This window comes from Streptomyces sp. NEAU-174, assembly GCF_052665095.1.
Map to the genome: position 1 here is coordinate 286569 of NZ_JBQTCE010000004.1, position 230686 is coordinate 517254.

Sequence of the window (230686 nt, forward strand, 5' to 3'; positions counted from 1 at the left end):
CAGCCCGAACCGCCTGGAGAGGTCCACCCTGACCCGCACCGTCGACGGTACGACCCGCCCGGTGGCCGTACCCACCGAACCGATCGGCACCGAGTACGACCGGCAGCTCGACATGCTTCCCGCGCAGTTGCGCGACCCGGCGGGGCGCGGGCGGGTGATCGAGGAGGTCCGCCGGACCATCGGGGCCATCGAACGGGTCTACGCCTCGGCCCGGATCCCCCGGGAGCTCCGGGAGTCGGCGCCGGTGTGAACCGCGCGCCCCGCCTCCTCGGTTCCGCCGTCGTCATTTCCTGCCACGGGCCGGACTTCCGGTCCGCGTTCCACGGGCCGGACTTCCGGTCCGCGTTCCACGGGCCGCGTTTCCGGTCCGCGTTCCAAGGACCGCATCCGAGACCCGGACCGGCGGTCCGCCGTACCAGCCGTGCCCGCACTACGGGAGTGCTCAATGACCAGCCATCCGATCAGCCACGACGGCCCGCCCTCCGGCGCGGGTATCGCCCCGATCACCTCGGTGGTCTTCGACCTCGACGGTGTTCTCGTCAACAGCTTCGCGGTGATGCGCGAGGCATTCACCCTCGCCTACGCCGAGGTCGTCGGCGACGGTGAGCCGCCCTTCGAGGAGTACAACCGCCACTTGGGCCGCTACTTCCCCGACATCATGCGGATCATGGGTCTTCCGCTGGAGATGGAGGGCCCGTTCGTCCGCGAGAGCTACCGGCTCGCCCACCTGGTGGAGATGTTCGACGGTGTGCCCGAGCTGCTGTCCGAGCTGCGCCACCGCGGGCTGCGGCTCGGGGTGGCCACCGGGAAGAGCGGCCCACGGGCGCGCTCGCTGCTCAACACGCTGGGAATTGATGGGCAGTTCGATGTGATCCTCGGCTCCGACGAGGTGGCCAGGCCCAAACCCGCACCGGACATCGTGCTGAAGGCGATGGAGGTCATGGGCTCGGACCCCGACCGGACCGTGATGGTCGGGGACGCGGTGACCGATCTGGCCAGCGCGCGGGGGGCCGGGATCACCGCCGTGGCCGCGATGTGGGGCGAGACCGATGAGAAGACCCTGCTCGCGGCGGAGCCCGATGTGATCCTGCACAAGCCGTCCGAACTGCTGTCGCTGACGGTTCCGTAGGTTCGCCGAGGCTCGTGGCGTTCCGCGGGGCTCGCGTCCCGTACGTCAGCAGCCGGGCAGGCGGTGACGTACGGGACGCGGCGGGCAGGCGGTGACGTACGGAGAGCGGAGGGCAGGCGGTCATGAGCCGCCACCCGCCGCGCCCCGCGTCATCGCTTGGGCTCAGCCCGCCAACCGCACCGGTTCCGCGGCCTTTTCCGCCGCGGCCAGCAGTGCGCTGATGTCCTCGCGGGCGCGGGCCACACGGGAACGTACGGTGCCGATGGGGCAGCCGGTGGCGGTGGCGGCGTCCGCGTACGGCAGGCCGAGCACCTTGGTCAGGAGGAACATCTCACGGCGGGCCGGGGCGAGCGCCGCCAGCAGATCCATGAGCACGACCCCCTCGTCGAACCCGGGGAGCCCGACGGGCTGCGCCCGTTCGGCCACCTCCTGCCAGTCTTCCGCGTCCAGGGTGCGGGGACGGGCGGCGGCCATGCGGTAGCGGTCGACGACCACACGGCGGGCGATCGACAGCAGCCACGTCCGGGCCGACGAGCGGCCCGCGAAGCGCGACAGCCCGGTCAGCGCCCGCAGATACGTCTCCTGGGCGAGGTCCTCACAGCCGTGGGGATCGGCGCTGAGATGGAGTACGAAGCGGCGCACATCGCGGTAGGTGGCGCGGATGAAGTGGTCGACCGCGTCACGGTCGCCGTCACGGGCGGCCAGCGCCCATTCGGTGACCTCGCGGTCGTTCGCCGCGGTGGCGAAGCCGTGCCCGTGCACGGCAACGGGCTGCACGGCTCTTCTCGGCGCGGCGGACAGCGTAGGGGAAGGCATCGTCAAACGTCCTTCGGAAGGCGGTGAACGGCACACCGGCATGCGCCACCGGCGCGTGAGGACGCGGCGGGGCGGCGAGAGGCAGGCGGTACCGACGGATGGGGCCGACGCCGGACAGGCGCCGGTTACTCCGCCCGTCACCGGCGCGCACCCCGAATCGGGGCGGACCCCACATCGGAGCAGGGGAAGGACGGGCGGTTCAGCAGACGGCGAACCGCGCCGGTGGCCCTCTGCGGAGGATGACGTGCCGGAGCAGGACTCCGCGCAACCGGCGGGCGACGGCCGGTGCGGACGGCCACGCGGGCAGCGGAGTGGCGCCCGCGCCCAGGATGCGCAGGGCGAGGACGAGCGGGACGAACAGCAGGGCCGCGAGCGCACGGCCGAGCCGGAAGACGGCCCGCTCACCGCGCCACAGCCACCACCCGCAGATCAGCGCGGCGAGAAGGTGGGCCGTGGCCATGCCCGGCCCGCCCGGACCCGCCCAGGGCCACGGCAGATGGCCCAGGGACGGCGCGGTGGCGGACATCGCGTCCGTGCCATGGTGCATATGGCCCATGGCGGCGCCGCTCATCGGGGCGGCGCCCATGTCCCGCACCCCCGGACGCCCGTCGCCCGTGGCGCTTCCCGCCACGGGAGCGGCCGTCGCCTCCGCGAACCGGAACGCCATGTGCAGACCGAGTTGCGCGACCACCGTCGCACCGGTCACGACCAGCGCACCACGCTCGCGTCCGGTGACCCACCATGCGGCGGCCGTCGTCCCTGCGAACGCGGCGGCCACGGCCCACACCGGCAAGGTGTCACCGGACATCAGCGTGTGTCCGAGCGCCGTCACCACGACGCACACCGCCGCGAACACGGCGGCTCGTGCGAGGCGGAAGGGTGGCCCGGCGGACATGGCAGCCATGGTGCCAGCCGCCGCCGGTGTGCGTGACGGTGGCTCAATCTTCATCACGCGGGTGACAAGCGTGGCCGGTGAACCCGCCTCCACCTGACCTCTGTGAGCCAGTTCACAGAAGGTGCCCGGAACTCATCCACGTGTTCACCCGACGACTCAACCGGCGCTGCCAGCAACGCGTCCGCCTCCCGCCGTCGCCCCCGAACCAGGAGTCGTCCATGTCCGCTGAACCCCTCGCCCCGGCCACGGGCGACTCCCCGGACGATGCCGCCGACAAGGAACAACACTCCCCCACCGGACCCGGCGAGGCCGGGCCGGGTGGCTCCGTATGGGCCGCCCTGCGGCCGCTGGTGCTGCGGCTGCACTTCTACGCGGGCGTACTGGTCGCGCCGTTCCTGCTGGTCGCGGCCGTGACCGGGCTGCTGTACGCCGGATCGTTCCAGGCCGAGAAGCTGGTCTATGGACATGAGCTGAGCGTCCCCGTGGGCGATCGCGAACTGCCCATCTCCCAGCAGGTGGCAGCCGCGCGCAAGGCCCACCCGGAGGGTGAGATCAGCGCCGTACGCCCCTCCCCCGAGGACGGCGCCACCACCCGGGTGCTGCTCTCCGGCGTCAAGGGTGTCGATCCCGACCACACGCTGGCCGTCTTCGTCGACCCGTACACCGGGAAGGTGCGCGGGGCGCTGGAGCAGTACGGCTCCAGCGGCGCCCTTCCGCTGCGCACCTGGATCGATGAATTCCACCGCGATCTGCACCTCGGGCAGACCGGCCGCCTCTACAGCGAACTCGCCGCCAGCTGGCTGTGGGTCATCGCGCTCGGTGGTGTGGTGCTCTGGCTCAGCCGTCGCCGTAAGAAGCGCACGCTGCGGGCCGTCGCCCTGCCCGAGCGTGCCGCCACCGGCCGTAAGCGCACCATGTCCTTCCACGGCGCGGCCGGGCTGTGGGTGGCGCTGGGGCTGCTGTTCCTGTCCGCCACCGGTCTGACCTGGTCCACCTACGCGGGTGCCAAGGTGGAGGACCTGCGCACCGCCATCGGCCAGACCACCCCGGCCGTCTCGGCCACCGTCGGCGGTGGCGAACACACCGGACATCACATGGGCTCCGGCTCGATGCCGGGGATGGACATGGGCGGTACGGGCGAGAAGGCCGGGCACCCCGCCGATGTGGGCCTGGACACCGTTCTGCGGGCCGCCCGCGCGAAGGGCCTGGACAACCCCGTCGAGATCGTGCCGCCCGCCGAGCCGGGCAGTGCGTATGTCGTCAGCCAGATCCAGCGCAGCTGGCCCGAGAAGCAGGACTCGGTGGCCATCGATCCGGCCACGGGCGAGGTGACCGACGTCCAGCGGTTCGCCGACTATCCGGTGCTCGCCAAGCTCACCCGCTGGGGCATCGACCTCCACACCGGAAACCTCTTCGGCCTCGTCAACCAGATCGCCCTGGCCGCTCTCGCGCTCACGCTGATCCTCCTGATCGTCTGGGGCTACCGCATGTGGTGGCAGCGCGGCCGCGCCTCCGCGTTCGGGCGGCCGATCCCGCGCGGTGCGTGGCGACGGGTGCCGGTGTATGTCCTCCTCCCCCTGGCCACGGTCATCGCCGTGATCGGCTACTACCTGCCCCTGCTCGGCATCCCGCTCGCCGCCTTCCTGGCCGTCGACATCCTCATGGGCGAGATCGCCCGCCGACGCGGCACCACATCCGCCACCTGAGCCGACGGGTCCGAGTCACCAGCAGGCGTTTGCCACCTCGGCAAGCGGGTTTGCCTCGCTCCGAGGCAGGCTCGCATGGTGGGCCGTGGAGGTGGTCAAGGTGACCGATGAGCTGGAGAACGCCTACGACGTGGTGGTGATCGGCGGTGGCGCCGCAGGGCTGAGCGGGGCGCTGATGCTGGCACGGGCGCGGCGCTCGGTGGTCGTGATCGACGCGGGCGACCCGCGCAACGCCCCGGCCTCGGGGGTGCACGGACTGCTGGCCCGGGACGGAATCCCCCCGGCCGAGCTGGTGGAGCGGGGCCGGGCCGAGGTCCGCGGTTACGGCGGTCAGGTGGTGTCCGGCGAGGTGGCCGCCGTGGCCCGGGAGGAGACCGGGTTCCAGGTGACCCTGGCCGACGGCCGGAGGGTCCACGCACTCCGGCTGCTGCTGGCCACCGGGCTGGTCGACGAGTTGCCGGACGTCCCCGGGCTGCGGTCCCGGTGGGGCCGGGATGTGGTGCACTGTCCGTACTGCCACGGCTGGGAGATCCGCGACCAGGCCATCGGCGTCCTGGGGAGCGGGCCGCTGTCGGTGCACCAGGCGATGCTCTTCCGGCAGTGGAGCGACGACGTCACCTTCTTCTCCCACACCTCGCCGGTGCCGACCGGCGAGGAGGCGGAGCACCTGGCCGCCCGTGGCATCCGCGTGGTGGACGGCGAGGTGGCGTCCCTGGAGATCGTCGACGACCGTCTCGTCGGTGTGCGCCTGCGCGATGGCGACGTGGTCAAGCGCGAGGCCCTGGCCGTCGCGTCCCGGATGGTGGCGCGCACCGGTTTCCTGGCCCCGATCGGGCTGCGGCCGGTGGCGCATCCGAGTGGCGCCGGTGAGCACATCCCGTCGGACGCGACCGGACGCACCGATGTGCCCGGGGTGTGGGCCGCGGGCAATATCACCGATCTGTCCGCCCAGGTGGGCGCCGCCGCGGCGGCGGGCGCTACCGCGGGCGCCCACATCAACGCGGATCTGATCGCCGAGGAGACCCGACAGGCGGTCGCCGCGGCCCGGGCCCGCGACGAGGTAGACGAGGTGGCGTTCTCCGCGGAGGTGGAGTCGCGGGTCTGCGAAGCGGTGTTGGGCGACCGCCGCCACGGCCTGTGATACGCGGTGCACGGCCACCCACCACCGCCGGGCGGCCGTCAGTAGACGGTGAGGCCGTAGGCGCTCAGCACCTCCTGGATGGGCTGGTAGTAGGTGGTGCCTCCGGAGGCGCAGTCCCCGGAGCCGCCCGAGAGAATGCCGATGATCTTGTCGCCCGCGTAGAGCGGACCACCGCTGTCGCCCGGTTCGGCGCAGATATTGGTCTGGATGAGGCCGTAGACGATGTCACCGCCGCCGTAGTTGACGGTCGCGTTGAGCGCGGTGACCACACCGCACCGGACACCGGTGGTGGCACCCCGGCGGCAGACCTGCTGGCCGACGTGGGCGGTGGCGGTCCCGGTGATGTCGACGGTCCCCACGGTCCCGGGGTGCGGAACGGCCGTGTTGGTGTACCGGACGACGCCGTAGTCGTCACCCGGGAAGCTGGTGCCGGTCGTCGGGCCGACCGGGGTGGCCGTACCGGAGCCGGTGTACCAGGTGGCGTTGGTCTCGGCGCAGTGGCCGGCGGTGACGAAGTAGTACGTGGCGCCGCTCTGCACATTGACCCCCGCGGAGCAGCGCACCCCCGTGGAGGAGTAGATCCCGTCGCCACCGGACAGGAGGGTCCGCAGCGGGCCACCGAGGCGCTCGACGGTGACGGCGCCGCCGAAGCGCTCGGCGGTGCGGTCGAGCCTGGCCAGGTCGGCGCCCCGTACCGTGGAGCCGGCAAGGACACGCAGCGTTCCGGTGCGCTCGTCCACGGTCCAGGCGGTGCCCGGGACATCCAGGGACTCCACGGCCGAGGCGGCACCGGACACGGACGTTGACGCGGGCATGGGCGTTGACCCGGACGCGGACGCGGACGTGGCGGTGGACCCGGAGGAGGCGGCCGCACTCGTGCCGGCCGTCGCGAGGGCCGCCGTGACGAACAGACCGGACACCGCGGCGATCAACCGGAACCGGCCACGTCTTCTGGTACGGCGTGCTGTTCTCACCCGAACCTCCTTGAAAGGGGCGGTAGTTGGTCCAGCTGCCTCATTGTGCCCGTGGCCGGGCGGACGCGTAACCCACCGCCCCGCGCCATCGCGGACCGCCCTTGATCGACACACTGATCGATCAAGCGATGCCGCGGGCTCCCCGCCGACCGTGACGGGAGGAGTGTTATAAATGCCGTTATGAGCAGACATGCTCGTCCGGCCCGGAGGCGGCTGGGGCCCCTGCCGCATCTGCGCAGCGTCGCCGGGCAGGCGTTCATCCTTCAGCTTCTGTTGATCCTGGTTCTGGTGACCGCCGCGGTGGTGGCCGTCGTCACGGATGCCCGGGCTCATGGCACGGCCGACGCCCATCGGCGATCACTCGCGGTCGCCGAGACCTTCGCGCACGCTCCGGGCATTGCCCGGGCCATGAGCGGCGACAAACCGACATCGGCGCTGGAGTCGCATGCCGAGGCGGCACGGAAGCGCTCCGGCGTCGACAGCGTCGTCGTGTTCGACACTCGTGGCATCCGCCTCACCCACCCCGAGACCCCCTTGATCGGCAAGCGGATCGTCGGACCCGCCGGGCTGATCCGCGACGAACTGCACGGAAAGACGATCTCGCAGGCCTTCCGGGCCAGCCAGGGCCCGTCCGTCGTCTCCGCGGTCCCCGTCACCAGGGCCGATGGCACCTTCCTCGGCGGAGTGTCGGTCGGAGTCAAGATCCAGAGCGTGCACAGCACGGTGGACCGCCGGCTGCCGATGCTGATCGGCAGCGGCGCCGGGGCGCTGGCCCTGGCCACGGGCGGGGCGGCGCTGCTGAACAGGCGGGTGCGGCGGCAGACCCACGGCCTGGGCACCGCGCAGATGACGCGGATGTACGAACACCATGACGCGGTGTTGCACTCGGTCCGGGAAGGTGTGCTGGTCCTGACGGCGGACAAGCGGCTGCTGCTCGTCAACGACGAGGCCCGGGAGCTGCTCCGGCTGGCTCCGGACGCGGAGGGGCACCATGTCGGCGCGCTCGGCCTCGAACCCCACCTGACAGCGCTGCTGACGTCGGAACGGCACGTCACGGACGAGGTGCACTCCTGCGGGGAGCGGCTGCTGTCGGTCAATATGCGGTCCACGGGCCGTGCGGGCACCCCCGCCGGAAGCGTGGTGACGCTGCGGGACACGACCGCGCTGCGGGTGCTCTCCGACCGGGCGGTGGAGACGGGCGAACGGCTGAAGCTGCTGTCCGACGCCGGTGTGCGGATCAACTCCACCCTGGAACTGACGGGCACCGCCGAGAAGCTGGTGGACGTGGCCGTCCCCCGGTTCGCCGACATCGTCGCCGTCGAGTTGCTGGACCCCGTACTCCGCGGCGAGGAGCCCGAACCGCCGTACGAGCCCCTGGCGCCGCACCGGACCGCCGTCGGCGGGGCACCCGCCGAAGCCCCCCTCTTCCGCGTGGGCGAGCGGGTCGTCTACGCCCCCTCCACACCGCAGAACCGGGCCGTGCGGACCGGAGCCGCCGTCCTCCTCCAGGCCGATCTCCAGGCCGATCTCCAGGCCGATCCGACCAGTACCGGCGAGTGGCCGGCCGGGGAGGCCCGGCGCCTCCTCGACCACGGGATCCACTCGCTGATCACCGTTCCGCTGCGGTTCCGCGGTGTCACCCTGGGCCTCGCCACCTTCTGGCGGGCCCGGCACCGTGCGCCGTTCGACGAAACGGATCTGACGATCGCCGGGGAGCTGGCCGTGCGCACCGCCGTCTGCGTCGACAACGCCCGCCGCTACACCCGCGAACACACCATGGTCACCGCCCTCCAGCGCACCCTCCTTCCCGGCGGTCTGCCCGATCAGGACGCCGTGGAGGCGGCGGCCCGCTATCTGCCCGCGCCGGGCGGGACGGGCGGAAGCTGGTTCGATGTGATTCCCCTTCCCGGCGCCCGGGTCGCGCTGGTGGTCGGGAAGGTGGCCGGGCAGGGTCTGCACGCCGCGGCCACGATGGGCCGGCTGCGCACGGCGGTGCAGAATTTCTCCGCCCTGGACGTGCCCCCGGATGAGCTCCTCTGCCATATGGACGAGCTGGTCACCCGTCTCGACCTGGAGCACGACGCCGACGCGCACGGCACCCGCGTCACCGGCGTCGGCTGCCTGTACGCGATCCACGACTCGGTGTCGGGCCAATGCACCGTGGCCCGGGCCGGCGATCCGGGCCTCGCCCTCGCCCACCCCGACGGCACCGTGGACATCCCCGCGGTGCCGGTCTCCCCGCCGCTCGGCCTGGGCGGGGAACGCTTCGAGGCGGTCGGCCTCTCGCCACCGGCCGCAAGCCGCCTGGTGCTGTACACCAACGGTCTCCTCGAAGGCCGCGGCCGGACCACCGACACCGGCCTTGGCCTGCTGTGCCGCACCCTCACGGCCGAGCCGGACCTCAATCCGGACGCGACCTGCCGGAGCCTGTTCCAGACCGTTCTGCCACCCCACCCGAGCGACGATGTCGCCCTGCTGGTGGCCCGCACCCGCCTGCTCGACCCGGAGAACGTGGCCACGTGGGACGTGCCGTTCGACCTGGCGGCGGTCGCCCCGCTGCGCGCCGCCTGTGCCCAGCGGCTACGGGCGTGGGGCCTGGAGGACGCCGTGTGCACCGCCGAGCTGATCATCAGCGAACTGATCACCAACGCCCTGCGGTACGGCGCCCCTCCCTTGCACCTACGACTGCTGCGCGACCGCGGCCTGGTCTGCGAGGTCTCCGACGGCAGCAGCACGGCACCCCATATGCGCCGCGCCGCGACCACCGACGAGGGCGGGCGCGGACTGTTCCTCGTCGCCCAGTTCGCCCAGCGCTGGGGCACCCGCTACACCCCGCACGGCAAGGTCATCTGGGCCGAGACACCCCTGGACGGCCGCTGAGCGCGGCAGACCACGCACACGTCCTCCCCAACCCTGCCGGTGGCCGCGTGGGCCGGGGTGGCCGGTGCCGCCGTCATCATCGCGGCCATGGTCCTCCTCCTCGTCACCCTCGACCCCAGCGCCCCCCAGCTCTGGGTGCTGGTGTTCGCCTGGCCGGCGGTCCGAACCCGGCTGGGTTTCGCCGTCTACGCCCTGCGCGAGCCCCTCAGCGACATCAACCAGGCGCTCGGCCACTTCTCGAACGGGCGAATCGGCATCCGCTGACACGGGGGCGCGGGCGCCGGACTCGGGCAGCAGCCGCCGGACATGGGGCGCCGGGCGCCCGAAGCGCCATGTCCGAATCCCGCCAGCTTTCCGGGTCCGCACGACGCATGCTGGGAGCAGCGCAAGACAGAACGGCGAGAAGAAGAGAGGGACCACAGCCATGACGGTCCACACGACGATCGACAGCCCGCTCGGCGAGCTGCTGCTGGTGGGCGAGAGGTCCGCCACCGCGACGGGGGGTACCGCGCTCGTTTCCCTGTCCGTGCCCGGGCAGAAGGGCGGAGCCGTCGTCCAGGACGGCTGGAGCGAGGACGCCGAGGCGTTCGCCGAGATCGTCTCCCAGCTGCGGTCCTACTTCGACGGCGAGCTCACCCGCTTCGACATCGAGTGCGTCGCGGGCGGTACGGAGTTCCAGCGCAGGGTCTGGCAGGCGCTGGAGTCCATTCCGTACGGCACCACCGTCAGCTACGGCGACATCGCCCGGCAGATCGGCGCCCCGCGCACGGCGGTCCGCTCCGTCGGCACCGCGATCGGCCGCAATCCGCTGCTGGTCGTCCGGCCCTGCCACCGTGTCATCGGCGCCACTGGCGCACTGACCGGCTATGCGGGCGGGCTGGAGCGCAAGGAGCGGCTCCTCGTCCACGAAGGCGCCCTCCAGTCGGCCTGAGCGCGGGCCTCGCACCGACCGCGGGCCCACCGCCGGGGCCCGCCGCCGGGGGCCCGTACCGCACCCTTCCCGGATCCCGATCCCGGAGAACCCGGAGCACACCTATGAGCACCACGACCGACACCGCACGCCTCCACCAGTGCGTGGCCGCGGCCGACTGGACACAGCTGGCCGAGGAGCTGGACACCTACGGGTGCGCGCTCACGCCACGGCTGCTGACCCCCGCGCAGTGCGCCCGCGTCGCCGGGCTCTATGAGCGGGACGAGCAGTTCCGGAGCACGATCGACATGGCCCGCCACCGCTTCGGCTCGGGTCAGTACCGCTACTTCACCCATGACCTGCCCGAACCGGTCGCCGAGCTGCGCGCCGCGCTCTATCCGCGGCTGCTGACCATCGCCCGTGACTGGGCGGAGCGGCTCGGCCGCCCGGCGCCCTGGCCGGACAGCCTCGAGAAGTGGCTGGCCATGTGCCATGAGGCCGGTCAGGGGCGCTCGGCGCAGATCCTGCTGCGCTACGGCCCCGGCGACTGGAACGCACTGCACCGGGATGTGTTCGGCGACATGGTCTTCCCGCTTCAGGTGGTGATCGGGCTGGACGCGTACGGCACGGACTACACGGGTGGGGAGTTCCTGCTGGTCGAGCAGCGGCCCCGGGCCCAGTCCCGGGGCACCACGACCGTCCTCCAGCAGGGCCACGGCCTGATCTTCACCACCCGTGACCGTCCCGTGGCCACCAAGCGCGGCTGGTCGGCCGGGGTGATGCGGCACGGGGTCAGCACGGTGCGGTCCGGGCGGCGCCACGCGCTGGGGCTGGTCTTCCACGACGCCACCTGATGTCGCTTGTCCAGTCCTCGTCCGCGGAGAATCCCCGTATGAACGCCCTGATCCCCCGCCCACGTCTCGAGGTGGCCCCCGGCGCGGTCCATGTGCCGGGCTGGCTCAGCCTCGAGCAGCAGCGGGAGCTGGTCGTCGCCTGCCGGGGCTGGGCCACCGGCCCGGTCCCGATCCGGCACACCAAGCTGCCGCGCGGGGGCGTCATGTCGGTGCGGACGGTGTGCATCGGCTGGCACTGGCAGCCCTACGCGTACACCCGCACCGCCGACGATGTGAACGGCGCCCGGGTCGCCGAATTCCCGGACTGGATGGTCGAGTTGGGCCGTAGTGCTCTGGCCGACGCATACGACGACGAGACGGCCGGTGAGGGGTACACCCCCGACACCGCACTCATCAACTTCTACGACGCCGAGGCGAAACTCGGCATGCACCAGGACAAGGACGAGCGGTCATCCGCCCCGGTGGTCTCGCTGACCATCGGCGACAGCTGCGTTTTCCGCTTCGGCAACACCGAGACCCGCACCAAGCCGTACACCGATCTCGAACTCGCCTCCGGGGATCTGTTCGTCTTCGGCGGCGCCTCCCGCTACGCGTACCACGCCGTCCCCAAGATCCTGCCCGGTACCGGCGACCCGGCCACCGGACTGAAGTCCGGACGGCTGAACATCACCATGCGGGTCACCGGCCTGGCCGATCCGACGCCGTCCAGCGATCACCCCGCGCCCGCAGGCTGCTGAGCCTCGAACTCGACGGGGAGCGTGGTCAGCGAGCGGATGAACGGGTTCTTGCTGTGGCCGATCTCGGAGGCGGGAACGCCCAGCCGAAGGCCGGGGAACCGCCGGACCAGGCTCTTCAGGGCGATCTGCCCCTCGACCCTGGCCAGTGGCGCACCGATGCAGTAGTGGATGCCGTGGCCGAACTGGAGATGCACGGCGGAGTCCCTCGTCAGGTCCAGCCGCTCGCCGTCGGTGAAGTGTGCCGGGTCGGAGTGCGCGGCGTCCATGTCCAGGAGCACCTGGTCGCCGGCGCGGATGGGTACGGAGCCGATCTCCACGTCCTCGTTGGCGAAACGCACCACGAGGATGCCAGGACCGGCGTGCCGGAGCAGTTCCTCCAGGCCGCGCCCGGCCAGCTCGGGGTCCTTGCGCAGCAGCTCCAGCTGGTCCGGCTGGGACAGCAGCGAGAAGACCGCGTTGCTGATGAAGCTGCCGGTGAGTTCGTATCCGGCGATCAGCATCATCCGGGCGGTGGCGACCACCTCGCGGTGGCTGAGCCGGTCGTCCTCGTGTGCCGACATCAGATCGCTGATCAGATCGTCCTCGGGGGCCTTCCGCCGGGCCTCGGCGAGGTCCTCCATATACGTCCACAACCTGGCGGCCGCGTCCTGGGAACGCGCGGCGGTGTCCGGGTCCAGCGGGGGCATGAGCATCAGATCGGCCCACTGGTGGAATTCGGTGCGGTCGGCGATGGGCACGCCGAGGAGTTCACAGATCACCTGCATGGGCAGCGGGATGGCCAGCGCGGTGACGAGATCGGCCCGGCCGTCGACGGCGATCCTGTCCAGCAGTGTGTCGGTGATCTCCTGCACCCGCGGCCGCAGGCTCTCCACCCTGCGTGTGGTGAACGCCTTGGCGAGCAGCCTGCGCAGCCGGGTGTGCTGGGGCGGATTGGTGCCGGGCAGCGTGTCCTCGAACAGCCCGCTCACCGGAGTGGTCTGGCCCTGGGAGGCGGCGTAGGCGGCGGCCGGGCTCATGCCGGGGTGTCCGAGACAGTCCCGGACGTCCTCGTAGCGGGAGACGAGCCACGCCGTGGTGCCGTTCATCGTGATCTGCCGCGGCGGGCCGTGTTTGCGCAACTCCTGGGCGACGGTCTGCGGGTCGAGGATCCGAAGTTCTTCTTCGGGGGTGTCAGCCATGGTGGTAACACGTTCTCCTTCTGCTTGGGGCAATGCCGATGCCAATGCCGATGCCAGTGCCGGTGCCGGTGCCGGTCAGCTGTGGTGTCAGCTTTGGCTCCGGGCGGGGATGATGTAGTCGGGGTCGGCCGTCCGTGGCGGCTCGCGCCGCGCCATGGCGGCGTCGATGGCGGGCCGGAGCCGGGCCGCCTTCAGCCGTTCGGCGGTCTCGTCGCGCTCCTTGAACTCCGGCATCACCTCGTTGGCGAAGAGCTCCAGCGACTCGCAGATGTGCTCGTGCCGGGTGCCGCCGCCCTGGACGAGGAAGATCGCCTGGTCCAGTCCGGCCTCCTCGTGCAGCCGCAGGAAGTCGCGTATCTGGCGCGGGGTGCCCACCGCGCCCCGGGCCGGATTGCCCAGTGGCATACCGGGCTTGCCGAAGGAGGAGCGGCCCATGCCGTGCTTGTCGCGGTCGCGCTGGAACTCCTCCCACAGCCGGGTGCGGCCCGGTGCGGCGGTGCCGAAGCCCGCGTAGAAGCCGAGGCCGAAGTTGAAGAACTGGACGCCGTCGACGGCACGTTCCACCGCCGTGGTCTCGTCCTCGTGGCAGAACATCGGAATGGTCGCGGCGATCTGGGCATTGACCGCGAACCCGGCGGGCACACAGTCCGCCGACTCGATGCCCGAGTAGTAGGCGTCGACCCACTTCTTGGTCTCCGCCGGTCCGAAGAAGGAGAAGTTCAGCGCGCCCAGTCCCTTGGTGGCCGCGATGCGGATCGCGTCCCGGTTTCCGCACGCCATCCACATCGGCGGATGTGGCTTCTGCCGCGGCTTGGGCAGCACATTGCGGATCGGAGCGGACACATACTTTCCCTCGCACCCGGCGAAGGGCTCCTCGACGAACATACGGGCGACGGCGTCCACCGCTTCCGCCCACTGGTCCCGTTTGACGGAGCGCTCCACACCGAAGCCGCCCAGCTCGGTGGGGGTGGTGGACTCGCCCGTGCCGAAGTCCACACGTCCGTCGGAGAGCAGATCCAGCGTGGCGATCCGCTCGGCCACCCGTGCCGTCGGATTGAACCCCGGGGGCATCAGGGCGACCGCGTGGCCGATGCGGATGCGGCTGGTGCGCTGGCTGACCGCGCCGAGGAACACCTCCGGCGCGGACATGTGCGAGTACTCCTCCAGGAAGTGGTGCTCAGGGCACCACACATGGTCGAAGCCCAGCCGGTCGGCCAGCTCGATCTCCTCCAACAGCTCCCTGAACAGGCGGTGTTCTGAGTCCTGGGTCCAGGGGCGGGGCAGCTGGGCCCCGTACAGCAAGCCGAATTTCATGGCGCATCATCACTCTCATCTGCTGGTCGTCGGCGGCGGGCTCGGTCAGTCGCGGCCGTCCCAGTACGTGTCGAGCACCTGGGCGCGCTGTTCCGGATCGACGAGGAGGGTGACCTTCTCATGGCCGTCCTCCACGATCGTGAACATGTTGTTGGTGAGGAAGACCTGCCCCTTGTCGATGGCGCGCCTGCGTCGGCGCATCGCCGCCAGGATGGCCGGGCCCTTGCCCTCACCGACACCGGCCCAGGCGTCATAGGTCCTGGGCTCGGTGGTGAAGCGATAGGTGGTGCGCCAGTCGTGGTCCAGGGTCTTGGCCTGCAACACGAGATAGCCGTCCCGCCGGATCAGCCGGAACGCACAGCCGTACTGCCACTGCACCTCCTCCTCGGACAGACGCAGCGGCTCGGTGAAGCAGAGCCCGGCGTGTCCCACGTCGGCCAGCCACTCCTGCCCCTCGACACGGACGAGCATCAGCATGTGTTCGGGGTCGGGGGCGAAGGTGTCACCGGGCAGATATGTGCCTCCGCTGATGACGTCCAGGTCGTAGCCCAGGTCGCGGAGCAGCCGGGCGAAGAGGGTGTTCAGCTCCAGACACATGCCACCGTCGCCGGTCGGCACGATGGCCGCGAACGCCTTGTCGATATCGATGTCGGCCATGTTCTCGGCGCTGAGGCGGTGCGTGTGGTTGGTGTCGTAGGGGACCGTCATCAGATGGCTACGGTGCAGCTGCCGCAGGTTCGGCAGGGTGGGGGCGGGCGGCTGGGAGAACCCCAGATGCGCCAGGTACGTGTCCGTGCTGAACATATGCGATCCCTTTCTTGCCGCTTCGGTCGGTGCCGGTCCGGCTGAACCGGGTGTGCTGGGCGGAGTCACTCCCGGGCGGCTCCGGGGGCCGGGGCCTTGGCCTCGGCCTCGAGGGCCAGGGCCTCAGGGGCTGGGCCCTCGGGGATCGGAGCCTCGGCCTCGGGGGCCAGAGCCTCGGCCTCGGGGGTCGGGGCGGCTCCGGGGGGAGCGTCCGCGTCCGCCTTCTCCAGTTCGTCCCGCAGTTGCCAGGCCAGCATCCGGAGAGTCGGGTGGTCGAAGACAAAGCTGGGAGGCAGCCGCAGCGCGGTGCGCTTGGCCAGGCGATCGCGTAGTTCCACCGCCATGAGTGAGTCCAGACCGATCTCGGTGAACAGCACATCGGGGTCGAGGGTGGCGGCCGCCGAGTGTCCCAGCACCCGGGCGGCCTCCTGCTGCACCATGTCCAGCAGGATCCGCTCCCGCTCCTCGGGGGCCACCCCGGCCAGCCGATCGGTCACCAGGCCCTGGTCGGCCGTGGCCCGAGGGGCGGCGGCTCGGCGGGCGGTCGGGGCGAGCCTGTGCAGCAGCGGGTGGACCGCCCCGCCGGCGGCCTGGGCGCGGAGCGCGCCGAGGTCCAGCTTGATGGGGAGGACCGTGGGTTCGGCCGTACGCAGCGCCGTGTCGAAGAGTTCCATGCCCTCGGCCGGGGACAAGGGGGCGACACCGCCGCGTGTCATACGGCGCTGGTCGGCATCGCCGAGGCGGCCGGTCATCCCCGTACCGGCGGCCTGCTGCCACATGCCCCAGGCCAGGGACACGGCGGGCAGCCCCTGGGCCCGGCGCTGATGGGCCAGCGCGTCGAGGTAGGCGTTGGCGGCGGCGTAGTTGCCCTGTCCAGCGTTGCCCAGGGTGCCGGCGGCGGAGGAGAACAGGACGAAGGCGGACAGGTCCAGGTCCAGGTCCCGGGTCAGCTCATGCAGATGCAGCGCCCCGTCCACCTTCGGCCGGAACACCTCATCCATACGCTCCGGGGTCAACGCGGTCAGCACACCGTCATCCAGAACACCGGCCGTATGCACCACCGCCGACAGCGGAGCATCCTCTGGGACGGCGTCCAGCAGCCCGGCCACCTCGCCCCGGTCGGCCACATCACACGCGACGATCCGTATCCGCGCCCCTGCCTTGACCAGCTCCGCCTCCAACTCGGCGGCGCCGATGGCCTCGGGCCCGCTCCGACTGGCCAACACCAGACTCCGCACCCCATGCACGGCCACCAGATGCCGCGCCACCAGCCCGCCCAACGCCCCCGTGCCCCCCGTGACCAGCACCGTCCCGCCGGAACCCAAACCACCCGGACTGGCTTGGGACACCTCAGCGGCACGGGTGAGGTGCCGGGCGAAGCAGGTGGTGTCGCGCAGGGCCAGTTGGCGCTGGTCACCGGCGAGCAGGGCGGGAAGCGCGGACAGCGTCGTGGTGGGCATCGTCGCTCGGTCGATGTCGAGGAGGAGAATCCGCCCGGGGTTCTCCGCTTGTGCGGACCCCACCAGGCCCCATACGGCAGCCGCCGCTGGATCGACCGGATCGGCCTCCCGGACCGCGACGGCACCCCTCGTCACCACGACCAGCCGACTGGACGCCAGTGACGGCTCGGCCAGCCACGCCTGTACGACCCGGAGCACCCGCCCGGTCAGCTCCCGCACATCGGCCGTACCGCCGCCGAGATCCAGCAGCAGCACGTCCGGTCGGGAGGTCTCCGGCGTCGTGGCCAGGTGGTGTACGTCCTCGGCGTCGCCCACCGCTACGGGCTCCACGGTGGCACCGTCCGGCCGAACCGGCAGTTCCTCCCATGCGACGCGGAACATCCGGTCCGCCGTCGCCGCCGTGCCGAACTGCTCGGCGCTGACCGGGCGGGACACCACCGAACCCACGGAAGCCACGGGGGCGCCGCTCTCATCGGCCAGTTCCAGGGACATGGTGTTCGGGCCGGACGGTGTCACGCGTACCCGCAGCGCAGAGGCTCCGGAGGCGTGCAGCGCCACCTCTCGATAGGCGAACGGCAACACGAGCTCCGCGTCGGCTTCGTCGCGGTCGTGGAAAGCGATGGTGTGCATGGCGGCGTCGAGGAGTGCCGGGTGAAGCCCGAACCCCGCCGCCTGGACCCGATGCTCCTCCGGCAGCGCCACCTCCGCGTACACCGCGCCATCCAGCCGCCAGGCCGCCCGCACCCCCTGGAACACCGGCCCATACCGGTAGCCGACCTGTTCCAGCCCGTCGTACAGGCCTTCCACGTCGCTCGGATCCACCGCTACGGCACCCACCGGAGGCCATACCGACAACCGTGTGTCGGGAACGGAGATCTCATCCGCACGGCACAACGTCCCGGTCGCGTGCCGCACCCACGCGGCACCCAGACCGGCATCCTCTGCCCTCGAATACACACGCACGCCGCGCCGACCACCCTCATCGGCCTCCGCCACACTCACCCGCACCTGGACCGCCCCGCCCTCCGCCAACACCAGCGGAGCCTCCATCACCAACTCCTCCACCCCACCACAACCCACCTCATCACCGGCCCGCACCACCAACTCCACAAACGCCGCACCCGGCAACAACACCGCACCCGCAGCCACATGATCAGCCAGCCACGGATGCGAACGCAGCGACAACCGGGAGGTGAACAACACCTCACCCGACCCCGGCACCTCCATCACCGCACCCAACAAGGGATGCTCCACCCCCGCCAACCCGGCAGACGCCACATCACCGGCGCCACGCCCGTCCCCCACCAACCAGTAGTGCTCCCGCTGGAAGGCATACGTCGGCAGATCCGAGATGTGGGCGGGGAGAGCCGTGGCACCGAACAGCGCTCCGAGGTCGATACGCACGCCTGCCACATGCAGTTGCGCGACGGCGGAGATCAATGCCCGGGGCTCGTCGCCCTCCCGCCGTAGCGACGGCACGACCACGGGCCGTTCGGCCGACTCCTCCGGCAGACAGTCCCCGACCATCGCGGACAGGACGGCATCCGGCGCCAACTCCAGGTACGTGCTGACGCCATAGTCGGCAAGCGCTCGCACACCATCCGCGAAGCGCACCGCCGAACGCACATGCTCCACCCAGTACTCCGGAGAGCGCACCGTCTCCGTGTCCGCCAGTTGGCCGGTCACGTTGGACACCAGAGGGATCACCGGAGCGGCGAACGACAAGCCCTCAACCACCCGCCGGAACTCCTCCAGCATCGGCTCCATCCGGGCGGAGTGGAACGCATGGGAGACCGCCAGACGCCTCGTACGACACCCCTGCCCCGCCAACTCCCGCGCCACCCGCAGCACCGGCTCCTCATCCCCGGACAGCACCACCGCCGCAGGACCGTTCACCGCCGCGACATCCACCCCAGACACCAGCAACGGACGCACCTGCTCCTCGCTCGCACCCACCGCCACCATCGCGCCACCCTCCGGCAGCGCCTCCATCAACCGACCCCGCGCCGCCACCAACACCGCCGCATCCTCCAACGACAACACACCCGCCACATGCGCCGCCGTCACCTCACCCACCGAATGCCCACCCACCACATCCGGCACCACACCCCACGACTCCACCAGCCGGAACAACGCCGTCTCCAGCGCGAACAGCCCGGCCTGAGCGAACACCGTCCGCTCCAGCAACTCACCGTCCCCGAACACCACCTCCCGCACCGAACCGGAGACCCCGCCCGCGCTCAGCTCCCGGTCCAGCGCCTCACACACCGCATCGAAAGCATCCCGGAACACCGGGAACACCTCATACAACCCACGCCCCATCCCCACCCGCTGACACCCCTGACCAGCGAACAACACCCCCAACCGACCACGCACCACCGAACCCGACACCACCCCCGCGACTGACTCACCCCGCACCATCGCCGCCAGCCCCGCCAGAGCCTCCTCACGATCCCCCGCCACCACCACCGCACGATCCGACAACCCCGCCCGACCACAACCCAACGCAAAGCCGAGTTCGCTCACGTCCAGCCGCGGTTCGTCCGCAAGGAAGGCCCGCAGGCGTCGCGCCTGGGCCCGCAAGGCCACGTCACCCCGCCCGGACACCATCAGCGGCACGGGAACGCCCTTCGGCCACGACATGGCCGGGTTGCTCGCCTCGGTCGCCGCTTGCTCCAGGATGACGTGGGCGTTGGTCCCGCTGACCCCGAACGCGGACACCCCGGCCCGGCGCGGACGCCCCACCACCTCCGGCCACTCGCGCTCCTCGGTCAGCAGCTCCACCGCACCCGCCGACCAGTCCACCTGCGACGTTGGCTCCTCCACATGCAATGTCCGAGGCGCGATGCCATGCCGCAGCGCCAGCACCATCTTGATGACACCGGCCACACCCGCAGCCGCCTGCGCATGGCCGATGTTCGACTTCAACGACCCCATCAGCAACGGCCGATCACGGTCCTGACCGTACGTGGCCAGTACCGCCTGCGCCTCGATCGGGTCGCCCAGTGCCGTGCCCGTGCCATGCGCCTCGACCACATCCACCTCGGCGGCCGACACACCGGCACTGGCCAGTGCCTGCCGAATGACACGCTGCTGCGACGGGCCATTGGGCGCCGTCAGACCGTTCGACGCACCGTCCTGGTTCACCGCACTGCCCCGCACCACCGCCAACACCCGATGGCCATTCCGCTCCGCGTCCGACAGCCGCTCCAGCGCCAACACACCCACGCCCTCGGCCCACCCCGTACCGTCAGCCGAAGCGGCGAAGGACTTGCATCGGCCATCGGCCGACATGCCGCGCTGCCGCGAGAAGGCGATGAAGATGCCGGGCGTGGGCATCACCGTGACACCACCGGCCAGCGCTATCGAGCACTCGCCGGCTCGCAGCGCCTGAGCCGCCAGATGCAACGCCACCAGGGACGAGGAGCATGCCGTGTCCACCGCGACCGACGGGCCCTCGAAGCCAAGCGCATAGGACACCCGTCCCGACAGCACACTGGCCGAGGCGCCGAGGCCCAGCATGCCCTCGAGCTCGGCGGGCACCGGCTCTACGCCCGAGCCGTAGTTGTGGTACGTCACACCGGAGAAAACGCCCACGTCCTTGCCCCGCAGGGTGGTCGGGTCGATCCCGGCCCGTTCCAGCGCCTCCCACGAGGTCTCCAGCATCAGACGCTGTTGCGGGTCCACGGCCAGCGCCTCACGCGGCGAGATCCCGAAGAAGCCCGCGTCGAACTCTCCGGCATCGTGCAGAAACCCGCCTTGGTGGGCGTAGCTGGTGCCGGGGTGGTCCGGGTCCGGATGGAACAGGTTCTCCAGGTCCCAGCCACGGTTCACCGGGAAGTCGCTGATGCCGTCCCGCCCGTGAAGCACCAGCTCCCACAGCTCCTCGGGCGTGGAGACTCCTCCCGGCAGTCGACAGGCCATGCCCACGATCGCCACCGGCTCGGTCGACACGGCCCCAGGCTCTGATGTCGGCCCCGCTGTCTCCTCCGGGGCCGGGGCAGCCGTGTCCCCGACGAGCTCGTCACGGAGAAAGTCGGCGAGAATCAGGGGTGTGGGGTAGTCGAAGAGCAGGGTGGTCGGCAGAGTCCGGTCGGTGAGTGCGTTCAGACGGTTGCGCAACTGCACGGCGGTGGCCGAGTCGAACCCGATCTGGTTGAACACCATGTCCGGTTCAATGGCATCCAGCGAGGGATGGCCCAAGACGCCTGCGGTCTCCTGGCGGACGGTCTCCAGCAGGATGCGTTCCTGCTCCTGTGCGGACTCCCCACGAAGGCGAGCGGTCAACGCGCCGGTATCCTCGGTCAGTTCTGCCATGCCCGGAAGCTGATCGGCCACGGATCCCGCATCGGCAGGGGCGGAGTTCTTGAGCCAGTAGTGCTGATGTTGGAACGCGTAGGTCGGCAGATCCAGCGCGACGTGCGCGGGGACGTTGCCGAGCAGGGCGGTCCAGTCGACGGGGACACCGCGTACGTATGCCTCGGCCAGGGAGGTGAGCACACGGCGCATGCCACCCTCGTCCCGGCGCAATGTCCCAGTCACCACCACCGGCCCGGCATCCGCCTGCTCCGCCGCCGCCTCGATGCTCATCGTCAGCACCGGATGCGCACTCACCTCAACAAACGCGGCAAAGCCTTCCCCGATCAAACGGTCGATGGACGGGGCGAACCGGACCGTGCTCCGCAGATTCCGGTACCAATACCCGGCATCCAACTCAGCGGTGTCCAGCCACTCCGCCTCCACCGTAGAGAAGAACGGAATACGCGAGGACACCGGCCGCACCTGCGACAACGACCGGGCAAGCTCCTCCTCGATCGCCTCCACCTGCGCCGTATGCGAGGCATAATCCACATCCACCCACCGCGCCCGCACCCCCGCGCCCTCACACTCCGCCACCAGCTCCCGCAACGCCTCACGTTCACCAGCCACCACCACCGACAACGGCCCATTAACCGCCGCAACCTCAACCCGCCCGACCCAACGCTCAACCAACCGCTCCGCCTCGACCACACCCACAGCCAGCGACACCATCCCGCCACGACCCGACAACCCCGCCGCGATCGCACGGCTGCGCAACACCACCACCCGCGCCGCGTCCTCCAACGACAACCCACCGGCCACACACGCCGCCGCGATCTCCCCCTGCGAATGGCCCACCACAGACGACGGCACCACACCAGCCGCCATCCAGACCCGCGCCAACGCCACCATCACCGCAAACGACACCGGCTGCACCACATCCACCCGGTCCAACGACGCCGCACCCTCAGCTCCGCGCACCACATCCACCAACGACCACCCCGTCAATGGATCCAACACCCCCGCACACTCCCGAAGCCCCTCCGCAAACACCGCACTCGACTCCAACAACTCCGCACCCATCCCCACCCACTGCGCACCCTGACCAGGAAAAACAAACGCCACCCGACCCCGAACATCAGCCCTGCCCGCCCCACCGCCCTCCGCCACCGCTGCCAGCCCCGACAGCGCCTCCTCCCGATCCCCCGCCACCACCACCGCACGATCCGACAACCCCGCCCGACCACAAGTCAGCGCCGCTCCCAGCTCCACCACGCCCACATCCGGGTGCCCCTCAAGAAAGTCCAGCAGCCGCCGTGCCTGTCCCCGCAACCCCGCACCACCACGCCCCGACACCACCAACGGCACCACACCACCCGGAACCTCCGACACCGGCGCCACCTCGCCCACCGGCTCCGGCGCCTGCTCCAAAATCACATGCGCGTTCGTCCCACTCACCCCAAACCCCGACACCCCCACCCGACGCGGACGCCCCACCTCCGGCCACACCCGCTCCTCCGTCAACAACTCGACCGCACCCGCCGACCAATCCACCTGCCGCGAAGGCTCATCCACATGCAACGTCCTCGGCAACACCCCATGCCGCAACGCCAACACCATCTTGATCACACCAGCCACACCCGCAGCCGCCTGCGCATGACCAATATTCGACTTCAACGACCCCAACCACAACGGACGCCCCTCAGGCCGATCCTGCCCATACGTGTCAAGCAGCGCCTGCGCCTCGATCGGATCACCCAGCGCCGTGCCCGTCCCATGGGCCTCGACCGCATCCACATCACCCGCCACCAGCCCCGCACCCGCCAACGCCTGCCGAATCACCCTCTGCTGCGACGGACCATTCGGCGCCGTCAACCCATTCGACGCACCATCCTGATTCACCGCCGAACCCCGCACCACCGCCAACACCCGATGCCCAAGCCGCTCCGCATCCGACAACCGCTCCACCAGCAGCACTCCCGCGCCCTCGGAGAAGCCGGTGCCGTCCGCAGCGGCCGCGAAAGCCCTGCAACGGCCGTCCTTCGACATCCCGCGCTGGCGCGAGAAGCCGACGAAAATACCGGGGTTGGCCATGACGGTCACACCTCCGGCCAGCGCCATCGAGCACTCGCCCAACCGCAGCGCCTGTACGGCCAGGTGCAACGCCACCAACGACGACGAACACGCCGTGTCCACCGCGACCGACGGGCCCTCGAAGCCAAGCGCATACGACACCCGCCCCGACAGGACGCTCGCCGAGGTGCCCGTACCCATGACCGCCTCGAGCTCCTCGGGGACCCGCGCTCCGGAGCCGTAGCTGTGGTAGGTCACCCCGGAGAAGACGCCGATGTCCTTGCCCCGCAACGCGGTCGGGTCGATCCCGGCGCGTTCGAACGCCTCCCAGGAGATCTCGAGCATGATGCGCTGCTGCGGATCCATCGCCAGCGCCTCGCGTGGCGAAATCCCGAAGAAGCCCGCGTCGAACTCCCCCGCGTCGTGGAGAAAGCCACCCTCGCGGACATAGCTGGTGCCCGGGTGATCCGGATCCGGGTCGAAGAGGTTCTCCAGATCCCAGCCACGGTCCTCCGGAAACCCGCCGATCGCATCACCGCCGGACACCACCAGGTCCCACAGCTCCTCCGGCGTGCTCACCCCACCCGGCAACCGGCACGCCATCCCCACGATCGCGATCGGCTCCGACAGGCCGCGGCGTATGTCGGCGTTCTCCCGCTCGAGCCGCTCGTTCTCCATGAGCGTGACCCGCAGCGCTTCGACGACCTTCGCTTCGGGAGTGGTCATCCCGGCCTCCGCATTCCGAACCGACATTACTTCCCGGCCTTGCTCATGGCTCGTTGCACCAGACTGGCGACATCCATATCGGCGATCGCGGCAGGCGGTTGCCCGTCCGCCGCCTGCCCATCCGCCTGCTGCGCCGCTTGGGGCTCTCGGACCAGCGCCATGAGGGTGTCGAGGATGCCCAGCTCCTGGAAGCGGCTCAGCGGTGTGCCGGCCAGCACGCGGCGCAGCTCCTCCTCGCTCCCAGCGGGGCTCTGCGCAGGTGGGGCGTCCGGGCAGAGCTTCGTCCGCAAGTGGCGCATCAGGGCGGTGGGCGTCGGATAGTCGAAGACCAGCGTGGCCGGGAGCCGTATCCCGGTGTGGTTGGCCAGCCGGTTGCGCAGTTCCACCGCCGTGAGGGAGTCGAAGCCGATTTCGTTGAACGCCAGGTCCGGCCCGATGGCATGGGCGGAGGCGTGGCCCAGTACCCGGGCCGCCTCGCGGCAGACCAGGCCGAGCAGGATCTGCTCCTGCTCCTCGGGCGTGGCCCTGGTCAGGCGCTGGGTGAAGGCATCCAGATCGGCGGCCGTCCGAGCGATGCGCCGACTCCGCCGGACGAGGCCACGGAGCAACGGTGGCACCGGTCCGGTGGCGGCGTCCTGGGTGCGCAGTGCGCCCAGATCCAGCTTCATCGGAAGCACCACCGCCTGGGGCATGCGGAGAGCGGCGTCGAACAGCGCCCCGCCTTCGTCCTCCGACAGCCCGGCCACGCCCCCGCGCGCCATGCGCTGCTGGTCGGCGTCGGTGAGGTGGCCGGTCAGCCCGACCCCCGCGCCCTGTGCCCAGAGCCCCCATCCCAGGGAGATGCCCGGGAGCCCTTCTGCGCGGCGCCGGTGTGCCAAGGCGTCCAGGAAGGCGTTGGCCGCCACATAGCTCCCCTGCCCCGAGCTGCCGAGCGTCCCCGCGGCCGAGGAGAACAGGACGAAGGCCGCCAGATCCAGCCGCCGGGTCAGCTCGTGCAGATGGAGTGCGGCGTCCACCTTCGGGGCGAAGACCGTGTCCAGCCGCTCCCTGGTCAAGGCGGTGATCACACCGTCGTCCAGCGCTCCCGCGCTGTGCACCACGGCGGTCAGTGGCGCGTCTTCGGGCAGCGAGGACAGCAACCCCGCCAGGGCGTCGCGGTCCGCGACATCGCAGGCGGCGATCCGTACTCGCGCGCCGAGCGAGGTCAGTTCCCGCTCCAGTTCGGCGGCGCCGGCGGCCTGGGGTCCGCTCCGGCTGGTCAGCACCAGATTCCGTACGCCGTGCTCGGTCACCAGGCGCCGAGCGGCCACCTTCCCCAGCGATCCGGTGCCACCCGTGATGAGCACAGTGCCGTCCGGGTCGAGTCGGCGCGGCATGGTGAACACGTTCTTGCCGATGTGCTGCGCCCGGCTCAGGAAGCGGAATGCGGCCGGAGCGCGCCGGATGTCCCATACGGTCACCGGTGGCGGGGTCAGCACCCCCTTCTCGAAGAGGTCGACCAGTTCGGTCAGCATCCGCTGGATGCGCTCGCCACCGGCCTCGGCCAGGTCAAACGCCCGATAGGCCACGCCGGGGTGCTGAGTGCCCACCTCTTCGGCGTCCCGGATATCGCTCTTGCCCATCTCGATGAACCGGCCGCCCCTGGGCAGCAACCGGAGTGAGGCGTCCACGAAGTCTCCGGCGAGGGCGTCCAGCACCACATCGAAGCCACGGCCACCGGTCATCTCGATGAACCGCTGCTCGAACTCCAGCGTCCGGGAGTTGGCCAGCCGTCCGTCCGGGACACCGGCGGCTCGTGCGGCGTCCCACTTGGCCGGGCTCGCCGTTCCGTAGACCTCGGCGCCCCAATGCCGCGCCAGCTGCACCGCGGCCATGCCCACGCCTCCGGCTGCCGCATGGATGAGGACCGACTCCCCGCGCTCCAGCCGTGCCAGGTCCCGCAGCCCGAAGTAGGCGGTGAGGAATACGCAGGGGACCGCGGCCGCCTGCTCGAAGGACCACCCCTCGGGCATGTGGACGAGGGTGAGGCAGTCGGCGACGGCGACGGGGCCGCCCGCGCCCTCGAAGAGCCCCATGACCCGGTCACCCGGAGCGAAGCGGGTGACGCCCGGGCCGACCTCCGTGACCACGCCCGCGCCCTCGTTGCCGATGCTGATCTCGCCCGGGTACATGCCCAGCGCCATCAGCACATCGCGGAAGTTGAGCCCCGCGGCACGTGTCTCGATCCGGACATGGCCGGGTGGCAGTGGCGCCAAGGCATTCGGCGACGGCAGCAGCGCCAGGCTCTCCAGTGTCCCCGGGCCGCGGGTGCCCAGCTGCCACGCGGCTTCTCCCTCGGGCGCCACCAGCGCCTCATCGGCCGACGCCCGGGTCAGACGGCGTTGGTGGCAGACGCCCGCGCGCAGTGCGAGCTGTGGTTCGTCTCCGGCGAGCAGGGCGGGGAGAAGGGTGGGCAGGGCCTCGGTGGAGGCCGGTGTGCCGTCCGCGTCCAGGAGCAGGATCCGCCCGGGGTTCTCCGACTGCGCGGTGCCGACCAGCCCCCAGGCCGCGGCGACCGCCGGATCGACCGGGTCGGTGTCCCGCACTCCTACGGCACCCCGCGTCAGCATCACCAAACGTGAGTCCTCCAGCGTGGGCTCGGTCAGCCACGTCCGCAGCACGTCCAGCACTTGGCCCGCCAGCTCATGCACGCGGGCCGCGCCGGTGTCGTCGCTTACGGCATCACCGGGGCCGATCTCGTACAGCAGCACCGGCGGCGACTCGGCCGGCGCGTCGGTTCGAGTGGCCAACTGCCGTACGTCCTGCGCGGTGTGTACGGAGACGGTGTCAAGCGGTACGTCGGCGGCGTCGACCCGCAGCTGCTCCCACCCTACGAGGAACATCTGGTCGGTCGTGGCCTGTGTGGCGGCGTCCAGCAGCGCCGCCGGCATCGGCCGCGACACCAACGACTCGACCACCGCCACCGCCGCGCCACTGGGATCAGCCAGCCGAAGGCCCACGCCATCCTTGCCGTTGCGTGTGATACCTACGCGCAGTGCCGACGCGCCGGAAGCGTGCAGGGACACTCCGCGATAGGCGAACGGCAACGCGGGCCCCGCCTGGTCATCAGTACGGTCGCGGAACGCGGTGGCGTGCAGGGCCGCGTCGAGCAGTGCGGGATGCAGCCCGAACGCGGTGGCTTCGGCCGACATCTCCTCGGGCAGGGCCACCTCGGCGTAGATCTCGTCGCCCCGCGTCCACGCGGCACGCAGACCACGGAAGGCCGGGCCGTATCCGTAACCGTTCCCCTCCAGCTCCTCGTAGATGCCGAGCACCCGCTCCTCCGGGACCGCCACGGCCCCGGCGGGGGGCCACTGCGTCAGGTCCGCGTCCAGCTCATCGGGGGTGTCCTGGGCGAGGGTGCCGCTGATGTGGCGGGTCCAGGGGGTGTCGGTGCCGGCGTTCTGGCCGCGTGAGTGCACTGCCACCGGGCGTCGGCCGGAATCGTCCTCCGCGCCGACACTCACCCGCAGCTGCACACCGTCGCGCTCTGGCAGGGTGAGCGGTGCTTCGACGACGAGTTCTTCGACGACACCACAGCCGACCTCGTCACCAGCGCGCACCGCCAGCTCCACGAAGGCCGCGCCGGGCAACAGCACGGTGCCCGCCGCCGCGTGGTCGGCCAGCCATGGATGCGTACGCAGCGACAGCCGCGAGGTGAACAACAAGCCTCCCGATTCGGGCAGTTCGGTCACGGCGCCCAGCAGTGGGTGCTCGGCCCGCGCAAGCCCGAGCGCGGTCGCGTCCACCGATTCGCCGCGCCGTCCCAGCCAGTAGTGCTGGTGTTGGAAGGCGTAGGTGGGGAGGTCACACGCGACGTGCGCGGGGATGTCGCCGAGCAGGGCGGTCCAGTCGACGGGGACACCGCGTACGTATGCCTCGGCCAGGGAGGTGAGCACACGGCGCATGCCACCCTCGTCCCGGCGCAGTGTCCCAGTCACCACCACCGGTCCGGCATCCGCCTGCTCTGCCGCCGCCTCAATGCTCATCGTCAGCACCGGATGCGCACTCGCCTCAACGAACGCGGCAAAGCCTTCCCCGATCAAACGGTCGATGGACGGGGCGAACCGGACGGTACTCCGCAGATTCCGGTACCAATACCCGGCATCCAACCCAGCCGTGTCCAGCCACTCCGCCTCCACCGTGGAGAAGAACGGAATACGTGAGGACACCGGCCGGACCTGCGACAACGACCGGGCAAGCTCCTCCTCGATCGCCTCCACCTGCGCCGTATGCGAGGCATAATCCACATCCACCCACCGCGCCCGCACCCCCGCACCCTCACACTCCCCCACCAGCTCCCGCAACGCCTCCGGCTCACCAGCCACCACCACCGACAACGGCCCATTAACCGCCGCAACCTCAACCCGCCCGGCCCAACGCTCAACCAACCGCTCAGCCTCCTCCACACCCACAGCCAGCGACACCATCCCACCCAAGCCCGACAGCCCCGCCGCGATCGCACGACTACGCAACACCACCACCCGCGCCGCATCCTCCAACGACAACCCACCCGCCACACACGCCGCCGCAATCTCCCCCTGCGAATGCCCCACCACCACCGACGGCACCACACCAGCCGCCAACCACACCCGCGACAACGCCACCATCACCGCAAACGACACCGGCTGCACCACATCCACCCGATCCAACGACACACCACCCCCAACACCCCGCACCACATCCACCAACGACCACCCCGTCAACGGATCCAACACCCCCGCACACTCAGCCAAACACTCCGCAAAGACCTCCGACTCTCCCAACAACTCCGCACCCATCCCCACCCACTGCGCCCCCTGACCAGGAAAAACAAACGCCACCCGACCCTGCGCATCCGCCCGTCCCACCACATCGCTACCGGCCGCCTCACCTCCGGCCACGGCCGCCAGCCCCGCCAGCGCCTCACTCCGGTCCCCCGCCAGCACCACCGAACGTTCCGACAGCCCTGCTCGCGATGTCGCCAAGGAACGTGCCAGATGGCCCAGTTCCACTTCCGGCCGTCGCTCCACAAAGTCCAGCAGCCGCCGTGCCTGTCCCCGCAACCCCGCGTCATCAGAGCCCGAAACGACCAACGGCACCACACCACCCGGAACCCCCGACACCGGCGCCACCTCGACCGCCACCTCCGGCGCCTGCTCCAAAATCACGTGAGCGTTCGTCCCACTCACCCCAAACCCCGACACCCCCACCCGACGCGGACGCCCCACCTCCGGCCACACCCGCTGCTCCCTCAGCAACTCCACCGCACCCGCAGACCAATCCACCTGCGACGACGGCTCATCCACATGCAACGTCCTCGGCAACACCCCATACCGCAACGCCAACACCATCTTGATCACACCAGCCACACCCGCAGCCGCCTGCGCATGACCAATATTCGACTTCAACGACCCCAACCACAACGGACGCCCCTCAGGCCGATCCTGGCCGTAGGTCGCCATCAACGCCTGGACCTCGATCGGATCACCCAGCGTCGTGCCCGTGCCATGGCCCTCTACGGCATCCACATCGGCCGCAACCAACCCCGCCCCCGCCAACGCCTGCTGAATCACCCGCTGCTGCGACGGACCATTCGGCGCCGTCAACCCATTCGACGCACCATCCTGATTCACCGCACTACCCCGCACCACCGCCAACACCCGATGCCCAAGCCGCTCCGCATCCGACAACCGCTCCACCACCAGCACGCCCACACCCTCAGCCCACCCCGTGCCATCCGCCGAGGCCGCGAACGACTTGCAGCGGCCGTCTTCGGCCATGCCACGCTGTCGCGAGAAGCCGACGAAGGCGCTGGGGGTGGACATGACGGTGGCCCCTCCGGCCAGCGCCATGGAGCACTCGCCCGACCGCAGCGCCTGCGCGGCCAAGTGCAGGCCCACCAGGGAGGAGGAGCACGCCGTGTCGATCGTCATCGCCGGGCCCTCGAACCCCAGCTCGTAGGCGACCCGGCCAGTGAGCACACTCGCCGAGCTGCCTGTCATCAGATAGCCCTCGACGCCCTCGGGGACCGTGTCCACGTCCGTGGCGTAGTCCTGGTTGAGGGTGCCGAAGTAGACACCGACGTCCTTGCCACGCAGGGCCGTCGGATCGATCCCGGCGCGCTCCAAGGCCTCCCATGACGTCTCCAGCAACAGCCGCTGCTGCGGATCCATCGCCAGCGCCTCACGCGGCGAAATCCCGAAGAAGCCCGCGTCGAACTCCCCCGCGTCGCGCAGAAAGCCACCCTCGCGGACATAGCTGGTGCCCGGGTGATCCGGATCCGGGTCGAACAGGTTCTCCAGATCCCAGCCCCGGTCCTCCGGAAACCCACCGACCGCGTCACCACCGGACACCACCAGGTCCCACAGCTCCTCCGGCGTGGTCACCCCACCCGGCAACCGGCACGCCATCCCCACGATCGCGATCGGCTCCGACCGCGCTTCCTCGATCTCGGTGAGCCGCTGCCGCGCCTGGTGCAGGTCGGCGGTCACCCGCTTGAGGTACCGGACCAGCTTCTCGTCGTTGTCCACCGGAGGTCACCTTCCCCTTCACTCGTAGGCGCGGTCGGAATCCGCCGGGTCCACGATTCCGAACTCGTCGTCGATGAAGGCCAGTACGTCGTCGACCGACGCCGCCTCGAGCGTCGCTTCGATGTCGGCGCCTCCGGCCGGCCCGGGGGCATCGGTGCCGAGCTTGGCCGCCAGAGCCCGGAGCCGGGCGGCGGCGCCGGTGTTCTTGGCGGTGTCCGGTGGCCGGGCGGCCACCAGTTCTTCGAGCCTCGCCACTTCGGCCAGCACCGGATCCCGCGTGGCCTCGGTGCCCAGGCGGGTGTTCAGGTGGTCCGCCAGCGTCAGCGGCGTGGGGAAGTCGAAGGCGAACGTGGCGGGGAGCCGCAGCCCGGTACGGGCGAGGAGCCGGTCCCGTAGCTCTATCGCCGTGAGCGAGTCGAAGCCGACGTCGGTGAATGCCGCGTCGGGGCCGATACGGCCGACCGAGGCGTAGCCGAGCACATACGCCGCCTCCTGCCGGACCAGGTCGAGCAGGATCGCCTGCCGGTCCGCGGGGCCCGCCCCCGCCAGTCGCTCGGTGAGCGCGTCGGCGTCGTGCGCATGCGCCGACCGGGCCTTCTGCCGGATCCGCCGGGGCTGGGGAACCAGCCCGCGCAGCAGTGGCGGCACCGCCCCGGTGGCGGCCTGGGCCCGTAGTGCGCCGAGGTCCAGTTTGATGGGGAGGACCGTGGGTTCGCCGGTACGCAACGCGGTGTCGAAGAGCTCCATGCCCTCGGCAGAGGTCAGCGCGGCGAGTCCGTCGCGGGCCAGTCGCCGGTGGTCGGTGTCGCCGAGCTGGGCGGTCATCCCCGCGTCCTGGGACCACATGCCCCAGCCGAGGGAGATCGCGGGCAGCCCTTGGGCGGCCCGGTGCTGTGCCAGCGCGTCGAGGTAGGCGTTGGCGGCGGCATAGTTGCCCTGTCCTGAGCTGCCGAACGTACCGGCGGCCGAGGAGAACAGGACGAAGGCCGACAGGTCCAGGTCCCGGGTCAGCTCATGCAGATGCAGCGCCCCGTCCACCTTCGGCCGGAACACCTCATCCATACGCTCCGGGGTCAACGCGGTCAGCACACCGTCATCCAGAACACCGGCCGTATGCACCACCGCCGACAACGGAGCATCGTCCGGAACGGCCTCCAGCAGCTCGGCCACCGCGTCCCGGTCCGCCACATCACACGCGACGATCCGCACCCGTGCGCCTGCCCCCACCAGCTCCGCCTCCAATTCGGCAGCACCGGGCGCGCCAGGTCCGCTCCGGCTGGCCAGCACCAGACTCCGCACCCCATGCACGGCCACCAGATGTCGCGCCACCACCGCGCCCAGCGCCCCCGTACCACCCGTCACCAACACTGTCCCGGCTACGCCCACACCGCTCGGTTCGGCCTCGGGCGGCTCCGCCACACGGGTGAGCCGCCGTAGGAAACACGCACCCGCGCGGACCGCGGCCTGGGTCTCGTCGGCGGCGAACAGGGCGGGGACGAGGGTGCTCAGCGTGGCGTACGAGGACGGCTCGTCGTCGACGTCCAGCAGGAGGATCCGGCCGGTGTTCTCCGACTGCGCGGTGCCGACCAGCCCCCATACGGCGGCGATGGCGGGGTCGACCGGCTCACCCGGGTCCACGACGGCCGCGCCCGTGGTCAGCACGACCATTCGCGTGCTGTCCAGCGCGGGTTCGGTCGACCACGCCTGGATGACTTCCAGGACGCGGCTGGTCAGCTCGCGCACATTCCCGGTCTCGGCCACCTCGACCGTCACGGCGTCGAACCGGTCGCCTCGCTCGGCCAGCGCGCGCACATCCTCGGCCGTGGCCACCCGCACCGCGCCCAGTGGGGTGCCATCCGACGTCAGCGCCGTCTTCTCCCATCCCGGGCGGAGCAGACGGTCATGTGTCGAGGGGGCCTTGAACTGTCCGGGCTCGACCGGGCGGGACACCATCGAACCCACCGAAGCCACCGGGGCGCCGGTCTCATCGGCCAACTCCAGCGTCAGGGTGTCCTCGCCGACGGGCATCACCCGTACCCGTAAGGCCGTGGCACCCGTGGCGTGGAGCGCCACATCGCGCCAGACGAAGGGCAACGCTGTCCGCTGATCGGCACGCTCCGCCCGGTGCTGGAACGCGGCGGCGTGCATGGCCGCGTCGAGGAGTGCGGGATGCAGTCCGAACCCGGCCGCCTGCGCCCGATGCTCCTCCGGCAGCGCCACCTCCGCGTACACCGCACCATCCAGCCGCCACGCCGCCCGCACCCCCTGGAACACCGGCCCATACCGATACCCGGCCCGCTCCAGCTCGTCGTACAGGCCCTCCACCTCCGCCGAATCCACCGCCACGGCACCCGGCGGAGGCCATGCCGACAGCCCCACATCAGCAGCGGAGAACCCCGCCGCGGCACGCACCGTCCCGCTCGCGTGCCGCACCCACGCGGCGCCCACGCCCGCGTCCTCCGCCCGCGAATACACCCGCACCACACGCCGACCACCCTCATCGGCCTCCGCCACACTCACCCGCACCTGAACGGCCCCGCCCTCCGCCAACACCAGCGGAGCCTCCATCACCAACTCCTCCACCCCACCGCAACCCACCTCATCACCAGCGCGCACCACCAACTCCACAAACACCGCACCCGGCAACAACACCGCACCCGCAGCCACATGATCAGCCAGCCACGGATGCGTACGCAGCGACAACCGGGAGGTGAACAACACCTCACCCGACCCCGGCACCTCCATCACCGCACCCAACAACGGATGCCCGACGCCCGCCAACCCCGCGGAGGCCACATCACCCACACCCCGGTGCTCCCCCACCAACCAGTAATGCTCCCGCTGGAAGGCGTACGTCGGCAGCTCGACCGAACCAGTACGCGTTCCGCCCAGCGCGGTCGCCCAGTCCACGTGCACACCACGCGTATGGCAGGTGGCCAGGGCCGTGACAAGGGCGCGGGTCTCGTCGCCCTCCCGGCGGAGGGCCGGTACGAAGGCGGCCTGCCCGTCGTCCAGGCACTCGCGGCCCATCGCGGACAGCGTGCCATCGGGGCCCAGCTCCAGATACGTACTCACCCCGTACTCCGCAAGCGCCCGCACACCATCCGCGAACCGCACCGCCGAACGCACATGCTCCACCCAGTACGTCGGCGAACACACCACCTCCGCATCCACCAACTCCCCGGTTGCGTTCGACACCACAGGAATCTCGGGAGCCGCGAACGACAGGCCCTCAACCACGCGCCGGAACTCCTCCAGCATCGGCTCCATCCGGGCGGAGTGGAACGCATGGGAGACCGCCAGACGCCTCGTACGACACCCCTGCCCCGACAACTCCTGCGCCACCCGCAGCACCGGCTCCTCATCCCCGGACAGCACCACCGCCACAGGGCCATTCACCGCCGCGACATCCACCCCAGACACCAGCAACGGACGCACCTGCTCCTCGCTCGCACCCACCGCCACCATCGCGCCACCCTCCGGCAGCGCCTCCATCAACCGACCCCGCGCCGCCACCAACACCGCCGCATCCTCCAACGACAACACACCCGCCACATGCGCCGCCGTCACCTCACCCACCGAATGCCCACCCACCACATCCGGCACCACACCCCACGACTCCACCAACCGGAACAACGCCGTCTCCACCGCGAACAACCCCGCCTGAGCGAACACCGTCCGCTCCAGCAACTCATCATCCCCGAACGCCACCTCCCGCACCGAACCCGACACACCACCCGCACTCAGCTCCCGATCCAACACCTCACACACCGCATCGAAAGCATCCCGGAACACCGGGAACACCTCATACAACCCACGCCCCATCCCCACCCGCTGACACCCCTGACCAGCGAACAACACCCCCAACCGACCACGCACCACCGAACCCGACACCACCCCCACACCCGACTCACCCCGCGCCACCGCCGCCAGCCCCGCCAACGCCTCCTCACGATCCCCCGCCACCACCACCGCACGATCCGACAACCCCGCCCGACCACAACCCAACGCAAAGCCCAGCTCCGTCACGCCCACCTCCGGGTGGCCTTCGACGAAGTCAAGCAACCGCCGCGCCTGGGCCCGCAACCCCGCATCGCCACGCCCCGACACCACCAACGGCACCACACCACCCGGAACCTCCGGCGCCACGTCAGCCGTCATCTCCGGAGCCTGCTCCAGAATCACGTGGGCGTTCGTCCCGCTCACCCCGAAACCCGACACCCCCGCCCGGCGCGGACGCCCCGCCTCCGGCCACGCCCGCCGCTCGGTCAGCAGTTCCACCGCACCCGCCGACCAATCCACTTGCGGCGTGGGCTCGTCCACGTGCAACGTCTGCGGCAACACCCCGTGCCGCAGTGCCATCACCATCTTGATGACCCCGGCCACGCCCGCCGCGCCCTGGGTATGGCCGATGTTGGACTTCAGCGAGCCCAGCCACAGCGGGCGGTCCTCCGGCCGCCCCTGGCCGTACGTGGCCAGCAGCGCCTGCGCCTCGATCGGGTCGCCCAGCGCGGTCCCCGTTCCATGGGCCTCCACCGCGTCCACCTCGGACGGGCCAAGGCGCGCATGGGCCAGCGCCTGCCGGATGACACGCTGCTGCGACGGACCATTCGGGGCGGTCAAGCCATTCGACGCACCGTCCTGGTTCACCGCACTGCCCCGCACCACCGCCAACACCCGATGACCGTTTCGCTCCGCGTCCGATAACCGCTCCAGCAGCAGCACCCCCGCGCCCTCGGAGAAGCCGGTGCCGTCCGCCGCCGCGGCGAATGCCTTGCAGCGGGCGTCGGCGGCGAGTCCACGCTGGCGTGAGAAGCCGATGAACGCCCGTGGTGTGCCCAGGATGGTGACACCACCGGCCAGCGCCATCGAGCAGTCCCCCGCCCGGAGGGCCCGCGCGGCCAAGTGGAGGGCCACCAGGGACGCGGAGCAGGCGGTGTCGACCGTGACGGCGGGGCCCTCGAACCCGAAGGTGTAGGAGATCCGGCCGGAGAGCACACTTCCGGCGTCGGAGGTCATCAGATAGCTCTCCAGGGCCTCGGGCAGCTCCGGCAGCCCGGCCCCGTAGTCGCTGCCCGCGAAGCCGGAGAAGACACCGACGTCCTTGCCGCGCCACGCGGTCGGGTCGATACCCGCCCGTTCGAACGCCTCCCAGGAGAGTTCGAGCATGATGCGCTGTTGCGGATCCATCGTGACCGCCTCGCGCGGGGAGATCCCGAAGAAGCCCGGGTCGAACTCCCCGGCGTCATGCAGGAATCCGCCCTCCCGGACATAGCTGGTGCCCCGGTGGTCGGGGTCCGGATGGAACAGGTTCGCCAGATCCCAGCCACGGTTGACGGGGAAGCCGGTGATGCCGTCCCGCCCGTCCAGCACCAGCTCCCACAGCTGCTCCGGTGAGGACACCCCGCCCGGAAGCCGGCAGGCCATCGCGACGATCGCGATCGGCTCCGTCTTCTCGGCCTCCAGCTCGCGGACCCGCTTCTGGGAGCGGCGGGCGTCCGCCAGCACGCGCTTGAGGTAGTCGCGCAGCTTCCCGTCATCTGCCATGAGCGTTCACTCCCGATGGAAACGGTGGCGTCTGCTGGAGGGTCGGCGGCATGTGGCGTGTCGTCACGCGGGACCGGGCGGTCACGAGGTGCCGAACTCCCGGTCGATGAGCTCGAACATGGCCTCGTCGGTCGCGGTGTCCACGTCGAACTCCTCGTCCTGGTCGTCGGTTGTGGCGCCCGCCGTGGTCTCCCACTGCTCGACCAGCAGATGGAGACGGGCCAGCACCGTGGCGTGGGTCGTGGGGTCGGGGGTCACCTCGGCCAGGGTCCTGGCCACGGTGTCGAGCTCGGCCATCAGCACCTCGGAGGTGTCGACCTCCTGGCCCAGTTCGGCCAGGAGGTAGCGGGCGAGGGACGCGGGGGCGGGATGGTCGAAGATGAGCGTGGCGGGCAGCCGTACCCCGGCCCGGCGGGAGAGCCGGTTGCGCAGCTCCACGGCGGTGAGCGAGTCGAAGCCGATCTCCTTGAAGGGCTGGTTGGGCTCGATCAGATCGGCCGAGGCGTGGCCGAGGACGGCGGCGGCCTCCTGCTGGACCAGGTCGAGCAGGATCTTCTCCTGCTGACCGGAGGTTGCCCTGACCAGCCTGCTCACCAGGTCCTCCGTGTCCGCCGCCGCGTTGTCGACGGCCCGTCGCGGGGTGCGGACGAGGGCACGCAGCAGTGCGGGCAGCGAGCCGGAGGCAGCCAGGGTGCGCAGGGCGGCGAAGTCCATGTGGGCGGGGACCAGTACGGTGTCGGGGCCGCGCAACGCGGTGTCGAACAGCTCCATGCCCTCGGGTACGGAGAGGCCGAGCATGCCGCCCTGGGCCATCCGCCGCTGGTCGGAGTCGTCCAGGTGTGCGCTCATGTCGGTGACCTGCCCCCACAGACCCCAGGCGAGGGAGGTGGCGGGCAGCCCGCTGGCGTGGCGGTGGCGGGCGAGCGCGTCGAGGAAGGCGTTGGCGGCGGAGTAGTTGCCCTGGCCCGGGGAGTCGAAGGTGCCCGCGCCGGAGGAGAAGAGGACGAACGCGGCGAGGTCGAGGTCGCGGGTCAGCTCGTGCAGGTTGAGCACCGCGTCCACCTTGGGGCGGAACACCGTGTCCAGGCGTTCCGGGGTGAGGGTGGTGATCACGCCGTCGTCCAGCAGCCCGGCGGTGTGCACCACGGCGGTCAGCGGGGTGTCCTCGGGGATCGTGCCGAGCAGTGCGGCCACCGCCTCGCGGTCGGCGAGGTCGCAGGCCACCGTGCGCACGGTGGCGCCCAGCGCGCCGAGCTCGTCCTCCAGCTCGGGTATCCCCGTGGCGTCCCTGCCGCGTCGTCCGGCCAGGACCACGTTGCGCATTCCGTGTTCGGTGACCATGCGCCGGGCCACCAGGCGGCCCAGCGAGCCGGTGCCGCCGGTGACCAGGAGGGTGCCGGTGGCGTCGGGGGTGCGGGGCAGGGTGAACACGTTCTTGCCGATGTGCCGTCCCTGGCTCATGTAGCGGAAGGCGGCCGGGGCGTGGCGTACGTCCCAGGTGTTCAGCGGCAGCGGGTGCAGCGCTCCCCGGTCGAACAGCTCGACCAGTTCGCCGAGCATCTCCCCAATGCGTTCATTGCCCGCCTCGTAGAGGGAGAACGCCTGGTAGGAGACGCCGGGATGGGTGGTCGCCACCTCCTCGGGGCTTCGCAGGTCGGTCTTGCCCATCTCGAGGAACCGGCCGCCTCGGGGCAGCAGCCGCAGCGAGGCGTCCACGGACTCCCCGGCCAGGCTGTCCAGCACCACATCGACACCCCGGCCCTGGGTGGCGTCCAGGAAGTGTGCTGCGAAGTCCACGGTGCGCGAGTTGCCGAGCCGCTGCTCGCTGATGCCGGTGGCGCGTACGGCGTCCCATTTGGCGGGGGCGGCGGTGGCGAACACCTCGGCGCCCCAGTGCCGGGCGAGCTGCGCGGCGGCCATGCCGACGCCTCCGGCGGCGGCGTGGATCAGTACGGACTCGCCGGATCGCAGACCGGCGAGGTCGCGCAGCCCGTAGTAGGCGGTGAGGAACGCCATCGGCACGGTGGCGGCCTGCTGGAACGACCAGCCGTGCGGGATCCTCGCCACGGTGCGGTGGTCGGCCACGGCCAGCGGTCCTACGGCGTCGGGGAAGAGCCCCATCACCCGGTCGCCGACGGTGAGCCCGGTTACTCCGGGGCCGATCTCGGTGACCACTCCGGAACCCTCGTTGCCGATGGTGGCATCGACCCGGTTCATGTCCAGCGCCACCAGGACGTCCAGGAAGTTCAGCCCCGCCGCCCGGACCTCGATCCGGACCTGACCGGCCGCCAGCGGTTCCAGCGCCGCGGGTGCGGGGCGCAGCGCCAGACCTTCGAGGGTGCCGTCGGGGCCGGGCTCCAGCCGCCAGGCCGCCGCGCCCGCGGGTGGGGTCAGCGCGCCGGTGGTGTCCGCGCGGGTGAGGCGGCGGGCGTAGCGGATGCCGTCGCGCAGGGCGAGTTGTGGCTCTCCGCCGGTGAACGCGCCGGACAGCAGGGCCAGGGACGCCTGCGCCCGGTCGGTGTCCACCAGTGTGATCCGCCCGGGGTTCTCGGCCTGGGCGGACCGGAGCAGACCGCATACGGCGGCGGCGGTGGGGTCGGTGAGCTCGCGGTCGTGGTGCACGGCCACCGCGCCGTGGGTGAGCACGAGCAGCCGGGTGTCGTCGAGTTCGGGGGCGGCCAGCCAGGTCTGGAGCAGTTCCAGCACCCGGCCGGTCACCTCGCGTACACCGCTCGCGCTCGGCTCCCGGCCGTCGCCGGCCAGGTCGAGGAGCAGCGCCTCGGGCACGCCCAGGTCGGCCGTCTCGGCCAGTTCGCGGATGTCCTCGGCGGTCGCCACCGGTACGGGGTGCGGGGCGTCCGGTGTGGTGTCGGCCGCCGGTGCCGGGAGCTCGTCCCAGCCGACGCGGAACATCCGCTCCCGGGTGGGGCTGGTGCCGGTGTCCAGCAGTTCGGTGGCCACCGGCCGGGACACCACGGAGCCGACGGTGGCGACGGCCGCGCCACCGGTGTCCGCCAGGTGAAGCGCCACTTCCTCGGGGCCGTTCGGTGTGATGTGGACGCGTAGCGCGGACGCCCCGGCGGCGTGCAGGGCGATGTCGCGGTAGGCGAAGGGCAGTGCCAGCGTGGCCTGGGCGGTGCCGAGGTCGCGGAAGGCGATCGCGTGCATGGCGGAGTCGAGCAGCACCGGGTGCAGGCCAAAGCCGTCCGCCGAGAGCCCCTGGTCGTCGGCCAGCGCGACCTCGGCGAACACCTCATCGCCCCGGGTCCACACCGCGCGCAGCCCCCGGAAGGCCGGTCCGTAGCCGTAACCGGCGGCGGCCATGTCCTCGTACGCCTCGGACACCCGCTCGCCGTCCACCGCGACCGCGCCGGCCGGTGGCCACTGGGCGAGGCCGGTGTCGGGTGGAGTGGCGGCGGCGGCCGGTGCGAGGACACCGGTGGCGTGCCGTGTCCAGGACGCCCCCGGTCCGCTTCCCGCCGCGCGGGAGCGTACGGAGAGCGGGCGCCGCCCGGAGTCGCCCGCCTCGCCCACGTATACCTGGAGGCGTGCGCCGTCGCCCTCGGCCAGGGTGAGCGGTGCCTCGATGACGAGTTCTTCGACGACACCGCAGCCGACCTCGTCACCGGCGCGCACCGCCAGCTCCACGAACGCGGCCCCGGGCAGCAGCACGGTGCCCGCCGCCGCGTGGTCGGCCAGCCAGGGGTGCGTACGCAGCGACAGCCGGGAGGTGAACAACACCCCGCCGGACTCGGGGAACTCGGTGACCGCGCCCAGCAGGGGGTGCTGGGCCGGTTCCAGGCCGAGCCCGGAGGCGTCGCCGAAGGTGTCGGTCGACTCCAGCCAGTAGTGGTGCCGTTGGAAGGCGTACGTGGGCAGGTCGATCCGGCGCGGGTCCGAACCGGCGAACACCGTGGCCCAGTCCACCGGCAGCCCGCCGACGTGGCCCTCGGCGAGGGAAGTCAGGAACCGCCGCGCACCGCCCTCGTCGCGCCGCAGGGAGCCCACGGCCACCGCGTCGGCCCCGGCGTCCTCGAACATCTGCTGCATGGCCGTCACCAGCACGGGATGGGCGCTGGACTCGACGAAGAAGCCGAAGCCGTCGGCGAGGAGTTCATGGACGGCGCCCTCGAAGTCGACCGGGTGGCGCGCGTTGCGGAACCAGTACTCGGCGTCCAGTTCGCCGGTGTCGAGCACACCGCCGGTGACCGTCGAGTAGAACGGGATGTGGCCGCGGCGCGGGGTGATGTCGGCGAACATCGCGAGGATACGGTCCCGCAACGGATCGACCTGGGCGCAGTGCGAGGCCACCGTCGAGCCCACGACCTGCGCCCGGATCCCGTCGCCCTTGCACCCGGCGACGAACTCCTCCAGCGCCGCCACCTCGCCCGCGACGGTCACGGCCGAGGGGCCGTTGCGTCCGGCGATCACCAGCCGGTCACCCCAGTCCGCCAGCCGCTTCTCCACGGCGTCGGGCGAGGCCGCCACGGAGGCCACCGCGCCCTTGCCCACCAGTTCCTCGGCGAACAGGGCGCTGCGCAGGACCACGATCCTGGCCGCGTCCTCCAGCGACAACGCGCCCGCCACATACGCCGCCGCGATCTCCCCCTGGCTGTGGCCGACCACCGCCGCCGGTTCGACCCCGGCCGCCGCCCACACCGCCGCCAGGGACACATGCACCGCGAACAGCGCGGGTTGCAGGATCTCGATGCGGTCCAGGGAAGGCGCGCCCTCGACCCCCTGGATCACATCGGTGACGGACCAGTCCAGGAGGCGGCCCAACGCGTCATCGCATTCGGCGAACCGGGCGGCGAACGCCGATGAGGAGGCCAGCAGTTCGGCCGCCATGCCCTGCCACTGCGAGCCCTGGCCGGGGAAGACGAAGGCGATGTGACCGGTGGCCGGGCCGGTGCCGCGGACCACATCGGGGGCGGGGGTGTTCTGGGCCAGTGCGGTCAGGCCGCGCAGCGCGGCGTCCCGGTCGGTGGCCAGCACCACGCCGCGCTGCTCCAGCGCGGCGCGCCCGGAGGCCAGCGACCAGCCGAGGTCCGGCAGGGCCACGTCGGGGCGTGCGTCCAGGAACGACAGCAGGCGCTGGGCCTGAGCGCGCAGCCCCGGCTCGCCCCGCCCGGACACCAGAAGTGGCACCGGGGCGTCCTGGAGCACGGGGGCGTCCTGGAGCACCGGGGCGTCATCCAGCGCCGGTGGCGAGGACGCCAGTTCGCCGGCCGCGCCCGGTGCGTCGGTCGAGCCGGTCGCGGGGCCGGGGTCGGCGGGCTGGAGGGCCGGGGCCTCTTCGAGGATCACATGGGCGTTGGTGCCGCTGATGCCGAAGCCCGATACGGCGGCCCGGCGTGGCCGTCCCGTCTCCGGCCACGGCTGTTCGCTGGTCAGGAGCTCCACGGCACCGGCCGACCAGTCCACCTGGGGTGTGGGCGCGTCCACATGCAGCGTCTTCGGCAGTACGCCGTGCCGCATCGCCATCACCATCTTGATCACACCGGCCGCACCGGCGGCGGCCTGGGTGTGGCCGATGTTGGACTTCACCGACCCCAGCCACAGCGGGCGGTCGCGGTCCCGGCCGTACGTGGCCAGCAAGGCCTGGGCCTCGATGGGATCGCCCAGCGCCGTACCCGTGCCGTGTGCCTCCACCACGTCCACATCGGCGCCCGACAGCCGCGCGCCGCTCAGCGCCCGGCGGATGACACGCCGCTGTGAGGGGCCGTTGGGCGCGGTGAGGCCGTTGGAGGCGCCGTCCTGGTTCACCGCCGAGCCGCGCACCACCGCCAGTACCGGGTGTCCCGCGTCGACGGCGTCGGACAGGCGCTCCAGCAGAAGCACACCGGCGCCTTCGGAGAACCCGGTGCCGTCCGCCGAGGCCGCGAACGCCTTGCACCGGCCGTCGGGGGCCAGTCCGCGCTGCCGGGAGAAGCCCACGAACGCGTCGGAGGCCGCCATCACGGTGACCCCGCCGGCCAGCGCCATCGAGCACTCGCCCGCCCGCAGCGCCTGCGCCGCCAGATGCAGCGCCACCAGCGACGAGGAGCACGCCGTGTCGATCGTCACGGCGGGGCCTTCGAGGCCGAGTGCGTAGGAGACCCGCCCGGACAGCACACTTCCCGCGCCACCGGTGAGGATGAAGCCTTCGAGCCCTTCGGGGACCTCGGCGAGGCCGGTGCCGTAGTCGTGGAACGCGATACCGGAGTAGACGCCGACGTCCTTGCCCCGCTTGCTGGTCGGGTCGATTCCGGCGCGCTCGAACACCTCCCAGGACAGCTCCAGCATGATCCGCTGCTGGGGGTCCATCGCCACGGCCTCCCGGGGCGAGATGCCGAAGAAGCCCGCGTCGAACTCACCGGCGTCGTGCAGGAAGCCCCCTTCCGTGGCATAGCTGGTGCCGGGGTGGTCCGGATCGGGGTGGAAGAGGTTGTCCAGGTCCCAGCCGCGGTTCACCGGAAAGCCGGAGATGCCGTCACCGCCGGTGGACACCAGCTCCCACAGGTCTTCCGGTGTGCTCAGCCCGCCCGGCAGCCGGCAGGCCATCCCGACGATGGCGATGGGGGCGGAGGTGGCCGCGACCGCCTTGTCGTACTCGTGCTTCAGCCGGGCGTTGTCCTTCAGCGAGGCGCGCAGGGCTTCGACGATCTGTGCGCTCTGGCTACTGCTCATGGCTGCCTCCCACCGCGTCGAGTGCGTTCACAACTGGGTTCCGTCGAACGCCCGTTGGACCAGTCCGGCGATATCCATTCCATCGATCAGGTCGAGCTCCTCATCGGCGGACGGCCGGCTGCCGTCCTGTGCGGCCGCTTCGGTCCTGGCCAGTGACCGCAGCGCGGCGAGCACTCCGGCCTCGCGGAACCGGCTGAACGGCACGGCGGCCAGTACGCGGCGGATCTCCTCCTCATCGGCCTCGGTGGCCTCGTCGTCGCCCTGGTCTCCCAGGAGCTCGGTGCGCAGGTACTCCACCAGCGCGGCGGGCGTGGGGTAGTCGAAGACGAGGGTGGCCGGCAGCCGGGTGCCCAGAGCGGCGCCGAGGGTGTTGCGCAGGTTCACGGCCGCGAGCGAGTCGAACCCCATCTCCTGGAAGGCGCGCAGCGGTTTGACGGCCTCGACACCGCTGTGGCCCAGCGCGCTGGCCGTGTTCTCGCGCACCACCTTCATCAGGGCCCGTTCCCGCTCGGCGTCGGAGCCCGCGGCCAGTTCGCGCAGGAACTCCGAGGCGGACTCGTCGGTGGCGTCGTCCGTACGAAGGCTGTCGACGATCTCCTGAACGCCCGGCAGATCACCGATCAGCGGGCTGGGGCGCAGCGAGGTGAACGCCGGGACGAACGCCGACCAGTCGATGTCCACCACGGCCACGAGCGTGTCGTCATGGCGGACGGCGTGTGTCAGGGCCGCCATGGCCGCCTCGGGCGCCATGGGCAGCACACCGCGGCGGCGCAGCTGCTCCTGGGCCGTGGCGTCGGCGGCCACACCGAAGCCGTCGATCACACCCCAGGCCACCGAGGTGGCCACCAGGCCCCTGGCGCGGCGCCGCTCGATCAGCGCGTCGAGCTGGGCGTTGGCCGCGCCGATCAGCCCCTGGCCACCACCGCCCCACACGCTGGCGACCGATGAGAAGACCACGAACAGGTCCAGCTCCCGATCGGCGAGGAGCGTGTCGAGATGCACCAGACCGTCGACCTTGGCCGCCAGCGTCTCCGCCAGTTCATCGGCACTGGTGGCATCGGTCTGCGCGATCCGCGCCAGGTCGGCGGTGTGGACGACACCGGAGAGCTCGGGATACGCGGCGGGGCCGGTGAGCAGCCGCTCCACCGCGTCCCGATCCGTGAGGTCGGTCAGGCACACCGTCACCTTCGCGCCCAGGCCGCTCAGCTCGTCCCGCAGGGCCACCACATGCGGCGCCTCCGGATCCGAGCCGACGGTCAGCACCAGGTGCTCGGCACCGGCACCGGCCAGCCAGCGCGCGGCATGCCTGCCGAGACCCTCCGTACCGCCGGTGACCAGGACGGTGCCACGCGGCCGCCACTCCGGCTCGGACACGCCGGTGGGCAGGGGATGGCCTCGCAGCCTGCGGACGAACGCGCCCGTGGCGCGGATCGCGAGCTGGTCCTCATCGCCCGGATCGGCCAGCGCGGCGAGCAGGGTCCGGGCGGCCCGGTCGTCGAACACGTCCGGGAGGTCCACCAGCGCCCCCCATCGGTCCGGCTGCTCCAGCGCCACGGCCAGACCGAGCCCCCACACCGCCGCCTGTTCCGGGGCGCTGAGCCGGTCCGCCGCGCCGGTGGTCACCGCGCCTCGGGTGGCGCAGTACAGGCGGGGTCCCGAGCCCGCCGAACCTGCCGGGCCCAGGTCGCCGAGGGCCTGGACCAGCGCCAACGTGGCCGCGGCCCCCTCGGTGAGCGTCGCGGAGCCGGGACGTACGCGCTGGTCGAGAGCGAGCAGGGACAGCACACCGCTGACGTCGTCGTGGTCCGCCAGCGCGCCGCGCAGCATTTCGGTGAAGGCGGCGCGGTCGGGTGGTTCCGGTCCGTCGAGCCGCAGGGTCGTGGTGCGCAGACCCTGGCGCTTCAGCACCGGGGCCACCTGGGCCGCGTACTCCTCGTCCCGGCAGCCGTACGGCAGGACGACCAGCCAGGTGCCGGTGGGGACGCCGGAAGTGGCGCCTGGCAGTGGCTTCCAGGTGACCTGATAGCGCAGCCGGTCCGCCGCGGACTTCTCACCGCGCTTGCGCCGCCAGTCCGACAGCACGCCCAGCGCGCCGCCCACGGCGTCCAGCGCGGCACGGTTCTCCTCGCCGTCGGCCAGGTCCAGCGCCTCGGCCACCGAGCCGAGGTCGCCGCGTTCGACCGCGGCCCAGAACCGGGCGTCGACGGCGTCAGTGTCGCTGGGGGCACCGGCGGGGCCCCGGTCGGAGGCGGGCCGGGTGTCATGGAGCCAGTAGTGCGTGCGCTGGAAGGCGTACGTGGGCAGATCGGGGAGGTGGGTGGGCGGAAGGGCGCCGCCGAACAGAGCGCTGAAGTCGATGTGTACGCCCGCCACATGCAGCTGCGCGACGGCGGACATCAGCGCGCGGGATTCGTTGCCCTCGCGCCGCAGCGACGGCACCACCACGGGCCGTTCGGCCGTCTCTTCCGGCAGACAGTCCCCGACCATCGCGGACAGCACGGCATCCGGAGCCAGTTCGAGATAGGTGCTCACACCGTGGTCGGCAAGCGCCCGCACACCGTCCGCGAAGCGCACGGCGGAGCGCACGTGCTCCACCCAGTACTCGGGGGAACGCACCGTCTCCGTGTCCGCTAGTTGCCCGGTCACGTTGGACACGAGGGGGATCAACGGTGCGGCGAAGGACAGATCGGCGATCGCTTCCTGGAACTCCTGAAGCATGGGCTCCATCCGGGCGGAGTGGAACGCATGGGAGACCGCCAGACGCCGCGTCCGGCGCCCCTGCTCCGACAGCTCCCGCGCCACGCGCAGCACCGGCTCCTCATCGCCGGAGAGCACCACCGCCGCAGGGCCGTTCACCGCCGCGATATCCACCCCGGGCGCCAGAAGCGGGCGCACCTGGTCCTCTCCCGCAGCCACTGCCACCATCGCGCCGCCTTCCGGCAGCGCCTCCATCAACCGACCCCGTGCCGCGACCAGTACGGCCGCGTCCTCCAGCGACAGCACACCCGCCACATGCGCCGCCGTCACCTCACCCACCGAATGCCCACCCACGACATCCGGTACGACACCCCAGGACTCCACCAGCCGGAACAACGCGGTCTCCAGCGCGAACAGCCCGGCCTGAGCGAACACCGTCCGCTCCAGCAGCTCACCGTCCCCGAACACCACCTCCCGCACCGAACCGGAGACCCCGCCCGCGCTCAGCTCCCGGTCCAGCGCCTCACACACCGCATCGAAAGCATCCCGGAACACCGGGAACGCCTCGTACAGCCCACGCCCCATCCCCACCCGCTGACACCCCTGACCGGCGAACAACACTCCCAACCGACCACGCACCACCGCACCCGACACCACCCCTGCGGCTGACTCACCCCGCGCCACCGCCGCCAGCCCCGCCAACGCCTCCTCACGATCCCCCGCCACCACCACCGCACGATCCGACAACCCCGCCCGACCACAACCCAACGCAAGCGCGAACTCGCCCAGATCCTGATCCGGCCGTCGGTCCAGGAAGGACAACAGCCGCTGCGCCTGAGCACGTAGCGCACCCTCGCCGCGCGCGGACACCGGGAGAAGGGCCAGGCCGTCCGGCAGCCGCGGTGCGGGCAGGGCCGGGTCAAGGACGTCCGCGGGCTGCTCCAGGATGACGTGGGCGTTGGTGCCGCTCACTCCGAAGGCGGACACCCCGGCCCGGCGCGGGCGCCCCACCTCCGGCCACGCCCGCTGCTCGGTGAGCAGTTCCACCGCGCCCGCCGACCAATCCACCTGCGGCGTGGGCTCGTCCACATGCAACGTCTGCGGCAGCACCCCATGCCGCAAGGCCATCACCATCTTGATCACGCCGGCCACACCCGCAGCCGCCTGCGCATGACCGATATTCGACTTCAACGACCCCATCAGCAACGGCCGATCGCGGTCCTGGCCATACGTGGCCAACACCGCCTGCGCCTCGATCGGATCACCCAGCGGCGTACCCGTCCCATGCGCCTCGACCGCGTCCACATCGCCCGCCACCAACCCCGCCCCCGCCAGCGCCCGCCGGATCACCCGCTGCTGCGACGGACCATTCGGCGCCGTCAGACCGTTCGACGCACCGTCCTGGTTCACCGCACTACCCCGCACCACCGCCAACACCCGATGGCCATTCCGCTCCGCATCCGACAGCCGCTCCACCAGCAGTACGCCCGCGCCCTCGGCCCATCCCGTGCCGTCCGCCGAGGCCGCGAACGACTTGGATCGGCCGTCAGGGGCGAGCCCGCGCTGGCGGGAGAACTCCACAAAGGCGTCCGGCCCGGCCATCACCGTCACCCCACCGGCCAGCGCCATCGAGCACTCCCCCGACCGCAACGCCTGCCCCGCCAAATGCAACGCCACCAACGACGACGAACACGCCGTATCCACCGTCACCGCAGGACCCTCGAACCCCAGCACATACGACACCCGACCCGACAGCACACTGCCCGCGCCGCCGGTCATGAGGTAGCCCTCGGAACCGTCGGGGGCCGTGTCGAGGCGGCTGGTGTAGTCGTAGTTGACCATTCCGGCGAAGACACCGACGTCCTGGCCACGCAGCGAGGCCGGGTCGATCCCCGCGCGCTCCAACGCCTCCCATGACGTCTCCAGCAGCAGCCGCTGCTGCGGATCCATCGCCAGCGCCTCACGTGGCGAGATCCCGAAGAAGTCCGCGTCGAACTCGGCCGCGTCGTAGAGGAAGCCACCCCGGCGCGCGTAGCTGGTCCCCGCATGGTCCGGGTCCGGGTCGAACAGGTTCTCCAGATCCCAGCCCCGGTCAACCGGGAACTCCCCGATGCCCTCGGCCCCCGCCAGGACCAGCTCCCACAGGTCCTCCGGCGAGGCCACGCCACCCGGCAACCGGCAGGCCATCCCCACGATCGCGATCGGCTCGGTGGGATCGCCCGCCGTCCACGCCGATCCGGTCCGTCCGGTGTCCTGTCCGAGCAGCCGCGCGTGCAGGAACGACGCGAGCGCGGCCGGTGTCGGATGGTCGAAGGCGAGCGTGGTGGGCAGTTCGGCGCCGGTCAGGTCGCGCAGGCGGTTGCGGAGCCGGACCACGTTCAGGGAGTCGAAGCCAAGGCCCTGGAAGGCCCGTTCGCCGTCGATCGCCGACGCGTCGTCGTGCCCCAGCACGGCTGCCACGCTGCTCAGCACCAGATCCAGGACCAGCCGCTGCCGCTCGGCCTCGGTGCCGGAGATCAGCCGTTCGACGAAGGCCGTGGCGCCGCCGCCCTTGGGCGCCGTGGGTTCCGGCAGCGGGCGAGGACCCGGCTCACCCACTACAAGAGCGTCCGATACGGGGGCATCCGATACGGGGGCGTCCGGCCAGTACCGCCGGTGCTGGAAGGCGTACGTCGGCAAGTCGACCCCGCGCCGCGAGGTACCCGGGACCAGCGCGGTCCAGTCGACCGGGACACCACGGACATGCAGCCGAGCGAGCGCGGCCACGGCGGCGACCGGATCGGACCGTTCGCCGCCGTGCAACGTGGGCACGAACATGGCCGGGTCGGCGCCGTCGCCCAGCGCTTCCTGCGCCATGGCGGTCAGGACACCATCGGGGCCGAGTTCGAGGAAGGTCGTGACGTCCTGGGCGTGGAGTGTGGTGACGCCATCGAGGAAACGGACGGTTCTGCGTGCGTGCTCGACCCAGTAGTCCGGGGAGCACAGCTGGTCGGCGGTGGCCAACTCGCCCGTGACGTTGGAGACGATCGGGACCGCCGGAGGCGCGTACGACAGCCCGGCGGCGATGGCGCGGAACTCGTCGAGCATGCCGTCCATATGCGCGGAGTGGAAGGCATGGCTTACGCGCAGGCGCTTGGTCCGGTGCCCCTTGCCCGCGCATATCCGCTCGACGGCCGCCACCGCGTCCTGGTCGCCGGAGACGACGACGGAGGCGGGCCCATTGACCGCGGCGATGTCCACGGCGCCCGGCGCGTCGGCCAGCAGAGAGCGAGCCACCGACTCGGAAACGTTGAGCGCCACCATCGTGCCACCGGGCAGGGCCTGCATCAGCCGCCCCCGCGCCGCCAGCAGCGCGGCCGCGTCCTCGAGGGACAGCACACCCGCCACATGGGCCGCGGTCAGCTCACCCACGGAGTGGCCGACGAGGAAGTCCGGGCGCACTCCCCAGGACTCGTACAGCCTGAACAGCGCGGTCTCCAGCGCGAACAGCCCCGCCTGCGCGAACACCGTGCGGTCGAGCAACTCCGCTTCGGGGGCCCCGGGCTGGGCGAACGCGATGTCCCGGACGGGGTGTGCGACATGCCCCGCGTCGACCAGCTGACGGTCCAGGCGCGCGCAGGCCGCGTCGAAGGCAGCGCGGAACACGGGATACCGTGCGTGCAGTTCCCGGCCCATCCCCGGGTGCTGGCTGCCCTGCCCGGTGAACAGCACCGCGAGCCGACCAGGGCTCGGCACACCGCGCGCCACGGGGCCATCGCCCGGCCCGGCGATGGCATCCAGCCCGCTCAGCAGCTCCGCACGCGCCGAGCCCACGACCACGGCCCGGTGGTCGAATGCGGCCCGTGTGGTGATCAGGGAATGCGCGATGTCGCTCGGGTCGAGCTCCGGGTGGCTGCGGGCGAATTCCGCGAGCCGGGCCGCCTGGCCGTACAGCCCGTCGGCGGTCCTGGCCGAGATCACCCACGGTACGGCGGGGATCGCGTCCGGGTCCTCCGTGGCGGGCTCGACGGCGGTGGCCGGCGCCTGCTCCACGATCACGTGGGCGTTGGTGCCGCTGACGCCGAACGCGGACACCCCGGCCCGGCGCGGGCGCCCCGCCTCCGGCCACGCACGCCCTTCGGTCAGCAGCTCCACCGAGCCCGCCGACCAGTCCACCTCCGGGGTGGGGGCGTCGACATGCAGCGTCCGCGGCAGCACACCGTGCCGCATCGCCATGACCATCTTGATCACACCGGCCACACCCGCGGCGGCCTGGGCATGGCCGATGTTGGACTTCACCGAGCCCAGCCACAGCGGCCGGTCACGGTCCTGGCCGTATGTGGCGAGGATGGCCTGCGCCTCGATGGGATCGCCCAGCGCCGTACCCGTGCCATGCGCCTCGACCACGTCCACCTCGGCGGCCGACACACCCGCGCCGGCCAGCGCCTGACGGATGACACGCTGCTGTGACGGGCCGTTCGGCGCCGTCAGCCCGTTGGACGCGCCGTCCTGGTTCACGGCGCTGCCCCGCACCACCGCCAGCACCTGGTGACCGTTGCGCTCCGCGTCCGACAGCCGCTCCAGGAGCAGCACACCCACACCTTCGGCCCACCCCGTGCCATCGGCCGAGGCGGCGAAGGACTTGCACCGGCCGTCGGCCGACAGTCCGCGCTGGCGGGAGAAGTCCACGAAGGCGTCGGGCCCGGCCATCACCGTCACCCCACCGGCCAGCGCCATCGAGCACTCCCCCGACCGCAGCGCCTGCGCGGCCAGATGCAGTGCCACCAGCGACGACGAACACGCCGTGTCCACCGTCACCGCGGGTCCCTCCAGCCCCAGGGTGTAGGCCACGCGCCCGGACAGGACGGCCGCGGAGACCCCGGTGATCCGGTGCCCCTCGACCTCGTCCGGAACGTGGCGCAGGCGGATCGCGTAGTCCTGGGTGTTCATTCCGGTGAACACACCGATGGCACTGCCGCCCAACGTGGTCGGGTCGATCCCGGCCCGCTCGAACACCTCCCAAGAGGTCTCCAGCAACAGCCGCTGCTGCGGATCCATCGCCAGCGCCTCACGCGGCGAGATGCCGAAGAACTCGGCGTCGAACCCGGCGGCGTCGGGCAGGAACGCGCCGTGCCGGACGTAGGAGGTGCCGGGGTGGTCCGGGTCGCGATCGAAGAGCGCGGACAGATCCCAGCCACGGTCATCCGGGAAGTCGCCGACGGCGTCACCGCCATCGCTGATCAGCCGCCAGAAGTCCTCTGGGCTGTTCACCCCACCCGGAAAGCGGCAGCTCATCGCCACGATGGCGATGCCGTCGTCCGGAGTCCCGCGCGCGGGTACCGGGGCGGCGGGGGCGCTCGGCGACCCCAGCAGCTCGGTGCGCAGATGCCGGGTGAGGGCCCGTGGGCTGGGGTGGTCGTAGAGCAGGGTCGAGGGCAGCCGAAGGCCGGTGGCGGCGTTGAGCCGGTTGCGCAGTTCCACGGACGTCAGTGAGTCGAACCCCAGCTCCCGGAAGGCCCGTTCGGCGGCGATGCCGTCCGTCGACGAGTGTCCGAGCACCTGGGCGGCGTGGTGGGTGACCAGGTCCAGCAGCGTCTGCTCCCGCTCGGCGGGATCCACCGACTCCAGCCGCCGTACGAGGTCGGTCCGCGACGCTGCCGTACGGCTCACGACCCGGCGGCCCGGTGGCACCAGCTTGTGCAGCAGAGGGAGGACCGGAGCGGCAGCCGTGCTGGTGCTCTGTCCTTCACCACCTCGACCAAGCCCCGCGAGGTCCAGCCGGGCAGCCACCAGCGCGGGCGTGGCACTGCGCAGACCGGCGTCGAACAGCGCCAGGCCGGTCTCCTCCGACAGGGCGGTCACACCGAAGCGCCGGGTGTGCTGCCGCAGGTCGGCCGCGGTGAGATGCGCGGTCATCTCGCTGCTGAGCGCCCAGTGGCCCCAGGCGAGGGAGGTGGCCGGGAGCCCTTCCGCCCGGCGCTGCTGAGCAAGGGCGTCCAGGAAGGCGTTGGCCGCGGCGTAGTTGGCCTGTCCGGGGTTGCCGAAGACGCCCGCGGCCGAGGAGAACACCACGAAGGCCGCGAGGTCCATGTCGCGCGTCAGCTCATGCAGGATGAGGGCCGCGTCCGCCTTGGGGCGGAGGACGGTATCGAGCCGTTCGGGTGTCATGGCGGTGACCACGCCGTCGTCCAGGACCCCGGCGGTGTGCACGACCGCCGTGAGGGGCGCTTCGGCGGGGAGCGAGGCCAGCAGCTCCGCCACTGCGGTCCGGTCCGCGATGTCGCAGGCCACGGTGCGTACGGACGCGCCCAGCGCGCCGAGTTCGGACTCCAGCTCCGCCACGCCTTCGGCCGCGCCGCCACGGCGACTGACCAGCAGGAGGTTGCGTACGCCGTGCTCGGCCGCGAGGTGCCGGGCGAGCAGCCGGCCCAGTGCACCGGTGCCCCCGGTGATGACCACCGTGCCGGACGGGTTCAGCGCTCGCGGTGGCTCGTCCCCGCTCGGCGTGGCGCGCACCAGCCTCGGTGCGGATGCCACCCCGGCGGTGATGGCGATCTGCGGTTCGCCGGTGGCCAGGGCGGCGGGCAGCAACGCGCCGGAGGAGTCGTCCTCATCCATCGCCACCAGTACCAGCCGGTCCGGGGCCTCGGACTGTGCCGAGCGCACGAGCCCCCAGACCGCCGCGCAGATCGGGTCGGTGACCTCGCGCGTGACGATGACCAGCCGTGCATCCATCTCGGGTGCGGCCAGCCATGCCTGGACCCACTCCAGCGCCCGCGAGGTGAGCGCTCGGAGGCCGTGCGCGGTGTCCGTCAGGTCCACGCGTACGAAGGGTGGTACGGCGTCGCCGTGGTCGGCCAACGTTGTCAGCTCGGCCGGGCTCGTCACCGTCACCACCGCCGGATCCGAGGAGGCCGAGGATGCCGAGGGGGCAGGGAGGGGGAACCACTCCACCTCGAACAGCGCGTCCTGCGGATCCGTCCCGGCTGCCGACATCCATACGTCGTCCGGAAGCGGCCGCGACGTCACCGAGCCCACGGACCCGACCGCCTTCCCGGTGGAGTCCGCCAGTTGGAACGTCACACGGCCCTGGTCGTCCGGGCTGACGCGCGCACGCAGTGCGGTCGCGCCGGTCGCGGACAGGGACACCGTGCGGTAGGCAACGGGCAGGGCCGTTGCCTCGGCGTGCGTGTCGGCGTGGCATACGGCTTCCAGCAACGCGGGGTGGAGTGTGTAGCGCGCGGCTTCGGCCTGCTGATCGTCGGCCAGTTCCACCTCGGCGAACACGTCGGTGCCACGGGCCCACGCCGAGCGCAGCAGACGGAACGCCGGGCCGATGCCACGTCCGGCCCGTGCCAGATCGTCGTACACCTGGTCCACGTCGACGGGGGTGGCTCCGGGCGGAGGCCATGTCGCGAGGTCGACGTCGGGCGCGGCGGTGGTCTGGGCGAGCGTACCCGTGGCGTGTCGGGTCCAGTCCGTACCGCGCGACCCGTTGCCCTGCCGGCGGGAGTAGACGGTGAGGCGTCGTCGCCCGTCCTCATCCGCCCCACCGACGACCACCTGGAGCTGCACACTCTTGCCCTGGGGCAGCACGAGAGGGGCCTCGATCAGCAGCTCGTCGACGGCACCGCAGCCGACCTCGTCACCGGCGCGCACCGCCAGCTCCACGAAGGCCGATCCAGGGAGGACGGCCGTACCGGCCACCGTGTTGTCGGCCAGCCACGGGTGGGTGCTCAGCGACAGTCGGGAGGTGAACAACACCCCGTCCGTATCGGGCAGTTCCACCCAAGCGCCCAGCAGAGGATGCTGAGCACCGGCGAGTCCGACGGCGGTCACCTCACCGCTCCGGGGGCCGCTCTTGAGCCAGTAGTGCTGGTGTTGGAAGGCGTAGGTGGGGAGGTCACACGCGGTGTGCGCGGGTGCGTTGCCGAGCAGGGCGGTCCAGTTCACGCGGACACCACGTACGTACGCCTCGGCCAGGGAGGTGAGCACACGGCGCATACCACCCTCGTCCCGCCGCAGGGTCCCAGTCACCACCACCGGTCCGGCATCCGCCTGCTCTGCCGCCGCCTCAATGCTCATCGTCAGCACCGGATGCGCACTCACCTCAACAAACGCCCGGAAGTCCTCCTCCAGCAGCCGTTCTATGGACGGGGCGAACCGGACGGTACTCCGCAGATTCCGGTACCAGTACCCGCCGTCCAGCTCAGCGGTGTCCAGCCACTCCGCCTCCACCGTGGAGAAGAACGGAATACGCGAGGACACCGGCCGCACCTGCGACAACGACCGGGCAAGCTCCTCCTCGATCGCCTCCACCTGCGCCGTATGCGAGGCATAATCCACATCCACCCACCGCGCCCGCACTCCCGCCCCCTCACACTCCCCCACCAGCTCCCGCAACGCCTCCGGCTCACCAGCCACCACCACCGACAACGGTCCATTAACCGCCGCAACCTCAACCCGCCCGGCCCAACGGGACACCCACAACTCCGCCTCGCCCACACCCACAGCCAGCGACACCATCCCGCCACGACCCGACAAGCCCGCCGCGATCGCACGACTACGCAACACCACCACCCGCGCCGCGTCCTCCAGGGACAGCCCACCGGCCACATACGCCGCCGCAATCTCCCCCTGCGAGTGGCCCACCACAGACGACGGCACCACACCAGCCACCAACCACACCCGCGCCAACGCCACCATCACCGCAAACGACACCGGCTGCACCACATCCACCCGATCCAACGACGCCGCACCCTCAGCTCCGCGCACCACATCCACCAACGACCACCCCGTCAACGGATCCAACACCCCCGCACACTCAGCCAAACACTCCGCAAAGACCTCCGACTCTCCCAACAACTCCGCACCCATCCCCACCCACTGCGCCCCCTGACCAGGAAAAACAAACGCCACCCGACCCCGAACATCAGCCCTGCCCATCCCACCGCCCTCCACCACCGCCGCCAACCCCGCCAACGCCTCCTCCCGATCCCCCGCCACCACCACCGCACGATCCGACAACCCCGCCCGACCACAAGCCAGCCCCGCCGCCAGCTCCCCAACGCCCAACCCTGGACGAGCCTGCACGTACTCCAACAACCTCCGCGCCTGCCCCCGCAACCCCGCACCACCACGCCCCGACACCACCAACGGCACCACACCACCCGGAACCCCCCGCACCGACGCCACCTCAACCGCCACCTCCGGCGCCTGCTCCAAAATCACATGCGCATTCGTCCCACTCACCCCAAACCCCGACACCCCAACCCGACGCGGACGCCCCACCTCCGGCCACACCCGCTCCTCCCTCAGCAACTCCACCGCACCCGCCGACCAATCCACCTGCCGCGACGGCTCATCCACATGCAACGTCCTCGGCAACACCCCATACCGCAACGCCAACACCATCTTGATCACACCAGCCACACCCGCAGCCGCCTGCGCATGACCAATATTCGACTTCAACGACCCCAACCACAGCGGCCGATCACGGTCCTGGCCATACGTGGCCAACACCGCCTGCGCCTCGATCGGATCACCCAACGGCGTCCCCGTCCCATGCGCCTCCACGGCATCCACATCACCCGCCACCAACCCCGCACCCGCCAACGCCCGCCGGATCACCCTCTGCTGCGACGGACCATTCGGCGCCGTCAACCCATTCGACGCACCATCCTGATTCACCGCACTACCCCGCACCACCGCCAACACCCGATGCCCAAGCCGCTCAGCATCCGACAACCGCTCCAAAACCACCACACCCACACCCTCAGCCCACCCCGTGCCATCCGCCGAGGCCGCGAACGACTTGCACCGCCCGTCGGCAGCAAGCCCGCGCTGGCGGGAGAACTCCACAAAGGCCTCCGGCCCGGCCATCACCGTCACCCCACCGGCCAGCGCCATCGAGCACTCACCCGCCCGCAACGCCTGCCCCGCCAAATGCAACGCCACCAACGACGACGAACACGCCGTGTCCACCGTCACCGCAGGACCCTCGAACCCCAGCACATACGAGACCCGACCCGACACCACGCTCGCCGAGGTGCCGGTCATCAGGTGGCCTTCCAGACCGGCGGGGGCATCTGCCCCCTCGGTGGAGCCCACTCCGTAGTTCTGATGCATCATCCCGGCGAAAACGCCCACGTCCTGGCCGCGGAGGGAGACCGGATCGATCCCGGCCCGCTCCAACGCCTCCCATGACGTCTCCAACAGCAACCGCTGCTGGGGATCCATCGCCAACGCCTCACGCGGCGAAATCCCGAAGAACTCCGCGTCGAACTCCCCCGCGTCATAAAGAAACCCGCCCCGACGCGCATAGCTCGTCCCCGCGTGATCCGGATCCGGATCGAAAAGGTTCTCCAGATCCCACCCCCGATCCGCCGGGAACTCCCCGATGCCCTCGCCACCTGCCAGAACCAGCTCCCACAACTCCTCCGGTGAGCCGACCCCGCCCGGCAACCGGCAGGCCATCCCCACGATCGCGATCGGGTCATCGCCCAGACCCGTCCCCGCGACCACGGCCGAACCCAGGGCCGAACCCACGGCCGAACCCGGCGCCGAACCCGGGACGGTCGGCGCTCCCGTACCACCCAGCAGTTCCCGCCGCAGCAGGCTCCCCAACGCCACCGGTGTGGGGTGGTCGAAGGCGGACGTGGCGGGCAGGCGCAGCCCCGTGGCCTCGCTCAGCCGGTTGCGCAGCTCCACCACCGTGACCGAGGTCAGGCCCAGGTCGGTGAAGGCCCGCTCGGGCTCGACGGCCTGTTTGTCGGCCAGGCCCAGCAGGTCGGCCAGGTGTTCGCGGACGAGATCGGTGAGCAGCCGGTCCCGGTCGGCCTCGTGCGCGCCCATCAGCCGCTCCCGCAGGGCGACCGTGACGGCCTCGTCCACGGTGGCGGTACGCGCCGGGATGTCGATCAGGTCCTGGAGCAGCGGGGAGGTCGCCCCGGACCCGGTCCCGGACCCGGTCGGCACGGCGGTCGGGTCGAGCTTCATCGCGACGAGTTGGGCCTCGTCCACGGCCAGGGCGGCGTCCAGCGCCGCGAGCGCCTCCCGAGAGCTCAGGGCGCCGGCCGTCTCGTCGGTCTCCCCCTCCCACGGCCCCCAGGCGATGGACTGAGCCGGTACCCCTCGTACCCGCAGATGCTGGGCATAGGCGTCGAGGAAGGCGGCGGAGGCGGCCTCGGTGGTCTCCCCCGCCGCGCCCAGCACCCCCTTGGTCGAGGAGGACAGCACGAGCGCGGCGAGGTCGGCGTTCCGGGTGAGCTCGTACAGCGTCCTGGCCTCGGCGGCCACGCGCCCTTCCGACGGCTCGTCCACGGCCTCCCAGGCGTGGACGACCACGCTCAAGGGTCTGGTGGCCTTGGCCAGCGCCCGCCGCAGTTTGGTTCGGTTGTCCAGCTCGCACTCGACCAGTCGGACATCGGCTCCGGCATCGGTGAGCTGGCTGCACAGCTCGTTGGCCAGGCCACCCTGCCCGGGCGGGGCGATCAGCAGCAGTCGGCGGACCCCGTATCCGGTCACCAGCTGCCGGGCGATCGCCGCGCCGCGCCGGGTGTCCACTCCGGTGACGACGGCGGTGCCATGGGGGTCGAAGGCCAGGGACGCGTCCCGCTCGGCATCCGGCCCCGTGCCCAGGCCCACGTCCAGGGCCACGCGTTCAAGCCGTGGCAGCAGTACGACGCCCGAGCGCACCGCGCTCTGGGGCTCGCCCGACGCCACCGCCGCCAACAGCCCGCCCACACACGCCTCGTCACCCGGCTCGTCGAGGTCGACGATGGCGATACGGCCGGGATGAGCGGCCTGTAGGGAGCGCACCAGCCCCCACAGCGCGGCCCGCTCCGGGTTCGGCACGTCCTCGCCCGTGGCCGTCGCCACGGCGCTTTGGGTGGCCACCACCAGCAGCGCATCGGACAGCTCGGCGGAGGCCAGCCACGCCTCGACGTCCCTCAGGACACCCTCGGTGGTGTCCGTGGGGGCCGACAGCAGGGCCACGGCGGGCGGAGGGCTTCCGGCGGCCACCGCCGCTCTCAGGTCGGCCGTGTCGATGTACTCGCCCAACTCGGCACCGCCCGAGGCCCGCAGCGGACCGTCGAGCCCGGGAGCCTGCCGTCCGAGCAGGGCCCAGCGGCCGGGCCATGGCTGAGGGGCGGACGGCTGTGGGATCCACCTCGTACGGAAGAGCGCGTCATGGTGGGCGTTGCCGACCGCACGCAGCCGTGCCGGGCCGTCCAGCAGCCGGTGCCGGGTGACCTTGCCGGTCGCGGTGCGCGGGATCCGTTCGATCTCGTACAGCTCCTCGGGCACCTTGAAGTACGAGAGCCGCTCCCGGCACAGGGCGAGGGCCTGGGCCGGGTCGAAACCGCCGGGTGCGGGGACGACGAAGGCCACCGGGACTTCGCCGAAGACGTCGTGCGGCTTGCCCACCACGGCGGCGTCGGCCACGCCGGGCGCCATCCGCAGGACGTCCTCCACCTCGACGGGGTGGATGTTCTCCCCGGCGCGGATGATGAGTTCCTTGAGCCGCCCGGTGACCGTCAGATAGCCGTCCCGGTCGCGGCGGGCGAGGTCGCCGGTGTGGAACCAGCCGTCCCGCAGCGCCTCGGCGGTGGCTTCGGGCTGGTTGTGGTAGCCCGCCATGATGTTCGGGCCGCGGACCCACACCTCGCCCTCGGTCCCGTCGGGCACGTCCAGGCCGGTGCGGTGGTCGACCACCCGCAGGGCGAGGCCGGGGACGGGGAGTCCGCAGGAGCCCTCGACCCTGGGCCCGGTGGGCCAGTTGATGGCGATCGAGCCGGAGGTCTCGGTGCTGCCGTACGCGTCGATGAGCGGAGCCCCGAAGGCGTCCTCGACCGAGCGCCGCAGCGCCGCCGTGGTCACGGCGCCGCCGACCAGGCCCACCCGCAGGTCAGGGGTGGTGACTCCGGGCGCTTTGGAGGCGCGGACGAGATAGTGGTACAGCGTGGGGACTCCCGCGATGACCGTGGAGCGCTCCTGGCCCCAGAGCTCCAGTACGTCCTCGGCGGAGTGTCCGTCGGTGATCCGGGCGGTCGCCCCGACGGCGGTCACGGCCAGCACGCACACGATGTGGGAGAGGCTGTGGAACAGGGGCAGCGGCCAGAGCACACGGTCCTCGGCGGTGAGGCCGAGCGCGGGTACGTACGACGCGGCGACCGACCAGAGGCAGTTGCGCTGGGTGGCGAGCACACCCTTGGGCTTGCTGGTGGTGCCCGAGGTGAAGAGCATCCAGGCGATGTCGTCGAGGCCGTGGGCGTCGCGGGCCGGTGTGTCCGGCTCGGTGGTGGCGAACCGCTCGTAGGACAGGCTGCCCGCGGGGGCCGGGTCCTCCCCCACCACCAGCACGGTCTGTGGGCTCGCCCCGGGTCGCAGCCGGCGCAGCAGTGGCAGGTGGGCGGAGTCCGTGATGACGACCCGACTGCCGCTGGCGGTGAGCAGATGGTCCAGTTCGGCCTGGGAGACATGCGGATTGACCGGGACGCCGACTCCCCCGGCGCGGACGACGGCGAAGTAACTCTCCACCATCTCGACGCGGTTGCCGAGGTACATGGCCACGCGGTCGCCCGGCAGCAGGCTCAGCCCGGCCAGATGGCCGGCGAGCCGACGGGTGCGCGCCTCCAGCTCGGCGTAGCTGATGGCGCGCCGGCCGTCGGCGTAAGCGGTCTTGGTGCCGAAGCGGCGGCTCTGTTCGGTGAGGAGGTCCTGGATCGGGCGGATCAGTTCGGCGCGCAGCATGCCACCTCTCCCCTCCCTGCGGTCAGGGTTCCAGGTGACGCTTCAACGGCTTCACCCGTTCCAGCTTCACACCGGAAAACTAGGAGAATCCCCTGATTCACCCCCCTCATCCCCCCTTACTTCGTGATCACCAAACCCCCTTTGTCCCGGTCCGTTCGGCCGCCGCTGATAGCTTCGCGGCACCGGAGGAGGGAGGAGCGGATGTGCTCTGCGGGCTCTGGGCGGGGGCCGGACACGGGGCGGGGGCCGGACACGCCGGACGCGGATGTGCTCATCGTCGGCTACGGACCCATCGGCCAGGTGCTGTCCATCCTGCTGGCCACCCGGGGGTGGCGGGTGCTGGTCGTGGAGCGGTGGGAGAAGCCGTACACACTGCCGCGGGCGACCAGCTTCGACGGTGAGACGGCCAGGACCCTGGCGTCGCTGGGGGTGGGCGGTTCATTCGCGGAGATCGGTCTGCCGGCCGACGCCTACGACTGGCGGAACGCCGAGGGCAGGTCCCTGCTACGGGTCGAGCTGGCCGAGCGGGGTGCGCACGGCTGGCCGGAGACCACCACGATGCACCAGCCCGCGCTGGAGGCGGTGCTGTGCGCCCGCGCCGAGCGGCTGCCCAACCTGCGGGTACTGCGCGGTTACGAGGCGACGGGCCTGGTGGACGACGGCACCGGGGTGGAGCTCACGGCGACGGATACGGCGGGCGGGCGGCTGCGGTGCGGCGCCTCCTGGGTGGTCGGGTGCGACGGGGCGAACAGCTTCGTGCGCGACCACATCGGGGTGCGCCGGACGGATCTCGGCTTCTCCTTCGACTGGCTGCTGTGCGATGTGGTGCTCCATGAACCACGGGTGTTCTCCCCGCTCAATGTGCAGCACTGCGATCCGGCCCGGCCGACGACGGCGGTGGGCAGCGGACCGGGGCGCCGGCGCTGGGAGTTCATGCGGCTCCCCGGGGAGAGCGTGGCCGAGCTGAACCGGGCGGAGACGGCCTGGCGGCTGCTGGAGCGCTTCGATGTCACCCCGGAGAACGCCACCCTGCACCGGCACACCGTCTACAGCTTCCAGGCCGCGTGGGCGGACGAGTGGCGGCGGGGGCGGGTGCTGCTGGCCGGGGACGCCGCCCATCTGATGCCGCCCTTCACCGGTCAGGGCATGTGCGCGGGCATCCGGGACGTGCTCAATCTGTCCTGGAAGCTCGATCTGGTGCTGCGTGGCGCCGCCGGTGAGGCGCTGCTGGACACCTATCCGCGTGAGCGCGTCGAGCATGTGCGGGAGGCGATCGACACCGCGGTACGGCTGGGCCGCGTGCTGTGTGTGACCGACGCCGCCACCGCCGCGAGCCGGGACGCCTCGCTGCTCGCGGGCGGCTCCGACACCGGCCGGGACGGGCAGCACGGCGTCGCGGGTCCACCGCTGCGGACCGGGCTGCTGTACACCGGCATCGGCACGGCACCGGTGCCACCGGCCGGGGAGGTGATGTCCCAGGGCCGGGTGCGGCACGAGGGCGTGACCGGTCTGTTCGACGAGGTCGTGGGCACCGGTTTGGTGCTGCTGGGGTCGGCGGATCCGGCCGTGGCGCTGGAGGAGTCCCAGCTCACCTTCCTCACCGGGCTCGGTACACGGGTGGTGCACATGGTGGCGGAGGGCGCCGAGGCGGCACCGGGCGCCGCCGTCGACGTCGACGTCGACGAGGTGTATCTGCCGCTTATGAAGGCGGCGCGGGCACGCTTCCTGCTGGTGCGCCCGGACCACCACATCTACGGCGCGGCCCGCACCTCCCGTGAACTCACCGCGCTGGTCGACCGGTTCAGGTCCGGGCTGTTGAAGTGATGGGCTTGGGAAGAAGGCTAGAGGAAGTGCGGCAGATCCTGCCGCCGCTTGACGTTGACTTTACGGAACACCCGGGTGAGGTGCTGCTCGACCGTGCTGGCGGTGATGTAGAGCTTGGCGGCGATCTCGCGGTTGGTGTAGCCCTTGGCCGCCAGTAGCGCGATCCTCCGCTCCTGTGTGGTGAGCGCGGACAGCCCGTCCTGGCGCTGATCCGCGGACATCGCGGCCTCGGGGTCGATGGGGTCGAGCGCGGCTTCCCGGCACAGGTGCTCGGCCCCGGTCTGCTTCGCCAGGTGCCAGGCGCGATGGGCCACCCGGCGGGCGTTGCGCTGGTCGCCGGTGTCCTTGAAGGCGGTGCTGAGGTCGATCAGCGCACGGGCCAGCTCGTAGTCGTCGCCGCTGTCCTTGAGCATGTCGACGGCCTCGGTGAGCAGTTGTGGGCGGCGGGTGACCCGGCTGACCGCCGCCAGGGTGCGCAGGGACAGCCCGCGGGCCCGCGAGGGGCCCGGGAGCAACCGGGCCATCTGCTCCCGTACCAGCCGCTTGGCCTGGTCCTGGTCGTCCTGTGCCAGCCATGCCTCGGCCGCGCTGGTGCGCCACGGGACCACGTCGGCGCCGGGTGGCTGCCAGGTCTCGGCGAATCTGCCGCAGGCCAGGAAGTCCGCGAGCGCGGCCTGGGGATGGTGGGTGGCCAGCCGGTAGTGGCCCCGGGCGTGCAGATAGTGGGCGCCGTGGCGGCTGTGCAGGGCCTGCTCGGGGATCGGCTGCGCCACATACTTCTCCGCCTGCTCCAGCCTGCCGGAGCGGGTGGCGGCCAGGATGGCGCAGCCCAGCACTCCGGCCAGGCCGACTCCCCAGCCCTGGGGCGGTACGAGGGCCATGGCGCGGGCCGCCAGGTCGTGCGCGGAGATCAGGTGCCCCTGCCGCAGATGGGCCTCGGCGCGGATGGCCAGGAACCTCCCCTGCCAGGCGACGGCCTGGTGGGCGGCGGCCGCGGTCTCGAGCTTCTCGCACCAGGCCAGGACCTCCTCCAGGCGGCCCGCGTACAGCAGCGCCCGCAGGGCGAGCGCCCCGGATTCGGCGTTCCACAGCGAGCCGTGGTCGAGGTGGAAGGTGCGCAGCAGCAGTTCGGCGCGGTGGGTCAGCTGGTCCTCGCGTCCGCGGGTCAGATCGTCGGCCAGGGCGACCGCCGAGGGCAGCCATGGGTCGTGGCAGGGGGCCGCCTCCGGGGTGGCGGCGGCCACCGAGTGGGCCAGTTTCCGCAGCCCGGTGTGGAGGGGGTACGCCATCGCCGCCCAGTTCGTCAGGGGGCGGATGTCCTCGGTTCCGGAGCCGGCGCCCCGGTGGGCGCGGGTGCGCAGGGCGTCCAGCAGGGCGGTCAGCTCATCGAGCGCACCGGCCTCGGCCAGGCCCAGCACCAGTTCCGAGACCTCCCGGCGGTCCAGGTGGCCCGCGGTGAAGTCGCGTAGCTGGGGGCGGAGATGGCGGACGGCGACCTGCGGTTTCAGCTGCCATTCCAGTCTGCTGAGCCGGGCGCGGATGCGGGCCGCGGTGGGGTCGTCGGGCCGGGTGTGCTGGGCGAGGTCCAGGCAGCTGAGCGCGGTGCTCACATCGCCGGTCGCCAGCGCCTCGTCGGAGGCCGTGATCAGCACCTCGGTGGCGCGGTCGGCACCGGGGTCCCCGGCGCTCAGCAACTGCCCGGCCACCGTCAGCGCGGGTGCCCCGGCCTCGTGCAGCAGCTCGGCGGCCGCCCGGTGCAGCGCGGCCCGGCGGTCGGCGGGCATGTCGTCCAGTACGGCGGTGGCGGCCACCGGATGGCGGAACGCCTGGCCCTCGGTGAGCAGTCCGGCGCTGACCAGGGCGTGCAGGGCCCAGCCGGTCACCGTGGCATCCACCCTGGCCAGCCGGGCCACGTCCGCCACCGGCGCGGCACCGCCGAGCACGGCGAGGGCGCGCACCACGGACAGCATCGACGGCCGGGAGTGCGCCACGAGCTCGAGCAGCGCCCGTCCGTAGCCTTCGGGATAGCAGGCGCCGCCCGCCTGCTGATCGATGATCAGGGCCTGCACGGCCAGCGGGTTGCCGCCGCTGATGCGATGGAGCTCCGCGGTGAGCCGGGGCGAGGCGGTGTGCGGGCCGAGCAGCCGGACGGCCAGGGCGTCGACTCCGCCGCGGCTCAGTGGCCGCACGGCGATCCGGTGGGCGTTGGGGCTCTGCGAGAGCAGCCCGGCCAGCAGGGGCGAACGCGGCCATCGCAGGGTGTGGTCATCGGTGAGGAGTACCAGGATGCGGGCGGAATGCAGCCAGGGGGCGAGGCCGGCGAGGAAGTGCAGCGAGGGCGGGTCCAGGTAGTGGGCGTTGTCGACGCAGATCACCAAGGGGGTGGTCTCGGCCAGCTGGGCCAGCTCCATGGCGAGCTTCTGGAAGACGTCGACGACCTGCGTCTCCCAGCCGCCCCCGGCTAACCGCCCGTCGGTGACGGTGTGTTCGACCGCCGAGGCGAGCAGCGCGCGCACCCGGTCCCGGCTGGGCGGGGGAATCGTCATGCCGTGGAAGAGCTGGGTCACCACGCCGAACGGCAGAAGGTGCTCGCGGAGCGAGGCGGTGGCCCTCAGCACGCGGGCGCCGCCCGGTTCGAGGGATTCGAGGAACTCGTGCACCAGCCTGCTCTTGCCGCTTCCCAGCGGCCCGTCCACGACGGCCAGCTGCCCCTTGCCCCTCGTGGCATCGGCGAGCAGCCGGCCCAGGCCCGCCAGGATGTCATCGCGCTCGACCAGATCGGGGAGCGCCCCGCCGGGCGCGCGGCCCCCCTCGTTCTCCCGGTTCTCCCGGTCCTCCTGGTCCCTCCGGAAACCGATCGCCGACCGACCGGCGCCGACCGTGGAATCGTGGCATTCCAACAAGCTCACAGGCATCCCGCTTTCTGACATTCCTCCATCCGCGCGGCCGCTCATGGGGCGTGCCCTCGCGAAAGCGCATGACGAGCAGGCAGAACTCCTCAGTGGCACAGGTGCGTTGTCCACCCTTGAGGCCCGTGGCCTACCGCCAGGGGGGGAGAGAAATGGATCAGGGAAAGACGCGAGCCGGCCGGAGTCTTGTGTTTCAACAGCATGCGAACAGCGCGTGGTGGCTGCGACATGCACCGAATAGGGGGCGACATGCACCGGGTAGGGGGCACTTTCGGGTCCTATGCGTAGGTCCCGGCGCACCGCACTGTCAAGCGAGTGAGTTGTATATCACGAAACGATCACGCCGTACTTTTCGGCCGATGCTACGTGGCCCTCGTCGCCGTGGGAAGGCACCGTACGGACGGTATGGGCGAGGGGGTGGGGTCGGTGATTGGGCCGAAAGTCGACGGTGCTTGCTGGGTTCCGCGTACGGGGGGTCGGCGTGCCGCCGCTGGGCGAGACCGGCCCATGCGGACGGGTTCCCCGCCCGGCGCGAAGGGGGATCAGGTCACCGCGGCTGAGGTGGCCTGATCCCATGGAGGTGGGCGCCTCACATCACTCCGCTGGTGTCAGACCAGCTGGACCGCCTGCTCGTACGAGGGGCGCGGCAGCCGGTCCCGGAAGGCTTCGGGGCTCGGGTAGCCGATGTTGACCAACAGGAGCGACCGCCACCGGCCATCGGGGAAGAACTCCTTGTCGATCGCCTCGGCGTTGAATCCCTTCATCGGCCCGGCCGCCAGCCCCGCCGCGCGGACGGCCAGTACGAAGTAGCCCGCCTGGAGTACCGCGTTGAAGTCCATGTGGGACTCGCGCAGTTCCTGGTTGGCCTCCAGCATCTGCTGTAACTGCGGGTTGGACGGCGCCAGGAACGGCACATACTCCGGGTAACGGGTGTCCGCGGCGAGCACCGCGGTGACCGGGGCCGAGGCGGTCTGCTCCTGATTGGGCTGCGCCACCCCGGGCAGCAGCCGCTGCTTTCCTTCCTCGGTGCGTACGTACAGAATGCGCAGCGGATTGATATTCGCCGACGTCGGAGCCCATTTGAACAGTTCGTAGATGGCCCGCAGACGGTCGTCGCCCACCGGCTTGTCGCTGAAGTCATAGGCCGTCTTGGCCTCGGTGAAGAGAAGTTCCCGCCCCTCGGGTGAGAGTGCGTACAGGGCCTGATCGATATCGGGGGCCAGGGTGCTGTCCGACATGGCCGTTCCAACTCCTTACTCAGGTAGGGCGATTGCGCCCACAGCGTACGCGTACGAGGTGTGCGGTGGCCGGGGACTCGGTCAGGTGGGCCGGTCGCGCGGGCCGGTCGCGTGGGGCAGGTGGTGTGGTCTACCGCCGCGCGGATCATGTGTGGCACGCTCTTGGCATGATGCCGACCGCACGTCACATCGGAAAGCAGGCGTTCCCTTGAGGGCCGCCCCTTGAGGGCCGCCGTGCTGACCGAGCCCGGCGCGCTGTCCGTGGTGTCCGTGCCGGAGCCGTCCTGCGGACCGGGGGATGTGCTGATCCGTATGCGGGGCACGGGGCTGTGCGGCTCCGATCTCGCGGTGCACACGGGACGCCGGCGGCCACCGAGCCTGCCCTGGATCCTGGGCCACGAGGGGACGGGGCGGATCGTCGAGCTGGGCCGTGAGGTCAGCGGTCCGCAGATCGGCCAGGACGTGGTCATCGAGCCGGACTACTGCTGTCTGACGTGCGAACCCTGCCGCGCCGGGCGGACGTCGGCCTGTGCGGGACGGGCCGCCGTTGGGCTGACCGTGCCCGGTCTGCTGAGTGACTACGTGGTCGTCCCGGCCGCGTTCGTATGGCCGGTCGCCGCGCATCTGCCCCTCGAGGACCTGGTCTGTGTGGAACCCGCGACGGTGGCACGGGCGGCGATGCGGCGGTCGGGGATCGCACCGGGGCAGAGCTGCCTGGTGATCGGGGCCGGTTCCCAGGGTCTGCTGCTGTGCCAGGCGCTGGTGGGGCACGGGGTGACGGTGTTCGTCCAGGAGCCCAACAAGGCCCGGCTCGACCGCGCGTGCTCCCTCGGCGCCACGCCCTTGCCGCCGGACGTGGACGGACTGCCCTGTCTCTTCGAGACCTCCGGAGCCCCCGGCGTCGTCGAGCAGGGGCTGCGACGGCTCGCCAAGCACGGCACCGCCGTACTGATCGGGATGAACACCGCCCCGCTCGGGGTCTCGCCGCGCGATCTGGTGGCGGGCCAGATCACCCTCATCGGGAGCATGATCTACGACCACCCGGTGGACTTCGCACAGACCGTCGGCGCCCTGGAGTCCGAGGCCCCGCCCCGGCTCGGCGCCGTGGTCAGCGACGGTTACCCCCTCGACGACGTACAGGAGGCATTCACCGCGGCGTACACCGCGTCGGGAAAGGTGTGGGTCGATCTGTCCTGAGGCGCCCGAGCTGTCCTGAGGCGCCCGAGCGGCGGCCGGACCGGCCGGCTCACCCGGCAGGCGCGTCCAGACGCAGCACGCTCCCCTCCCCGTTGGCCGATACGAGGAGGGCCCCGTCCGGCGCGACGGCGAGCCCGGCGAACTGGCGCGGACGGCCGGGGACTCCGGGAATCGGCTTAGGTTCGGTGCGCGTGATCCCGGGCGGCAGGCCGACCGCCAGATCCTCGGCGTCGATCCTGCTCTCGCCCGTGGCGAGCGAGATCGCCCGCAGCCGCCGGTGCGCGACCTCCACCGTGAACAGCTCGTCGCCGCGCACGGCCAGCCCCTGCGGTTCGCCGAGCCCGTCCGCCACGACCACGGCCTCGCCGTCCTCCAGCCGGAGCACCGCACCACGCCGGTCGTCGCTCACATAGCAGCGCCCTCGGCCGTCGAAGGCGATGTCCAAGGGGTGGCCGAGTCCCTCGGCGAGCACGCCGGCCGTGTCGGTGTCATCGATGCGCAGGACGCGGCCGGCACCGGTCTCGGCGACCACGAGGGCGCCGTCCGGCGCTACGGCGATTCCGGTGGGCTGGTCCAGCCCGGTCGCGCGCACCCGCGTGGTCATGCTCACGGGGTCGTGGGTGCGTACATCGCCGAGTTGTGACGTGAGGTGCAACAGCCCGTCGTCGGCGGTGACGTTGTGCACGGCGTACATCAGCTCATGGGTGGTGACACCGGGCTCCTGCCCGTCATGGCCGGTGGCATCGGGGCTCGCCAGCCGGAAGTGGTCGGCCGCGTACACCGTGCCACCGAGGTCGACCGTGATGCCGAAGGGCCCGTCGAACCCCTGCGGTACCACCACCCGGGTCCGGCCGTCGGTGTGCACCTCCGCGATCCCGCCACTGGCGAAGCTGGACACGAACATGCGGTTCTCGTGGTCGAACGCGGCGTTGTCCAGCCCCACGACGCCGGTGGTGACGACCGACCGGGCCCCGGTGTCGAGATCGATACGGGTCACCAGCCCGGCCCTGCCACGGGACAGGACGACGAGGACGCCACCCCGGTCGAACCGCACCGCGACCGGGTCGTCCACCTCCTCGGCCACCAGCTCGGGCACCCCGCCGTCGGGCGGGATCCGCCAGACCTGGTCGCGCATCATCTGCGGGTAGTACAGACAGCCGTCCGGGCCGAGTTGCATCGCGTTGCCCAGGGCCAGGCCGTCGGTCAGCACCGTCGGATCGCCGCCGTCCGGGAAGAGCTCCATCAGGCGGCCGTTCATCCTCATCTCGTTGACGAAGAGGCGGTCGCCGACGCAGGTGATGCCGTTGGGCACCGACACCTGGTCGGAGACGAGCGTGTACTCGCCCTCGGAGCCGCGCCGCCACACCCGGCCGGGGGTCAGATCGGCGATGTACATCGAGCCGTCCGCCCCGAAGGCCAGATCGTCCGGGGCCTCCACCGGACCGTCGAGCGGCACCACCACCTCGATGTCACCCGAGGCCGGGTCCACGGCGCTGATCTGCCCGCCGAGGAACTGCGCCACGTACAGCCGCCCGTCGGGGCCGAAGGTGACGCCGTTGGAACCCCACAGCCGGTTCGCCCGGGTGAGTCGTCGCACCTCCAGACGGTCGCTCGTGGCCCGCGTACGGCCCGTGTCGTCGAACCGGCTGGGGTGCATCGTCGCTCCTTGTACGTAAGTGGCACACATCGGCGTCAGGGGACCAGGACGTCGTCCATGCCGCCGTCCGCGCGCCAGCGCCTGAGCAGTTCGTGGAAGGCGATGGGCCCGTCGCCGAAGGACTCGCTGCGCTCCCTCGGCATGCCCTCGTTGTTGTAGTAGCCGGGGGTGCACTCGGCATGGAAGGCGTACAGGTCCGCCGCCTTCTCACGGATGGTGGCGCGCCACGCCGACTCGGCCTCGGCGGTCGGCTCGACATAGCGGGCCCCGCGCTTGCGCGCCTCCGCGAGCACCTCGGCGACATGGACGGCCTGCTCATCGAGGATGTGCACATAGTTGACCGAGCTGGCGTTCTGTAACGGGCCGAGCTGGAAGAGGTTGGGGAAGCCGTGGCTGTAGAAGCCGTGCAGGGTCTTCGGGCCGCCGCTCCAGGCTTCGGTCAGGGTGACACCGCCCCGGCCGTGCACCGGGAGGAGTCCGGAGGTGACCCCGGAGACGCCGACCTCGAAGCCGGTGGCGAAGATGACGCAGTCGACCTCGTACTCGGTCCCTCCGACCACGACCGCCTTCTCGGTGATGCGCTCGACTCCCCCGTGGTCGGCGGTGTCCACGAGCGTGACATTGGGCCGGTTGAAGGTGTCCAGATAGGTGTCGCTGAACGTGGGGCGCTTGCACATATAGCGGTACCAGGGCTTGAGGGCCTCGGCCGTCGCCGTGTTCTCGACGATGGAGTCCACCCGGTCGCGGATCCCGTTCATCTTCTGGAAGTCGGCGAGCTCGTAGAGGCGTTCGCGCTCCTGGGGCGGGAGGTCGGCGTAGCTGTCGCTCGGAATGAGCTTCTGCTGCAACCGCGCGGTGCTCGTCCAGCCGTCGCCCACCAGGTCCTCGTCCGCCTGACCACCGGTGACGACGGCGAGGAAGTTGTCCCTGCGGCGCCGCTGCCAGCCGGGTGTGAGCGACGCGGCCCAGCCCTCATCGGTGGGGCGGTTGCCGCGCACATCGACCGAGGACGGCGTGCGCTGGAACACATACAGCTGCTCGGCGTCCCGCCCCAGATGTGGCACGACCTGGATGGCGGTCGCGCCGGTGCCGATGAGGGCCACGCGCTTGTCGGCCAGTTTGCGCAGACCACCGCTCGCGTCGCCGCCGGTGTAGTCGTAGTCCCAGCGGCTCGTGTGGAACGTATGCCCCTGGAAGGTCTCGATCCCGGGGATGCCGGGGAGTTTGGCCCGGCTGAGTGTTCCACTGGAGATGACCACATAGCGCGCCCGGATGCGGTCGTCCCGGTCGGTGTGCACGGTCCACTCCAACTCGCTGTCGTCCCAGCGGAGTTCGGTCACCTGAGTCTGGAAGTGGACATCGCGGTAGAGGTCGAAGTGGCGTCCGATCGCCCGTGCGTGCTGTCTGATCTCCTCGCCGGGCGCATAGCGCCACCGTGGTACGTAGCCGACCTCCTCGAGCAGGGGCATATAGACGTAGGACTCGATATCGCACTGGACACCCGGATAGCGGTTCCAGTACCAGGTCCCGCCGAAGTCCCCGCCCTGCTCGATCACGCGGATCTCCCGCACACCGGCCTGCCGCAGCCGCGCACCGGCGAGCAGACCGCCGAATCCGCCCCCGATGATCAGCACCTCGACCCGGTCGCGCAGCGGCTCCCGGGTGAACCCCGGCTCCACATACGGGTCTTGTGCGTACGAGCCGAACTCCCCGGCCATGCGCCGGTATTGCTTGTTGCCGTCGGGGCGGATCCGGCGGTCGCGCTCGGCCCGGTACTTCGCCCGTAAGGCGTCCGGGTCGAATCCCAGCTCCTCGGGGTCCATGGAGGTGGTGGCGGTGGGCGGGCGGTGGGGGGTGGGCATAGGGCGTCCTCGGACCTCTGGCGTCGGAAGGTGTGCGGGGCTCGGATGCCGTCCGGAGCTCGGATGCCATCCGGGGTGGCGTTGACCGGCGGCTGATCGGTCGGCGACTGACTGTCCGGCGACGGCGACTGATCGGCGACGCCGGCTCAGCCTCACAGAAACGTTCCCAGTGCGCAAGATTGCCCAACGGGAAAGAATCGGCCTTCTCCCGTATGCTCAGCGGGGATGACTACCGGTCTGCGTGAGCGCAAGAAGGCGGCGACCCGCCAATCACTCCACGACGCCGCCGTGCTCCTCGCCGCCGAGCACGGCGTCGAGAGCCTCACGGTGGAGGCCATCGCCGACGCCGCCACCGTCTCCCGGCGCACCTTCTCCAACTACTTCGCGAGCAAGGAGCAGGCGCTGCTGCACCACGACCGGGCGCGCACGGTCCGGCTGGTCGAGCTCATCCGCGCCCGCCCGGCCCGGGAATCCCTGACGGCGGCGGTCATCGGCGCCGCCGAGCAGCACTGCACCGAGTTCGCGGCCGATCCGGAGCAGGAGGAGCGCTACCGGAGCCTGCGCCTGCACCCGGCGCTGCTGCCCGAGCTGGTCGCCACCTACGCCGCCGCCGAACGCGATCTCGCCATGGCCGTCGAGGAACGCCTCCCCGCCGGACCGGACACCCCCCTGCGGGCCCAGATCCTCGCCGCGACCCTCCTCGCCGCCTTCCGTGTCGTCGGGCAGACGGCGCTCGAGCGCCGCGAGCGCGACGTCGTGGACCTCCTCCGGCAGGCGCTCGCCATCACCCGCGAGGGCTTCCGCTGACCGGTTTTCCCTGGCCGCGCGGGCCGCGACGGCAAGCGTGGCCGGATCCGAGCGGCCCTCGATAGGCAGCGTCTATCGAGATGATCAGAATCATATCTTGGCCCTTTTGACCCGCCCGGTTCTACCGTCGTGTTCATGGCATTGACAACGCGGCCGGAGCAGCGTCCGACGCGGGCGGAGCGGCGGCCGTCCATGGCGCTCAATTTCTGGCAATCGACCCTCGGCAAGAAGATCGTCATGGGCGTGACCGGTCTGATCATGATCGGCTACCTCTGCGCCCACCTGCTCGGAAACATGAAGATCTTCTTCGGCCCCGGGGAGTTCAACGCCTACGGACACTGGCTGCGGGTCATGGGAGCCCCCGTTCTGCACCATGAGTGGGGCCTGTGGATCGCCCGGCTCGTCCTCCTGGCCGCGGTGGTCCTGCACGCCGTGTCCGCCTACCAGCTGAGTCGGCGCGACATCAAGGCCCGCCCGCAGAAGTACGTCCACACCAAGCCACGGATGAGCTATGCCACCCGCACCATGCGCTGGGGCGGGGTGATCCTGGGCCTGTTCATCGTCTGGCACATCCTGGACCTCACCACCGGCACCACCCACTCCGGCGGATTCCAGGAGGGCCATCCGTACCAGAACGTGGTGGACACCTTCTCCACCTGGTACGGGAACGTCATCTACATCGTGGCGATGCTGGCCATGGGCATGCACGTCCGGCACGGCTTCTGGAGCGCCGCGCAGACCCTCGGCGCGGGCAACCACACCCGTGACCGTGCCCTCAAGGCCATCGCCAACGCCCTGGCCGTCGTTCTCACCGCCGGGTTCATCTCCATACCCGTCGGTGTCATGACCGGAGTGGTGAGCTGACCATGACCTCGTACAGCGAGTACAGCGAATACACCGAGTACACCGTCGGCGAGCCGATCCAGGACGAGCGGGCCCCCTCCGGGCCGGTCAACGAGCGCTGGGACACCCGCCGCTTCGAGGCCAAGCTGGTCAACCCCGCCAACCGCCGCAAGCACACCATCATCGTGGTGGGCACCGGGCTGGCCGGTGGCGCCGCCGGCGCCACCCTGGCCGAGCAGGGCTACCACGTGGTCCAGTTCTGCTACCAGGACTCGCCGCGCCGGGCCCACTCCATCGCCGCCCAGGGCGGGATCAACGCGGCGAAGAACTACCGCAACGACGGCGACTCGATCCACCGGCTGTTCTACGACACCGTCAAGGGCGGCGACTTCCGCGCCCGCGAGTCCAATGTCCACCGCCTGGCGCAGATCTCGGTGGAGATCATCGACCAGTGCGTGGCCCAGGGCGTGCCGTTCGCCCGGGAGTACGGCGGTCTGCTGGACACCCGCTCCTTCGGCGGTGTGCAGGTCTCCCGCACCTTCTACGCCCGCGGCCAGACGGGCCAGCAGCTGCTGCTCGGCGCCTACCAGGCGCTGTCCCGCCAGATCGCGGCGGGCAATGTGGAGATGCACGCCCGCACCGAGATGCTGGACCTGATCGTGGTCGACGGGCGGGCGCGTGGCATCGTCGCCCGCGATCTGGTGACCGGCAAGATCTCCACGTACTTCGCCGACGCGGTGGTGCTGGCCAGCGGTGGCTACGGCAACGTCTTCTATCTGTCGACGAACGCCATGAACTCCAACGCGACCGCCGTCTGGCGGGCGCACCGGCGCGGCGCGTACTTCGCCAACCCCTGCTTCACCCAGATCCACCCGACCTGCATCCCGCGCTCCGGGGACCACCAGTCGAAGCTGACCCTGATGAGCGAGTCGCTGCGCAACGACGGCCGGATCTGGGTGCCCAAGGCGAAGGGCGACACCCGTCCGGCGGCCGAGATCCCCGAGGACGAGCGCGACTACTACCTGGAGCGGATCTATCCGTCGTTCGGCAATCTGGTGCCGCGCGACATCGCCTCCCGCGCCGCGAAGAACGTCTGCGACGAGGGCCGTGGCGTCGGCCCCGGTGGCCAGGGCGTGTATCTGGACTTCGCCGACGCCATCGCCCGGATGGGGCGCAAGGCGGTCGAGGAGAAGTACGGCAACCTCTTCGACATGTACGAGCGGATCACGGCGGAGAACCCGTACGAGGTCCCGATGCGCATCTACCCCGCGATCCACTACACGATGGGCGGGCTGTGGGTCGACTACGACCTCCAGACCACCGTGCCGGGGCTGTTCGCGATCGGCGAGGCCAACTTCTCCGACCACGGCGCCAACCGGCTCGGCGCCTCCGCGCTGATGCAGGGCCTGGCCGACGGCTACTTCGTCCTGCCCTCGACCATCAACGACTATCTGGCCCGCAACCCGCACAAGGACGAGGTCGACGCCTCGCACCCGGCGGCCGTCGAGGCGGTGCGCGAGACCGAGGACCGGCTGGCCAGGCTGCTGGCCGTGGACGGCGACCGCACCCCCGACTCCTTCCACCGCGAGATCGGCGAGCTGGTCTGGGAGTTCTGCGGCATGGCCCGCACCGACGAGGGGCTGCGCAAGGCGCTGGACCGCATCCCGCAGATCCGCGAGGAGTTCTGGCGGCGGCTCAAGGTGCCGGGCACCGGTGAGGAGTTCAACCAGTCGCTGGAGAAGGCCAACCGGATCGTGGACTATCTGGAGCTGGCCGAGCTGATGTGCCTGGACGCCCTGCACCGGGCCGAGTCCTGCGGCGGCCACTTCCGCGAGGAGTCCCAGACCCCCGACGGTGAGGCGGCCCGCCGGGACGAGGAGTTCTCCTACGCCGCGGCCTGGGAGTTCACCGACACCGGCGCCGCCCCCGTGCTCCACAAGGAGCAGCTGACCTTCGACTACGTCCACCCCACTCAGCGGAGCTACGCATGAAGCTCACCCTGCGCGTCTGGCGCCAGAAGAACCCCGACACCCCCGGTGCCATGGCCACCTACGAGCTCGACGGCGTCTCCCAGGACATGTCCTTCCTCGAGATGCTCGACGTCCTCAACGAGGAGCTCATCGTCAAGGGCGACGAGCCGGTGGCCTTCGACCACGACTGCCGCGAGGGCATCTGCGGTGCGTGCAGCCTGGTGATCAACGGTGACGCCCACGGTCCGGAGCGCACCACCACCTGCCAGCTCCATATGCGGTCCTTCCAGGACGGCGACACCATCGACATCGAGCCGTGGCGCGCCTCCGCCTTCCCGGTCATCAAGGACCTGGTGGTGGACCGCTCCGCGTTCGACCGGGTGATCCAGGCCGGTGGCTACATCACCGCCCCGACCGGGGCCGCGCCGGAGGCACACGCCACTCCGGTGCCCAAGGCGGACGCGGACTACGCGTTCGAGCACGCCGAGTGCATCGGCTGCGGCGCCTGCGTGGCGGCCTGCCCGAACGGCGCGGCGATGCTGTTCACCTCGGCCAAGGTCAACCATCTCAATGTGCTGCCCCAGGGCTCTCCGGAGCGGGAGACCCGGGTGCTGGACATGGTGGCCCAGATGGACGCCGAGGGCTTCGGCGGCTGCACCCTCACCGGTGAGTGCGCCACGGCCTGCCCCAAGGGCATCCCGCTGTTCTCCATCACCGCGATGAACAAGGAGTGGCTGCGAGCGACCCGCAAGGTCAAGCGCTGACCCAGAAGGTCAAGCGCTGATCCCACTCCCCCAGAACGGCACCCCTCGACAACGCTCCGTGGATGGGGTGTCCAGGCGGCGGAGGTCTTTCCGGACGCTAGACCTCCGCCGCCGCCCGCACATCCGGGCGGTGGCTCCGGTGGCAGGGGATCACATACCCGCCACCGGGCCGCTAGGTTGAGCGCATGTACACCATGCGACTCTCCCGCCGGGTGAACGCCCCGCGCTCCGCCGTCTACCGGGCGCTCCTCGACGCGAGCGCCGTCGCGGCCTGGCGGGTGCCCGAGGGCATGACCAGCCGGGTGCACGAGTTCGACCCCCGCGAAGGGGGCGCCTTCCGTATCTCCCTCGTCTACGACGACCCGGCGAGCGCCGGCAAGTCGGGCGGCCATACGGACACCTACCACGGCCGCTTCACCCGGCTGGTGCCGGACGAGCAGGTGGTCGAGGTGCTCGAGTTCGAGACCGCGGACCCCGCCCTGCGCTCCACGATGACGATGACGACCACGCTCACCGACGCGGCGGGCGGCGGCACGGACGTCCACCTCCTGCACGAGGGGATCCCCGACGCCGTACCGGCCGCCGACAACGAGCTGGGGCAGCGCATGGCCCTGGACAAGCTGGCCGAGCTGGTCGAGACGGGCCGGGCACCTCGGTAGGAGGTCCCGCGGCTACCGCCGGCCGCGCTCGAAGAACGCCTGGGCCAGGCCGTCGAGCACATGGCCCAGGCGGCGGTCGAAGGCGTCCCGCGGATCGGTGGGCCGGGGTGCCTCCCGCAGGGCACGCGTGGAGAGCGGGTACTCGCCGCTCTCGGCGGCCTTGTCCAAGAACGACGGCCCGGGCGCTGCGGTCTCGCTCTCGTCGGCCCGGCGCTGTCGGGCCTCGTGCCGGCGGGCCTCGGCGAAGGCATGACCCTGGACGAACGCGAGCAGGGTCCGCCAGGCGTCGAGCATCTCTCCGCTGTCCAGCCCATGGCCGTCCAGGAGGGCCAGGGTGGACTCCGTCATCGCCAGCGTGCCCGGCCCGAAGTCCTCGGCGTTGAGGGCGTGTCGGGCCAGCCAGGGGTGGCGCAGGGTCACCTGGCGGATTCGGTGGGCCGCTGCGGTGAGATCGGCACGCCAGTCGCCGGTCGGGGGCGGGGCGGTGGCCTCGGCGCTGACCCGGTCGACCATGAGGGTGATCAGGTCGTCACGGCTGTCGACATAGCGATAGAGAGACATGGCGCCCGCGCCGATGTGCTCGGCGACCTTCCGCATGGTCACCGCGTCGAGCCCTTGGCCGTCCGCGACCTCGATGGCGGCGGTCGCGATGACCTCGTAGGACAGGGCGGCTCGCGCCGCCTTCGCCGGTTGCGCGGCCTTCTCCCAGTTCACCATGGACAGGATCGTACGCTAGCGTACGCTGTACTCGTTGCGTACGTCGTACATGACCCGTACCTCGTACTCGACGCATGCCCTCCACGGCCCCGCACCGCCCCGACCCCCGGAGCGCCACCATGGACAACACCACCGCCCCCGCCCCCGACTGTGATGTGCTGGTCGTGGGCGCCGGTCCGACCGGCCTCACCGCCGCCTGCGAACTCGCCCGGCGCGGCGTCAGCGTCCGCGTCGTCGACAAGGCCACCGCCCCCTTCAACGGCTCACGCGGCAAGGGCCTGCAACCACGCACCCTGGAAGTCCTGGACAACCTCGGGGTGGCCGGGCGCCTGATCGCCCTCGGCCGCTTCCGTCTGCCGGTCCGGTTCCACAACGCCGACGGCACCTTCCAGGACGTCGACCTCAGCGGCGACGCCGAACCGACGCCCGACAGCCCGTATGCCCGCACCCTGCTGATCCCGCAGTGGCGGGTGGAGGAGACCTTGCGCGAGCGCCTGGACCAGCTGGGCGCCACGGTGGAGTGGAACAGACCGGTCGCCGATCTGGTGCGGCACACCGGCCATGTCGAGGCGGTGTTCGCCGACGGTGCGCGCGCCACGGCCCGCTATGTGATCGGCGCCGACGGCGGCTCCGGGGCAGTCCGGCGCCTTCTGGATGTCGCGTTCCTCGGCGAGACCGACGAGGACGAGCGGATGCTGCTCGGCGATGTCCGGCTGGACGGCCTGGACCGCGACCACTGGCACATCTGGCAGGGCCCCCAGGGCGGTTCGGTCGCGCTGTGCCCGCTGCCGGCCACCGACACCTTCCAGATCCAGGCGCCCGTCGCCCCCGGCGACACCGGTGAACCGACCCTCGAGACCTTCCAGCGCATCGTGGACACGCTGATCGGGCCGGACGCGGTGCGGCTGCGCGAGGCCACCTGGCTCTCGCGCTGGCGACTGAACGTCCGCATGGTCGACCGCTACCGCGTGGGCCGGGCCTTCCTCGCCGGGGACGCCGCACACATCCACTCCCCCGCCGGCGGCCAGGGCATGAACACCGGTGTCCAGGACGCCGTCAATATCGGCTGGAAGCTGGCCGCCGTGCTCCACGGCGGCGACGAGTCCCTCCTGGACACCTACCAGGCCGAGCGGCTTCCGGTGGCGGCGGCCGTACTCGGCCTGTCCTCCCGCCTCATGGGACAGGGCATCGGCGAGCATGGCGAGGACACCGAGCGGATGCTACAGCTGGGCCACACCTACCGTGGCGGGCCGCTCGCCCCTGCCGGGTCCGCCGAGGCGGAGGGACCGAGCGCCGGGGACCGCGCACCCGACGCCCCCTGTCACGGGGCCGACGGGCGGCGGGTGCGGCTGTTCGACCTCCAGCGCGGCGGTCACTGGACCCTCTACGGATTCGGGGTACGGCCCCGGCCACCGCACCCCTCGGTCCGCGCCGTGGCCATCGGCGGCGAGATCACCGACACCGGCGGCCACGCCCGGCGGGCGTACGCCGCCACCGACGGCGAGTGCGTCCTGGTCCGCCCCGACGGGCACATCGCCATCCGCACCCACGATCACGCGGCCATCGACGCCTATCTGCGCCCCGCCCTGCCCCAGGCCCCGTAGGCCGGTGTCAGCCCGGCTCATCCGGGGTACGGGCCTCCGCTCAGCCGGCCCGATCGTCGTCGAAGCCGTTCAGATGGGCGGTGAGGTCGTCCATGAAGCGCGCGAGCAGGCGGCCGAAGACCTCGCGGTCCTCGGGGCTCCAGCCGGCGAGGGCGGCGCTGAACCAGCCGAGTACGGTCCGCATATAACGGTCGGTCGCGGCGGCCCCCTCGACGGTCGGCTCGATGAGCCGGGCGCGCTGATCGTCCGGATCGGTGACCCGGCGGACCAGCCCCCGCCGTGCCAACTCGTTGATCTGCCGGGTGACATGGGGCCCGACCACCTGCAACCGCGCGGCGATCTCCCCCACCCGCAGTGGGGTGCCCGCCACGTACAGGGCGACCAGCACCGACATCGCGGGGCGGTCCACGGATATACCGGCGGCCTCCATGGCGCGCTCGGCCACCCGGCCCCGGGTCACGGCGCCGCTGAGCTGCGTCAGACGGGGCAGCATGGCCAGCAGGTCGTGTTCACCGCCGCCGCCCTGCCCGGCCTCCGGTCCCTCGGCGGTCATGCCCGGCCTCCACATCTACCTAAGTTAGGTATATAGTCTTCTCATCGACCCCGAACCCCCGGGGCTTTTCACGCCTTGAAAAAGGATACCTGAGTTAGGTATGTGACGGGCCCTCCCCCGGGAGGGCCGGAGAGGAGCGCCCATGGGCGCCAACATCACGCCGCGGCGTACGGTCCTGGTCTCCGGCGCCAGCATCGCCGGTCCCGCGCTGGCCTACTGGCTCCGCCGGTACGGCTTCGCGGTCACCCTCGTCGAGAAGGCGGCGGCGCTGCGCGGTGGCGGCTACCCCATCGACATCCGCGGCACCGCCGTCGAGGTCGTCCGGCGGATGGGGGTGCTCCCCCGGCTCCGGGAGGCCCACGTCGGCATCCGCCGGATCTCCTTCCTCGACGAGCAGGGCGACCCGATAGCCGCCATCCGGCCCGAGGCCATCTCCGGCGGCGTGGAAGGCCATGACCTCGAAATCCCGCGCGGAGAGCTGGCCGAGATCCTCTACAGTGCCATCCGGGACGACGTCGAGATCCTCTTCAACGACTCCATCGCCACCCTCCACGACCACGACGGCGGGGTGGACGTGACCTTCCGCGGCGGCGCCCGGCGCACCTTCGACCTAGTCATCGGCGCCGATGGCATCCACTCGCACACCAGGAGCCTGGCCTTCGGCCCCGAGGAGGGCTACCACCGCTACCTCGATCACTGCTTCGCCGGGTTCACCATGCCCAACCACCTGGGGCTCGCACACGAGGGGCTCACCTGGAACGTCCCGGGCCGGACCGCCGTCCTCTACGCGCCCCGCGACGACGACCGGGTGCACGCCTTCCTCAGCTTCCTGCGCCCCGACCCTCCCTTCACCGCATTCCGCGACCCCGCCGCCCAGCGCGACCTCGTGGCCGGGGTGTTCTCCGGCTACGGCTGGGAGGTCCCGCGGATGGTCGCCGCCATGCGCGACAGCGACGACCTCTTCTTCGACGTGGTCAGCCAGATCCATATGCCACGGTGGTCCACGGGCCGGGTCGCCCTCGTCGGCGATGCCGCCTACGCGCCGTCGTTCTTCTCCGGCCAGGGTTCGAGCCTGGCGCTGGTCGGCGCGTACGTCCTCGCCGGTGAGCTGGCCGCACACGCCCACCACGACGACGCCTTCGTGGCGTACGAGCGCACTGTGCGGTCGTTCGTGGAGCTGAACCAGGCCCTCGCCGGTGAAGGGAGCGCCGGTATCTCCCCTCGCACCGCCGAGGATCTGGCCCGGCGCAACAAGGCGCTGCGCGAGCCGTCCGCCGTGCTCAGCAGTGCCGGCCGGGACGTGCATTCGGCGCTGGCCCTCCCCGGCTACGACGGCCACGACGCCTCGTGAGGTCGGCGCCGCGTCAGCCGGTGGCGCCGATGGCCGAGCTGGGGCCCGAGCCGGAGCCCACGATGGACGGCACCCGCTCGGCGGTGTCGAGGGAGTAGGAGTAGGACGCCTTCGGGTCGAACGCGGTGCCGCCGCTCTCGTTGCGGCCTGAGGTGTTGACGAAGACGTTGCCGCGCTGGACCAGGGTGGCGGTGGCGTCCTTGATGACGGGGTTCTTGAAGCCCTGGAAGTAGCTGTTCTCCAGCACCATCCTGGTGTTCCCCCGGGCGTAGTTGCCGTAGGAGGAGTTGATGTCCGTGCCGGGGTCGTCTTGCAGGTAGTTGTTGTACAGATGCGCGTGGGCGATGTTGTCGGCGGACGGGTTGCGCTGCTCGCTCTCGCGGAACCAGTTGTGGTGGATCGTGATGTCGGCCGTGGTGTTCTCCGTCCAGCCAATTCCGAAGCTCTTGTTGTTCTGCTGGAGCCGGTTCCAGGACACCGTGAGGTAGGTGGTGTCCTTACGGCTGTCGATCAGCCCGTCGGCCATATGCCGCAGCTCGTTGTGATCGATCCACACATGGTGGGCACCGTCCATCTGGATGGCGTCCCAGTCGTGCTCCTTGTCGTTCCAGGCGCCCTCGTAGGAGTCGCGGATCGTCAGATTCCTGATGATGACGTTGTGCACGCCCTGGCCCAGGAAGAAGCCACCGCCCACGATCTGGCCCGACGTGCCCGAGCCCACGATCGTCTTGTCAGAGACGACCTTGATCTCCTTGCCCTTGGGGTCCATGGTGATCGCCGCGGCCACGACGATGACGTACGGCTCGGGCGCGGTCGCGTACTTCTCGAGATCGGCGAGCGTGCGCACGGTGACCGTACGGCCGTCCCGGCCCCCGTACGTACCGTTCTGCCCGAGCGCGTCGACCGACGCGAAACCATCGGCGACATCGGCCTTCCAGGACGCGGCGGCCGCTCCCCGCCCGCCCTCGGCGAACGCCCCCTGCCCCGGCAGGGCGACCGCACCGGCCAAGGCCAGGGCTCCGACGGCCACCCCGAGCACACGGCGCCTGCCGCGCCCCACCCCTCGACGTTCGGCTTCCATGGCCCCTCACTCCCACTGCTCGACGACTCCTGCCGTGCGACTGTCGCCACCGCGCACCACGAGGTTGCCGGGTCGGTCGATCGTCCTGTGGCCGGATTCCCACCCCGTCTTGCCCACGCCACGACGCGCTGACAGACTCCGGCAGCAAGCGCTTACCGACGGACGCACCACACCCATGAGTCGCCCCGGAGGGAACAGTGAGCCAACACGGTCGCAGGCAGGTGTTACGGACCGGCCTCGGCGCGGTCGCCGGATCGACGGTGCTCGGCGCCATCGGCGGCGCCACCCCGGCCTCGGCAACACCACGGCCCGACGGGCCACTTGGGGCTGGTGGCGCGGTGACACCCGGCGAGCCGGAGCCGGCCCGGGCGGACCTGCCATGGGTGGCCGACCTGGGTGACGGGCGCTATCAGAACCCGGTGCTCAACGCCGACTGGTCCGACCCCGACGCGATCCGCGTGGGCCCGTACTTCTACCTGGTGGCCTCCACCTTCAACCGCGTTCCCGGACTGCCCGTGCTGCGTTCGGTCGACCTCGTCAACTGGACCGTCATCGGACATGCCCTGACCGAGCTGCCGCCCAAGGACCACTTCAGCGAGCCCAGGCACGGCGAAGGGGTGTGGGCCCCGGCCCTGCGCCATCACGACGGCAAGTTCTGGATCTTCTACCCCGACCCCGACTTCGGGATCTTCATGGTGACCGCCACCGACCCACGAGGGCCGTGGAGCACACCGCGTCCGGTCAAGCCGGGCAAGGGGCTGATCGACCCGTGTCCGCTGTGGGACGACGACGGACAGGCGTATCTGGTCCACGCGTGGGCGAAGAGCCGCAGCGGCATCAACAACCGGCTCACCCTGCACCGTATGAGCCCGGACGGAACCGCCCTGCTCGACGAGGGCCGGATCGTGATCAACGGCGACGATCTGCCCGGCTACACCACGCTGGAGGGCCCGAAGCTCTACAAGCGGGACGGCTGGTACTGGATCTTCGCTCCGGCCGGAGGCGTCACCAACGGCTGGCAGTCGGCGTTCCGCTCCCGCTCCGTCTGGGGCCCGTACGAGGACCGCGTCGTGCTCGCCCAGGGCGAGACCCCCATCAACGGGCCGCACCAGGGCGCCTGGGTGACCACCGAGGGCGGCGAGGACTGGTTTGTGCACTTCCAGGACCGCGGGGCCTACGGACGGGTGGTGCACCTCCAGCCGATGCGGTGGCGCGCGGACGGCTGGCCGGTGATGGGCACCGACGACGGCAGTGGCCGGGGCGCGCCGGTGCTGGTGCACACCAAGCCGCGGGTGGAGGGGCGGACGGAGGTGACCGCCCCGGCCACCGGCGACGACTTCACCGGGACGGAGCTGGGGAAGCAATGGATGTGGCAGGCGAACGCCGATCCGGCGTGGTGGTCGCTGCGCCGCCTCCCGGGCCGGCTCGCGCTGGTCTGCCGGCCGAGCCCGGTCGCCCATGACCTCCGGCTGCTGCCCAATGTGCTGGCCCAGCGGCTGCCCGCCGAGTCGTTCACCGCGACGACCTCGATGAGCCTGTCCACCGCGACGACGGGGTCCCGGGCCGGGCTGGTGGTTCTGGGTGAGACCTACGCCTGGGTGGGCCTGCGCCACGACGGTGACCGGATCGTCCTCGTATGCCGCACCGCGGCGCGGGACGCCGCCGAGGTGGACGCCGTCACGCCGGTGCCGCTGCCCAGGGGGCGCTCGCTCGTACGGCTCCGGGTGAGTGTGCGGCCGGGTGCGGTGTGCCAGTTCGCGGCCGATGTGGACGGGCGGGGGTGCACGCCGCTCGGAGCGCCGTTCCCGGCGACGGCGGGCAAGTGGATCGGGGCGACGCTGGGGCTCTTCGCCACTGGTCCGGCGACCGGGAGCACGGGTGGCGCGACGACCGGGCGCGCGGGTGGCGTGGCGACCGGCGGCACGGACGATGTGGCGACCGGACGCACGGGCGGTACGGCGGAGTTCGACTGGTTCCGGGTGGGTCCGATTTCCTCGTAGATGGCCGATGACGGGCGGTTCGGGACCAGTCCCCGCGGATTGTGGTGCCCTGTCTGCCGGAAGGGGCGCTCATAAGGGCGCCCCACGGAAGCCGGGAGGAACACCATGCACCAGCGCCTCGCCGCCACGGCAGCCATGTCCGCGGCCCTCGTCGCCGTACTCGCCAGTGCGCCCAGCGCGTCAGCCGGGCCACGATCACATCCAGGCCACCTGGGTCTTCAACGGCCGGCTGTACGACAGGGTGCCTCCACTTCAACCCCGGCCCCGGCGACTACAAGTTGATCATCGGTGACAAGGCCACCATCACCAGCCTCACCTGGCGCGGCGAATGCGACTTCTGAGCGGGCCGGCTTCCCCTGCCGCAGCGCGGCGCCGACCGGGGCGTCGGACTCCCAGCGGACGCAGTAGTTGACGCTTCCCCTGTTGGCCATGACCTGGTCCCAGCCGTAGTTGCGGAAGCCGTAGAGGTCCGGATAGGTCGACTCGACATGGTTCCACACCTCGCCCAGTGGCTATACGAGGTTCGCGGGCGGGTTCCAGTCGTCGGCGACGCGCGACGGGGCGGCCGTCGCGACACCGGGCGCGGCGACCAGCGCGGCCAGGGCGGCCAGGGCGGTGGCCAAGCGCGCGAGGAATGAGCGCACTGTGAACTCCCTTGAGTGGCTGACAGGTTGTCAGCCTCGGGTCGCCGCCACGGTCGCTTCGGTTGCCGCTGTGGGCGGCCCTCGGGGAGCATCGGAACGGACCTGGGCGACGAGCGCGGCGGCCACGAACGACGCGACCAGCGGCCTGGAGGTCGTTCCGGGCGACGGCTCCCACACGGCCTGGACATCGCGCCGGGCAACAGCCCCCCGCCCAGCCTGGACGTCATGCCGGGCAACAGCCGTGGCGTGCGGCCCGCTCACACCGGCCGGGTGGCCACCACCAGCCGACAGCGCGGGCTGCCGTCCGCCCGGCGGCCGAGGTCCTCGAGCGCTCGCAGCTCGACCTCGAACCCGGCCCCGATCAGCTCCTTCCACACGTCCCCGAGGCGAAAGGTCCGGTAGTACATCACAAAGGACGGCCGCCACACCGCGTTGCGCACCCGCATCGCGGTGTCGAACGCCAGGAGCGACCAGTAGGGCCGGGACCCCGGGCGGGCCGGTGCCACGATCGGGAAGGCGAACCGGCCGCCCGGGCGGAGCACGGAGTGGACCTGGGCGAAGAGCCCGGGCCGCTCGCGCGGCAGGAAGTGGCCGAACGCCCCGAAGCTCACCGCCAGGTCGAAGACCGGCCCGAACGGGAGGGCGCGCGCGTCGGCGCGCACCCAGTCCGTGCGCGGGGCGTCCGGCACCGTCCGCGTACGCTCCCGGCCCACGGCCAGCATGCCCGCGCTGAAGTCGACGCCGGTGATCCGCTCCCGGCACACCTGGCGCAGCACGCCCATGCCCGCACCGGTCCCGCAGCACACGTCGAGGCCGCTGCCGAAGGGCCCGAGCGGGCGCAGGGCGCCGGTCACGGAGTCCAGCACCGAGGCCGGTGTCCGGTACCCGGTGTGGTCGAACTTCGGGGCCAGCAGATCGTAGCCGCGCTCGACGGAGGACAGCGCCTGGACGACGAGTTCGGGGAAGGTGGGGCCCTGGCCCTGAGGTGCGGACATCGCGCTCAGCATAGAGCCCACCGGGGCAGGGCGGCCTGTCGAACTTATGGACAGCGCGCCGATGGCGTGCTGTGATGCGCGACAACGATGTCAGGCACCACCCGTCTTCCTCGGCACCCCACCGACAGGAGCCGCACGATGCCCCTCGACCGACGTCGCTTCCTCCGCACCAGCGCCCTCACCCTCGGCGCCCCCGCGCTCGCCGGACACCTGGCCACGGACGCCGCCGCATCCCCGGCCCGGCGGCCGAGGGCCCCGCTGCCCGACGCCTTCGACCGGCTCCCGTCCGGGAGCATCACCCCGCGCGGCTGGCTGGCCGAGCAGCTGCGCCTCCAGCTCCACGGCCTCTGCGGCCGGTACGAGGAGCGCTCGCACTTCCTCGACATCAACGCCACCGGGTGGACCCACCCGGACCGGGACGGCTGGGAGGAGGTGCCCTACTGGCTGCGTGGCTATGTCCCGCTGGCGGTGGCGACGCGCGACCAGGCGGCGCTCGCCAACGCCCGCCGATGGATCGACGCCATCCTCGCCACCCAGCAGAGCGACGGCTTCTTCGGGCCGCGCTCCCTGCGGACGAAGCTGAACGGCGGCCCCGACTTCTGGCCGTTCCTCCCCCTGCTGATGGCCCTGCGCACCCATGAGGAGTTCACCGGCGACCAGCGCGTCGTCCCCTTCCTCACCCGCTTCCTGCGCTTCATGAACGCCCAGGGGCCGGGCGCCTTCGACTCCAGCTGGGTCTCCTACCGCTGGGGCGACGGAATCGACACCGCGCTATGGCTCCACCGCCGCACCGGCGAGGCGTTCCTTCTCGACCTCGTCCGGAAGATGCACACGTACGGCGCCAATTGGGTCGACAACATCCCGACCCCGCACAACGTCAATATCGCCCAGGGCTTCCGCGAGCCCGCCCAGTACGCCCAGCTGACCGGCTCGGCCGAGCTCAAACAGGCGACCTACCGCGCCTACGCGTCGGTGCTCGGCGCGTACGGCCAGTTCCCGGGCGGCGGCTTCGCCGGGGACGAGAACTACCGCCCGGGTTTCGGAGACCCCCGGCAGGGCTTCGAGACCTGCGGCATCGTCGAGTTCATGGCCAGCCATGAACTGCTGACCCGGATCACCGGCGACCCGGTGTGGGCCGACCGCTGCGAGGACCTGGCGTTCAACATGCTGCCCGCCGCACTCGACCCCCAGGGCACCGGCACCCACTACATCACCAGCGCGAACAGCATCGATCTCGACAACGCGGTGAAGTCCCAGGGGCAGTTCCAGAACGGCTTCGCGATGCAGTCGTACCAGCCGGGCGTCGACCAGTACCGCTGCTGTCCGCACAACTACGGCATGGGCTGGCCGTACTTCAGCGAGGAGCTGTGGCTGGCCACGCCCGACAAGGGGCTCGCCGCCTCCCTGTACGCCGCCTGTGAGGTGACCGCGAAGGTGGCGGGCGGTACGACGGTCACCGTCACCGAGGACACCGACTATCCGTTCGACGAGACCGTCACACTCACGCTGTCCACCCCCGAGAAGGTGGCCTTCCCGCTCCATCTCCGTGTCCCCGGCTGGTGCGAGAACCCCCGGATCGAGGTCAACGGCAAGGCGGTGGCCGCGCGCGGCGGTCCGGCCTTCGTCAGGGTCGACCGGAGCTGGGCGGACGGCGATGTGGTGACGATCCGCCTGCCGCAGCGCACCACCCTGCGGACCTGGCCCGCCCACCACGGCGCGGTCAGCGTCGACCACGGCCCGCTGACGTACTCCCTGCGCATCGGCGAGGAGTTCGTGCGCTACGCCGGTACGGACACCTTCCCCGAGTACGAGGTGCACGCCACCACACCGTGGAACTACGGCCTCGCCCCCGGCGCCCTCCCCGTCCTCACCCGCGACGACGGTCCGCTCGCCGCCAACCCCTTCACCCACGAGGGCACCCCGGTCCGCATGACCGCCCAGGCGCGCCGCATCCCCGAGTGGGTCTCGGACGACGAGCATGTGGTCACCCCGTTGCAGCAGAGCCCGGCCAGGGCCACTACCCCGGCGGAGACGGTCACCCTGATCCCCATGGGCGCCGCCCGGCTGCGTATCACCTGCTTTCCCACGGCCTCGCCGGACGGCCGGGCGTGGACCCCGGAGCCGCCGTTCCGCCGCCTGCTCAACAAGCACAGCGGCAAGGTGCTCGCCGTCGACGAGATGTCCACGGCCAACAGCGCCCGCGTGGTGCAGTTCGACAACACACCGACGGGTGACCACGCCTGGCAGTGGATCGACCGGGGCGACGGCTGGTTCCTGATCCGCAATGGCCACAGCGGCAAGGTGCTGGGCGTCGACCGGATGTCCACCGCCAACAGCGCCATCGTCGTCCAGTACGAGGACAACGGCACGGCCGATCACCTCTGGCGGAAGGTGGACAGCGGCGACGGCTGGTTCCGCGTCCTCAACAAGAACAGCCAGAAGGTGCTGGGGGTCGACGGCATGTCCACCGCCAACAGCGCCCAGGTGGTGCAGTACGACGACAACGGAACCGATGACCATCTGTGGCGGCTGGTGTGACCGGGCCCTGAGCAGGGCCGCGCGGAGGCCGTGGCCCCCGGCGATTATCCGTTGGAACGTGTCGGGAATGGTCCTGTGGAGCGGCCGGGGGCGGATCTAGCGTGATGAACCGCCCCCGGCCGGGCGGCCAACGTTCCGTCACCCGCAGGAAGTCTTCGGCATGATCCAATACATCGCTCCGGTCTTCATCGGACTCCTCTACGCGCTCCTGATGTCCCTGATCCGCGAACCGCACCGGCGGCGCTTCAACGCGATCATGGTCGGCGGAGCGGGTGCGGCCTACCTCAGCGGCGGCGGCCTGGGCGGCTGGGAGTTCGCCTTCACCGTGGTCGCCACCTATGTGGCCTACCGTGGCCTGGAGTCGTGGACCTTCATCGGCATCGGCTGGCTGCTGCACACCGCGTGGGACATCGTCCATCACATCAAGGGCAACCCCATCGTCCCGTTCGCCCATGGCTCGTCGCTGGGCTGTGCGATCTGCGATCCGGTCATCGCGCTGTGGTGTTTCCGGGGCGGCCCGTCGCTGCTCCGGTTCTTCCGCAGGGAACGGTCCGGGGAACCGGCCGCCACCGCCCTGCCCGGCTCCCTGTCCGCCGGGCGGTCGGCGGGGAGCGGATGAGGGCGTCGGCGCCGGGCCGCCCGCCCGGCGCCATCTCCGCACCCGCCGCTCAGCGCCCGGCGCGTACCGCTTCGGCGGCCGGGCCGGTCCAGGTCCGCCATGCGGTGTGCCAGCCGTCGGGACCGTCCGTACGCACACCGGGTCCGGCCCAGGCGATATAGCCGTCGGGGCGGACCAGCAGGGCGGGGCCGGAGTCGGTGCGCTCGGCCTGGGCCACCGTGGTGTCGACGCGCGAGGCGCCCTGCTCGCGGATCAGCAGAAAGCCACCGGTCCGCTGTAGTTCGGTCAACCGGCCTTCGGCGAGGGGGACTTCGGTGGCGCGGGTGCCCACCAGCGCGTGCCGTCGCCGTCCGCGCGGATAGCGCAGGGTGACGCCGGTGAAGCTTCCGGCGATGGTGTCGCGCACCCGGCCGACGCCCAGCAGGGCCGGGGCCAGATGGTCGCGCAGCCACCGCGCCGGGCGCGGCCTGAGGGTGACGGCGCGCATCATGGCACCGCTCTGGAGCAGGACACGGCCGCCGACGGGGTGGCGCTCCCGGTGGTAGGTGTCCAGGATGGCCGGGTCGGCGCCACCGAGGGCGAGGTCGAGTTTCCAGGCGAGGTTGGCCGCGTCCTGGATGCCGGTGTTCATGCCCTGGCCGCCCATCGGGGAGTGCACATGGGCGGCGTCCCCGGCGAGGAAGACCCGGTCGTGCCGGTAGGAGCGGACCTGGCGTTCCTCGCAGTGGAACCGGGAGTGCCAGCCGATCTCACGGACTCCGACGTCGCGCCCCATGGCCTCGGCCAGTACCCGGGTCACCTCCCTCTCCTCCACGGCGGCCTTGTCGGGCAGTTGGTGGCGGCGGTCCCAGGTCATCGACCGGTACCAGCCGGGGCGCGCCTTCCCGTACGGCACGAGGAAGCCGAAGACCTGGGGGGTGTTGCCCAGGGTGAGCCCGTTTCCGGCGGGGCCGTCGGCGAGGCGGACATCGGCCAGCACCACGGAGCTCAGGACCGTCTTGCCGGGGAAGTCGGCGCCGAGGAGGTCGCGGACGGTGCTGTGCGCCCCGTCCGCCCCCACGACGTACCGGGCGCGCCATGTGGCGGCGGGCCCGCCGCCGTTGGGGCGCGCGGTGATGGTGACCGCATGGGCGTCCTGTGCGAGGCCGGTGATCTCGGCGCCGCGCAGCACCTGGGCGCCCTGGTCGCGGGCGTAGCGTTCGAGCGCCTGGTCCACATTGGTCTGCGGGGTGATCATCCCGTATCGATGGCGGGAGGGCAGATGTGTCAGATCGAGCTTGGCGCCCGCGAACAGGTGGACGGCTTGGGTGGTGTTCGCCTCGGCCAGGAGGTCGTCGGCCAGACCACGGCTGTCGAGGACCTCAAGGGTGCGGGGCATGGTGACGAAGGCACGGCTGGACGGATGGATCGCCGGCCGGCGTTCCAGCACGGTGACCGCGCGTCCGGCCCGGGCCAGATCCCCGGCCAGGGTCATTCCCGTCGGCCCGCCGCCGACGACGAGCACATCGGTGGTGTGGAGGTCCGGGTCCGCCTCATCGTGGGGCCGGGCCGGGGCGGTCATCGCGTCTCCAGCGGGCCGTGGGCGGCTTCGGGGCGGGCGGCGTTGCCGGGGTTCTTCAGCGCGGCCTCCTCGAGGTCGCGGGGGAGGTCGAGGGGAACGGTGGACGCCGGGTCGGGGTAGTGGCGGCGGATGTCGTCGGGGGTGGCAGCGGCGGAGTGGTTGAAGATGAACCGCGCGTGGGGCAGCGCGGTGTGGACGAGGTTGACGATGGATTCGAAGAGCAGCGTGTTGCCCGCGGTGAGCCGTACCCCGGCGCCGATGAGGACCGCGTCGTAGCGCTTGCGGCCGAGCATGGCGCGGATGGCGTCCAGGGCGGTCTCCCCGAAGTCGATCTGGCAGCCGTCCGCCTCGTATCCGGCGTCGCGCAGCAGGGCGAGGTTGTCGTCGTTGGCGGCGCGCAACGTCTCCCGGCTCAGACCGGCGAAGGCGGCGAACTCCGGCGCCTCGTAGTCGATGGCATCGGGGTGGAGCCCGATCTGGATGGCTGAGACGCTCATGACGATGGATGCCTTCCGTGGTGAAGTGCGCTGGCGCAGGGGGAAGTTGGGGTGCGCGTTTCGCCCAACCGGTCGGTCCGGCCGAGGCGTTCCGCTTCCCCTCCACGGTGGCGGGCCCACGGGTATCGTGTCCAACGATGATGTGTGCTGTGTGGCATCGCGAAAGGAGATGATGGTGGAGCTGCGGCAGCTCGCGTACTTCGTCGCGGTGGCCGAGGAGCGCAGCTTCACCCGCGGCGCCCAGCGGGAACACGTCGTCCAGTCGGCGGCCTCCGCCGCCGTCGCCCGGCTGGAGCAGGAGTTCCAGACCGCGCTCTTCGACCGCTCGCACCGCACCCTGGAGCTGACCACCGCGGGGCGCACCCTGCTGGCCCGGGCCCGGATCCTGCTCGCGGAGGCGCAGCGGGCGCGCGATGACATGGGCCGTCTCACCGGGGGGCTCAGCGGTACGGTCACCCTCGGGACGGTCCTGTCCACCGGCTCGTTCGACCTGATCGGGGCCTTGGGCACGTTTCAGGTCGAGCATCCCGATGTCGTGGTGCGGCTGCGCCGCTCGACCGGTCCGCTGGCCGGACACGCCACCGCGCTGCGCGAGGGCAGGTTCGACCTGATGCTGCTGCCGGTGCCCCCGCACGGCCCCGCCGTCCTCGGCCCGGATCTGATCATCGATGATGTGTCGCGGATACGCCTCGGGCTGGCCTGCCGCACCGACGACCCCCTCGCCGGGGCCCACGGCGTGACCTACGCCGACCTCGCCGACCGCCGCTTCATCGACTTCCCCACGGGATGGGGCGACCGCACCATCGTCGACAGCCTCTTCGGCACCGCCGGCGTCCAGCGCACCGTGGCGCTGGAGGTCGTCGACACCACGACCGCCCTGGCCATGGTCCGGCGGCGTCTCGGGCTCGCCTTCGTGGCCGAGGAGACCATCGCCGCGCAGCCCGGTCTGACCCAGGTCGATCTCGCCGATCCACCGCCGCTGCACGGCCTCGGCCTCGCCGCCTCGCGCAACCATCCACCGTCCGAGGCAGGCCGCGCCCTGCGCCGGACCCTGCTCGCCGCGCGCTGACCGACAGCGTCGAAGCCGAAGCCCTCACCGCCGCTCCCTCTGTGGCCGCGCGCGGCGCATTGACGGAGTGAGTACTCACTCCGTACCCCTGGCCCGCATGACAGAGAAGGCAGAGAACCCCTCCACCCCGCCCCGCCGCCGCGCTCCGGCCATGGATCCCGATCAGCGCCGCGCGATGATCGTCGCCGCGGCGCTCCCCCTCGTCGTCGAGTACGGCGCCACCGTGACGACCGCGAAGATCGCCCGAGCCGCGGGCATCGGGGAAGGCACGATCTTCCGCGTCTTCGAGGACAAGGACGCCCTGCTCGCGGCCTGTATGGCGGAGGCCGTACGGCCCGATGACACCGTGGCCCATCTGGAGTCGATCGCCCTGGACCAGCCGCTGGCGGACCGGCTCGCCGAGGCGGCCGACGTGGTGCGCGGACACATGGCGCGCATCGGCGCGGTCGCCGGAGCGCTCGCGGCGGCCGGGCGGCTGGAGCGCATGGCGCCCAAGCCCGGCAAGGACGGGCGCCTCCCGGACCGCGAGGCGAGCCTGGTCCGGCCGCGCGCCGCGCTGGCCGCGCTGTTCGAGCCCGACCGGGACCGCCTGCGGCTCGCCCCGGAACGGCTCGCCGACGCCTTCCAGCTGACGCTGATGTCGGCCGGGCGCCTGGGCGCCCCCGACCCGCTGACCACCGAGGAGGTTGTGGACCTCTTCCTGCACGGCGCGCTCGTGGCGCCCGGGGAGGGCCGGTGACCGGATCCGACGCGTACGAAGCGCTCCCGCACCGCCGTCGCACCCTGGTCACCCTCGCCCTGCTGGGCTGCGCGTTCCTGGCCATGCTGGACGGCACCGTGGTCGGCACCGCGCTGCCGCGCATCGTCGAGCAGATCGGCGGCGGGGACTCCTGGTACGTCTGGCTCGTCACCGCCTATCTGCTGACCTCCTCGGTCAGCGTGCCGGTCTACGGCCGCTTCTCCGACCTCCACGGCCGCCGCCGGCTGCTGATCGGCGGGCTCGCCGTCTTCCTGATCGGCTCCACCGCGTGCGGCCTGTCCGCCTCCATGCCCGCCCTGATCCTCTCCCGCGCGCTCCAGGGCCTGGGCGCCGGATCCCTGCTGACCCTCGGCATGGCGCTGGTCCGCGACCTCCACCCGCCGTCCCGCCCCCAGGGCCTGATCCGGATGCAGACGGCGATGGCCGCCATGATGATCCTGGGCATGGTGGGCGGCCCGCTCCTCGGCGGGTTACTCGCCGATCACATCGGCTGGCGCTGGGCGTTCTGGCTCAACCTCCCGCTCGGGCTGGCCGCTGGCGCCGTCATCGCCCTGGCCCTGCCCGACCGCCGTCCCGCCACCCCGCCGTCCGGCCGGCTCGACGTGGCGGGGATCCTCCTGCTCGCCGCCGGGCTCTCGCTCGCGCTGACCGGCCTCAGCCTCAAGGGCAACGCGACCGCCGGACACGCGCCCGCCTGGACGGACCCGGCCGTGCTGGGCTGTCTGCTCGGCGGTCTGGCGCTGCTCGCCGCGCTCATACCGGTCGAGCGGCGGGCCGCCGTCCCCGTCCTGCCCCTGCGGCTGTTCCGGCACCGCACCTACACCGCCCTGCTGACCGCCGGTTTCTTCTTCCAGGTCGCCGCGCTGCCGGTGGGGATCTTCCTGCCGCTGTACTTCCAGCACATCCGCGGCCACTCGGCCACCGCCTCCGGTCTGCTGCTGCTCCCCCTGCTCATCGGCATGACCCTGGGCAACCGGCTCACCGCCGCCACCGTGCTGCGCAGCGGGCACGTCAAGCCGGTGCTGCTGATCGGCGCGGGGCTGCTCACCGCCGGTACCGCCGCCTTCGTCGCCCTGCGGGCCACGACGCCTCTCGCGCTGACGTCCGTTCTGCTGCTGCTCGTCGGGCTCGGCGCCGGACCGGCCATGGGCGGGCTCACCATCGCCACCCAGAGCGCCGTCCCGCGTGCCGACATGGGCACGGCCACCGCGGGCTCCGCGCTCACCAAGCAGCTCGGTGGCGCGGTCGGCCTGGCCGGCGCCCAGTCCCTGATCGGCCACTCCGGCGCGGCCGCGCCCACCGCCACGGCCATCGGCTCCACCGTCGCCTGGAGCGGCGGCGCCGCCGGGCTCCTCGCCCTCGGGGCGCTGCTCCTCATGCGCGACATCCCCGTCGCCACGGCCGGGAAGCACCCGGGCGCGCCCACTCCCCCGCCCGCCACCTCCGCGGCGGCGCCGAGGACCGATCGGCGCCCTTGATCGCGAGGGCTCACCTGATCCCGAGCGTTCAGCTGCCCTCGAGGACATGAGGCGCTCACTTGACCTCAAGCGCTTCAAGTGTCGGATGCTCGACATATGACGGCGACAGAGACGGAGACAGAGGTCGAGGTCCGGGGCTCCCCGATGACCATCCAGCAGGTGTCGAGGCTGAGTGGCCTCTCGGAGCCGACACTGCGCTACTACGAGAAGATCCGCCTGATCCCCGCCGTGGACCGCGACCCGGACAGTGGCCACCGGCGCTACCACCCCCGCGTGGTGGAGACGATCAAGGCGCTGGGATGCCTGAGATCCACCGGCATGAGCGTACGGGACATGCGTGCCTACCTCAGCCACCTCGACGAGGGCGCGCGGGGCGCGGCTCCCCTGCGTGACCTCTTCCAGCGCAACGCGGACCGCCTGGAGCGGGAGATCGCGCTCATGGAGGTCCGGCTGCGCTATCTGCGACTCAAGGCGGACATGTGGGACGCGCGTGAGCGCGCCGACGCCGGTGCCGAGCACCGGGCGATCGAAGAGCTGACGGACGTCATCGACGCGCTTCAGCCGTGAGCAACACAGCTACGAGAAACACGGCTGCGAGAAACACACTTGGGAAGGGATCCGAAACACCCCATGGAAAGCAGGACAACCCCCGTGTCCGCTGATGCCGGCACCGACGCCCGTGGCGACACCCGTGACGACGCCGCCAGTGGCGAACTCGTCCTGGTGACAGGAGGCAGCGGCTATGTCGGCACCCATGTGATCAGCGGTCTGCTGCGGAGCGGCCATCGGGTCCGCACCACGGTCCGCTCGCACGGCTCGGCCACGAGCGCCGCCGCCGGCGTCCGGTCGGCCGTCGCGGCCTCCGGTGTCGATCCCGGCGGGCGGCTCGACATCGTCAGCGCCGACCTGACCACGGATGACGGCTGGGATGACGCGATGGCGGGGTGCACGCATGTCCACCACGTCGCGTCACCGTTTCCCTCCGTCCAGCCGGACAACGCCGACGAGCTGATCGTCCCCGCGCGAGACGGCACCCTTCGTGTGCTGAGGGCCGCACGGGATCAGGGTGTGAGGCGGGTCGTGATGACGTCCTCGTTCGCCGCGGTGGGGTACAGCCACAAGGACGGTGCCGAGTACGACGAGAGCGACTGGACCGACCCCGAGGACGACAACCCGCCCTACATCCGCTCGAAGACCATCGCGGAGCTGGCCGCCTGGGACTTCGTGGCGAAGGAGGGGGACGGCCTCGAACTGACGGTGCTCAACCCGACCGGGATCTTCGGTCCGGCACTCGGCCCCCGGCTGTCCGCCTCGCCGGAACACGTCCGGGCGATGCTGGAGGGGGAGATGTCGGCCGTCCCCCGCGCACACTTCGGCATGGTGGACGTACGCGATGTCGCCGAGCTCCACCTCCGGGCCATGACACATCCCGCCGCGGCCGGACAGCGCTTCCTCGCCAGCGGCGACCGGACCGTCAGCCTCCTGTGGATCGCCCGGGTGCTGGCCGAACACCTCGGCGAGCGCGCCGCCCGGGTGCCCACGCGGGAGTTCGACGACGAACGAGCGCGGGAAGCGATCGGCGTGACGGAACGGGTACCGATCCTGCGCACCGAGAAGGCGCGTTCCGTGTTCGGCTGGACCCCGCGCGACCCGGTGACGACCATCCTCGACACCGCGGAGAGCCTGTTCCGCCTGGGCCTGGTGAAGGGCTGATCCGCCTGGGCCTGGTGAAAGGCTGATCCGCCCCTGGCCGCTGCCGCCCCCTGACGGGGGCGGTAAGGTCGGCGTCATGGAGTGATGACCCGGCACACCGACCGTATGGACGCCGCCGTTGGAGCCCGTGCTCCGGCGTGTGTTCGGTGTGCCCGCGGCACCGTCATTCACTTCACACGATCGGATCCGTATGACCGACGACACGTTCCTCATGACCGACGACATCTTCCTCGACGATGTCGCCGAGCGACTCGCCGCCCTGCCCACCGTGCATGCCGTCACCCTCGGGGGCTCGCGTGCGCAGGGCACCCACACCCCGGAGAGCGACTGGGACCTGGCCCTGTATTACCGGGGCGGCTTCGACCCGGCCACGCTGCGGGCCGTGGGCTGGGAGGGCGAGGTCTCCGAGCTCGGCGAGTGGGGCGGAGGCGTCTTCAACGGGGGCGCCTGGCTGACGATCGACGGACGGCGCGTGGACATCCACTACCGCGACCTCGAGGTGGTGGAACACGAACTCGCCGCATCACGCCAGGGCCGCTTCCACTGGGAACCGCTGATGTTCCACCTCGCGGGCATCCCCAGCTATCTGGTGGTGGCCGAACTCGCCCTCAACCAGGTGCTGCGGGGCACCCTGCCCCGCCCCGAGTACCCGGCGGCGCTGCGTGAGGCGGCGCCCCCGGTGTGGCGCGAGCGCGCGGCCTTGACCCTGCGGTACGCCTCGGCCGCGTACGTGGGACGTGGCCAGGCCACCGAGGTCGCGGGGGCGCTGGCGACCGCCGCCCTCCAGACGGCGCACGCGGTGCTGGCGGCGCGCGGTGAGTGGGTCACCAATGAGAAGCGGCTCCTCCAGCGGGCGGACCTGCGCGCCATCGACACGATCGTGGCGGGGCTGCGGCCGGAGCCCACCGCCCTGGCCGAGGCGATCGCCGCCGCGGAGGCGCTGTTCGAGGCCGCGGGCTGAGCGGTGGCCCGGGCGGAGCAGGGGCCTGGGGGCTGAGCAGTGGACCCGGGGGCGGAGCGCTCCTCCGCCCCCGGGTTCGCCCCCGGGTCCGCCCCAGCTCCAGGTCAGCCGAGTCACCGGGCCACCCCCGCTGGTTGGGTCAGCCGCGCCGGGTGACGATGCTCAGCGCATTGGCCACGACGATGGCGCCCACACTGACCCACTCCGTCCACCCCAGGCTCTGTCCCAGACCGACCCAGCCGACCAGCGCGGCCAGGACGGGGTTGACGCTCATGAAGAGCCCGAACGCCTGGGCGGGCACACGGCGCAGCGTGAACAGGTCCGCGAGGTACGGCACGGCCGAGGAGAGGACGCCCGCGACGACGGCGTACGCCGCGGCGCTCACGGTCGGCGGCTGGTGCACGGCGACGGCGATCCCGACCGGCAGGAACATCAGCGCGGAGATCCCCGCGGCCGCCGCCGACCCCTGGGCGCCGGGGACCCGCCGCCCCACGGCGCGGTTGAGCAGGATGTACGACGCCCAGCACACGGCGGCCAGCAACCCCAGCCCCATGCCCAGATAGTCGGCCGAAGGGCGCGGGCGCATGAGGGTCACCACGGCGGCCGCCGCGACCAGCGCACAGCAGGCGTCCACACGGCGCCGTGAGCCGGCGAGCGCGATGCACAGCGGGCCGAGGAACTCCAGGGTCACCGCCAGCCCGAGGCCGATGCGGTCAATGGCGCTGTACAGGGACAGATTCATGGTTCCGAACACCACGGCGAGCCCCACCACCGGCCGCCACTGCCACCAGGTGAAGCTCCGCAGCCGGGGCCTGCCGACGGCCAGCAGGACGATCGCGGCCACGTACTGGCGGACGGCGACGACCCCGATCGGGCCGATGACGGGGAAGGCCTGGGATCCGATCGCGGCGCCGGTCTGGTTGGAGAGCCCACTGCCGATCATCGTGGCCACACCGGCGAACCGCCGTCCGGTCGGCCGCTGATCAAGGTCGGTGCGGTGTGCGGTTTCGGTCGCTCGTGGGGAGGGGGTGCGTGACGCGGGGGCGAGTCGCATGCGTCGATCGTGCGCCCGGCCCATGCATGCACAAAATGCGTTCAGCGCTCTATCTATACGCTGGATGTATGGATGTGGAGCTGCGGCAACTGCGCTGCCTCGTCGCGATCGTCGACGAGGGCACCTTCACCGACGCCGCCATCGCGCTCGGCGTCTCCCAGGCGGCCGTGTCCCGGACCCTGGCCGCGCTCGAACGCGCCCTGGGGACAAGGCTGTTGCGGCGGACCTCCCGTGAGGTGACCCCGACGGGCACCGGGCTGCGCGTGGTGGCACACGCCCGGCGGGTGCTGGCCGAGGTGGACGGGCTGGTCCGGGAGGCCGTATCGGGCCACGCCCATCTGCGGATCGGTTACGCCTGGTCCGCGCTGGGCCGTCACACCCCCGCCTTCCAGCGCCGCTGGGCCCAGGCGTACCCGGAGACCGAGCTGCACCTCGTCCGCGTCAATTCCGCCACCGCGGGGCTGACGGAGGGCGCCTGCGATCTGGCCGTAGTGCGCAGACCGCTCGACGAGCGCCGCTTCGACTCCGCCATCGTCGGGCTGGAGCGGCGGCTGTGCGCCGTGGCCGCCGACGACCCGCTCGCCAGGCGCCGCTCGGTCCGGCTGGCCGACCTCAGCGGGCGCACCCTGCTGGTCGACCGCAGGACCGGCACCACCACCGCGGAGCTGTGGCCCCCCGACTCCCGGCCGGCCACGGAGGAGACCCACGATGTGGAGGACTGGCTCACCGTGATCTCCGCGGGCCGCTGCGTCGGCATGACGGCGGAGTCCACCGCCAACCAGTATCCGAGGCCCGGAATCGCCTACCGGCCGGTCCGCGACGCCGAGCCGATCGCGGTACGCCTCGCCTGGTGGCGGGACGACCCGCACCCCGCCACCCAGACCGCGGTCGAGCTGCTCACCACCCTCTACCGCAACGGCTGACCCTGGCCCCAACCCATCCATACGGACTGTTCCGGATAATCCAGTACGGATCGAATTGTTACCCTGGGCCACATGACCGCCATGGCGCCCACCAAGACCGAACCCGACCTGTCGTTCCTGCTCGACCACACCAGCCACGTCCTCCGCACCCAGATGTCGGCCGCGCTCGCCGAGATCGGGCTGACGGCGCGGATGCACTGCGTGCTGGTCCACGCCCTGGAGGAGGAGCGCACCCAGGCGCAGCTCGCCGAGCTCGGCGACATGGACAAGACCACGATGGTGGTGACGGTGGACGCCCTGGAGAAGGCGGGCCTCGCGGAGCGGCGTGCCTCGACCCAGGATCGCCGGGCCCGGATCATCGCGGTCACCGAGGAGGGCGCGCGGATCGCCGAGCGGAGCCAGGAGATCGTGGACCGCGTCCATCGCGAGGCACTGGCGGCGCTGCCGGAGACCCAACGCGCCGCACTGGTAAGGGCGTTGACCCGGCTGTCCGAGGGACATCTGGCCACGCCCGCCGAGAGCCCCCGCCCGGCCCGGAGGGCGCGGCAGCGCGAAAAGTAGAGCGGAGACACCCGCGCGGCGCGCCACGCCATGCGCCAAGTAGAGCCGAAACAAATAGTCTGCAACAAAACCATCTGCTACGGTCACTCCTGTCGCGCCTACTGACGGGAGTGTCCGCATGTCCGCCACCTCATCCGACCCGACGTCTCCTCGCGTCCCCCCTTCACGCCAACTGGCCCTCGGGGTCATCGCCACCGGCATGCTGATGGTGATCCTCGACGGCAGCATCGTGACGGTGGCCATGCCCGCCATCCAGAGCGATCTGCGGTTCTCCCCCGCCGGGCTCAGCTGGGTCGTCAACGCCTACCTGATCGCGTTCGGCGGCCTGCTGCTGCTCGGCGGCCGCATCGGCGATCTCATCGGCCGCAAGCGGGTGTTCCTGACCGGCACCGCGGTGTTCACCGCGGCCTCGCTGCTCGCGGCCGTGGCCACCTCCCCCGCGGTGCTGATCGCCGCCCGGTTCCTCCAGGGGGTCGGCAGCGCGATGGCCTCCGCGGTCAGCCTGGGCATCCTCGTCACGCTCTTCACCCAACCCGCCGAACGGTCGAAGGCGATCGCCGTGTTCAGCTTCACCGGCGCCGCCGGAGCGTCGATCGGCCAGGTGCTCGGCGGCCTCCTCACCGACGCGCTCAGCTGGCACTGGATCTTCCTGATCAATCTGCCGATCGGACTGCTGACGCTCGCGGTCGCCATACCCGTCCTGCCCGCCGACCGCGGACCGGGCCTCGCGGCAGGCGCCGATGTCCTCGGCGCCCTGCTCGTCACGGCCGGGCTGATGCTGGGCATCTACACCGTGGTCAGGGTGGCGGACCACGGCTGGACGGCGGCGCGCACACTCGTCCTCGGCGCCGTCTCGATCCTCCTGATCGCCCTGTTCCTGGTCCGCCAGGCCACCGCCCGCACCCCGTTGATGCCCCTGCGGATCCTGCGGTCACGCGGGGTGGCGGGGGCCAATCTGGTCCAGCTCCTGATGGTGGCCGCGCTCTTCTCGTTCCAGATCCTCGTCGCCCTCTATCTGCGCAATGTGTTGGGGTACGACGCCACCAGAACCGGTCTGGCCATGCTCCCGGCCGCCATCGCCATCGGCGCGGTGTCCCTCGGCGTCTCCGCGCGGCTGAGCGCCCGCTTCGGCGACCGCGCGGTGCTGCTGACCGGGCTGGCCCTCCTGACCGGCGTTCTCGGCCTGCTCATCCGCGTCCCCGTGCACGCCCGGTACGTCCCCGACCTCCTCCCGGTGATGCTGCTCGCCGCCGGTTTCGGGCTGGCGCTCCCGGCGCTGACCAGCCTCGGAATGTCCGGTGCGAAGGAGGACGAGGCCGGGCTCGTCTCCGGGCTGTTCAACACCACCCAGCAGATCGGCATGGCGCTGGGCGTCGCGGTGCTGTCCACCCTGGCCGCCTCCCGCACGGACGCCCTGATCGCCCGGGGCAAGAGCCGGGCCGAGGCGCTGACCGGCGGCTACCACCTGGCCTTCGCCGTCGGAACGGGGCTCATCGTGGCGGCCTTCGCGGTGGCGTTCACGGTACTGCGAGCACCTGCGCGGAAGCCCCCCTCCATGCCGCGGAACACCAATCCCCCCGCCACACCGGTCACCACCGCCTGATCCCCTCCTCCGCCGCCACCACCGCCACCAGCGCCACCAGCGAAAGGTTCACCCTCATGACGACGACCGAGAACAACAGCCCGGCGAACGGCGCCGAGACGAAGCCCGGTGCCGGACCCGCGCCCCGGGTGCTCACCGAGGAGGAGCTGTCCAAGACGCTGCGGGACCAGCGGTTCGGTGTGCTCGCCACCGTCAGGCGCAGCGGCCACCCCCATCTGTCGACCGTGATCCACCAGTGGAGCCCCGAGGAGCGCGTGTTGCGCATCTCCTCGACCGCCGACCGGCTCAAGGTGCGTCAGCTGCGCCGCGACCCGCACGCCGCCGTGCATGTGGGCGCCCCGGACGGCTGGTCGTTCGCGGTCGCCGAGGGCGAAGCGGAGGTGTCGGAGGTGACGGCCGTCCCCGGGGACGCGGTCGGGCGGGAACTGCTCTCCATGACGCCCGGTTTCGCCGATCCACACGACGAGACGGCCTTCCTGGAGCAGTTGGTGGCGGACCGGCGGGTCGTGATCAGGATCCGGGTGTCCCGGCTGTACGGAACGGCCCTCGACGTGACCAGCGCCTGACCCCCTCGTCGTAGCCCGGCTCCCCCGCGTGGCAAGCGGGCCTCCGGTCTGGGCGACGATGAACATCGCGCCCGGGCCGTACGTACCGGGGAATGCGAACGCACCTGGTGAGCGCGCCGGGTGACCGGTGAGGAGGGCTCGGGTGTCCGCCCCTTGGACGAGGAGAGATACCGTGAACGCACATCGTCTGCCGTCGCGCCCACGCCCGCGGCCGCGGCGGATCGGCGCCCTGGCCTTCGCCGCCTCGGCGCTCGTCCTCGCCACGGCGGGCCCCGCCCTGGCCCACACCGAGGTGAGCGCCTCCGACGCCCGCGCCCTGGCGAAGAACGTCACGCTGACGTTCGAGTCGGAGGCGGAGGACGAGGGGGCCGGTTTCACCGGGATCCGGACCGTGTTGCCCAAGGGCATCGACCCCGGCGATGTGGAGCTGAAGCAGGCCCCGAGGGGCTGGAAGCTGAAGCCCACCGATGACGGCTACTCGGTGGGCGGACCGGCGCTCGCACCCGGCGCGAACGCCGAACACAGCGTCGTCGTACGGCAGTTGCCCGATGCCACAGCGCTGGCCTTCAAGACCGTGGACACCTATGAGGACGGCAAGGTGTCGCGGTGGATCGAGGTGGCCCGCGACGGGGAGCCGGAGCCGGAGAATCCCGCCCCGCTGCTGAAGCTCGAGGCCGCGGCATCCGACGGCGGATCCGCGTGGCCCGCCGTGGGCATCATCATCGGCGTCTGTCTGTTCGCCCTGGCCGGAGGGTTTGTGCTGTTTCAGCAGCGGCGCGGCTCGGACCAATGACCCCGGAGCGCGGGTTTGCTGTCGGGTCGAGTGGTAACGCGGTGAACATGACCGAGAAGAAGAACGCACACACTGCCCAGAGCACCAACGTGAACGCGAAGGCCACCGCCACCAAGGCCAAGGAGACCGCGGAAAAGGCCAAGGACACCGCGGGCAAGGCGGAGACCACGGCGAAGACCGCCGCGGCCGGCGCGGCGACGACCGCGGCGCACACCGCTCATGTCGCCGCCGACAAGGCTCAAGTGGCCGCCGGGAAGGCCGTGGCCACCGGTCGTACCGTGGCCGCCGAGGCGCCCAAGAAGGCCGCCGCGGCGGCGGGTTCGGCCTGGATGGTGATCAAGGGGCGGAAGGTCCTGGCGGCCGTCGCCGGTGCGGGTGCCGCCGCCGCGGGCGCCACCACCGCGGTCGTCCTGCGCAGGCGCGCGGCTCGCCGCCGCCGCCCGCTGGCCCGGCTGACCGGCGGCCGGCTCGGCTCTTGAGAGCCGCGGTCGACCGGCGTTCTGGGCGGATCTCAAGGCGGCGGATCTCAAGCCGGCAGTGGCCGTCACCCGGGCCGGAACAGCCGGTGGCCGGGCATCCGGCCACCGTTCGTGCCGGACCCCGCGGCCACCACCCGCACCCTGCCTTCCGGCCCCGCCCGCGGCTACTCAGCCGCCCAGGTCACCGGCAGCTCGTGGACACCGTAGAACGAGGTGTTCTCCCGGTACCCGATCTCCTCCGGGGCCACCGCCAGCCGCAGAGCGGGGAACCTGACGAGCAGCCGCTGTAGGAGCACCTTCAGTTCCACCCTCGCCAGCTGCTGGCCCAGACACTGGTGCACACCGTGCCCGAACGCGAGGTGGGAGGTGTGCGACCGGTCGAGGACAAGGCGGTCGGGGTCGGCGAACCGCTCGGGGTCCCGGTTGGCGGTGGACACCAGACCGGCCACGATCTCGCCCTTCGCGATGGGGTGACCATTGATCACGGCGTCCTCGGTGGCGGTGCGCACGGTGCCGAAGTTGTTGACGGGGAAGTAGCGAAGGAACTCCTCCACGGCGCTGTCAATGAGATCGGGGTTCTCCCGCAGCCGGGTCAGCTGCTCACGGTCCTGGAACAGCGCCAGCATGCCGAGGCCGATCAGGTTCTCCACGGGTTCATGACCGGCGAAAATGATGGTCATCGCAATGCCGACCACCTCCTCGTCGGTCAGCGCACCGCCCTCGACCTCATCGTGCAGCAGCCTGCTGATCATGTCGTCCCCGGGCTCGGCCCGCTTGGAACGCACGAATCCGCGCATCTCGTCCCACCACGCGGTGGCCATCGCGCCGACGGCCTGATCGTCGCCGCCGGTCTCCCGGAGCGTGCGCACCTCGTGGTCGAACTTCTGGTGGTAGGTGTACGGCACGCCGAGGATTTCGGAGATCACCATCGCGGGCACCGGACTGGCATAGGCCGCCACGAGGTCCGCGCTCGTGCCCGCCGCCTCCATCGCGTCGAGGTGCCGGTCGGCCAGCCGCTCGATCCGGCCGGTCAGTTCGCGCGCACCGCGCACCGAGAACTCGGCGGTGAGCGTGCGGCGGTAGCGGGTGTGGTCCGGCGGGTCCATGGAGAAGAAGAAGCCCGCCGGTATCTCCGGACTCATCGCCGGGAACGGCACCCGGGCGCCGCTGAACCGGGCGTCGGCCAGCATGGCCCTGATGTCGTCGTGCCTGGTCAGGAACCACATCACCAGACCGCCGGGCAGCTCCAGTTTGCCCAGTTCGCCCGCGTCCCGCAGTCGGCGGTGGGCCTCCGGCGGGTCGTACGGACAACGCCGTTCGGCCTTCACGGTCCCCGGAAGGGACAAGGTCTCGCTCACTGTTGACTCCCTCGTATGCCCATCATGGGCGACTGGTGTGTCCGGGACTGATTTGTGTGGTCATGAACGATCCGTCCGCTCGACCCATTTCGCGGTCAGGTCCTGGAGCAGGGCCGAGATCCGCACCCGTGCCGCGCTTCCCGGGTCGAGCACGAGGATCGAATCGTCGAGCTTGTTGAGCTCTTCGAGCACGAGAATGGCGGCCGCCGCGTCGTCGGGCAGCATTTCGGCGCGCAGATGGCGGGCGAGATCGACGGCCGTGGGGTGGTCGAAGGTGAGGCTGGCGGGCAGGTCGAGCCGGGTGGCCCCGGCCAGCTGGTTGCGGAGCTTCACGGACGCCACCGAGTCGAAGCCCATGTCCACGAAGCCTCGGTCCGGGTCGACCATGGCGGCGTCGGGATGGCCGAGCACCATGGCGACCTGGCCACGGACCAGCTCCAGCAGGATCTCGTCCTGCTCGTCCTCCGTCCGCCCGGCCAGCCGCTCCAGCAGCGTGGTCGCGGAAGCCTCGGCCGCCGGGGGTTGTTCCACCGGCTGCCGGTCGGCTTCGGTGCGTGCGGGGACCGGCGCGGCGGTGGTGACCCGGACCGCCTCCCCGGGCCCGGCGCATGCCTCGTCGAACAGGGCGAGGCCCAGATCGGTGGAGACGGACACCGCGGGCAGTCCGCGAGCCCGCCGGTGTGCGGCCAGCGCGTCGGCGTACCCGGGGCCCAGTGTCCCGTCTGCGGAGGTGAACAGCACAAAGCGGTCCAGTTCCAGGTCCCGCGTGGCCAGGTGCAGGTTCCAGGCCGCCTCCACCCCCGACCGCAGCCGCGCCCGCAGGGGTTCCGGCGAGAGCGCGCCGGCCCGGGTCCGCTCCGGGGCGTCGGCCGCGGTGTGCACCACGCTCCGCAGTCCGGGAATCCCCTCCAGCAGCGCCGCCAGCGCCTGACCGTCCGCCGGATCACACGGGGCGAGCCGAACCGTGGCTCCGAGTGCCGCCAGTTCGGCCATGTCGCCGTCCCCGGCCAGGACGTCGCCGTCCCCGGCCAGGACCAAGTCCCGCACACCCTGTTCGGCGACCAGGTGCCGGGCGACGGCCATGGCCGACCCACCGGTGACCAGCACCGTCCCCCGGCCCCAGGCCGCCGGATCCTGCGCGGTGGCCGCCGGCGTGGCCAGGTCCGGTACCAGCACCGCTCCCGCCCGGACCGCGACCCGGTCCTCCCCCACGGCCACCGCGGCGGGCAGCATACGCAGATCACACGCATCGGTGTCGACGAGTGTCAGCCGTCCCGCCTCGGCCGCCTGGAGCGGCTCGACCAGCGACCACACCGCGGCCGCGGCCAGGTCCTCGACGTCCTCACCGGCCGCCGTGGCGAGCGCGCCCCGGGTCACCAGCACCAGGCGTGAGGTGGCGAACCGCTCCCCGGCCCGCCACGTCCGCACGGCCTCGGACACCCGGACGGCCACCTCGGACGCCGTTCCGCCCTCGGATACGCACGGGAGGAGGATGACGTCCGGTACGTCCTCGACGGCCGACAGGTCCGGATACAGCGCGACCGGCGCGCCGAGCGTGTCCGGTTTCCAGGCGTCCGGGTCGCCGACGAGCCCCCACCGGACGGGGCCGGTGTCCGGTTCGGTCCGCGTACGGCAAGCCGCCCACACCGGCCGGAACAGTGCCGCGTTGGCCTGGCGCAGCCGATGTCCGGACACCGGGCGGAGCACCAGCGAGTCCACCGACAGCACGGGGGTTCCGGCGGCGTCGGCCACGTGGAGGGAGACCGTGTCCGGGCCGACGGACGCGAGGGTGGCGCGCAGCCTCGTGGCACCCGTCGTGTGCAGGGTGATCCCCGTCCAGGAGAACGGCAGATGGGTCCCCTCGGCCGCGGTCACCAGCCCTGTCAGCGCCTCCCCGCGCAACGCCTGTTCGAGCAGGGCGGGATGGAGCGTCCAGCGTTCGGCCCCGGCCCCGGCCACCTCGGGCAGCTCGATGTCCAGGAAGACCTCGTCGTCACGGCGCCACGCCGGTGTCCCGCCGGACTCCAGCGGCCGGGCGCCGGTGGGCGGCCAGGGCTCGGGGCGCCGCTCCGGCGCGGGCGGCAGGTCCGCGCCGAGGACGGCCGTGGCATACCGGATCCACCGCTGGTCGCGGCGGCAGTACACGGTGACCGGGCGGCGCCCGGACTCGTCGGCGCCACGGACGGACACCTGCACCTCGACCCCGCCCCGCTCGGGGAGGACGAGTGGTTCATGGATGGTGAGTTCGTCCACCGTCCGGCAGTCGCACTGGAGCCCCGCCTGGAGCACCAGTTCCAGGAAGCCGGTCGCCGGGAACAGGGGCACGCCCAGCGTCCGCTGACCGGCCAGCCACGAGTGGGCGTCGGCGGAGACGCGGCCGGTGAGCAGAACGCCGTCCGCGTCGGGCAGCGGCACCCTCGCACCGACCAGCGGATGGTCCAGCGCGCCGAGCCCGAGGTCGGCCGCGTCGCCGGGGGTGCGGGAGGGCTCCAGCCAGAAGCGGGAGCGCTGGAAGGCGTAGGTCGGCAGCTCGGCCCGGCGGGCGCCGGGGAAGACCGCGGACCAGTCCGGCTCCACACCGTGCGTGTGCAACTGGGCGAGGGCGGTGGTGACCGTGACCGGCTCGGGCCGGTCGGCGCGCAGAGTGGGGATGAACTCGGCGTCCGCCCCGGTGACCTGGGCCTGGGCCAGGGCGGTGAGGGTGCCGTCCGGCCCGAGTTCGAGGAAGGTGCCCGTGCCGAGCTCCCGCAGCCGCTCCAGCCCGGCGGCGAACCGCACCGTCTCCCGCACCTGCCGCACCCAGTAGGCGGGGGAGCACAGCTCCTCCCCCGCCACCGCACCGGAGAGGTTCGACACCACCGGAATCCGCGGGGTGCGGAAGTCCACCGTGTCGAGTACGTCGGCGTACGCGATGAGCATCTCGTCCATCAGCGGCGAGTGGAAGGCGTGGCCGACCCGCAGCCGCCGCGTCTTCACCCCACGGGCGGCGAACTCCTCGGCCACCCCGCACACCGCGTCCTCGTCCCCGGACACCACGACCGACGACGGCCCGTTCACGGCCGCGAGGGCGATCCGGTCGGTCAGGAACGGCCGTACCTGGTCCTCCGGCGCGGCCAGGGCCACCATCGCCCCGCCCGGCGGCAGCGCGCCCATGAGTCGGCCCCGGGCCGCCACCACCTTGGCGGCGTCCTCCAGCGACCACAGACCGGCCACATGCGCGGCCGCCAGCTCGCCGATGGAGTGGCCCAGCAGATAGTCCGGCCGCACCCCCCAGGAGGACACCAGCCGGAACAGCGACACTTCGAGGGCGAACAGGCCCGCCTGCGTGTACGCGGTGGCGTCCAGCGCGCCGGTGGTGTCCGTCACCACCTCGCCGAGCGGACGGTCCAGATGCGGGTCGAGCGCGGCGCACACCTCGTCCCACGCCGCCGCGAAAACCGGGAACGTCTGGTACAACTCACGCCCCATACCGGTCCGTTGCGTACCTTGCCCGGCGAACAGCACGCCCACCCGGCCCGGGTCCGCGGTGCCCAGGACCACGCCCGGCGCGGGCTCGCCGGCCGCCAGCGCGGCCAGTCCGGCCAGCAGCTCCGCCCGGTCCGCCCCGACCACCGCGGCCCGGTGCGAGAGCGCCGAACGGGTGGCGGCCAGCGACCAGCCCACGTCGGCCGGGCCGGACTCGGGGCGCGCGGCCAGGAAGGACCGCAACCGGGCCGCCTGCGCCCGCAGTCCGCGCTCGCCCTGGCCGGAGAGCACCCATGGCACCACCGCCGGGGCCCGCTCGGGTGCCGGCTGCGGTTCGGGCCCGGACTCCGCCTCCACGGGTGGCTGTTCGAGGATCACATGGGCGTTGGTCCCGCTCACCCCGAACGAGGACACCCCGGCCCGGCGGGGACGGGAGGTCCCCGGCCACTCCGCGGGCCCGGTCAGCAGCTCCACCGCGCCGGCCGACCAGTCCACATGGGTCGACGGCTCGTCCACGTGCAGGGTCCGGGGCAGTGTCTTGTGCCGCATCGCCAGCACCATCTTGATCACACCGGCCACTCCCGCGGCCGACTGGGTGTGCCCGATGTTCGACTTGACCGAGCCCAGCAGCAGCGGCCGTTCGCGTTCCTGCCCGTAGGTGGCCAGCAGCGCCTGTGCCTCGATCGGGTCGCCCAGGCTGGTGCCGGTGCCGTGTGCCTCCACCGCGTCCACGTCCGACGCGGCCAGGTCGGCGTTCGCCAGCGCGGCCCGGATCACCCGCTGCTGCGCGGGCCCGTTCGGCGCCGTCAGGCCGTTCGAGGCGCCGTCCTGGTTGACGGCGGAGCCCCGTACGACCGCCAGGACCCGGTGGCCGTTGCGGCGGGCGTCGGACAGCCGCTCCAGCAGCAGCATGCCGACGCCCTCGCCCCAGCCGGTGCCGTCCGCCGCGTCGGCGAACGCCTTGCAGCGGCCGTCGGCGGCCAGTCCGCGCTGACGGGAGAACTCCACGAAGATGCCCGGGGTGGCCATCACCGTCACCCCGCCGGCCAGTGCCAGCGAGCACTCACCGGACCGCAGGGCCTGCGCCGCCAGGTGCAGCGCGACCAGCGACGACGAGCAGGCGGTGTCCACGGTGACCGCCGGCCCCTCCAGGCCGAAGGTGTACGAGAGCCGGCCGGAGACCACGCTGCCCGCGCCACCGGTCAGGAAGTAGCCCTCGGATCCCTCCGCCGCCTGCCCGGCCCCCGTTCCGTAGCCCTGTGCGGCGGCACCGACGAACACCCCGGTCTGGCTCCCCTTCAGCGACGCCGCCGGGATACCGGCCCGCTCCACCGTCTCCCAGGCCACTTCCAGCAGCAGCCGCTGCTGCGGATCCATCGCGAGCGCCTCGCGCGGCGAGATGCCGAAGAAGTCGGCGTCGAACTCGCCCGCGTCGTACACGAAGCCACCGGCGCGGACGTACGAGGTGCCCGAGCTGTCCGGATCGGCGCTGTACAGGCCGTCCAGGTCCCAGCCCCGGTCGTCCGGCAGATCCGCGACCGCGTCGCGCCCGGCGGCGAGCAGCTCCCACAACTCCTCGGGCGACGTCACTCCGCCCGGATAGCGGCAGGCCATTCCTACGATCACGATCGGGTCCCGGTCGGTGGCGGCGGCCGGGGCGGCGGGCCGCGCCACGGCCTCGCCGACGGTGCCGTCCAGCTCCCGGAGGAGATGACCGGCCAGGACCGCCGGTGTCGGATAGTCGAAGATCGCGGTGGCCGACAGCCTGACCCCGGTGGCGGTGCGCAGCCGGTTGCGCAGCTCGACGGCCGTGAGCGAGTCGAACCCGGTCTCCGCGAACGTGCGCGCCGTGTCGACCGCGGCGGGGGTGCCGTGCCCCAGCACGGTCGCCACCTGCGTACGGACCAGGTCCAGCACCAGCCGTTCGCGCTCGGCGACCGGCATCGCGGCCATCCGGCCGCGCAGCGACGACTCGTCCTCCACCGGGCCCGCGCCGGACGCGCGGCGGATCGGCGCACGGACCAGACCGCGGAAGAGCGCGGGCAGCGCCCCGGCGCCGGCCTGTGCCCGCAGCGCCGTGGCGTCCAGCGGTGTGGCCAGCACGAGCGCCTCGGTGGCCGCCCTGGCGCTGTCCAGGAGCCGGAGCCCCTGATCGGTGGCGAGCGGCGTGGCACCGGCCCTGGCCATCCGGGCGAGATCCCGGTCCGACAGATGGCCGGTCATCCCGCTGCGCTCGGCCCACAGCCCCCAGGCCACGGAGAGACCCGGCAGCCCGGCGGCCCTGCGGTGCGCCATCAACGCGTCCAGCCAGGCGTTGGCCGCCGCGTAGGCGCCCTGCCCGGGGCTTCCCAGAACACCAGCGGCGGAGGAGAACACCACGAATTCCGCCAGGTCACGACCGGCCGTCAGCTCGTGCAGATGCCACGCGGCGTCCACCTTCGGCCTCAGGACCTCGCGCACCCGCTCCGGGGTGAGCGACTCGATCACCCCGTCGTCGAGCACACCCGCGGTGTGCACCACCATCCGCAGGCCGGAGACGGTGTCCAGCAGCCGTGCCAGCTGGTCCCGGTCGGCCACGTCACAGGCCACCACCCGCACCTGGGCGCCGTATTCGCGCAGGTCGGCGGCGAGTTCGGCCGCGCCCGGGGCGTCCGGCCCGCGCCGGGCGGCCAGGACGACATCCCGTACTCCGTGCCGTTCGACCAGATGACGGGCGACCAGCCCGCCCAGTGTGCCGGTGCCGCCGGTGATGAGCACGGTGTCCCCGTCCCGCAGCGGCTGCGGAATGGACAGCACCAGCTTGCCGATGTGGCGTGCCTGCGAGAGGAAGCGCAGCGCGTCACCCGCCTGCCGGACGTCCCAGGCGCGGATCGGCAGCGCGGTGAAGATCCCTCGCTCGAAGAGCGACACCAGCAGCCGGAGCAGTTCCCCGACCCGGTCGGGCCCCGCGTCCATGAGGTCGAACGCCCGGTACCGCACCCCGTGCTCGGCGGCCACGCGCTCACCGTCGCGGATGTCGGTCTTGCCCATCTCCAGGAAACGGCCACCGTCGGCGAGCAGGCCGAGCGAGGCGTCCACGTACTCGCCCGCCAGCGAGTTCAGCACCACGTCCACCCGGCCGAAGCGGTCGGCGAACTCCAAGGTGCGGGACGAGGCGATCCGGTCGTCCGCCACTCCCCCGGCGCGCAGCGCGTCCCACTTCCCGGGGCTCGCGGTGGCGTACACCTCGGCGCCGAGCCAGCGGGCCACCTGTGTCGCGGCCATGCCCACCCCGCCCGCGGCCGAGTGCACCAGCACCGATTCACCGGGTCGCAGACCGGCCAGGTCCATCAGCCCGTACATGGCGGTCAGGAACACCACCGGCGTGGCCGCGGCGTCGGCGAACGACCAGCCTTCCGGCAGCCGCGCCAACAGCCGGTGATCGGTCACCGCCACGGGGCCGAACGCCCCGGAGAACAGACCCATCACGCGGTCACCGGGCGCCAGGCCGGACACGCCGGGGCCGGTGTCGAGCACCACTCCGGCGCCCTCGCTGCCGATGACGTCCTGGCCGGGGATCATGCCGAGGGCGACGACGACGTCCCGGAAGTTCACCCCGGCCGCGTGCATCGCCACCCGCACCTGTCCGGCGCCGAGGACACCGGCGGCCTCCGGACAGGGGACGGCGGCCAGATTCTCCAGCGTGCCCTGGCTGGTGACGTCAATCCGCCAGGGTGCCGCGGCCTCCGGGGTGGTCGGGGTGGCGGCGGGTGGGGTGGGGATGGACGGTGTGGCGGCGGGCGGTGTGATGGTGGACAGGGCGGTCGCGGACGGGGTGAGCGGAGCGAGCTGAGGCGTCAGGACACGGCCACGGCGCAGCGCGAGATGCGCATGGCCGCCGTCCGCCGCGGCGGCCAGCGCGGCGGCGAGCACCGTACGGGAATCCTGGTGGCCGTCGTGGTCGACGAGGACGAAGCGGTCCGGATGCTCGGCCTGTGCGCTGCGGAGCAGGCCCCAGACCGCTGCCCCGCCGAGGTCTTCGACGCTCTCGCCGGGAGCGGTCGCCATCGCGCCGCGCGTCAGCACGGCCAGCCGCGACCGGGCACAGCGCTCGTCGGCGAGCCATCGCCGTACCGCCGCCAGCGCCCGGCACACGACGGTGGACACCGCGTCACCGGCCGACTCACACGGCAGCACCACCATGTCGGGCACGGGGGCGTCGGGGTTGTCGGGGGCGTGGGGGCCGTCGGGGGCGTCGGGGGCGAGAACGTCGTACTCGGCCGGGGCGTCGAACGTGGCCGGGGCGTCGTACTCGGCCAGGGCGTCGTACTCGGCCAGGGCCGAGCCTGCCAGGGCGGTCGGCAGCGGCATCTCGACCCAGTCCACGCGGTACAGCGAATCCTGGTCCACCCCTCGGGTGTCCGCGATCCGCCCGCTGGACAGCGGACGCAACGAGAGCGACGCCACCGACAGCACGGGCGCTCCCGTCGGGTCTGTCACCTCCAGCGACACCGCGTCCGTACCGGCCGGGGAGAGCACCACGCGGATGGCGGAGGCGCCGACCGCGCGCAGCGCCACCCCGCTCCAGGAGAACGGCAGATACGCCTGGCCGGGGTCGGTGAGGAAGTGGCCGAGCCCCACTCCGTGCAGCGCGGCGTCGAGCAGGGCCGGATGCACACCGCACCGCGCCGCCACGTCCTGTGCCTCCGGCTCCAGAGCCACTTCGGCGTAGATCTCGTCGTCCCGTGTCCACGCGGCGCGCAGCCCTTGGAAAGCGGGACCGTACCCGTAGCCGCGCTCCGCCATCGCCTCGTACATCCCCGAGACATCGAGGCTGCGCGCGCCCTCGGGCGGCCAGACGTCCAGGGGCCGGGCCACCTCGGCGGGGCGCGGCTCGGTGACGTCGAGGGCTCCGGTGACGCCGAGGACTCCGGTGGCGCTGAGGGTGCCCGAGGCGTGCAGCAACCAATCCCCGGCACGGCACGAGTGCACCGTGACCGGCCTCCGGCCCCGTTCGTCCGCCGCCGAGACGGCCACCTGGACCTGGACCCCGCCCTGGTCCGGCACCACCAGCGGGGTCTCCAGGGTCAGCTCCTCCACCACCGAGTGGCCGAAGTGCTGACCGGCCTGCAAGGCGAGTTCGACGAATCCCGTGCCGGGGAAGACCACCGTGTCCCGCACCATGTGGTGGGCCAGCCAGGGCTGTCCGTCCAGGGAGAGCAGTCCGGTCAGCACGCCGCCCTCGTCCCCGGGCAGGGGCAGTACCGCGCCCAGCAGGGGGTGCTCGATATCGCCGAGGCCCAGCCCGGACGCCTGGGTCACCGCCCGCGCGGGCTTCAGCCAGAAGCGTTCCCGTTGGAAGGCGTAGGTGGGAAGGTCCACCGTCCGGGCTCCGGTGAAGACCGGGCGCCAGTCCACGTCCACGCCCCGGGTGTGGAGATCGCCGAGGGCGGCGAGGAAGCGGGCGGGGCCACCGTCGTCGCGGCGCAGCGATCCGGTGACGACGATATCGGCGCCGGTGACGTCGGCGGCGTCCGCGGTGTCGGGGGCGCCGGTGGCTTCCGCGGTGTCGGGGGTGCCTGCGGTGCCTGGGGCCTCGGCGGTGTCCTGGATGCCGATGGTCAGCACGGGGTGCGGGCTCACCTCGACGAACACGGTGTGACCCTGGTTCATCAGCGCCTCGACAGTGCTCTGGAATTCCACCGTGTGCCGGAGGTTGCGGTACCAGTAGTCGGCGTCGAGTTCGCTGGTGTCGGTAAGCCGTCCGGTCACCGTCGAGTGGAAAGCGACCTGTCCACCGCGCGGCCGGACCGGCGCCAGCACGTCCGCCAGCTCCCGCTGGATCTCGGCCACCTGCGGGGAGTGCGAGGCGTAGTCCACCGGAATCCGTTTGGCCTCCGGGAACTCCGCGAGCACCGCCTCCAGCACCTCGTCGCCGCCGGACACCACTGTCGAGGACGGGCCGTTCACCGCCGCCACCGACAACCCCGGACGCTCACGCAGCCGGTCGGCGGGCACCGGAACTGACACCATCCCGCCCCGCCCCGACAAGGCGAGCAGCGCCTTGCTCCGGCAGGCCACCACCCGGGCACCGTCCTCCAGCGACAACCCACCGGCCACGCACGCCGCCGCGATCTCCCCCTGCGAGTGACCCACCACCGCGGACGGCACCACACCATACGAACGCCACAGCTCGGCCAGCGACACCATCACCGCCCACAACACCGGCTGCACCACATCAACCCGGCCGAGTGCCTCCTCATCACCCAGCACATCGAACAGCGACCACTCGACGAACGGCGCGAGCGCATCGGCGCATTCACGCATCCTCTCCGCGAACACCGGCGAATGCTCCAGCAGTTCCAAGGCCATTCCGGCCCACTGCGACCCTTGGCCAGGGAAGACGAACACCACCTTGCGGCCGGTCCGGGCGGCGCCACTGGTCGCGACGGCGTCCAGTCCACGTCGTAGCTCCGCGAGGTCCGCACCCACCACGACGGCGCGGTGCGACTGACGCGAACGGCCGGCCACCAGCGTCCACCCGACATCGGCGGGATCCAGGCCCGGATGGGCGTCGATGAAGGACGCCAGGCGCTCGGCCTGGGCCCTCAGCCCGGCCTCCCCCGCACCTGACAGCACCCACGGTACGGGCGGTGACGGCTCGCGCACCGACTCCCGATCGGGCCGGGCCACCACCGGCCCCTGCTCGACGATCACATGGGCGTTGGTGCCACTGACCCCGAACGAGGACACACCCGCCCGGCGAGGAGCGCCGGTCCGCGGCCACTCCCTCGTCTCGACGAGCAACTCGACCTGGCCCGACGCCCAGTCCACGTGGGGCGAGGGCGAGTCGACATGCAGGGTCCGCGGCAGTACACCGTGTCGCATGGCCATGACCATCTTGATCACACCGGCCACGCCGGCGGCCGCCTGAGTGTGACCGATGTTGGACTTCACCGAGCCGAGCCACAGTGGCTTGTTCTCGGGCCGGTCCTGACCGTACGTGGCGAGCAGTGCCTGCGCCTCGATCGGGTCGCCGAGGCTGGTGCCGGTGCCGTGTGCCTCCACCACGTCGATGTCCGTGGCGGACAGCCGGGCGTTCGCCAGGGCCTGACGGATCACTCGCTGCTGCGACGGGCCGTTCGGCGCCGTGAGCCCGTTGGACGCGCCGTCCTGGTTGACGGCGGAGCCACGCATCACCGCCAGCACCCGGTGGCCGTTGCGCTCCGCGTCGGAGAGCCGCTCCACCAGGAGCATGCCGACGCCCTCACCCCAGCCGGTGCCGTCCGCCGCCGCCGCGAACGCCTTGCAGCGCCCATCGGCCGCCAGCGCGCGCTGACGGGAGAATTCCAGGAAGGCCGCCGGAGTGGCCATGACGGTCGCACCGCCGGCCAAGGCCAAGGAGCATTCGCCGGAGCGCAGGGCCTGTGCGGCGAGGTGCAGCGCGACCAGCGACGACGAGCAGGCGGTGTCCACGGTGACCGCCGGGCCCTCGAGGCCGAAGGTGTACGCCAGCCGGCCCGAGGCGACACTGGCGGCGCTGCCCGTGCCCAGATACCCTTCCGCGCTCCGCGGGGCCCCGCTCGCCAGAGCGGCGTAGTCCTGGCCGTTGGTCCCGACGAACACACCGGTCCGGCTGCCCTTGAGGGTGGCGAGGGACATATGGGCGCGCTCGAACGCCTCCCAGGCGACCTCCAGCAACAGCCGCTGCTGCGGGTCCATCGCGAGCGCCTCGCGCGGCGAAATCCCGAAGAAGCCGGGGTCGAACGCGGCCGCGTCATCGAGGAATCCGCCCGCCCGGACGTACGAGGAGCCGGGGTGGTCGGGATCGGGGTCGTACAGCTCGGCCAGGTTCCAGCCACGGTCCGCCGGGAACTCCGACACGGCGTCACGGCCCTCGGCCAGCAGCCTCCACAGGTCCTCCGGCGAGCTCACCCCGCCGGGGAAACGGCAGCTCATCCCGATGATGGCGATGGGTTCGTCGTCCACCGGACGTGGCGCCACCGGGGCTGGTGTCCGTCCGCCCAGGCCCAGCGCCTCCCGGCACATGTGCTCGGCGAGCGCGGCCGGGGTCGGGTAGTCGTAGATCACGGAAGCCGGGAACCGTACCCCGGTGGCCGCGGTGAGCCGGTTCCGCAGCTCCACCGCGGTGAGCGAGTCGAAACCGATCTCCTGGAAGGGCCGGGCCGGGTCGATCGCCTCGGATGCCGTGTGTCCCAGGACGGCGGCCACATGCGCACGGACGAGGTCCAGCACGGTGGCCGCCCGCTCCCGCTCGGGCATGACCTCCAGGCGGGCGGCGAACGCGTCGGCCGGTTCGCCGCCGGCCGCCTCGGTCGACCCGGATCCGTCGCCGAGCAACTCGCTGAGCAGCGGGCTCGGCCGTGCGGCGGTGAACCGGGCCCCGAAGGTCGCCCAGTCGATGTCGGCCACCATCACCGTGGTCTCGTCAGCGGCCAGCACCAGCCCCAGGGCGGCGAGCGCCGACCTCGGATCCATGCCCTGCGACCGCGCCACCTCCGCAGCCATACCGGATTCGGCCCAGGCTCCCCAGGCCACCGAAGTGGCCACCAGACCCTCGGCCCGGCGCCGCCACGCCAACCCGTCCAGAACGGCGTTGGCCGCCGCATAGCTCCCCTGCCCCGCATTGCCCACGGTCCCGGCAGCCGAAGAGAACAACACGAAGGCGTCGAGGTCGGTGTCACGGGTCAACTCGTGCAGATGGCGGGCGCCGTCGGCCTTCGCCCGCATCACGGCACGGATCCGCTCGGGGGACAGCGACTCGAGCACCCCGTCGTCGAGGACGCCCGCCGCATGCACGATGGTGCGCACATCCGGAACCGTCGCCAGAACAGCCGCGAGCGCCTCACGATCACCGACATCACAGGCCACGACCCGCACGCGGCTCCCCAACTCGGCCACCAGCTCGGCAGCACCGCGCGCCTCGGCACCCCGGCGGCTCGTCAGTACGACCCGCTCCACGCCGCTGTCCACCAGCCAGCGCGCCACCTGACGACCCAGCGCACCCGTACCACCGGTGACCAGCGCGGCACCACGCCCACGCCATTTGGTCGGTGCCTCGCCCGCCGCCCGCGTCAGACGGGCGCCCCATGTGCCGGTGGCACGGATGGCTATCTGATCCTCACCGGAGTCCCCCGCGAGAATGCCGACCAGCGCTTCCTCAGTGCGATCGTCCAGTTCGGCAGGCAGGTCGATCAGCCCGCCCCAACGGTCCGGATGCTCCAGACCGATCACCCGGCCCAGACCCCAGATTCCGGCCTGGTCGGGATCCACCAAGTCTCCGTCGACCGCCGAGACGCCACCGCGCGTGACGCACCACAACGGGGCATCGACCTCAGCTGCCACAAGGGCTTGCAGCAGCGACACCGTGCCCTCGACCGGCAGCAACGACACCACGCCCGCAGCCGCGACCTCGCCCAGTTCCGCCGACGTCACAACTCGCGCATCGGCCCCCGCAGCCCGCAGCGCGGCAGCCACATCGGTGCCGTCCGCACCCCGCTCGGCCACGACCAGCCACGTGCCAGTGAGGCTTGCCTCCCCGGACACCGCCGGAACCGGCGTCCAGCCGAGCCGGTAACGCCAGCCATCGATAACCGATTGCTCCTGCCGCGCCCTCCGCCACGATGCCAAGGCAGGCAGTACGGCACTCAACGGCTGTTCCTCATCAATGCCCAGCGCCCGCGCGTCCCCACGCTCGACCGCGTCCCAGAACACCGTGTCAACGACGCTGGTCGCGGGCTGGTCCGAGGCCGACTCCAACCAGAACCGCTGCCGTTGGAACGCGTAGGTGGGGAGATCGACCCGCCGACCGCCGGGGAACACCGCGTCCCAGTCCACCTCCACACCCCGGACGTACAGCCCGCCCAGAGCAGCCATGACGGCCAGGGGCTCCGGACGGTCCCGGCGCAGCGCCGACACCCCATCGCCGTCGACCAATGCGGTCAACGTGCCATCCGGTCCGAGCTCCAGGAACGAACCGACCCCCTGCTCGCGGAGGGCGTCCAGACCATCGGCGAATCGGACCGTCTCCCGCACATGCCGCACCCAGTACTCCGGCGAACACAACTCCTCACCCACCACCGCTCCCGACACGTTCGATACGACGGGCACACTCGGAGCACGGAACTCCACGCTCCGAAGCACCTCACCGAACTCGGCGAGCATGCCGTCCATACGAGCCGAATGAAACGCATGACTCACCCGCAACCGCCGCGTCCGCACCCCACGACCAACCAACACACCCACCACGACCTGAACCGCATCCTCATCACCCGAGACCACCACCGCCTCAGGACCATTCACCGCCGCAACCGCCACCCCATCACTCACCAGCGGCCGCACCTCATCCTCCGACGCCGCCACCGCAACCATCGCACCACCCGACGGCAACGCCTGCATCAAACGACCCCGAGCAGCCACCACCCTCGCCGCATCCTCCAACGACCACACACCCGCCACATACGCCGCAGCCAACTCACCAATCGAATGACCCAGCAGATAATCCGGCTCCACACCCCACGAGGTGATCAACCGATACAGCGCCACCTCCAGCGCAAACAGCCCCGCCTGCGTATACGCCGTCTCCCCGATCAGCCCGGCATCATCACCCCACACCACCTCACCCACCGGCCGATCCAGATACCGATCCAGCTCCCCACACACCTCATCCCACACCGCAGCAAACACCGGATACGCCTCATACAACCCACGCCCCATCCCCAACCGCTGCGACCCCTGACCCGCAAACAACACACCCAACCCACCGCCCACCGGCACACCCACCACCGGAGCACCCTCCAAAGCCCCCAGCAACTCCTCACCATCCGCAACCACCACGACCGCACGATGCGACAACCCAGACCGAGTGGCCACCAAAGACCACCCCACATCCACCGGATCCAGACCCGGATTCCGGTCCGCGAAGGCCCGCAACCGCTCCACCTGCGCCCGTACCGCCGCCTCATCCGCGCCCGACACCACCCACGGCACAGCAGGCAGCTCCACGCGTTCGACCTGCGGCTCCGCCACAACCACAGGCGCCTGCTCCACAATCACATGGGCATTGGTCCCACTCACCCCGAACGCCGACACTCCCACCCGACGCGGCCGATCGACGTCCGGCCAGGCAGCCCCTTCCCTCAACAACTCAACGGCACCGGCCGACCAGTCCACGTGCGGCGACGGCTCATCCACATGCAACGTTCGCGGCAACACCCCATGCCGCATCGCCATCACCATCTTGATCACACCAGCCACACCCGCCGCAGCCTGCGTATGACCAATGTTCGACTTCACCGAACCCAACCACAGCGGCCGATCCGCATCCCGGCCCTGCCCGTACGTAGCCAGCAGCGCCTGCGCCTCGATCGGATCACCCAGCGCCGTACCCGTACCATGCGCCTCCACCGCATCCACATCCACCGCCGACAACCCCGCACTCGCCAACGCCTGCCGGATCACCCGCTGCTGCGACGGACCGTTCGGCGCCGTCAAACCATTCGACGCACCGTCTTGATTGACCGCGGAGCCGGAGACAACGGCCAGCACCGGATGCCCGTTCCGCTCGGCATCCGACAGGCGCTCCACCACCAGCAGCCCGACACCCTCGGACCAGCCCGTCCCATCCGCGCCGGCGGCGAAGGACTTGCAGCGGCCATCGGCGGCCAGCCCACGCTGACGCGAGAACTCCACAAAGGTGGCGGGTGTCGCCATCACCGTCACTCCGCCGGCCAGCGCGAGGGAGCACTCGCCCGACCGAAGAGCCCGCACCGCCCAGTGCAGCGCCACCAACGAGGACGAGCACGCCGTGTCGACGGTGACCGCCGGGCCCTCCAGCCCGAACGTATAGGCCACCCGACCGGACACCACACTGCCCGCGTTGCCGGTCAGAAGGTATCCCTCGGATCCTTCCGTGGCCTGCCCGTCCCCGCCGCCATAGCCCTGCGCGGACGCGCCCACGAAGACGCCGGTCTGGCTGCCCTTGAGCGTCGAGGCCGGGATTCCGGCCCGCTCGAACGCCTCCCAGGACGCCTCAAGCAGCAGCCGCTGCTGCGGATCCATCGCGGTCGCCTCACGCGGCGAGATCCCGAAGAATCCGGCGTCGAACTCGGCCGCGTCATGGAGGAACCCACCCGAGCGGACGTATGACCGGCCCGAGCGAGTGGCGTCGGCGTCATACACACCGGCCAGGTCCCAGCCACGGTCGGACGGGAAGGACGATACGGCGTCGCCACCGGCGCTGACCAGCCGCCACAGCGCCTCCGGAGAGTCCACACCGCCCGGGAATCGGCAGCTCATGCCGATGATCACGATCGGATCGTCGGCCACCGCGGTGGGCGTGTGCGGTACCTGTACCTCCTCGGCCAGCCCGAGCGCCGCCCCGCACACATGCTCGGCGAGTGCCGCCGGAGTCGGGTAGTCGAAGATCACGGACGCCGGGAATCGCAGCTGCGTAGCCGTGCCGAGCCGGTCCCGCAATTCCACGGCGGTCAGCGAGTCAAAGCCCAGCTCCTGGAACGTCCGGTCGAGGCCGATCGCAGTCGGGTTCCGGTGGCCCAACACCTCGGCGGCATGCGTCCGTACGAGCTCCACGACCGCACGGTCCCGGTCCTCACGCGGCAATCCGCGCAGCTCGACCGCGAACTCACCCACCGTCGACGCGAGTGGTTCGGACGGGGCGGGGATGAGCTCGCTCAGCAGTGGGCTCGGACGCAACGCGGTGAACCTCGACCCGAACCGCTCCCAATCCACATCCGCCACCACAAGCGCCGTCTCACCCCCACCCAACGCCCGCCCCAACGCAGCGACCGCCGACCCCGGAGCCATCCCCGACACACCACGCTCAACCAGGAACTCCTCACCCCCAACGGCCATACCACCCCCGCCCCACATCCCCCACGCCACCGACGTCGCCACCAACCCAACACCACGACGCCGCCACGCCAACCCATCCAAAAACGCGTTCGCCGCCGCATACGCCGACTGATGACCGCTCCCCCACACCCCCGCCACCGACGAGAACAACACAAAGGCATCCAGCTCGGCGTCCGCCAGGAGCGCGTCCAAGTGCGCCGCCCCGGCAACCTTCGACCGCGTGCTCTCCTCGAACTCCTCGGGTGTCAGGCTGTCCACCGCACTCCAGCTCGGCACCCCTGCGGCGTGTACGACGACCCGGAGATCGGGGATGGTGGCCAGCAGCGTCGCGACCGCCTCCCGATCCGCGACATCGCACGCGACCACCGTCACCTGGACTCCGAGCTCCTCCAACTCGGTCACCAGCTCGGCCGCACCCGGGGTCTCGATCCCCCGGCGGCTCGTCAGCACGATGCGCTCGACCCCGGTCCCCGCCAGCCAGCGCGCCACATGGCCGCCCAGCGCACCCGTACCCCCGGTGATCAAGGCAGTTCCCCGGCCACGCCACCCGGTAGAGGTGTCCGCCATCGGTGTCGCCCGGCTCAGCCGTGCGCCCCACGCCCCGGCGGCCCGGATTGCCACCTGATCCTCCCCGGTGCGCCCGGCGAGAACTCCGGCCAACGACGCACCCACACGCGCATCCACCTCCGTGGGCAGGTCGATCAGCCCGCCCCAACGGTCGGGGTGCTCCAGCCCGATCACACGGCCCAGACCCCAGACGGCCGACGCATACGGATCCACCACATCCCCGCCCACCACGGAGACCGCACCCCGCGTCACACACCACAACGGCGCATCGACCCCAGCCGACCCGAGAGCCTGCACCAACGCCACCGTCGCCTCGACCGACAACAACGACACCACACCCGCGACGGACCCCGCGCTCAGCTCCGCCGACGTCACGACCTCGGCATCGGCCCCGGCCGACCGCAGCGCAGTAGCCACATCGGTGCCGTCCGCACCCGGCTCGACCACAACCAGCCACGTGCCGGTGAGGCCCGCCTCCCCGGACACCGCAGGGATCGGCGTCCAGCCGAGCCGGTAACACCACCCGTCGACAACCGACTGTTCCTGGTACGCCCGTCGCCACGACGCCAATGCGGGCAACGCGGCACTCAACGGCTGCTCAGCATCAACCCCAAGAGCCTCAGCATCGCCACGCTCGACCGCCTCCCAGAACGCCGCGTCCACCGCACTCGTCGCAGGCTCAGCCGAGACCGGCTCCAACCAGAACCGCTCACGCTGAAAGGCATACGTCGGCAAATCAACCCACCGAGCACCCGGAAACACCGCATCCCAGTCGACCTCGACACCCCGGACGTACAGCCCGCCCAAAGCAGCCATAACGGTCAGAGGCTCCGAACGGTCCCGGCGCAGCACGGGCAATCCATCGCCATCGGCCAAGGCGGTCAACGTCCCGTCGGCGCCCAGCTCCAGGAACGAACCGACACCCAGCTCGCGGAGGGTGTCCAGCCCATCGGCGAAGCGGACCGTCTCCCGCACATGGCGCACCCAGTACTCCGGCGAACAGAGCTCTTCACCGGCCACCGCTCCCGACACGTTCGATACGACGGGCACGCTCGGAGCGCGGAACTCAACACCGTTCAACACCTCACCGAACTCCGCGAGCATGCCGTCCATACGAGCTGAATGAAACGCATGGCTCACCCGCAACCGCCGCGTCCGCACCCCACCCGTGGCGAACGACTCCTCGATGGCGTGCACCGCGTCCTCATCACCCGACAGCACCACCGCCTCAGGAGCATTCACCGCCGCAACCGCCACCCCATCGCTCAGCAGCGGCCGCACCTCATCCTCCGATGCCGCCACCGCGACCATCGCGCCACCCGACGGCAGCGCCTGCATCAAACGACCCCGCGCCGCCACCACCTTGGCCGCGTCCTCCAACGACCACACACCCGCCACATACGCCGCAGCCAACTCACCGATGGAATGACCCAGCAGATAATCCGGCTTCACACCCCATGAGGTGATCAGCCGATAAAGGGATACCTCCAGCGCGAACAACCCCGCCTGTGTATACGCCGTCTCCCCGATCAGCTCGGCATCATCACCCCACACCACCTCACCCACCGGCCTATCCAGATGCTGGTCCAGCTGGGCGCACACCTCGTCCCACGCCTCAGCGAACACCGGATACGCCTCATACAACCCACGACCCATCCCCAACCGCTGCGACCCCTGACCCGCAAACAACACACCCAACCCACCACCCACCGGAACACCCACCACCACCGAACCCAACCCACCCAACAACTCCTCACGATCCACACCCACCACCACCGCACGATGCGACAACCCAGCACGCGCAGTCGCCAACGACCACCCCACATCCACCAGATCCAGCCCAGGATCACCCTCCACAAACTCCCGCAACCGCTCCACCTGCGCCCGCACCGCCGCCTCACCCGCACCCGACACCACCCACGGCACCGCAGGCAACACCACACCTTCAGCCTCAGGCTCCGCCACTTCAGGCGCCTGCTCCACAATCACATGCGCGTTCGTCCCACTCACCCCGAACGCCGACACACCCGCCCGGCGGGGCCGCCCGGCCTCCGGCCAGCCCGTGTGCTCCCCCAGGAGCTCCACCGCACCGGTGGACCAGTCCACGTGCGGCGACGGCTCATCCACGTGCAGCGTTCGCGGCAACACCCCATGCCGCATCGCCATCACCATCTTGATCACACCAGCCACACCCGCCGCAGCCTGCGTATGACCAATATTCGACTTCACCGAACCCAACCACAACGGCCGATCCGCATCCCGACCCTGACCGTACGTAGCCAACAACGCCTGCGCCTCGATCGGATCACCCAACGCCGTACCCGTACCATGCGCCTCCACCGCATCCACATCCACCGCCGACAACCCCGCACTCGCCAACGCCTGACGGATCACCCGCTGCTGCGACGGACCATTCGGCGCCGTCAAACCATTCGACGCACCATCCTGATTCACCGCCGAACCCCGCACCACCGCCAACACCCGATGCCCGTTCCTCTCGGCATCCGACAACCGCTCCACCACCAGCATCCCCACACCCTCGGAGAAACCGGTGCCATCAGCCGCCCCCGCGAACGCCTTGCACCGACCATCCTTCGCCAGACCGCGCTGGCGGGAGAACTCCACGAACAGGCCCGGTGTCGCCATCACCGTCACACCGCCCGCAAGCGCCAGCGAGCACTCACCCGACCGCAACGCCTGCACCGCCAGATGCAACGCTACCAACGACGACGAACACGCCGTATCCACCGTCAGCGCCGGGCCCTCAAGCCCCAGGACGTAGGCGATCCGGCCGGACATCACCGATGCCGAATTGCCCGTTCCGACATGGCCCTCGAACTCCTGCGGCTGATCTCCGCCCAAAAGGCTGACGTAGTCCTGACCATTGGTGCCGGCGAACACCCCGGTCTCACTGCCCCGCAGCGACCGAGGATCGATCCCCGCCCGCTCGAACGCCTCCCATGACGCCTCCAGCAGCAGCCGCTGCTGGGGGTCCATCGCCACCGCTTCACGTGGCGAGATGCCGAAGAAGTCGGCGTCGAACGCGGTCGCGTCATGGAGGAAGCCACCTGTCCGGGTGTACGAGGTGCCCGGGTGGCCGGGGTCGCTGTGGAAGAGCCCGGCCAGGTCCCAGCCACGGTCCTCGGGGAACGCCGACATCGCGTCCCCGCCCTCGGTGAGGAAGTCCCACAGGTCCTCCGGCGAGCTCACCCCGCCGGGGAAGCGACAGCTCATTCCCACGATCACGATCGGATCGTCGTCCACGGAGGAGCCGCTCGGCTCGGCGCGAAGGGGCTCCCCGACCGTCCCCAGCAGTTCCGATCGCGCGTACTCCGCCAGGGCCAGCGGGGTCGGGTAGTCGAATACGACAGTGGCAGGCAGCCGCAGACCGGTCGCGGCACCCAGCCGGTTGCGGAACTCGACCGCCGTCACGGAGTCGAAGCCGAGCTCCTGGAAGGCACGGTGGGACGACACGGCTTCCGGGTCGGTGTGCCTGAGCACCACCGCGACATTGCGGCGCACCAAGTCGAGCAGCAGTCGCCGCTGTTCGGCCTCGTCCAGCCCTGCCAGACGCCCCCTGAGTCCGGATCGGTCCAGGTCCGTCTCCTCGACGACCGATGCGGCCCCCGCGTCGATGAGTCGCCGTACCTCTGGAAGGTCGGCGAGCAAGGGGCTGGGTCGCGTCGCGGTGAAGGCGGCGTAGTGGCGTTCCCATTCGATGTCGGCAACCGTGACCACCGCGTCGCCCTGCTCGATGGCCGTACGCAGAGCGGCCACCGCCAGCTCCGGCGACAGTGCGGGAACACCATGCCGCCGCGCCACCTCGCCGGCCTCGCCCTCTCCCATCCCGCCACCGGCCCACAGGCCCCAGGCCACCGATGTCGCCACCAGGCCCTGGGCCCTGCGGTACTCGGCCAGCGCGTCGAGGAAGGCGTTGCCCGGTGCGTAGTTGCCCTGCCCCGGTGTGCCGACCGTCCCGGACAAGGAGGAGAAGAGCACGAACGCGGACAGTTCCATGTCACGGGTCAACTCGTGCAGATGCGTCGCACCGTCGACCTTGACGCGGAGCACCCGGTGCAGTTGCTCGGTGGTCAGGGACTCGACCGTCGCGTCGTCCAGCAGGGCGGCCGTGTGCACAACAGCCGTCAGCGGGCCGACATCCGCCACCAGCTCGGCCAGTTGGGCGCGCTCGGCCACGTCGCACACGGCCACCGTCACCGCCGCTCCGGCCGCTTCCAGGTCCGCCACGAGTGCGGACGCCCCGGGCGCGGCCATACCTCGCCGGCTGGTCAGCACGAGGTGCTCCGCGCCCTGATGCGCCAGCCACCGCGCGATATGACCGCCCAGCGCTCCGGTGCCTCCGGTGACCAGTACGGTCCCGCTCGGCTGCCAGGACGGCAGGTCGGTACGCAACGCGGGGGCATGGACGAGCCTGCGCCCGAAGGCCCCCACCGTCCGGATCGCGACCTGGTCCTCGCCCGAAACGCCTGACAGGGCCCTTGCCAGGTGTTCCCGTGCCCGCGTGTTCACCTCGGTCGGCAGGTCGATGAGACCACCCCAGCGCAGGGGCTGCTCGAGTGCGATCACTCGGCCGACGCCCCACACCAGTGCCTGCGCCGATGCGGACGCGAGGAGGGTGTCAGCGGGCCCGGTGGACACGGCGCGTTGGGTCAGACTCCACAGTGGGGCCTCCACCCCTGTGTCGCCCAACGCCTGAGTCAGCAGGACCGTCATCGCGAAGCCGATGGGCAGGGAGGCGTAGTCGGGGTGCGGCCGCTGGTCCAGGGCGACCAGCGACACTACGCCCCTGATGCTCGCCGCGCTCGTCATGCCGCTCGTACTGGTCATGTTCGTCAGCCGGTCGGCCAGCACGGCACGATCCAGGTGTCGCTCGTCCACCAGGCACACCACTGGCTCGGCCCCGTACTCGGCGAGCGTCTCGCTCACCCCGGAGACCCACTCATGGTCGGCGTCGGCCTGGGAAACCACGACCAGCCAAGCGCCTGACAACGTCGCGGGTCGGTCATCGACGAGCGGCTTCCAGTTGACCTGGTACCGGACGGCCTCCAGCGCGGACCACTCGTGCCGTCGGCGGCGCCAGGCCGACAAGGCGGGCAGTAGGCCATCCAGTGACGCGCCGTCGACCTGCAAGGTGGTTGCCAATGATGCGGCGTCTTCACGCTCGACGGCCGCCCAGAACTCGCCGTCCGCAGCAGTGCCATTAGCGTCCCGGGCCATGTCCGGGGCAGTGGGCTCGACCCAGAAGCGCTCCCGCTGGAAGGGGTAGGTCGGCAAGTCGACATACCGGGCGCCAGTCCCTTCGAACGCCTGCCGCCAGTCCGTCGCCACCCCCCGTACGGACAGCTCGGCCAGCGCGGTGAGGAAGCGCGCCGGACCGCCGTCGTCGCGGCGCAGCGATCCGGTGACGAGGATGTCGGTGTCGGTGTCGGTGGCGTCGGCGGTGTCCTGGATGCCGACGGTCAGTACCGGATGCGGACTGGCCTCGACAAACACCGTATGGCCAAGCTCCAGCAGCCCCTCGATCGCGGACTGGAACTCCACCGTTTCACGCAGGTTCCGGTACCAGTACTCCGCATCCAGCTCGACGGTGTCCATCAACCGCCCGGTCACCGTCGAAAAGAACGGCACCTTACCCGTACGCGGCCGCACCGGCGCCAACGCCTCCGCCAGCTCCTCCCGGATCCCCTCCACCTGCCCCGAATGTGAGGCGTAATCCACCGGAATCCGCTTGGCCTCCGGGAACTCCTCCAGCACCCCATCCAGCAACTCAACGGAACCAGACACCACCGTCGAGGACGGGCCGTTCACCGCCGCCACCGACAGACCCGCACGGTCACGCAGCCGGTCGGCGGGCACCGGAACCGACACCATCCCACCCCGGCCTGACAGAGCCAGCAACGCCTTGCTCCGCAAGGCCACCACACGAGCACCGTCCTTCAATGACAACGCACCCGCCACACACGCCGCCGCGATCTCACCCTGGGAATGCCCCACCACCGCCGACGGCACCACACCAAACGAACGCCACAACTCGGCCAACGACACCATCACCGCCCACAACACCGGCTGCACCACATCAACCCGCCCCAACGCCACCTCGTCACCCAACACATCGAACAACGACCACTCGACGAACGGCCCGAGCGCATCCGCGCATTCACGCATCCGCCCCGCGAACACCGGCGAGGACTCCAGCAGTTCCAACGCCATTCCGGCCCACTGCGACCCCTGCCCCGGGAAGACGAACACCACCCCGGAACGCGTACGCGCCTCGCCGACCGTGGCACTGCCACTGGCCACGGCCTCCAGCTCACGCAGCAGTTCCGTACGGTCAGCACCCACGACCACCGCACGGTGTGACAACACCGAGCGAGCCGATGCCAGCGACCAGCCGACATCGACCGGACGCAGGGCAGCATCGGCGCTCACGAAGGACCGAATCCTGAGGGCATGCGCCCGTAGCCCCGCCTCGCTCCGAGCCGAAAGTACCCACGGAACAACCGGCGGTGCGGGCGTGCGCGCCGTGTCGGTTTCCTCGGGTTCGGCCACCGCACATGCCTGTTCGAGAATCACATGCGCGTTGGTGCCACTCACACCGAACGAGGAGACCGCGGCGCGTCGCGGCGCTCCCGTCTGAGGCCAGGGGGACGGTTCGGTGAGCAGGGCGATCCGTCCGGCCGTCCAGTCCACGTGGGGAGTCGGCTCGTCGATGTGCAGGCTCTGCGGCAGCACACCGTGGCGCATCGCCATCACCATCTTGATCACACCAGCCACACCGGCAGCCGCCTGCGTATGGCCGATGTTGGACTTCACGGAGCCCAGCAGCAGCGGCCGATCCGGATCCCGGTCCTGGCCGTAGGTGGCCAGCAGAGCCTGTGCCTCGATGGGGTCGCCCAGCGTCGTACCCGTACCGTGCGCCTCCACGGCATCCACGTCCACCGTGGACAGCCGTGCGTTCGCCAGCGCCTGCCGGATGACCCGCTGCTGCGACGGACCATTCGGCGCCGTCAAACCATTCGACGCACCATCCTGGTTGACGGCGGAGCCACGCATCACCGCCAGCACCCGGTGGCCGTTCCGCTCCGCGTCGGACAGCCGCTCCAACAGCAGAACGCCCACGCCTTCGCCCCAGCCGGTGCCGTCCGCGCCCGCCGCGAACGCCTTGCACCGGCCATCGGCGGCCAACGCGCCTTGCCTGGAGAACTCGGCGAACGCGGTGGGCGTGGCCATGACCGTGGCACCGCCCGCAAGGGCCATACGGCATTCGCCCGAGCGCAGCGCCTGCGCGGCCAGGTGCATGGCCACCAACGACGACGAACACGCGGTGTCCACGGTGATGGCCGGGCCCTCGAGCCCGAAGGTGTAGGACAGTCGGCCGGACGCCACGCTCGCCGCGCTGCCGGTGGCCAGATGGCCGTCCGCACGCTGTGGCGCGTTACCGACGAGGGCGGCGTAATCCTGGCCGTTGGTGCCGACGAACACTCCGGTGGGGCTGCCCCGCAACGCGTCCGCGGCGATCCCGGCCCGCTCGAAGACCTCCCACGAAGCCTCCAGCAACAGCCGCTGCTGCGGATCCATCGCGATCGCCTCGCGCGGCGAGATCCCGAAGAACGCGGGGTCGAACTCAGCCGCCGCGTAGAGGAAGCCACCCGCCCGGACCGACGCGCCATCGGCTCCGCCGACGAGGTCCCAGCCGCGGTCCTGTGGAAAGGCGGAAATGGCATCCGTCCCCGACTCCAGGAGCTGCCACAGCTCTTCGGGCGAGTCGACGCCACCAGGGAATCGGCAGCTCATGCCGATGATCGCGATCGGGTCGTCATCCACCGGAGCCGTGGCGACCGTCGGCGAGAGCGCTGCCGACCCCGCCCCGAGCAGTTGCTCCCGCAGGTGGCCGGCGAGAAGTTCCGGAGTGGGGTAGTCGAAGACGACCGAGGCAGGTGTCCGCACTCCGGTGGCCGCCATGAGCCGATTGCGGAGTTCGATCGCGGTCAGGGAGTCGAAACCGGCTGACTGGAATGTCGCTGCGGTGTCGATCGCCGCCGGGGTGGCGTGTCCCAGAACGACGGCCACCTGGCCACGTACGAGTTCAAGGAGCGTGCGTTCCCGCTCGGCCGGGGGGAGGGCCCGTAGCCGGTCGACGAACTCGCGTGCCGCAGGGGCGGAATGAGCCGCGCCACCCAGCAATTCACCGAACAGCGGACTGGGCCGTACGGTGGTGAACCGGGAGCCGAAGTGCTCCCAGTCGATGTCCGCGATCATCAGTGCGGTCTCGTCGTCGTCCAACGCTCGCTGAAGCGCTGCCAGCGCCAGCCGTGGTGCCATGGCCCGTGCATGCCCGGCCCCCATACCGCTATCGGCCCAGGCGCCCCAAGCCACCGACGTGGCCACCAGACCCTCGGCCCGGCGCCGCCAAGCCAGCCCGTCCAGAACGGCATTGGCCGCCGCATAACTCCCCTGACCCGCATTGCCCACGGTCCCGGCGGCCGAGGAGAACAACACGAAGGCATCAAGGTCGGTGTCACGGGTCAACTCGTGCAGATGGCGGGCGCCCTCGGCCTTAGCCCGCATCACGGCACGGATCCGCTCAGGGGACAGCGATTCGAGCACCCCGTCGTCGAGAACGCCCGCCGCATGCACGATGGTGCGCACATCCGGGACCGTCGCCAGAACAGCCGCGAGCGCCTCACGATCACCGACATCACAGGCCACAACCCGCACGCGGCTCCCCAACTCCGCCACCAGCTCGACAGCACCGGGCGCCTCGGCACCCCGGCGGCTCGTCAACACGACCCGCTCCACACCGCTGTCCACCAGCCAGCGCGCCACCTGACGACCCAGCGCACCCGTACCACCCGTGACCAGCGCGGCACCACGCCCACACCACCTGGTCGGCGCCTCACCCGCATCACCGAGCGTCGCCACCCGCGTCAGACGGGCACCCCAAGCGCCGGTGGAACGGATGGCTATCTGATCCTCACCGGAGTCCCCGGCAAGGATGCCGACCAGCGCCCTCCCAGCCCGATCGTCCAGCTCGGCAGGCAGATCGATCAGCCCGCCCCAAAGGCCCGGATGCTCCAGACCGATCACCCGGCCCAGACCCCAGACTCCGGCCTGGTCAGGATCCACCAGATCCCCGTCGACCACCGAGACCGCACCGCGCGTGGCACACCACAACGGGGCATCGACCTCAGCTGCCACAAGGGCTTGCAGCAACGACACCGTCGCCTCGACCGGCAACAACGACACCACACCCGCAGCCGCGACCTCGCCCAGCTCCGCCGTCGTCACAACTCGCGCAACGGCCCCCGCAGCCCGCAGCACGGCGACCACGTCGTCTCCGCCCTCGCCCACCACCAGCCACGTGCCGCGCAAACTCGGCTGCTCACAAGCGATCTCAATCGGGGACCAGTCGAGGCGGTACCGCCAGGACTCGACCAGTGACCTCTCCTGGTGACGGCGGCGCCAGGACGAGAGGGCGGGCAGGGCGGCGCTGAGCGGCTGTTCGGCATCGATGCCGAACGAACCGAGATCCCCACGCTCAACCGCATCCCAGAACGCCGCGTCCACCGCACTCGTCGCAGGCTGACCAGCGGACGGCTCCAACCAGAACCGCTCACGCTGGAAGGCATACGTCGGCAAATCAACCCGCCGAGCACCCGGGAATACCGCGTCCCAGTCCACCTCCACACCCCGCACATGGAGCTCCCCCAGAGCGGTCATGGCCGCAGTGGGGTCGGGACGGCCTGGCCGCAGCACCGACACACCATCGCCGTCGGCCAGGGCGGTCAACGTGCCGTCCGGCCCCAGCTCCAGGAAGGAACCCACACCCAGCTCGCGGAGGGTATTCAGCCCGTCGGCGAAGCGGACCGTCTCCCGCACATGCCGCACCCAGTACTCCGGCGAACACAACTCCTCACCCGCCACCGCTCCCGACACATTCGATACGACGGGCACGCTCGGAGCGCGGAACTCAACACCGTCCAGCACCTCACCGAACTCGGCGAGCATGCCGTCCATACGAGCCGAATGAAACGCATGGCTCACCCGCAACCGCCGCGTCCGCACCCCACGACCAACCAACACATCCACCACGACCTGAACCGCATCCTCATCACCCGAGACCACCACCGCCTCAGGAGCATTCACCGCCGCAACCGCCACCCCATCACTCAGCAGCGGCCGCACCTCATCCTCCGACGCCGCCACCGCAACCATCGCACCACCCGACGGCAACGCCTGCATCAAACGACCCCGCGCCGCCACCACCCTCGCCGCATCCTCCAACGACCACACACCCGCCACATACGCCGCAGCCAACTCACCAATCGAATGACCCAGCAGATAATCCGGCTTCACACCCCACGAGGTGATCAGCCGATAAAGCGCCACCTCCAGCGCGAACAACCCCGCCTGCGTATACGCCGTCTCCCCAATCAACCCGGCATCATCACCCCACACCACCTCACCCACCGACCGATCCAGATACCGATCCAGCTCCCCACACACCTCATCCCACACCGCAGCGAACACCGGATACGCCTCATACAACCCACGCCCCATCCCCAATCGCTGCGACCCCTGACCCGCAAACAACACACCCAACCCACCCGCCACCGGCACACCCACCACCACCGAACCCAACCCACCCAACAACTCCTCACGATCCGCACCCACCACCACCGCACGATGCGACAACCCAGAGCGAGTGGCCACCAGAGACCAGCCCACATCAACCGGATCCAGCCCAGGATCACCCTCCACAAATTCCCGCAACTGCTCCGCCTGCGCCCGCACCGCCGCCTCGCCCGCACCCGACACCACCCACGGCACCGCAGGCAACGCAACATCCTCGCCCCGAGACTCCTCCACCACCCCAGGCGCCTGCTCCAACACCACATGCGCGTTCGTCCCGCTCACTCCGAACGACGACACGCCCACCCGACGCGGCCGGCCCATCTCCGGCCAGGCAGCCCTCTCACTCAGCAACTCGACCGCCCCGGACGACCAGTCGACATGCGGGGAGGGCTCATCCACATGCAGCGTTCGCGGCAACACCCCATGCCGCATCGCCATCACCATCTTGATCACACCAGCCACACCCGCCGCAGCCTGCGTATGACCGATGTTCGACTTCACCGACCCCAACCACAGCGGCCGATCCGCATCCCGGCCCTGACCGTACGTGGCCAACAACGCCTGCGCCTCGATCGGATCACCCAACGCCGTACCCGTGCCATGCGCCTCCACCGCATCCACATCCACCGCCGACAACCCCGCACTCGCCAACGCCTGACGAATCACCCGCTGCTGCGACGGACCATTCGGCGCCGTCAAACCATTCGACGCACCATCCTGATTCACCGCACTACCACGCACCACCGCCAACACCCGATGCCCAAGCCGCTCCGCATCCGACAACCGCTCCACCAACAGCAGCCCAACACCCTCCGACCAACCCGTCCCATCCGCACCGGCGGCAAAGGACTTGCAGCGGCCATCGGCGGCCAGCCCACGCTGACGCGAGAACTCCACGAAGGCAGTGGGGGTGGCCATCACCGTGACACCGCCCGCAAGCGCCAGCGAGCACTCACCCGACCGCAACGCCTGCACCGCCAGATGCAACGCCACCAACGACGACGAACACGCCGTATCCACCGTGACCGCAGGGCCCTCAAGCCCCAGCGTGTACGACACCCGACCCGAAATGACACTGCCCGAACTACCGGTGAGGAAATAGCCCTCCGACGCTTCGGCGGCGCCATAACCCTGCGGCGAAGCTCCGACGAACACGCCAGTCCGGCTGCCCCTGACCGAGGCGGCTGGGATACCGGCCCGCTCGAACGCCTCCCACGCCGCGTGCAGCAGCAGCCGCTGCTGCGGATCCATCGCGGTCGCCTCACGCGGCGAGATCCCGAAGAAGCCCGGATCGAACTCGCCCGCGCCGTGGACGAATCCACCGACACGCGCATACGACGTCCCCGACTCCCCCACAGCCGTGTCGAAGAGGGTGGTCAGGTCCCATCCACGGTCCGTCGGAAAGGCCGTTATGGCATCGCCGTCGGAGTCGATCAGCCGCCACAGGTCCTCGGGAGACTCGACGTCCCCGGGGAAGCGGCAGCTCATGCCGACGATGACAATGGGATCACCGTCGTCCGGCGCGGCCACCTGCAACGGCGGCACACTGTCCTGCGGCGAACCGAGCAATTCCACGCTCAGATATTCGGCGAGGGTCACAGGAGTCGGATAGTCGAAGATCATCGTGGCCGGCGGTCGGATACCGGTGGCCGTGGCGATCCGGTTGCGCAGTTCCACCGCGGTCAGCGAGTCGAAGCCGATCTCCTGGAACGTCCTGCCGGGGTCGATGGCCTCCGGGCCCTGGTGGCCCAGCACGGCCGCGGCCGAAACCCGCACCAGCTCGACGGCCGCGCGCATGCGCTCGCCCTCGGACATGGTCCGGAAACGGGCCGCGAATTCACCCAGCGGAGCCCCCGAACCGGCGGCGTCGGGGATGAGCTCGCTCAGCAGTGGGCTCGGACGCAACGCGGTGAACCTCGACCCGAACCGCTCCCAATCCACATCCGCCACCACAAGCGCCGTCTCACCCTCACCCAACGCCCGCCCCAACGCAGCGACCGCCGACCCCGGAGCCATCCCCGACACACCACGCTCAACCAGGAACTCCTCACCCCCAACAGCCATACCACCCCCGCCCCACATCCCCCACGCCACCGACGTCGCCACCAACCCAACACCACGACGCCGCCACGCCAACCCATCCAAAAACGCATTCGCCGCCGCATACGCCGACTGATGACCGCTCCCCCACACCCCCGCCACCGACGAGAACAACACAAAGGCATCCAAGGCCATATCGCGCGTCAGCTCATCCAGGTGGATGGCTCCCGCGACCTTCGCCCGCATCCCATCCTGAAGGCCCTGAGCGGTAAGTGCGCTCAACGCACCCCAGCTCGGTACTCCCGCGGCGTGGACGACCACGCGGAGGTCCGGAAGGGTCTCGATCAGCTCCGCGACCGCGTCCCGATCGGCCACATCACACGCCACGACGCGGGCCGATACGCCCGTGGCCGACAGTTCGGCGACCAGTTCCCGTGCTCCGGGAGCGTCCGCGCCTCGTCGGCTCGTCAACACGATCTCTTCGACGCCGGTATCCGCGAGCCATCGGGCGACATGGCTCCCCAGGGCACCCGTTCCACCGGTGATCAGCGCGGTCCCCGATGCTTCCCAGGCAGTGGACGGCCGCGGGCGCGACGCCGTCGCACGCCTCAGACGACAGCCCAACACCTCGTCGCCACGGATCGCTGCGTGGTCCTCACCCGTGACGCCCGAAAGCACCGAGCACAACAGACCGGAGGTTCGCTCACCCCATGCGGTGGGCAGGTCGATCAGCCCGCCCCAACGATCCGGGTGCTCCAACCCGATCACACGGCCCAGACCCCAGACGGCCGACGCATACGGATCCACCACATCCCCGCCCACCACGGAGACCGCACCCCGCGTCACACACCACAACGGCGCATCGACCCCAGCCGACCCGAGAGCCTGCACCAACGCCACCGTCGTCTCGACCGACAACAACGACACCACACCCGCCACCGGGCCCGCGTCCAGCTCATCGATCGTTACGACACGCACCTCGGCGCCGGCGCCCCGCAGCGCGGCGACAACATCCGTCTCCGCCTCATCCGGCTCGACCACCACCAACCACACACCAGAGAGCTGCGAAGAGAGACCCGCGACCGGGGTCCAGGTCAGCCGATACCGCCATGCGTCGATGACCGACTCTTCCTGCCGAGCCCGTCGCCACGACGCCAACGCGGGCAACGCGGCACTCAACGACTGCTCGGCATCGACCCCGAAAATCTCCGCATCGCCACGCTCGACCGCGTCCCAGAACGCCGCGTCCACCGCGCTCGTCGCAGGCTGCTCGGGGGAGGGCTCCAACCAGAACCGCTCACGCTGGAAGGCATACGTCGGCACATCAACCCGCCGAGCACCCGGAAACACCGCATCCCAGTCGACCTCGACACCCCGGACGTACAGCCCGCCCAAAGCAGCCATAACGGTCAGAGGCTCCGAACGGTCCCGGTGCAGCACCGACACACCGTCGCCATCGGCCAGCGCGGTCAACGTCCCGTCCGGCCCCAACTCCAGGAACGAACCAACCCCTAGCCCACGCAACGTCTCCAGCCCGTCAGCAAAGCGGACCGTCTCCCGCACATGCCGCACCCAGTACTCCGGCGAACACAACTCCTCGCCCGCTACCACACCCGACACATTCGACACCACCGGCATTTCCGGGGCACGGAACTCCACACCCCGAAGCACCTCACCAAACTCCGCGAGCATGCCGTCCATACGAGCCGAATGGAAAGCATGGCTCACCCGCAACCGCCGCGTCCGCACCCCACGCCCAGCCAACTCATCCACAGCCGACTGAACCGCATCCTCATCACCCGACAGGACCACCGCCTCGGGACCGTTCACCGCCGCGATGACCACCCCATCGCTCAGCAGCGGCCGCACCTCATCCTCCGACGCCGCCACCGCAACCATCGCACCACCCGACGGCAGCGCCTGCATCAAACGACCCCGCGCCGCCACCACCCTCGCCGCATCCTCCAACGACCACACACCCGCCACATACGCCGCAGCCAACTCACCAATCGAATGCCCCAGCAGATAGTCCGGCTTCACACCCCACGAGGACACCAACGCAAACAGCGCCACCTCCAGCGCGAACAACCCCGCCTGCGTATACGCCGTCTCCCCAATCAACCCGGCATCATCACCCCACACCACCTCACCCACCGACCGATCCAGATACCGATCCAGCTGGGCGCACACCTCATCCCACACCTCAGCAAACACCGGATACGCCTCATACAACCCACGACCCATCCCCAACCGCTGCGACCCCTGACCCGCAAACAACACACCCAACCCACCACCCACCGGCACACCCACCACCGGAGCACCCTCCAAAGCCCCCAACAACTCACCACGATCCACACCCACCACCACCGCACGATGCGACAACCCAGCACGACCAGTCGCCAAAGACCACCCCACATCCACCAGATCCAACCCAGGATCACCCGCCACAAACGCCCGCAACCGCTCCACCTGCGCCCGCACCGCCGCCTCACCCGCACCCGACACCACCCACGGCACAACAGGCAGCTCCACGCGTTCGACCTGCGGCTCCTCCACAACCACAGGCGCCTGCTCCACAATCACATGGGCATTGGTCCCACTCACCCCGAACGCCGACACACCCACCCGACGCGGCCGATCCACCTCCGGCCACGCCACCTGCCCCTTCAGCAACTCCACAGCCCCGGACGACCAATCCACATGCGGCGACGGCTCATCCACATGCAGCGTGCGCGGCAACACCCCATACCGCATCGCCATCACCATCTTGATCACACCAGCCACACCCGCAGCCGCCTGCGTATGACCAATATTCGACTTCACCGAACCCAACCACAACGGCCGATCCGCATCCCGACCCTGACCGTACGTGGCCAGCAGCGCCTGCGCCTCGATCGGATCACCCAACGCCGTACCCGTGCCATGCGCCTCCACCGCATCCACATCCACCGCCGACAAACGGGCATTAGCCAACGCCTGACGAATCACCCGCTGCTGCGACGGACCATTCGGCGCCGTCAAACCATTCGACGCACCATCCTGATTCACCGCACTACCACGCACCACCGCCAACACCCGATGCCCAAGCCGCTCAGCATCCGACAACCGCTCCACGACCAGCATGCCGACGCCTTCGCCCCAGCCGGTGCCGTCCGCCCCCGCCGCAAACGCCTTGCACCGACCATCGGCGGCCAGCCCCCGCTGACGGGAGAACTGGACGAAGGTGCCGGGTGTCGCCATCACCGTCACACCGCCCGCAAGCGCCAGCGAGCACTCACCCGACCGCAACGCCTGCACCGCCAGATGCAACGCCACCAACGACGACGAACACGCCGTGTCCACCGTCACCGCCGGGCCCTCAAGCCCCAGCGTGTACGACACCCGACCGGAGGCGACGCTCGCCGCGCTTCCGATTCCGACGTACCCCTCGAGCTCGTCCGGGACCGCGGACAGCCGCGAGACATAGTCGGAGGACATCAGTCCGGCGAACACACCGGTCCGGCTGCCCTTCAGGGAATCGGTCGGAATACCCGCCCGCTCCAGGGCCTCCCACGATGCCTCCAGCAGCAGCCGCTGCTGCGGGTCCATCGCCAGCGCCTCACGCGGCGAGATCCCGAAGAGGCCGGCGTCGAAGTGGCCGGCATCGGGGATGAACGCGCCCTCGCGGGCGTACGACCGGCCCGCGCGGTCCGGGTCGGGGTCGTACAGGCCGTCCAGGTCCCAGCCTCGGTCGGTGGGGAAGCCGGAGACCGCGTCCACCGCCGACTCCGTGAGGCGCCACAGGTCCTCCGGGGAGCTCACCCCACCCGGGAAACGGCAGCTCATACCGACGATTGCGATCGGCTCGCGGCTCTTGGCCTCGACGTCCTGGAGACGCTGACGCGTCTGGCGCAGATCGGCGGTGAGCTTCTTGAGGTACTCGAGTACCTTTTCGTCGTTCGACATCCGCGTGCCAGTCCCCTCGATTTCCGGTCGGACGTTCTCGCTGCTCATGACCCATCGAGTTCCTGGTCGATGATTCCGAACATGTCGTCGAGCGAGGCGGATTCGAGGTCCCCCTCGACCGCGTCCGGCCGCTCCGGACGGTGCAGGTCGGCCCACATCGCGACGATGGTCTCCATCCGCGAGGACAGTTGCTCGCGCAGGGTGTCGTCCTCGGCCATCGTCGAAATCATGGCGGCCACCTTGTCCAGCTCGCTGAGCCGGGCCGCGATCGGGTCGGCCGCCTCCGGCACGATCGCGCCGAGCAGGTGCTCCGCCAGCGTGGCAGGTGTCGGATAGTCGAAGATCGCGGTCGCGGCCAGCCTGATTCCGGTGGTGGCGCCCAGCCGGTTACGCAGCTCCACCGCGGTCAGCGAGTCGAAGCCGATCTCCTGGAAGGTCCGCGCCGTGTCGATCGCCGACGCGTCCGGGTGCCGCAGCACGGCGGCGACCTCCCCGCGTACCAGCCCCAGGACGGTCTGGCTCTGTTCCGCGCCCGACATCTCGGCAAGGCTCTGCCGTAGGGCCACCCCACCGTCACCGGCCTCGACGGCCCGGCGTGGCGGGGTCGGTGCCAGCGCGCTGAGCACGGGCGGCACCGTACCGGTGGCCGCCACCGCACGAAGGTGCAACGGGGTGGCCACGAGTGTGGGTTCGCCACTCCGGCACGCGGCGTCGAACAGCTCGAGACCGCGTTCGTCGGAGAGGGGAACGGCGCCCGTGCTGGTCATACGGGCCACGTCCTGCTCCGACAGATGTGCGGTCAGGCCACTGCGCCGCTCCCACAGGCCCCATGCCACCGATACCGCGGGGAGCCCCTGGGCCCGCCGGTGCACGGCCAGCGCGTCGAGAAAGGCGTTGGCCGCGGCGTAGTTGCCCTGTCCCGCGCTGCCCAGCACACCGGTGGCGGAGGAGAACAGGACGAACGCGTCCAGGTCCAGTCGGCGGGTCAGCTCGTGCAGGTGCCACGCCGCGTTCGCCTTCGGCCGTAGGACGGTTTCCACGCGTTTTTCGGTCATCGAGCCGATGACACCGTCGTCCACCACACCGGCGGTGTGGACGACGGCGCGCAGCGCCGGAATGGTGTCCAGCAGGGCGGTCAACTGGGCACGATCGGCCACATCGCAGGCGGCGACGCGGATGCGGGCGCCGAGCGCCTCCAGTTCGGTGGCCAGTTCCATGGCGCCGGGCGCGGTGGCCCCGCCGCGACTGGCGAGCACCAGGTCACGCGCGCCATGAGTGGTCACCAGATGGTGGGCGACCAGGCCGCCGAGTGTCCCCGTCCCGCCGGTGATCAGCACGGTGCCGGCGTCCCAGACGGGGGCTTTACCGTCCGGTGCGGCCGCCTTGACCAGCCTGGGCACCAGCACCGTACCGGCCCGGATGGCCACTTCGGGTTCCCCTGTCGCGAGCGCTGCGGGGAGCACCGCAAGGTCCGAGTCGTCATGGTCGATCACGACGAGCCGGTCGGGGTTCTCCTGTTGTACGGTGCGCAGGAGCCCCCGTACGGCGGCCGCCGCCAGATCCTCCACGCCGTCACCGGTGGATGTGGCCACCGCACGGCGGGTGAGCACCATCAGGCGGGCATCGGTGTACCGCGCGTCCCCGAGCCACTCCCGCACCACTCCCAGCACTCGGCGGAGGGCGGACGAGGCCGCTTCCGGAGCCGGACCGCCGCCATCCGCCTCGGGCGGACACGACAGGACCAGCACATCCGGCACCTGGTCGATGGAGGCGAGGTCCCGATGGCGTTGTGGCGACACACCGGCCGCGGTCAGCGCCGCGGTCAGCCGAGGCTCGTCGTGGCCGCCCAGCAGACCCCAGGACAGAGCCCGCGGGCCGGTGGCCCCCGTGGGAACGGGAAGCTCCTTCCACTCCAGCCGGAACAGCGCATCGCCGCGACTGCCGCCCGCCTCGAGCAGTCGCTGCTCCGCGAGCGGACGCATCGCCAGCGCGTCGATGGACAGCACGGGCGCCCCGAGGGTGTCCGCGATCCGGATGGCCACCGTGTCCGGACCGGCCGGGCTGAGCGTCACCCGCACGGCGGTGGCGCCCACCGCGTGCAGGGTCACCCCGCTCCAGGAGAAGGGGAGATGGGCTTGGCCCGGTTCGCTGACGAAGGCGCCGAGGCCGATGCCATGCAGGGCCGCGTCCAGCAACGCGGGATGCACTCCGCAGCGGGCGGCGTCGCCCCGCACCTGCTCGGGCAACGCGACGTCGAGAAACACTTCGCTGTCCCGGATCCATGCCTTCCGCTGCCCCTGAAAGGCGGGGCCGTACTGATAGCCCCGCTCGGCCATCGTCGTGTGCAACTCGGCGACATCGACCGGCCGGGCATCGGCCGGTGGCCAGGCCGACGGATTCGCGGGCGGATCGCCACGCTCGCCCACCCGCAGGGTGCCTCCGGCGTGGCGTATCCAGTCACCCTCACAGCGGGAGAACACCGTGACGGGACGACCCCCGAGGTCGTCCGAGCCTCCGACCGACACCTGGAGCTGCACGGTCTCCCGCTCGGGCAGGACGAGCGGCTCATGCAACGTCAGCTCTTCCAGAGTGTCGCAGCCGAACCGCACCCCCGCCTGCAACGCGAGCTCCACGAAGGCGGTGCCCGGCAGCAGGACCATGCCGAGGACGGAGTGGTCGGCCAGCCATGGCTGCCCGGCCAGTGACAGCGCACCGGTCAGCACACAGCCGTCCGCGTCCGGGAGGGGCACCGCCGCGCCCAGCAGCGGATGGTCAACGGCGCCCAGGCCCAGCCCGGACGCGTCGCCCGTGCCCGTCGACGGCACCAGCCAGAACCGCTCGCGCTGGAACGCGTAGGTGGGCAAGTCGACTCGCCGAGCGCCGGTGCCGTCGAAGGCCGTCTGCCAGTTGACCTCGACACCGCGGACGGACACCTCGGCCAGTGATGTCAGGAAGCGTCGGGCGCCTCCCTCATCCCGGCGGAGCGAACCGACGGCCACGATGGGGGTGTCCATCGCGTGGGCGGTGTCCTGGATGCCGACGGTCAGCACCGGATGCGGACTGGCCTCGACGAACACCGTATGGCCAAGCTCCAGCAGCCCCTCGATCGCGGACCGGAACTCCACCGTTTCACGCAAATTCCGATACCAGTACTCCGCATCCAACTCAACGGTGTCCATCAACCGCCCAGTCACCGTCGAAAAGAACGGCACCTCACCCGCACGCGGACGCACCGGCGCCAACGCCTCCGCCAGCCCCTCCCGGATCCCCTCCACCTGCGCCGAATGCGACGCATAATCCACCGGGATCCGCTTGGCCTCCGGGAACTCCTCCAGCACCGCTTCCAGCTCCTCAACGGCGCCGGACACCACCGTCGACGCCGGACCGTTCACCGCCGCCACCGACAACCCCGCACGACCCCGCAGCCGGTCAGCGGGCACCGGAACCGACACCATCCCACCCCGACCCGACAGAGCCAGCAACGCCCTGCTCCGCAAAGCCACCACACGAGCACCGTCCCCCAACGACAACCCACCCGCCACACACGCCGCAGCAATCTCACCCTGCGAATGACCCACCACCACCGACGGCACCACACCAAACGAACGCCACAACTCAGCCAACGACACCATCACCGCCCACAACACCGGCTGCACCACATCAACCCGTGCCAGCGCTCGCTCATCCGCCAGCACGTCCGGCAGCGACCACTTGACGAACGGCCCGAGCGCATCCGCGCATTCACGCATCCGCTCCGCAAACACCGGCGAATGCTCCAGCAGCTCCAACGCCATCCCAACCCACTGCGACCCCTGCCCCGGGAAGACCAACACCACTTCGCGCCCCGCCTCGGCGGCGCCCACGGATTCCACCGCGGCCAGCTCGCGCAGCAGTTCCGTACGGTCCGCGCCCACGACGACGGCTCGGTGCGACAGGGCAGCGCGGGTCGCGACCAGGGACCAGCCCACGTCCACGGGGTCGAGCTCGGGGTTCTCGCGCACGAAGGACGCCAGCCGCTGGGCCTGGGCTCGCAGCCCGCCCGCTCCCGCGCCCGACAGCACCCAGGGCACCGCGGGCAACCCCGACCGGACGGTGTCCGGTTCGCCGTTCTCATCCGGCTCCGGGGCCTGTTCGAGGATCACATGGGCGTTGGTGCCGCTCACTCCGAACGCGGACACCCCGGCCCGGCGCAGGTGGTCCCGGTCGGGCCACGCGGTCTGCTCGGTCAGCAGCTCCAAGGCCCCGGCGGACCAGTCGACGTGCGGGGAGGGCTCGTCGACGTGCAGGGTGCGCGGCAGTACGCCGTTGCGCAGCGCCAGAACCATCTTGATGAGTCCGGCGGCGCCCGCGGCCGCCTGGGTGTGCCCGATGTTGGACTTCACGGAGCCCAGCAGCAGCGGCCGATCCGGATCCCGGTCCTGGCCGTAGGTGGCCAGCAGAGCCTGCGCCTCGATGGGGTCGCCCAGCGTCGTACCCGTACCGTGCGCCTCCACCGCATCCACATCCGACGCCGACAACCCCGCGCTCGCCAGCGCCTGCCGGATCACCCGCTGCTGCGACGGACCATTCGGTGCGGTCAGGCCGTTGGACGCACCGTCCTGGTTGACGGCGGAGCCACGGATCACCGCCAGCACCTGGTGGCCGTTACGCTCCGCGTCGGAGAGCCGTTCCAGGACGAGCACCCCGGCGCCTTCGGCGAACCCGGTGCCGTCAGCGGCGGCGGCGAACGACTTGCACCGCCCGTCCGGTGCGAGTCCGCGCTGACGGGAGAATTCGACCAGCAGGTCCGGTGTCGTCATCACCGCCACACCGCCCGCCAGCGCCAGTGTGCTTTCGCCCCGGCGCAGGGACTCACACGCCCAGTGCACGCTGACCAGCGAGGACGAGCACGCGGTGTCCACGGTGACGGCGGGGCCTTCGAGGCCGAGGGTGTAGGCCACGCGGCCGGAGATCACGGAGGTGGAGTTCCCGGTGAGCAGGTACCCCTCGGAGCCGTCCGGGGTGGCGGCCTGGCCCGCGCCGTACGTCGTCGAAGCGGCACCCGCGAACACCCCGGTGCGGGTGCCCTTCAGGGCGAGCGGATCGATACCGGCGCGTTCGAAGGCTTCCCAGCACGCCTCGAGCCACAGCCGTTGCTGGGGATCCGCGGCCAGCGCCTCTCGGGGGGAGATGGTGAAGAATCCCGCGTCGAAGTCCGCCGCGTTCTTCAGGAAGCCACCGGTCCTGGCGTATGTCGTGCCGGACCGGCTCGGGTCCTGGTCGTAGAGCGCGTCCAGGTCCCAGCCACGGTCCTGCGGCAGCTCCGATATCGCATCCGTGCCGCTCACCAGCAGCTTCCACAGCGCCTCCGGGGAGTCCACCCCGGCGGGGAGCCGGCAGCTCATGCCGACGATGGCGATCGGTTCGTCGGCCGGGTGCGCGACCGCCGGTGGCGGTACGGGCGCCGCCACGTCGGTGGCGCCGAACAGCTCGGCGTCGAGGTGGTGTGCGAGCGCGGCCGGAGTGGGGTGGTCGAAGATGAGGGTGGCCTGCAACCGTCGGCCGGTGGCCGTGCGCAGTCGGTTGCGCAGTTCCACCGCGGAGAGCGAGTCGAAGCCGAGTTCCTTGAACGGCCGCTGGGGTGTCACGGATTCCGGACCGCCGTGGCCGAGCACAGCCGCCGCCTCCCGGCGGACCAGGTCGAGCAGGGCGCCGAGGCGTTCGTCCGCCGCCAGCCCTGCGAGGCCCTCAGCCACACCGTTGCCCGCACCATCGGCCGGGCCCGGGAGCGCACGGGCGAGCGGAACGCGTACGAGGCCACGCAGCAAGGCGGGTACCGGCTCAGGGCCCTGCGAGGACGGTTCGTAACGCATCGGCACCAGGAGGGTGTCGCCGGTCGCGCGGGCGGCGTCGAAGAGGGCCAGCCCCTCGTCGGTGGACAGCGGCAGGACGCCGGCTCGGGCGAGCCGGTCGGTGGTCAGGTGTTCGGTCAGCCCGCTGCGTTGCTCCCAGAAGCCCCAGGCCAGGGAGGTCGCGGGCAGTCCCTGTGCCCGGCGGTGCGCGGCCAGTGCGTCCAGGAAGGCGTTGGCCGCCGCGTAATTGCCCTGCCCTGGGCCACCGAGTACTCCGGCCGCCGAGGAGAACACCACGAACTCGGCCAGGTCCCGGTCCCGGGTCAGTTCATGCAGATGCCATGCGGCGTCCGCCTTGGGACGCAGCACCGTCCGCAGCCGCTCCGGGGTGAGCGACCCGATGACGGCGTCGTCGAGGACACCGGCCGTGTGCACCACACTCCGCAGGTCCGGCAGCGAGGCGACGAGTGCGGCGGTGGCGTCCCGGTCCGACACATCGCATGCGACCACCCACACCCGCGCCCCGGCGGCCTCCAGCTCGGCGACCAGCTCGGCCGCGCCCGGAGCGGTGTCACCACGACGCCCCGCCAGCACCAGGTCCGTCACTCCGTGCTCCCGCACCAGATGGCGAGCCACCAGACCGCCCAGTGTCCCGGTGCCCCCGGTGATCAGTGCGGTGCCGCCGGACAGCGGTCGCGGGATGGTGAGGGCCAGCTTGCCGATGTGGCGCGCCTGGGAGAGGTGGCGGAAGGCATCACTGGCCTGCCGTACGTCCTGGACGCGCAGTGGCAGCGGGGTGAACACACCTTGGTGGAACAGGGAGAGCAGCTCGGTGAGCAGTTGGCCGATCCGGTCGGGTCCGGCGTCGAGCAGTTCGAAGGCCCGGTATGACACACCGTGGCGCGCCATGACCTCCTCGGCGTCCCGGAGATCGGTCCTGCCCATCTCGATCAGCCGTCCACCGGGACGCAGCAGTCCGAGGGACGCGTTGAGGAGTTCACCGGTCAGCGAGTTGAGTACGACATCCACGCCGTCCGGTGCGTCCGAGCGGAAGTGGTCCGCGAACTCCGGCGAGCGGGAGGAGGCGATCCGCCGCGGGGCGACCCCGCATGCGCGCACCGCGTCCCACTTGGCCGGGCTCGCGGTGGCGAACACCTCGGCGCCCAGCCGGCGCGCCACCTGCACTGCCGCCATCCCGACGCCACCGGCCGCCGCGTGCACCAGCACCGACTCGCCGCTCCGCACATCGGCCAGGTCGACCAAGGCGTACATCGCGGTGAGGAAGGGGATCGGGGTGGCGGCGGCCTGCGGGAAGGACCACCCCTCCGGGATCGGCGCCACCAGCCGGTGATCCGTGATCGCCACCGGTCCGAAGGCGCCGGAGAACAGACCCATCACCCGATCCCCGGGGGCCACTCCCGCCACTCCGGAACCGATCTCCAGCACCGTTCCGGCGGCTTCGCTGCCCAGCAGACCGGCCTTGTCCGGGTACATCCCCAGGGCGAGCAGTACGTCACGGAAGTTGACCCCGGCCGCGTGCACGGCCACCCGGATCTCGTCCGCGGCCAGTGGCCTGGACGCCTCCGCGCAGGGCGCGAGGGCCAGGTTTTCCAGCGTGTCCTGGCCGCCGGTCTCCAGCCTCCAGGTGTCCGTCCCAGCCGGAACCGGCAACGCCGACGAGGCGGCCCGTACCAGCCTGGGCACCAGCGCCTTCCCCGCCCGGACCGCCACCTGCGGCTCATCGGTGGCGAGCACCGCCGGCAACGCCGACGGATCCTCGTCCACCGTGTCCACGAGTACGAAACGGCCGGGGTTCTCGGTCTGCGCGGTGCGGATGAGGCCCCAGACCGCGGCGGCGGCCAGGCTCTCCGGGTCTTCGCCGGGCGTGGTCGCGACCGCGCCCCGCGTCACCACGACGAGGCGGGCGTCCCCGAAGCGGTCGTCCGCCAGCCACGCCTGCGTGACCTCGAGGACGCGGCTGGTGAGCGCGTACACGTCCTCCGGGCTCTCCTCGGCGGCACCTCCTGTGGTCACCGCGGTGGAAAGACTGAACACCACGGCCCCGTGTACGAGCTGGGGCGCTATCAGCCCGGTCAGCTGGGCCACGGACTCGACGGCGGGGAAGGCGACTTCATCCGAGGTGTCCGAGGCGTCCGAGGCGTCCAGGGTGAGCTCGGTCCAGTCCACGCGGAACAGCGAGTCGTCGTGGGAGCCGCCGAGCCCGCCCTCGGACACCGGGCGCAGGGCCAGGGAGTCCGCCGTCAGCACCGGAGCACCCGTGCCGTCCATGGCCAGGAGCGAGATGGTGTCCGGCCCGGCGGGCGACAGAACGACCCGCAAGGTGGTGGCACCGACAGCGTGCAGAGTGACACCGGTCCAGGCGAACGGAAGGTGCGGTCGGCCTGGTTCGGCCACGAACGCGCCCAGTCCGGCGCCGTGCAGGGCGGCGTCGAGCAGGGCGGGGTGGATGGCGCAACGGCCCGCGTCGCTCTCGGCCGTCTCGGGCAGGACCACCTCGGCGAACACCTCGTCGCCACGCCGCCATGCGGCGCGCAGCCCCTGGAAAACGGGTCCATATGCGTAGCCGCGTGTGCTCATCTCAGCGTAGACATCGGTGAGGTCAACCGGTGTGGCGCCGGTCGGGGGCCACACCGCCCGTTCCACGGTGGCCGCTTCGCCGCCGGGGCTGATGCTGCCGGTGGCGTGCCGTATCCAGGTCCGGTCCTGGCCCGGCCTGGAGTACACCGTGACCGGTCGCCTGCCGCTGTCGTCCGGTCCGCCGACCGCCACCTGAATCTGTACGTCTCCGTGCGCGGGCAGCACGAGCGGCGCCTGTAGCGTCAGCTCATCCAGCGTCCGGCAGCCCAGGTGCACTCCGGCCTGAAGGGCCAGTTCCACGAACCCGGTGCCCGGCAGCAACACCTTGTCCAGTACGGCGTGGTCACGCAGCCAAGGATGGGTGGCCGAGGAGAGCGAGCCGGTCAGCACACAGCCATCGGATTCGGGCAGGGGCAACATCGCGCTCACCAAGGGGTGAGCGAGACCGGCGAGGCCCGCGCCGCCCACATCACTCGCGCCGCGCACCGGATCCAGCCAGAACCATTCGTGCTGGAACGCATAGGTCGGGAGATCGACCTGCCGCGCTCCGGTCGCGGCGAACACCGGCTGCCACTCCACGGGCACACCCTCGGTGAACAGTCGGCCGACGCTGCTGAGGAAACGGACGGGACCGCCGTCGTCGCGGCGCAACGATCCGCTTACGACGATGTCGGTGTCGGTGGTGTCGGCGGTGTCCTGGATGCCGACGGTCAGCACCGGATGCGGGCTGGCCTCGACAAACACCGTATGGCCAAGCTCCAACAGCCCCTCGATCGCGGACCGGAACTCCACCGTCTCACGCAAATTCCGATACCAGTACTCCGCATCCAACTCAACGGTGTCCATCAACCGGCCGGTCACCGTCGAAAAGAACGGCACCTCACCCGCACGCGGCCGGACCGGCGCCAACGCCTCCGCCAGCCCCTCCCGGATCCCCTCCACCTGCACCGAATGCGAGGCGTAATCCACCGGAATCCGCTTGGCCTCCGGGAACTCCGCCAGCACCCCATCCAGCACCTCAACCGCCCCGGACACCACCGTCGACGCCGGACCATTCACCGCCGCCACCGACAGCCCGGGACGGTCACGGAGCCGATCGGCAGGCACCGGAACCGACACCATCCCACCCCGACCCGACAGAGCCAGCAGCGCCCTGCTCCGCAGGGCCACCACCCGAGCACCGTCCTCCAGCGACAGACCACCCGCCACACACGCCGCAGCAATCTCACCCTGCGAATGACCCACCACCACCGACGGCACCACACCAAACGAACGCCACAACTCAGCCAACGACACCATCACCGCCCACAACACCGGCTGCACCACATCAACCCGGCTCAGCGCAACCTCATCACCCAGCACATCGAACAACGACCACTCGACGAACGGAGCCAGCGCATCGGCGCATTCACGCAGCCGCTCCGCGAACACCGGCGAATGCTCCAGCAGCTCCAACGCCATCCCAACCCACTGCGACCCCTGCCCCGGGAAGACGAACACCACCCCGGATCGCGTACGGGCCTCGCCGACCGTGGCGCTGCCACTGGCCACGGCCTCCAGCTCATGCAGCAGTTCCGTACGGTCAGCACCCACGACCACCGCACGGTGTGACAGGGCCGCGCGGGTCGAGGCCAGCGACCAGCCGATGTCCATCGGGCGGAGTTCCGGCCGGTCCTCGACGAAGGCCATGAGGCGCGCGGCTTGTGCGCGGACACCGGCCTCGCTCGCACCCGTCACCACCCACGGCACGGCTCCCGGTTCGTCGCGTTCCGGCGAGAACTCGGGCCCGGACCCGGACCCGGACTCGGGCTCGGACTCGGGCTCGGCGGTCGGCTCGGGGGCCTGCTCCAGAATCACATGCGCGTTGGTGCCGCTCACGCCGAAGGCGGACACCCCGGCGCGGCGGGGCCGTGTGTTCTCCGGCCATGCCATCTGTTCGCTCAGCAGCTCCACCGCGCCGGTGGACCAGTCCACGTGCGGAGTGGGCGCGTCGATGTGCAGACTCCGCGGCAACACCCCATGCCGCAGCGCCAACACCATCTTGATCACACCAGCCACACCCGCGGCCGCCTGCGTATGACCGATATTCGACTTGATCGACCCCAGCAGCAACGGCCGATCCGCATCCCGGCCCTGACCATAGGTGGCCAGCAACGCCTGCGCCTCGATCGGATCACCCAGCGTCGTCCCCGTACCGTGCGCCTCCACCGCGTCCACGTCCACCGTGGACAGCTGTGCGTTCGCCAGCGCCTGCCGGATCACCCGCTGCTGCGACGGACCATTCGGCGCCGTCAAACCATTCGACGCACCATCCTGATTCACCGCACTACCACGCACCACCGCCAACACCCGATGCCCAAGCCGCTCAGCATCCGACAACCGCTCCACCACCAGCATTCCGGCACCCTCACCCCAGCCGGTGCCGTCCGCCGCCGCTGCGAACGCCTTGCAGCGTCCATCGGCCGCCAACGCGCGCTGACGGGAGAACTCCACGAAGATGCCGGCGGTCGTCATGACGCTCGCGCCGCCCGCCAGGGCCAGTGAGCACTCGCCCGACCGCAGGGCCCGCACCGCCAGGTGCAATGCCACCAGCGACGACGAACACGCCGTATCCACGGTCAGCGCGGGGCCTTCGAGACCGAGGACGTAGGAGATCCGGCCGGACATGACCGATGCCGAGTTGCCGGTACCCACCCGGCCCTCGAAGTCACCCGTCTCGTCCGCCTTCAGCAACGACGCGTAGTCCTGGCCGTTCGTCCCCGTGAACACGCCGGTCTCGCTGCCCCGCAGGGCCATGGGGTCGATCCCGGCCCGCTCCAGCGCCTCCCATGACACTTCGAGCAGCAGCCGCTGTTGCGGGTCCATCGCCACCGCTTCCCGCGGGGAGATCCCGAAGAATCCGGCGTCGAACTCACCGGCACCGGAGAGGAACGCGGCCGCTCGGGTGGAGGAGGTGCCTCGGTGGTCGGGGTCCGGGTGGAAGAGGTGGGCGGTGTCCCAGCCCCGGTTCTCGGGGAAATCGCCGATGGCGTCGGAGCCGTCGGCGAGCAGGCGCCACAGGTCCTCGGGGGACGCGACATCCCCGGGGAAGCGGCAGCTCATCCCCACGATCGCGATGGGTTCGTCGTCCACCGCGCCGGTCGCACGGGCCGGGAGGGCCGGGAGGGCCGGGAGGGCCGGGGCCGATCGGTCCTGGGCGTCGGGCAGCAGTTCGGCGCGGAGGTACCGCGCCATCGCCAGCGGGGTGGGCCGGTCGAACGTCACGGTGGCGGGCAGCCGTAGGCCGGTGGCCCGGTTGAGCCGGTTGCGCAGTTCGACCGCGGTGACCGAGTCGAAGCCGATCTCGTGGAAGGCCCGGCCGGGGTCGATCGCGTCCGGGCCGGTGTGCCCGAGCACGATCGCCACATGGCGCCGGACCAGGTCCAGCAACGCGTGGTTCCGGTCAGTCTCGGCCATCCCGGCGAGCCGCTCCGCGAAGTCCGAGCGCTCGTGGCCGGGGTCGGCGCTCTCCTGGCCGACTCCGGCGTCGACCAGCGCACGCACCTCGGGGAGGTCGGACAGCAGCGGGCTGGGGCGGGTCGCCGTGAACGCGACGTAGTGCCGGTCCCAGTCGATCTCCGCCACCGTGACGACGGTGTCGTCCTGCTCGACCGCGCGTGCCATGGCGGCGACCGCCATCTCCGGTGCCATCTCCGGTACGCCATGCCGGCGGGCCACGTCGCCCACGCCGCCCTCGCCCATGCCGTCACCGGCCCACAGCCCCCAGGCGATGGAGGTGGCCACCAGGCCCTCGGCCCGCCGCTGTTCGGCCAGCGTGTCCACGAAGACATGGCCGGGTGCGTAGTTGCCCTGACCGGGCGCGCCCAGAGTGCCGGACAGCGAGGAGAAGAGCACGAACGCGGACAGCTCCATGTCCCGCGTCAGTTCATGCAGATGCACCGCGCCGTCGGTCTTGACACGCAGCACGCGTTCCAGCTGGTCGGTGGTGAGCGAGTTCAGCGTGCCGTCGTCGAGCACCGCCGCGGTGTGCACCACGGCGGTCAGGGGACCGATCTCGGCCAGCAGCCCGGCCAGGGCGTCCCGGTCACCGACGTCGCACGCCGCCACCGTCACCCGGGCACCGAGCGCCTCCAGCTCCCCGGCCAGCCGCTCGGCGCCGGGCGCGGCCATGCCCCGGCGACTGGTCAGCACGACGTGTTCAGCACCCTGTCCGGCCAGCCACCGGGCGACATGGCCGCCCAGCGCTCCGGTACCACCGGTGACCAGTACGGTGCCACGGGGCTGCCAGCTCCCGCCGCGCTCGCGGGCCGGCGCGTGGGCCAGCCTGCGGCCGAAGAGCCCCGTCGGGCGGATCGCCACCTGGTCCTCGTCCGAGCTGCCGGACAGCACACCGGCAAGGTGGTCCTGGGCTTGCGGGGCCACGCCCTCCGGCAGGTCGATCAAACCGCCCCAGCGCAGGGGCTGTTCCAGGGCGATCACCTTGCCGAGACCCCAGGTCAGGGCCTGTTTCCGGCTGAGGGCCACATCGCCCTTGCCCTTCCCCGTGCCCGTGCCGTCGCCACGGCCACGGCCACTGCCGCTGTCACTGCCTCCGGCATCGCCGAGCGAGACGCCGCGCTGGGTGAGGCACCACAGCGGAGCTTCCACCCCGGCGTCCCCGAGCGCCTGCGAGAGCAACAGCGTCATCGCGTATCCCTGGGGGACCGAGGGATACGCGGGGTGCGGGCTCTCGTCCAACGCAGTCAGCGACACCACACCGCTGATCCTGGGGGCGTCGGCCAGTACGCCGCCCAGCCGGTCGGCCAGCGCGGCACGGTCCAGTTCGGGCTCGCCAAGAACGACCACGAGCGGCTCGGCGCCGTGTCGGGTCAGCGCATCGGTCACCCCCGCGACCCACTCGTGCCCGGCCTCGGCATGGGAGACCACGACCAGCCAGGTGCCGGTGGTCGAAGTGGCGGGCGGGGTGAGCGGCTTCCACCGGATCGTGTAACGCCATGAGTCGATGGTGGAGACGTCACGGCGTTCGCGCCGCCACTGGGACAGGGCGGGCAGCACTTCGCGCAGCGGCTGCCCGTCGACGCGCAGCGTCGCGGCGAGCGACTCGAGGTCCTCGCGCTCGACGGCGGCCCAGAATTCCGCGTCGATCGCGCTGGTGGGAGCCTCGGCGGCGGGCGCGTCCAGCCAGTAGCGCTCGCGCTGGAAGGCGTACGTCGGCAGATCCACCCGGCGGGCGCCCGGGAACAGCGGCAGCCAGTCCACCTCGACGCCGTGTGCGTACGCCTCGGCCAAGGCGGTGAGGAAGCGGGGGAGGCCACCGTCGTCCCGGCGCAGTGAGGCCAGTACGAGACCGCCGTGCGCGTCCGTCGTGTCGTCGAGTGTTTCGCGCAGGCCCGTGGTCAGCACCGGGTGGGGGCTGATCTCGATGAAGGTGTGGTGGCCGTCCTCGATCACCGCACGGGTGACCCGTTCGAGCTCCACGGTCTCGCGCAGATTGCGATACCAGTAGTGCGCGTCCAGGTCGGCGGTGTCGATGGGCCGTCCGGTCACCGTGGAGTGGAAGGGGATCGCCGCGGTGCGCGGCTCGATCGGCGCCAGGGATTTCAGCAGTTCGTCCCGGATGTCGTCGATCTGGGGCGAGTGGGAGGCGTAGTCCACCGGGATGCGCTTGGCCGCCGGGAACTCCGCCAGCACGGCGTCCAGCGCCTCGTCGCCGCCGGACACCACTGTCGAGGACGGGCCGTTCACCGCCGCCACCGACAACCCCGGACGGTCACGGAGCCGGTCGGCGGGCACCGGAACGGACACCATTCCGCCCCGGCCCGACAAGGCGAGCAGCGCCTTGCCGCGCAGCACGACCACCCGTGCCCCGTCCGCCAGGGACAGGCCGCCCGCTACGCACGCCGCAGCGATCTCACCCTGCGAGTGGCCCACCACCGCCGACGGCACCACACCGTACGAACGCCACAGCTCGGCCAGCGACACCATCACCGCCCACAGCACCGGCTGCACCACGTCGACGCGGGCCAGCGCCCGCTCATCCGCCAGCACGTCCGGCAGCGACCACTCCACCAGCGAGGCCAGGGCGTCGGCGCACTCGCCCATCCGCCGTGCGAACACGGGCGAGGACTCCAGCAGTTCCAGCGCCATCCCGGCCCACTGCGACCCCTGACCGGGGAAGACGAACACCACCTTGCGGCCCGGCTCGGCCGCGTCCAGGGCCTCCACCACGCCAGGTGCGGGTTCGTCCCGGGCCAGGGCCGTCAGCCCGGCCAGCAGTTCGGCATGGTCACCGCCGAGTACCACCGCTCGGTGCTCCAGCACGGCGCGGCTGGTCAGCAGCGAGAAACCCATGTCCGCAACGCTCCGGGCAGGGTGGCTCACCACGTGTGCGCGCAGTCGTTCCGCCTGTGCGCGCAGGGCGTGCCGGTCGCGTCCCGAGACGATCCACGGGACCACCGCGGCAGGCTCGGCCGGAGCGGTCTCCAGGTCGCCGGCCTCCGCGTCGCCGGGCGCGACCGGAACGGGCTCGACCGGAGCGCGCTCGGCGTCAGCGGGCTCGGCGTCAGCGGGCCGCTCCGCCGCCGTCGGCAGCGGCGCCTGCTCGAGGATCAGGTGCGCGTTCGTTCCGCTGATGCCGAACGACGACACACCGGCCCGGCGGGGCCGCCCGGCCTCCGGCCATGCCGTCTGTTCGCTCAGCAGCTCCACCGCTCCGGTGGACCAGTCCACGTGCGAAGTGGGCTCGTCGATATGCAGACTCCGCGGCAACACCCCATGCCGCATCGCCATCACCATCTTGATCACGCCAGCCACACCCGCGGCCGCCTGCGTATGGCCGATATTCGACTTGATCGACCCCAGCAGCAACGGCCGGTCCGCATCCCGGCCCTGACCATAGGTGGCCAGCAACGCCTGCGCCTCGATCGGATCACCCAGCGTCGTGCCTGTACCGTGCGCCTCCACCGCATCGACATCCCCGGCCGCGAGCCCCGCGCTCGCCAGCGCCTGCCGGATCACCCGCTGCTGCGACGGACCATTCGGCGCCGTCAAACCATTCGACGCACCATCCTGATTCACCGCACTGCCCCGCACCACCGCCAGGACGGGGTGTCCGTTGCGCCGTGCGTCCGAGAGCCGTTCGACCAGCAGCACCCCGACGCCTTCGGCGAAGCCGGTGCCGTCCGCCGCTCCCGCGAACGCCTTGCACCTGCCGTCCGGCGCGAGTCCGCGTTGACGGGAGAACTCCACGAAGACGGTCGGCGTGGACATCACCGTCACACCACCGGCCAGCGCGAGCGAGCACTCGCCGAGGCGCAGCGCCTGTACGGCGAGGTGCAGGGCCACCAGCGACGACGAGCAGGCGGTGTCCACGGTGACCGCCGGGCCCTCGAGCCCGAAGGTGTACGCCACGCGGCCCGAGGCGACGCCCGCTGCGGCGCCCGTGCCCAGATAGCCCTCGACAGCGTCCGGTGTGGTCGACAGGCGGGTGAGGTAGTCGTGGTGCATCACCCCGGTGAACACGCCGATCCGCTCGCCCTTGACGGAGGTGGCGGGGATGCCCGCGCGCTCGAACGCCTCCCACGAGGTTTCCAGCAGCAGCCGCTGCTGCGGGTCCATGGCGGCGGCCTCGCGCGGCGAGATCCCGAAGAAGGCGGCGTCGAACTCGGCCGCGTCGTAGACGAATCCACCGCTGCGGGCGTACGACGTACCGGTGCGGTCCGGATCCGGGTCGTAGAGACCGTCCAGGTCCCATCCTCGGTCGGCCGGCAGGACGGATATGGCATCGCCGTCCGAGCGCACCAGGTCCCACAGTGCTTCCGGCGAGGTGATCCCGCCGGGGTAGCGGCAGCTCATTCCGACGATGACGATGGGATCGTCGGCGACGAGGGCCGTTCCGACGGGTGTCGCGGCGGCGGCGCTGTCCTTTCCGAGGACTTCGGCGAGCAGGTACTCGGCCAGCGCTTGCGGTGTCGGATAGTCGAACACGGCGGTGGCGGGCAGCCGTACGCCCGTGGCGGCGCTGATCCGGTTGCGCAGTTCCACGGCGGTCAGCGAGTCGAAGCCGATCTCCTGGAAGGTCCGCGAGGTGTCGACCGACTCCGCGGAGGCATGGCGCAGCACCGCCGCGATGTGGTTGCGCACGAGTTCGCGTACGACCTGGTCCCACTCGGAGCGGTCCACGGTGGCCAGCCGGTGTCCGAGCGCGGAGGCCGATTCAGGGGCGTCGGCTGTCTCCGCCGCGCGCCGGATCCGCGGCTGGACCAGGTCGCGCAGGACGGGAGGCAGATGGCCGGCGTCCGACCATGCCCGCGGGTTGAGAGGTGCGGCCAGCACCATCGGCTCGTGGGCGGCGAGTGCCGCGTCGAACAGGTCCAGTGCCTGGGAAGTGGGCATCGGCACCGCGTGGGCACGCGCCAGATCGTCGGCCGACAGGTGCTGGGTCAGTTCGCTGCGCTCTTCCCAGAAGCCCCACGCGATCGACACCGCGGACAGTCCCCGCGCCCGCCGATGAGCCGCCAGCGCGTCCAGGAACCCGTTCGCCGCCGCATAGCTGCCCTGGCCCGCGTTGCCCAGAACACCCGCCGCGGATGAGAACAGCACAAACGCCGACAGATCCATGCCCGTGGTCAGCTCATGCAGATTCCACGCCGCGTCCACCTTCGCCCGCAACACCGGCTCGACCCGCTCACGCGTCAGCGACGTGAGCAACCCGTCATCCAGCACACCCGCCGCATGCACCACACCGCTCAAGGCAAAGTCCGCCGGCAGCCCAGACACCGCACCCGCCAGCGCCTGACGATCCGCGGCGTCACATGCCACGATCACCACCTCGGCGCCCGCGGCCTCCAGCTCCCTCCGCAACTCCGCAGCGCCTTCGGCCTCCGCACCACGACGCGACAGCAGCACCAGCCTGCTCACCCCATGCCGCGCCACCAGATGCCGCGACACCAAACCACCCAGCACACCAGTGCCACCCGTCACCAACACCGCACCAGAACCGAACCCACCCGACACCTCATCCGACACCGGCGCCGGCACCCGGCCCAGACGCGGCACCCGCACCGCACCCGACCGCACCAGCACCTGCTCCTCGCCCAGAGCCAGCACCCCGGGAAGCAGACTGTCGACCCCGTCCAGGTCATCGGTGTCCACGAGCACCAGACGCCCCGGGTGCTCCGACTGCGCGGACCGCACCAGGCCCCACACCGCGGCCCCGGCCAGGTCCTCCACACCATCACCCGCGTCGGCGGCGCCCCGCGTCACCACCGCCAACCGCTCACCCGCCAGATCCTCATCCGCCACCCACGCCCGCACCCGCTCCAGAACCTCAAGCACATGCCGGTACGCCTCACCCACCACATCCGGACCGTCGGAGACGACCCGCACCACCTCGGTGCGCGGTGCCACCTCGCCCCCTACCGCCACGGTTCCAGGCGCGTCCACCCACTCCACCCGATGGAGGGCGTCAGTCCTGCTGCCCCGCGTGTCGTTCAGCTGCTGGGCGGAGACCGGTCGCAGGGCCAGAGAGCGTGCCGACAGAACCGGCGCACCGGTGGTGTCCGTGGCCCGGAGGGCGAACGCGTCGTGTCCTGCCGGGGACAGTGTGACGCGCAGGGCCGTCGCACCGACCGCGTGCAGCGTGACGCCGGTCCAGGAGAACGGCACATAAGCCTGGTCGTCGTCGGATACGAAGTCGCCGAATCGCACCCCGTGGAGCGCGGCGTCGAGCAGCGCGGGATGGATCGCGCAGCGAGCCGCATCGCCCCGCGCCTCCGCCGGTATCTCCACCTCGACGAAGACTTCGTCCCCCCGACGCCAAGCGTCCCGCAGCCCCTGGAACACCGGCCCATACACATACCCCCGCTCCGCCAACACCCCATAAACCCCCTCCACCCCAACCCGCTCCGCACCCACCGGCGGCCACACCTCCACCCCCGGCACCACACCATCACCCACCCCCAGCACACCCACCGCATGCCGAACCCACTCACCCCCACGACACGAAAACACCGACACCGACCGACACCCCGCCCCATCCACACCACCCACCGCAACCTGAACCTCAACCCCACCCCGCTCCGGAACCACCAACGGCCCCTCCAAAGTCAACTCCTCAACCACCCCACACCCCCACCGCAACCCCGCCTGCAACACCAACTCCACAAACCCCGTACCCGGCAGCAACACCACACCGGAGAGGGCGTGATCGGCCAGCCAGGGGTGGCCGGCCAGGGACAGCCGGCCGGTGAGCAGGCAACCGCCGGACTCGGGCAGCACGACCGTGGCCCCCAGCAGGGGATGGTCGAGCGCGCCCAGCCCCAGGGCGGAGGCGTCACCCTGGCCGGGCCGGGGCGTCAGCCAGTAACGCTCCCGCTGGAAGGGGTAGGTCGGCAGCTCCACCCGCCGCGCCGCCTCGAAGGCCGCGGACCAGTCCACCCGTACCCCGTGCACATGCAGCCGCGCCACGGCCGAGTGGAACTGGGCGAGCCCGCCCTCGCCACGCCGCAGCGAGCCGGTGACCTCCACGGACTCGCCGGAGGCGTCCGCGGTGTCCTGGATCCCCATGGTCAGGGCGGGGTGGGTGCTCGATTCCACGAAGACGCGGTGGCCGTCGGCGAACAGCGCCCGGAGCGCGCCGAGGAAGTCGATCGGCTTACGGGCGTTCCAAAACCAGTAGTCCGCGTCGAGTTGGGTGGTGTCCAGGAGTCCGCCGGTCACCGTGGAGTAGAACGGGACGGTGGACTGGCGTGGCGCCACGTCGGCCAGCAGGGCGAGCAGCCGTTCCCGCAGCGGTTCCACCTGCGGGCCGTGGGAGGCCACGGTGGCGGGCACGACGCGGGCGCGTACGCCGTCCGCCGCGCACGCTGCGACGAACTCCTCGAGGCTCTGGTGGTCACCGGCCACCGTGGCAGCCGCGGGCCCGTTCACCCCGGCCACCACGAGGCGCTCGCCCCACGGCTCGATCCGGGTGGCCAGTTGTTCCGCCGGAAGGGCGACCGAGGCGATGGCGCCGTTGCCCACCAGCGTTTCGGCGAAGAGGCGGCTGCGCAACACCACCACCTTGGCCGCGTCCTCCAACGACAGCGCCCCGGCCACACAGGCCGCCGCGATCTCGCCCTGGGAGTGGCCGACCACGGCCGATGGAGTGACCCCGTAGGAGGCCCACAGCTCGGCGAGGGACACCATCATGGTGAACAGGACCGGCTGGACGACCTCGATGAGGTCGAGCGAGGGCGCACCGGGCGCGGAGCGCACCACGTCCTCGATGGACCAGTCGAGGTGTGTCTCCAGGGCACGGGCGCATTCGGCGAACCGGCGGGCGAAGGCCGGGGAGGAGTCCAGCAGTTCCACGGCCATACCGGCCCACTGCGAGCCCTGCCCCGGGAAGACGAAGACCACGCCGGTGTCGGAGCCGGCCACTCCCTCCACCACGTTCGAGGCCGGCTCTCCGGCGGCCACCGCCGCGAGGCCGCTCCGCAGTTCCTCCGGGGTGGATCCGATGACCACCGCACGGTGCGGCAGCGCCGAGCGGGTGGTGGCCAGGGTCCATCCCAGGTCGCCGGGGTGCGCTTCGGTGGCCACGTCGGCGAGCCGGGCCGCGAACGCCCGCAGACCGGCCTCGCCCTGGCCCGAGAGCACCCAGGGCACCGTCACCGGTTCGGTCCGGGGCGGCTCGATGGGCTCGGCCTCCGGGGCCTGCTCCACGATCACATGGGCGTTGGTGCCGCTCACTCCGAAGGCGGACACCCCGGCCCTGCGCGGCCGGTCGGTCTCCTCCGGCCACGGGGTCCGCTCGGTGAGCAGCCGCACCGCCCCGGCGGACCAGTCCACATGCGGGGTCGGTTCGTCCACGTGCAGGGTACGCGGCAGCACACCGTGGCGCATGGCGAGCACCATCTTGATGACCCCGGCGACACCCGCGGCGGCCTGGGTGTGTCCCAGGTTCGACTTGACCGATCCGAGCCACAGCGGCCGGTCCCGGCCCTGGCCGTAGGTGTCCAGCAGGGCCTGTGCCTCGATCGGGTCGCCGAGCCGGGTGCCGGTGCCGTGTGCCTCCACCACGTCGACATCGCCTGTGGACAGCTGGGCGTTGGACAACGCCGCGCGGATGACCCGGCGCTGCGAGGGCCCGTTGGGCGCGGTCAGCCCATTTGACGCGCCGTCCTGGTTGGCGGCGGTGCCACGCACCACCGCAAGCACCGGGTGACCGTGCCGTTCGGCGTCGGACAGCCGCTCCACCAGCAGCATCCCGGCGCCCTCACCCCAGCCGGTGCCGTCCGCCGCCGCCGCGAACGCCTTGGACCGGCCGTCCGGGGCCAGCCCGCCCTGCTTGGACAGCTCGACGAAGGTGTTCGTCGTCGTCATCACCGTGACGCCGCCCGCCAGCGCCAGCTCGCACTCCCCGTTGCGCAGTGCCTGGACGGCCAGGTGCAGGGCGATCAGTGAGGACGAGCACGCGGTGTCCACGGTGACCGTCGGCCCTTCGAGGCCGAAGGTATAGGCGATCCGCCCCGAGAGCACACTGGCCGCGCTGCCCGTGCCGAGGTGGCCTTGCACATCGTCCCGGGCAGCGCTGAGCAGTGTCGCGTAGTCCTGGCCGTTGGTGCCGATGAACACCCCGGTCCGGCTGCCCCGCACCGCGTCACGGTTGACACCGGCCCGCTCGAACGCCTCCCAGGCGGTCTCCAGCATCAGCCGCTGCTGCGGGTCCATCGCGAGGGCCTCACGGGGAGAGATCCCGAAGAGCGCGGCGTCGAAATCGGCGACGCCGCGCAGGAAGCCGCCGTGGCGGGTGACCGACTTCCCGGAGCCGCCCGCGGGGTCGTAGAGGCCCTCCGTGTCCCATCCGCGGTCGGCCGGGAACTCCGACACCGCGTCGCCGCCCTCGCGCACCAGGTCCCACAGCGCTTCCGGCGTTGCGACGCCACCGGGGAAACGGCAGCTCATGCCGACGATCGCGATGGGCTCGTGGCTCTTGGCCTCGACGTCCTGCAAGCGCTGGCGAGTCTGCCGCAGATCCTTCGTGACCTCTTTGAGGTAATGACGAAGTTTCTCTTCATTCTCCACAGGACGGCCCTCTCAACGCGGTGCTGGACTCACTCGGAGACGAACTCGACGGCAGGTTCACGAGATCCCGAACTCCTTGCCGAGGAGGTCGAACATCTCCTCGTCCGTCGCGGAATCCATGTCGATGTCACTGTTGGTGGCCGCTCCCCAGTGGGACAGCAGGCTCTTGATCTTCGCGGCGACCTCGGCACCGGCCACGTCGCTCGGGGACAGGTCGGACAGCACGGCTTCCAGCCTGGTCAGCTCGTCGAGCACGGACGTCGCGCCGCCCTCGCCCTCGTCCTCGTCATCGTCCTTGTCCGGGACGAACCGGGCCCGGACATGGTCGGCGAGCGCCGCGGGAGTCGGATAGTCGAAGATGACCGACCCCGGGAACGGTACGCCGGTGGCGGTGGCCAGCCGGTTCCGCAGCTCCACCGCGGTCAGCGAGTCGAAGCCGACTTCCTGGAAGGTCCGCGAGGGGTCGACCGAAGCGGGCTTCGCATGCCCCAGCACGGCCGCCACTTGGGCGCGGACCAGCTCCAGCACCGCCCGATCGCGCTCGATCCGCGACATGCCCCGCAACCGGGTGGCGAGTGCCTCGACCGGTTCCATCGGCGCGCTGGAGCGGGGCAGCGTACGGGGCAGCAGTTCGCTCAGCAGGGGGCTCGGCCGTACGGCGGTGAACCGGGAGCCGAAGTGCTCCCAGTCGATGTCCGCGATCATCAGTGCGGTCTCGTCGTCGTCCAACGCTCGCTGAAGGGCCGCCAACGCCAGCCGTGGTGCCATGGCCCGTGCGTGCCCGGCTCCCATCCCGCTATCGGCCCAGGCGCCCCAAGCCACCGACGTGGCCACCAATCCCTCGGCCCGGCGCCGCCAAGCCAGCCCGTCCAACACCGCGTTGGCCGCCGCATAACTCCCCTGACCCGCATTGCCCACGGTCCCGGCGGCCGAGGAGAACAACACGAAGGCGTCGAGCTCGGTGTCACGGCTCAACTCATGGAGATGGCGGGCGCCCTCGGCCTTCGCCCGCATCACGGCACGGATCCGCTCAGGGGACAGCGACTCGAGCACCCCGTCGTCGAGGACGCCCGCCGCATGCACGATCGTGCGCACATCCGGAACCGTCGCCAGAACAGCCGCGAGCGCCTCACGATCACCGACATCACAGGCCACAACCCGCACCCGGCTCCCCAACTCCGCCACCAGCTCGACAGCACCGGGCGCCTCGGCACCCCGGCGGCTCGTCAACACGACCCGCTCCACACCACTGTCCACCAGCCAACGCGCCACCTGACGACCCAGCGCACCCGTACCACCGGTCACCAGCGCGGCACCACGCCCACGCCATTTGGTCGGTGCCTCACCCACGCCACCGAGCGGCGTCGCCACCCGCGTCAGACGGGCACCCCAAGCGCCGGTGGAACGGATGGCCACCTGATCCTCACCGGTATCCCCGGCGAGAATGCCGACCAGCGCCCTCCCAGCACGATCGTCCAGCTCGGCAGGCAAATCGATCAGCCCACCCCAACGATCCGGATGCTCCAGACCGATCACCCGGCCCAGACCCCAGACTCCGGCCTGGTCAGGATCCACCAGGTCCCCGTCGACCGCCGAGACGCCACCGCGCGTGACGCACCACAACGGGGCATCGACCTCGGCTGCCACAAGGGCTTGCAGCAGCGACACCGTCGCCTGGACCGACAGCATCGACACCACGCCCGCGACTGGACCGGCGTTCAGCTCCGCCGACGTCACGACCGTCACGACCTCGACACTGGCCCCGGCCGACCGCAGCGCAGCAGCCACGTCGGTGCCGTCCGCACCCGGCTCGACCACGACCAGCCAGGTGCCGGTGAGGCCCGGCTCCCCGGACACTGCCGGGATCGGTGTCCAGCCGAGCCGGTAACGCCAGCCATCGATTTCCGACTGCTCCTGCCGCGCCCTCCGCCAGGACGAGAGGGCGGGCAGCGCGGCGCTGAGCGGCTGTTCGGCATCGATGCCGAACGAACCGAGATCCCCACGCTCGACCGCGTCCCAGAACGCCGCGTCCACCGCACTCGTCGCAGGCTGCTCGGGGGACGGCTCCAACCAGAACCGCTCACGCTGGAAGGCATACGTCGGCACATCAACCCGCCGAGCACCCGGGAATACCGCGTCCCAGTCGATCTGGACGCCCCGGACGTACAGCCCGCCCAGAGCGGCCATGACGGTCAGGGGCTCCGGACGGTCCCGGCGCAGCACGGGCAGTCCATCGCCGTCGACCAGTGCGGCCAACGTGCCATCCGGCCCGAGCTCCAGGAACGAACCGACCCCCTGCTCGCGGAGGGTGTCCAGCCCGTCAGCAAACCGGACCGTCTCCCGCACATGCCGCACCCAGTACTCCGGCGAACACAACTCCTCACCCGCCACCGCTCCCGACACGTTCGATACGACGGGCACGTTCGGAACGCGGAACTCAACACCGCTCAACACCTCACCGAACTCCGCGAGCATGCCGTCCATACGAGCCGAATGAAACGCATGACTCACCCGCAACCGCCGCGTCCGCACCCCACGCCCAACCAACTCATCCACAACCGCCTGAACCGCATCCTCATCCCCCGACAGCACCACCGCCTCGGGACCATTCACCGCCGCAACCGCCACCCCATCACTCAGCAACGGCCGCACCTCATCCTCCGACGCCGCCACCGCAACCATCGCACCACCCGACGGCAACGCCTGCATCAAACGACCCCGCGCCGCCACCACCCTCGCCGCATCCTCCAACGACCACACACCCGCCACATACGCCGCAGCCAACTCACCGATGGAATGCCCCAGCAGATAATCCGGCTTCACACCCCACGAGGTGATCAGCCGATACAGCGCCACCTCCAGCGCGAACAACCCCGCCTGCGTATACGCCGTCTCCCCAATCAACCCGGCATCATCACCCCACACCACCCCACCCACCGACCGATCCAGATACCGATCCAGCTCCCCACACACCTCATCCCACACCGCGGCAAACACCGGATACGCCTCATACAACCCACGACCCATCCCCAACCGCTGCGACCCCTGACCCGCAAACAACACACCCAACCCACCACCCACCGGCACACCCACCACCGGAGCACCCTCCAAAGCCCCCAACAACTCACCACGATCCACACCCACCACCACCGCACGATGCGACAACCCAGCACGACCAGTCGCCAAAGACCAGCCCACATCCACCAGATCCAGACCCGGATTCCGATCCGCGAAGGCCCGCAACCGCTCCACCTGTGCCCGCAAACCCGTCTCGTCGCCAGCGGAGAACACCCAGGGGATCGCCGGCAGTTCGTTGCGCTCCGGACTTTGCTCAGGTTCACCCGCCATGTCGGGGGCCTGCTCAAGAATCACATGGGCGTTGGTGCCGCTCGCCCCAAACGACGAGACGCTCGCCCGGCGGGGCCGCCCGGCCTCCGGCCAGCCCGTGTGCTCCCCCAGGAGCTCCACCGCGCCGGTGGACCAATCCACATGCGGTGTCGGCTCATCGATGTGCAGACTCCGCGGCAACACCCCATGCCGCATCGCCATCACCATCTTGATCACACCAGCCACACCCGCCGCAGCCTGCGTATGACCAATGTTCGACTTCACCGAACCCAACCACAACGGCCGATCCGCATCCCGGCCCTGGCCATAGGTGGCCAGCAGAGCCTGCGCCTCGATCGGATCACCCAGCGTCGTCCCCGTGCCGTGCGCCTCCACCGCATCGACATCCCGAGCGGCGAGCCCGGCGTTCGCCAGCGCCTGCCGGATGACACGCTGCTGCGACGGACCATTCGGCGCCGTCAAACCATTCGACGCACCATCCTGATTCACCGCCGAACCACGCACCACCGCCAACGCCCGATGCCCAAGCCGCTCAGCATCCGACAACCGCTCCACCAACAGCAGCCCCACACCCTCCGACCAACCCGTCCCATCCGCACCGGCGGCGAAGGGCTTGCACCGGCCATCCGGTGCGAGTCCGCCCTGGCGTGTGAACTCCACGAAGACCTGCGGAGTCGCCAGTACGGTGACTCCGCCCGCGAGTGCCAGCGAGCACTCCCCGCGCCGTAGCGACTCGGCCGCCAGATGCAGCGCCACCAGTGAGGAGGAGCAGGCCGTGTCCACCGTCAGGGCAGGCCCCTCCAGGCCGAACGTATAGGCGAGCCGCCCGGACGCCACACTGCCCGCGATGCCTGTGCCCAGATAGCCCTCGACGTCCTCCGGGACATCGGTGAGCCACGAGCCGTAGTCGTGGTACATCACGCCCGTGAAGACGCCCGTCCGGCTGCCTTTGAGCGTGTCCGGGGCGATTCCGGCCCGCTCGAACACCTCCCAGGCCGCCTCGAGCAGCAGCCGCTGCTGCGGATCCATCGCGGTCGCCTCGCGCGGCGAGATCCCGAAGAATCCGGCGTCGAACTCAGCCGCGTCGTAAAGGAATCCACCGTCCCGGGCGTACGAGGCACCGGCGCCGCCCTTGGCACCCGACAAGGCGGCCAGGTCCCAGCCCCGGTCCGTCGGCAGCGCGGAGACCGCGTCGGTGGCCGAGTGGACCAGGTGCCACAGGTCCTCGGGGGACTCGACGCCGCCGGGGAAGCGGCAGCTCATGCCCACGATCACGATCGGCTCGTCGTCGACAGCCGACACCGGCGCGATCGGGGCGGCGGTCGGCAGGGAGCCCCCTACCTCGGCCAGCACCCGCTCGGCCAGCAGCCGGGGCGTGGGGTGGTCGAAGACCGAGGTGGCGGGCAGCCGTATGCCGGTGGCGGCGCTGATCCGGTTGCGCAGTTCCACGGCGGTCAGCGAGTCGAAGCCGATCTCCTGGAAGGTCCGCGAGGTGTCGACCGACTCCGCGGAGGCATGGCCCAGAACGCCGGCCACATGTTCCTGCACCAGGCGTATGACCTGGTGCTGCCTTTCGGCCTCTGGCACGCTGGCGAGTTGGTGCCGCAGTCCGGCCGGAGTGCGCCCGGTGCCGGCTGCCCTGCGGACGGGAGCGGTGACCAGTCCGCTCAGAATCGAGGGCAATGTGCCCGCGGCGGCCTGGTCCCGCAACGCGGGCAGGTTCAGGGGAGTGGCCAGCACCATCGGCTCGTCGGCGGCGAGCGCCGCGTCGAACAGATCCAGTCCTTGTGCGCTGCTGATGCTGGCCCCCACGGACCGGGAGATCCTCGACAGCTGCACCTCGGCCAGGTCGGCGGTCAGTTCGCTGCGTTCCTCCCAGAAGCCCCACGCGATCGACACCGCGGGCAGTCCCCGCTCCCGACGGTGAACCGCCAGCGCGTCCAGGAAGCCATTCGCCGCCGCGTAACCGCCCTGGCCCGCGTTGCCCAACACACCCGCCGCCGACGAGAACAACACGAACGCCGACAGATCCAACTCGCGCGTCAGCTCATGAAGATGCCAAGCCCCCCACGCCTTCGCCCCCATCACCCCACGCAACCGTCCCGCGTCCAACGAACCGATCACCCCGTCATCCACCACACCCGCCGCATGCACCACCACCCGCAACCCCTCAATCGACCCCACCAGCTCCGCCACCGCACCCCGATCCGCCACATCACACGCCACCACCCGCACCCGCGCCCCCAACCCCTCCAGCTCCCCCACCAAAGCCGCCACGCCCGGCGCATCCGGCCCTCGACGACTCACCAACACCAACTCACCCACCCCATACGCCGACACCAAATGGCGCGCCACCAACCCACCCAGCAACCCCGTCCCACCCGTCACCAACGCCACACCCGAACCCAACTCTCCACGCACCAGACCACCGCCCACGCTCACACCCACATCCACCAGACGCGGCACCCACATCCGACCCCCACGCACCGCCACCTGCCACTCCCCCAGCCCCACCACATCCGGCGCCACATCCATGTCCACATCGGCATCCACCAGCACAAACCGCCCCGGGTGCTCCGACTGCGCCGACCGCACCAACCCCCACACCGCACCACCGCCCACATCCTCCACACCCTCACCACTCACCGACACCGCACCCCTCGTCACCACCACCAACCGCGAACCCTCAAACCGCTCCTCCATCACCCACGCCCGCAAAACCTCCAACACACCCGCCACATCAGCCCCTGCCAACACCACACAATCCGGCACCGCCCCACCAGCGGCCACCTCACCCCACTCCACGAAGGGCCCCGCCGAACACGTCCCCGCATCCACCCACTCCACCCGATGGAGCACATCGCGGTTGCCGATCTCGGCTTGGGCGAGCTGTCCCTCGGCAACCGGGCGGAGGACGAGGGAGTCCACCGTCAGCACCGCCTCGCCCGCCTCATCGGTCACCCTCAGCGACACCGCGTCCGGCCCAGCGGGCGTCAGCGTCATCCGGACAGCGGATGCGCCGACCGCGTGCAGCTTGACCCCGCTCCAGGAGAACGGCAGGTACGCCCGGCCGTCGTCGCTGATCAGGCCGCCCAATCCGACGCCGTGCAGCCCTGCGTCGAGCAGCGCGGGATGAATGGCGCACCGCGCCGCATCGCCCCGTGCCTCCGCCGGCACCTCCGCCTCGACGAAGACTTCGTCACCCCGACGCCAAGCGTCCCGCAACCCCTGGAACACCGGCCCATACACATACCCCCGCTCCGCCAAAACCTCATACACCCCCTCCACCCCAACCCGCTCCGCACCCACCGGCGGCCACACCTCCACCCCCGGCACCACACCATCACCCACCCCCAACACACCCACCGCATGCCGAACCCACTCACCCCCACGACACGAAAACACCGACACCGACCGACACCCCGCCCCATCCACACCACCCACCGCAACCTGAACCTCAACCCCACCCCGCTCCGGAACCACCAACGGCCCCTCCAAAGTCAACTCCTCAACCACCCCACACCCCCACCGCAACCCCGCCTGCAACACCAACTCCACAAACCCCGTACCCGGGAACAAGACCACACCGGCCACCGAGTGTTCGGCCAGCCACGGCTGTCCGGCCAGCGTGAGCACGCCCGTGAGCAGACCGCCGCCGGAATCGGGCAAGGGCACCACCGCGCCCAAGAGGGGATGGTCGAACTCGGCCGCCCCGGGTGTCTGCCGCAGGGAGGCCGCCCAGAAGCGCCGACGCTGAAAGGCGTAGGTCGGCAGGTCCACGACGTGGGCGTCCAGCCCGGCGAACGCCTGCCGCCACTCCACCGCGACACCCCGGACATGCAGCCGGGCCAGCGCGGTGAGGAAAGTGGCAAGGCCGCCGTCGTCGCGGCGCAGTGATCCGGTGACGAGGACGTCAGTGTCGGTGGTGTCGGCGGTGTCCTGGATGCCGACGGTCAGCACCGGATGCGGGCTGGCCTCGACGAACACCGTATGGCCAAGCTCCAGCAACCCCTCGATCGCGGACTGGAACTCCACCGTTTCACGCAGATTCCGGTACCAGTACTCCCCGTCCAACTCAACGGTGTCCATCAACCGCCCGGTCACCGTCGAAAAGAACGGCACCTCACCCGTACGCGGACGGACCGGCGCCAACGCCTCCGCCAGCCCCTCCCGGATCCCCTCCACCTGCACCGAATGCGAGGCATAATCCACCGGAATCCGCTTGGCCTCCGGGAACTCCGCCAGCACCCCACCCAGCACCTCAACAGCACCCGACACCACCGTCGACGCCGGACCATTCACCGCCGCCACCGACAACCCCGCACGGTCACGCAGCCGGTCAGCGGGCACCGGAACGGACACCATCCCACCCCTGCCCGACAGAGCCAGCAGCGCCCTGCTCCGCAAAGCCACCACACGAGCACCGTCCTCCAACGACAACCCACCCGCCACACACGCCGCCGCAATCTCACCCTGCGAATGACCCACCACCACCGACGGCACCACACCAAACGAACCCCACAACTCAGCCAACGACACCATCACCGCCCACAACACCGGCTGCACCACATCAACCCGCCCCAACGCCACCTCATCACCCAACACATCGAACAACGACCACTCCACAAACGGCCCGAGCGCATCCGCACACTCACCCAACCGCCCCGCGAACACCGCCGACGACCCCACCAACTCCAACGCCATCCCCACCCACTGCGACCCCTGCCCCGGGAACACCAACACGGCGCCACGATCCGGCTCGGCCGCGCCCACCACCTCCGCCGCGTCCAACCCACGCCGCAACTCGTCGAGGTCGGTGCCCACGACGACGGTGCGATACGGCAGAAACGCACGTGTGGACGCCAACGACCAGCCCACATCCACCGGATCGAGCGCGGGGTTGTCGTCAGCGAAGGCCCGCAAGCCTTCGATCTGCGCCCGCAGACCCGCCTCGCTCGCGCCCGACAGCATCCAGGGCACCGTCACCGGATCGGTCCGGGGCGGCTCGATGGGCTCGGCCTCCGGTGCCTGCTCCACGATCACATGGGCGTTGGTACCGCTCACTCCGAAGGCGGAGACGCCCGCCCTGCGCGGCCGGTCGGTCTCCGGCCACGAAGTCCGCTCGGTGAGCAGTTCCACCGCGCCCGCGGACCAATCCACCTTCGGTGTCGGCTCATCGACGTGCAGCGTCTGCGGCAGCACCCCGTGCCGCATGGCCATCACCATCTTGATCACACCAGCCACACCCGCAGCCGCCTGCGTATGACCGATATTCGACTTCACCGAACCCAACCACAACGGCCGAGCCGCATCGCGGCCCTGACCGTAAGTAGCAAGCAGCGCCTGCGCCTCAATCGGATCACCCAGCGTCGTACCCGTACCGTGCGCCTCCACCGCATCCACATCCGACGCCACAAGACCCGCACTCGCCAGCGCCTGCCGGATCACCCGCTGCTGCGACGGACCATTCGGCGCCGTCAAACCATTCGACGCACCATCCTGATTCACCGCCGAACCACGCACCACCGCCAACACCCGGTGGCCGTTCCGCTCCGCATCGGACAGCCGCTCCAACAGCAGCATGCCCACGCCCTCGCCCCACCCCGTGCCGTCCGCCGCCCCGGCGAACGGCTTGCAGCGACCGTCCGGGGCCAGCCCGCGCTGGCGCGAGAACTCCACGAAGGTGCTGGGCGTCGCCATCACCGTCACGCCGCCCGCGAGCGCCAGCGAGCACTCGCCGCGCCGTAGCGCCTCGCTCGCCAGATGCAGCGCCACCAGCGAAGACGAACATGCCGTGTCCACGGTCAGGGCGGGGCCCTCCAGCCCCAGCGCGTAGGCGATACGACCGGACATCACGCTGGTCGCGGCGCCGGTCAGGGCGTACCCCTCGTCCGAGGCCGAGGGGTAGCCCTGGCCCCAGCCGCCGATGAAGACACCGGTCTTGCTGGATCGCAGAGAGGTCGGCGCCATCCTGGCGCGCTCCAGGACCTGCCACGCCGACTCCAGCAGCAGCCGCTGCTGGGGATCCATCGCCAGCGCCTCACGCGGGGAGATCCCGAAGAGTTCCGGGTCGAACTCCGCGGCGTCGTGAAGGAATCCGCCGGTACGCACATAGCTGGTGCCGGGCCGGTCCGGGTCCGGGTCGTACAGCGCGTCCACGTCCCAGCCGCGGTCGTCGGGGAAGTCGGAGAGCACGTCCCGGCCCTCGCTGACCACCCGCCACAAGTCCTCGGGGGTTTCGATGCCTCCCGGGAAGCGGCAGCTCATCGCGACGATGGCGATCGGCTCGTCGGAGGCCACCACGCGGGCGGGCTCAGCCTCGGTGGCGGACGACGCCGCGAGGGAGCCCGACCGATCGCCGAGCAGTTCCGAGCGCAGCAGATCGGCGACCGCCCGGCAGCTCGGGTGGTCGAACAGCAAGGTGGCCGGGAGGCGCAGTCCCGTGGCCGTGTTCAGTCGGGTCCGCAGCTCGACCGCCGTCAGCGAGTCGAAGCCCAGTTGCCGGAACGGCACTGTGGGGTCGATCGCCGCCGGGCCGCGGTGCCCCAGGAGTTCGGCCGCGTGTTCGCGTACCAGGTCCACCAGTGTCCGGGCCTGGTCGACCGCGGACACCCCGGCCAGTCGCCTCCGCCATGCGGCGTGGTCGCCGGTCACCGCCACGGAGCCGGAGGTGCTTCGCAGCTGCGGCAACTCGCTGAGCAGGGGGCTGGGCCGGCCTGCCGTGAAGGCCGGGGCGAAGGTCTCCCAGTCGACGTCCGCGATGGCCGGGCAGGGCTCGGCCGATCCGACGACGTGGCGCAGCTCGGTGACCGCCACCTCCGGCCGCATCGGGCGCAGGCCGATACGGCTCAGCCGCTCCTCGTCCTCCGGTGCGAGGCTGCCGCCCCACGTGCCCCATCCGATCGAAGTGGCCGGCAGACCGCGTGCGCGACGCCGCTGTGCCACCGCGTCGAGCAGGGCGTTCGCCGCCGCGTAACCGGCCTGGCCGACACCGCCCCAGACGGCCGCTGCCGAGGAGAAGAGGACGAACGCCTCCAGCGACGAGTGGTCGAGGAGCGCGTCCAGATGCAGGGCACCGGTGACCTTGGCATCGAAGACACCTGCGTACTCGTCGAGGTCCGCATCGATGGAATTGCCGAATCGCACGGTCCCCGCGAGATGGACCACGGCGGTGAGGTCCGGCACCGATGCCAGCACCCCGGCGAGAGCGGCCCGGTCGGTCACATCGCAGGCCGTCACGGTCACTCGTACGCCGAGCGCGGTCAGCTCGTCGTCGAGCGCGGCCGCCCCGGGGGCCTGCGGGCCACGGCGGCTGAGCAGCACCAGGTGCTCCGCGCCGGACTGCGCCAGCCACCGTGCCACATGTGCGCCCAGCACGCCGGTGCCACCGGTGATCAGCACCGTGCCGTGCGGGCGCCATGCGCCGGCCGGTCCGGTCCTGGGCGCGGGCTCCAACCGTCGGGCCAAGGCCGCCGATGGCCGCACCGCCACCTGGTCCTCACCGGCTGCCTGCGCGAGTACGGCGACGAACCGCCGCAGCACGTGTGCGTCGCAGTGGACGGGCAGGTCGATCAGGCCACCCCAACGCTCGGGGCGCTCCAGCCCGGCCACCCGCCCGAATCCCCAGACCGCCGCCTGGGCGGGGCTCGGCGCCTGGTCCGCGGGCAGTGCCGTGACGGCCGCCCGGGTGACACACCACAGCGGGGCCTCGACATCGGCAGTGGTGAGCGAGCACAGCAGCTCGACCGTGTGCGCCATCCCCCGGGACAGCGCGGGGTGGACCGGATGCGGAACTTCGTCGGCGGCCAGGAACGAGACGACACCGGCGATATCTTCGGATCCCGCCGCGTCCGCCAGCAGCCCGGCCAGGGTCCGGCGGTCCGCGTCGCAGGTCACCTGGAGGGTAAGGACGTTGGCCGTGCCCGACTCGATGAGCGCCTGTGCGCCCGCCATGGCCCACTCGTCCCCTTCGGGGACCACGGCCAGCCAGGTGCCGGACAGGGCCGGGGTGTCCATCTCCGGCAGCGGCTTCCAGGAGATCCGGTATCGCCACGTGTCCACGGCGGACTCGGCGATGTCCGCCCCGAGCCAGAACCGTTCCCGTTGGAAGGCGTACGTCGGCAGCTCAACGGGCGAGACACCGGCGAAGAGCGGGCTCCAGTCGATCCGGACACCGCGCACGTGGAGCTCGGACAGGGAGGTCAGAAACCGCTGGACGGTGCCATCATCGCGGCGCAGCGATCCGGTGACGACGATGTCGGTGTCGGTGGCGTCGGCGGTGTCCTGGATGCCGACGGTCAGCACCGGATGCGGGCTGGCCTCGACGAACACCGTATGACCCTGGCCGATCAGAGCTTCGACGGTGCTCTGGAACTCCACCGTCTCACGCAGATTCCGATACCAGTACTCCGCATCCAACTCGACGGTGTCCATCAGCCGGCCGGTCACCGTCGAGAAGAACGGCACCTCACCCGCACGCGGCCGCACCGGCGCCAACGCCTCCGCCAGCCCCTCCCTGATCCCCTCCACCTGCGCCGAATGCGAGGCATAGTCCACCGGGATCCGCTTGGCTTCCGGGAACTCCTCCAGCACCCCATCCAGCACCTCAACAGCACCCGACACCACCGTCGACGCCGGACCATTCACCGCCGCCACCGACAACCCCGCACGGTCACGCAGCCGATCGGCAGGCACCGGAACCGACACCATCCCACCCCGACCCGACAGGGCGAGCAACGCCCTGCTCCGCAAAGCCACCACCCTCGCCCCATCCCCCAAAGTCAACGCACCCGCCACACACGCCGCAGCAATCTCACCCTGCGAATGGCCCACCACCACCGACGGCACCACACCAAACGAACGCCACAACTCAGCCAACGACACCATCACCGCCCACAACACCGGCTGCACCACATCAACCCGCCCCAACGCCACCTCATCACCCAACACATCCAACAACGACCACTCCACAAACGGCCCGAGCGCATCCGCGCATTCACGCAACCGCCCCGCGAACACCGGCGAGAACTCCAGAAGCTCCAACGCCATCCCCACCCACTGCGACCCCTGCCCCGGGAAGACGAACACCACGTCCCCGGAGGCTCCGGTGCCCCGTACCACCCCCGGCGCGGGTGTCCCGTTCGCCACCGCATTCACACCGCGCAGCAACTCGTCGCGTCCAGCGCCCACGACCACCGCGCGGTGTGACAACGTCGTACGCGTCGATGCCAGTGACCATCCCACTTCCGCCGGGGTGGGGCGGGGGTCGGCCGCCATGAAGGCGCGCAACCGCTCGGCCTGGGCCCGCAGCCCAGCCTCGCTCTGTCCCGACAACACCCAGGCGACAGCCGCCGCTTCGCGGTCGCCTTCGTCGATGGGCCCAGTCGGCTGGGCAATCTCCGGGGCCTGCTCCAGGATGACGTGAGCGTTGGTGCCGCTCACTCCGAACGATGAGACGCCCGCTCGGCGAAGGCCACCGGTCGTGGGCCATGGCGTTGTCGCGGTGAGCAGCTCGACCGCCCCGGACGACCAGTCCACATGTGGCGACGGCTCATCCACGTGCAGCGTTCGCGGCAACACCCCATGCCGCATCGCCATCACCATCTTGATCACACCAGCCACCCCCGCGGCCGCCTGCGTATGACCGATGTTCGACTTCAGGGACCCCAACCACAACGGCCGAGCCGCGTCCCGGTCCTGGCCGTACGTGGCCAACAACGCCTGCGCCTCAATCGGATCACCCAGCGTCGTACCCGTACCATGCGCCTCCACCGCATCCACATCCGACGCCACAAGACCCGCACTCACCAGCGCCTGACGGATCACCCGCTGCTGCGACGGACCATTCGGCGCCGTCAAACCATTCGACGCACCATCCTGATTCACCGCCGAACCCCGCACCACCGCCAACACCGGATGCCCAAGCCGCTCGGCGTCCGACAACCGCTCGACCACCAGCACCCCGACGCCTTCGGCCCACCCCGTGCCGTCCGCCGCCGCCGCGAACGCCTTGCACCGACCGTCCTTCGCCAGCCCCCGCTGACGGGAGAACTCCACGAACATCGCCGGTGTGGCCATCACGGTTACGCCGCCCGCCAAGGCCAGTGAGCACTCGCCCGCCCTCAGCGACTGTACGGCCAGGTGCAATGCCACCAGCGAGGACGAGCACGCCGTGTCCACGGTGACCGCTGGGCCTTCGAGGCCCAGGGTGTAGGACACCCGGCCCGAGGCCACGCTCGCGGCGGTGCCGGTCAGCTGGTAGCCCTCGGCCGCCTCTCCGGCGTCCGCCGCGTAGCCGACCGACGAGGCGCCGATGAACACGCCCGTGCTACTGCCCTTGATGTGCTCCGCAGGGATCCCCGCCCGTTCCAACGCCTCCCACGACGTCTCCAGCAGCAGCCGCTGCTGCGGGTCCATCGCCTCGGCCTCACGCGGTGAGATCCCGAAGAACCCCGCGTCGAACTCGGCCGCGTCGTACAGGAATCCGCCGTCGCGTGCGTATGACGTGCCGGGGCGGTCGGGGTCGGGGTGGTAGAGACCGTCGAGGTCCCAGCCCCGGTCGGACGGAAAGCCGGAGATGGCGTCCTCGCCGTCGGCCACGATCCGCCACAGGTCCTCCGGCGAGTGCGCCCGGCCGGGGAACCGGCAGCCCATCCCCACGATCACCACCGGATCGCCGCCGTCAGGTGTGGGCACGGTGGCGGGCACGGCCCGCTCATCCGTCCGGCCGTGGAGCCTGCGGTGCAGATGCTCGGCGAGCGCGGTGGGCGTCGGATAGTCGAACAGCAAGGTGCCGGGCAGTGGCAGGGCGGTCGCCGCACCGAGCCGTTCGCACAGTTCGACGGCGGTGATCGAGTCGAACCCGAGTTGCTTGAAGGTGTGCTCGGTGCCGATGGCGGTTGCCGACGCGTATCCGAGCACGACGGCCGCGTGCGCCCGGACCATGCCAAGCATCTCGCCGCCGCTCAGGCCGGTGACGGGCGCCTCGCCGCCGCCCAGGCCGGTGTCGCGCGCCTCGCCGCCGCTCAGGCCGGTGTCCGTGCGCTCGGGCCCGGGCGCGGAGAACCAGTACCGCTGCCGCTGGAAGGCGTACGTGGGCAGGGGAATCCGCCGACCACCGGATATCAACCGGCTCCACGCCACGTCGACACCCGAGACATACAGCTCGGCCAGCGCGGTGACCAGGGCCGGTGGCTCGGGCCGGTCGCGACGGAGGGTGCCCACCAGCGTCCCGGGCCCGGTCAGACAGTCGCGGGCCAGGGTGGTGAGCGCCTTGTCCGGGCCCAGTTCCACGATGGTGGTGACGCCTTCGTCCTCCAGACAGCGGACACCGTCCAGGAACCGTACGGTCCGGCGGACATGCCGGACCCAGTAGTCCGGAGAACACAGCTCTTCCGCCGTGGCACGTCGGCCGGTCACATTCGACACCAACGGAATCCGGGGCGGCCGGTAGGTGAGGCTCTCGGCGATGTGCCGAAGCTCGTCCAGTACGGGGTCCAGATGGGGCGAATGGAAGGCGTGGCTCGTCCGGAGCCGCTTCGTCCTGCGTCCGCGACGAGTCCACTCCGCCGCCAGGTCGAGTACGGCGCGCTCGTCCCCCGAGATCACCGTGGCCGTGGGGCCGTTGACCGCCGCCACACAGACCCGGGCACCGTCGTCCGACGCCCCGCCCGCCATGAGCGTCCGGGTGACCTCGTCCTCGGTGGCTTCGAGCGAGACCATGGCGCCCGGCTCCGTCACGGCCTGCATCAGCCGCCCACGGGCGGCGACGAAGGCGGCGGCGTCCGCCAGGGACAGCACACCGGCGACATGGGCGGCGCTCACCTCGCCGAGGGAGTGGCCGATCAGCAGGTCCGGTACCAGGCCGAAGTCCTCCAGCAGCCGGAACAGCGCCACTTCCACCGCGAAGAGTCCGGCCTGTGCGTACACCGTCCGGTTGAGCAGTTCGGCGTCGTCACCGTGGATCACGTCCCGAAGCGGCCGGTCCAGGTGTGCGTCCAGAGCCGTGCACACGTCGTCGAGCGCCTGGGCGAACACGGGGAAGGCGGCGCTGAGTTCACGTCCCATGCCGAGGCGCTGCGAGCCCTGGCCGGCGAAGGCGAAGGCGAGCTTTCCCGCCGCCCTCGCCGTGCCCGTCACCAAACCCGCCACCGTGCCGCCTTCGGCGAGCGCGTCCAGGCCGTGTGCCGCGTCGGTCGCTTGCTCGGTGATCAGCACCGCGCGGTGGTCGAAGGAGGTTCGGGTGGTGGCGAGGGAGTAGGAGAGGTCGGTGAGGTTCGGCGATCGCTCCAGATACGACCGTAGCCGCGTCGCCTGGCCGCGAAGCGCGACAGCCGACGCCCCGGACAACGGAAGCGGAAGCGGGACCGGGGCCGGGGCCGGGGCCGGGATTGAGGTCGGGGCCGGGGCCGGGATCGGGCGGGGGACGGACTCAGGCTCAGGGTGCTGCGCGGAGGCGTGGGAGAGGGCGCCGACAAGTGGTTCGGCGAGTAGCACATGGCAGTTGGTGCCGCCCATCCCGAATGAGCTGACCCCGGCGACCAGGCGGTCGTCCGGCCTCGGCCACTCCCCCGGCGCGAGGCGCATCTCCAGGTTGAGCTCGCCCATGGGGATACGGGGATTCGGCGTGCGGTAATTGAGGCCGGCCGGCAGCTGCCGGTGGTGGATGGCCAGTGCGGTCTTCAGCAGTCCGGCGATACCGGCGGCGGCCTCGAGGTGGCCGATGTTGGTCTTCACCGACCCCAGCTGCACCGGCCTCGCTCCGCTCCGGCCGAAGACGGCGCCCAGGGCCGCCGCTTCCGCCGGGTCGCCGAGTGCCGTTCCGGTGCCGTGCAGCTCCACGTACTGAACGGCCTCGGGGGAGATCGCGGCCCGCCGCTGAGCGAGCCGGAGCACCTGTCGCTGGCCGTCCGGGTCGGGTGCGGTGAGCGATGCGCCGCCGCCGTCGTTGTTGACCGCGCTGCCCTCGATCACGCAGTACACGGTGTCGCCGTCGGCGAGAGCGTCGGAGAGCGGTTTCAGCACGACGAGTCCGCCGCCCTCGCCCCGCACATAGCCATTGGCGCGTGCGTCGAAGGTGAAGCAGCGGCCGTCCGGGGAGAGCGCGCCGAACGCGGCGATATCGGCGGCGGTCTCGGCAGAAAGGTTCAGGTTGACCCCGCCCGCCAACGCGAGCCGTGACTCGCCGCGGCGCACGCTCTCCACGGCCATGTGCACCGCGACCAGGGAGGACGCCTGGGCCGCGTCCACGGTCACGCTCGGGCCGCTCAGGCCGAACACATGGGAGAGCCGGTTCGCGATCATGCCCCGCTGGGTGCCGGTCAGTGTGTGGTGTGAACGGCCGTGGGCGCGGATCAGCGAGGCGTAGTCGTCGGACCCGGCGCCGATGAACGCTCCGACGGTGGCGCCCCGCAGGGTGGCGGGCACGATGCCCGCGTCCTCCAGCCCTTCCCAGGCAAGCTCGAGCATCAGCCGCTGCTGGGGGTCCATCGCCGCGGCTTCTCGTGGTGAGATGCCGAAGAACGCGGGGTCGAAGCGGTCGACGTCGTCGATGAAGCCGCCGTGGCGGATGGCGGGCGGCGTGGACCGGTCGTCGGCCCCGGGCGGGGCGGACCGGTCGTCGGCCCCGGACTGCGTGGGCCGGTCGTCGGTCCACCGCCCCGCGGGCACCTCACCGATGGCCGAGATGCCCTCGCTCAGCAGCCGCCAGAACGCCTCGGGATCGGGTGCCTGCGGAAAGCGGCAGGACATTCCGACAACGGCGATGGCCTCATCCGGTTCCATGCGCTTCCTCGGGGCGGGATCGTTCACTGGCTGTGGCCCCGGCCGTGCCACACCTGCGAGACCGCCCGTCCGGGATCCGCGGCGGCCGCGGAGACGACCGCCACCACGTCGTCGCAGAACCGCTCGATCGTGGCGCGGTCAAAGAGGGACTTGCTGAACAGCACGGTGCCGGCGAGGCCGCCGTCCTCCGCGCTCTCGTACAGGTCGATCTCCATGTCCACGTTGACGGTCACCGGCGGGTGGGTCATCAGGAACGGCTCGGCCGTCAGTCCGGTGAGCCGAAGTGGCCTCGGCGGGGTGTTGACGATCTGAAAGATCACCTTCACTGGTGGATCGTCCGACAGCCGCGTCCCGGAACGACCCCCGACGGAGTCCCCGGCGGGATCGGCGGTGTGGTCACCGATGTGCTGGAGAACGGACACGAAGGGCACGTCCTGGTGGGTATGGGCGTCGGACATCGCATCGCGCACCGTGGCCAGCAGCGTGCCGAAGTCCGTGGCGCCGGACACCTCGGTGCGCAGCGCGAGCATCTTGGAGACGAGGCCGACCGTGTTCTCCAGTTCGTCCCGGCCACGGTTGGCCGTGGGCACACCGACGAGGACGTCCTGGTTGTCCGAGCGGGCCGACATGACCACCTTCAGGGCGGTCAGCAGCGTCATGTACAAGGTGGCGTTGGACGATTCGCCCAGCCGTCGGGCGGTCTCGACGGCGTCCTTCGGCAGTCGCCAGTGGAAGATGTCGCTCTCGTAGCGGGCCGACGCGGCGCGGGGCCGGTCGGTGGGCAGTTCGGCAGGGGCCATGCCCTCGAAATGCCGCTTCCAGAAGTCGAGTTGGCGTTGCAGCAGCGGTCCGCGCAACCACTTCCGCTCCCAGCTCGCGACATCGGCGTACTGGACGGGTACGGGTGGCAGCTCGGGCTCGGTGCCGTGCCGCAGCGCCTCGTACACGATGGACAGATCGCGGACCAGCACACCTTGAGACCAGCCGTCGGTGACCAGGTGGTGCAGGGTGAGCACCAGCACATGGTCGGACTCGGAGAGCCGCAGAACGCGCAGTCTCGCCAGCGGGCCACGGGTGAGGTCGAAGGGGCGGGCCGCCTCCTGGCCGGCCAGTACCGAGGCTTCGGTCTCGTCGTGCGCCTCGGCCACCTCCACCTGGACCGGTGCGCTCGGCCGGATCACCTGGACATATCCGTCGGCTTCCCGGACGAAGGCGGTGCGCAGGGCCTCGTGACGGTCGATCAGCAGGTCCATCGCCCGTCGCAGGCAGTCGAGGTCCAGTTTGCCCGAGACCCGCACCGCCATGGGGATGTTCCAGTGCCCGGCGTTCAGGAGATCGTCGAAGAAGAGGTCCGTCTGCTGCTGTGCGAAGGTGAGGGGGACGGGCTGGTCGCGCCGGGTGGGAACCAGCGGCGGCAGCTCGGGTTCGGGGCCGGAGCGGGCCGCGGCGGTGAGCGTGGCCGCCAGCTCCCGGGGGGTGCGCTGCTGGAAGACGGTCTTCAGCGGTACGGCGATACCGACGGCGGACCGGAGCCTGGCGACCACCCTGGTGGCGATGAGGGAGTGGCCGCCCAGTGCGAAGAAGTCGTCGTCGATGCCGACCTTGGTGGCGCCGAGCAGATCCGCGTACACCCGGCAGACGGCCTCTTCCTCGGGGGTGCGGGGGGCGACGTAGCCGACCTCGAGCACGGTGCGCAGATCGGGGGCGGGCAGCGCCTTCCGGTCGATCTTGCCGCCGGAGGTCAGGGGCATGTCGTCCAGCAGGACGAACGCGGAGGGCACCATGTACTCGGGCACCGCGGACTCGACGTACCGGCGCAGGGTCTCGGTCAGCCGGCCGTGCCGGTCCGCGGCGGTGGCATCGGCCACCACATAGGCCACCAGCCTCTTGTCGCCGGGGGTGTCCTCGCGCACCATCACGGCCGTGTGCAGCACGTCCTGGTGCCGGGCGAGGATCGCCTCGATCTCGCCCGGTTCGATCCGGAAGCCGCGTATCTTCACCTGGTCATCGATCCGGCCGAGGAATTCCAGGTTGCCGTCGGGCAGCCAGCGCACGAGGTCGCCGGAGCGGTACATACGCGATCCGTCGCCGCGGAACGGGTCCGCCACGAACCGGGAAGCGGTCAGATCCGGGCGGCCGAGATAGCCCCTGGCCAGCCCCTCTCCGGCCACGCACAGCTCACCCGGCACCCCCACCGGGACGGGCCGGAGCCGACGGTCGACCACATACACCCGGGTGTTGCCGATCGGGCGGCCGATGGGTGCGGTGAGCGGCCACTCGGCCACTTCGGCGGGGAGCGAGTACGACGTCACCACATGGGCTTCGCTGGGGCCGTAGTGGTTGTGCAGCCGCAGCTCCGGGCGGCGGGCGCACAGCTCGCGCAGATCGTGGTGGAGGGAGAGGGGTTCGCCGGCCTGGGAGAGGTGGCGCAGCGCGGCCAGCTCGGTGCCGTGCGGGTCCACCTCCTCGGAGATCGCCCGCAGCATCACATTCGGGACGAAGAGCTGGTCGATCTCGTGGGCGTGGACCCATTTGACGAACTCGACGGGGTCCATGCGCAGTTCCTCGTCGGGGACGACGATCGTCTCGCCGTACAGCAGCGCGGAGAAGATCTCCTGCAACGAGATGTCGAAGGTCAGCGTGGCGAACTGAGCCGTCTTGGCGTCGGGACCGATCGGCAGGGCCCGCTTCTGCCAGGCCACCAGGTTGAGCACACAGGTGGCGGGCATGAGGATGCCCTTGGGGACTCCGGTGGAACCGGAGGTGTAAATGACATAGGCGAGGTTCTGGGCGCTGGGCCGTGCCGTGGGCGGGGTCCGGGGCTGCTCGGCGAGCGGTTCGCGCTCGGCGTCGAGCAGGCTGAGCCGGATCCCAGCCGTTCCGGATGCGTCGGGCATCCCAGATGTATCTGGCACCCCAGGCGCCTCCGGCGTTTCGAGCAGGCTGGTGAAGCGCCGCTGGGTGACGGCGACGGTCACCCCGGAGTCGGCCAGGACGAACTGGACGCGGTCTCGGGGGTGGTTGGGGTCGATCGGCACATAGGCCGCTCCGAGCTTGAGGATCGCGAGGATCGCCACGATCATCTCGATGCCGCGATCGACGCAGAGCCCGACCAGGGTCTCGGGGTCGACCCCCCGGCCCGCCAGCAGATGGGCGAGCTGGTTCGCCCGCTGATCCAGCTCGGCGTAGGTCACCCGGTCACCACCGCTGATCACGGCCACCGCGTCGGGGCGGCGCTCGGCCTGGGCGGTGAAGAGCTCGGGCAGGGATCCGGCGGGTACGGGGCCCGTGGTCGTGTTGAACTCCTCCAGAACCTTCGCCCGCTCCGCCTCGTCGAGCAGCGAGATCTCGGAGATGCGCCGGTCCGGCTCGGCCAGGACGCCCCGAAGGACGACGGTGACGTGGTGCAGCAGCCGTTCAATGGTGCTCGCGTCGAACAGGGCCTTGCTGAAGACGATGTGTCCCAGAACCCCGTCCCCGGTCTCGACGAGATGGACCTCCAGATCCATGCGCGTGAGGATGCCGCCGTGGTCGTAGGGCTCGGTCCGCGCACCGGGCAGGTCGAGTCGCTCCGCCGGTACGTTGATCATCTGGAAGAGCACCTGGACCAGCGGGTTCCGCGACAGGTCCCGCTCGGGGTGCACCTGCTCCACCAGATACTCGAAGGGGAGGTCGCCATGGGCGAAGGCACCGGCCGCCGTGTCGCGGACCCGGCCCAGCAGTTGGCGGAAGGTGGGGTCGCCGGACAGGTCGGTCCGCAGCACCACGGTGTTGACGAAGAACCCGATGAGCCCCTCGACCTCGGCGCGGCCCCGGTTGGCCACGGGGGTGCCCACCGTGATGTCCTCGCTGTCCACGTACCGGCCCAGTACGAGCTGGAAAGCGGCGAGCAGGGTCATGTAGAGGGTCGCGTTCTCACCGGCGCCCAGCCGACGGGCCGCCCGGATCAGTTCGGGCGGCAACTCCCAGCGCACCGCGTCGCCTTCCTGGCCGGCGACCGAGGGCCTGGGCCGGTCGGTGGGCAGCTCCAGCGCGGGCGCCATGCCGTCGAGCCGCTTCGTCCAGTAGTCCAGCTGGCGGCGCAGGGTCGGGCCGGACAGCCAGTCGCGCTCCCATTCCGCGTAGTCGGCGTACTGCACGGGCAGCGGGGGCAGTACGGGCTCGCGTCCGGCGTCGAGCGACGCGTAGGCGAGGGACAGCTCACGCACCACAATCCCCTGTGACCAGGCGTCCGTTGCCACATGGTGCACCGTCAGCAGCAGGACGTGGTCCTGTTCGTCCAGCCGCAGCGCCTTGGCTCGCAGCAGGGGCCCGGTGCTCAGGTCGAAGGGCTCGCTGATCTCGGCTCCGGCCAGCCGCCGGACCTCGGCCAGCCGCTCCTCCTCCGAGCCGCCGGACACCACCTCAAGGCGGACCGGGACGGGGGCGGGGGGCTCGATCCGCTGCACCGGCTGACCGCCGGCCTCGCCGAAGGTGGTGCGCAGCGCCTCGTGCCGGGCGACCACGAGCGAAAGGGCCCGGGAGAGATGGGAGATGTCCAGGCGGCCGCGCACCCGCACCGCGAAGGGGAGGTTGTACGAGGCGTTGCCGGGTTCCAACTGGTCCAGAAACCACAGCCGTTGCTGGGCGAACGACGCTCTCAGCTCCCGACCCCGGTCGACCGGCACAATGCCGGTGGATTCGTTTCTCCTGGTCCGCTCGAAGAGATTGCTCATGGCCGCGCTGAGACCACGGGATTTGGGTGCGCCTGAATTCCCCACAACACAGCCTTCCCCGACGACTGATGGAAATTTCTTTTCGCGGCTATTCCGCTGGTGCTGTCGCTTTCGCTTGCCAACTGATGGCGTAACGCTTCTTAAACGGCAGTACGGCCGGGATTACATTAGGCGGCGAACCCGAGAAAGGGATCGAATGGCAAGTGCTCTTCGAGCGTGACTCGTGTGGCGGCGATGGAGCCGATGGAGCCGGGAGAGTCGAGGGACTCACATACGGTGGCCTCGGCCGACTGCCTGCGCCCACCCTCGACGCGGGCCGTATGACCGGCGTCGATCGTGTGCTCGGCGTCGATATTGCCGATAAATCCGCCGCGCCGCACCGAGTGGTCATATTCCGCGCGGACCGAGGCGACAATCCCGGAGGTCAACCGGTCGATCATTCGGTCCATTGGCGCAGTACATCCGACTAGCCGCGCGGTCCGGGTGATATCGGACGCACGCAACTCCGAAACACTCACTACAGTCCCCGTCCCCCGTCCAACGAGCCCCCTCGAAAGGAACCTAGATCGTTGGCTGATCCGCTGTCAACCCATACTTTTGGGACGGCAAATAGGGCGAATTGCCGACCTGCGCGAACTCACCCGGCCGCCCGATCCGCGCGTCAGCGGCGCGCGGCGATTTCCGCTCCGAGCCGGGAGCCGCCGCCGGAGTCACACGTTCTTCACCCCGCTTACGCAAGCCACTTGCAGCACTTGCGCTACGCTTGCGTACATGACGCGACGACTTGCTGAAGTGGCGAAGAAGGTCGGTGTCAGCGAGGCCACGGTCAGCCGGGTGCTCAACGGCAAGCCCGGGGTCTCCGCAGCCACCCGGCAGGCGGTGCTGTCCGCGCTGGACGTCCTCGGCTACGAGCGGCCCACGCAGCTGCGGGGCGACCGGGCCCGGCTGGTGGGGCTGGTGCTGCCCGAGCTTCAGAACCCCATCTTCCCGGCGTTCGCCGAGGTCATCGGCGGGGCGCTGGCACAGCTCGGACTGACTCCGGTGCTGTGCACCCAGACCAAGGGCGGGGTCTCCGAGGCCGATTACGTGGCGTTGCTGCTCCAACAGCAGGTCTCCGGGGTGGTGTTCGCGGGCGGGCTGTACGCGCAGGCCGACGCGCCGCATGACCACTACCGGCTGCTCGCCGAGCGCAACATCCCGGTGGTGCTGGTCAACGCGGCCATCGAGCACCTCGGCTTCCCGGCCGTCTCCTGCGACGACGCCGTGGCCGTGGAGCAGGCGTGGCGGCATCTGGCCTCCCTCGGCCATGAGCGTATCGGCCTGGTGCTCGGGCCCGGTGACCACATGCCGTCGGCACGCAAGCTGACCGCCGCGCGGGCGGTCGCCGGCCACCTTCCGGATGAGTTCGTGGCTCGGGCGATCTTCTCGATCGAGGGCGGCCACGCCGCCGCCTCCCGGCTGATCGACCGGGGCGTCACGGGCATCATCTGCGCCAGCGACCCGCTGGCCCTGGGCGCGATACGAGCCGCGCGCCGCAAGGGGTTCGGTGTGCCGTCGCAGGTGTCCGTGGTCGGCTACGACGACTCCGCGTTCATGAACTGCACCGAGCCGCCGCTGACCACCGTCCGGCAGCCCATCGAGGCCATGGGCAGGGCGGCGGTGGAGGTGCTGAACGCGCAGATCGGCGGGGTGTCCGTACCGTCCGAGGAGCTGCTGTTCGAGCCGGAGCTGGTGGTCCGCGGCTCCACCGCCCAGGCGCCGAGGGAGTGAGCGGGCGAAAGGACCGTCGAGGGTGACCGGGAGGGCGGTCGAGAGACACCAACCGCCTCAATCGACATGATTCGCAGCGCAGTTGAATAATTACAGAATCTACGCGACATCTTGCGGGCCGATGTCGTCGGTGCTTGAGTGTGCGGCGCACTCACGGTTGTGTGCGCCCCGCTCACGGCCGTGGGGCTTCCCTGCTCCTGTACAGAGGGGTCCACCCATGAGAAGCACCGGGTTCCGTCGTACTCTCATCGCGCTCAGCACGTTCTCCCTCGCCCTCACCGCCTGCGGCGGGTCGGGCGACGGCTCGGCGGGCGGAAAGACGCGTATCACGGTCAACTGCATGCCGCCCAAGAGCGCCAAGGTCGACCGCAGGTTCTTCGAGGAGGACATCGCCTCCTTCGAGAAGCAGAACCCGGACATCGACGTCGTCGCGCATGACGCGTTCCCCTGCCAGGACCCGAAGACGTTCGACGCCAAGCTGGCCGGGGGCCAGATGGAGAACGTCTTCTACACGTACTTCACCGACGCCGGACATGTGGTCGACATCAACCAGGCGGCCGATCTCACCCCGTACGTCAAGGAGTTGAAGAGCTACTCCACCCTCAGCAAGCAGCTGCGCGACATCTACACGGTCGACGGCAAGATCTACGGCATCCCACGCACCGGCTACTCGATGGGTCTGATCTACAACCGCAAGCTCTTCGAGAAGGCCGGACTCGACCCCGACAAGCCCCCGAGGACCTGGGAGGAGGTCCGCGCCGACGCCAAGAGGATCGCCGAGCTGGGCGGTGGCACCGTCGGCTACGCGGACTACAGCGCCCAGAACCAGGGCGGCTGGCACTTCACGGCCGAGCTGTACTCACAGGGCGGCGATGTCGTCAGCGCGGACGGCAAGAAGGCCACCATCGACACCCCCGAAGCGCGGGCCGTCCTGCGGAACCTGCACGACATGCGCTGGGTGGACGACTCGATGGGCAGCAAGCAGCTCCTGGTCATCAACGACGCCCAGCAGCTGATGGGCTCCGGCAAGCTGGGCATGTATCTGGCCGCGCCCGACAACCTCCCGATCCTGGTGAAGGAGAAGGGCGGCAACTACAAGGACCTCGCCATCGCCCCCATGCCCGGTGGCAAGGCCACGCTCATCGGCGGCGACGGCTACATGTTCCAGAAGAAGGACACGCCCGCCCAGATCCGGGCCGGCCTCAAGTGGCTCGACCACATGTTCCTCACCCCGGGCAAGGGCTTCCTCGGCGACTACGCCCGCGCCAAGAAGCGCCACGCCCCGGTGGGCCTGCCCGAGCCGCGGCTGTTCACCGGCGCCGCCGACGCCAGGGACCAGCAGCTCAAGAAGGCCAACGCCAACGTCCCCGTGGGCAACTACCAGACCTTCCTCGACGGCAACCAGAAGCTGCGGATGAAGATCGAGCCGCCGCACGCCCAGCAGCTCTACTCCGTGCTCGACGGGGCCGTCTCCGCCGTCCTGACCAAGAAGGACGCCGATGTCGACCAGCTCCTGAAGGAAGCCTCCGACAAGATCGACAACATTCTGGCCCGGGGCTGACCCGATGACCAAGACCGTTGCGCCGCCGCCCGCCGAGGCGACGATCGCCGTCCACCCGGCGCAGGCGCCGCCCCCGGCCGGGGGGCGGGGGCGGCGCCGTCTCGCCGACCAGGTCCGGGCCTATGGCTTCCTCCTCGGCGGCCTGATCTGCTTCGCGCTGTTCTCCTGGTATCCGGCGATCCGCGCGGTCGTGATCGCCTTCCAGAAGTACACGCCCGGCTCGTCCCCCGAATGGGTCGGCACCGCCAACTTCACCCGCGTCCTGCACGATCCGGAGTTCACCGCGGCCTGGCGGAACACCCTCACCTTCACCCTGCTGGCACTTCTCATCGGCTTCGCGATCCCCTTCCTGCTCGCCCTCGTGCTCAATGAACTCCGGCACGCCAAGGCGTTCTTCAGGGTCGTGGTCTATCTGCCGGTGATGATCCCGCCGGTGGTCAGCGCCCTGCTGTGGAAGTGGTTCTACGACCCCGGCTCCGGGCTGGCCAACGAGGCGCTGCGCTGGTTGCACCTGCCCACCTCGAACTGGTCCAACGGCGCCGACACCGCCCTGATCTCCCTCGTCATCGTGGCCACCTGGGCCAATATGGGCGGCACCGTCCTGATCTACCTGGCGGCGCTCCAGTCCATCCCCGGTGAGCTGTACGAGGCGGCCGAACTCGACGGCGCGGGCCTGCTCCAGCGCCTCCGCCACGTCACGATCCCCCAGACCCGGTTCGTGATCCTCATGCTGATGCTGTTGCAGATCATCGCGACGATGCAGGTCTTCACCGAGCCGTTCGTGATCACCGGTGGTGGCCCGGAGAACGCCACGGTCACCGTCCTCTATCTGATCTACAAGTACGCCTTCCTCTACAACGACTTCGGCGGCGCCTGTGCGCTGAGCGTGATGCTGCTCGTGCTGCTCGGCGCCTTCTCCGCCCTCTATCTACGGCTCACCCGCTCCGGGGAGGACGACGCATGAGCACCCGGACCCTCGTCTCCCCCGCCACCCTGGCCCGCCCCCGCGGCCGGGCCGTCTACTGGACGGTCTTCACCAGCGTGGTGGTGCTGTTCGCGATCGCCTTCCTCTTCCCGGTCTACTGGATGGTGACCGGCGCGATGAAGTCGCCGGACGAGGTGGCGCGGACACCGCCCACCATTGCCCCGAAGGAGTGGCACCTCAGCGGCTACGGCGACGCCTGGGAGCTGATGCAGCTTCCGCAGCACCTGTGGAACACGGTGGTCCAGGCGACCGGTGCCTGGCTGTTCCAGCTGGTCTTCTGCACGGCCGCCGCCTACGCCCTGTCCAGGCTGAAGCCCGCCTTCGGCAAGGTGATCCTCGGTGGCATCCTGGCCACGCTGATGGTCCCGGCCCAGGCGCTGGTCGTGCCGAAGTACCTGACCGTAGCCGACCTGCCGCTGATCCACACCAGCCTGCTCAACGACCCGCTCGCGATCTGGCTGCCGGCCGTCGCCAACGCCTTCAACCTCTATCTCCTCAAGCGGTTCTTCGACCAGCTCCCGCGCGATGTCCTGGAGGCCGCCGAGATCGACGGCGCCGGAAAGCTGCGCACCCTGTGGTCGATCGTGCTGCCCATGTCCCGTCCGGTGCTCGGCGTTGTGTCGATCTTCGCGCTGGTGGCGGTGTGGCAGGACTTCCTGTGGCCGCTGATGGTCTTCTCCGACACCGGCAAGCAGCCGATCAGCGTGGCACTCGTCCAGCTGTCGCAGAACATCCAGCTGACCGTGCTCATCGCCGCGATGGTCATCGCCAGCATCCCGATGGTCGCGCTGTTCCTCGTCTTCCAGCGGCACATCATCGCCGGGATCAGCGCGGGCAGCACGAAGGGCTGACACCGCCCCCTCGACAGAAAGGCTCCCATCGTGGCCCAGCCCACCCCTGCCCGGACCCCCGACGACTGGTGGCGCTCCGCCGTCATCTACCAGGTGTATGTGCGCAGCTTCGCCGACGGGGACGGCGATGGCACCGGCGACCTCGCGGGTGTCCGCGCCAGGCTGCCGTACCTCGCCGAACTCGGCGTGGACGCGCTGTGGTTCAGCCCCTGGTACCAGTCGCCCATGAAGGACGGCGGCTATGACGTCGCCGACTACCGCGCCATCGACCCGGCCTTCGGCACCCTGGCCGAGGCGGAGAAGCTCATCGCCGAGGCCCGCGAGCTGGGCATCCGCACGATCGTGGACATCGTGCCGAACCATGTCTCCGACCAGCATCCCTGGTGGCGGGCCGCCCTCGCGGGCGGCGCCGAGCGCGAGCTGTTCCACATCCGTCCGGGCCGCGGCGACCGCGGTGAGCTGCCGCCCAACGACTGGACGTCGGAGTTCGGCGGCCCGGCGTGGACCCGGCTGCCGGACGGCCACTGGTATCTGCATCTGTTCGCCCCCGAGCAGCCGGACCTCAACTGGGCCCACCCGGCCGTGCGCCAGGAGCACGAGGACATCCTGCGGTTCTGGCTGGAGCGGGGTGTCGCGGGGGTGCGCATCGACTCGGCCGCCCTGCTGGCCAAGGATCCCCGGCTGCCCGACTTCGTCGAGGGCCGCGATCCCCATCCGTACGTCGACCGCGACGAGCTCCATGACATCTACCGCTCCTGGCGCGGCGTGGCCGACGAGTACGGCGGTGTCTTCGTCGGCGAGGTGTGGCTGCCGGACAGCGAGCGCTTCGCCCGCTATCTGCGCCCCGACGAGCTGCACACCGCCTTCAACTTCTCGTTTCTGACCTGCCCCTGGGACGCCCGGCGGCTGCGGACGTCGATCGACGAGACGCTCGCCGAGCACGCCCCGGTGGGCGCTCCGGCCACGTGGGTGCTGTGCAACCACGATGTGACCCGCACGGTGACCCGCTACGGGCGCGAGGACACCGGTTTCGACTTCGCCACCAAGGTCTTCGGCACCCCCACCGACCTGGCCCTCGGCACCCGGCGGGCACGGGCCGCCGCCCTGCTGTCGCTGGCCCTGCCCGGCGCGGTCTACCTCTACCAGGGCGAGGAGCTGGGCCTGCCCGAGGCCGACATCCCCCGCGACCGCATCCAGGACCCGATGCACTTCCGCTCCGGCGGCACCGACCCGGGCCGGGACGGCTGCCGGGTGCCGCTGCCGTGGGCGGCGGACGCGCCGTATGCCGGTTTCGGCTCGCGCGAGGAGCCGTGGCTGCCGCAGCCCGCGCACTGGGCGGCGTACGCGGCCGATCTCCAGATGGAGGACCCGGGCTCGATGCTCGCCCTCTACCGCGCGGCGATCCGCGTTCGCCGCGCCACCCCCGGCTTCGGCGACGGGCCGCTGACCTGGCTCCCCTCGGCCGACGGTGTCCTGGCCTTCGCCCGTGGCGACGGCCTGGTCTGCGTGGTCAACCTCGCGGACACCCCCGCCGAGCTGGACGGCACCTCCCGGCTGCTGCTCAGCAGCGGCCCGCTGGACGACCGGGGCCGCCTTCCGCGGGACACGGCGGCCTGGCTGCTCCGCTGAGCCCCCCGCACCGCACCGCGCTATCCCACCACCCCCACCATGAAGGGATCAGCACATGCACCGCAGCAATACCGCATCGGCATCCACCAAACGCCTGTCGGCGATCGGCGTGGCCGTCGCCCTCGCGGCCGGCACGCTCGTCACCCTGACCCCCACCGCGGCACACGCGGCCGCGGGCGCCTCCCTGCCGTTCACCTCGGCCGAGGCCGAGTCGGCCACCACCACGGGGACGAAGATCGGCCCCGACTTCACCCAGGGCACGCTCGCCTCCGAGGCATCCGGGCGCCAGGCCGTCCGCCTCGCCGCCGGGCAGCGCGTGGAGTTCACCGCGCCCCGCGCCGCCAACGCGGTGAACGTGGCCTACAACGTGCCCGACGGCCAGTCCGGCACGCTCAACGTCTATGTCAACGGCGCCAAGCTGGTCAAGACCATCGCGGTCACGTCCAAGTACTCGTATGTGGACACCGGCTGGATCGCGGGGTCGAAGACCCACCACCTCTACGACAACGCACGGCTGCTGCTCGGCCGAGACGTGCAGGCCGGTGACAAGATCGCCTTCGAGGCGGCGAACACCCAGGTCACCGTGGACGTGGCCGACTTCGAACAGGTCGCGGCGGCCGCCTCGCAGCCCGCCGGATCGGTGTCCGTCACCTCCAAGGGCGCCGACCCCAGCGGTCAGGGCGACTCCACCCAGGCGTTCCGGGACGCCATCGCCGCGGCCCAGGGCGGAGTGGTCTGGATCCCGCCGGGCGACTACAAGCTGACCTCCTCGCTGAACGGCGTGCAGAACGTCACCCTCCAGGGTGCCGGGAGCTGGCACTCGGTGGTGCACACCTCGCGGTTCATCGACCAGTCCAGCTCCTCCGGCAACGTCCACATCAAGGACTTCGCGGTCATCGGCGAGGTCACCGAGCGCGTCGACTCCAACCCCGACAACTTCGTCAACGGCTCGCTCGGCCCCGGCTCCAGCGTGTCCGGCATGTGGCTACAGCACCTGAAGGTCGGTCTGTGGCTGATGGGCAACAACGACAGCCTGGTGGTCGAGAACAGCCGCTTCCTGGACATGACGGCCGACGGTCTCAACCTCAACGGCAGCGCGAAGAACGTACGCGTGCGGAACAACTTCCTGCGCAACCAGGGCGACGACGCGCTCGCCATGTGGTCGCTGAACTCGCCGGACACCAACAGCAGCTTCGAGAGCAACACCATCTCGCAGCCGAACCTCGCCAATGGCATCGCCATCTACGGCGGTACGGACATCACGGTCAAGAACAACCTGATCTCCGACACCAACGCCCTGGGCAGCGGTATCGCCATCTCCAACCAGAAGTTCATGGACCCGTTCCACCCGCTGGCCGGCACCATCACGGTCGACGGCAACACGCTGGTGCGCGCGGGCGCCATGAACCCCAACTGGAACCACCCGATGGGCGCCCTGCGCGTCGATTCCTACGACAGCGCGATCGAGGCCACCGTCAACATCACCAACACGACCATCACCGACAGCCCGTACAGCGCCTTCGAGTTCGTCTCCGGCGGCGGCAGGGGCTACGCGGTCAAGAACGTCAATGTGTCCGGCGCGACCGTGACCAACCCCGGAACGGTCGTCGTCCAGGCCGAGGCGCAGGGGGCGGCGAAGTTCAGCGACGTCACGGCCGCCGGCGTCGGCGCGGCGGGCGTCTACAACTGCCCGTACCCGTCCGGCTCCGGCACCTTCAGCCTCACCGACGGCGGCGGCAACTCCGGCTGGAGCAGCACCTGGTCGGACTGCTCCAGCTGGCCCCGGCCCGGCCAGGGCAACCCGGATCCCGAGCCGGGCCGCAACCTCGCCAAGGGCCGCCCGGCCACCGCGACCGGCTCCCAGGACGTCTACACCCCCGGCAAGGCGGTCGACGGCGACGCGAACACCTACTGGGAGTCGACCAACAACGCCTTTCCGCAGGCCCTGACCGTGGACCTCGGTTCCGGCCAGGCGGTCCGCCGGCTGGTGCTGAAGCTGCCGCCCTCGTCGGCGTGGGGCGCCCGCACCCAGACCCTGTCCGTGCTGGGCAGCACCGACGGCTCCGGGTACTCGACGGTGGTGGGTTCGCAGGGCTACCGCTTCGACCCCGCGTCCGGCAACAAGGTCACCGTCACCCTGCCCGACGGCACGAATGTGCGCTACCTGAGGCTCCATGTCACCGGCAACACCGGCTGGCCGGCGGCCCAGGTCAGTGAGGTGGAGGCGTATCTGACCTCCTGACCGGTGGGCCCGCGCTCCGCCTGCGTCCGGATCCCCATCGCCGGGTAATGGCGGAGCCTTCCTCCCCCGGCCGACCGGGTGTGACCGCGCGATGACCGCTTGCTGACCTGTGGGGAGCAGTCTGGGCGCATGGATGAGATGGATTCTGCGTCGGTCGAACAGGAACTCGCCGAGCCGTATCTGCGGGCGGTGCTGGACACCGCGGGGCTCGCGGTGGAGTACGTCCGGGCGGAGGGAAACACGCTCCACCGGCGGGACGAGGACGGTGGCCTGCTGCCGGTGGTGGATTTCGCCGGGGGCTACGGCTCCGTGCTGCTGGGCCACAACCGGCCGGAGATCGTGCGGTGCGCCCAGGAGTTGCTGGCCGCGGACACTCCGGTGCACGCCCAGTTCTCCCGCCACCCCTACGCCAACCGCCTCGCGGGCGAGCTCAACCGCATCATCCGGCGTGAGCTGGACACCACCGAGCCGTACTTCGCCATCTTCGCCAACACCGGCGCGGAGGCGGTCGAGGCGGCGATCAAACATGCCGAGATGGACCGCGGTATGCGGCTCGCCGTCCTCCTGGACGAGGTCGCCGCACACCTGGAACAGACCCGCGAGGCGCTCGCCGCCGGCACCGCCACCCTCGACCACGCCACGTTCGCCCGCCCGGGGCTGACCGCTCCGGCGCCGGGCGAGGACGGCTTCGAGGCGCTGGCGGCACAGATCAGGGCCCGGATGGAGGAGCACCGGGCCGCCCCACCGCTGTTCCTGGCGCTGGAAGGGGGCTTCCACGGAAAGCTGGGGGCCAGTGTCCAGCTGACCCACAACCACGGCTACCGCCTTCCCTTCAAGGGTCTGGGGGCACAGGCGCGTTTCGTCCCCCGCGACCAGCCGGAAGCCCTCAAGGCCATCCATGCCGAGGAGCGCCGAAGCCTGCTGGACGCGGTGGTGGTGAACGGGCGGGTGGAGATCGTCGAGCGTGAGGTGCCGGTGTTCTGCGCCTTCCTGCTGGAGCCCATCCAGGGTGAGGGCGGTATCCATGTGCTCTCCGCGGAATTCGCCGCCGAGATTCAGCGGTTCTGCGCCGAGATCGACTGCCCGGTGGTGATCGATGAGATCCAGAGCGGTATGGGCCGCACCGGCGCCCTGCTCGCCAGTTCACATCTCGGGCTGCGCGGCGACTACTACACCCTGGCCAAGACCCTGGGCGGCGGCATCGCCAAAACCTCGGTGATGCTGGTGCGCCAGGCCCGCTACCGCCAGGAGTTCGAGATCGTGCACAGCTCGACCTTCGCCAAGGACAGCTTCTCCTGCCATATCGCGCTGAAGGTCCTGGAACTGCTGGAGGAGGACGGCGGACGGGCCTACCACCAGGCTGTCGAGCGCGGTGACGCCCTGCGCACCATGCTGGAGTCCGTCCGCGCCGACTTCCCCGACGTGGTCAAGGAGGTCCGGGGCAAGGGCCTGATGCTCGGCATGGAGTTCCACGACCGGTCCGCCTCCCCCAGCCCCGTCATCAAGGGCGCCGCCGACAGCGGGCTCTTCGGCTACTTCCTCGCCGGACACCTGCTCCACCGCCACCATGTACGCACCTTCCCCACCGCCAGCGCGGTGAACACCCTCCGCTTCGAACCCTCCCTCCTCCTCACCGACGCCGAGATCGCCCAGCTCGAAAGGGGGCTGCGCGATATCTGCGGCATTCTCCAGGAACACGCCGGAGACCGGCTGTGCCCGGCGAGGACGTGAGGATGACGGTCGTCGTCAACGGTGTTCCGCATCGGCTGACGGGTGACTCCGACGCACCGCTGGTGGACGTCCTGAGGAGCCAGGTGGGTCTGGACACCACCCGGCGGGGCTGTGCGACGGAGAGTTGCGGCGACTGCACGGTGCTGCTGAACGACCGGGCCACACGTGCCTGTGCCACGCCGGCGGGGCAGGCCGACGGGGGCCGGATCACCACGGCGGAAGGACTGGCCGCCCCGGGCCGGATGCCACCCGCCCAGCTGGCCTTTCTCGACGAGTCCAGCTTCGCCTGCCCGTCCTGCGCACCGCTCAGGGCGATGTCCGCGGTGATGCTGATGGCCTCCGGAGAGGCCGATTCGCCCGAGCGCATCGCCGCGTGGCGGGAGGACCACCGCTGCCGCTGCGGCGAACCGTAAGAACCCTCGGACATATTAAGAGCTGCGAAAATTCGCTATCGAATCAAAAGGAGAATCACGTGGCCGACTCCACGAACGCCTACCTCGAAGTGCTCGAAGCGCTCGAAGGCATCGCCCCGGCCCTACAGAGCAACGCGGCCGAGGCGGAAAGGGCGCGCTGGATCCCGGAGGAGAACATCGAACTGCTGGCGAAGACGGGGCTGTTCCGCGTCGCGGTTCCGGAGCGGTTCGGTGGCCTGGACCTCCCCGTGGCCGAGCAGGCCGCGCTCCTGTCGGAGATCGCCCGCAGCTGTGGGTCGACCGGCTGGGTGTCCATGGTGTGGCTGTCCAGCGCCTGGATCGCGAGCCTCTATCAGGACCGGGCCCAGGAGGAGGTGTTCGCGAACGGCTCCGTGCGGATCTCCGGCGGATTCACCCCGTCCGGAACCCTCGTCCCCACCGAGGGCGGCTACATCCTGAACGGGACATGGCGATTCAACACCGGGGTGCGCGGTGCGGACTGGAACATCTGCGCGGCAATGGTCGAGCGGCCCGACGGCACCCATGAGGAGCTCTTCGCGCTGGTGCCGATCGACGACGTGCGGGTGGGTGACGACTGGGACGTCTTCGGTGTCGCCGGCACCGGCAGCGCGACCTCCACGGTCACCGACGCCTTCGTGCCCGAGCACCGCGTCGTGGACGTTTCGGTGTACGACGCGTCCACCCGCGGCCGGTGGAACGCCGACATCAACGGCCGTAACTACAACCTGACCAGCTACATCCTCGCGACCTGCGCCCCCGTCTACATCGGCCTGGCCAAGAGCGCCCTGGAACTCTTCCTGGGACGCCTCCCCGGCAAGGGCATCACCTACACCAACTGGGCCGAGCAGCGGGAGCACCCGTACACCCAGGTGCAGGTGGCCGTCGCAGCCAACAAGATCGCCGCGTGTGAGGCGCTGGAGCAGCGGTGGCTGCGGACCATCCAGGAGCGTGAGGACGCCGGGGTGAAGCTGACGGTCGAGGAGAAGGCCGAGATCCGCGGTCAGGTCGGCTATGTGGTGCAGACCACGAAGGAGGCCGTGGAGACCCTGTACAACATCAGCTCCGCGTCGACCATTCTGCGCGGCGTTCCCTTCCAGCGCGTCTACCGCGACATCACGGCCCTCTCCCTGCACGGGCTGCTGACACCGGTCAGCTCGCTGGAGGCACATGGGCGCGTTCTCGTCGGTCTGGAGCCCGGAACGGACTACATCTGATCGGACGACAGCACTCCCCAAGAGCCGGCGGGCATCCCGCCGGCTCTTCTCTTTCCGCGGAATTACCGGTTGTTACCCGCCCGGGACGAAGGGATGAGCGCCGGAAGACCGGACGATTACCGGAGTGAGGAAATCAGGGCCGCCGCCGGTGCTCGGTTCCTCCATACTGATCCCGAGTCGGCAAGACGGCTCGGGGCGATTCAGCCTCACGGGGGTGGCTTGAAGAAACACGCGTGGTTGCGCGCGCGGCTAATTCATCCATCGCGTCCGACGTATCAAAGCCGGGCGCTGGGGGGTTCACCGCCATCGGCGCCGTGTGAATCCGAAGCCTTCCCCACCCTGCCCTAGTCCTTTCGCGGACCGCGTATGTCCCGGCATTGATCTGCCAAGCCTCCGCGTCTTTCTCAGGGGCACCGTCTTCGACTCACCACACACGCACGTAGCAGAGGAAAGTCATGTCTCATCACAGTCACACCCCCGCGGGGCCCACCCGCCGTCCGCTCAGCAGGCGCGGACTGATCAAGGCAGTTGGTGCCACCGCCGTCGGAGCGTCCATCAGCACGATGGCGTCCGGCCGGGCGAGTGCGGCGGGGGCCACGGCGGCGGACGCCATCGTCATCGGGGCGGGCTACGCCGGCGGTACGGTGGCCCGCGAGCTGGCGGCACGCGGGCTGAAACCCGTGGTGCTGGAGGCCCGCGACCGCGTCGGCGGCCGAATATTCACCGCCACGTTCGGCGGGGAGCAGGTGGAGCTGGGCGGCGCCTGGCTGGGCCCGCAGCAGGAACTCGTCCACGCCGAGCTGAAGCGGTACGGCATCGGGACGTATCTCGACACGGTGGCCGAGCAGGTGGTGCTGCCCGGGCCCAGCGGTCTGCGGACCATGTCACCGGAGCAGGCCGCGACCGTGGTCGAGCCGCTGTGGAACAGCTTCTACGAGGGGTCGCAGAAGTACTTCGAGCGTCCGCACGACCCGCTGTACCGCAAGGATCTACTCGCCTCGGTCGACCCGCTCTCCCTACAGGACCGCCTCGGCGAGCTATCGCTGGCGCCCGAGGAGCTGGCGACCCTGAGCGGGGAGACCTCGGTCTACTCGGGCGGAAAGAGTACCTTCGGCTCGCTGACCGGGATGGCGCAGTGGATCCAGCTCTCCGGCGGGTCCTACGGCACCTACACCACCACCATGACCCTGCGTCCGGTCGGTGGGATGGGCGCGCTGTTGACCGCGATGCTGAACGAGTCCAAGGCGGACGTCCGGCTCAGCACACCGGTCACCAAGATCACCGAAGCCAAGGGGGTGGTGACGGTCGAGACCTCGAACGGGCAGACGTTCACCTCCCCGGTGGTGGTCGTCGCCACCCCCACGAACACTTGGCGGTCCATCGCCTTCAGCCCCGGACTGCCCACCGCCCACGCCCAGGCGGCCTCCCAGGGGATCGGGGTGCCGCTCGCCACCAAGGTGTGGATGCAGCTCCGCGGCCAGGTGCCGGCCGTTCAGGGGCAGGCGGCCGAGGGTTCGGCGCTCCCCATGCTCATCCCGCAGCAGCAGACGTCCAAGGGCCGGATCATGGTCGGCTTCGCGGGGCCGTCCCTGGATGTGAGCAATCGGACGAAGGTGCTCGAGGCGGTGCGCACCTACATCCCCGGCGCCGAGCTCCTCGACTACCGCGTGATGGAGTGGGGCAAGGCCCCATACATCAACGGCGGCTGGGGTCTGCGCAAGCCCAATCAGCTACTCACGCTGTTCCCGGCCATCGAGCAGCCGCACGGCCGCATTCTCTTCGCGGGGGCGGACATCGCCCGCGGCTGGCACGGCGCGTTCATCGAAGGGGCCATCGAGTCCGGTCTCCGTGCGGCCGAGCAGGCGGCCGATCTCATCTGAGGCTCCGCGCCCCTGATCCCGGGGGCCGGCTGATGGACTGGCCCAGGCCTCCCGCGTGACACCGGGGCAGACGCACCACGGCGGTGGCTCCCGCCGGACACCGGTCCGGCGGGAGCCACCGCGTAACGGGGCCCGGCCGTCACCTCACCGCGGCCGGCCCACGCCGACGCCGACGTCAGGCGCTGGGCTTCTTCAGCACCTCGATCAGGCTGGAGAAGCTGTTGTCGGCGAAGCCGGCGTCCATGCCCTTGTGGAAGATCTCCGCGACGACGGCGGGCAGGGCGGTGCTGATGCCCGCGTCCTTGTGGGTGTGGAGGATGTGGTCGACGCTGGCGGCGCCCATCGCCAGCCGGTCCACGTCACCGGGGTACTCGCCCGAGTCGACGTGCCCCGCGTACAGCTCGAGGAAGTGCGGCATCATCTGCGTCATCATCGTCGCGTACGGCAGCAGTTCCTTGGCGGAGACACCGTTGGCCTGCCCCAGCGCCACCATCTGGTAGAAGCTGAGCATCGTGGTCCAGAAGATGGTCATCTGGGCCTGGTAGTACATCGCGGCCAGACCCGGGTCCTCACCGCGGAAGTCGGCGCCGGTCAGAACCTTCAGGGTGCTCTCGTACTTGTCGAAGGCGTCCTTCGGGCCGCTGTAGTAGGTGGAGGACTCCGGCTTGCCGATCATGGGCGGGGGAACCTGCACACCGCCGGTGATGTGCACCGCCCCGTGCCGCTCCGCCCACTTGGCGGCCTCGCGGGCCCGCTCGGGGGTGTCCGAGCTCAGGTTGGCGATGACCTTCCCGGACAGGGCGTCCGGCGCCTGCTCAAGGACGGCGTAGACCGCGTCGTAGTCGGTGAGGCTGAGAACGATCAGCTCGTTGGCGGCGAGGGCCTCGCTCACGGTGGAGGCCAGGACGGCGCCCTTGGCGACCAGGGCCTCGGCCTTGGCGGGCGTCCGGTTCCACACCGTCACGGCATGCCCCTGCTCCAGGAACGTGCTCACCATCGCCTGGCCCATCGGGCCCAGTCCGATCACGGTGACGGGCTGCTTGCTCATGGTTCTCCTCGGAATCTCTCGCGACTGGGCTGCCGCGCCCTGGCGGGGGAACACACGGCAGGGCACGGCGTGGATCGCCGTGTAGAACGAACGATCTATCCAGACCCTAGCAGAGCCTGGATCGATCGTTCTATCCGGTTGGAGCGATCGTTCTATCTAGTACAGTGGGTGCATGTCTTCCACGTCGCAGCTCGCCGAGAACCCCGGGGCAAGCGGTACCGGCGACACCCGCGAGCGCATCGTCAGGTCCGCCTCGCGGCTGCTGCAACGCCAGGGGTACGAGGGCACGGGCATCAAGCTGATCGCCCGTGCGGCGGGCGCCACGCTCGGCTCCGTCTACCACTTCTTCCCCGGCGGCAAGGAACAGCTGGCGGTCGCCGCCATCCAGCACGGCCGACAGGAGTTCACCGAGATGCTCCGCGTCGGCCTGGGCCGTGAGGAGGACAGCGCCGCCCAGGCACTGGAGAATTGCAGCCGGCATCTCGCCGAGTCCCTGCGGAAATCCGACTGGGCCGACGGCTGCCCGGTCACCACGACGGCGCTGGAAACGCTCGGCCGCATCCCCGCCATAGAAGAGGCGTGCGTGCAGGCACTCGGCGAATGGCAGGACGTGATCGCGGACCGGCTCCAGCGTGCGGGCTTCGATGAGACCGAGGCCGACGCCCTCGCCTCGACCGTGCTCAGCACCCTGGAGGGCGCTGAGACGCTGAGTCAGGTGCATCGCAGCGAGGGGCCGCTGCTGCACGCGGGACGGCATCTGGCCGCGCTGGTCGAGAGCCGGCGCGGCGAACCGGCCGCCGGGCAGTCGGAGCCGGTCAGCGGCTGACACCGGGGCGACCAATCCCGCATCCCCCGCCTGAGAGCGGAACATTACCGCGCCGTGTGCCTCCGATGACCGCTCGGAGTTAATTTCCCTGGGTCCTCTGGGGCCACCGTGTCGTCCGTGACGCGTGGCGCCCAGACGAGCGGTGATGAATTCAGAGGAGGCACCCCGCCATGGCGGGCAAGAAGTGGCGAAGAGCCGTGGTGCTGGGCGGGAGCATGGCGGGGTTGCTGGTCTCCCGCGTTCTGTCCGAGGTCTATGACGAGGTCATCGTGGTGGACCGTGATGAGCTGGCCGATCTCCCCGGCCACCGGCGGGGCGTACCACAGGGACGCCATGTACACGGACTGCTGGCCCGGGGGCAGCAGATCGCCGAGGAACTGTTCCCCGGCATCACGGCGGAGCTGGTGGCGTCCGGCGCGGTGACCGGCGACATGACCGGCAACGTCCGCTGGATCATGGACGGCGAGCCCATGGGCGACAGCCACTCCGGGCTGCTCACCGTCTCCGCCGACCGCCCCACCCTGGAGCGGCACGTCCGGGCCCGGGTGCGGGCGCTGGCGAACGTCCGGTTCCAGGATCGGTGCGAGGCCACCGGCCTGCGGTTCTCCCCCGATGGGGGCCGGGTCACGGGCGTACGGACGGTGGATGGCGCCGGCCGGGGCACCACGGTCGACGCCGACATGGTGGTGGACACCATGGGGCGAGGCTCCCGGACGGGCAGATGGCTGACGGAGGCCGGCTGGTCCGTGGCGGAGGAGGAACGGACCAGGATCGGCCTCGTCTACACCACCCGCCCGTACCGCCTCGCGGCCGATCCCTCGCCCGGCGACTTCTCCCTGGACATCGTCGCGACGGCCGACAATCCGCGGGGCGGGATCTGCGCCCGTGTCGACGGCGACCGCCATCTGGTGACCGCGTACGGAATCCTCGGCGACGTACCGCCCACCGACCCGGAGGGCTTCCTCACCTTCCTCAAGTCGCTGCCCTCACCCGAGATCTATGAGGCGGTCACCGAGGGAGAGCCGCTCGACGATGCCGTCTCACACCGGTTCCCCACCAGTCTGCGCCGCCGCTACGAGCGGCTGGAGGGCTTTCCGGCCGGGCTGCTGATCGCCGGGGACGCGGTGTGCAGCTTCAACCCCACGTACGGACAGGGGATGACGGTGGCGGCCCTGAGCGCGCTGGTGCTGCGCGCGCACATTGCCGGTGACGGTCTGCCGGACCCGCTCAGCTACTTCCGCGATCTCGCCCGCGACGCGGTGGACGAGGCGTGGCAGCAGGCGCTCGTCAATGACCTGGGCTTCCCCGGCGTCGAGGGCCCGAGGACCCCCGAAGTCCTGGAGGTCCAGGACTACATCGGCCGGCTGCTCACCGTGGCGCGGGAGAACAGCGAGGTCATGGCGGCGTACGCACGGGTCATCAGCCTCACCGAACCGTTCCGGACGCTGCGCGCACCCCAGGTGCGTCAGGCGCTGGACCTCTTCCCGCAGGTGCGGGCATGACACGGATCCCCGTCGAGGGCCTGGTGTTCGACGTCGATGTGGCGGGCCCGGAGGACGGCGAGCCCGTACTGCTGCTGCACGGCTTTCCGCACAACCGCCTCTCATGGAGCGAGGTGTCCCCGGTGCTGCACCCGGCCGGGCTGCGTACCATCGCCCCCGACCAGCGCGGCTACTCCCCCGACGCCCGCCCGGCGGAGACCGGGGCGTATGCGCTACGGGAGCTGGCCGGGGACGCGCTGGGGATCCTGAGCGCGCTGGACATCGAGTCGGCGCATGTGGTGGGCCACGACTGGGGTGCCGTGGTCGGCTGGTATCTGGCGGCCCGGACGCCGGAGCGGGTGCGCAGCCTCACCGCCGTGGCCTTCCCCCATCTCGACGCCTACCGGTACGCGCTGCGGGTGGACCCCGAACAGCGCGAGCACTCGGGATACATCGAGGCGCTCAGCGCCGAGAGCGCCGCGGCCGACTTCCTCGCCGACGGCGCGGCCCGACTGGAGGCGTGGTACCGACAGCCGGGAGCGGGTGTGCTCAGCGAGGAGCAGATCCAGCGGTACCTGAGAACCCACACCGCGCCGGGAACGCTCCGGGCGGCACTGCGGTGGTACGGGGCCGGTACTCTGCTGAGCGATGAGCCGCTGGGCCCGGTCACGGTGCCCACGACCTACGTCTGGAGCGAGCGCGACCCGGCGGTCGGTGCCTTCGCTTCGGAACAGACCGCGCACCATGTCACGGGCGACTACCGCTCCGTACGGCTCGCGGGCGTGTCGCACTGGCAGCCCCAGCAGTTCCCGGAGACGGTGGCGGCGGAGATCCTGCGCCGGGTGGGGCGCGGCTGACCGTACGGCATGGCCGCGCCCGCGGACTCAGTCGGCCCACGCCCCCTCGGCCGCGGCCCGGCGGACGAAGTCGGTGAAGTCACCAGGGGCGCGGCCGAGCACCCGCTGGACGCCGTCGGAGAGATGGGCGTCCTCGCCGTCCCGGAGCCATCCCCACAGCCGGGCCACGAACCGGGCGGCCTCCTCCGGTGTGCCGTCGGCCACGAGCCCCGCCACGTACTCCTCCTCGGACACCGGTACATAGCGGACCGGGCGGCCGCTCGCCTCGGCGATGGCGGCCACCGCCTCCGCGAGGGTCAGCGCACGTGGCCCGGACAGCTCGTAGGTACACCCCTCATGTCCCTCACGGGTGAGGACGGCGGCCGCGGTCTCGGCGATGTCCTCGGTGTCGATGAAAGGCTCCAGGCCGTCCCCGGCCGGCAGCCTCACCTCTCCGGCGAGCACCGGTGCCCGCATCAAGTCGTCCTCGGCGAAACCCTGCATGAACCAGGTCGGCCGCAGAATCGTCCACGCACCGCCGGAGTCCCGCACCGCGTCCTCCGTGGCGAGCATGCCGGGGTCGCCGGAGTCCGCCCAACCTCGGGCCGAGAGCAGCACCAGCCGTTCGACGCCCTGGGCCACCGCGAACGGCGCGAAGGCCCGCATCCGCTCCGCCGCGTGCTCGTTCTGCGCGTCCACCAGGTATGCGGCGCCCGCGCCGGAGACCGCCGTCTTCCAGGTGGACTCGTCGAACCAGTCGAACGGTACCGGGGTGGAGCGGGACAGCGCCCGCACCTCCTTGCCGCGCCGCCGGAGCCGGTCCACCACATGCCGGCCGGTCTTGCCGGTGCCACCGATGACCAGGATGGGCCTGTGCCCGCCAGTGGATTCCATGGCGACGAGTGAATCAGACGGGGTCGAACCGCAGGTGCGCGAGCGGCGAGTTGAAGACAACGGTGACCGTCAGCCGCCCGCGGCCGCCGCGTCCTCCTCCTTGCTCGCCGCGTCGCCGTGGGCCGTCGCCTCCCCGGCGGCGAAGGCGGCCGTGAAGGCCGCCTCCCCCAGTGCCTCCCGTGCCCGCGTGGAGATCCGCTCGACATCGCCGCGTTCGGCGCGGGGCAGCGGCGCGCCGGACCGGATCCGCGTCGCCGACGCCGTGCCCAGCAGCCGCGCCGCACGCTCGTGCCGCCCCGCGAGCGCATGCGCCCCGGCGAGCCCCTCCAGCGCGAGCGCCACGGCCCGTGCGTCGCCCGTGGCACGCGCGGCGGCCAGGCAGTCCAGGTGGAGGGAGAGCGCGGCGGCGGCGTCCCCGCGCTGCTCGGCGACGAAGCCGAGCTCGGCCAGCACCAGGGCGAGTCCGGTGTACGCGCCCCGGCGCTCGTTCCACTCGCGCCACGGCAGCAGGTGTTTCTCCGCGGTGTCCAGGCGTCCCTGACGCCGGGCGGCGAGGGCGAGACCCATCTCCGCGAACTGCTCCACCGGCCGATTGCCCTGCTCGGCAGCGAGCAGCCGGGCTCGTTCGTGGAGCTCGTCCGCCTCGGTGAACCGCTCCGACAGCAGGGCGATCCGGCCCAGCCCCGAGAGGGTGCGGGACACCTCCGACCACAGCTCCAGCGATTCGGCGATCCGCAGCCCCTGGCGGTGCAGCCGGGCCGCCTGCTCGTAGTCGGCGTTGACCTCGGCGAGCACGCTCAGTACCTCGGCCGCCTTCAATTGACCCCAGGCATCGCCCAGTTCGCTGAAGTGCACATGGGCCTCCGTGGCGTTTCCGCGCAGCGCCTCCAGATCGCCACGGGCCATGGCGAGGGCGGCCCGGGTGCCCAGCGCGGCGGCCACCCCCCAGGCGTCACGCAGCATGCGGAAGTCTGCGAGGGCCCGGTTGACCTGCTCCTCACCGGCGGCCAGGGCCCCGAGACTCCACAGGGCGTGGGCCAGAAACCACTCCGCCCTGGCCCGGCCCTCCGTGAGCTCCGCGGCGTCCCGGGGCTCAGTGGCGCGCGGAAGATCGACACTGCACTTGCCAAGCAGCAGACCGAGCCCGCTGTACCAGGTCCTCGCCTCGGCCCGTATGGACTCCGGTGCCGGGCCGTCGATGGCGAGCGCGGTCGCCATCGCGCGCAGGGCCTCGCCGAGCCGACCGCGCAGAAACCAGTACCAGGTCAGGGCGTTGGCCAGGCGCAGCGCCGGATGGGCCTGGCCGGTGCGACGGGCCTCTTCCAGGGCGCGCTGGAAATTGGCGGATTCCGCATCCAGGACGAGCAGCCAGCGACGTTGGTCGGAGCCGTGGAGACGCGGCCGTGCCCGCTCGGCGAGGGACACGTAGTGGTTCAGGTGGCAGGTGGCCAGTTGGCGCGCCTCGCCGGCGCGCTCCGTCTTCTCCTGCGCGTACGCCGCCACGGACTCCAGCAGGCGGTAGCGGGGCACCGGGGTTCCCTCGACCCGGATCACCAGGGAGCGGTCCACCAGCCGGGCCAGGAGGTCGAGCACCTGGTCTCTGGACACCCCGGAAGCCGCGCCGAGCTCTTCGGCGGCCTGGAGGGTGCAGCCCTCGGCATGGACGGCCAGCCCGCGCAACAGCCCCTGTTCCTGGATGCTGAGCAGGCTCCAGCTCCAGTCGATCGTCGCCTGGAGGGTCTGCTGGCGGGGCGGGGCACCCCGATAGCCGCTGTTGAGCACCCGGAACCGGTCGTCGAGCCGGCTCAGCAGCTCCTCGGCGCCGAGCGCGCGGACGCGGGTGGCGGCGAGCTCCAGGGCCAGCGGGATGCCGTCCAGCCGGCGGCAGATCTCGGCGACGGCGGGGCCAGTGGCGGCGTCGAGGGTGAAGCCGGGGTCCACCGCGGTGGCCCGCGCGACGAACAGCTGGACGGCGCTCGAGCGCTCCCACGCCAAGGCCCCGGCGTCCGGCAGCGGTACTCCGAGGGGAGGCACTGGCCAGACCGTCTCGCCGGGCAGCCGCAGCGACTCCTGGCTGGTCGTCAGGATCTTCAGATGGGGGGCGGTGCGGAGGAGGAGACCGACCAGTTCCGCCACCGCGTCGATCACATGCTCGCAGTTGTCCAGGACCAGCAGCAGCCGGCGGTTGGCGAGCGCGCCGGACAGCCGGCGCGCGGAGTCGTCCCCGCCGTCCGCCACGAAGGCGCCGGAGCCGGACTCCTCGCGGATGCCGAGCACCGCCATCACATGCTCGGCGAGCGGCCCGATCCCGGTGGACCGCTCCGGGGAGCCCGTTCCGGCCAGCTCCACCAGCCAGACACCGTCCTCGAATTCGGAGTCCAGCCCGTCCACCGTGGCGGTCGCGAGCCTGGTTTTGCCGACGCCGCCGGGCCCGGTCAGGGTGACCAGCCGGTGATCCGTCATCCGGATCAGCCGCCGCACGTCAGCGACCGCCGTCTCCCGCCCGATCAAGGGGTTCGCCCCGAGGGGAAGGTTGCTCCGCGGGCGGGGGCCGGGGGCGGCGCGGGGGGTGTCGGCGGTGTGCTGGAGCGTCGGATCCTGGCGGAGGATGGCCTGCTGGAGCGCGTCGATGGCGGGGCTGGGGGTCAGCCCCAGCTCTTCGTCGAGCCGACGGCGTAACTCCGCATAGCTGTCGAGCGCTTCTGAGGAGCGGCCCACCCGGTAGAGGGCGCGCATCTGCACCATCCGCATCCGCTCCCGGAGCGGATGGGCGGCCACCAGGGCGGTGAGTTCGCCGATGACCATGCTGTGCTCGCCCAGTTCGAGGCGGGCCTCGGCATGCTCCTCCACCGCCGTCAGCCGTTCTTCCTCCAGCCTGGCCACCGCGGCCTGGACGAAGGGCTCGTCCGCGAAGTCGGCGAATGCCGGTCCCCGCCACAGGGCCAGCGCGTCCATCAGGGTGGCGGCCTTCGACCGGGGGTCGTCGAGGGTGCGGGCGCGCTCCACCAGGGCCCGGAACCGGTCGGCGTCCACCGTCTCGCACGGCGCCCGCAGCGCGTATCCCCGGGAGTGGTGGACGATCAGCTCCCGCGCGCCGGGCTCCGCCTCCTCCAGCGCCCGGCGCAGCTGTGAGACCTTGGCCTGAAGGGATCCGGCGGGGTTCGCCGGAAGCGTCGAACCGCCCCACAGATCCTCGATCAGCCGGTTCACCGCGACCACCTGCCCGTTGTGGGCGAGCAGATCGGCCAGCAGGACGCGGACCTTCACCTCGGGTACCCTGACCGGCCTCCCCTCGGTGGCCCTGACCTCCAACGGGCCCAGCACCCCGAATCGCATTGATCCACAGTAGCTCAGGGCAACCTGCGGCGAGACGACAGTGAGGAGACGGGTTGGGAGCGCTCCCTTCGGGCCACGCAAGGCGTCCGAAGGAGACCCGAAGCGAAGCCGAAGCGGTCCCGAAGGCATATGCCGCACAGTAATGCCGAGTAGGCACCGAGGGGAGGGCGTAAGCGGATGGACACGCAGATGAGCGGCGGTGACCGACTGCGGCTGGTGATCCTGATCGGAAGCGTCCGGGACTGCCGGTTCGGTCCCCCCGCCGCCGAATGGCTCGCCTCGGTGTCCCGGCTCCGGAAGGGTTTCGACATCGATGTCATCGATCTGACCACCGCATGGCTGCCGGACATGATGTCCACCGCGCCCTCGGCGGGCAGACCGCAGGCGGTACGGGACCTGGCCCCGTGGCTGGCGGCGGCGGACGCGTTCGTGATCGTCACCCCCGAGTACAAGCGGGGCTTCCCGGGCCCGCTGAAGAGCGTGATCGACTGGTACGACGAGGAGTGGCGGGCCAAGCCGGTCGCCTTCCTCTCCTACGGCGAGGCGTCGAGCGGCCTGTGTGCCGTCGCCCAGCTCCGCCAGGTCTTCGCCGAGGCCCACGCGGTCACGGTCTCCGAGACCGTCAGCTTCCACCAGTATCTGGCACGCCTGGAGGCCGGCAGTCTGCCGTTCGATGACGAGGCCGCCCGGGAAGCGGCCCGCCTCATGCTCGACCGGCTCGGCTGGTGGGCCCGCGCGCTGCGCCGCGCGCGTTCGCTGGAGCCCTATGCGCCGGGCGAACATCACCACTAGAACAGGATGGATCCCACTGGACCTCCGCCAACCCGTCCGAAACCACTGGTGGACGGGTGGCCGTCAGGCGGCGGAGAAGACGTTCCGGGCCGGGCGTTCGAGGGAAGCGCCGCCGGACTCACACACCGACCACTGTTGGACCGGGCCGCCGGTGTCCCGATACGTGCTCTCGTCGAAACGTCACCTCAAGTGTGGGGAAATAAGGTGGAATTCAGGATTCTGGGCCCGTTGGAAGTGTTGTCCGCCGACCAGCACGTGGTAGTGGGGGGCTTCAAACAGCGCGCGGTACTGGCGCTGCTGCTCCTGCGTGCGAACCGGGTGGTGGCCACCAGCGAGATGCTGAACGCGCTGTGGCCCGGGGAGGATCTCCCGGCCACCGCCCGGAAGATCGTGCAGAACGCCGTGTGGGGACTGCGCGCCATGCTGGCGGACCCCTTGGGGGGAGGCGGCCCGGCGGACGGGGACCGGCCGGCACTGCTCACTCAGGCCCCCGGTTATGTCCTGCACGTCGCGCCCGAGCGGCTCGACGTGAATCGTTTCGAACGCCAGGTCGCCGAGGGACGGTCCCGGCTGGCCGCCGGCGACGCCGAGAAAGCGGCGAACCTGCTGCACGAGGCGCTCGACGAATGGCGCGGTCCGGCCCTGGCCGACCTCGCCGAACAGGGCGTGGAATGGCCCGAACTGACCGCTCTGCACCAGCAGCGGCTGGACGTCATGGAGGACCGCTTCGAGGCCGAACTGGCATGCGGCCGACACCAGGCCATCCTGGGGGAGCTGGTATCGCTGGCCGCCGCGGAGCCATTACGGGAGCGGCTGTGCGGCCAGCTGATGCTCGCCCTGTACCGCTCCGGTCGCCAGGCGGAGGCGCTGGGCGTGTTCAGCAACGTGCGCCGGGCACTGGTCGACGAGTACGGGCTCGAGCCCTCCCGCGACCTCCAGCTCCTCCAGCAGAACATCCTCACCCACGACCCCACGCTGGTGCCGCCCGTGACACCGCCGCCGGTGACATCGTCGACGACGGCACCCGTGGCCGCACGGCCGCCGCACACCGAGCCGCCCCGCACCCCCGAGCCACGGCATACCGAGCCGTCGCGCACCGATCCTCATTACTCCGCCGAGACCACGCATGCCGGGAAGCCGCACCCGGTGGATATGCAGCCTGCCGGGGCACCGCACCTCATGGAGACACCGCCGCTCGGAGCCTCGTGCACCATGGAGACGGCCGCCCCGGAAAACCCCCACCCGGTCGGGGCACCCGCGCTCGAGGTCCCGCCCCTGTTGAGGAGACCGCCGGTCGAAATCGCGCACGAGCGGGTACCGAGCGCCGTCCGGACACCGCCCCGCGCCGAGGCCGTGCGCCCGGAGCGCCGCCTGTCCAGACGGGTGGCCGCGCCGACGGCGCCCGGTGGCCGCACCGCCCCCGGGGGGCCGGTGTCCGAGCGGCGTCAGGTCAGCGTGCTGCTGACCCGCACCGTATGCGCCGGCGAGGACGAAGCGCTCGCCGGTGAACCGGGCGGCCTGTCACTGCGCGACATGGTCCACGTGATCGCAGAGAGCGTCGAGGAGCTCGGCGGCGCGGTAATAGGCTCCCTCGGTCACGACTCCCTGGCGCTGTTCGGGCTCAAGGCGGACCGGCCCGCCGCGTCGCTGGACGCGGTGACGGCGGCGCTGACTCTGCGCGACCGGTTCTCCGAGTTGCCCGGCGCCTCCTTCCGGGCGGCGGTGGTGGCGGGCGAGGCGCTGGTCCGTCATGACCCCCACGACCCCACCGCCCCGGTCACGGTGGTCGGCCAACTGCTCGACGAGGCGCAGTCGCTGCTGGCCTCGACCCCGTGGGGCGAGGTGTACGTGGGCGGCGACGCGGCGCGGGTCACCGGCGTCGGGCTCCGGCACCGGCCGGTGCCGACCCGTCCGGAAGGGGTCGCCGATGTGCGGCAGGTGCGAGCGGTGGACGGTGGACGGCTGGGCGGCGAGGGCCTTCCCACCGAGCACGAGCCCGAACTGGGCATCGTCTCCAGCCTGCTGGACCGCACCCGGTGCCAGGGAACGCCGCACCTGGTGACGATCCTGGGCGAGCGCGGGGTCGGTAAGAGCCGCTTCCTGGCCGAGTTCGAGCGCCGGGCCAAACGGCAGCCCGACTCGACGTGGATCATGCGGCTGAACGTCTCGGAGTATGAGTCGGACGTCTTGCGGCTGGCGCGGGACACCCTGGCCACCCGCTTCGGACTGCCGCCCAGCGGCAGCGTTGACGGCCGATTCGCCGAAGCCGTACGGGCGATCACCGGGCCGGGCGCGACCGCCGAACGACTACAGCGGAGCCTCAACCCCCTCATGGGGCCCGCGCCGCACATCCGCAGCGGCGAGGAACTCATCGAGAGCTGGGTGGAGTTGCTGGTGCTGGTCGCGCGGGAGGAGCCGGTGGTGCTCTGCCTGGACGACGTCCACCAAGCCGATGAACAGCTACTGGACGTCATCGAGGAACTGGTCTTCACCGCCCAGGACGTCCCGCTGTTCGTGGTGGCCTGCGGTGAGCCGGAACTGCTGGAGCGACGGCCGTTCTGGGGCAGCGGTCAGCGCCACGCCGGCACCCTGACGCTGGACCGGCCGTCGCGGCTGGGACGGAGGCCGTCCCGTCTCCCGGGGCGACCCATGCTGCGGCGTGCCCATGGCTGGGCACACTCCGGTCATCAACCGTTCGCGCCGAGTGATCGCCGCGTGATGACCGGCGATTGGAACGCCTGAGTACGGGATCTGTTTCGCTGGATCCCATGGCTGACAACGTTTCCCGCACCATCTCCACTGCCTCCGCCTCCCCCGACGCCATTCCCCCTCTGGCCGCGCTCGTGGGCCGGGAGTTCGTCGAGGCCCTGGGAGCGGGGCTGCGCCGGGCGAGAGCCGGGCATCCGGGCGGGACGCACACCGCGTCCCGCCCGTACCAGCGCATCGCCCCCGAACCGCCGGACGCCGCTCCGGGGGAGCCCGAGCCAGGAGCCACTCGCCCCACACCCGCTCACACCGGGACCAGAGCGGTCGTCCCGCGGCGTGAGCCGACCCCGGAACACCTGGCGGCCCTGGCCGTGACGCTGCTCGGCGAACACGCCGCCGCGATCCTCCGGGACTTCGAGACCGCTCTGCCGCTGGTGATGAGGCAGCGGGCGGGGGCGGGGCGGGTGTCCAGGCTCTGGCTGGTCGGCTGGGCGGGTGCGGCGCTGCGTGCCGCCCTGCGCCGTGGCGCCGGGGCCCGGACGACCGCCCGGCCGCCCGCCGCCGCCCAGCAGGTGATCGCGGCCGCCCTGCTGCTGGAATGCGCGGCCGCCGCGCTGCCCGCGGGCCACCCGGCAGCCTCCGAGGCGGTACGGATCCTGGCACGGGCGATCCGTACGCTCCCCGCCGGCCCGGTGGCACCCCTCGGCACCACCGGCTGAGCGCCGACGTGGCCGACGCGGCGTGGTGAACGCGGCTGGGGGACGTCTGGGCTGTGCTAGACGATGTCCGCGTTTCCGCCGGGCGGGAGGGACCTCAGCAGCTCTTCCCGGGGGCCTGCGGCGGCCTGGGTGAGGCTGATGGTCATGGCGTGCGACCTGCCGCCCGCCCAGTCGGGGCGGCGTTCGAGCAGCGCGGTGTGGGCGCCGACGACGTTCAACAGGGGCACTCCGTGGCAGCCTTCGATGAGGTGCTCGACCGTCTCCAGCAGGAGGTCATCAGCCCGGTGTACATCGTCCCAGATGAGCACCAGGGGCTGTTCGAGCGCGGCCCGGCCGAGGAAGCTCCGCCAGGCGGAGAGGGCGGCGCGGAGGCCCGGCCCTCCGTGGAGCGGCGGTTCGGCGGCGATCAGGGGCCGAAGCAGCGACAGCATCGTCTCGGCGACCTCCTCGCTCTCCGCGACCCGCATGATGGTCGCGCGGGCCTTGGCGAACGCCGCATCGGCGGTGTCCTGGCCGGTGATACCGCAGTAGGCGGCGAAGACACCGGCCGCTGTGGACCGTGCGTCGGCCCCGCCCGGATCCGGCGGAAGGTCACAGCTCAGGACGCGTACGTCCGTCGACTCGGTGGCGAGCGCGCGCCGGAATTCCCGCAGCAGCCGGGTCTTGCCGAGCAGGTGCTCACCCAGAACCGTGATCACATGCGGGATGGAGCGCTGCCGGGTGCGGCGCCACACGCCGTGCATCAGGTCCAGTTCACACTCGCCGTCGGGGGTCCCGATCGCGTCCGCGTTCCAGCCCCCGGGATTCTCCGCCTCCCCGTCGAGGATCGCCATCGCGCCCGCGCTCCAGCCCCCGGGATTCTCCACGCCCCCGCCGACCGTGCCCTCCCGCCAGGCCGAGGGAGAGGCGGAGACCCGCTGATAGGTGTGGCCCCGCGCGGTCAGCCGCCGGGTCTCATCGCATACGTGCACCTCGCCCAGCGGCGTCCGGTCCAGCAGGGTCCGGCAGGTGTCGACCACATCGCCGCCGACCCACGGCCGGACGGTCCCGCTGACGGGCCAGCGGCAGATGACGGCTTCTCCCGTGGTGACGGCGGCATGCACGGCGAGACCGGCGGCCACCGGCGCGGACGCGGCGAGCGGGTCCGCCGGAGCGCTGAGGCGGTCGCGTACGGCGGTGGCCGCGAGCACCGCGCGCTCCGCGCTGTCGGGCTCGCCCGGGCGCGGTTCGAAGAGGCTCAGCTGGACGGAGCCGATGGAGGTCGTGGCCAGGCCGCCGTATCGCTCGACCGTCTCGCAGGCCATCGTGGACACCGCCTCCAGCACCCGGTCGACGTCGTCGGCGGGCAGCGTCTCGACGAACTCCGCTCCGAGCGAGAAGCGCAGCAGCAGGACACTGGCCGGCCGCCGGCCGGCCCGTGAGTCCTCGGCCGCCACGGCGAGGGTGAGCTCCGGCACGTCGGGCGGGGCCGCGGCCGCCCGCTCCCAGGTCGCCGTCGGCGGATCCTCACCTCCGATGACCATGGTGCCGGAACCGCCGGTCACGGTGGCCGTTTCCCGCTGGGCGGTCACCTCGGCGAGCAGGTCCAGCGCCGGATCATGGGTGAGGATCGACTGCCGGAGCAGTTGCATCTCGCGGCCCGGCTCCAGTCCGAGCCCGTCGACGAGGGCGGTCCGGACCCGGCGGTAGACGCCGAGCGCGTCGGCCTGCCGACCGCATCGATAGAGGGCGAGCATCAGCTGTTGGGCGGCCCGCTCCCGCAGCGGCTCGTCCTGGACGAATGCTTCCAGTTCCCGAAGGATCGCATGGTGTCCACCGCTGGCGAGTTCGGCCTCGAAGCGGTCCTCCATGACGTCGAGCCTTCTTTCCTGGATGGCGGTGAGTTCGGGCCACGCCATACCGTCCTCCACCAGATCCGCGAGGACCGGACCGCGCCACAGCGACAGGGCGTCGCTCAGCACCCGGCCGGCGGTGAACGGATCTCCGACCGCCAGCGCTGCCCGCCCCCGGTCCACTTGCTGCTGGAAGACAAGCAGATCGACCTGTTCACCACGGACCCGCACCATATAGCCGGGAGCCCGGGTCACCAGTTCCGGAGTGCCTCCGGAATCCGGCAGGTGGGCCAGTGCGCGACGCAGTCGCCAGACCGCGTTCTGGAGGATCTTGCGCGCCGTGGTGGGGGGTTGGTCGGTCGGCCACAACGCCTCGACCAATCGACTGGTGGGTACCACACGGTTCGCATGAAGCAGAAGGAACGCGAGGGCGGCCCGTTGCCGAGTGCCGCCGAGGTCGATCGGGCCACGAGCGACTTCGACCTCCAATGGACCTAAAAGGCGAAATATCATGCATCCCCACGCTCTATACCTGCACGCTATAAATATGAGAACTCTAGTGTCCAAGGCCGTTGGCACAGGCCGACGGGAATGCGCCGAAGGCAACGGGCGAGCAGGGAAGAGTCGCACCGGTCAACAGACCGACCACGTACGAGCCTTTTGCCCCAGATGCCCGGCCGACGCCGGACGGGCGGCCGACGCGCCCATCTCGCCCATGCGCCCAGAGTGCGCCCGGCGGGTCAAATCTTGGTCATCGCGCAGTCATATACCCGCCGCGCGGCCGGGAGGGAGCGGCGTTACCCGACCGTGGAGTCCCGCCGGGAATCCACCGGTACGTTGAGGAATCCGGCCCCTTGTCCCGCACCAGAATAGGCCGGGATTGCCCCAATGAATTCGGAGAGGGTGGCATGAATTCCGCGTCCGCTGAACTCGACCCCACAGCTTCGCACTCCAGGCCGCAACCGGTGGGCCCCGGCCGACTGCGGGAAGTGATGTCCCGCTTCGCGACCGGGGTCACCGTGATCACGGTGGGCCGGGAACATCTGCACGCCATGACAGCCAACGCCTTCAGCTCCGTGTCGCTCGATCCGCCGTCGGTGCTGTGCAGTGTGGGACACGGTGCGGTGATGCACCAGGCGCTCACCTCCGCCGGCCGATTCGCGGTCAACATTCTCGGCGCCGAACAGGAGGATGTGGCCCGGCACTTCGCCGACAAGAACCGGACCCTGGGCGCCGCGCAGTTCGACGGAGTCGCGTGGCGGCCGGGCGAGCACACCGGGGCCCCACTGCTGGCGGGCTCGCTGGCCTGGATGGAGTGCGAGCTGACCGCAGCGCACTCCTTCGGCGATCACACGATTTTCATCGGCACGGTTCTGGAGGCCGCCCGCGACGTCGAGGGCCATGGCCTGCTGTTCGTCAACGGCCGGTTCGGCCGCGCGGCCGCCTAGCGTCTGCCGTCAAAGGGTGCGGGCGCCGGGAGCAGGGAGCCCCCCTTTGACGGCAGGCCCCAGCGGCGGCCCACCGCGGCGGGCGGCGAGCAGCGGCAGGGGAACGGCGTGCCGGATACCGGCCGATTCCCGGTCATGAACCGCCCGTTCCCGCGTGCCCCTCCCTGTCGGCCGTCTCGGCCCACAAGAGAAACCCCCTTGGTCTCCCAAGGGGGTTTCTCTTGTTCCTTGTGTTCCTCATATGGCGCGGGGCCGCTTCCAGGTCGCGTGGGAGCGGCCCCGCGCCGGCTATTCGGCGACCAGGCCCGTGGAGGCCACCGGCCGGTCGATGGCCATCAGCCAGCGGCCGTCCTCGAGCCGGCGCAGCACATCGGTGCAGTTGCCCTCGAGCAACACCGGCTCCCCGTCCGGGCCGGTGGTCTCGATGCTGTACTCGACACCGATCAGCGCCACATCACCCGCGACATACGAGTGGGTGACCTTCGCCTTCAGACTGGGCTTGTTGGCCAGGAATTCCTTGAAGAACTTCAGCCGCGCCGCTCCGGTGAGGGGCTCACCGGAGAAGTTCGAAATGGAGTCCTCCAGGTACAGACGGTTGAACAGCTCCCCGTCAGCGGAGTTGAAGACCTGGATGAAAATCTCGTTCTGCGTTTCGGTGTCACTGGTCAGATCGGGGTTCTCGGGATCGAACGCGACGGTGAAGGCCATGATGAACCGGCCCGCCTCTCTGTGATGGGCTGGATGGGTGTGGGGTACCGGCCGGGCCGTGGCAGCGGCGTCGGAGCCGGATCGGAGGGGAACTCGGCCCGGAAGTCTCAGGCGGCCTGGCCGTACGGGTCGTCGACGGCGTACCGCCACACGCCGTCCTCGCACAGCCGGAGCACATCGACGCCGATGCCCGAGAGGCGCTCCGGCCGGCCCTCGTCGTCGACGGTGTCGATCACCCAGTCGACGATCGCGAGGGCGGTGTCGCCGGTCACGAAGGTCTGGCGGGGAGTGGCGGTCATCTTGGCGCCCCGTGCGAGGAATTCCCGCTGGTAGTCCCTGCGGGCCTGGCCGGTCAGCGGTTTGCCCGGCTCCCAGACGACGACGGCCTCCTCGGTGTAGAAACCGTCGACGGCTTCGAAGTCCCCGGAGTTGAAAGCCTCGACGTAAAGAGAAGTGTGCTTTTCCACGATATCGGTGGGCTGCGACATGGCGCGAATCGACCTGCCTTTCCCTGAGGCTCGATTGGTGTGTGCGGTGTTCCGGAGGATATGCCGCCGAGTTCAGGGCCGAGCCATCGACGGGTAATGCCTCGCTCTCGACCTCTTCAGTCTCGTTAATTACCTGGTCGAGGCCGGGCACTGAGGTGCGGGAGAACGACCTTTCTTACGCTTCCGGAGCAGTTTTCTTTAAGCCTCAATGCTTTTGGTTGTCGGTTATATCGGCCGGAAAGGGCAGTCGAGCGCGATGACGAATCAGCACCCCACCCAGCACCCCGTGGCACATGACGCACCCGAGGAGGCCATCGCGGTCGTCGGGCTGTCGTGTCGCCTTCCGGGAGCCCCGAGCCCGGGGGCCTTCTGGGATCTGCTCCGCAGCGGAACGGACGCCATCACCGAGGTGCCCGAGGGACGCTGGGAGTCCGCGACCGGTGCCGCCGTGCCCGAGGACACCGTGCCGGGGATGCGCCGGGGCGGCTTCCTGCCCCGGGTGGACACCTTCGACGCCGCCTTCTTCGGCATCTCACCGCGCGAGGCCGTCACCATGGACCCGCAGCAGCGGCTGGTGCTGGAGCTGGCCTGGGAGGCGCTCGAGGACGCGGGCATCGTCCCGGCCGCACTGCGCGACAGCCGCACCGCCGTCTTCGTCGGCACCCTGCGCGACGACTACGCGGCCCTGCTCTACCAGCACGGGGTGGAGGCGATCACCCAGCACACCATGGCCGGTGTCAACCGGGGCGTCATCGCCAACCGCGTCTCCTATCACCTGGGACTGCGGGGCCCCAGTCTGACCGTCGACTCGGCTCAGTCGTCGTCGCTGGTCGCCGTCCACCTGGCCTGCGAGTCGCTGCGTGGCGGGGAGTCGGAGGCGGCCATCGTGGCGGGGGTCAACCTCAACATCCTCGCCGAGGGTGCGGTCACCGAGGAGCGGTTCGGCGGGCTGTCCCCGGACGGCACCTCCTACACCTTCGACGCCCGCGCCAATGGATTCGTACGGGGCGAGGGCGGCGGGGCCGTCATCCTCAAGCCGCTCTCCCGCGCGGTCCGCGACGGCGACCGCGTGTACGGGGTCATCGTGGGCAGCGCGGTCAACAATGACGGGGCGACGCCGGGCCTCACCGTCCCCGGCCGCGACTCCCAGGAGCAGGTGCTCCGCGAGGCGTACGAGAGGGCGGGAGTGGCCCCCGGGGCGGTGCAGTACGTGGAGCTGCACGGCACCGGCACACCCGTCGGCGACCCGATCGAGGCCGCGGCCCTGGGCGCGGTGCTCGGCGCGGGGCGGGCCGGGGGCGAGCCGCTGCGGGTCGGCTCGGCGAAGACCAACGTCGGCCATCTCGAAGGTGCCGCGGGCATCGTGGGCCTGCTCAAGGCCCTGCTGGCACTCAGCCATCGCGCGCTCCCCCCGAGCCTCAACTTCAAAAGCCCCAACCCGGCGATCGACCTCGCCGGGCTCGGGCTGGAGGTGCAGCGCGAGCTGACCGGCTGGCCCGCGCCCGACCGCCCGCTGCTGGCCGGTGTGTCCTCGTTCGGCATGGGCGGCACCAACGCGCATGTCGTCCTCGCCGAGAGCCCCGTACCCGCTCCCGAGCGGGACCGGGCGCCGGCCGGGCCCGCCGTCATCCCCTGGGTGGTCTCCGGCCGCACCGCGGACGCCCTGCGCGCCCAGGCCGAGCGGCTGGGCGAGGCCGTCGCGGCCGACGACACCCTCGACCCGGCGGACATCGGCCTCTCCCTCGCGGCACATCGCACCCTCTTCGGCCACCGCGCCGTCGTCCTCGGCGAAAGCCGCGCGGCGCTGCTGGAGGGGCTCGCGTCCGTGGCCCGGGCCGCCTACTCCCCGGGCGTCGTCATCGGCGACGCGCCCACCGGCGCGGAATCGCCGGGCGGCCCGGCGCTGCTGTTCACCGGCCAGGGCGCGCAGCGCGTCGGCATGGGCCTCGGACTGCGCCGGTCCTTCCCGGTGTTCGCCGACGCCCTCGACGAAGTGTGCGCCCATCTCGACCCGCTGCTGGACCGCCCGTTGAGCGAGGTCATCGCCTCCGGCGACGGCTTGGACGAAACCCATCTCACCCAGCCGGCGATCTTCGCGGTCGAGGTGGCGCTGTACCGCCTCGTCACCTCGTGGGGCCTGGTGCCCGAGTACGTCGCGGGCCACTCCATCGGCGAGATCGCCGCGGCGCACGCCGCCGGGGTCCTCTCGCTCGCGGACGCCGCAGCGCTGGTGGCCGCGCGGGGCAGGTTGATGGGACAGCTCCCGGCCGGGGGTGCGATGGCCGCCGTACGGGCCGGGGAGGACGAGCTGCGGACACTGCTGGCCGATGAGCCGGAGGCCGTGGTCGCCGCCGTCAACGGCCCGCGGTCCACGGTGGTCTCGGGCACCGGGGACGCCGTCGGCCGGATCGTCGCACGGCTGGTGGAACGGGGTGTCAAGGCCCGTCGGCTGACGGTCTCGCACGCCTTCCACTCCCCTCTGATGGACCCGATGCTGGACGCGTTCCGCCGCGTCGTCGAGGGCCTGACCTTCCACGAACCGCGGCTGGCGGCCGTGTCCACCGTCACCGGTGAGCCGGTCGGGCCCGGACAGTGGTCGTCGCCGGAGTACTGGGTGGAGCAGGTGCGCCGCCCGGTGCGGTTCCTCGACGCGGTACGCGCCCTGGAGGACGCCGGCGCCACCACCTTCCTCGAACTCGGCCCGGACGGCGTCTGCTCGGCGATGGCGGCCGAATGCGTGCGCGACGCGGAGACCGTGGCGTCGGTCGCGGCGCTGCGGTCCGGACGTCCCGAGGCCCGGACCCTGCTCACCGCCCTGGCCACGGTGTTCGTCCGGGGCGGGCGGGTGGACTGGGCGGCGGTCTACGCGGGCAGCGGCGCCCACCGGGTCGGCCTGCCCACGTACGCCTTCCAGCGCGAGCCGTACTGGATCGGCGGCGCGGCCCGGGCCGCAGCGCTCCCCGCCGCTCCCGCGGCCCCCATGGCGTCCCCCGTCCCCGACGTCCGGGCGGAGACCGTGGCGGACCTCGAAGGGCTCGTCACCGCCCGGATCGCCGCCGTACTGGAACTGACCGATGAGCGGCGCGTCGGAATCCACACCTCTTTCAAGGACCTGGGCTTCGACTCGCTGATGTCGGTGGAGCTGCGCGACGCGCTGTCCGCGGCCACCGGGCTGCGGCTGCCCAGCGGACTGCTGTTCGACCGGCCGACGCCCGCCGCGCTCATCGACCATCTGCGCACCCTGCTGGCCGGTGACCCGGTCCCGGACGGCGTGGCCGAGCGGAGACGACCCGGTGCCGATGTCTCCGCCGAGCCCATCGCCATCGTCGGGATGGCCTGCCGCTACCCCGGCGGAGTCACCTCGCCCGAGGACCTGTGGCGGCTCGTCGCCGAGGGCGGCGACGCCATCTCGGGGTTCCCCACCGACCGAGGCTGGGACGAGGACCTCTTCGACCGGGACCCGTCGCGCGGCGGCAAGAGCTCCGTGCGCGAGGGCGGCTTCCTCCACGACGCCGCCCGGTTCGACGCCGCCTTCTTCGGGATCTCACCGCGCGAGGCGCTGGCGATGGATCCGCAACAGCGGCTGCTGCTGGAGACCGCGTGGGAGGCCCTGGAGCGGGCCGGGCTGGACGCCTCCACACTGGCGGGCAGCCGTACGGGCGTGTTCGTGGGCGCCACCACGCTCGACTACGGGCCGCGGATGCACGAGGCGCCCGACAGCGTCGAGGGCCATGTGCTGACCGGCACCACGCCGAGCGTGATGTCCGGCCGGATCGCCTATCACCTGGGACTGATCGGCCCGGCCGTGACCGTGGACACCGCGTGCTCCTCGTCGCTGACGGCGCTGCACCTGGCGGTGCGTTCGCTGCGCTCCGGGGAGACCACGCTCGCCCTCGCGGGCGGCGCCACGGTGATGTCGGCGCCGGGGATGTTCGTGGAGTTCTCCCGGCAGCGCGGACTCGCCGCCGACGGGCGCTCGAAGTCCTTCGCGGCCGCCGCCGACGGCACCTCATGGGCCGAGGGAGTCGGGCTGCTCGTGGTCGAACGGCTCTCGGACGCCCGTGCCAAGGGTCATCGGGTGCTGGCGGTGATCCGGGGCAGCGCGGTGAACCAGGACGGTGCGAGCAACGGCCTCACCGCGCCGAACGGCCCCTCCCAGGAACGGGTGATCCGCCAGGCACTGGCCGACGCCGGGCTCCACGCCACCGAGGTGGACGCGGTGGAAGCACACGGCACCGGAACCCGGCTCGGCGACCCCATCGAGGCCGAGGCCCTCATCGCCACCTACGGCAAGGGGCGTGAGCGGCCGCTGTTCCTCGGCTCGCTGAAGTCGAACATCGGGCACGCCCAGGCGGCGGCCGGGGTCGGCGGTGTGATCAAGATGGTGCAGGCGATGCGGCACGGTCTGCTGCCCAAGACCCTGCACGTGGACGAGCCGACGCCGCGAGTGGACTGGTCGGCCGGGGCGGTGGAGCTCCTCACCGAGCGGGCCGACTGGCCGGAGACCGGCCGCCCCCGGCGCGCCGCCGTCTCCTCGTTCGGCATCAGCGGTACCAACGCCCATGTCATCCTCGAACACGATCCGGCGGAGGTGCCCGCCGCCCCCGCCGACGGGCCGGCCGTCTCCGCCGTTCCCGCCCCCTGGGTGATCACCGCCCACGACGAGACGGCCCTGCGCGCCCAGGCCGCCCGGCTGCTCGACCTCGCCTGCGCCGATCCGGCACCGGCGGCGGCCGACATCGGGCTCTCCCTGGCCACCACACGGACCGCGTTCGACCAGCGGGCGGTCATCCTCGGCAGCACAGCCGAGAGCTACCGCACGGCCCTCGACGCGCTGGCCCGGGGCGCCGAGGCACCCGGGCTGGTGACCGGGAGCGCCGCCGGGGAGGGCCGGACCGCGTTCCTCTTCACCGGGCAGGGTGCCCAGCGAGCCGGTATGGGCCGGGAGCTCCATGCGGCGTCCCCGGTCTTCGCCGCCGCCCTCGACGAGGTCTGCGCGGCGTTCGCCCCCCACCTCGAACGGCCCCTGCGCGATGTGATGTTCGCCGCCGAGGGCAGCGTCGAGGCCGCCGCCCTGCACCGGACCGGGTACACCCAGCCCGCGCTGTTCGCGATCGAGGTGGCGCTGTTCCGGCTGCTGGCGCACCACGGGCTCACCCCCGCCCTGCTCGCCGGGCACTCGATCGGCGAGCTGGCCGCCGCCCACGCGGCCGGGGTGCTCTCGCTCGACGACGCGGCCGCGCTGGTCGCCGCCCGGGGGCGGCTGATGGAGGCGGCGCGGCCCGGCGGAGCCATGATCGCGATCGAGGCCGAGGAGTCCGAGCTGGCCGCGGACCTCGCCGAGCACACCGGCCGACTCGGCATCGCCGCCGTCAACGGGCCCACCTCCGTGGTGGTCTCGGGCGACGAGGACGTGGCCGAGCGGATCGCGGCCGACTGGCGGTCGCGGGGCCGCAGGACGCGCCGGCTGACGGTTTCGCACGCCTTTCACTCACCGCATATGGACGGCATCCTCGACGCGTTCCGCGACATCGCCGCGGGCCTGGCCTTCCACGCGCCCACGATCCCCATCGTCTCCACCGTCACCGGTGAACTCGCCGACGCTACCACCCTCGCGTCACCCGACTACTGGGCCGGGCAGATCCGCGCCACGGTGCGCTTCCTGGACGCGGTGCGCACCCTCGAACGCCACGGTGCCGGGGTCTTCGTGGAGGTGGGTCCGGATGCCGCGCTGACCCCGCCGGTCCGTGCCGCCCTCACCGGTGAGGGCACCGCCGTCCCGCTGCTGCGGTCCGGCCGCTCCGAGCCCGAGACCCTCGCCGCGGGCCTCGCCACCGCGCACGCGCACGGCGCCCCGCTCGACGCCGGTTCGTTCTTCCCCGGTGCGCGCCGGATCGACCTGCCGACGTACGCCTTCCAGCGCGAGCACTACTGGCTCTCCCCCGCACCACCCGCCGACGCCCGGGGGCTCGGCCTCGACTCGGCGGATCATCCGCTGCTGTCCACCACGGTGGAGCTGGCCGGGCGCGAGGAATTGGTCCTCACCGGCCGCCTCGGCACGGGCAGCCATCCATGGCTGGCCGATCACGCCATCGACGGCACGGTCCTGGTGCCCGCCACGGCCTTTCTCGAACTGGCCCTGGCCGCGGGCGGCCGCCTCGGCGCCGACCGGGTGGAGGAGCTGACGCTGGAGGCGCCGCTGGCGCTGCCCGCGCAGGGTTCGGTCCGGGTACAGGTGACGGTGGACGGCCGCGACGCCTCCGGGGCCCGTGCCTTCAGCGTCCACGCCCGCCGCGACGGCACCGACGACGACCCCCCGCCGTGGACCCGCCACGCCTCGGGTGTCCTGGGCGGCGCGGCAGGCCCGGACCACGGCGGGCCGGACGAGACGCTGTCGCAGTGGCCGCCCGCGGATGCCACGCCCGAGCCGCTGGACGGTGTCTACGAGCGCCTCGCCACGCTGGGATACCACTACGGCCCCGCCTTCCAGGGGCTCACGGCCCTGTGGCGCGCGGGCGAGGTCCGGTACGCGGAGGTGTCCCTGCCGGACGCGCACCAGGCGGACGCCGATCGCTTCGGCATCCACCCCGCACTGCTCGACGCGGTTCTCCATCCGCTGGTGCTGCATGCCGCCGACGCGGCGGGGAACACCGCCGCCGAGTCGATCAGACTGCCGTTCGCCTGGGGCGATACGACGCTGTACGCGACCGGTGCCGCCACCGTACGCGTGCGGATCTCCCCCACCGGAGCCGACACGTTCGCGCTCACCGTGGCGGACCCGACCGGCCGGCGCGTAATGTCGGTCGAGTCGCTCGCGCTCCGGCCGGTCGCCCGGGACCGGACGGCCCCGGGCGGTGGCGGCCATGACCTCGACGCCATGTTCGGGGTCGAGTGGGCGGACGTCACCGCACCCGGCTCGGGCGCGGTGCGGATCGCCGAGGCCGTCGAGGGCGAACTGCCCGCCCCGGACGGAGCGGACGCGGTGTGCGTCCACGTCGACCGGCTCCGTACACCCGCGTCCGGTGGAGGCCTGCCCACAGACGGTCGGGAGGTGCCCGCGGCCGCCCGGGAGACGGCGGTGGCGGTGCTGGACCTGGTGCGGCGGTTCCTCGCCGATGAACGGTACGACGGGAAACGGCTGATGGTCGTCACCCGGGGTGCCGTGGCGACCGCCGACCGCGAGGCCCTCGCCTCACCCGTCACCGCCCCCGTGTGGGGACTGGTGCGCGCGGCGCAGTCCGAGCACCCCGGCCGTCTGGTGCTGGTGGATCTGGACGCGCACACCTCCGATGCCGGGGTCGAGCGGCTGCTGCCCATCGTCCTCGCCACGGGCGGACCGCAACTCGCCGTCAGAGCCGACCAGTTGAAGGAGCCCAGGCTGGTCCGGGCGGGCCACGTCGATGACGCGGCGCCCATCGCCGTGGCCCCGGACACCACCGCACTCATCACCGGCGGCACCGGCGGGCTCGGTGCGCTGTTCGCCCGGCATCTGGTGGTGTCGCACGGTGTACGGCGGCTGCTGCTGGTCAGCCGCCGCGGCCCGGACGCACCGGGCGCCGCCGAACTCACCACGCAGCTGAGGGATCTGGGCGCGACCGACGTCGATGTGGCCGCGTGCGATGTCACCGACCGCGCGGCGGTGGCCACGCTGCTGGCCCGCTTCTCCCCGGACCGGCCACTCGGCGCCGTCATACACACCGCCGGTGTCCTGGACGACGTCACCATCGAAAAACTCACACCGGAACGGCTGGACACCGTCCTGCGCCCCAAAGTGGACGCCGCCTGGCACCTGCACGAACTCACCCGCGACCTCAACCCCACCGCCTTCGTCCTCTTCTCCTCCGTCTCCGGCCTCCTCGGCACCGCCGGCCAGGCCAACTACGCCGCCGGCAACACCTTCCTCGACGCCCTCGCCACCCACCGCCACACCCAAGGACTCCCCGCCCTCTCCCTCGCCTGGGGACTGTGGGACGGCACCCATGGCATGGGCGGCTCACTCGGTGAAGCCGACCTTGCCCGCTGGCGCCGTGCGGGTGTCAGAGCGCTCACTCCGGAGCAGGGGCTCGCCCTGTTCGACGCGGCCCTCGTCGGCGGTCCGGCACTGCGCGTCCCCGTCGCCCTCGACCTGCCCGCCCTGCGGGCGCTCACCGATGAGCCACCGGCCCTGCTGCGCGGGCTCGGCGCTCGGTACCGCCCGCGCCGCGCCGCCGCGCGGACCGCCGCACCGGGCGAGCCGGCCTGGGCCCGGCGCACCGCCGCACTCCCCGCTGAGCAGCGGCGGGACGCGGTGCTCGAGCTGGTGCGCGACACGGTGGCGGCCGTACTCGGCCATGCCGACGCCACGGCCCTCGACCCCCGGCGGGCCTTCAAGGAGATCGGGTTCGATTCGCTCGCCGGTGTTGAGCTGCGGAACCGGCTGAACGCCACCACCGGGCTGCGGCTGCTGCCAACGGCGGTCTTCGATCATCCGTCCCCGCAGGCGTTGGCCGAACATCTGCTCTCCAAGGTCTCGGACACCGTTCCCGCCCCTTCCCGGACCATCGTCCCGTCCCGTTCCGTCCCTGCGGACGAGCCGATCGCGATCGTCGGGATGGCGTGCCGCTATCCGGGCGGGGTGGCCTCGCCGGAGGACCTGTGGCGGCTGGTCATGGACGGCACGGACGCGATCAGCGAATTCCCGGTCAACCGGGGCTGGGACCTGGACGCGCTCTACGACCCGGACCCCGAGAAGACCGGCACCTCGTATGTGCGGCACGGTGGATTCCTGCACGACGCCGACCAGTTCGACCGGGAGTTCTTCGGCATCGCGCCGCGTGAGGCGACCGCGATCGACCCACAGCAGCGGCTGCTGCTGGAGACCGCGTGGGAGACCTTCGAAAGCGCCGGACTGGACCCGGACACCCTGCGCGGCTCCCGCACGGGCGTGTTCACCGGCGCCATGTACGACGACTACGCCTCCCGGCTGTCCGCCAGCCCCGAGGAGTACGAGGGCTTTCTGCTCGCGGGCAACCTCTCCAGCGTCGTGTCCGGCCGTCTTTCGTACACCTATGGGTTCGAGGGTCCCGCCATCACCGTGGACACCGCGTGCTCCTCATCCCTGGTCGCCCTGCACCTCGCGGCGAACGCACTGCGCTCCGGCGAATGCGACCTGGCACTCGCGGGCGGCGTCACCGTGATGGCGGGGCCCAGTGTCTTCGTGGAGTTCTCGCGGCAGCGTGGGCTCGCGGCGGACGGCCGGTGCAAGTCGTTCTCCGCGACCGCCGACGGCACCGGCTGGTCCGAAGGCGTCGGACTCCTCCTCGTCGAACGACTCTCCGACGCCCGCGCCAACGGACACCGCATCCTCGCCCTCCTCCGCGGCAGCGCCATCAACCAAGACGGCGCCAGCAACGGCCTCACCGCACCCAACGGCCCCGCCCAAGAACGCGTCATCCACCAAGCACTCACCAACGCAGGACTCCACCCCCACGACATCGACGCCATCGAAGCCCACGGCACCGGCACCCGACTCGGCGACCCCATCGAAGCCAACGCCCTCCACACCACCTACGGCCACAACCGCCAACACCCCCTCCTCCTCGGCTCACTCAAATCCAACATCGGCCACACCCAAGCCGCCGCAGGCGTCGGCGGCATCATCAAAATGATCCAAGCCATCCACCACGGCACCCTCCCAAAAACCCTCCACATCGACCAACCCACCCCCCACGTCGACTGGACATCCGGCGCCATCCAACTCCTCACCGAACACACCCCCTGGCCCGACACCGACCACCCCCGCCGCGCCGCCATCTCATCCTTCGGCATCAGTGGCACCAACGCCCACGTCATCATCGAGCAGGCCGCCCCGGAGGACGCCGCGCCCGCAGCCGCCGAGCGGCCCGAGCCACCGCGGGACCCCGCGCCGTCCGCGGTGCCATGGCTGGTCTCGGGCCGTGGCGAGGCGGCGCTGCGCGCCCAGGCCGCCCGGCTGGCCGACTTCGTCGCCGCCCGCCCCGAGCTGGAGGTCGCGGATATCGGGCTCTCCCTGGCCACCACGCGCGCCCGCCACGACCATGCGGCGGCCGTCGTGGCCGCCGGACGGGACGAATTCCTGGCGGGGCTACAGGCGCTGGGGCGGGGCGAGGAGTCGCCCTCCGTCGTCCACGCGGGCCCGGGGCGGCAGCGCGGCCGGACCGCGTTTCTGCTGACCGGTCAGGGTTCGCAGCGGCTGGGCATGGGCCGTGAGCTGTACGCGTCGTCGCCGGTGTTCGCGGCGGCCCTCGACGAGGTGTGCGCCCATCTGGACACCGCTCTCGACCGTCCGTTGAAGAGTGTGCTGTTCGCCCCGGAGGGGTCCGCCGACTCTGCGCTGCTGGACCAGACGGCGTTCACCCAGGCCGCGCTGTTCGCGCTGGAGACCGCGCTGTTCCGGCTGGCCGAACACCATGGCCTCACCCCGGACTTCCTGCTCGGCCACTCCATCGGCGAGCTCACCGCCGCCCATCTCGCCGGGGTGATCGACCTGCCCGACGCGTGTGTTCTGCTCGCCGCGCGGGGACGGCTGATGCAGTCCGCCCGCGAGGGCGGTGCGATGGCCGCGCTGGAGGCGTCGGAGGACGAGGTGCGCGCCACGCTCGCCGGATACGGCGACGCCGTCGCCATCGCCGGGCTCAACGGCCCTCGTTCCACGGTGATTTCGGGCGACGCATCCGCCGTGGACGAGGTGGCCGCGCACTGGCGGGGCGAGGGCAGGCGGATCAAGCGGCTGCCGGTGAGCCACGCCTTCCACTCGGCCCATATGGACGAGGTGCTCGACGAGTTCCGGGCCGTGGCCGAAGGGGTCACCTTCCGTCCGCCGCGTATCCCGGTGGTGTCCAACGTCACCGGTGAACTGGCCACCGAGGAGCAGCTGACCTCGCCCGGCTACTGGGCCCGGCACATCCGCGAGGCCGTCCGCTTCCTCGACGGGGTGCGGCTGCTGGAGGGACGAGACGTCACCGAGTGGCTGGAGCTGGGCCCCGACGGAGTGCTGACCGCGCTCGTCCAGGACTCGCTGACCCGCGACCCCGGCGCCCTGATCCCGACGCTGCGCAGGGGCCGGCCCGAGGACCGCTCCTTCGCCACCGCCGTCGCCCGGTCGGCGGCCCGGGGCGCGCCGGTGCGCTGGGACGCGGTGTTCCCCGGCGCCCGTACGGTCGAACTGCCCCGATACGCCTTCCAGCGGCAGCGGTACTGGCTCCAGGAGCGGGCCACCGTCGGTGACGCCGCCGGATTCGGCCTTTCCGCCGCCGACCATCCGCTGCTCCCCGCCGCCGTGACCCTCGCCGGCCGCGATGAGCACGTCCTCACCGGGCGGCTGTCGCGTCGCACCCACCCCTGGCTGACCGATCACACGGTCGCGGACACCGCGCTGCTGCCCGGCACCGGACTGCTGGAGCTGGCCCTGCGGGCCGGTGACCAGCTCGGCGCGGGCGGTGTGGACGAACTGACGCTGGCCGCGCCCCTGGTGCTGCCGGAGCGAGTCGGGGTCCGGTTGCAACTGGTCACCGGGGCGGCCGACGACCGGGGCGGGCGCGCCGTACAGATCTTCTCCCGGCCCGACACCGAGGACGCGGACGGCGCGTGGACACTGCACGCCCACGGCAGGCTGTTCGGCGCGGCCGAGGCCGACGCGGCCCCCGGCGCCGAGCTGACGGCCTGGCCACCGCCCGGCGCCACCGAGACCGACCTCACCGGCGCCTACGAACGGCTCGCCGAACGGGGCTACGACTACGGCCCGGCGTTCCGGAACCTGCGCCGGGTGTGGACGGCGGACCGCGAGCTGTACGCGGAGGTCGTGCTCGGCGAGGAGACGCGCTCGGAGGCGGGGCGCTTCACGCTCCACCCGGCCCTGCTCGACGCCGCGCTCCACACGCTGCTGCCCGGGGTCGCCCGGGACGAGGGCATCTCGTGGCTGCCGTTCTCCTGGTCCGGTGTCGGCGTGCGGGCCACCGGCGCCACCGCGCTGCGCGTCCGTCTCGCCTTCACCGGTCCGGACACCGGAGCGGACACCGGAGCCGACGCTCGGACGGTCGCGCTGACCGTGGCCGACGCCACCGGCGCGCCGGTCGCCTCGGTCGAGGCGCTCACCCTGCGGCCGCTGTCCGCCGACGCGCTGCGGGCAGCCGCCGACGCCTCGGGAGACGGTCTGCTGAAGGTCGGCTGGACACCGCTGCCCGAGCCGTCCACCGCCGTGGAACCGGCCGGCTGGGCCGTCCTCCGCGCCGAGGGGACCGGTGTGCTCGGGCTGCCCGAGGACACGGTGCGGTCGTACGCCGACGGGCGAGCCGTCGTCCAGGCGCTGGACGAGGGTGCCGAACCGCCGTCCGTTCTGCTGCTGCCCTGCCGCCCGGACGCGGACACGGCGACGGCGGACGGTGATGTCCCGGACGCGGTCCGGGCTGCCCTGGGCCGTGTGCTGGCGGACGTCCGGACTCTGCTGGCCGACGAACGCCTCGCCGGCACCCGGCTCACGGTGGTGACCTGGGGCGCCGTCGCCACCCGGCCCGGGGAGGAGGTGACGGATCTGGTCCATGCCCCGGTGTGGGGGCTGCTGCGTTCCGCGTGGACCGAGAACCCGGAGCGCGTCCAGCTCATCGACCTCGACCACACCACGCCCGGCGGAACCGCCGCGCAGACCGACCTCCTGGTGCGCGCGGTGCACAGTGGCGAGGCGCAGCTGGCGGTGCGCGGCGACACCCTGCTCGTCCCCCGGCTGGCCCGTACCCGCCCCGCACCGGAGCCCACGCCGCGGCCGACGCCACGGTGGGACCAGGGCACGGTGCTGATCACCGGCGGCACCGGTGCGCTCGCCACCCTCCTGGCCCGGCATCTGGTGGTGTCGCACGGTGTACGGCGGCTGCTGCTGGTGAGCCGCCGCGGCCCGCAGGCGCCCGGAGCGGCCGAACTCCTCGCCGAACTGCGCCGGTTGGGCGCCGAGGACGTCGATGTGGCCGCGTGCGATATGACCGACCGCGCGGCGGTGGCCACGCTGCTGGCCCGCTTCTCCCCGGACCGGCCGCTCGGCGCCGTCATACACACCGCCGGTGTCCTGGACGACGTCACCATCGAAGGACTCACACCGGAACGGCTGGACACCGTCCTGCGCCCCAAAGTGGACGCCGCCTGGCACCTGCACGAACTCACCCGCGACCTCAACCCCACCGCCTTCGTCCTCTTCTCCTCCGTCTCCGGCCTCCTCGGCACCGCCGGCCAGGCCAACTACGCCGCCGGCAACACCTTCCTCGACGCCCTCGCCACCCACCGCCACACCCAAGGACTCCCCGCCCTCTCCCTCGCCTGGGGACTGTGGGAGGAGACCAGCGACTTCACCGGCCATCTGGCCGAGGCCGACCTGCGCCGGCTGGCCCGTTCCGGGCTGCTGCCGCTGGCCACGGCCGACGCCATGGGGCTCTTCGACGCGTCGCCCGCCACCGGCGAGCCGGTGCTCGCGGTCACCCGTCTGGACACCGCCGCGCTCCGGGCGTCCGGCGGGGGTATTCCCCCGCTGCTGCGCGGCCTGGTACGCGCCGTTCCCCGGCGTGCGGCGGCGGCGGACGACGGCCAGGACAGTGGCGGCGGGCTCGTCGAACGGCTCGCCGCGCTGTCCCCGGCCGACCGCGGCCCCGCGCTCACCGATCTCGTCCGCGGACGGGTCGCGGCCGTCCTCGGCCACGCCGACCCGGGGGCCGTCGACCCCGACCGGCCGCTCCAGGAGCTGGGCTTCGACTCGCTGACCGCGGTCGAGCTGCGCAATCAGCTCGGCACGGCCACCGGGTTGCGGCTGCCCACCACGCTGGTCTTCGACCACCCCACGGTGGGCGCGCTCGCGGCGTACCTGCTCGGGCAGCTCGCCGTCGAGGACACCGCCGGGGACACCGGCCCCGCCGGAGCCGTCCTCGCCGAGCTCTCCCGGCTCAGGTCCGCGATCGAGCGGGCCGCGTCGGACGACGCCGGGACGGCCGACCGGATCGCCGCCCAGCTGCGCGAACTGCTCGACGCCGCCGAGCCGGCGGGCGGCCGCACCGGAGCGGGCGGCGAGGACGGCGACGATCTCGAATCCGCCACCGACGAGGAACTCTTCGCCCTCGTCGACGAATTCGACTGAGCGGTCCGGACCGGGGCCATGGCCGCGGCCACGCGCGGTCACCGCCCCGCTTCCGGACATCCGAGCCATCAATCACACCACATCTGGGGAGTTGAGCACCATGGCGGACGAGGGCAAGCTCCGCGACTACCTCAAGAAGGCCATCGCGGACGCCCGTGAAGCGCGCCTGCGGCTGCGCGAGGCCGAGGAGAGACAACGCGAACCGATCGCGATCGTCGGGATGGCGTGCCGCTATCCGGGCGGGGTGGCCTCGCCGGAGGACCTGTGGCGGCTGGTCATGGACGGCACGGACGCCATCGGCCCGTTCCCCGACGACCGGGGCTGGGACCTGGAGGGGCTGTACGACCCGGACCCCGACCGGATCGGCGCCTCCTACGGGCGCGAGGGAGGTTTCCTGTACGACGCCGACGGCTTCGATCCGGAGTTCTTCGGCATCGCGCCGCGTGAGGCGACCGCGATCGACCCGCAGCAGCGGCTGCTGCTGGAGACCGCGTGGGAGACCTTCGAAAGCGCCGGACTGGACCCGGACACCCTGCGCGGCTCCCGCACGGGCGTGTTCACCGGGGTGATGTACAACGACTACGGTTCGCGCCCGCACGTACCGCCGGAGGACTTCGAGGGCTATCTGTTCAGCGGCAGCGCGGGCAGCATCGCCTCGGGCCGCCTCTCTTACACCTATGGGTTCGAGGGTCCCGCCATCACCGTGGACACCGCGTGCTCCTCATCCCTGGTCGCCCTGCACCTCGCGGCGAACGCACTGCGCTCCGGCGAATGCGACCTGGCACTCGCGGGCGGCGTCACCGTGATGTCCACACCCGTCGCGTTCATCGAGTTCTCGCGGCTGCGCGGGCTCGCGGCCGACGGCCGGTGCAAGTCGTTCTCGGCAGCCGCCGACGGCACCGGCTGGTCCGAAGGCGTCGGACTCCTCCTTGTCGAACGACTCTCCGACGCCCGCGCCAACGGACACCGCATCCTCGCCCTCCTCCGCGGCAGCGCCGTCAACCAAGACGGCGCCAGCAACGGCCTCACCGCCCCCAACGGCCCCGCCCAAGAACGCGTCATCCACCAAGCACTCACCAACGCCGGACTCCACCCCCACGACATCGACGCCATCGAAGCCCACGGCACCGGCACCCGACTCGGCGACCCCATCGAAGCCAACGCCCTCCACACCACCTACGGCCACAACCGCCAACACCCCCTCCTCCTCGGCTCGCTCAAATCCAACATCGGCCACACCCAAGCCGCCGCAGGCGTCGGCGGCATCATCAAAATGATCCAAGCCATCCACCACGGCACCCTCCCCAAAACCCTCCACATCGACCAACCCACCCCCCACGTCGACTGGACATCCGGCGCCATCCAACTCCTCACCGAACACACCCCCTGGCCCGACACCGGCCGCCCCCGCCGCGCCGCCGTCTCATCCTTCGGCTTCGGCGGCACCAACGCCCATGTGATCCTGGAGGAGGCGGTCCCGGAACCGGAGCCCGCGTCCGCGGATGACGCCCGGCTCCCTTCGGCTCCATCGGCGAAGGGCCCGGCCACCGTGCCCTGGCTGCTGTCGGCCCGTACCCCCGAGGCCCTCCGCGGCCAGGCGCGCAGACTGCTCGCGCTGGTCGAATCCGAGGACGCCCCCGCCGTCCAGGACGTGGCCTACTCCCTCGCCACCACGCGCACCGGTTTCGTCCACCGGGCGGCGGTGGTCGGCGGCGACGGGGAAAGCCTGATCGCGGGGCTGCGGTCGGTGGCGGAGGGACAGCCGGGGCCAAGCGTGGTGACGGGGGCCAGGTCGGCGGGGCGTACGGCTTTCGTGTTCTCCGGTCAGGGGGCCCAGCGTGCCGGGATGGGACGCGAGCTGTACGCCGCCTACCCGGCGTTCGCCGCGGCCCTCGACGAGGCGTGCCAAGCACTGGACACCCACCTGGAACGCCCCCTGAAAGAAGTGATGTTCGCCGAGGAAGGCTCCCCCGAAGCCGCCCTGCTCCAAGAGACCGGATACACCCAGCCGGCCCTCTTCGCCTTCGAAGTCGCCCTGTACCGGCTACTCGAATCCTGGGGAATCACCCCCGACCTCGTCACCGGACACTCCATCGGCGAACTCACCGCCGCCCACATCACCGGCATCCTCACCCTCCACGACGCCGCCCGCCTCGTCACCACCCGCGCCCACCTCATGCAAACCCTCCCCCACGGCGGAACCATGATCGCCATCCAAGCCACCGAAACCGAACTCACCCCCCTCCTCGAACAACACCCCCACCAAGCCACCATCGCCGCACTCAACACCCCCACCTCCCTCGTCATCTCCGGAGACCACACCACCGTCACCACCATCGCCCACCACTTCACCACCCTGGGACGACGCACCAACCACCTCACCGTCTCCCACGCCTTCCACTCCCCCCACATGGACCCCATCCTCGAAGAACTCCGCACCACCGCCAAAGAACTCACCCACACCCCACCCAACCTCCCAGTCGTATCCACCCTCACCGGACAACTCGCCACCGACCAAGACCTCCGCACCCCCGACTACTGGACCGCACAAGCCCGCCAACCCGTACGCTTCTCCGACGCCATCGCCGAGTTGGAGGCCCAAGGTGTCACCACCTTCGTGGAGCTGGGCCCGGCCGGAGTGTTGAGCGGGCTGGTGCCGCAGGCCGTCGCGCGGCCCGACGCCGTCGTGGCCGTGCCCACCGGGCGCACCGGGCGCCCCGAGGCCGAGGTGCTGACAGGTGCGCTGGGGACCCTGTACACCCGGGGCGTCGCGGTGGACTGGCGGGCGTTCTTCGACGGCTCCGGCGCCCGCACGGTGGCCCTGCCCACCTACGCCTTCCAGCACCGGCGCTACTGGCTGCTGCCCGACCCCGATGACGCCGCGGCTGCCGCGCCGCGAAGGGGCCCGGCCGGGGTGCGGGCCGAGGAGCGGGGCTCCGAGGAGGAGGCCGGGGCTCCGACCCTGGCCGAGCGGCTGGCGGTGCTGTCCGAGCCCGAGCGGGAGCGGTATCTGCTGGACACCGTCACCGCGATGGTGGCCTCGGTCCTGGGACACGCCGACCCTGCCGGGATCACCCCCGACCGGCCCTTCCAGGAGCTGGGCTTCGACTCGCTCACCGGTGTCGAGCTGCGCAACCGGCTGAGCGCCGCGACGGGCGCCGACCTACCGCCCACCCTGGTCTTCGACTATCCGAACCCGGCCGCGCTCACCGCGTACCTGCTGGTGGAAACCGCCCCTCGGCCGGTGGATCCGGTCCGTGCCGTCCATGACGTGCTGGACCGGTTCGAGGGGACGCTGGCGGAGCTTCCGCCGGACGAGGAGGCCCGCTCCGGGATCTCCGTACGGCTGCGGGCGCTCCTGGCGGAGCTGTCCGGGCCGCAGAGCGCCCCCGCGACGGTCGAGGCGCTGCCGACGCCCCTCACGGCCGCCTCGACGGACGAGATCTTCGACTTCATCGACACCCAGCTCGGCCGCGCGGCCGGCTGAACCGCCGCCACCCCGCCCCCCACCGCGTTCCCGGCAATGTGCTCGCCGCACGGAGGAGAGACTGATTCCGCGTGTCCGCTGACAAGTCCAACGAGCAGAACCAGGCCGAATCCAGAGAACAGAAGCTGGTCGACTATCTGAAGTGGGTGACCACCGACCTCCAGAAGGCGCGTGAGCGGATCGCCGAGCTGGAGGGCGCCAGTGCGGAGCCCATCGCGATCGTGGGCATGGCGTGCCGTTTCCCGGGCGGGGTCGCCTCGCCGGATGAGCTGTGGCGGCTGGTCGCCGACGGCAGGGACGCGATCAGCCCGTTCCCCACCGACCGCGGCTGGGATCTGGACGCGCTCTACAGCCCCGACCCGGAGCGCCCCGGCACCTCGTACACCCGCGAGGCCGGATTCCTCGACGGGGCGGCGCTGTTCGACGCCGATTTCTTCGGTGTCTCGCCCCGTGAGGCGCTGGCGATGGATCCGCAGCAGCGGCTGCTGCTGGAGACCGCGTGGGAGGCGTTCGAGCACGCCGGGATCGACCCGGCCACGCTCAAGGGGTCACGGACCGGTGTCTTCGCCGGTGTGATCGAACAGAGCTATCTCGGGCTCGAGGGACCCGAGGAGTTCGAGGGCTATCTGCTGACCGGGAAGCTCAGCAGTGTCGCCAGTGGCCGTGTCGCCTACGCCTTCGGGCTGGAGGGCCCCGCGCTGTCCGTGGACACGGCGTGCTCGTCCTCGCTGGTCGCCCTGCATCTGGCGATGCGGTCGCTGCGGACCGGAGAGTCGACGCTCGCCCTGGCCGGAGGCGTCACCGTGACCGCCACCCCCGGTGGCTTCGTCGACTTCTCTCGGCAGAAGGGGTTGGCTCCCGACGGCCGGATCAAGTCGTTCGCGGCGGCGGCCGACGGCACCTCGTGGTCGGAGGGTGTCGGGCTGCTCGTGGTCGAGCGGCTCTCGGACGCCCGGCGGAACGGGCATCGGGTGCTGGCCGTGGTGCGCGGCAGCGCGGTGAACCAGGACGGTGCGAGCAACGGCCTCACCGCGCCGAACGGCCCCTCCCAGGAACGGGTGATCCGCCAGGCACTGGCCGACGCCGGGCTCCACGCCACCGAGGTGGACGCGGTGGAAGCACACGGCACCGGAACCCGGCTCGGCGACCCCATCGAGGCGCGCGCACTGCTGGCGACATATGGCCAGGGCCGGAAGCGGCCACTGCTGCTCGGCTCGCTCAAGTCCAACATCGGGCACACCGTGGCCGCCGCCGGGGTGGGTGGCGTCATCAAGATGGTGCAGGCGATGCGGCACGGTGTGCTGCCCAAGACCCTGCACGTGGACGAGCCGACACCCATGGTCGACTGGTCTGCCGGGGCGGTGGAACTCCTCACCGAGCCGACCGACTGGCCGGAGGCCGGCCGCCCCCGGCGCGCCGCCGTCTCCGCGTTCGGGGTGAGCGGCACCAACGCCCATGTGATCCTGGAGCAGTACACCGAGGCGGAGGAGGACGTCCCGGGCGGGGAACCCATCCGGACCGGAGCGACGCCCACGCTGCCCTGGTTGGTGTCGGCGCGCGATGAGGAGGGGCTGCGGGCCCAGGCCGGGCGGCTGGCCGCGTACGCCATCGCCCACCCGGAGGCGAATGCCGCCGATATCGGCTGGTCCCTGGCCACCACCCGCACCGCACACGACCATCTCGCGGCCGTGGTCGGTGCCGACCGGGAAGATCTGATCGCGGGGCTGCGGTCGGTGGCGGAGGGACAGCCGGACCCGAACGTGGTGACCGGAACCAGATCGACGGGACGAACAGCGTTCCTGTTCTCCGGTCAGGGCGCCCAGCGTGCCGGGATGGGACGGGAACTGTACGCCGCCTACCCGGCGTTCGCCGCGGCCCTCGACAAGGCGTGCCAAGCACTGGACACCCACCTGGAACGCCCCCTGAAAGACATCATGTTCGCCGAGGAAGGCACCCCCGAAGCCACCCTGCTCCAAGAGACCGGATACACCCAGCCAGCCCTCTTCGCCTTCGAAGTCGCCCTGTACCGGCTACTCGAATCCTGGGGAATCACCCCCGACCTCGTCACCGGACACTCCATCGGCGAACTCACCGCCGCCCACATCACCGGCATCCTCACCCTCCACGACGCCGCCCGCCTCGTCACCACCCGCGCCCACCTCATGCAAACCCTCCCCCACGGCGGAACCATGATCGCCATCCAAGCCACCGAAACCGAACTCACACCCCTCCTCGAACAACACCCCCACCAAGCCACCATCGCCGCACTCAACACCCCCACCTCCCTCGTCATCTCCGGAGACCACACCACCGCCACCACCATCGCCCACCACTTCACCACCCTCGGACGACGCACCAACCACCTCACCGTCTCCCACGCCTTCCACTCCCCCCACATGGACCCCATCCTCGAAGAACTCCGCACCACCGCCAAAGAACTCACCCACACCCCACCCACCCTCCCAGTCGT

General features: G+C 71.1%; 85 protein-coding genes and 16 pseudogenes (2 of these 101 only partly in view). 53 read left to right on the forward strand and 48 right to left on the reverse strand.

Annotation, left to right across the window (positions count from 1 at the left end):
- Positions 1-250: the end of a Gfo/Idh/MocA family protein gene (locus ACT2CW_RS14190; protein ID WP_445516813.1), read on the forward strand. The gene continues 881 nt to the left of window position 1, outside the view; 250 of the gene's 1131 nt are visible here — the last part of the coding sequence; the start codon falls outside the window, past its left edge; the stop codon is at positions 248-250.
- Positions 251-445: 195 nt separating this feature from the next.
- Positions 446-1129 (forward strand): HAD-IA family hydrolase, encoded by a 684-nt coding sequence (locus tag ACT2CW_RS14195; RefSeq protein ID WP_171072478.1) that lies wholly within the window; start codon positions 446-448, stop codon positions 1127-1129.
- A 162-nt stretch (positions 1130-1291) separates the two neighbouring features.
- Here ACT2CW_RS14195 and ACT2CW_RS14200 read toward each other — a convergent pair whose 3' ends face one another.
- Together ACT2CW_RS14200 and ACT2CW_RS14205 are read right to left on the reverse strand one after the other, a co-directional pair.
- Positions 1292-1945, reverse strand: coding sequence for a sigma-70 family RNA polymerase sigma factor (locus ACT2CW_RS14200; protein ID WP_445516814.1), 654 nt, complete (start codon positions 1943-1945; stop codon positions 1292-1294).
- 199 nt (positions 1946-2144) lie between these two features.
- Positions 2145-2840 carry a hypothetical protein gene (locus tag ACT2CW_RS14205; protein ID WP_445516815.1) on the reverse strand — a complete coding sequence of 232 codons (696 nt, stop codon included), beginning with the start codon at positions 2838-2840 and terminating at the stop codon, positions 2145-2147.
- 218 nt (positions 2841-3058) lie between these two features.
- Here ACT2CW_RS14205 and ACT2CW_RS14210 point away from each other — a divergent pair, with 218 nt between their 5' ends.
- Both ACT2CW_RS14210 and ACT2CW_RS14215 read left to right on the forward strand, forming a co-directional pair.
- Complete coding sequence (locus ACT2CW_RS14210; RefSeq protein WP_445516816.1) at positions 3059-4546, forward strand: PepSY-associated TM helix domain-containing protein; 1488 nt, start codon at positions 3059-3061, stop codon at positions 4544-4546.
- Between the two features lie 100 nt (positions 4547-4646).
- Positions 4647-5687, forward strand: a complete 1041-nt coding sequence (locus ACT2CW_RS14215; protein WP_445516817.1) for an NAD(P)/FAD-dependent oxidoreductase — start codon at positions 4647-4649, stop codon at positions 5685-5687.
- Positions 5688-5725: 38 nt separating this feature from the next.
- Here ACT2CW_RS14215 and ACT2CW_RS14220 read toward each other — a convergent pair whose 3' ends face one another.
- Positions 5726-6661, reverse strand: coding sequence for a S1 family peptidase (locus ACT2CW_RS14220; protein WP_445516818.1), 936 nt, complete (start codon positions 6659-6661; stop codon positions 5726-5728).
- 180 nt (positions 6662-6841) lie between these two features.
- Here ACT2CW_RS14220 and ACT2CW_RS14225 point away from each other — a divergent pair, with 180 nt between their 5' ends.
- The 5 genes from ACT2CW_RS14225 to ACT2CW_RS14245 all read left to right on the forward strand — a co-directional run bounded on the left by ACT2CW_RS14225 (position 6842) and on the right by ACT2CW_RS14245 (position 12042).
- On the forward strand, positions 6842-9541 hold the full coding sequence (locus tag ACT2CW_RS14225; RefSeq protein WP_445516819.1) for a SpoIIE family protein phosphatase: 2700 nt from the start codon (positions 6842-6844) through the stop codon (positions 9539-9541).
- 39 nt (positions 9542-9580) lie between these two features.
- Positions 9581-9805 (forward strand): hypothetical protein, encoded by a 225-nt coding sequence (locus ACT2CW_RS14230; RefSeq protein ID WP_445516820.1) that lies wholly within the window; start codon positions 9581-9583, stop codon positions 9803-9805.
- A gap of 160 nt (positions 9806-9965) precedes the next feature.
- Positions 9966-10472: a methylated-DNA--[protein]-cysteine S-methyltransferase gene (locus ACT2CW_RS14235; protein ID WP_037955988.1), complete on the forward strand. Its 507-nt coding sequence runs from the start codon at positions 9966-9968 to the stop codon at positions 10470-10472.
- 104 nt (positions 10473-10576) lie between these two features.
- Positions 10577-11305 (forward strand): 2OG-Fe(II) oxygenase, encoded by a 729-nt coding sequence (locus ACT2CW_RS14240; protein ID WP_445516821.1) that lies wholly within the window; start codon positions 10577-10579, stop codon positions 11303-11305.
- A 38-nt stretch (positions 11306-11343) separates the two neighbouring features.
- Positions 11344-12042, forward strand: a complete 699-nt coding sequence (locus ACT2CW_RS14245) for an alpha-ketoglutarate-dependent dioxygenase AlkB family protein (protein WP_445516822.1) — start codon at positions 11344-11346, stop codon at positions 12040-12042.
- Here ACT2CW_RS14245 and ACT2CW_RS14250 read toward each other — a convergent pair.
- The 8 genes from ACT2CW_RS14250 to ACT2CW_RS14285 form a co-directional block, all read right to left on the reverse strand.
- Positions 12018-13220 (reverse strand): cytochrome P450, encoded by a 1203-nt coding sequence (locus ACT2CW_RS14250; RefSeq protein ID WP_445516823.1) that lies wholly within the window; start codon positions 13218-13220, stop codon positions 12018-12020. The genes ACT2CW_RS14245 and ACT2CW_RS14250 overlap by 25 nt on opposite strands.
- An 87-nt stretch (positions 13221-13307) precedes the next feature.
- Complete coding sequence (locus ACT2CW_RS14255) at positions 13308-14534, reverse strand: LLM class flavin-dependent oxidoreductase (RefSeq protein WP_445516824.1); 1227 nt, start codon at positions 14532-14534, stop codon at positions 13308-13310.
- 45 nt (positions 14535-14579) lie between these two features.
- Positions 14580-15338, reverse strand: a complete 759-nt coding sequence (locus ACT2CW_RS14260; RefSeq protein WP_445516825.1) for an arylamine N-acetyltransferase family protein — start codon at positions 15336-15338, stop codon at positions 14580-14582.
- A gap of 65 nt (positions 15339-15403) precedes the next feature.
- Entirely contained in the window at positions 15404-23779 is an 8376-nt protein-coding gene (locus ACT2CW_RS14265) for a type I polyketide synthase (protein WP_445517014.1), read from the reverse strand.
- A 143-nt stretch (positions 23780-23922) separates the two neighbouring features.
- Positions 23923-30447, reverse strand: a complete 6525-nt coding sequence (locus ACT2CW_RS14270; RefSeq protein WP_445516826.1) for an SDR family NAD(P)-dependent oxidoreductase — start codon at positions 30445-30447, stop codon at positions 23923-23925.
- Positions 30448-30465: 18 nt separating this feature from the next.
- Complete coding sequence (locus tag ACT2CW_RS14275; RefSeq protein ID WP_445517015.1) at positions 30466-35955, reverse strand: SDR family NAD(P)-dependent oxidoreductase; 5490 nt, start codon at positions 35953-35955, stop codon at positions 30466-30468.
- 120 nt (positions 35956-36075) lie between these two features.
- The gene (locus tag ACT2CW_RS14280) at positions 36076-42663 is read right to left on the reverse strand and encodes an SDR family NAD(P)-dependent oxidoreductase (RefSeq protein ID WP_445516827.1); all 6588 of its coding nucleotides are present in this window, start codon (positions 42661-42663) and stop codon (positions 36076-36078) included.
- Between the two features lie 27 nt (positions 42664-42690).
- Positions 42691-59094, reverse strand: coding sequence for a type I polyketide synthase (locus ACT2CW_RS14285; RefSeq protein ID WP_445516828.1), 16404 nt, complete (start codon positions 59092-59094; stop codon positions 42691-42693).
- Between the two features lie 201 nt (positions 59095-59295).
- On the opposite strand from ACT2CW_RS14285, the gene mhpA reads away from it, so the two are divergent.
- On the forward strand, positions 59296-60918 hold the full coding sequence (gene mhpA / locus ACT2CW_RS14290; protein ID WP_445516829.1) for a bifunctional 3-(3-hydroxy-phenyl)propionate/3-hydroxycinnamic acid hydroxylase MhpA: 1623 nt from the start codon (positions 59296-59298) through the stop codon (positions 60916-60918).
- 17 nt (positions 60919-60935) lie between these two features.
- Here mhpA and ACT2CW_RS14295 read toward each other — a convergent pair whose 3' ends face one another.
- Together ACT2CW_RS14295 and ACT2CW_RS14300 are read right to left on the reverse strand one after the other, a co-directional pair.
- Complete coding sequence (locus ACT2CW_RS14295) at positions 60936-63827, reverse strand: helix-turn-helix transcriptional regulator (RefSeq protein WP_445516830.1); 2892 nt, start codon at positions 63825-63827, stop codon at positions 60936-60938.
- A 608-nt stretch (positions 63828-64435) separates the two neighbouring features.
- A complete protein-coding gene (locus ACT2CW_RS14300) occupies positions 64436-65065 on the reverse strand; it encodes a malonic semialdehyde reductase (protein WP_182473990.1) in 630 nt (209 codons plus the stop codon).
- Positions 65066-65299: 234 nt separating this feature from the next.
- Here ACT2CW_RS14300 and ACT2CW_RS14305 point away from each other — a divergent pair, with 234 nt between their 5' ends.
- Positions 65300-66262 (forward strand): zinc-dependent alcohol dehydrogenase, encoded by a 963-nt coding sequence (locus ACT2CW_RS14305; protein ID WP_445516831.1) that lies wholly within the window; start codon positions 65300-65302, stop codon positions 66260-66262.
- 49 nt (positions 66263-66311) lie between these two features.
- On the opposite strand, the gene ACT2CW_RS14310 is transcribed toward ACT2CW_RS14305, so the two are convergent.
- Together ACT2CW_RS14310 and ACT2CW_RS14315 are read right to left on the reverse strand one after the other, a co-directional pair.
- Positions 66312-67919: a hypothetical protein gene (locus ACT2CW_RS14310; RefSeq protein ID WP_445516832.1), complete on the reverse strand. Its 1608-nt coding sequence runs from the start codon at positions 67917-67919 to the stop codon at positions 66312-66314.
- A gap of 35 nt (positions 67920-67954) precedes the next feature.
- Complete coding sequence (locus ACT2CW_RS14315; RefSeq protein WP_445516833.1) at positions 67955-69781, reverse strand: flavin-containing monooxygenase; 1827 nt, start codon at positions 69779-69781, stop codon at positions 67955-67957.
- Positions 69782-70006: 225 nt separating this feature from the next.
- Here ACT2CW_RS14315 and ACT2CW_RS14320 point away from each other — a divergent pair, with 225 nt between their 5' ends.
- The 5 genes from ACT2CW_RS14320 to ACT2CW_RS14340 all read left to right on the forward strand — a co-directional run bounded on the left by ACT2CW_RS14320 (position 70007) and on the right by ACT2CW_RS14340 (position 74824).
- Complete coding sequence (locus ACT2CW_RS14320) at positions 70007-70588, forward strand: TetR/AcrR family transcriptional regulator (RefSeq protein WP_445516834.1); 582 nt, start codon at positions 70007-70009, stop codon at positions 70586-70588.
- Between the two features lie 135 nt (positions 70589-70723).
- Positions 70724-71452, forward strand: coding sequence for a succinate dehydrogenase (locus ACT2CW_RS14325; protein WP_078559621.1), 729 nt, complete (start codon positions 70724-70726; stop codon positions 71450-71452).
- Positions 71453-71454: 2 nt separating this feature from the next.
- Complete coding sequence (locus ACT2CW_RS14330) at positions 71455-73422, forward strand: fumarate reductase/succinate dehydrogenase flavoprotein subunit (protein WP_138912658.1); 1968 nt, start codon at positions 71455-71457, stop codon at positions 73420-73422.
- Positions 73419-74165 carry a succinate dehydrogenase/fumarate reductase iron-sulfur subunit gene (locus ACT2CW_RS14335; protein WP_086886482.1) on the forward strand — a complete coding sequence of 249 codons (747 nt, stop codon included), beginning with the start codon at positions 73419-73421 and terminating at the stop codon, positions 74163-74165. The genes ACT2CW_RS14330 and ACT2CW_RS14335 overlap by 4 nt, the downstream gene beginning before the upstream one ends.
- Before the next feature lie 185 nt (positions 74166-74350).
- Positions 74351-74824, forward strand: a complete 474-nt coding sequence (locus ACT2CW_RS14340; protein ID WP_182473985.1) for an SRPBCC domain-containing protein — start codon at positions 74351-74353, stop codon at positions 74822-74824.
- A 12-nt stretch (positions 74825-74836) separates the two neighbouring features.
- Here ACT2CW_RS14340 and ACT2CW_RS14345 read toward each other — a convergent pair whose 3' ends face one another.
- Complete coding sequence (locus ACT2CW_RS14345; protein WP_445516835.1) at positions 74837-75541, reverse strand: TetR/AcrR family transcriptional regulator; 705 nt, start codon at positions 75539-75541, stop codon at positions 74837-74839.
- Positions 75542-75615: 74 nt separating this feature from the next.
- Here ACT2CW_RS14345 and ACT2CW_RS14350 point away from each other — a divergent pair, with 74 nt between their 5' ends.
- A complete protein-coding gene (locus ACT2CW_RS14350; RefSeq protein ID WP_445516836.1) occupies positions 75616-77145 on the forward strand; it encodes an FAD-dependent oxidoreductase in 1530 nt (509 codons plus the stop codon).
- Between the two features lie 40 nt (positions 77146-77185).
- Here the strand turns inward: ACT2CW_RS14350 and ACT2CW_RS14355 are convergent, their stop codons facing one another.
- A complete protein-coding gene (locus tag ACT2CW_RS14355; protein WP_445516837.1) occupies positions 77186-77698 on the reverse strand; it encodes a MarR family winged helix-turn-helix transcriptional regulator in 513 nt (170 codons plus the stop codon).
- Between the two features lie 142 nt (positions 77699-77840).
- Here ACT2CW_RS14355 and ACT2CW_RS14360 point away from each other — a divergent pair, with 142 nt between their 5' ends.
- Positions 77841-79049, forward strand: coding sequence for an FAD-dependent monooxygenase (locus ACT2CW_RS14360; protein ID WP_445516838.1), 1209 nt, complete (start codon positions 77841-77843; stop codon positions 79047-79049).
- Positions 79050-79068: 19 nt separating this feature from the next.
- On the opposite strand, the pseudogene ACT2CW_RS14365 reads toward ACT2CW_RS14360, so the two are convergent.
- Positions 79069-80130 (reverse strand): annotated as a pseudogene (locus tag ACT2CW_RS14365) (pectate lyase family protein); the annotation flags it as partial.
- Between the two features lie 392 nt (positions 80131-80522).
- On the opposite strand from ACT2CW_RS14365, the gene ACT2CW_RS14370 reads away from it, so the two are divergent.
- On the forward strand, positions 80523-82130 hold the full coding sequence (locus ACT2CW_RS14370; protein ID WP_445517016.1) for a glycoside hydrolase family 43 protein: 1608 nt from the start codon (positions 80523-80525) through the stop codon (positions 82128-82130).
- Between the two features lie 359 nt (positions 82131-82489).
- Here ACT2CW_RS14370 and ACT2CW_RS14375 read toward each other — a convergent pair.
- Positions 82490-82774, reverse strand: a pseudogene (locus tag ACT2CW_RS14375) (hypothetical protein); the annotation flags it as partial.
- Positions 82775-83031: 257 nt separating this feature from the next.
- Positions 83032-83769, reverse strand: coding sequence for a class I SAM-dependent methyltransferase (locus ACT2CW_RS14380; protein WP_445516839.1), 738 nt, complete (start codon positions 83767-83769; stop codon positions 83032-83034).
- A gap of 138 nt (positions 83770-83907) precedes the next feature.
- On the opposite strand from ACT2CW_RS14380, the gene ACT2CW_RS14385 reads away from it, so the two are divergent.
- The gene (locus ACT2CW_RS14385) at positions 83908-86307 is read left to right on the forward strand and encodes a beta-L-arabinofuranosidase domain-containing protein (protein ID WP_445516840.1); all 2400 of its coding nucleotides are present in this window, start codon (positions 83908-83910) and stop codon (positions 86305-86307) included.
- A 163-nt stretch (positions 86308-86470) separates the two neighbouring features.
- Positions 86471-86926 (forward strand): DUF6010 family protein, encoded by a 456-nt coding sequence (locus tag ACT2CW_RS14390; protein ID WP_445517017.1) that lies wholly within the window; start codon positions 86471-86473, stop codon positions 86924-86926.
- Between the two features lie 49 nt (positions 86927-86975).
- On the opposite strand, the gene ACT2CW_RS14395 is transcribed toward ACT2CW_RS14390, so the two are convergent.
- Both ACT2CW_RS14395 and ACT2CW_RS14400 read right to left on the reverse strand, forming a co-directional pair.
- On the reverse strand, positions 86976-88487 hold the full coding sequence (locus tag ACT2CW_RS14395) for an FAD-dependent oxidoreductase (protein WP_445516841.1): 1512 nt from the start codon (positions 88485-88487) through the stop codon (positions 86976-86978).
- Entirely contained in the window at positions 88484-88984 is a 501-nt protein-coding gene (locus tag ACT2CW_RS14400; protein ID WP_199336193.1) for a hypothetical protein, read from the reverse strand. The genes ACT2CW_RS14395 and ACT2CW_RS14400 overlap by 4 nt, the downstream gene beginning before the upstream one ends.
- A 151-nt stretch (positions 88985-89135) precedes the next feature.
- On the opposite strand from ACT2CW_RS14400, the gene ACT2CW_RS14405 reads away from it, so the two are divergent.
- From ACT2CW_RS14405 to ACT2CW_RS14430, 6 genes are all read left to right on the forward strand, one after another.
- Entirely contained in the window at positions 89136-90053 is a 918-nt protein-coding gene (locus ACT2CW_RS14405) for a LysR substrate-binding domain-containing protein (RefSeq protein WP_445516842.1), read from the forward strand.
- A gap of 97 nt (positions 90054-90150) precedes the next feature.
- The gene (locus ACT2CW_RS14410) at positions 90151-90792 is read left to right on the forward strand and encodes a TetR/AcrR family transcriptional regulator (protein WP_445516843.1); all 642 of its coding nucleotides are present in this window, start codon (positions 90151-90153) and stop codon (positions 90790-90792) included.
- Positions 90789-92291 (forward strand): MFS transporter, encoded by a 1503-nt coding sequence (locus ACT2CW_RS14415; protein ID WP_445516844.1) that lies wholly within the window; start codon positions 90789-90791, stop codon positions 92289-92291. Before ACT2CW_RS14410 ends, ACT2CW_RS14415 begins: the two co-directional genes overlap by 4 nt.
- A gap of 96 nt (positions 92292-92387) precedes the next feature.
- Positions 92388-92858: a MerR family transcriptional regulator gene (locus ACT2CW_RS14420; protein WP_445516845.1), complete on the forward strand. Its 471-nt coding sequence runs from the start codon at positions 92388-92390 to the stop codon at positions 92856-92858.
- A gap of 84 nt (positions 92859-92942) precedes the next feature.
- Positions 92943-94004: an SDR family oxidoreductase gene (locus tag ACT2CW_RS14425; RefSeq protein ID WP_445516846.1), complete on the forward strand. Its 1062-nt coding sequence runs from the start codon at positions 92943-92945 to the stop codon at positions 94002-94004.
- A 190-nt stretch (positions 94005-94194) separates the two neighbouring features.
- Positions 94195-94965 carry a nucleotidyltransferase domain-containing protein gene (locus ACT2CW_RS14430; RefSeq protein WP_445516847.1) on the forward strand — a complete coding sequence of 257 codons (771 nt, stop codon included), beginning with the start codon at positions 94195-94197 and terminating at the stop codon, positions 94963-94965.
- Between the two features lie 139 nt (positions 94966-95104).
- On the opposite strand, the gene ACT2CW_RS14435 is transcribed toward ACT2CW_RS14430, so the two are convergent.
- Complete coding sequence (locus ACT2CW_RS14435; RefSeq protein ID WP_445516848.1) at positions 95105-96019, reverse strand: EamA family transporter; 915 nt, start codon at positions 96017-96019, stop codon at positions 95105-95107.
- 68 nt (positions 96020-96087) lie between these two features.
- On the opposite strand from ACT2CW_RS14435, the gene ACT2CW_RS14440 reads away from it, so the two are divergent.
- The 6 genes from ACT2CW_RS14440 to ACT2CW_RS14465 all read left to right on the forward strand — a co-directional run bounded on the left by ACT2CW_RS14440 (position 96088) and on the right by ACT2CW_RS14465 (position 100944).
- Positions 96088-96942 (forward strand): LysR family transcriptional regulator, encoded by an 855-nt coding sequence (locus ACT2CW_RS14440; protein ID WP_445516849.1) that lies wholly within the window; start codon positions 96088-96090, stop codon positions 96940-96942.
- A gap of 72 nt (positions 96943-97014) precedes the next feature.
- On the forward strand, positions 97015-97503 hold the full coding sequence (locus ACT2CW_RS14445; RefSeq protein WP_445516850.1) for a MarR family winged helix-turn-helix transcriptional regulator: 489 nt from the start codon (positions 97015-97017) through the stop codon (positions 97501-97503).
- Between the two features lie 118 nt (positions 97504-97621).
- On the forward strand, positions 97622-99106 hold the full coding sequence (locus tag ACT2CW_RS14450) for an MFS transporter (RefSeq protein ID WP_445516851.1): 1485 nt from the start codon (positions 97622-97624) through the stop codon (positions 99104-99106).
- A gap of 56 nt (positions 99107-99162) precedes the next feature.
- Positions 99163-99672, forward strand: a complete 510-nt coding sequence (locus tag ACT2CW_RS14455; RefSeq protein WP_445516852.1) for a pyridoxamine 5'-phosphate oxidase family protein — start codon at positions 99163-99165, stop codon at positions 99670-99672.
- Positions 99673-99844: 172 nt separating this feature from the next.
- Positions 99845-100465, forward strand: a complete 621-nt coding sequence (locus ACT2CW_RS14460) for a DUF1775 domain-containing protein (RefSeq protein ID WP_445516853.1) — start codon at positions 99845-99847, stop codon at positions 100463-100465.
- Positions 100466-100512: 47 nt separating this feature from the next.
- The gene (locus ACT2CW_RS14465; protein WP_445516854.1) at positions 100513-100944 is read left to right on the forward strand and encodes a hypothetical protein; all 432 of its coding nucleotides are present in this window, start codon (positions 100513-100515) and stop codon (positions 100942-100944) included.
- A gap of 164 nt (positions 100945-101108) precedes the next feature.
- On the opposite strand, the gene ACT2CW_RS14470 is transcribed toward ACT2CW_RS14465, so the two are convergent.
- The 19 genes and pseudogenes from ACT2CW_RS14470 to ACT2CW_RS14560 all read right to left on the reverse strand — a co-directional run bounded on the left by ACT2CW_RS14470 (position 101109) and on the right by ACT2CW_RS14560 (position 179639).
- Complete coding sequence (locus tag ACT2CW_RS14470; protein ID WP_445516855.1) at positions 101109-102302, reverse strand: cytochrome P450; 1194 nt, start codon at positions 102300-102302, stop codon at positions 101109-101111.
- A 60-nt stretch (positions 102303-102362) separates the two neighbouring features.
- Complete coding sequence (locus ACT2CW_RS14475; RefSeq protein WP_445516856.1) at positions 102363-135848, reverse strand: type I polyketide synthase; 33486 nt, start codon at positions 135846-135848, stop codon at positions 102363-102365.
- Positions 135849-135892: 44 nt separating this feature from the next.
- The gene (locus ACT2CW_RS14480; protein ID WP_445517018.1) at positions 135893-136615 is read right to left on the reverse strand and encodes a phosphopantetheine-binding protein; all 723 of its coding nucleotides are present in this window, start codon (positions 136613-136615) and stop codon (positions 135893-135895) included.
- Positions 136616-136675: 60 nt separating this feature from the next.
- A pseudogene (locus ACT2CW_RS14485) lies at positions 136676-137275 on the reverse strand (SDR family NAD(P)-dependent oxidoreductase); the annotation flags it as partial.
- Positions 137249-137830: pseudogene (locus ACT2CW_RS14490) on the reverse strand (SpnB-like Rossmann fold domain-containing protein); the annotation flags it as partial. The pseudogenes ACT2CW_RS14490 and ACT2CW_RS14485, both read right to left, overlap by 27 nt.
- Positions 137816-138328, reverse strand: a pseudogene (locus tag ACT2CW_RS14495) (polyketide synthase dehydratase domain-containing protein); the annotation flags it as partial. The pseudogenes ACT2CW_RS14490 and ACT2CW_RS14495, both read right to left, overlap by 15 nt.
- Positions 138329-143074, reverse strand: a pseudogene (locus ACT2CW_RS14500) (type I polyketide synthase); the annotation flags it as partial. It abuts the pseudogene before it with no gap.
- Between the two features lie 6 nt (positions 143075-143080).
- Positions 143081-143410: pseudogene (locus ACT2CW_RS14505) on the reverse strand (alcohol dehydrogenase catalytic domain-containing protein); the annotation flags it as partial.
- Positions 143387-143914 (reverse strand): annotated as a pseudogene (locus ACT2CW_RS14510) (SpnB-like Rossmann fold domain-containing protein); the annotation flags it as partial. The pseudogenes ACT2CW_RS14505 and ACT2CW_RS14510, both read right to left, overlap by 24 nt.
- Positions 143912-144424: pseudogene (locus ACT2CW_RS14515) on the reverse strand (polyketide synthase dehydratase domain-containing protein); the annotation flags it as partial. The pseudogenes ACT2CW_RS14510 and ACT2CW_RS14515, both read right to left, overlap by 3 nt.
- Positions 144425-144862 (reverse strand): annotated as a pseudogene (locus ACT2CW_RS14520) (polyketide synthase dehydratase domain-containing protein); the annotation flags it as partial.
- Positions 144863-144919: 57 nt separating this feature from the next.
- A pseudogene (locus ACT2CW_RS14525) lies at positions 144920-145930 on the reverse strand (acyltransferase domain-containing protein); the annotation flags it as partial.
- Positions 145928-146317, reverse strand: a pseudogene (locus ACT2CW_RS14530) (ketoacyl-synthetase C-terminal extension domain-containing protein); the annotation flags it as partial. The pseudogenes ACT2CW_RS14525 and ACT2CW_RS14530, both read right to left, overlap by 3 nt.
- 12 nt (positions 146318-146329) lie before the next feature.
- A pseudogene (locus ACT2CW_RS14535) lies at positions 146330-146674 on the reverse strand (hypothetical protein); the annotation flags it as partial.
- A 30-nt stretch (positions 146675-146704) separates the two neighbouring features.
- Positions 146705-147511 (reverse strand): annotated as a pseudogene (locus ACT2CW_RS14540) (beta-ketoacyl synthase N-terminal-like domain-containing protein); the annotation flags it as partial.
- A gap of 30 nt (positions 147512-147541) precedes the next feature.
- A pseudogene (locus ACT2CW_RS14545) lies at positions 147542-157324 on the reverse strand (type I polyketide synthase); the annotation flags it as partial.
- A gap of 78 nt (positions 157325-157402) precedes the next feature.
- On the reverse strand, positions 157403-174475 hold the full coding sequence (locus tag ACT2CW_RS14550; protein ID WP_445516857.1) for a type I polyketide synthase: 17073 nt from the start codon (positions 174473-174475) through the stop codon (positions 157403-157405).
- A gap of 23 nt (positions 174476-174498) precedes the next feature.
- Positions 174499-179190 (reverse strand): amino acid adenylation domain-containing protein, encoded by a 4692-nt coding sequence (locus tag ACT2CW_RS14555; protein ID WP_445516858.1) that lies wholly within the window; start codon positions 179188-179190, stop codon positions 174499-174501.
- A 167-nt stretch (positions 179191-179357) separates the two neighbouring features.
- The gene (locus tag ACT2CW_RS14560; protein ID WP_445516859.1) at positions 179358-179639 is read right to left on the reverse strand and encodes a hypothetical protein; all 282 of its coding nucleotides are present in this window, start codon (positions 179637-179639) and stop codon (positions 179358-179360) included.
- Between the two features lie 322 nt (positions 179640-179961).
- Between ACT2CW_RS14560 and ACT2CW_RS14565 the strand changes: the two genes are divergently transcribed.
- From ACT2CW_RS14565 to ACT2CW_RS14610, 10 genes are all read left to right on the forward strand, one after another.
- Entirely contained in the window at positions 179962-180960 is a 999-nt protein-coding gene (locus tag ACT2CW_RS14565; RefSeq protein ID WP_208653165.1) for a LacI family DNA-binding transcriptional regulator, read from the forward strand.
- Between the two features lie 217 nt (positions 180961-181177).
- A complete protein-coding gene (locus tag ACT2CW_RS14570; RefSeq protein ID WP_445516860.1) occupies positions 181178-182521 on the forward strand; it encodes an extracellular solute-binding protein in 1344 nt (447 codons plus the stop codon).
- A gap of 4 nt (positions 182522-182525) precedes the next feature.
- Positions 182526-183485, forward strand: coding sequence for a carbohydrate ABC transporter permease (locus tag ACT2CW_RS14575; protein ID WP_445516861.1), 960 nt, complete (start codon positions 182526-182528; stop codon positions 183483-183485).
- Positions 183482-184357, forward strand: coding sequence for a carbohydrate ABC transporter permease (locus ACT2CW_RS14580; protein ID WP_445516862.1), 876 nt, complete (start codon positions 183482-183484; stop codon positions 184355-184357). The genes ACT2CW_RS14575 and ACT2CW_RS14580 overlap by 4 nt, the downstream gene beginning before the upstream one ends.
- 30 nt (positions 184358-184387) lie before the next feature.
- Entirely contained in the window at positions 184388-185986 is a 1599-nt protein-coding gene (locus ACT2CW_RS14585) for a glycoside hydrolase family 13 protein (protein ID WP_445516863.1), read from the forward strand.
- A 55-nt stretch (positions 185987-186041) separates the two neighbouring features.
- Positions 186042-188228 (forward strand): discoidin domain-containing protein, encoded by a 2187-nt coding sequence (locus ACT2CW_RS14590; protein ID WP_445516864.1) that lies wholly within the window; start codon positions 186042-186044, stop codon positions 188226-188228.
- Between the two features lie 129 nt (positions 188229-188357).
- A complete protein-coding gene (locus ACT2CW_RS14595; RefSeq protein ID WP_182472438.1) occupies positions 188358-189959 on the forward strand; it encodes an aspartate aminotransferase family protein in 1602 nt (533 codons plus the stop codon).
- Positions 189960-189961: 2 nt separating this feature from the next.
- Positions 189962-190372: a (2Fe-2S)-binding protein gene (locus tag ACT2CW_RS14600; RefSeq protein WP_445516865.1), complete on the forward strand. Its 411-nt coding sequence runs from the start codon at positions 189962-189964 to the stop codon at positions 190370-190372.
- Positions 190373-190431: 59 nt separating this feature from the next.
- Positions 190432-191607: an acyl-CoA dehydrogenase family protein gene (locus ACT2CW_RS14605; RefSeq protein ID WP_182472436.1), complete on the forward strand. Its 1176-nt coding sequence runs from the start codon at positions 190432-190434 to the stop codon at positions 191605-191607.
- A gap of 455 nt (positions 191608-192062) precedes the next feature.
- On the forward strand, positions 192063-193487 hold the full coding sequence (locus tag ACT2CW_RS14610) for a flavin monoamine oxidase family protein (RefSeq protein ID WP_445516866.1): 1425 nt from the start codon (positions 192063-192065) through the stop codon (positions 193485-193487).
- A gap of 175 nt (positions 193488-193662) precedes the next feature.
- Here ACT2CW_RS14610 and ACT2CW_RS14615 read toward each other — a convergent pair whose 3' ends face one another.
- The gene (locus ACT2CW_RS14615; protein ID WP_086884371.1) at positions 193663-194535 is read right to left on the reverse strand and encodes an NAD(P)-dependent oxidoreductase; all 873 of its coding nucleotides are present in this window, start codon (positions 194533-194535) and stop codon (positions 193663-193665) included.
- 172 nt (positions 194536-194707) lie between these two features.
- On the opposite strand from ACT2CW_RS14615, the gene ACT2CW_RS14620 reads away from it, so the two are divergent.
- The 3 genes from ACT2CW_RS14620 (at position 194708) to ACT2CW_RS14630 (ending at position 197699) form a co-directional block, all read left to right on the forward strand.
- Positions 194708-195361 carry a TetR/AcrR family transcriptional regulator gene (locus tag ACT2CW_RS14620; protein WP_445516867.1) on the forward strand — a complete coding sequence of 218 codons (654 nt, stop codon included), beginning with the start codon at positions 194708-194710 and terminating at the stop codon, positions 195359-195361.
- Positions 195362-195531: 170 nt separating this feature from the next.
- Positions 195532-196863 carry an FAD-dependent oxidoreductase gene (locus tag ACT2CW_RS14625; RefSeq protein WP_445516868.1) on the forward strand — a complete coding sequence of 444 codons (1332 nt, stop codon included), beginning with the start codon at positions 195532-195534 and terminating at the stop codon, positions 196861-196863.
- Positions 196860-197699 carry an alpha/beta fold hydrolase gene (locus ACT2CW_RS14630; RefSeq protein WP_182472432.1) on the forward strand — a complete coding sequence of 280 codons (840 nt, stop codon included), beginning with the start codon at positions 196860-196862 and terminating at the stop codon, positions 197697-197699. The genes ACT2CW_RS14625 and ACT2CW_RS14630 overlap by 4 nt, the downstream gene beginning before the upstream one ends.
- A 27-nt stretch (positions 197700-197726) precedes the next feature.
- Here the strand turns inward: ACT2CW_RS14630 and ACT2CW_RS14635 are convergent, their stop codons facing one another.
- Positions 197727-198572: an NAD(P)H-binding protein gene (locus ACT2CW_RS14635; protein ID WP_445516869.1), complete on the reverse strand. Its 846-nt coding sequence runs from the start codon at positions 198570-198572 to the stop codon at positions 197727-197729.
- Positions 198573-198641: 69 nt separating this feature from the next.
- On the reverse strand, positions 198642-201908 hold the full coding sequence (locus tag ACT2CW_RS14640) for a BTAD domain-containing putative transcriptional regulator (RefSeq protein WP_445516870.1): 3267 nt from the start codon (positions 201906-201908) through the stop codon (positions 198642-198644).
- A gap of 177 nt (positions 201909-202085) precedes the next feature.
- On the opposite strand from ACT2CW_RS14640, the gene ACT2CW_RS14645 reads away from it, so the two are divergent.
- The 3 genes from ACT2CW_RS14645 (at position 202086) to ACT2CW_RS14655 (ending at position 206125) form a co-directional block, all read left to right on the forward strand.
- Positions 202086-202700 (forward strand): NADPH-dependent FMN reductase, encoded by a 615-nt coding sequence (locus ACT2CW_RS14645; RefSeq protein WP_233362034.1) that lies wholly within the window; start codon positions 202086-202088, stop codon positions 202698-202700.
- Between the two features lie 204 nt (positions 202701-202904).
- Positions 202905-205442, forward strand: a complete 2538-nt coding sequence (locus tag ACT2CW_RS14650; RefSeq protein ID WP_445516871.1) for a BTAD domain-containing putative transcriptional regulator — start codon at positions 202905-202907, stop codon at positions 205440-205442.
- 26 nt (positions 205443-205468) lie between these two features.
- Positions 205469-206125 (forward strand): hypothetical protein, encoded by a 657-nt coding sequence (locus ACT2CW_RS14655; RefSeq protein WP_445516872.1) that lies wholly within the window; start codon positions 205469-205471, stop codon positions 206123-206125.
- A 56-nt stretch (positions 206126-206181) separates the two neighbouring features.
- Here the strand turns inward: ACT2CW_RS14655 and ACT2CW_RS14660 are convergent, their stop codons facing one another.
- Positions 206182-208356 carry a BTAD domain-containing putative transcriptional regulator gene (locus tag ACT2CW_RS14660; RefSeq protein WP_445516873.1) on the reverse strand — a complete coding sequence of 725 codons (2175 nt, stop codon included), beginning with the start codon at positions 208354-208356 and terminating at the stop codon, positions 206182-206184.
- A 593-nt stretch (positions 208357-208949) separates the two neighbouring features.
- Between ACT2CW_RS14660 and ACT2CW_RS14665 the strand changes: the two genes are divergently transcribed.
- Positions 208950-209405 (forward strand): flavin reductase family protein, encoded by a 456-nt coding sequence (locus tag ACT2CW_RS14665; RefSeq protein ID WP_233362033.1) that lies wholly within the window; start codon positions 208950-208952, stop codon positions 209403-209405.
- 288 nt (positions 209406-209693) lie between these two features.
- Here the strand turns inward: ACT2CW_RS14665 and ACT2CW_RS14670 are convergent, their stop codons facing one another.
- Positions 209694-210113, reverse strand: coding sequence for a YybH family protein (locus ACT2CW_RS14670; protein WP_182472426.1), 420 nt, complete (start codon positions 210111-210113; stop codon positions 209694-209696).
- Positions 210114-210220: 107 nt separating this feature from the next.
- Positions 210221-210601 (reverse strand): YybH family protein, encoded by a 381-nt coding sequence (locus ACT2CW_RS14675; protein ID WP_182472425.1) that lies wholly within the window; start codon positions 210599-210601, stop codon positions 210221-210223.
- A 256-nt stretch (positions 210602-210857) separates the two neighbouring features.
- Between ACT2CW_RS14675 and ACT2CW_RS14680 the strand changes: the two genes are divergently transcribed.
- The 3 genes and pseudogenes from ACT2CW_RS14680 to ACT2CW_RS14690 form a co-directional block, all read left to right on the forward strand.
- The gene (locus ACT2CW_RS14680) at positions 210858-224729 is read left to right on the forward strand and encodes an SDR family NAD(P)-dependent oxidoreductase (RefSeq protein ID WP_445516874.1); all 13872 of its coding nucleotides are present in this window, start codon (positions 210858-210860) and stop codon (positions 224727-224729) included.
- A 91-nt stretch (positions 224730-224820) separates the two neighbouring features.
- Entirely contained in the window at positions 224821-228216 is a 3396-nt protein-coding gene (locus tag ACT2CW_RS14685) for a type I polyketide synthase (RefSeq protein ID WP_445516875.1), read from the forward strand.
- Between the two features lie 125 nt (positions 228217-228341).
- A pseudogene (locus ACT2CW_RS14690) lies at positions 228342-230686 on the forward strand (type I polyketide synthase) (its annotated part continues 4159 nt past the right edge of the window); the annotation flags it as partial.

Coding starts and splice junctions, on each gene's coding strand:
- ACT2CW_RS14315 (WP_445516833.1), bottom strand. CDS start 69,781: ATGCCCACCCCCCACCGCCCGCCCACCGCCACCACCTCCATGGACCCC.
- ACT2CW_RS14620 (WP_445516867.1), top strand. CDS start 194,708: ATGTCTTCCACGTCGCAGCTCGCCGAGAACCCCGGGGCAAGCGGTACC.
- ACT2CW_RS14420 (WP_445516845.1), top strand. CDS start 92,388: ATGACGGCGACAGAGACGGAGACAGAGGTCGAGGTCCGGGGCTCCCCG.
- ACT2CW_RS14445 (WP_445516850.1), top strand. CDS start 97,015: ATGACCGCCATGGCGCCCACCAAGACCGAACCCGACCTGTCGTTCCTG.
- ACT2CW_RS14575 (WP_445516861.1), top strand. CDS start 182,526: ATGACCAAGACCGTTGCGCCGCCGCCCGCCGAGGCGACGATCGCCGTC.
- ACT2CW_RS14450 (WP_445516851.1), top strand. CDS start 97,622: ATGTCCGCCACCTCATCCGACCCGACGTCTCCTCGCGTCCCCCCTTCA.
- ACT2CW_RS14210 (WP_445516816.1), top strand. CDS start 3,059: ATGTCCGCTGAACCCCTCGCCCCGGCCACGGGCGACTCCCCGGACGAT.
- ACT2CW_RS14340 (WP_182473985.1), top strand. CDS start 74,351: ATGTACACCATGCGACTCTCCCGCCGGGTGAACGCCCCGCGCTCCGCC.
- ACT2CW_RS14195 (WP_171072478.1), top strand. CDS start 446: ATGACCAGCCATCCGATCAGCCACGACGGCCCGCCCTCCGGCGCGGGT.
- ACT2CW_RS14555 (WP_445516858.1), bottom strand. CDS start 179,190: ATGAGCAATCTCTTCGAGCGGACCAGGAGAAACGAATCCACCGGCATT.
- ACT2CW_RS14400 (WP_199336193.1), bottom strand. CDS start 88,984: ATGAGCGTCTCAGCCATCCAGATCGGGCTCCACCCCGATGCCATCGAC.
- ACT2CW_RS14565 (WP_208653165.1), top strand. CDS start 179,962: ATGACGCGACGACTTGCTGAAGTGGCGAAGAAGGTCGGTGTCAGCGAG.
- ACT2CW_RS14630 (WP_182472432.1), top strand. CDS start 196,860: ATGACACGGATCCCCGTCGAGGGCCTGGTGTTCGACGTCGATGTGGCG.
- ACT2CW_RS14260 (WP_445516825.1), bottom strand. CDS start 15,338: ATGTTCAGCACGGACACGTACCTGGCGCATCTGGGGTTCTCCCAGCCG.
- ACT2CW_RS14550 (WP_445516857.1), bottom strand. CDS start 174,475: ATGGAACCGGATGAGGCCATCGCCGTTGTCGGAATGTCCTGCCGCTTT.
- ACT2CW_RS14380 (WP_445516839.1), bottom strand. CDS start 83,769: ATGTCCGCACCTCAGGGCCAGGGCCCCACCTTCCCCGAACTCGTCGTC.
- ACT2CW_RS14670 (WP_182472426.1), bottom strand. CDS start 210,113: ATGGCCTTCACCGTCGCGTTCGATCCCGAGAACCCCGATCTGACCAGT.
- ACT2CW_RS14455 (WP_445516852.1), top strand. CDS start 99,163: ATGACGACGACCGAGAACAACAGCCCGGCGAACGGCGCCGAGACGAAG.
- ACT2CW_RS14280 (WP_445516827.1), bottom strand. CDS start 42,663: ATGAGCAGTAGCCAGAGCGCACAGATCGTCGAAGCCCTGCGCGCCTCG.
- ACT2CW_RS14350 (WP_445516836.1), top strand. CDS start 75,616: ATGCCCTCCACGGCCCCGCACCGCCCCGACCCCCGGAGCGCCACCATG.
- ACT2CW_RS14655 (WP_445516872.1), top strand. CDS start 205,469: ATGGCTGACAACGTTTCCCGCACCATCTCCACTGCCTCCGCCTCCCCC.
- ACT2CW_RS14435 (WP_445516848.1), bottom strand. CDS start 96,019: ATGCGACTCGCCCCCGCGTCACGCACCCCCTCCCCACGAGCGACCGAA.
- ACT2CW_RS14600 (WP_445516865.1), top strand. CDS start 189,962: ATGACGGTCGTCGTCAACGGTGTTCCGCATCGGCTGACGGGTGACTCC.
- ACT2CW_RS14610 (WP_445516866.1), top strand. CDS start 192,063: ATGTCTCATCACAGTCACACCCCCGCGGGGCCCACCCGCCGTCCGCTC.
- ACT2CW_RS14640 (WP_445516870.1), bottom strand. CDS start 201,908: ATGCGATTCGGGGTGCTGGGCCCGTTGGAGGTCAGGGCCACCGAGGGG.
- ACT2CW_RS14580 (WP_445516862.1), top strand. CDS start 183,482: ATGAGCACCCGGACCCTCGTCTCCCCCGCCACCCTGGCCCGCCCCCGC.
- ACT2CW_RS14235 (WP_037955988.1), top strand. CDS start 9,966: ATGACGGTCCACACGACGATCGACAGCCCGCTCGGCGAGCTGCTGCTG.
- ACT2CW_RS14250 (WP_445516823.1), bottom strand. CDS start 13,220: ATGGCTGACACCCCCGAAGAAGAACTTCGGATCCTCGACCCGCAGACC.
- ACT2CW_RS14395 (WP_445516841.1), bottom strand. CDS start 88,487: ATGACCGCCCCGGCCCGGCCCCACGATGAGGCGGACCCGGACCTCCAC.
- mhpA (WP_445516829.1), top strand. CDS start 59,296: ATGTGCTCTGCGGGCTCTGGGCGGGGGCCGGACACGGGGCGGGGGCCG.
- ACT2CW_RS14345 (WP_445516835.1), bottom strand. CDS start 75,541: ATGGTGAACTGGGAGAAGGCCGCGCAACCGGCGAAGGCGGCGCGAGCC.
- ACT2CW_RS14205 (WP_445516815.1), bottom strand. CDS start 2,840: ATGTCCGCCGGGCCACCCTTCCGCCTCGCACGAGCCGCCGTGTTCGCG.
- ACT2CW_RS14680 (WP_445516874.1), top strand. CDS start 210,858: ATGACGAATCAGCACCCCACCCAGCACCCCGTGGCACATGACGCACCC.
- ACT2CW_RS14330 (WP_138912658.1), top strand. CDS start 71,455: ATGACCTCGTACAGCGAGTACAGCGAATACACCGAGTACACCGTCGGC.
- ACT2CW_RS14325 (WP_078559621.1), top strand. CDS start 70,724: ATGGCATTGACAACGCGGCCGGAGCAGCGTCCGACGCGGGCGGAGCGG.
- ACT2CW_RS14595 (WP_182472438.1), top strand. CDS start 188,358: ATGGATGAGATGGATTCTGCGTCGGTCGAACAGGAACTCGCCGAGCCG.
- ACT2CW_RS14430 (WP_445516847.1), top strand. CDS start 94,195: ATGACCGACGACACGTTCCTCATGACCGACGACATCTTCCTCGACGAT.
- ACT2CW_RS14645 (WP_233362034.1), top strand. CDS start 202,086: ATGGACACGCAGATGAGCGGCGGTGACCGACTGCGGCTGGTGATCCTG.
- ACT2CW_RS14665 (WP_233362033.1), top strand. CDS start 208,950: ATGTCCCGCTTCGCGACCGGGGTCACCGTGATCACGGTGGGCCGGGAA.
- ACT2CW_RS14355 (WP_445516837.1), bottom strand. CDS start 77,698: ATGACCGCCGAGGGACCGGAGGCCGGGCAGGGCGGCGGCGGTGAACAC.
- ACT2CW_RS14240 (WP_445516821.1), top strand. CDS start 10,577: ATGAGCACCACGACCGACACCGCACGCCTCCACCAGTGCGTGGCCGCG.
- ACT2CW_RS14245 (WP_445516822.1), top strand. CDS start 11,344: ATGAACGCCCTGATCCCCCGCCCACGTCTCGAGGTGGCCCCCGGCGCG.
- ACT2CW_RS14255 (WP_445516824.1), bottom strand. CDS start 14,534: ATGAAATTCGGCTTGCTGTACGGGGCCCAGCTGCCCCGCCCCTGGACC.
- ACT2CW_RS14625 (WP_445516868.1), top strand. CDS start 195,532: ATGGCGGGCAAGAAGTGGCGAAGAGCCGTGGTGCTGGGCGGGAGCATG.
- ACT2CW_RS14225 (WP_445516819.1), top strand. CDS start 6,842: ATGAGCAGACATGCTCGTCCGGCCCGGAGGCGGCTGGGGCCCCTGCCG.
- ACT2CW_RS14480 (WP_445517018.1), bottom strand. CDS start 136,615: ATGACCAGCACGGGCGCCGTTCCCCTCTCCGACGAACGCGGTCTCGAG.
- ACT2CW_RS14635 (WP_445516869.1), bottom strand. CDS start 198,572: ATGGAATCCACTGGCGGGCACAGGCCCATCCTGGTCATCGGTGGCACC.
- ACT2CW_RS14675 (WP_182472425.1), bottom strand. CDS start 210,601: ATGTCGCAGCCCACCGATATCGTGGAAAAGCACACTTCTCTTTACGTC.
- ACT2CW_RS14200 (WP_445516814.1), bottom strand. CDS start 1,945: ATGCCTTCCCCTACGCTGTCCGCCGCGCCGAGAAGAGCCGTGCAGCCC.
- ACT2CW_RS14590 (WP_445516864.1), top strand. CDS start 186,042: ATGCACCGCAGCAATACCGCATCGGCATCCACCAAACGCCTGTCGGCG.
- ACT2CW_RS14335 (WP_086886482.1), top strand. CDS start 73,419: ATGAAGCTCACCCTGCGCGTCTGGCGCCAGAAGAACCCCGACACCCCC.
- ACT2CW_RS14310 (WP_445516832.1), bottom strand. CDS start 67,919: ATGCACCCCAGCCGGTTCGACGACACGGGCCGTACGCGGGCCACGAGC.
- ACT2CW_RS14440 (WP_445516849.1), top strand. CDS start 96,088: ATGGATGTGGAGCTGCGGCAACTGCGCTGCCTCGTCGCGATCGTCGAC.
- ACT2CW_RS14360 (WP_445516838.1), top strand. CDS start 77,841: ATGGGCGCCAACATCACGCCGCGGCGTACGGTCCTGGTCTCCGGCGCC.
- ACT2CW_RS14615 (WP_086884371.1), bottom strand. CDS start 194,535: ATGAGCAAGCAGCCCGTCACCGTGATCGGACTGGGCCCGATGGGCCAG.
- ACT2CW_RS14285 (WP_445516828.1), bottom strand. CDS start 59,094: ATGCTGCGCGCCGAACTGATCCGCCCGATCCAGGACCTCCTCACCGAA.
- ACT2CW_RS14300 (WP_182473990.1), bottom strand. CDS start 65,065: ATGTCGGACAGCACCCTGGCCCCCGATATCGATCAGGCCCTGTACGCA.
- ACT2CW_RS14385 (WP_445516840.1), top strand. CDS start 83,908: ATGCCCCTCGACCGACGTCGCTTCCTCCGCACCAGCGCCCTCACCCTC.
- ACT2CW_RS14410 (WP_445516843.1), top strand. CDS start 90,151: ATGACAGAGAAGGCAGAGAACCCCTCCACCCCGCCCCGCCGCCGCGCT.
- ACT2CW_RS14320 (WP_445516834.1), top strand. CDS start 70,007: ATGACTACCGGTCTGCGTGAGCGCAAGAAGGCGGCGACCCGCCAATCA.
- ACT2CW_RS14475 (WP_445516856.1), bottom strand. CDS start 135,848: ATGTCGAACGACGAAAAGGTACTCGAGTACCTCAAGAAGCTCACCGCC.
- ACT2CW_RS14570 (WP_445516860.1), top strand. CDS start 181,178: ATGAGAAGCACCGGGTTCCGTCGTACTCTCATCGCGCTCAGCACGTTC.
- ACT2CW_RS14465 (WP_445516854.1), top strand. CDS start 100,513: ATGACCGAGAAGAAGAACGCACACACTGCCCAGAGCACCAACGTGAAC.
- ACT2CW_RS14560 (WP_445516859.1), bottom strand. CDS start 179,639: ATGGACCGAATGATCGACCGGTTGACCTCCGGGATTGTCGCCTCGGTC.